This is a genomic window from Thermosporothrix sp. COM3 (genome assembly GCF_059696735.1).
This window is the reverse complement of sequence record NZ_AP019376.1, coordinates 6,335,279-6,565,964: the sequence shown is the minus strand read 5'-3', so window position 1 is coordinate 6,565,964 and position 230,686 is coordinate 6,335,279. Positions and strand designations below refer to the sequence as shown.

The 230,686-nt window shown below is 53.2% G+C and carries 166 protein-coding genes, 4 tRNA genes and 1 pseudogene (2 of these 171 cut by a window edge); 75 read left to right on the top strand and 96 right to left on the bottom strand.

The genetic code is table 11. From position 1 onward, the window contains the following. Positions 1 to 1,171: the 3' portion of an alkaline phosphatase family protein gene (locus KTH_RS28075; protein WP_111320283.1), read on the top strand. Its footprint begins 110 nt before the window's first position; 1,171 of the gene's 1,281 nt are visible here — the last part of the coding sequence; its start codon lies off the left edge, out of view; the stop codon is at positions 1,169 to 1,171. A gap of 231 nt (positions 1,172 to 1,402) precedes the next feature. Further along, on the top strand, positions 1,403 to 1,630 hold the full coding sequence (locus KTH_RS28070; protein ID WP_497622183.1) for a hypothetical protein: 228 nt from the start codon (positions 1,403 to 1,405) through the stop codon (positions 1,628 to 1,630). Between the two features lie 170 nt (positions 1,631 to 1,800). On the opposite strand, the gene KTH_RS28065 is transcribed toward KTH_RS28070, so the two are convergent. Next, positions 1,801 to 4,560, bottom strand: coding sequence for an ABC transporter permease (locus KTH_RS28065; RefSeq protein WP_497622182.1), 2,760 nt, complete (start codon positions 4,558 to 4,560; stop codon positions 1,801 to 1,803). After that, positions 4,557 to 5,303 (bottom strand): ABC transporter ATP-binding protein, encoded by a 747-nt coding sequence (locus tag KTH_RS28060; RefSeq protein ID WP_497622180.1) that lies wholly within the window; start codon positions 5,301 to 5,303, stop codon positions 4,557 to 4,559. The genes KTH_RS28065 and KTH_RS28060 overlap by 4 nt, the downstream gene beginning before the upstream one ends. Positions 5,304 to 5,938: 635 nt before the next feature. Here KTH_RS28060 and secD point away from each other — a divergent pair. Together secD and KTH_RS28050 are read left to right on the top strand one after the other, a co-directional pair. Then, positions 5,939 to 8,734, top strand: a complete 2,796-nt coding sequence (secD, locus tag KTH_RS28055) for a protein translocase subunit SecD (RefSeq protein WP_111320275.1) — start codon at positions 5,939 to 5,941, stop codon at positions 8,732 to 8,734. 110 nt (positions 8,735 to 8,844) lie between these two features. Further along, positions 8,845 to 9,765, top strand: coding sequence for a VOC family protein (locus KTH_RS28050; protein ID WP_170142423.1), 921 nt, complete (start codon positions 8,845 to 8,847; stop codon positions 9,763 to 9,765). Positions 9,766 to 9,806: 41 nt separating this feature from the next. On the opposite strand, the gene KTH_RS28045 is transcribed toward KTH_RS28050, so the two are convergent. Together KTH_RS28045 and KTH_RS28040 are read right to left on the bottom strand one after the other, a co-directional pair. Then, on the bottom strand, positions 9,807 to 10,451 hold the full coding sequence (locus KTH_RS28045) for a hypothetical protein (RefSeq protein WP_111320271.1): 645 nt from the start codon (positions 10,449 to 10,451) through the stop codon (positions 9,807 to 9,809). 124 nt (positions 10,452 to 10,575) lie between these two features. Next, positions 10,576 to 12,549: a Ppx/GppA phosphatase family protein gene (locus KTH_RS28040; protein ID WP_497622177.1), complete on the bottom strand. Its 1,974-nt coding sequence runs from the start codon at positions 12,547 to 12,549 to the stop codon at positions 10,576 to 10,578. A gap of 197 nt (positions 12,550 to 12,746) precedes the next feature. On the opposite strand from KTH_RS28040, the gene KTH_RS28035 reads away from it, so the two are divergent. Beyond that, positions 12,747 to 12,830 (top strand) — tRNA-Leu (locus KTH_RS28035). Positions 12,831 to 13,278: 448 nt separating this feature from the next. On the opposite strand, the gene KTH_RS28030 is transcribed toward KTH_RS28035, so the two are convergent. Continuing rightward, positions 13,279 to 13,351: transfer RNA gene (locus KTH_RS28030), tRNA-Arg, on the bottom strand. 457 nt (positions 13,352 to 13,808) lie between these two features. Between KTH_RS28030 and KTH_RS28025 the strand changes: the two genes are divergently transcribed. Together KTH_RS28025 and ftsZ are read left to right on the top strand one after the other, a co-directional pair. Next, positions 13,809 to 14,240, top strand: a complete 432-nt coding sequence (locus KTH_RS28025; protein WP_111320267.1) for a response regulator — start codon at positions 13,809 to 13,811, stop codon at positions 14,238 to 14,240. A gap of 392 nt (positions 14,241 to 14,632) precedes the next feature. Further along, complete coding sequence (gene ftsZ / locus KTH_RS28020) at positions 14,633 to 16,048, top strand: cell division protein FtsZ (RefSeq protein ID WP_497622175.1); 1,416 nt, start codon at positions 14,633 to 14,635, stop codon at positions 16,046 to 16,048. Positions 16,049 to 16,168: 120 nt separating this feature from the next. Here the strand turns inward: ftsZ and KTH_RS28015 are convergent, their stop codons facing one another. Then, complete coding sequence (locus KTH_RS28015; protein WP_111320263.1) at positions 16,169 to 16,462, bottom strand: KGG domain-containing protein; 294 nt, start codon at positions 16,460 to 16,462, stop codon at positions 16,169 to 16,171. 106 nt (positions 16,463 to 16,568) lie between these two features. After that, on the bottom strand, positions 16,569 to 17,252 hold the full coding sequence (larB, locus tag KTH_RS28010) for a nickel pincer cofactor biosynthesis protein LarB (protein ID WP_246046355.1): 684 nt from the start codon (positions 17,250 to 17,252) through the stop codon (positions 16,569 to 16,571). Positions 17,253 to 18,117: 865 nt separating this feature from the next. Here larB and KTH_RS28005 point away from each other — a divergent pair. After that, entirely contained in the window at positions 18,118 to 18,588 is a 471-nt protein-coding gene (locus KTH_RS28005; protein WP_111320259.1) for a hypothetical protein, read from the top strand. Here the strand turns inward: KTH_RS28005 and mutM are convergent. Both mutM and KTH_RS27995 read right to left on the bottom strand, forming a co-directional pair. After that, positions 18,575 to 19,501 carry a DNA-formamidopyrimidine glycosylase gene (mutM, locus tag KTH_RS28000; protein ID WP_497622172.1) on the bottom strand — a complete coding sequence of 309 codons (927 nt, stop codon included), beginning with the start codon at positions 19,499 to 19,501 and terminating at the stop codon, positions 18,575 to 18,577. The two genes, KTH_RS28005 and mutM, sit on opposite strands and share 14 nt — an antisense overlap. A gap of 105 nt (positions 19,502 to 19,606) precedes the next feature. Continuing rightward, on the bottom strand, positions 19,607 to 20,251 hold the full coding sequence (locus tag KTH_RS27995) for a DUF3267 domain-containing protein (protein ID WP_170142421.1): 645 nt from the start codon (positions 20,249 to 20,251) through the stop codon (positions 19,607 to 19,609). A gap of 135 nt (positions 20,252 to 20,386) precedes the next feature. On the opposite strand from KTH_RS27995, the gene KTH_RS27990 reads away from it, so the two are divergent. Next, positions 20,387 to 21,295: a ribonuclease Z gene (locus tag KTH_RS27990; protein WP_111320253.1), complete on the top strand. Its 909-nt coding sequence runs from the start codon at positions 20,387 to 20,389 to the stop codon at positions 21,293 to 21,295. Here KTH_RS27990 and KTH_RS27985 read toward each other — a convergent pair. Beyond that, positions 21,283 to 22,314 carry an alpha/beta hydrolase gene (locus tag KTH_RS27985; RefSeq protein WP_111320251.1) on the bottom strand — a complete coding sequence of 344 codons (1,032 nt, stop codon included), beginning with the start codon at positions 22,312 to 22,314 and terminating at the stop codon, positions 21,283 to 21,285. The two genes, KTH_RS27990 and KTH_RS27985, sit on opposite strands and share 13 nt — an antisense overlap. A 406-nt stretch (positions 22,315 to 22,720) precedes the next feature. Here KTH_RS27985 and KTH_RS27980 point away from each other — a divergent pair, with 406 nt between their 5' ends. The 4 genes from KTH_RS27980 to nusG all read left to right on the top strand — a co-directional run bounded on the left by KTH_RS27980 (position 22,721) and on the right by nusG (position 26,016). Further along, on the top strand, positions 22,721 to 24,019 hold the full coding sequence (locus KTH_RS27980) for a TSUP family transporter (RefSeq protein WP_111320249.1): 1,299 nt from the start codon (positions 22,721 to 22,723) through the stop codon (positions 24,017 to 24,019). A 540-nt stretch (positions 24,020 to 24,559) separates the two neighbouring features. Further along, complete coding sequence (locus tag KTH_RS27975) at positions 24,560 to 24,748, top strand: hypothetical protein (RefSeq protein WP_497622169.1); 189 nt, start codon at positions 24,560 to 24,562, stop codon at positions 24,746 to 24,748. A 96-nt stretch (positions 24,749 to 24,844) separates the two neighbouring features. Beyond that, on the top strand, positions 24,845 to 25,741 hold the full coding sequence (gene pheA / locus KTH_RS27970; RefSeq protein ID WP_497622167.1) for a prephenate dehydratase: 897 nt from the start codon (positions 24,845 to 24,847) through the stop codon (positions 25,739 to 25,741). An 89-nt stretch (positions 25,742 to 25,830) separates the two neighbouring features. Beyond that, positions 25,831 to 26,016 (top strand): transcription termination/antitermination protein NusG, encoded by a 186-nt coding sequence (gene nusG / locus KTH_RS27965; RefSeq protein ID WP_111320243.1) that lies wholly within the window; start codon positions 25,831 to 25,833, stop codon positions 26,014 to 26,016. Positions 26,017 to 26,058: 42 nt separating this feature from the next. Here the strand turns inward: nusG and KTH_RS27960 are convergent, their stop codons facing one another. After that, positions 26,059 to 27,102 carry a proline racemase family protein gene (locus tag KTH_RS27960; RefSeq protein ID WP_497622164.1) on the bottom strand — a complete coding sequence of 348 codons (1,044 nt, stop codon included), beginning with the start codon at positions 27,100 to 27,102 and terminating at the stop codon, positions 26,059 to 26,061. Between the two features lie 105 nt (positions 27,103 to 27,207). Here KTH_RS27960 and KTH_RS27955 point away from each other — a divergent pair, with 105 nt between their 5' ends. Continuing rightward, a complete protein-coding gene (locus KTH_RS27955) occupies positions 27,208 to 27,888 on the top strand; it encodes an HPP family protein (protein ID WP_497622162.1) in 681 nt (226 codons plus the stop codon). 9 nt (positions 27,889 to 27,897) lie between these two features. On the opposite strand, the gene KTH_RS27950 is transcribed toward KTH_RS27955, so the two are convergent. Further along, the gene (locus KTH_RS27950) at positions 27,898 to 28,794 is read right to left on the bottom strand and encodes a GNAT family N-acetyltransferase (RefSeq protein ID WP_497622160.1); all 897 of its coding nucleotides are present in this window, start codon (positions 28,792 to 28,794) and stop codon (positions 27,898 to 27,900) included. Positions 28,795 to 29,050: 256 nt separating this feature from the next. After that, the gene (locus KTH_RS27945; RefSeq protein WP_111320236.1) at positions 29,051 to 30,097 is read right to left on the bottom strand and encodes a P-loop NTPase; all 1,047 of its coding nucleotides are present in this window, start codon (positions 30,095 to 30,097) and stop codon (positions 29,051 to 29,053) included. A gap of 269 nt (positions 30,098 to 30,366) precedes the next feature. On the opposite strand from KTH_RS27945, the gene KTH_RS27940 reads away from it, so the two are divergent. The 4 genes from KTH_RS27940 to KTH_RS27925 all read left to right on the top strand — a co-directional run bounded on the left by KTH_RS27940 (position 30,367) and on the right by KTH_RS27925 (position 34,102). Beyond that, the gene (locus tag KTH_RS27940) at positions 30,367 to 31,056 is read left to right on the top strand and encodes a Crp/Fnr family transcriptional regulator (protein ID WP_170142420.1); all 690 of its coding nucleotides are present in this window, start codon (positions 30,367 to 30,369) and stop codon (positions 31,054 to 31,056) included. A gap of 111 nt (positions 31,057 to 31,167) precedes the next feature. Continuing rightward, the gene (locus KTH_RS27935) at positions 31,168 to 32,256 is read left to right on the top strand and encodes a decaprenyl-phosphate phosphoribosyltransferase (protein WP_281278961.1); all 1,089 of its coding nucleotides are present in this window, start codon (positions 31,168 to 31,170) and stop codon (positions 32,254 to 32,256) included. 14 nt (positions 32,257 to 32,270) lie between these two features. Beyond that, the gene (locus KTH_RS27930; RefSeq protein WP_497622158.1) at positions 32,271 to 33,263 is read left to right on the top strand and encodes a lysylphosphatidylglycerol synthase transmembrane domain-containing protein; all 993 of its coding nucleotides are present in this window, start codon (positions 32,271 to 32,273) and stop codon (positions 33,261 to 33,263) included. Between the two features lie 59 nt (positions 33,264 to 33,322). Continuing rightward, the gene (locus KTH_RS27925; protein WP_497623291.1) at positions 33,323 to 34,102 is read left to right on the top strand and encodes a polyprenol monophosphomannose synthase; all 780 of its coding nucleotides are present in this window, start codon (positions 33,323 to 33,325) and stop codon (positions 34,100 to 34,102) included. Between the two features lie 47 nt (positions 34,103 to 34,149). On the opposite strand, the gene KTH_RS27920 is transcribed toward KTH_RS27925, so the two are convergent. Together KTH_RS27920 and KTH_RS27915 are read right to left on the bottom strand one after the other, a co-directional pair. Beyond that, positions 34,150 to 34,680 carry an NYN domain-containing protein gene (locus tag KTH_RS27920; protein ID WP_497622156.1) on the bottom strand — a complete coding sequence of 177 codons (531 nt, stop codon included), beginning with the start codon at positions 34,678 to 34,680 and terminating at the stop codon, positions 34,150 to 34,152. Between the two features lie 20 nt (positions 34,681 to 34,700). Continuing rightward, the gene (locus KTH_RS27915) at positions 34,701 to 35,372 is read right to left on the bottom strand and encodes a hypothetical protein (protein ID WP_497622154.1); all 672 of its coding nucleotides are present in this window, start codon (positions 35,370 to 35,372) and stop codon (positions 34,701 to 34,703) included. Between the two features lie 238 nt (positions 35,373 to 35,610). Here KTH_RS27915 and KTH_RS27910 point away from each other — a divergent pair. The 4 genes from KTH_RS27910 (at position 35,611) to KTH_RS27895 (ending at position 39,104) form a co-directional block, all read left to right on the top strand. Then, positions 35,611 to 35,684 (top strand) — tRNA-Asp (locus KTH_RS27910). 42 nt (positions 35,685 to 35,726) lie between these two features. Next, positions 35,727 to 35,803, top strand: a tRNA-Asp gene (locus tag KTH_RS27905). Positions 35,804 to 36,143: 340 nt separating this feature from the next. After that, entirely contained in the window at positions 36,144 to 37,448 is a 1,305-nt protein-coding gene (locus KTH_RS27900) for an NCS2 family permease (RefSeq protein WP_497623289.1), read from the top strand. Between the two features lie 174 nt (positions 37,449 to 37,622). Then, positions 37,623 to 39,104, top strand: coding sequence for a DUF4832 domain-containing protein (locus KTH_RS27895; RefSeq protein ID WP_497622152.1), 1,482 nt, complete (start codon positions 37,623 to 37,625; stop codon positions 39,102 to 39,104). 28 nt (positions 39,105 to 39,132) lie between these two features. Here the strand turns inward: KTH_RS27895 and KTH_RS27890 are convergent, their stop codons facing one another. The 5 genes from KTH_RS27890 to KTH_RS27870 form a co-directional block, all read right to left on the bottom strand. Beyond that, positions 39,133 to 40,155, bottom strand: a complete 1,023-nt coding sequence (locus KTH_RS27890; RefSeq protein ID WP_497623288.1) for an ABC transporter ATP-binding protein — start codon at positions 40,153 to 40,155, stop codon at positions 39,133 to 39,135. A gap of 16 nt (positions 40,156 to 40,171) precedes the next feature. Next, positions 40,172 to 41,248 (bottom strand): ABC transporter ATP-binding protein, encoded by a 1,077-nt coding sequence (locus KTH_RS27885; protein ID WP_497622150.1) that lies wholly within the window; start codon positions 41,246 to 41,248, stop codon positions 40,172 to 40,174. Between the two features lie 17 nt (positions 41,249 to 41,265). Continuing rightward, positions 41,266 to 42,198, bottom strand: a complete 933-nt coding sequence (locus KTH_RS27880) for an ABC transporter permease (protein WP_497622148.1) — start codon at positions 42,196 to 42,198, stop codon at positions 41,266 to 41,268. Between the two features lie 35 nt (positions 42,199 to 42,233). Then, on the bottom strand, positions 42,234 to 43,196 hold the full coding sequence (locus KTH_RS27875; protein WP_497622147.1) for an ABC transporter permease: 963 nt from the start codon (positions 43,194 to 43,196) through the stop codon (positions 42,234 to 42,236). A gap of 272 nt (positions 43,197 to 43,468) precedes the next feature. Further along, a complete protein-coding gene (locus tag KTH_RS27870; RefSeq protein ID WP_497622145.1) occupies positions 43,469 to 45,163 on the bottom strand; it encodes an ABC transporter substrate-binding protein in 1,695 nt (564 codons plus the stop codon). 477 nt (positions 45,164 to 45,640) lie between these two features. On the opposite strand from KTH_RS27870, the gene KTH_RS27865 reads away from it, so the two are divergent. The 3 genes from KTH_RS27865 (at position 45,641) to KTH_RS27855 (ending at position 48,413) form a co-directional block, all read left to right on the top strand. Next, the gene (locus KTH_RS27865; RefSeq protein ID WP_497622144.1) at positions 45,641 to 46,150 is read left to right on the top strand and encodes a hypothetical protein; all 510 of its coding nucleotides are present in this window, start codon (positions 45,641 to 45,643) and stop codon (positions 46,148 to 46,150) included. A gap of 123 nt (positions 46,151 to 46,273) precedes the next feature. Then, entirely contained in the window at positions 46,274 to 46,708 is a 435-nt protein-coding gene (locus KTH_RS27860; protein WP_111320211.1) for an OsmC family protein, read from the top strand. Positions 46,709 to 46,976: 268 nt separating this feature from the next. Beyond that, positions 46,977 to 48,413, top strand: a complete 1,437-nt coding sequence (locus tag KTH_RS27855; RefSeq protein WP_497622142.1) for an aminotransferase class V-fold PLP-dependent enzyme — start codon at positions 46,977 to 46,979, stop codon at positions 48,411 to 48,413. 46 nt (positions 48,414 to 48,459) lie between these two features. Here the strand turns inward: KTH_RS27855 and KTH_RS27850 are convergent, their stop codons facing one another. Further along, the gene (locus tag KTH_RS27850; protein WP_497622140.1) at positions 48,460 to 50,508 is read right to left on the bottom strand and encodes a WD40 repeat domain-containing serine/threonine protein kinase; all 2,049 of its coding nucleotides are present in this window, start codon (positions 50,506 to 50,508) and stop codon (positions 48,460 to 48,462) included. Between the two features lie 193 nt (positions 50,509 to 50,701). Between KTH_RS27850 and KTH_RS27845 the strand changes: the two genes are divergently transcribed. Together KTH_RS27845 and KTH_RS27840 are read left to right on the top strand one after the other, a co-directional pair. Further along, a complete protein-coding gene (locus KTH_RS27845; protein WP_497622138.1) occupies positions 50,702 to 51,478 on the top strand; it encodes an arylamine N-acetyltransferase family protein in 777 nt (258 codons plus the stop codon). Positions 51,479 to 51,568: 90 nt separating this feature from the next. Next, positions 51,569 to 51,775 (top strand): DUF2795 domain-containing protein, encoded by a 207-nt coding sequence (locus tag KTH_RS27840; protein ID WP_497622137.1) that lies wholly within the window; start codon positions 51,569 to 51,571, stop codon positions 51,773 to 51,775. A 38-nt stretch (positions 51,776 to 51,813) separates the two neighbouring features. On the opposite strand, the gene KTH_RS27835 is transcribed toward KTH_RS27840, so the two are convergent. From KTH_RS27835 to KTH_RS27815, 5 genes are all read right to left on the bottom strand, one after another. After that, positions 51,814 to 52,761 carry a glycosyltransferase gene (locus KTH_RS27835; RefSeq protein WP_170142452.1) on the bottom strand — a complete coding sequence of 316 codons (948 nt, stop codon included), beginning with the start codon at positions 52,759 to 52,761 and terminating at the stop codon, positions 51,814 to 51,816. Between the two features lie 219 nt (positions 52,762 to 52,980). Further along, positions 52,981 to 54,174 carry a xylose isomerase gene (gene xylA / locus KTH_RS27830; protein ID WP_111320197.1) on the bottom strand — a complete coding sequence of 398 codons (1,194 nt, stop codon included), beginning with the start codon at positions 54,172 to 54,174 and terminating at the stop codon, positions 52,981 to 52,983. Between the two features lie 195 nt (positions 54,175 to 54,369). Further along, positions 54,370 to 55,989, bottom strand: coding sequence for a solute symporter family protein (locus KTH_RS27825; RefSeq protein ID WP_497622135.1), 1,620 nt, complete (start codon positions 55,987 to 55,989; stop codon positions 54,370 to 54,372). After that, positions 55,986 to 56,336, bottom strand: coding sequence for a DUF485 domain-containing protein (locus tag KTH_RS27820; protein WP_111320195.1), 351 nt, complete (start codon positions 56,334 to 56,336; stop codon positions 55,986 to 55,988). The genes KTH_RS27825 and KTH_RS27820 overlap by 4 nt, the downstream gene beginning before the upstream one ends. Before the next feature lie 321 nt (positions 56,337 to 56,657). Continuing rightward, positions 56,658 to 58,145, bottom strand: coding sequence for a response regulator (locus tag KTH_RS27815; protein WP_111320193.1), 1,488 nt, complete (start codon positions 58,143 to 58,145; stop codon positions 56,658 to 56,660). 477 nt (positions 58,146 to 58,622) lie between these two features. Between KTH_RS27815 and groES the strand changes: the two genes are divergently transcribed. The 4 genes from groES (at position 58,623) to KTH_RS27795 (ending at position 64,180) form a co-directional block, all read left to right on the top strand. Next, a complete protein-coding gene (gene groES / locus KTH_RS27810; RefSeq protein ID WP_111320191.1) occupies positions 58,623 to 58,913 on the top strand; it encodes a co-chaperone GroES in 291 nt (96 codons plus the stop codon). Between the two features lie 88 nt (positions 58,914 to 59,001). After that, entirely contained in the window at positions 59,002 to 60,630 is a 1,629-nt protein-coding gene (gene groL, locus KTH_RS27805) for a chaperonin GroEL (protein ID WP_111320189.1), read from the top strand. A 179-nt stretch (positions 60,631 to 60,809) separates the two neighbouring features. Next, on the top strand, positions 60,810 to 62,690 hold the full coding sequence (gene htpG / locus KTH_RS27800; RefSeq protein ID WP_111320187.1) for a molecular chaperone HtpG: 1,881 nt from the start codon (positions 60,810 to 60,812) through the stop codon (positions 62,688 to 62,690). 563 nt (positions 62,691 to 63,253) lie between these two features. Further along, positions 63,254 to 64,180, top strand: coding sequence for an LLM class F420-dependent oxidoreductase (locus KTH_RS27795; protein ID WP_111320185.1), 927 nt, complete (start codon positions 63,254 to 63,256; stop codon positions 64,178 to 64,180). Positions 64,181 to 64,415: 235 nt separating this feature from the next. Here KTH_RS27795 and KTH_RS27790 read toward each other — a convergent pair whose 3' ends face one another. Next, on the bottom strand, positions 64,416 to 64,613 hold the full coding sequence (locus KTH_RS27790) for a helix-turn-helix domain-containing protein (RefSeq protein WP_111320183.1): 198 nt from the start codon (positions 64,611 to 64,613) through the stop codon (positions 64,416 to 64,418). A gap of 1,076 nt (positions 64,614 to 65,689) precedes the next feature. Between KTH_RS27790 and KTH_RS27785 the strand changes: the two genes are divergently transcribed. After that, positions 65,690 to 66,667, top strand: a complete 978-nt coding sequence (locus tag KTH_RS27785; RefSeq protein WP_111320181.1) for an ABC transporter ATP-binding protein — start codon at positions 65,690 to 65,692, stop codon at positions 66,665 to 66,667. Between the two features lie 171 nt (positions 66,668 to 66,838). After that, positions 66,839 to 67,864 (top strand): endonuclease/exonuclease/phosphatase family protein, encoded by a 1,026-nt coding sequence (locus KTH_RS27780; protein ID WP_111320179.1) that lies wholly within the window; start codon positions 66,839 to 66,841, stop codon positions 67,862 to 67,864. A gap of 60 nt (positions 67,865 to 67,924) precedes the next feature. Here KTH_RS27780 and KTH_RS27775 read toward each other — a convergent pair whose 3' ends face one another. From KTH_RS27775 to KTH_RS27765, 3 genes are all read right to left on the bottom strand, one after another. After that, positions 67,925 to 68,935 carry an N-acetylglucosamine kinase gene (locus KTH_RS27775; protein WP_111320177.1) on the bottom strand — a complete coding sequence of 337 codons (1,011 nt, stop codon included), beginning with the start codon at positions 68,933 to 68,935 and terminating at the stop codon, positions 67,925 to 67,927. Positions 68,936 to 68,955: 20 nt separating this feature from the next. Beyond that, positions 68,956 to 70,263, bottom strand: a complete 1,308-nt coding sequence (locus KTH_RS27770) for a family 4 glycosyl hydrolase (RefSeq protein WP_111320175.1) — start codon at positions 70,261 to 70,263, stop codon at positions 68,956 to 68,958. A gap of 376 nt (positions 70,264 to 70,639) precedes the next feature. Continuing rightward, on the bottom strand, positions 70,640 to 70,954 hold the full coding sequence (locus KTH_RS27765) for a hypothetical protein (RefSeq protein WP_111320173.1): 315 nt from the start codon (positions 70,952 to 70,954) through the stop codon (positions 70,640 to 70,642). 318 nt (positions 70,955 to 71,272) lie between these two features. On the opposite strand from KTH_RS27765, the gene folE reads away from it, so the two are divergent. Genes folE through KTH_RS27750 form a run of 3 tightly spaced genes read left to right on the top strand, consistent with a single transcriptional unit; the run spans position 71,273 to position 73,515 of the window. Next, a complete protein-coding gene (gene folE, locus KTH_RS27760; protein WP_111320171.1) occupies positions 71,273 to 71,923 on the top strand; it encodes a GTP cyclohydrolase I in 651 nt (216 codons plus the stop codon). After that, positions 71,920 to 72,762: a RibD family protein gene (locus KTH_RS27755; protein WP_111320169.1), complete on the top strand. Its 843-nt coding sequence runs from the start codon at positions 71,920 to 71,922 to the stop codon at positions 72,760 to 72,762. The genes folE and KTH_RS27755 overlap by 4 nt, the downstream gene beginning before the upstream one ends. Before the next feature lie 18 nt (positions 72,763 to 72,780). Continuing rightward, positions 72,781 to 73,515 carry an SDR family NAD(P)-dependent oxidoreductase gene (locus KTH_RS27750; protein WP_111320167.1) on the top strand — a complete coding sequence of 245 codons (735 nt, stop codon included), beginning with the start codon at positions 72,781 to 72,783 and terminating at the stop codon, positions 73,513 to 73,515. Between the two features lie 66 nt (positions 73,516 to 73,581). Here KTH_RS27750 and KTH_RS27745 read toward each other — a convergent pair whose 3' ends face one another. The 4 genes from KTH_RS27745 to KTH_RS27730 all read right to left on the bottom strand — a co-directional run bounded on the left by KTH_RS27745 (position 73,582) and on the right by KTH_RS27730 (position 79,311). Then, positions 73,582 to 74,748: an aminotransferase class I/II-fold pyridoxal phosphate-dependent enzyme gene (locus tag KTH_RS27745; RefSeq protein ID WP_111320165.1), complete on the bottom strand. Its 1,167-nt coding sequence runs from the start codon at positions 74,746 to 74,748 to the stop codon at positions 73,582 to 73,584. Positions 74,749 to 74,949: 201 nt separating this feature from the next. Next, on the bottom strand, positions 74,950 to 75,552 hold the full coding sequence (locus KTH_RS27740) for a hypothetical protein (RefSeq protein ID WP_111320163.1): 603 nt from the start codon (positions 75,550 to 75,552) through the stop codon (positions 74,950 to 74,952). Beyond that, positions 75,553 to 76,128, bottom strand: coding sequence for a redoxin domain-containing protein (locus tag KTH_RS27735; RefSeq protein WP_111320161.1), 576 nt, complete (start codon positions 76,126 to 76,128; stop codon positions 75,553 to 75,555). It abuts the gene before it with no gap. 171 nt (positions 76,129 to 76,299) lie between these two features. Then, positions 76,300 to 79,311, bottom strand: coding sequence for a LuxR C-terminal-related transcriptional regulator (locus tag KTH_RS27730; RefSeq protein WP_111320159.1), 3,012 nt, complete (start codon positions 79,309 to 79,311; stop codon positions 76,300 to 76,302). Positions 79,312 to 79,645: 334 nt separating this feature from the next. On the opposite strand from KTH_RS27730, the gene KTH_RS27725 reads away from it, so the two are divergent. After that, positions 79,646 to 80,842 carry an RNA-guided endonuclease InsQ/TnpB family protein gene (locus tag KTH_RS27725; protein ID WP_137686196.1) on the top strand — a complete coding sequence of 399 codons (1,197 nt, stop codon included), beginning with the start codon at positions 79,646 to 79,648 and terminating at the stop codon, positions 80,840 to 80,842. Positions 80,843 to 80,876: 34 nt separating this feature from the next. Here KTH_RS27725 and KTH_RS27720 read toward each other — a convergent pair whose 3' ends face one another. Next, positions 80,877 to 82,334 (bottom strand): NADP-dependent isocitrate dehydrogenase, encoded by a 1,458-nt coding sequence (locus KTH_RS27720; RefSeq protein ID WP_111324642.1) that lies wholly within the window; start codon positions 82,332 to 82,334, stop codon positions 80,877 to 80,879. 452 nt (positions 82,335 to 82,786) lie between these two features. Between KTH_RS27720 and KTH_RS27715 the strand changes: the two genes are divergently transcribed. Continuing rightward, on the top strand, positions 82,787 to 83,947 hold the full coding sequence (locus KTH_RS27715) for a M50 family metallopeptidase (RefSeq protein WP_111324641.1): 1,161 nt from the start codon (positions 82,787 to 82,789) through the stop codon (positions 83,945 to 83,947). Between the two features lie 368 nt (positions 83,948 to 84,315). Continuing rightward, complete coding sequence (locus KTH_RS27710) at positions 84,316 to 85,041, top strand: cytidylate kinase-like family protein (RefSeq protein WP_111324640.1); 726 nt, start codon at positions 84,316 to 84,318, stop codon at positions 85,039 to 85,041. Between the two features lie 69 nt (positions 85,042 to 85,110). Here the strand turns inward: KTH_RS27710 and KTH_RS27705 are convergent, their stop codons facing one another. The 5 genes from KTH_RS27705 to KTH_RS27685 all read right to left on the bottom strand — a co-directional run bounded on the left by KTH_RS27705 (position 85,111) and on the right by KTH_RS27685 (position 105,281). Then, a complete protein-coding gene (locus tag KTH_RS27705) occupies positions 85,111 to 90,591 on the bottom strand; it encodes an amino acid adenylation domain-containing protein (protein ID WP_497622127.1) in 5,481 nt (1,826 codons plus the stop codon). Continuing rightward, positions 90,588 to 94,517 carry a type I polyketide synthase gene (locus KTH_RS27700; RefSeq protein WP_497622125.1) on the bottom strand — a complete coding sequence of 1,310 codons (3,930 nt, stop codon included), beginning with the start codon at positions 94,515 to 94,517 and terminating at the stop codon, positions 90,588 to 90,590. The genes KTH_RS27705 and KTH_RS27700 overlap by 4 nt, the downstream gene beginning before the upstream one ends. After that, positions 94,417 to 99,618, bottom strand: coding sequence for a hybrid fatty acyl-AMP ligase/type I polyketide synthase (locus tag KTH_RS27695; RefSeq protein ID WP_497622123.1), 5,202 nt, complete (start codon positions 99,616 to 99,618; stop codon positions 94,417 to 94,419). Before KTH_RS27695 ends, KTH_RS27700 begins: the two co-directional genes overlap by 101 nt. Positions 99,619 to 100,168: 550 nt before the next feature. Next, positions 100,169 to 103,408: a S41 family peptidase gene (locus KTH_RS27690; RefSeq protein ID WP_497622121.1), complete on the bottom strand. Its 3,240-nt coding sequence runs from the start codon at positions 103,406 to 103,408 to the stop codon at positions 100,169 to 100,171. An 856-nt stretch (positions 103,409 to 104,264) separates the two neighbouring features. Next, positions 104,265 to 105,281 carry an SIS domain-containing protein gene (locus KTH_RS27685; protein WP_497622120.1) on the bottom strand — a complete coding sequence of 339 codons (1,017 nt, stop codon included), beginning with the start codon at positions 105,279 to 105,281 and terminating at the stop codon, positions 104,265 to 104,267. A gap of 132 nt (positions 105,282 to 105,413) precedes the next feature. Between KTH_RS27685 and pdxR the strand changes: the two genes are divergently transcribed. Further along, entirely contained in the window at positions 105,414 to 106,928 is a 1,515-nt protein-coding gene (gene pdxR / locus KTH_RS27680; RefSeq protein WP_497622118.1) for a MocR-like pyridoxine biosynthesis transcription factor PdxR, read from the top strand. On the opposite strand, the gene KTH_RS27675 is transcribed toward pdxR, so the two are convergent. The 6 genes from KTH_RS27675 to KTH_RS27650 form a co-directional block, all read right to left on the bottom strand. Continuing rightward, on the bottom strand, positions 106,925 to 108,556 hold the full coding sequence (locus tag KTH_RS27675) for a M20/M25/M40 family metallo-hydrolase (RefSeq protein ID WP_111324633.1): 1,632 nt from the start codon (positions 108,554 to 108,556) through the stop codon (positions 106,925 to 106,927). The genes pdxR and KTH_RS27675 overlap by 4 nt on opposite strands. Before the next feature lie 49 nt (positions 108,557 to 108,605). Then, complete coding sequence (locus KTH_RS27670; RefSeq protein ID WP_111324632.1) at positions 108,606 to 109,970, bottom strand: MFS transporter; 1,365 nt, start codon at positions 109,968 to 109,970, stop codon at positions 108,606 to 108,608. 595 nt (positions 109,971 to 110,565) lie between these two features. Further along, a complete protein-coding gene (locus tag KTH_RS27665) occupies positions 110,566 to 111,312 on the bottom strand; it encodes a 4'-phosphopantetheinyl transferase family protein (protein WP_111324631.1) in 747 nt (248 codons plus the stop codon). Positions 111,313 to 111,376: 64 nt separating this feature from the next. Further along, positions 111,377 to 112,153 carry an enoyl-CoA hydratase gene (locus KTH_RS27660; RefSeq protein ID WP_111324630.1) on the bottom strand — a complete coding sequence of 259 codons (777 nt, stop codon included), beginning with the start codon at positions 112,151 to 112,153 and terminating at the stop codon, positions 111,377 to 111,379. Between the two features lie 142 nt (positions 112,154 to 112,295). Continuing rightward, positions 112,296 to 113,093, bottom strand: coding sequence for an APH(3') family aminoglycoside O-phosphotransferase (locus tag KTH_RS27655; RefSeq protein ID WP_111324629.1), 798 nt, complete (start codon positions 113,091 to 113,093; stop codon positions 112,296 to 112,298). 1 nt (position 113,094) lies between these two features. Further along, on the bottom strand, positions 113,095 to 114,726 hold the full coding sequence (locus KTH_RS27650; protein ID WP_170142794.1) for an ABC-F family ATP-binding cassette domain-containing protein: 1,632 nt from the start codon (positions 114,724 to 114,726) through the stop codon (positions 113,095 to 113,097). Between the two features lie 603 nt (positions 114,727 to 115,329). Here KTH_RS27650 and KTH_RS27645 point away from each other — a divergent pair. After that, positions 115,330 to 116,091 carry an HAD-IA family hydrolase gene (locus KTH_RS27645; RefSeq protein ID WP_170142793.1) on the top strand — a complete coding sequence of 254 codons (762 nt, stop codon included), beginning with the start codon at positions 115,330 to 115,332 and terminating at the stop codon, positions 116,089 to 116,091. Positions 116,092 to 116,166: 75 nt separating this feature from the next. Then, positions 116,167 to 116,991 (top strand): hypothetical protein, encoded by an 825-nt coding sequence (locus tag KTH_RS27640; protein WP_111324625.1) that lies wholly within the window; start codon positions 116,167 to 116,169, stop codon positions 116,989 to 116,991. 39 nt (positions 116,992 to 117,030) lie between these two features. Here KTH_RS27640 and KTH_RS27635 read toward each other — a convergent pair whose 3' ends face one another. Next, on the bottom strand, positions 117,031 to 117,759 hold the full coding sequence (locus KTH_RS27635; protein ID WP_111324624.1) for a cysteine hydrolase family protein: 729 nt from the start codon (positions 117,757 to 117,759) through the stop codon (positions 117,031 to 117,033). Positions 117,760 to 117,784: 25 nt separating this feature from the next. Then, complete coding sequence (locus KTH_RS27630; RefSeq protein ID WP_111324623.1) at positions 117,785 to 118,519, bottom strand: NUDIX hydrolase; 735 nt, start codon at positions 118,517 to 118,519, stop codon at positions 117,785 to 117,787. Positions 118,520 to 118,884: 365 nt separating this feature from the next. On the opposite strand from KTH_RS27630, the gene KTH_RS27625 reads away from it, so the two are divergent. From KTH_RS27625 to gltB, 7 genes are all read left to right on the top strand, one after another. Then, on the top strand, positions 118,885 to 121,923 hold the full coding sequence (locus KTH_RS27625) for a helicase C-terminal domain-containing protein (RefSeq protein WP_170142792.1): 3,039 nt from the start codon (positions 118,885 to 118,887) through the stop codon (positions 121,921 to 121,923). A gap of 269 nt (positions 121,924 to 122,192) precedes the next feature. After that, positions 122,193 to 123,473 carry a hypothetical protein gene (locus tag KTH_RS27620; RefSeq protein WP_137686194.1) on the top strand — a complete coding sequence of 427 codons (1,281 nt, stop codon included), beginning with the start codon at positions 122,193 to 122,195 and terminating at the stop codon, positions 123,471 to 123,473. Between the two features lie 109 nt (positions 123,474 to 123,582). Next, positions 123,583 to 123,924 carry a histidine triad nucleotide-binding protein gene (locus KTH_RS27615; protein WP_111324619.1) on the top strand — a complete coding sequence of 114 codons (342 nt, stop codon included), beginning with the start codon at positions 123,583 to 123,585 and terminating at the stop codon, positions 123,922 to 123,924. A gap of 96 nt (positions 123,925 to 124,020) precedes the next feature. Beyond that, positions 124,021 to 125,193: a glycosyltransferase family 4 protein gene (locus KTH_RS27610; protein WP_497622113.1), complete on the top strand. Its 1,173-nt coding sequence runs from the start codon at positions 124,021 to 124,023 to the stop codon at positions 125,191 to 125,193. After that, on the top strand, positions 125,190 to 126,344 hold the full coding sequence (locus tag KTH_RS27605) for a glycosyltransferase family 4 protein (protein WP_111324617.1): 1,155 nt from the start codon (positions 125,190 to 125,192) through the stop codon (positions 126,342 to 126,344). The genes KTH_RS27610 and KTH_RS27605 overlap by 4 nt, the downstream gene beginning before the upstream one ends. Positions 126,345 to 126,358: 14 nt before the next feature. Then, positions 126,359 to 127,483, top strand: a complete 1,125-nt coding sequence (locus KTH_RS27600; RefSeq protein WP_211326287.1) for a glycosyltransferase family 4 protein — start codon at positions 126,359 to 126,361, stop codon at positions 127,481 to 127,483. Between the two features lie 342 nt (positions 127,484 to 127,825). Beyond that, entirely contained in the window at positions 127,826 to 132,334 is a 4,509-nt protein-coding gene (gene gltB / locus KTH_RS27595) for a glutamate synthase large subunit (protein ID WP_497622111.1), read from the top strand. A 46-nt stretch (positions 132,335 to 132,380) separates the two neighbouring features. Here gltB and KTH_RS27590 read toward each other — a convergent pair whose 3' ends face one another. Next, the gene (locus tag KTH_RS27590; RefSeq protein ID WP_111324614.1) at positions 132,381 to 133,061 is read right to left on the bottom strand and encodes a DUF6062 family protein; all 681 of its coding nucleotides are present in this window, start codon (positions 133,059 to 133,061) and stop codon (positions 132,381 to 132,383) included. A 98-nt stretch (positions 133,062 to 133,159) separates the two neighbouring features. On the opposite strand from KTH_RS27590, the gene KTH_RS27585 reads away from it, so the two are divergent. After that, positions 133,160 to 133,999, top strand: a complete 840-nt coding sequence (locus KTH_RS27585; protein WP_137686193.1) for a DnaJ domain-containing protein — start codon at positions 133,160 to 133,162, stop codon at positions 133,997 to 133,999. 93 nt (positions 134,000 to 134,092) lie between these two features. After that, complete coding sequence (locus KTH_RS27580) at positions 134,093 to 135,028, top strand: dihydrodipicolinate synthase family protein (RefSeq protein ID WP_111324612.1); 936 nt, start codon at positions 134,093 to 134,095, stop codon at positions 135,026 to 135,028. A gap of 42 nt (positions 135,029 to 135,070) precedes the next feature. On the opposite strand, the gene KTH_RS27575 is transcribed toward KTH_RS27580, so the two are convergent. Continuing rightward, complete coding sequence (locus tag KTH_RS27575; protein ID WP_497622108.1) at positions 135,071 to 135,949, bottom strand: hypothetical protein; 879 nt, start codon at positions 135,947 to 135,949, stop codon at positions 135,071 to 135,073. 437 nt (positions 135,950 to 136,386) lie between these two features. On the opposite strand from KTH_RS27575, the gene KTH_RS27570 reads away from it, so the two are divergent. Together KTH_RS27570 and KTH_RS27565 are read left to right on the top strand one after the other, a co-directional pair. Next, positions 136,387 to 138,507: a sensor histidine kinase gene (locus KTH_RS27570; RefSeq protein ID WP_497622106.1), complete on the top strand. Its 2,121-nt coding sequence runs from the start codon at positions 136,387 to 136,389 to the stop codon at positions 138,505 to 138,507. 71 nt (positions 138,508 to 138,578) lie between these two features. Continuing rightward, complete coding sequence (locus KTH_RS27565) at positions 138,579 to 139,055, top strand: response regulator transcription factor (protein ID WP_497622104.1); 477 nt, start codon at positions 138,579 to 138,581, stop codon at positions 139,053 to 139,055. A gap of 40 nt (positions 139,056 to 139,095) precedes the next feature. On the opposite strand, the gene KTH_RS27560 is transcribed toward KTH_RS27565, so the two are convergent. The 5 genes from KTH_RS27560 to KTH_RS27540 all read right to left on the bottom strand — a co-directional run bounded on the left by KTH_RS27560 (position 139,096) and on the right by KTH_RS27540 (position 146,417). Continuing rightward, the gene (locus tag KTH_RS27560; protein ID WP_497622102.1) at positions 139,096 to 140,313 is read right to left on the bottom strand and encodes a protein kinase domain-containing protein; all 1,218 of its coding nucleotides are present in this window, start codon (positions 140,311 to 140,313) and stop codon (positions 139,096 to 139,098) included. 252 nt (positions 140,314 to 140,565) lie between these two features. Further along, positions 140,566 to 141,819: an FHA domain-containing protein gene (locus KTH_RS27555; RefSeq protein ID WP_497622100.1), complete on the bottom strand. Its 1,254-nt coding sequence runs from the start codon at positions 141,817 to 141,819 to the stop codon at positions 140,566 to 140,568. Between the two features lie 143 nt (positions 141,820 to 141,962). Beyond that, on the bottom strand, positions 141,963 to 143,192 hold the full coding sequence (locus tag KTH_RS27550; protein WP_170142790.1) for an FHA domain-containing serine/threonine-protein kinase: 1,230 nt from the start codon (positions 143,190 to 143,192) through the stop codon (positions 141,963 to 141,965). Between the two features lie 378 nt (positions 143,193 to 143,570). Continuing rightward, positions 143,571 to 144,518: a ribose-phosphate diphosphokinase gene (locus KTH_RS27545; protein WP_111324605.1), complete on the bottom strand. Its 948-nt coding sequence runs from the start codon at positions 144,516 to 144,518 to the stop codon at positions 143,571 to 143,573. A gap of 63 nt (positions 144,519 to 144,581) precedes the next feature. Then, positions 144,582 to 146,417: a S9 family peptidase gene (locus KTH_RS27540; RefSeq protein ID WP_111324604.1), complete on the bottom strand. Its 1,836-nt coding sequence runs from the start codon at positions 146,415 to 146,417 to the stop codon at positions 144,582 to 144,584. Between the two features lie 310 nt (positions 146,418 to 146,727). Between KTH_RS27540 and ppc the strand changes: the two genes are divergently transcribed. From ppc to KTH_RS27520, 4 genes are all read left to right on the top strand, one after another. Beyond that, the gene (gene ppc / locus KTH_RS27535; protein WP_497622097.1) at positions 146,728 to 149,583 is read left to right on the top strand and encodes a phosphoenolpyruvate carboxylase; all 2,856 of its coding nucleotides are present in this window, start codon (positions 146,728 to 146,730) and stop codon (positions 149,581 to 149,583) included. Positions 149,584 to 150,091: 508 nt separating this feature from the next. After that, positions 150,092 to 151,387 carry an argininosuccinate synthase gene (gene argG, locus KTH_RS27530; RefSeq protein WP_497622095.1) on the top strand — a complete coding sequence of 432 codons (1,296 nt, stop codon included), beginning with the start codon at positions 150,092 to 150,094 and terminating at the stop codon, positions 151,385 to 151,387. Between the two features lie 6 nt (positions 151,388 to 151,393). Next, complete coding sequence (argH, locus tag KTH_RS27525) at positions 151,394 to 152,791, top strand: argininosuccinate lyase (RefSeq protein ID WP_497622094.1); 1,398 nt, start codon at positions 151,394 to 151,396, stop codon at positions 152,789 to 152,791. Between the two features lie 3 nt (positions 152,792 to 152,794). Beyond that, entirely contained in the window at positions 152,795 to 154,048 is a 1,254-nt protein-coding gene (locus KTH_RS27520; protein ID WP_111324600.1) for an argininosuccinate synthase, read from the top strand. A gap of 160 nt (positions 154,049 to 154,208) precedes the next feature. Here the strand turns inward: KTH_RS27520 and tyrS are convergent, their stop codons facing one another. From tyrS to KTH_RS27500, 4 genes are all read right to left on the bottom strand, one after another. Next, positions 154,209 to 155,411: a tyrosine--tRNA ligase gene (tyrS, locus tag KTH_RS27515; RefSeq protein WP_497622091.1), complete on the bottom strand. Its 1,203-nt coding sequence runs from the start codon at positions 155,409 to 155,411 to the stop codon at positions 154,209 to 154,211. Positions 155,412 to 155,729: 318 nt separating this feature from the next. Next, positions 155,730 to 156,263 (bottom strand): adenine phosphoribosyltransferase, encoded by a 534-nt coding sequence (locus KTH_RS27510; RefSeq protein WP_281278958.1) that lies wholly within the window; start codon positions 156,261 to 156,263, stop codon positions 155,730 to 155,732. A gap of 222 nt (positions 156,264 to 156,485) precedes the next feature. Next, entirely contained in the window at positions 156,486 to 156,998 is a 513-nt protein-coding gene (mscL, locus tag KTH_RS27505) for a large conductance mechanosensitive channel protein MscL (protein WP_497622089.1), read from the bottom strand. 275 nt (positions 156,999 to 157,273) lie between these two features. Further along, positions 157,274 to 159,706 carry an endonuclease MutS2 gene (locus KTH_RS27500; RefSeq protein WP_497622087.1) on the bottom strand — a complete coding sequence of 811 codons (2,433 nt, stop codon included), beginning with the start codon at positions 159,704 to 159,706 and terminating at the stop codon, positions 157,274 to 157,276. A gap of 752 nt (positions 159,707 to 160,458) precedes the next feature. Between KTH_RS27500 and KTH_RS27495 the strand changes: the two genes are divergently transcribed. Together KTH_RS27495 and KTH_RS27490 are read left to right on the top strand one after the other, a co-directional pair. After that, the gene (locus KTH_RS27495; protein WP_111324595.1) at positions 160,459 to 160,893 is read left to right on the top strand and encodes a hypothetical protein; all 435 of its coding nucleotides are present in this window, start codon (positions 160,459 to 160,461) and stop codon (positions 160,891 to 160,893) included. Positions 160,894 to 161,054: 161 nt separating this feature from the next. Then, entirely contained in the window at positions 161,055 to 161,885 is an 831-nt protein-coding gene (locus KTH_RS27490; protein ID WP_497622085.1) for a zinc ribbon domain-containing protein, read from the top strand. A 27-nt stretch (positions 161,886 to 161,912) separates the two neighbouring features. On the opposite strand, the gene lepB (KTH_RS27485) is transcribed toward KTH_RS27490, so the two are convergent. Together lepB (KTH_RS27485) and lepB (KTH_RS27480) are read right to left on the bottom strand one after the other, a co-directional pair. Next, entirely contained in the window at positions 161,913 to 162,653 is a 741-nt protein-coding gene (lepB, locus tag KTH_RS27485) for a signal peptidase I (protein WP_246046352.1), read from the bottom strand. Positions 162,654 to 162,792: 139 nt separating this feature from the next. Next, positions 162,793 to 163,416, bottom strand: a complete 624-nt coding sequence (gene lepB / locus KTH_RS27480) for a signal peptidase I (RefSeq protein ID WP_111324593.1) — start codon at positions 163,414 to 163,416, stop codon at positions 162,793 to 162,795. Between the two features lie 450 nt (positions 163,417 to 163,866). Here lepB (KTH_RS27480) and uvrA point away from each other — a divergent pair, with 450 nt between their 5' ends. Both uvrA and KTH_RS27470 read left to right on the top strand, forming a co-directional pair. Then, positions 163,867 to 167,025, top strand: coding sequence for an excinuclease ABC subunit UvrA (gene uvrA / locus KTH_RS27475; RefSeq protein WP_497622083.1), 3,159 nt, complete (start codon positions 163,867 to 163,869; stop codon positions 167,023 to 167,025). 423 nt (positions 167,026 to 167,448) lie between these two features. Beyond that, positions 167,449 to 168,693 (top strand): MFS transporter, encoded by a 1,245-nt coding sequence (locus KTH_RS27470; RefSeq protein WP_497622081.1) that lies wholly within the window; start codon positions 167,449 to 167,451, stop codon positions 168,691 to 168,693. 34 nt (positions 168,694 to 168,727) lie between these two features. Here the strand turns inward: KTH_RS27470 and KTH_RS27465 are convergent, their stop codons facing one another. From KTH_RS27465 to KTH_RS27440, 6 genes are all read right to left on the bottom strand, one after another. Further along, positions 168,728 to 169,966, bottom strand: coding sequence for an MraY family glycosyltransferase (locus tag KTH_RS27465; protein WP_497622080.1), 1,239 nt, complete (start codon positions 169,964 to 169,966; stop codon positions 168,728 to 168,730). A 196-nt stretch (positions 169,967 to 170,162) separates the two neighbouring features. After that, positions 170,163 to 171,026, bottom strand: a complete 864-nt coding sequence (gene prmC / locus KTH_RS27460; protein ID WP_497622079.1) for a peptide chain release factor N(5)-glutamine methyltransferase — start codon at positions 171,024 to 171,026, stop codon at positions 170,163 to 170,165. A gap of 24 nt (positions 171,027 to 171,050) precedes the next feature. Then, positions 171,051 to 171,443 carry a DUF2203 domain-containing protein gene (locus KTH_RS27455; protein ID WP_111324588.1) on the bottom strand — a complete coding sequence of 131 codons (393 nt, stop codon included), beginning with the start codon at positions 171,441 to 171,443 and terminating at the stop codon, positions 171,051 to 171,053. Between the two features lie 94 nt (positions 171,444 to 171,537). Further along, a complete protein-coding gene (locus KTH_RS27450) occupies positions 171,538 to 173,574 on the bottom strand; it encodes a WD40 repeat domain-containing serine/threonine protein kinase (RefSeq protein WP_497622077.1) in 2,037 nt (678 codons plus the stop codon). A 246-nt stretch (positions 173,575 to 173,820) separates the two neighbouring features. Then, positions 173,821 to 174,783, bottom strand: coding sequence for a hypothetical protein (locus tag KTH_RS27445; RefSeq protein WP_111324586.1), 963 nt, complete (start codon positions 174,781 to 174,783; stop codon positions 173,821 to 173,823). Positions 174,784 to 175,143: 360 nt separating this feature from the next. Next, entirely contained in the window at positions 175,144 to 177,147 is a 2,004-nt protein-coding gene (locus tag KTH_RS27440) for an acetoacetate--CoA ligase (protein WP_111324585.1), read from the bottom strand. Positions 177,148 to 177,550: 403 nt separating this feature from the next. Here KTH_RS27440 and KTH_RS27435 point away from each other — a divergent pair, with 403 nt between their 5' ends. After that, positions 177,551 to 178,120, top strand: coding sequence for a hypothetical protein (locus KTH_RS27435; RefSeq protein ID WP_111324584.1), 570 nt, complete (start codon positions 177,551 to 177,553; stop codon positions 178,118 to 178,120). A gap of 90 nt (positions 178,121 to 178,210) precedes the next feature. Here KTH_RS27435 and KTH_RS27430 read toward each other — a convergent pair whose 3' ends face one another. From KTH_RS27430 to KTH_RS27420, 3 genes are all read right to left on the bottom strand, one after another. Continuing rightward, positions 178,211 to 179,377 (bottom strand): hypothetical protein, encoded by a 1,167-nt coding sequence (locus tag KTH_RS27430; protein WP_111324583.1) that lies wholly within the window; start codon positions 179,375 to 179,377, stop codon positions 178,211 to 178,213. 127 nt (positions 179,378 to 179,504) lie between these two features. Continuing rightward, positions 179,505 to 179,936 carry an SRPBCC family protein gene (locus KTH_RS27425; RefSeq protein WP_111324582.1) on the bottom strand — a complete coding sequence of 144 codons (432 nt, stop codon included), beginning with the start codon at positions 179,934 to 179,936 and terminating at the stop codon, positions 179,505 to 179,507. A gap of 34 nt (positions 179,937 to 179,970) precedes the next feature. Next, positions 179,971 to 182,913, bottom strand: coding sequence for a winged helix-turn-helix domain-containing protein (locus KTH_RS27420; protein WP_111324581.1), 2,943 nt, complete (start codon positions 182,911 to 182,913; stop codon positions 179,971 to 179,973). A 376-nt stretch (positions 182,914 to 183,289) separates the two neighbouring features. On the opposite strand from KTH_RS27420, the gene KTH_RS27415 reads away from it, so the two are divergent. Continuing rightward, positions 183,290 to 183,844: a DUF4352 domain-containing protein gene (locus KTH_RS27415; protein WP_111324580.1), complete on the top strand. Its 555-nt coding sequence runs from the start codon at positions 183,290 to 183,292 to the stop codon at positions 183,842 to 183,844. A gap of 245 nt (positions 183,845 to 184,089) precedes the next feature. On the opposite strand, the gene KTH_RS27410 is transcribed toward KTH_RS27415, so the two are convergent. Further along, a complete protein-coding gene (locus KTH_RS27410; RefSeq protein WP_111324579.1) occupies positions 184,090 to 184,431 on the bottom strand; it encodes a hypothetical protein in 342 nt (113 codons plus the stop codon). Between the two features lie 190 nt (positions 184,432 to 184,621). Here KTH_RS27410 and KTH_RS27405 point away from each other — a divergent pair, with 190 nt between their 5' ends. From KTH_RS27405 to KTH_RS27390, 4 genes are all read left to right on the top strand, one after another. Beyond that, complete coding sequence (locus KTH_RS27405; protein ID WP_111324578.1) at positions 184,622 to 185,392, top strand: IclR family transcriptional regulator; 771 nt, start codon at positions 184,622 to 184,624, stop codon at positions 185,390 to 185,392. A 44-nt stretch (positions 185,393 to 185,436) separates the two neighbouring features. Next, entirely contained in the window at positions 185,437 to 186,819 is a 1,383-nt protein-coding gene (locus KTH_RS27400) for an MmgE/PrpD family protein (RefSeq protein ID WP_111324577.1), read from the top strand. After that, complete coding sequence (locus tag KTH_RS27395) at positions 186,812 to 187,633, top strand: phosphosulfolactate synthase (RefSeq protein ID WP_111324576.1); 822 nt, start codon at positions 186,812 to 186,814, stop codon at positions 187,631 to 187,633. The genes KTH_RS27400 and KTH_RS27395 overlap by 8 nt, the downstream gene beginning before the upstream one ends. Positions 187,634 to 187,864: 231 nt before the next feature. Then, positions 187,865 to 188,758 (top strand): SirB1 family protein, encoded by an 894-nt coding sequence (locus KTH_RS27390; RefSeq protein WP_111324575.1) that lies wholly within the window; start codon positions 187,865 to 187,867, stop codon positions 188,756 to 188,758. Here KTH_RS27390 and KTH_RS27385 read toward each other — a convergent pair. Next, the gene (locus tag KTH_RS27385; protein WP_497622072.1) at positions 188,755 to 190,614 is read right to left on the bottom strand and encodes a MutS family DNA mismatch repair protein; all 1,860 of its coding nucleotides are present in this window, start codon (positions 190,612 to 190,614) and stop codon (positions 188,755 to 188,757) included. The genes KTH_RS27390 and KTH_RS27385 overlap by 4 nt on opposite strands. Positions 190,615 to 190,810: 196 nt before the next feature. On the opposite strand from KTH_RS27385, the gene KTH_RS27380 reads away from it, so the two are divergent. After that, positions 190,811 to 191,578: a 3-hydroxyacyl-CoA dehydrogenase gene (locus KTH_RS27380; protein ID WP_497622070.1), complete on the top strand. Its 768-nt coding sequence runs from the start codon at positions 190,811 to 190,813 to the stop codon at positions 191,576 to 191,578. A gap of 659 nt (positions 191,579 to 192,237) precedes the next feature. On the opposite strand, the gene KTH_RS27375 is transcribed toward KTH_RS27380, so the two are convergent. Next, entirely contained in the window at positions 192,238 to 193,191 is a 954-nt protein-coding gene (locus KTH_RS27375) for an N-acetylglucosamine kinase (RefSeq protein ID WP_111324572.1), read from the bottom strand. A 512-nt stretch (positions 193,192 to 193,703) separates the two neighbouring features. On the opposite strand from KTH_RS27375, the gene KTH_RS27370 reads away from it, so the two are divergent. Next, positions 193,704 to 195,122 (top strand): tetratricopeptide repeat protein, encoded by a 1,419-nt coding sequence (locus KTH_RS27370; RefSeq protein ID WP_137686189.1) that lies wholly within the window; start codon positions 193,704 to 193,706, stop codon positions 195,120 to 195,122. Positions 195,123 to 195,401: 279 nt separating this feature from the next. Continuing rightward, positions 195,402 to 197,096, top strand: coding sequence for a dihydroxy-acid dehydratase (gene ilvD, locus KTH_RS27365; protein WP_111324569.1), 1,695 nt, complete (start codon positions 195,402 to 195,404; stop codon positions 197,094 to 197,096). Between the two features lie 80 nt (positions 197,097 to 197,176). Here the strand turns inward: ilvD and KTH_RS27360 are convergent, their stop codons facing one another. The 3 genes from KTH_RS27360 to KTH_RS27350 form a co-directional block, all read right to left on the bottom strand. Then, on the bottom strand, positions 197,177 to 197,731 hold the full coding sequence (locus tag KTH_RS27360) for an SRPBCC family protein (protein WP_111324568.1): 555 nt from the start codon (positions 197,729 to 197,731) through the stop codon (positions 197,177 to 197,179). Positions 197,732 to 198,071: 340 nt separating this feature from the next. After that, entirely contained in the window at positions 198,072 to 198,290 is a 219-nt protein-coding gene (locus tag KTH_RS27355; protein ID WP_111324567.1) for a hypothetical protein, read from the bottom strand. A gap of 191 nt (positions 198,291 to 198,481) precedes the next feature. Continuing rightward, a complete protein-coding gene (locus KTH_RS27350; protein WP_111324566.1) occupies positions 198,482 to 198,973 on the bottom strand; it encodes a YfcE family phosphodiesterase in 492 nt (163 codons plus the stop codon). A 211-nt stretch (positions 198,974 to 199,184) separates the two neighbouring features. Between KTH_RS27350 and KTH_RS27345 the strand changes: the two are divergent. Further along, positions 199,185 to 200,660, top strand: a pseudogene (locus KTH_RS27345) (serine/threonine-protein kinase). Here the strand turns inward: KTH_RS27345 and KTH_RS27340 are convergent. From KTH_RS27340 to KTH_RS27285, 12 genes are all read right to left on the bottom strand, one after another. Beyond that, positions 200,657 to 201,580, bottom strand: coding sequence for an MBL fold metallo-hydrolase (locus KTH_RS27340; RefSeq protein WP_170142788.1), 924 nt, complete (start codon positions 201,578 to 201,580; stop codon positions 200,657 to 200,659). The pseudogene KTH_RS27345 and the gene KTH_RS27340 overlap by 4 nt on opposite strands. 713 nt (positions 201,581 to 202,293) lie before the next feature. Beyond that, positions 202,294 to 203,373, bottom strand: coding sequence for an isocitrate/isopropylmalate family dehydrogenase (locus KTH_RS27335; protein ID WP_497622067.1), 1,080 nt, complete (start codon positions 203,371 to 203,373; stop codon positions 202,294 to 202,296). After that, complete coding sequence (locus KTH_RS27330) at positions 203,370 to 203,858, bottom strand: 3-isopropylmalate dehydratase small subunit (RefSeq protein ID WP_111324560.1); 489 nt, start codon at positions 203,856 to 203,858, stop codon at positions 203,370 to 203,372. The genes KTH_RS27335 and KTH_RS27330 overlap by 4 nt, the downstream gene beginning before the upstream one ends. After that, positions 203,855 to 205,132: a 3-isopropylmalate dehydratase large subunit gene (locus KTH_RS27325; RefSeq protein ID WP_111324559.1), complete on the bottom strand. Its 1,278-nt coding sequence runs from the start codon at positions 205,130 to 205,132 to the stop codon at positions 203,855 to 203,857. The genes KTH_RS27330 and KTH_RS27325 overlap by 4 nt, the downstream gene beginning before the upstream one ends. After that, on the bottom strand, positions 205,120 to 206,268 hold the full coding sequence (locus KTH_RS27320; RefSeq protein WP_111324558.1) for a LeuA family protein: 1,149 nt from the start codon (positions 206,266 to 206,268) through the stop codon (positions 205,120 to 205,122). Before KTH_RS27320 ends, KTH_RS27325 begins: the two co-directional genes overlap by 13 nt. Beyond that, the gene (locus tag KTH_RS27315) at positions 206,265 to 208,568 is read right to left on the bottom strand and encodes a [LysW]-lysine hydrolase (RefSeq protein WP_111324557.1); all 2,304 of its coding nucleotides are present in this window, start codon (positions 208,566 to 208,568) and stop codon (positions 206,265 to 206,267) included. Before KTH_RS27315 ends, KTH_RS27320 begins: the two co-directional genes overlap by 4 nt. Further along, positions 208,565 to 209,395 carry a [LysW]-aminoadipate kinase gene (locus tag KTH_RS27310; protein WP_111324556.1) on the bottom strand — a complete coding sequence of 277 codons (831 nt, stop codon included), beginning with the start codon at positions 209,393 to 209,395 and terminating at the stop codon, positions 208,565 to 208,567. The genes KTH_RS27315 and KTH_RS27310 overlap by 4 nt, the downstream gene beginning before the upstream one ends. 15 nt (positions 209,396 to 209,410) lie before the next feature. Further along, positions 209,411 to 210,478 (bottom strand): N-acetyl-gamma-glutamyl-phosphate reductase, encoded by a 1,068-nt coding sequence (gene argC, locus KTH_RS27305; protein ID WP_111324555.1) that lies wholly within the window; start codon positions 210,476 to 210,478, stop codon positions 209,411 to 209,413. Continuing rightward, positions 210,475 to 211,338 (bottom strand): lysine biosynthesis protein LysX, encoded by an 864-nt coding sequence (lysX, locus tag KTH_RS27300; RefSeq protein WP_111324554.1) that lies wholly within the window; start codon positions 211,336 to 211,338, stop codon positions 210,475 to 210,477. Before lysX ends, argC begins: the two co-directional genes overlap by 4 nt. A 36-nt stretch (positions 211,339 to 211,374) precedes the next feature. Beyond that, on the bottom strand, positions 211,375 to 211,542 hold the full coding sequence (lysW, locus tag KTH_RS27295) for a lysine biosynthesis protein LysW (protein WP_111324553.1): 168 nt from the start codon (positions 211,540 to 211,542) through the stop codon (positions 211,375 to 211,377). An 848-nt stretch (positions 211,543 to 212,390) separates the two neighbouring features. Continuing rightward, positions 212,391 to 212,783, bottom strand: a complete 393-nt coding sequence (locus KTH_RS27290) for a PPOX class F420-dependent oxidoreductase (RefSeq protein WP_497622063.1) — start codon at positions 212,781 to 212,783, stop codon at positions 212,391 to 212,393. Between the two features lie 94 nt (positions 212,784 to 212,877). Then, positions 212,878 to 214,101, bottom strand: coding sequence for a glycoside hydrolase family 5 protein (locus tag KTH_RS27285; RefSeq protein ID WP_111324224.1), 1,224 nt, complete (start codon positions 214,099 to 214,101; stop codon positions 212,878 to 212,880). A 212-nt stretch (positions 214,102 to 214,313) separates the two neighbouring features. On the opposite strand from KTH_RS27285, the gene KTH_RS27280 reads away from it, so the two are divergent. Beyond that, positions 214,314 to 215,117 (top strand): alpha/beta fold hydrolase, encoded by an 804-nt coding sequence (locus tag KTH_RS27280; protein ID WP_111324225.1) that lies wholly within the window; start codon positions 214,314 to 214,316, stop codon positions 215,115 to 215,117. 68 nt (positions 215,118 to 215,185) lie between these two features. Then, positions 215,186 to 215,470 (top strand): hypothetical protein, encoded by a 285-nt coding sequence (locus KTH_RS27275; protein ID WP_111324226.1) that lies wholly within the window; start codon positions 215,186 to 215,188, stop codon positions 215,468 to 215,470. A gap of 68 nt (positions 215,471 to 215,538) precedes the next feature. Here KTH_RS27275 and KTH_RS27270 read toward each other — a convergent pair whose 3' ends face one another. The 4 genes from KTH_RS27270 to KTH_RS27255 form a co-directional block, all read right to left on the bottom strand. Beyond that, positions 215,539 to 216,645, bottom strand: a complete 1,107-nt coding sequence (locus tag KTH_RS27270; RefSeq protein ID WP_497622060.1) for a hypothetical protein — start codon at positions 216,643 to 216,645, stop codon at positions 215,539 to 215,541. A gap of 75 nt (positions 216,646 to 216,720) precedes the next feature. Continuing rightward, on the bottom strand, positions 216,721 to 217,548 hold the full coding sequence (locus tag KTH_RS27265; RefSeq protein ID WP_111324228.1) for a hypothetical protein: 828 nt from the start codon (positions 217,546 to 217,548) through the stop codon (positions 216,721 to 216,723). 265 nt (positions 217,549 to 217,813) lie between these two features. Continuing rightward, on the bottom strand, positions 217,814 to 218,527 hold the full coding sequence (locus KTH_RS27260) for a precorrin-2 dehydrogenase/sirohydrochlorin ferrochelatase family protein (protein ID WP_111324229.1): 714 nt from the start codon (positions 218,525 to 218,527) through the stop codon (positions 217,814 to 217,816). A gap of 109 nt (positions 218,528 to 218,636) precedes the next feature. Then, entirely contained in the window at positions 218,637 to 220,379 is a 1,743-nt protein-coding gene (locus KTH_RS27255; protein ID WP_497622058.1) for an NADPH-dependent assimilatory sulfite reductase hemoprotein subunit, read from the bottom strand. 199 nt (positions 220,380 to 220,578) lie between these two features. On the opposite strand from KTH_RS27255, the gene KTH_RS27250 reads away from it, so the two are divergent. Next, positions 220,579 to 221,520, top strand: a complete 942-nt coding sequence (locus tag KTH_RS27250; protein ID WP_111324231.1) for a hypothetical protein — start codon at positions 220,579 to 220,581, stop codon at positions 221,518 to 221,520. A gap of 53 nt (positions 221,521 to 221,573) precedes the next feature. On the opposite strand, the gene hflX is transcribed toward KTH_RS27250, so the two are convergent. From hflX to KTH_RS27235, 3 genes are all read right to left on the bottom strand, one after another. Continuing rightward, positions 221,574 to 222,929: a GTPase HflX gene (gene hflX / locus KTH_RS27245; RefSeq protein WP_497622056.1), complete on the bottom strand. Its 1,356-nt coding sequence runs from the start codon at positions 222,927 to 222,929 to the stop codon at positions 221,574 to 221,576. A 718-nt stretch (positions 222,930 to 223,647) separates the two neighbouring features. Then, entirely contained in the window at positions 223,648 to 224,877 is a 1,230-nt protein-coding gene (locus KTH_RS27240) for a cytochrome P450 (RefSeq protein WP_497622055.1), read from the bottom strand. Between the two features lie 113 nt (positions 224,878 to 224,990). Beyond that, positions 224,991 to 226,598, bottom strand: a complete 1,608-nt coding sequence (locus tag KTH_RS27235) for an ABC-F family ATP-binding cassette domain-containing protein (protein ID WP_111324232.1) — start codon at positions 226,596 to 226,598, stop codon at positions 224,991 to 224,993. A 690-nt stretch (positions 226,599 to 227,288) separates the two neighbouring features. Between KTH_RS27235 and KTH_RS27230 the strand changes: the two genes are divergently transcribed. After that, positions 227,289 to 230,609: an NACHT domain-containing protein gene (locus KTH_RS27230; protein ID WP_497622052.1), complete on the top strand. Its 3,321-nt coding sequence runs from the start codon at positions 227,289 to 227,291 to the stop codon at positions 230,607 to 230,609. Positions 230,610 to 230,646: 37 nt separating this feature from the next. On the opposite strand, the gene KTH_RS27225 is transcribed toward KTH_RS27230, so the two are convergent. Then, positions 230,647 to 230,686, bottom strand: the final stretch of a protein-coding gene (locus KTH_RS27225) for a GNAT family N-acetyltransferase (protein ID WP_111324234.1). 569 nt of this gene lie beyond the right edge of the window; the window shows 40 of its 609 coding nt (coding positions 570-609); its start codon lies beyond the right edge, outside the window; the stop codon is at positions 230,647 to 230,649.

Genomic DNA, 230,686 nt, shown 5'->3' with positions numbered 1-230,686 from the left:
ACACCTGCTTACAGGTACACCCGCACAGCCCGATATCCCAGCAGAAGCATTTGCAGATCTACCAACGCGTTACGATAGAGTGGTTTTCTTCTATATTGATGCGTTTGGCTGGAACCACTATACCCGGAATCAGGATAAATACCCATTCCTGCAACTGGCACAAAGAGAGGGGACTATCTCGAAGATCACGTCTCAGTTTCCGTCAACAACTTCCGCCCATGTCACCTGTATTCATACCGGCTTGAACGTCGGACAAAGTGGTATCTATGAATGGAACTATTACGAACCGCTAGTAGACGAGATTATCTCGCCGCTGCTTTTTTCCTATGCCCGAGATAAGATCGAGCGCGATACCCTGAAACGGTCCTCTATTCCTCCTGCCGACTTCTTCCCTCAGCAAACGTTCTACCAGAGATTGCAGACACACGGGGTAACATCGCATGTCTTTCAATATCAGGCATATACGCCATCAACCTATTCTGACATCGTTTTTCAGGGGGCCAATGTCCACCCCTACGATACCTTTACCAATGCGCTTGACCTGCTGAGTGAGCAATTACGACAACCGTTCACAGGACCGACCTATTATTTTCTCTACTTTGACCGGATCGATACCATCAGCCACAACCATGGTCCCTATTCCCGGATGACAGAAAACACCATCGACTATTTTTTGAACACGATGGACCAGTTCTACCGTTCCCTTCAGGGTAAGGGAGGCAATACGCTGCTGATCATCACTGCCGATCATGGCCATGTACCGGTCGATCCACAGAAAACCTTCTATTTGAATCTGCAACTACCCTCCCTGACACGCTATATCAAGACCAATCGTCAGGGAAACCTGATTGTCCCCGCGGGTTCTCCGCGGGATATGTTCCTCTATATTCAAGAAAAAGCAGTTGATGAGGTCATCGCCACTTTACAAGAGCACCTTTCGGACAAAGCGGAGGTCTATGCCACCAGTGAACTGCTGGAACAGGGCTTTTTCGGCACACAACCACCCTCACCCCAATTGCTCGAACGGTTAGGCAACGTTGTCATCCTGCCCTACAAATATGAGACTGTCTGGTGGTATGAAGAGGGAAAATTTGAGATGCATTTTCAAGGCCATCATGGAGGATTAACCCCTGACGAGATGGAAATACCGTTAATTCTGCTTCCATTATAGCCAGCCGGAACAGATGAGAAGCGAATGATTTGACGGCATCAATCATCTACAGTATGCTCTCCTAAAGCAGGAAAGCGAAGAAGATAGTATGCACGAATCGCATAAAAAGGCTTGAGCGGAGCGCATGGCGGCAATACAGCTACATACGACACCTTCTCAGCCGGGAACGCGACCTGATCTGACAGGTAACCTCTCACTATCACAGATCCGGGCACTCTTTCTCTCTGTTGAGTGAGACCCTGCACCGTTGGCCACGTTGCTCGACAGCTTGGTACAGGTATCTCCACTGCCGAGCATCTGGTTGAGCGACTGGCCCATCTTGATCTGCTTGTCCATGCTGAAAAAGAGCAGGATCAGCTCAACACCATTGTAGCCGCCACGGTCGGAGGTGAAAGCTTCTCTATGCGATGTCGAGAAGCACTGCACCTCTTTGGCGAATGCATGAACGAGATACCCTGAACGTTTTTCTGCATGGCATCCAGGCACCAGCTTCCAACACTCCACCTTCAGGGAAGCGCTCATTACCATCCCGGCTAACTCGCAAGACGTACCTGTTTTTTCCTCGTTTTCCCATATGCACTCTCTAAAAAGAACAAGAGGGGAAACCAATCGCTTCCCCCCTCCGTATCCTACTCGTATCGAAGCACTTCCAGCGGGCGCACCCGGACTGCCCCCCAGGCTACCAGCGCCGCCGTCAGCATTGCAAGCAGCGCGGAACCGAGGATCAGGCCCAGCGCGATAACGCTACTGACACCAAAGCTCGATTGAAACACCAGCGAGCCTAGCAACGATGTTGAGAGCGTCACCAACAACATCGCGACAAGCGCACCGGCCCCACCGATCACACCATTTTCTAGCATCACCTCACCGAGAATCGAGCTACTGGTATAGCCCACCGCTTTCAGAATACCAAGCTCGCGCCGCCGCTCAAGCATCGCCAGCGCAACAGCATTCGCGATGATAATCACCCCGGCAATTAGCGAGAGAGAGGCGATGGTGGTCAAAGTCAGCAGGATATTATTCAACATCTGGTTTATGAAGTCGCCAAGATTGGCAAGGTTCATCACCAGGGCATTGGGCACCACTTTCCCAACCTTATCAACCGCCACGTTCAGCTTCTCAGGGTTAATCTTCAGAAAGAAGATCGACTGCTCGACGCCACCCGGCGAGAGCGCCTTGACGGTGTCTCGGGTTCCTATGATGGGGTAGAAGTTGGTGCCAAAGCCTGTCTGCGAGTAGATCCCGACGACGGTCACCGTTTTCATGCTCTTACGGTCATTCCCGCCGAGCGTGATCGTATCCCCTACTTTGAGATGCAGCGGATCAAGGCTGGCAAGCTGCCAGGAAACCAGCACGTTATCAGTTCCGGCATCTTGCGGCCCCAGATTACGCCCCGCTGTAATGGTGGTCTCTTTTCCCATCACGGGGATCTGATTGTTGCCCACATCGTACCCCTCAATGCCACTCAGATAGTAGAGCGTGCCACTTCGGCCAAGCGACGAGGTAGAGGGTCGATCCTTCTCACCTGAGGGCAACAGCTCCCTGATCGGTTTCTTATTCACCGCCAAAGGCATCGTTGAAGCCAGGGTATGCTGCTGCGAGAGCGTGAGGCCGGGCAGCGAAGGCAGTGTATCCTGAAGCTTCTTTGTATCATCGCCACTGGTAATCGAGATCACATTGAAGCTCAGCGCCTTCGCAAGCACATCGTTGACCTGTTGCCGGAGGTTCTGCCCGAGCACCAGAATCAGGCCGATGGTGAAGATACCCACAAAGAGCGCCAGCATCGTTGTAGTCGTACGCACGCGCTGCCGTCCGAGATTCCGCAGCGCCATCATGATATTCGCCTTCCAGGTACGCGGCAAGAAAACGACCACAAGTCCCAATAGCGAGACAAACAGGAGTAACAGACCAAAGGGCGGCAACAGTAGCGCAATGCCAGCCGAGCAGGCAATTCCCAGAACCACCAGCAGGGTATAGGGCAAAGTCAGCCGCTCGGGGACGGGCAGCTTGCTGATCAGTAGCGCCAGCAGGCTGAAGAAGAGACTCAAGATCAGTAACAACACAAAGGTGCCATAGACAGACACCACACCAAGCAGGATATCATTCTGCAGAATGATAATTGCCAGCACACAGAAAAGCACCGACAGCAATAATACCAGCCCGACTGTCAGCAGGCGGCTACCAGCTCCCTGCCCCTCTGGGAGCTCACGAATAACATTCAGCGGTCTGATATTAGCAGCCTGAACGATGGGCAACAAACCAAAGATCAGAGCAGTGACCAGGCCGATTGCCACCCCGCCGGACACAATCACTGGATCGATCACAAACGGAATATTCAGTTGAAACGTGTGCTCGACAAGGCCACGCACCACATAACTTACCGCGATCGAGGCTCCCGCGCCGATGATACCGCCGATCAAGCCGAGCAAACCGGTTTCCAGTCCAAAGAGCAGGTAGAGGTCAAAGCGCCGATATCCGGTTGTCTTCAGCATGGCAATTTCCATCTTGCGCCGCGAGAGCAAGACCTGCATGGTATTCACAATACCGACGCCACCAATCAACAGAGCAAGCAGGCCAGAAATCTCTAGAAACTTGCGGATATTGTCAAGCGTCTCTTTCTGGCTTGCAACGGCATCATCCACCGTCTGCACTGTCGCCACAGGCAACGCGCTACGCAACTGCTTGGCAGCCTCGTTGGCCTTCTCTTTACTGGCTGTAGCAATATTGATGGTATCGTAGGTGATCTCTTTGTTTGACAGCGCTGCCTTGTAGTCGTTGGCCGAGAGCAGAACCACGCTTCCAGCCTGCGCCAGCACTCCACTATCCGTCACAATCCCAGCGACCTTGACTTTTATTACTCGCGCCTCACCGGCACGCTGTGAGCCAATTCGCAAATCAAACGTATCACCGATCTTCTTCTTATATTGCTCGACGAATGGCGTGGAGACAATGATCTGCTTCTCTTTCAGCAGGTCGGCAATCTTGCCATTCTGCGGCTCGGTAAAGGTCGGAGGTGTTACCAGAGGATACACCGCCGGATCAACAACGCGCACAGTAAATGTCTCACGCAATGAAGAACTGGCCGCCCCGGTCGATCCCTGCGCGTTCAGCACAGGTGTATATGAGACAATCACCCCATCCTTCTTCAGACGCTCAACCTCGTCGAGATCCTCTTTCTGGAATGGCTGATTTCGCGAAACAACTCGAACATCGCCCCCGTTGGCATCGCGCACATTGCTCGTAAACGCGTTATCAATCATAAAGCCGACAAGCTGCAACGCCACAATCGCCATGACGCCGACGGCGACACAGAAAATCGCCAGCAACGTGCGCTGGCCACCCCTGGCCAGAGAGCGCGTCGTATAGTTGAAGTACATCGAAGCCTTCACTGTGTAATTCTCCCGCCAGAGGCATCAAGCTCGGCAATCTGTCCATCAACAATGCGAATAGCTCTATCCGCATGCGCCGCTACATTTGGATCATGCGTCGCAATAACAAACGTTTTCCCGGTCTGCTCGCGCAAATTCGCAATCAAATTGAGAATATTTTCGCCGTTGCGTGCATCCAGGTTGCCAGTCGGCTCGTCGGCAATCACAATGGCGGGATCGGTTGCCAAAGCCCGTGCAATCGCCACGCGCTGCTGTTCTCCTCCTGAGAGCTGACTGGGACGATGCGAGAGTCTGTGAGAGAGCCCGACCAGTTCCAGCAATTCCCGGGCCCGAGCGGAGGGAGAGCCTTTATGTTTTCCGACGTAGAGCGGAACCTCGACGTTTTCCTGCGCTGTGAGAGTAGGGATCAAATTGTATGCCTGAAACACCATACCAATCTTCTGATTCCGGACCGTTGCCAGTTGTCCTTCATTCATCCGAGCGATATCCACCCCATCAATCAACACCTGACCGCCAGTCGGATTATCCAGGCCGGCAATAATGCCCAGAAGGGTACTTTTTCCTGAGCCAGAAGGGCCCACAATAGCGACAAATTCGCCTCGGGCAATCTGAAAACGAATACCTTTCAAAATCTCTATACGTTCTCTTCCAAAGGGGAGGCTTTTCGTAATATTGCGAACATCCATCACAACCTGCTGTGTTGTTATTTGGGACTGTTCTACACTTTGTACGGTTGAATCCATAAAGGTCCTTCGCTCCTTTAATAAACAGCAATCAGATTCCTCTTTCTGATTATAACACGATATATCGTTAACCAGAGAATAGCCGCAGCGATGTGCGGGAACAGCAAGGAGAGCGGACAGCCTGAGAGCAAGCATGCCATCTCTTCTCCGAACCATTGGTACTGAACAGGCAAACGAAACGGGAAAGAAAACCGTTGTATTAGATAGGCAAACTGCCGACCTGTTAAAGAGTACTGGTTCGCATAGTATACGATTCATGTGGTGTATTTGATCGCATTGAAGCCGAAGGTGCCTGCACTTCTCTCGGAGAAAATACCTGAGAATATATCGACCGCATCACCCCTTTTCAGGATAGGAATAGTGCAAAAAGAGATAACACATGCCGGATAGTGGTATAGGCAATGACAATCAACTATGCTATACTGCACTGTAATTCATATATACGCGCATCCGCGTCCTTAAAACTAACGCAAGCGGTATGTATCATAGCAGAATCAGTGTCATAGAAAGGCGACACAATTTGGCTCCAGAAGCCGCATCAAGGGACGTTTTTTGTTGCGCTCAGGGAAGACGGGCAGTCAGATTGTACACCCTTCAAATCAACCAGACTCTTTGAGTGAGAGGAAACAGTACATATGCGCCGAGGATCAACACTCACACTCCTCATTCTCATTATCTTATTAGCCATGGGCGCATCATTCGTCGTCTTCTGGCCCAACGCCAGCCAGCAAGGCGGGAAGCCCCTATATGGTATAAACAACCCGTTTCAGGTCACGCTTGGTCTGGACCTGCAAGGCGGCGTACGCGCTCTTCTGATACCCAACGAGACGAAACAACCTTCTGACGAGAACATGAACACCGCTCGTACCCTGATTGAGCAGCGCGTCAACAAAGGCCTCGGGGTCAACGAACCGGTTGTGCGTACGCAGAAGTCGCTCGATGGACAGCAGAGTATCGTGGTAGAGCTTCCGGGCTACAACACCGGTAACCAGCAAGAAGAGATCGAAACGCTGCTGAAAACCGGTAAGTTGGAGTTCTGGAACACCGGCCCGACGCCGCTACAGAACGATACCATGTTTGATCCGGAACAGTTCAAGCAGTATAACAATAATTCAACCGAACCACTTTTCAAAGGCGATGACCTTAACTCCCCGGACCTTACCGTCGGCCAGAACCCGCAAACCGGTCAGTACGTGATCCAGTTCGCGATGAAGGGCAGTGCGGTCGATCGGCTAAGCAAGTTCACCGCAAATAATCGTGGCAGCTATATGACAATCACCCTGGATAGAAAAGTCATTTCTTCTGCCGTGATTCAAGATCAGCTTCCGGGCAAAGGTGAGATCAGCGGTAATTTTACGCTACAAGAGGCACAGCAGCTTGTCCAGATGCTGAAGATTGGTGCACTGCCAATTTCCTTTAAGATTGCCAGTATGGATACCATCGGCCCGACGCTCGGTCACGACTCGATCATAAAAAGCATCTATGCCGGTGCGATTGGTCTGGCGATCATTATCCTCTTCATGCTCATTTACTACCGTCTCCCGGGTCTGCTGGCAGACATTGCCTTGATTCTCTACTCTCTTTTGACCTTCGCGATCTTTAAGATGATCGGCGTTACGATGTCACTGGCCGGGATTGCTGGCTTTGTCCTCTCAATCGGTATGGCCGTTGACGCAAACGTGCTGATATTTGAGCGCGTCAAAGAGGAGCTACGAGAAGGGAGGTTGCTGGCACAGGCGATCGACCATGGTTGGTCCCGCGCATGGCCTTCAATCCGTGACTCGAATATCTCGACCACCATCACCTGTGCAGTACTCTATATCTTTGGTACGACCTTTGGTGCGACCATCATTGTCGGCTTTGCAACTACCCTGTTCCTGGGTGTTGTGATCAGTATGTTCACCGCTATCGTGGTTACCCGCACCTTCCTGAATCTGCTGGTCCCGACTGGCGTGATCAACCATCCGGCGCTCTTCGGTCTGCCCTTTGGCACGACCGGTACCACCCGCACCAAAGAGACACACACAGATGAAAACGCGCACATCTTCCATCTGGCGAAGCATCGTTACTGGTTCCTGGGTGTCTCCCTGCTGGTGATTATCCCGGGCATCATCTCGCTGTTCGCCTGGGGTCTCAACGTCGGTATCGACTTCAAAGGCGGTTCCAGTGTTGAGCTTGTACCGCAGAAGACGATCGCTAACACCGAAGATGTTCGCGACATGCTGAAACCGCTGAATCTGCACGACTTACAGGTTGTCTTCTCAACGAACGAGGCGCTCCAGCCAAGTAAAAAGGTCTGGATTCAGCTCAATACGCAGGTCAGCAAGAACGTCACCGATTACATCACCAATACCCTGCAAAAGAAATATCCAAAGTCCCAGATTCAGCTTGGTATCGATACCTATACCGATACCAACGGCAAGAGCTTCAGTGTGGTTGCCGTCAACGGTTTGAACCCGATTCCGTCGACAGACGAACTAAAGCAGGTTCTGGGCACCCTGCCCAAGTCCTCTGAGGTAACCAATAACGAAGCCAGCGCCCAGCCGACCGCGACCGCTCAGGCGACAAGCACGCCAAGCGCAACGGCCACAGCTCAGCCGACCGCGACATCGAAGCCGGAAGAGGGCACCATTCCCGTCAATATCGTGAACATCACCACCGGTGACCCCGGTCAGAAGGGCCAGACCATCAGCCTGATGACCAGCACGAGCTTTGAAGGCAAAGGCCCGGTCGGAAGCATTCAGAACGAGTTCCTGAAACATGGCATCTATACTCAGCTTCAGAGCAGTAGCCACATTGGCGCTTCTGTGGCGGAACAGACCCGCTGGTATGCGGTCTACGCAGTCGCAGCCGCCTCGGCCATGATCCTGCTCTACATCTGGTTTGCCTTCCGGAAGATCCCGCGTCCGTGGCGCTATGGCGCATGTGCGATCATCGCCATGCTGCATGACGTCCTGATCGTGATTGGCATCTTCTCTATTCTGGGTCACTTCTTCGGTATCCAGATTGACTCGCTCTTTATCACAGCGCTGCTCACGGTTATCGGTTTCTCGGTCCATGATACGATTGTGGTGTTTGACCGTATCCGTGAAAACATGCGCATCAGCACAACAGAGACCTTCGAGCAGGTGGTTGACGCCAGCCTTGTACAGACAATGGCTCGCTCGCTGAACACCTCGCTGACAGTGCTCTTTACGATGCTGTCCCTCACGCTCTTCGGAGGAAGCGGCAGCGTGCATACCTTCACGCTGTGTCTGCTGATTGGTATCTTCTGCGGTACCTACTCCTCCATCTTTAACGCCAGTATGCTGCTGGTCGTCTGGGAAAAGGGCGAACTGGGTCTGAAATGGCTACGCAGAAAAGGAAATGAGGAGCCTTCGGGCAAACGCTCACATGTGAGCGATCGTGAGCTTGCTCGCTCACGTGGCTAAGGCTTGAGTCCAACGAAAAACGCGCCAATTGACAGAGTTTATTAAAATAAATGTCAGTTGGCGCTTTTTCTTTTTGTTCTCCCTATTCCTTTTCAAAGAGGAGCTTCTACATGTTAACAGGATTGGATCATATCATTATCGGCGTAGATGATCTGGAGCGAGCGACAAGCATCTTTAACGACTCACTTGGGCTGGCCGTAAGTGGAGGAGGCGAACATCCCACAGGAGGAACCGCGAACCGGATCATTGTCATTGGTGATACCTATCTGGAACTGATCACAGTGCGCAAGCCCGAAGAAGCTCAGCAAAGCATGCTTGAGCGGATGGCGAAAGGAAACGGCTACTTCAATTATGTCATTGCCTCAAATCGAATTCATAGCGACAGTGAGGCCATCCAACAGCGAGGAATCTCGGTCATCGGCCCATATGCAGGAGAGCTGAAAAGCTCGGATGGCAAGTATCGCGGCTGGATGCGTACTGATATTGAACGCTCAGATCTGGTACAGCGCTATCCATTCCTGATTCAGCATGATAGCACTGGAGAAGAGCGACGGTTCCGTCTGGCTGGCTGGCAAACGCCCCCGGCACATCCTCTCGGCGCAACCAGAGTATATAGCGTGGCAGTTGTGGTGCAAGACCTTGAAGAGGCAACCGCCCGATACCAACGCATTTTCGGCCTTAATCCATCGGAACCATTTTCCGGACAGGAATTCGGGGTAGATGCCAATTACGTCTCTTTCTCCTTCAGCGAGAGCAGGCAACGTATTTTCCTGATAGCGCCTCTATCAACAACCCTGGAACCAGAAGATGCCCCCGCACATCTTCCAATGCCAGGAGCGCTGGCCGGTTATCTTCAACGCCTCGGCGAAAGCATTTGCTATATGACCCTGGAAGTCGCTGACCTGACAGAGGCACGGCATTATCTTGACTCGCACCACGTCCCTTATACCTATCAGGCTAAACCGCGTCCACTGCTCTGGATTCACTCCGCCCATGCCTGCGGAGCCACGATTATCCTGTATCAGCAATAACAAGAGACGAGCGGGCAGCATATCTGCCCCTCGTAGAGAGTTTACGCTTCTTGAACGGTCAGACGAAGCTTGCGCCGAAATACTTTCTCAAACAAATCGGCCTTTTCGTATGCATGCTGCAACTCTTCATCCAGATCTGCCAATGGACGAGCCTTGAGCTGGATAGTCCAGACCTTCGAGTTGCACCCCTCAGGATCAGCCATCAGCGACAGGACCCGGCCATCATGATTGAAGTCCAGTGCATCAGCAACGCGAAGAATAGCAGAGAGAGCGGATACACGCTTTCGCGCCTGAGGACCTAACACAGCGTACTCCTCATGGTCCTCGCTTGGGAGGGCCCGCCGATGATAGCGTGCAATACAGGCAATCTCGTGACGTTCCTCATCGGTAAAATCAGGTAACCTGGTATTGCTGATCAGACGAAATGAGTGCTTATGATGTTGACGCTGCTCTACGATCATCCCCGTATTATGCAAGAAGGCCGCTCGATCTAATAAACGTCGTGCATGGTCATCAAGCTTATGAAGCGATTGTGTTGCATCAAAAAGTTCCAGGGAGAGGCGTTTCACATGCCGAGCATGCGGCCAATCTTCCACAAGCAATCCTCCACTCATCCATAGTTCCTCTGCTGTCGGTTGGGCCTCTTGCCACCATTGTAATTCCTCTACCGAACTCGGCTTCGTCATAAGAATCCTCCCTATCTTTCCGGCTTAAACACCGGCTGCTCTGTCTGGGGCTCATACATCACCAGTATTGGCCGCTTGTTTAGAACGGATAGATTGATAAAGAGTAACATGTATCTCTCCCTCATTATGCACACAAGACCGCCAGAATTTCACCTCTAAAATCTCGCTCTTGCAGCTTTTTCCAATGCTGTCGAAACACACGGTATTGTTCTTTACGCCGCCCTTCAACACGAGCAAGTAATTCACGCAACCCTTGCGCTTCAAGCGGAGAAAGATCGGTCCTTGCCTCCGTCAGATAGGCGAGTAGTTCCGGATCCAGACGCGCCAGTCCCTCTTCATGTGCCTGTACGGCCAGGCAGAGTTGTATCAAAGCAATCAATACATCACTATCATGAAGCTGGCCCAGTTCACTCTGTATCTGCTCCACTTCTTTCGCCAGCTTCCGACAGAGAGGCGGCAAAACATCCTGAAAAAGCTCAAGACTATAGCGTAGTCGTTTAGCGGCAATCCGCATTTTATGCAACTCATGGACCGGCCCATTCTCTGTTTCTACATACGCACTCCAGCGATACATTTTCTCAAGGTGTTCCTGAACCACTGAGCGGACGCACTGTTCTGTTGAGGCAGTCAGACGTTCGAGACTGGCCTGTGGGGCTTTCGCAGGCTCGGGAATGCTGGCCTGAAGGAGCGTATAGAGTTTGCGCGTATCAAAATCTTGCAAGTAATCAACCAGTAGCTGTTGATAGGTCTGGCGATAGTGCTCAAGCCGCCCCTTCAGCCAGTGAATTCCTGCCTCCTGCGCAGGCGATGCCTCCACCTGATATTGCGCGATATGCTTACTGATCACATCACTATCTCTGGCATTCCCGAGCATACGGGCAAGCTCTTTCACACGCCGCAAAGCCTTCTTCCACTTCCGGGGTCGGCTGACATCATGATAGGCACCCATCACTGCCCGCAAGCGCCGCGTCGCCACACGCATCTTATGGACCGCTTCGCTATCCTCGTTTGCCTCAACTTTTTCCCGCCACGCTTCCACCTTCAAGGCCCACTCTCGCAGAAGGCGGCGACCCGTTTCGCCAAAGGATTCAGAAAGCATCCGTTCAGCCTCGCCCTGCTGCTCAGCGTTCAGGAGTTCCTCTTCCTGCTCAAGCAGTTCAAGCCAGCGCGTTCCATAGCGCTCATAAACCAGCAGGGTTCCCTCACGAATACCATGTGAGCTCACCTGAATCGTTGAAAGGCCGAGCTGCTCCATCAGTGCATAAATGATCAGGGCTCCCGCAGGTAGGAGCCGTGCCCGCACCTCTGGAATACCATAGCGTTCTGTGATAGTTGCCGCCGGCCACTCCTGAAGCAAGTCCTCGCACTGACGTAGATCAGCCAGCGAAAGGGACGCGCCACGTTCAGGCACAGGGAAAGCCTCCTGTACGAGCCAGAGGAGCGTTCTGGCACTGCCGCCGGTGGCAATCAATGTTTCAGGACGATAAGGGATCTGCATTCCCTCAAAGTAGGTCTGCAAAAACGCCTGAGCGACCTCCATCTGCTCTTGCGACGGAGGATCAGCCAATAGATAGCGATCATGCAGCCAGCCCGACCCGAGGGGAACTGATACCCGCCAGTTTATCCGCATATGATGCGCAGTGACCAGTTCTGTACTTCCACCGCCAAGATCCATCACGCCGATCAGTTCGGGAACCGTGTTAGAGCGTACAGCCTCATAGGTGGCACCATAGAAGGTCAAAAGCGCCTCGGTCTCTCCTCCGATAAGCTGAACGGTCAGCCCGGTTTCACGGGAAACAGCCTCGCAAAAAGCCAGGCTGTTTCGAGCCTTACGAATGGCTTCCGTCGCAACCACCAGAATCTGCACTGCACCATGCTGCTCAGCCAACGCCTTATAGCGCTGCAACACCGCGATCGCCGCCTTTTGCTTCTGCACAGAAATGCTTCCTGAGGTATTGACGCTCTCGCCTATTCGCACTACCTCATCTTCATCAACCAGGATCTGTAGGTCATTCGGAGTACATGCAGCCACAACAATATGAATAGTATTGCTACCGACATCAATTGCCGCTCGTACAGGGGAGTTCTGCTCCAACATACATCAGATATCCCTTCTTTCGAGAATAGAGGCTTCATGCGAAGCAATAAAGATGGATTAATTATAGCATCGGGCTGAAAAGTCTTTCCAACCGAGCAATTATCTTGAGGGATCTGAAAATGTGCCAGGAAACCTATTGACAAAGCTGAGAAGATCCTGTATTATACACCGTGTTCAAAGGAACACAAAAGACAGACGCCGAAGTGGTGAAACTGGTAGACACGCAACGTTCAGGGCGTTGTACTCGCAAGGGTGTGTGGGTTCGAATCCCACCTTCGGCACTTCAAGACCTCGGGTAAATACCCGAGGTCTTTTCTTTTTGCCTGCAATTCCCTGTCGCCGACACACCAGCTTCGGTGGCAGGGACCTCTTTTTCAAGTACTGATATATCCCCATAATCGGAACTCTGTCTCTTTCTCCCCGTTTTCGCTGTGAAAATGGCGTAAAAAGTGGGTCCATTATTCCTTCTCAGGCGACACTGGAATTGGTGGCAGTGCCCTTTTTAATCAAGAGGTTATTCTACACTCTCTATGGTAATGAAGGATCAGTTCTTCTAAAAAGAAAGGACGGGAGTTCTGTGCAAGGCAAAACACTGGATTTCGGAGGTGGGAAACCACTTGATTTCAAGCCTATAGACCGTTTGATCGTGTTCGAATACTGTTTGACCTGCCAGATTTTTGCACAACTCCCAAAAAAAAGAGGTGGCTCTATGAGCCACCTTCTCAGTGACGCGCCTGGAGGGATTCGAACCCCCAACCGCTTGATCCGAAGTCAAGTGCTCTATCCGTTGAGCTACAGGCGCAAAAATCGGGAACAACAGAAGCGATCCTTGCCGTACACAGGCGGTCGGACACTTCGTCTCTTACGTTACCATATCCGAGCTATATTGTCAATTGTTTTCTTGCGTGAGAGCCTGTGTCTGATCAAAAATCCTATGCAGTTGACAGCCTTTCCGTTCAGCAGGAACAATTACAGCAACCATCCCTATCTGCTAGCCTTGCTATTGCCGGCATGAGCATAATAGAGCAGATAGGAATTCATGTGATACAGTATGGTCATTCACCAATGAAGGGGAGATCATTGGCAGCTATCGGGATACTATCCAGTTGCCGATAGAGGAAAAGAGAGCACGGTGCCGTCAGCAAGCTTTCTCCATTCAGTCAAAGAAGCCCGGAGAAAACGTCACCGATCTCCTCTCCTGTACGTTTTAAAGAACGTGAACCAACGGTACTATTGATGCACAATTAAAGGAGTGTAACATGCCAGGGGAAGTTATTCCGCCAGCAGCACAGGGGCCACGGAATACCACCATTTTAATCGTCGAGGACGACGCCGATATAGGGCAGTTCTTACAGCAGCTTATCGAAGACGAGACGATCTATAATACCAGGCTGATCGATAATGGCCTGACCGCACTAGAAGAGGCTCCTAAGATCCACCCATGTCTTTTACTCCTTGATTACCGACTGCCGGGTATTAATGGGCTGGAGCTTTACGATCGCTTGCAAGAGCGTGAAGAAATGCGGAGCATACCCACCATTATGATGAGCGCAACCCTGCCGGTGCGAGATCTTGAGCAGAGGGGCATTTATCAGCTCAAGAAGCCAATGGATATCGGGAATGTGCTTCGCATGATCACCCATGCGATGGCAAGCTACGAAGAAAGAATGTTGCACGAGCAGTATAAATAGAAGGAAGCAGAAAGAGAACTCTGGCAGAATGGAGGAGAGAGCACTTCCCGCCAGAGTTTCTTTTTTTTGAGCAATTCAGGGGCAAATTGCAGTAAAAAAGAAAGCATCTAAGGAATCTCTATATCACTTTCGACCATTTCATACGTTATTTTATATAGAGGCAAGCAACCCACATTGGCACGTAATCGCATGACTTGACACTCTTGTTACAATGCGAATGGAATGCTTTTTATCAGTCAGGGTATCCACCAAAGTGGTAGAAGCCTGAGGAGAGCAGGCTGAGAACCTGACCGGCCTCTGTGAAAACGCTCAGAAAATGTCGGCACTTGCTCACTATGCCTCAAGGCGAGGGTCCCGTGCCGTAGTTCCGATGAGAGGAAATGGGGGAGTGCATGCAGCCAATACACCACAACTCGCAGAGACGAAATATCGTCCCGAAGCAGTGGGCGGAGAATGCTTACGCTCAGCCAGACGTATATGAGGAGCCAGAGGACCAGTGGGCCGTACTCCGACACGAGGTGGAGGATGAAACTATGCAACGGCAGGGAGAGCGCGTTCGGGCAGACTGGGAGATACGAGATACAGAGGAAAGCCCGGGGTCCAACAATCAGGAAGTACAGTCGCCCCATAACGTAGATATTGTTGTGGTTGGAGTTGGAGGCGGCGGCATGAATGCCGTCAATCGCATGATTAATACAAATGTGCGTGGCGTTCGCTACGTCGCGATGAACACGGATGCCCAGGTGCTTGGTCTTTCTCAGGCTCCCACCCGTATCTGTCTGGGAGAGCATCACACCAAAGGGCTGGGAGCGGGAGGCATTGCGGCAGTGGGCATGCGTGCCGCGACCGAAAGCACGCCTGAGATTCGCGCTGCACTGGGCAAGGCCGACATGGTATTTATTGCGGCAGGTATGGGCGGCGGAACAGGCACAGGCGCGGCTCCGGTTATTGCATCTCTCGCCAAAAAGCTCGGAGCACTAACCATCGGTATTGTCACCCTGCCCTTCACCTTTGAGGGAACGCGACGCCGTCGCGCTGCTGAACAGGGGTTATCAGAACTCAGTTCCGAAGTCGACGCGCTGATTACGGTCCCCAATGATCGCCTGCTCACCACAGTCGCACGCGATTTTAGTTTGAACGACGCATTCAAAGTCGCCGACGATGTCTTACGTCAGGGCGTTCAGGGTATCGCAGAGGTGATTAACGTTCCGGGCATGGTCAATGTTGATTTCGCTGATGTGCGCAATGTCCTACATAACGCGGGTACCGCACTGATGAGCATTGGACAGGGGGTCGGACGCAACCGTGCTCAACTGGCAGCCGAAGAGGCAATAGCAGGCGGCTTCCTGAACGTGACGATCCGAGGGGCAAAGCGTGTCCTCTTTAATATCAGCGGCGGCGAAGACATGACGCTCTTTGAGATTAACGAGGTTGCCGAGCGCATCGGCGTTGCCATTGACGATGCTGCTGATATCACTTTTGGCGCTGTCGTCGATCCAACGCTGCATGATACTATTCGCGTGACACTGATTGCCGCCGGTATGGAAGAAGTACCGACAGCCAGAATTGAGGCGATCAAGCTAGACCAGACACGCCCGGCCCGACCCATGCAGACCAACCCGAGTCCGCCAGCGCCCCCACAACGATGGCCCAATCAGCGGCCGCCACAGACGCCACAGCGGACCCCATATGCACCACGACCACAGCGCAACTTTCAGGACCCACGTATCGGCCGTACTGTGAAGCAGCAGGGAGCCGGAGAGGACGACATTATTGATGTTCCTCCCTTCCTGAAGCGCTATGAATAAGCAAAAAGAGACCCGGTAGCCAACCTGCCTCTTATCGCATTGCTAGCGGGTCTCTTCGTTTGCATACCGTTTCACCCCGGTAAAGAGGATGAAAAGCATGTGAGCTCTTCGGGAAGCACGTTATGACTCTATCTCAACCTGTTTCACAGCTTCCTTGCTTGGAGAACGACCTTTCTCACCACCTTTTCGGCCAATTCGCGAGTAGAATTCTGATCCCTGCTGTCGTTTGGTTGACTCACCGCCTTTCTTTCCAATCTCAGCATAGAATTGTGGGCCGCGTTTCTCCTTAACCGTCTCGCCGCCTTTTTTTCCGATGCGCGAATAGAACTCAGCGCCATACTTTGCCCGCACTGCCTGTCCGCCATGTTTGGCCTTCTGCGATCCGGGTTCAGGTCCACGTTTGTTGTTCGCCATAGATAGTCCCGCCTCTCTTTACTTCTTTCCCAACAATTGCGATTCGCCAGCGACCCGCCACAACATGGTGAGACATCTAAAGGACCCAGACGACAACCCAGAACGATTAATGCTGTTTTCGCGCCTGCGCAACCCGATTAGCGATTAAACCAGCCGTGATCCCTGCTCCCACTCCATTGTCAATATTGACAACCGACAGACCAGGAGCACATGTCTGTAGCATTGACAGGAGAGCAGCTACCCCCCCACCTCCAATGCCATACCCAACGGAGGTAGGTAAGCCAATAACAGGAACCGGCACCAGACCAGCAACAACCGATGGCAACGCTCCATCCATACCCGCGGCAACAATAAGCACATCCACACCATCGGCCAGTAGCTTCTGGAGAGGCTCGATCAAGCGATGCAAACCCGCAACACCAACATCATAGATGCGAGTCACCTGACAGCCCATCTCTTCCGCCAGAAGCGCCGCTTCATCAGCCACAGGAACATCTGAGGTTCCCGCACTGATCACGCCCACATGCCCACCGCTGCGCTTCCTGACATAGCCGGGTTGATAAATGACCATTGCATGGGCCGCCTCTCGCACCTGCGTCTCATATTCCGCAAACGTTGCTTGAAGAGCCGTCATGGTTTCAGCAGGTACTCGACTGATAATCGCCCGCCCTGTCCCGGCAAGCAACGTTTGAGCCATACGAATCGTTTGCTCACCGGTCTTTGTCTCAGCAAAGATAACCTCTGGAGCTCCTTTGCGAAGCTCACGAGTGGTATCAGGGCGAATTTCCACAATAGATGTTCCTTCACCTTGTACAGGGTCCTGTGCATCCCGCTGTACTACGTTACCATGCCTCAATGTTGCCTCTTGCCCGGGAGCATTTGACCCGAGCATTTGGCCCAAAAGTTCCAGTTGATGTTCAGTATCCCGATTCACTCATTCCACCTCAAATGGCTAGATTCAGCAGGTGATACTTCGTCAGCGGGGCTTCACCATTTCAACAGGCACTGCCCTTTCTCCTGACTTCTCAAGGATCAACTACACATACGAACTATTGTAGCAGCCAGGCATATTCTATGCCTACCTCCACATTCCACACATTCGCCACAGCACCCCTGCGGAACCAATCACCATTTTCGGCTTGCCTGTAGAGCCCTTTTCGACTCCTGGCACACAACTGGCTTACGATTGTTTCTCCGCGAATTCGTTGAAGAGTCCTACAATCGTACATAGACCATTACACAAACATTGCTCAACAGAGCATCTTGCAACAGTCACAGTGTAACATAGTCTAACACAATCAGCAAGCCAACGGTAGCACATTCCTGTCCATAAAAGATAAAAACGGCAATTCTAGTACCGAAAAGCCAGAGTTCAAAAAGGGTAGTATATTTGCCTCAGAAGTTGACAGAGAGGAGCTTTGCTGTTAGTGTTAACTGGTGTTCCATTGTTTTGCCTGAGATACCAGGAGGAAAACAGCGACATACGCAAGGAACGGTATCTCTTTTTGAGGTCGGGCAGGGACGGAGGAGCTGATCTCGTGACTTCATTCCCCTTTTCTCTTCCTCCCGGGCGCGGTCATGGTATACTTATACACATCAACAGTTGTGTACAGTGATAAATATAAATCAGGTGAGTATTCTTTAAGCTAAGAAATATGAAACATCTCTACCAATTCAGCCTAAAACTCATTCTTCTGTGTACGGTCCTGCTCCTGATTGTGGGATGTTCAGGACCTTCTGCTGCCAGTCCAGCAAAACCGCGAGCGACTGCTACTATTGACCCTTCTTTTCAGTCGCAGCTTTCACCAGTCCCGACCGTACCTCCATATCGTTGTGGAGCATGGGCTTCCAACTATGGCCCGCCCGCCTATGGAAATGTCACTATTTATGCACGCATTACAAAAGACAACAAGGGAGTGAAAGGGCTAACAGCCACCGGGACGGTCAATTTTGATGGCTGGAGTGAGCCACTGGGAGACCCTCAGACAAGTGATGAGGGTGGTTATGTTTCGTTTGTCATTGCACTTGGTGGTCGTCAGCCCCGTTTAACCCCTGCGACGGTTGATATCACCTTTACCGCAGGCAATCAGAAAGTCACATGTTCGGCGTTCTTTACACCCCAGTAGGTTTCTGGCAGCTCGGACAGTAATGCGTGCTGCGCTGAGCAACGATAATGCGTTCAATAAGCGAACCGCAACGCGAGCAGGGCTTTCCGTCCTGCTTGTACACCTGTACGTGGTTGTAGTTGTCTCCTGCTTCGCCCCACAGGTCACGGTAATCGCTGAATGAAGTACCACCATGCTCGATGCTCTGTGTCAGTACCGTCACAATACCGGTATGCAATGCCTTCACTTCATCCGTATTCAGCGAGGCAGCACTGCGCAAAGGGTGGATTCCGGCATAAAACAGCGCTTCATCGGCATAAATGTTGCCGACCCCTGCCACCACAAGCTGATCAAGCAACACCTGCTTGATTGGCCCTTTGCGCTTTGCCAGCGCTGAGGCAAATCCCTCCACCGTGAACTCTCCATTCAGGGGCTCCGGACCAAGCTGAGCAAAGGCCTCGGCCTCGCGTTCACGCTCCCAGAGCTCAAAACGGCCAAATTTACGCAAATCAGTATAGAGTAAACAGCGTCCATCCTCAAACACCAGGCAGGCCCGGCAGTAGTTCAACTCATGACTATATGAGAGTCCGCTGGCTGAATCAAGCCTAAAAGTTGGCCCTTTGGTGTTCCATACAGCGGGGTCTCGCTCGCGCAAGCTGGTATCCAACGTCCAGCCAGCGGGCAAGAGTAGCAGATTTCCGGTCATACGTCTATGGATACTCAAAAACAGATTGCCGCTTAAATCGAGAATCAGATACTTTCCTCTGCGACGAATCCCCTCAATTGTTCTTCCCGCAATCTCTGCAAGAAAAGTCGGGACATCCGGGTAGCCAATCGTGCGCTCCCAGAAGAGATGCACTTCCCGGATCGTCGCCCCGACGAGCGCAGAGCGCAATTGACGCGCTGTATATTCAACCTCAGGTAGTTCAGGCATATACCACTTCTTTCCTGTTTTTCATCTATTCCATGATACAGGCTCGTGCCTGTACAATTCCGAAGTATGCTAGCACGAACATCTGACCAACGTCAATGCAGATAGCTATATCGTTTCAGGGTGTACCCGCAACGCTCGATAGCCGGTCTCAGTATCTTCAAAGAGCGTCTCCGCCGGAAAGCGCCTCACTCTCTGCGCAACCAGAATATCCCCTGCGGCTCCCGAGATATTCCCGGCCAGTGCGAACCAGAGATAGCCCGCAAGTCCTGGCTGCCAGAAGAGCACAAGCAGGCCAGCCACGGTCAACACCACCAGCGGAGCAAGGGCAATCATGCGATACTGGTCACGCCGAAACAGTTGTGCACGTGCCCCACAGAACAGCGCCAGCGGCAATTTCAGCCCGAAATGCGGGCGTCCTCCCCAGAACAGGATAGCCAGTGCATGAATGGCCTCATGAACAGGTAGAATGATAATATAGCTACTAATACTGACAACAACCCAGAGGAAAACAGAGCCCCATGAGAGCGAAGGAAACCACTGCCCGTAGTGCCAGAAATACGTCAGCATGTTCAAGACGGCCAGTGCCACCCCTCCCGCAATCAACAGGAAGAGACTCTGTCGCGCCAGAGGCAAAAGCTGTTCCTCTCCTAACAATTCCAGTTCGTCACATGTCTCAAATCTGCCGGCGTCAACGGCTTCCTGAAGCTGACGTCGTCTCTGTGGGTGATAACGGTCAATTACCTGTAACATTCTCTTATACTCCTTGCCCCTTATCATATCATAGCATTCATGAGCTCTGGCCTGGACAGAATCTGCTATACTATATAGTCAGTTTGAGGTCAGAGAATTGAATGTAGATCCAAGTGAAGAAAGACGCCACCTCGTATGCTTGATATCTGTTTACTCGGCACCTGCGGGATGATGCCATTACCCGGGCGCTGGCTCTCAAGTACGCTTGTCCGCTTCGGCTCCACACTGACTCTGTTTGATTGTGGTGAAGGGACACAGATTCCCTGGAAATCGCTTGGTTGGGGATTTCGCCAGTTAGGAGCTATCTGTTTTTCACATATGCACGCCGATCACGTGGCAGGCCTCCCCGGCATCCTCTTTATGCTTGCTCATGCAGGGAAAACAGATCCTCTCGATATTTATGGACCAACAGGAACAACCTATATCATTGATGGCTTACGGAGGCTTGCCCCCGAGCTTCCCTTTCCAATCCACATCCATGAATTAAGAGGTGAGCAGCATTTTGAGCTCCCTGGCGGTCTCAAAGCATCATGCATTGACGCGGTCCACGGCGTTCCCTGCCTGGCCTATCGTGTCGAGCTTGAACGGAAGCCGGTTTTTGAAGTCGAGAAAGCGAAAAGTCTGGGGCTCCCTGTTCAATACTGGAAGCCGCTTCAGCAGGGCGAGGTCATCGAATATGAAGGACAGACATTTCGACCAGAGCAGGTTTTAGGAGCACCACGTCGTGGTATCTCGTTCGCGATTATTACCGATTCACGCCCGGCAGAGTCGCTCAGCCAGTTTGCACACGATGTTGATCTGCTGATCTGCGAAAGTATGTACGATACGATCGAGGATCTTCCACTCGCAAAGGCGAATGCACACATGGTCGCGAACGAAGCCGCGGGCCTGGCGAAAGCCGCACACGCCCGTCAGCTTGTTCTGACCCACTTCAGTCCGAAAGTGCAGAATACGTCCCAGGCCGAAAAACTGGCACGCAGTGTATTTCCAAACACCCGCACCGGGAAAGACGGAATGATTATTACGCTCAACTATACTTCTTGACCTACACCGAACGGTCGCGTCCCGCCCTGTTCCGCTGAAGATGCCTCTTTTCGCCCCTGTAACTGAATGGGGGGGCGCGATTTTCGGAGATGCAGGTCAAAGAAGTTCAGCATCTTCTCCACATATGCCTCACGATCGACAAAATAGACGCCACAATGTTCGGCATCGGGCACCAGCCAGAGCTCTTTAGGATCGCCCGCGGCTTCATACAGCTTCGGCGCATCCTCAGGATCCACAATCGAATCTTTCAATCCATGAATGAGCAGCACCGGTCGCGGCGCGATCTTTCCAATCTCCCGAATTGGCTCAACCTGATTGAAATGATACCCGGCACGCCACCATAACAGGGTATCAGTGATGCGATCAAAGACCACAAACGGGATATGCAAGGTTCGCCGCACAGCATACTCGACCGCGCTCTTGTGCGTGGCAAAAGGACTGTCAGCGATTACCGCTTCGACTTCCGGTCGGCGTGCAGCCGCCATCAGCGCAATTGCAGCTCCCATCGAATAGCCAATCGCCCCCAGTCGCGTCTGTGGAGCACGCTGCTTCGCGTATTCTATCGCTCCAAGAAAATCGTTGAGCTCACGATACCCAAGCGTCACCGGACTGCCCACCACCGAACCATGACCATAATATTCAAAGGCAAGCACATTATGCCCGGCTTTCCAGAGATGGGCACTGGTTCCAAGCACATCAGCACGGCGTCCTCGATAGCCCGGACAGACAATAATGGTAGTCGTTGCCCCGGGATAGGGGATATACCAGCCAGTCACCTGATGATCTCCCTCAACAGGGGGAAATGTAATCTCCTCAGCGGGAAGATCAAGCTCAAACGGAGTAAATGTATAGAGTTCATAAAAGCTGGTCAGGCGCTTTGGACGGATGAGAGTATCAACTATATACATCGATACAGCGAATATGCTGCCTACAATCCCGACACTTCCTCCCACAAGTCCTCCCAGAGCAAGCTTTTTCAGTGAACGACGAACACTTCTTTTCTGTTGAAAAATAGCCATAGAAAGAGATCAACCTTTCTAAGAAGAAACAAGATTGCTTATAACTTCTGTTTCAAACCACTTAGTATAACGTCGAGTCTATGCTCATTTATGCCCCTCTCCTTGTATATTCCACTTCTTCTTCAAACCTTGCGAGCATATCTCTCTTCTCTTTCAGCTCAGTATACTCCTCCGACGAACAACGAACAAATTTGATTATTTATTCCTTCTGGTTATGAATTCTATGCTAAATAACTATTGGATTTTATTGAAAAAATGAAATACACTTATTGATAGAACAAAGAAAGAGCCAAAAACGTGTCTTCATTAAGAGAAAGCAGTAGCCAAAGTCCCATGTTCACCGAATTCTAATCATAAATAAATATTATGAAAGTATGCTACTGCAACAATGCCAGAGGATAGACAGATGAAAACAACACAAACACCACCGCAGGATGCAATCACAGGAAAGGATACCGCATCGCCCATCGAAAATAAGCGACTGCTGGCGAACGATATTATTGGATGGATATTGCAGGGTGGGGTCCTTCTCAGTGCAGCGATTATCATACTTGGCTTAGGGCTGTTTCTAGGGACAGGTGGTCTTGCCGGGGGCAATTTACTTGACTTTCCATCAAGCTTCGGGCAACTACTAACCGGGCTTCTCTCTCTTCAGTCGCAATCAATCATTGCCCTGGGACTCTTTATCCTGATCCTGACACCGGTTATTCGTGTGACAGCCTCTATCATCATCTTTGCGCTGGAACATGACCTTCAGTATGTCATCATCACATGTATTGTCCTGGCAATTCTGCTCTTCAGCATGTTGACAGGCAATGCAGAGGGAAGTTCGAGTTCCGCGCCAACAACAGCACTGACACATAATTTCTCGCTAAGCTTCTCGGCCTTTATTTTTCTCGGAGCGATTCTTGCCGGGGTGCTTGGCTCCCTGCTTGGTCTGGGAGGCGGCATTCTGATCGTGCCGATGCTCACCCTGATCTTTAAGCTTCCGATTCAATACGCCATCGGCGCCAGCATTATCTCGGTAATCGCCACTTCCAGTGGAGCCGCTGCTGCCTATGTCCGGGATCGTGTCACCAATATGCGTATCGGGATGTTCCTTGAGCTTGGCACAACCATTGGCGCAATCAGTGGCGCTTTCCTTGCGACGCTACTGGCACCTGGTATTCTCTCGATCCTCTTCGCGATCATTCTGATTATCACCGCTATTCCGATGATCTTCAAGATTGGCGAAGAAGTGCCACAGGGGGTCAAAAATGACCGCTGGGCCAACTGGTTGAAGCTCTCATCTTCCTATCCCGACCGCTATCTGAAACGGGAGATCTCCTATCAGGTGACACGTACACCGATTGGACTGCTGATTATGTACATTGCCGGAACGCTCTCCGGCCTGCTCGGTATCGGTAGCGGCGTATTCAAGGTCACCGCGATGGATCTGGTGATGCGTCTGCCGATGAAGGTTTCAACCACCACCAGTAACTTTATGATCGGCGTCACAGCAGCGGCCAGCGCAGCCATTTACTTCGCGCGTGGCGACATTCTGCCGCTGGTTGCTGCTCCGGTCGCACTGGGTATTCTCGCGGGCGCATTCATCGGTTCGCGCCTGTTGATGAAGCTCAGCAGCAAGACGCTGCGCTACATCTTCTTACCGGTAATCCTGATTACTGCCATTCAGATGTTTCTCAAAGGAATTGGCGTGATGTAAGGCTCTCACAGCATACCCCGGATGAGAGCCACATTCGGGTACTTTCAATCCCGCCTGATAGCCAGAAACCCCGGTAGCGTTTTCCGCCATCGGGGTTTCTCTGCATCTGACACGCGTTCTTCTCCCCTTCCAGCAGGGTCCTGTGAACCGCTTCATAGAGCATATCATCAAGTAGCACAAAGAGACACTTTTCAGAAAGTGTCGCATAACAAAACAGATCACGTAGTTCCTTGACACTCGCCGCACCTGAAGCCAAAGACCTTCTGGCCCGTTTTGGGAAAAAGAGGTTTCAGTATGGGAAACATGGTCAGAGATTGTCTGTACAGTGTCTCTATGATATACTGTTGAACGAATCTGACAGACACGTTCTCACGAAATAACAAATTTCTCCTGCCCTGCTCACAAAGGCCATCATGCAGGCCACGAGAGAAGAAATGGGAGCTTGCAGCGCTCCGGGAAGATTTGTTATAGTTTGGTTGTTCTCTTTAAGAGAGACAATGTTAGTAGAGACAATGCTAAGGCGAAAGGGGAATAGACACCATGCCAAAGAAGGGTGAACTTTCAAAAACAGCTCGTGCCTCACTGGCGAATAGAGAGCAGCTCAACCACCTGACCAACCGTGTTTGCGCCTCCTGTGGTGAGCGCATCATGCTTGCTGACCTTCAGCCGGTAAAGGTGCTGGGCGTTGGGATGAAGTATTACCACAAAGAGCATTACAAAGTCGGTTAATCCGCTCCGCTCTCAATTTCTTTCAATATAGAAAAAGAGCAGTAAGCACAAGCCCCTCTATGGGGCTTGCTTGCTTTTAGAAGGAGTTTTTCAGGCATGGCACAAGTAACAGAGAAAGCATCGGGGCAACAAGAAGAGAAGCAGGAACAGCACAACGTCAAACCGCTACGCGTTGCATTCCAGGGAGAGCGCGGCGCCTTTGGCTATGAAGCCACTCAGATTTATTTCGGCAAGCAGCAGAATCGCCCGGTAGAGCCCACCCCTTACCGCAGTTTTGCTGAGGTCTTTCGCGCAGTAGCAACCGGCGATGTCGATTATGGCCTTGTTCCGGTTGAGAATTCGCAGGCAGGAAGCATTAATGATACCTATGATCTGCTTCGACAGCATGATCTCTTTGTCATCGGTGAAATCAGTCACCCGGTGCATCATTGCCTGTTAGCCCTTCCAGGACAGAAAATCAGTGATATCAAACGAGTGATCTCTCATCCGCAAGCACTGGCACAATCCGATGCCTTTTTGCGATCTCTGGACGTTGAGATTGTCGCCACCTATGATACAGCTGGAAGCGCCAAGATGGTGAGCGAGGAGAAACTTGAAGGGGTTGCAGCCGTCGCCAGCGCCAGCGCCGCCGAACTCTATGGGCTGGAGATTCTGGCAAGTAACATTCAGACCATTAAAGATAACTACACCCGCTTTATCGCGCTTGGACGGGAACCGGCCCCACGCCCCACCACAGCAGCAAAAACCATGCTCTTGATGATTACCGCTCACCAGCCCGGTTCGCTCTATCAGTGCCTCGGCGGCCTCGCGGAAGAGAAAATTAACCTGCTCAAACTTGAGTCACGCCCCACACGTCAGCGTCCCTGGGAATATGTCTTCTTCCTGGATATTGCCGGACATCGTGAGGACCCCGCTGTACGCAGAGCGCTGACCTTCCTGGCGGAACACTCAATCTTCTGCAAAGTGCTTGGTTCTTTCGCACAGAATATCTGAGGGCACAACCCGAATCTGTTGTAGATCGTATTACCTCTCAAAGAGCCCTGTTTTGACGCTTTATACAATAGAGAGGGTGATGTACACAGATGCTTCGGAAAATGACCAATCTCAAGCCAGGTGACCGGGTTCGTGTAACCTATGGGCCGCTCTCCTTTCACCAGGGCACAGTTATCCGCGTAGATGAACGAAACCACCAGGTTACAGTGAGTCTACCCACCCTCATCGGGAAAAAAAACGTGAAGGTGGATTTTTTGCAGGTACAGAAGATCTAGTCCAAAGAGACCTCAACACTATGAGGTCTCTTCTTTTTGCCCTCAGAACAGAAAGCCACGTCCCAGGGTATCGCGTGGATCAAGCCGAAACTCATGTCGCCCTGTGACAAAAGCACTTCCAGAGACCTCAGGTACAACAGCCTGATATGTACCAAACGTCGTTCTCTCAGCGACACGCCCCTGAAAGGTGCTCTGAGCCCCAAGAATACTTTCAATGGTAATGCGCTCACCATCCGTGATTTCTCTCCGAGCATCCAGCGCTGCCAGACGAGCTGACACACCGGTCCCGGTTGGTGAACGATCAACCTCAGCGTTAGCAAATATGCAAACATTGCGACTATGGTGTGTGGGGTCCTCAGGGCTATCAGTAAAGATGGTACCATAGAGAAAGCTTAACGCCTCTTCGGTGGGATGCGTGATCTTCAAACGTGTATTCACCGCTTTCTTGATCGCCTCTCCGGCTGCCGCCAATTGCGTTACCATATCAGGCACAACACGCAAACCGACGCGTTCGGCAGGCAAAATAGCATAGAAAGCCCCACCAAAGGCTACATCAAGCGTTATCTCCCCGATTTCGGGAAGCTCAATTGTCAGATCACGCGCATAGAGGAATGAGGGGACATTTAAGAACGAGACCCGCTCAACAAGCCCATCTGCTGTAAGATGAGCTGTCGCATAGACCAGCCCCGCAGGAGTTTCCAACGTCACTGGTGTCTGAGGCCCCTTCGGTTCCAGTGCACCAGTTTCCAGCAGAGCCGTGACCAACCCGATCACGCCATGACCACACATGGTACTATAGCCCTCATTGTGCAGGAAAAAGACTCCCAGATCCGCTTCAGCGGTCGAAGGAGGAGTGAGCACGCACCCATACATCTCATGATGCCCACGGGGCTCCCACATCAACATACGGCGAAGATGATCGTAAGTCCTGGCAAAATAGGCGCGTTTCGCTAACAGCGTCTCGCCTGGTAACTCAGGCAGTCCATCAATCAGGATGCGCAATGGCTCTCCGGCAGTATGCGTATCCAGTGTGGTCAGGACAATCGCCCCTTGCGGAAGGGCACGAGTATTCCAATTCAGCCTCACATCTCGCTCCTTTCTTGCTTCTGTCTGAAGCATTCCAGTATTATCGGCCGTGACTATACTAAAAAGAGATAGCGATAACTCTTTGAAAATTCAGAATGGTGATCCATGAGTGAGAATGATCCTATACGAAAGCAGCCACAGCCGAACGCTTCGATAGATAAGGAACACCCTATCGGCGGGCAAATGTCCGATATCGTGCGCGGTCTGCTGAATCGCATGCGCGTCCCCTGGCTGCTTAAGCGCTACTCAAACATAGGCGTGCTGTCACTCTTCAGCTTTGTCAACGGCTGTATCAGCATTGCCATTATGAGTGCGGTAGCTGATATTACCAAGACACCCTTTATCTTTCCTTCGCTTGGCCCCACAGCCTTTCTCTTTTTTTATACCCCAATGGCTCCCCCGGCCTCTCCCCGTAACACCATCTGTGGGCATGCCATTGGACTGATCGCGGGCTATCTGAGCCTGGTCGTTACAGGGCTTACAGATGCTGGCCCTGCCTTATCAGTTGGAGTAACATGGCCTCGCATTATTGCAGCCGCGCTGTCACTTGGTCTGACCGCCGGAGCAATGGTTCTGTGTAAAGTGCCTCATCCTCCCGCGGGCGCGACAACCCTGATTGTCTCACTGGGCATCCTGAAAACGCCTTATCAGCTTGTTATCATCATGATAGCTGTTATTCTGATCACGATTCAAGCCTTTCTTATCAACCGACTGGCAGGGATTCCCTACCCGCTCTGGGGCCCGACAAAAGCGCCAGAGCAGGCAAAGAATCCGCCATCATCCTGAAAAGCAGGGTTACCCTCGCTTCCAGCCAACGCGTGTCTGAGCGAGCGGGTGCAGGCCAAATCGCCGATAGAACCGCCCGGAACCAGCCGCGTGCTCGTTCCAGGTGGTAGCAATAATCACGCGCTGACCGCCACCTAATCGATGCCAGACCAGAGCAGTTTGCAGTAATCGGGCCCCCAATCCCTGATTACGCCACTGCTCACTGATCTCGATTTCAGCCAGTTCCCCCCAACCGCGCAACGCAGGCAACAGGCCACCGCGCGACAGGTCAGAGACAAACTCGCAATGCCCTATCACCTGTTCCTCTTTCACCATTTGAAAACCGGTTCCCTCAATTCGTCCTACCTCTCGACGCACATCGGGATCAGCATCATATACCCCAACAGGACCGGCATAGAGAATCAGGTTCGTGTCGTGGTCCTCGCCTCCCTGATAACCAGCACCTCGGAAAAGGGCCTCAATATGCCCCCAGACCTCAGGGATGCCCGCGAATGGTCCTATGGGAAGCCCCTGGCCCCATGCATAGCAAAAGCGCACTCGCCACGCCTCCATCTGTTGATGAGCCGCATCAAGGAGCATCCGGGCCGCGTCCGCAGCACCCGGCCAGAAAAGAAGCCAGGCCACGTCACCGACATTGCGATAACTCTCGGGAACCGTCGCATCATCACGGTATCTGAGCAGATGGGCAGCCGCAACTACACGATCCTGTACCAGCACGCCAAGCGTTCTCCGTTCCTGGACCCAGGGATCAAGCACAATTTGCCACGGGTCGCGTTCCAGCCGGGAAGCAATAAAGGAAACAGGAAGCGCCCAACCAGGGACCAGCGTCTCCAGATGGGAGTTAATCAAGAGCTGAAGCTGCGGGATATGTTCAGTATGAATGTCGACAAGCTGTTTGAGTATCATGCATCTCTCCTTCTTCTCTCTTTTCTTCTTCCAAACACAACCAGATAGAGAGAAAGACAGGAGGAGCACGGGGGCGGAGAAAAAAGGCAGAGGAAAAGATACCGAAGCGCCAGAACCGGGCTTCAGACAGGCAAAGCAGATAGAGACAAAGGTATTGCTTGTGTTACAGCATAGTGCCTCCGGGGATTGTTGCTCTCCATGCGAAAGAGCGACTCTTCATTTTCGAGAATCGCTCTCACATGGAGAGTATGCTTCATTACCGCTTAATCTTCAGTGTATTGACGAAATTCGCTGCCAGTGCCTCATAGGCCTCCGAGTAGTATTCTTCAACTCGGCCAGAGTCACACAGAGAGGTCAGCGCAGGATCGATCGGCAACTGACCAAGAAGCGGCGCACCGGTCACAGACACGAGCTCGGTTGCATTGCTCGGTCCAAAGATCTCATAGCGCTCGTTGTTCGGAGTCTCGAAGTAGGACATGTTCTCAACGACGCCGACAATGGTTCCCTTGAGATGGCGCACCATGTGAACACACTTCATAACGACCATCGTCGCCAGCATCTGCGGCGAGGACACAATCACCACACCGTCAACCGGCAGTGCCTGCATGACGGTCATCGGCGCGTCGGAGGTTCCAGGCGGGAGGTCGACCAGCAAATAATCAAGCTGTCCCCAATCGACGTCGCTATAGAACTGTTTGATCGCGCTGGAGACCATAGGGCCACGCCAGACAACGGGGTCGCTCTCATTCTCAAGGAACATGTTCATTGACATTACCTTGACCCCGCCTTTACTCTTCAACGGCTCAATGCCGCCGTTCGCGGTCTTTGTGGGGTGACCGGTGGTGCCAAACATACGCGCGATGCTCGGGCCAGTAATATCACCGTCCAGAATACCGACGCGCTGTCCCTGACGACGCAGCGAGACAGCCAGCAGGCCGGTCACAAGCGACTTACCGACGCCGCCCTTACCGCTCATAATCGCGATCACCTGCTTGATCGGACGATTGGCATCGCCACCACCAAGCACGTTGATAGGAATACCGCGGCCAACAGGTGCCTTCTTTGGAGCGACAGAAACAGGCTCACCCTTAATCACGGCATTCAGATCTTTTACAAGGAGATCCAGCTTCTCAGGAGAGAAGCGATGGGTACGTGCGCCACCGGCAATACTTTCACGAGCGCCAACGGAACAGGCTGTACAGGGCAGCCCATGTCCATGAAAGATCTTTACAGTGGCAGGATATTTCGTTACCACATCATGGATCACCATGTCTGGAGTAATTGTTTGTAGAGTCTCGGGCATTGCTTATCCTCATAGCAGCACTTCTGGCTTTTGCATGCTCAGTGCTGCTCTCCTTCTCGTAAGATGAATGGATAACGAAGAAAAGATGTAATTCCTACCTATTAACTCTGATTATTATAGCACACATCCAGGGTCACTACCACAGAGACCCCTTCCTCCGGGGAACGGAGCAACAGGCGATATCTCCCTAATTGCATGTCGGCAATTGTTATGCTATCATGGCTGCACGGAGAGAAGAGATCAAGTTCTACGGAGAGAAGGGAAAAGCGATGGAGGCAGAAAGCGAAATCACCTACCTCAAGCAAGTAGACCTCTTTGCGGGACTTAGTGACGCAGATATACAGGAGTTATCAAACGTCGCTCGGAAACGGACATTCCGTTCAGGTGAGGTCATTTTTCACAGGGATGATCCAGGACAGGTCCTCTATATCATCAAGGAAGGAAAAGTCAAAATCTGCCTGATCAGTCCAGAGGGGCAGGAAATCTCGCTTGTTGTGTTTGGCAAAGGCGAGTATTTCGGCGAACTGGCTCTACTTGACGGGTTAGGTCGTTCCACTGATGCAATTGCTTTGGAGAAAGTAGAATGCTATACCCTCCAACGCTCCGACTTTCACAAAGCCATCATGAAGAACCCTCTGATAGCAATCAAGGTATTAGAAGTCCTCTCCAAACGTCTGCGCAACACAGACCAGCAGGTAGAAGACCTGATCTTCCTTGATGTCTATGGGCGTGTCGCGAAAAAACTGCTTGAACTCGCCAATACCCACGGTGTGAAAGTCGAAACAGGCATTCGTATCGATGTGCGCCTGACACAGCAGGAACTGGCCTCAATGGTCGGAGCCTCCCGCGAAAGCGTCAATAAAGTGCTTGGCTACTTTACCGACAAACAATTCATCAGCACAGACAAACATCGGATCACGCTTCATCGGCTCGCGGACCTGAAGCGCCGTATCTACTAGCACGCGATACGTCACGAGATGCCATACAACTGCCACACGTTCTGACAAGAGGCCATGTCCAGCCGGGCAAGTGGTCTCTTCCTTAATTCGATATACTGAACACAAATAAAGGTGTCTCGATGCAGCGTCACCCCCTTTTCCTGGTACCACCACCATTCATCGAAGCATATCTTGTCGGAGGCTCTGGAATTCTTGAACAAGACAACAAAGCAACGGACAAAAGACACTCAAGACACCCGGTGCCTTCTGCCACAATCAGAGCACATTGCATTGCGTCAACGACTGTGGGCCTTGCTTCTCCTGATACGTCCCAGACAATGGACAAAGAATATCACCGTTTTTATCGGTATTGTTTTTGCACAGCGCCTTTTCAACCTGGCCGAGTTTGAAAGAACCTGTCTGGCCTTTCTGACTTTCTGCTGTATTTCCAGTTGTATCTACATACTGAACGATATCTGTGATATCGAAAATGACCGTCATCACCCGACCAAACGAAAACGCCCGCTTGCCTCCGGGCAAGTCTCTATTCCCTGGGCGCTCGCCGCACTCAGTGGGCTCTTTCTGGGTGGAATGCTCTTTGCCGGGCTGCTCCTGTTTATTCCCTATCCACCACGTCACGACAGCTATCAAAGCATCGGCGGGGCCAATCTGCTCTTTGTGCTAACGCTTGCCGCCTATCTGGCCGTGATGGTGCTCTATAACTTCTGGCTCAAGCAGGTAGTCCTGATCGATATCTTTATCATTGCCAGCGGCTTCGTGCTGCGTATCCTTGGCGGTGCCTTCGCAACCCCGGTGCATATCTCTCCCTGGCTGGTCATGGTCACCTGTCTGCTATCGCTCTTCCTGGCGCTCAGCAAGCGCCGCAACGAGTTGGTACTGCTTGAGGGGAACGCGAGCAACCACCGCAAAATCTTGAAAGAATACAGCATTCCGATGCTGGACCAGATGATTACCATTGTCGTCACCTGCACGATCATGGCCTACAGCCTCTATACCGTCCAGGGCCCGACCGGGAACCAGCGACTCACAGTAACTATACCGCTGGTCCTATATGGTATCTTTCGGTACCTTTATCTCGTTTATATGAAGCAGGAGGGAGGAAGTCCAGAGGAAGTCCTTCTTCGTGACCGACATTTGTTATTAACCGTCTTGATCTGTACCATTCTCATAATCGGTATCCTGTATGTGATACCAGGCTAAAAACGGAGCCCATTTTGTTCAGAGATAAGAAGCTCAGATCTGGAATACTGGTTTCGCTGCTTCTGGCTTTTGCCGTTGTAGTCACCATTCTCCTTTATGCGGATGCCTCCCGCCTGCTACAGGCACTCCTTCATTTTCACTGGGAGATGCTACCGCTGATCCTGGGGTTGACGCTCTGCAACTATGCGCTTCGTTTCGTTAAATGGCATTTTTACCTCCATCTGCTTGCGATTCCGCTCAAGCTCTGGCCCAGCCTGCTGATTTTCCTTGCCGGACTCTCAATGGCAATTACACCCGGCAAAGTGGGAGAACTCCTGAAGTCCTATCTTTTAAAAGAGCGTACAGGGACGGCAATCCGCAAGACAGCGCCAATCATCGTTGCTGAGCGGCTCACCGATGGTATTGCAATGCTCCTTCTTGCTGGAGTAGGATTGATGCAGTACCGGTTCGGATGGCAAATATTACTGATTCTCTTTATTGGCGGGCTCGGAGGTATTATTATTATTCAAAACAGAAAACTTTCTCTTGCGCTTCTGCGTCACGGAGAGAGGATACCGCTTGTCTCGCCTATCGTTCACTGGTTACGAGATTTTTATGAAAGCGCATTTCTTCTGCTACGCTGGCAGCCACTCTGCCTCGCAGTTCTGCTCGGCGTCATCTCGTGGACCGGGGAATGTCTGGCACTTTATTTCGTTTATCTCGGATCAGGAGTCAGCGCAGGTGGAGACCTCCTGTTGAAATCTATCTTTATCCTTGCGGTCTCCTCGCTCGTTGGTTCCGCTTCTACGCTCCCAGGAGGGCTAGGGACTACCGATGGTAGTATAGTGGGGCTTACCCAGTTTCTGGTGACAGCATCAGCGACAATCGCAGGAGCAGCAACGATCCTGATCCGGTTCTGTACCCTCTGGTTCGGGCTCTTTCTGGGTGGAATAGCACTCATCCTGTATCGAACAACGCAGGCGGGAAATACAAAGAACGGGCTAGCAGAGGTAACTCATACTAAATAATGCAAATTACCGGCAGCCGAACAACAATCGGCACGGTCAGTAGCGGAGAGAAGATTTTTATGAAGACACTGATTATTATTCCAACCTATAACGAATACGACAACTTACGGTCTTTGCTGGATTCTATTTTCTCATATGCTCCCAAAACCGATATTCTTGTCGTGGACGACAATTCCCCTGATGGTACCGGTAAACTGGCTGATGAGATCAGCAAAGAAGATCCTCGCGTGCACGTGCTGCATCGGGCCGGAAAGCTTGGTCTGGGGACCGCTTATATCGCCGGGTTCAAGTATGCGATCGAGCATGAGTATGACGCAGCGTTTGAGATGGACGCCGACTTCTCGCATGACCCCAAATACCTGCCAAACTTCCTGCGCGAAATCGAAGACGCCGATCTTGTCATCGGCTCACGTTACATCCCGGGCGGCGACACCCCGAACTGGTCATTTGTGCGACGGATGATCAGCGGCTGTGGCAACATCTTTGCACGCTTCATGCTTGGTATCCCGGTAAAGGACTGCACCGCGGGCTACCGCTGCTATCGGCGGCGCGTACTGGAAACGATTGATCTCGACACTGTCGAGTCGCAGGGCTACGCTTTCCAGATTGAGCTGGCTTACCGTGTCATGAAGCATGGCTTTAAGATCGTTGAGACGCCAATTGTCTTTATGGATCGTCGCGTTGGTAAATCGAAGATGTCAAAGAAGATTGTGTTTGAGGCCTTCACCTGGGTAACTCGTACCCGCCTGGGGAAATCCAATTCCAGCGCCCCCAGAAATCAGCTTGCTACCGCCCCCGGAACCCAAACCAAAGAAATTACCTCGGCAGGCACCAAATAAAAGCAACAGGCCCAGGGACAATGGTTTCCTGGGCCACCCTTTTGCGCTCATCGCCGTTTCTTTTTCTTCTTTCGCTGAGGGGAACGATTTTCTTCCTCATCATCCTCAATATACTTCCAATGGGGATCAAGGCCATACATGCGGCGAACCTTCTGGCGGTGAGCAACACGCTGTGCCAGATCACGGGGGGGAGCGCTCAGGTGGTTTGTCAGGGTGCCCGTACTATGTGACTTGCCTCCCTGCTCGGTGACGGCTTCTTTCACCTCTGCATCATCACTGTACATCATCACTTTCCGTCCAGCGGCTCTGGCTTCCGCTGCCAGACGAACGATCACACTATCCGCAGTCTCACCATAGCGGGTATAAATAATACAAATATGCTCTTCGTGCGTTACCTGTTCCCTTTTATCACTTCCATCAAATACGACGGTGACCCGCCCATCATAGTGAAGGTACCGGTTCTTCAGGTTACGAATCAAGGTTTCTCGTGCCAGAGCGAGCCTCTTCAGCTCAAGCTGGCGATACATTTCATTATTTTTAATAACATTATATCCATCAACAAGAATATCATATCCCATAATGCATAAAGACTTCCTTTCTAACGAAAATACTGTATTACCCATAGCCAGAGCGCAGCTATGAGTTCTCGCACATTAATATGAAGCACATGATTCACAAACGAATTAACTTCCACTCGAAGAAGAGAAGCAACAATTAGTCCTATTATAACTGCAAATACACCTATAAAAAACAGCCAGAAGAAACGATATGAGTGGCGCCGACGCACAACAACCGTCGTTTGCTCTTCCAGCGCATCAGGCTCTTTTCTCTTTGCCCGCTGAATGGCCTGCCGCAACTCTACCGTTGTATAGGGCAAAGTGCTGATACGCTCTTCTTCCTCACTCTGTTCTATCGGCATAGCCTCATCAAAATGCAGCTCAACAAAACGCCCTGCCTCCACACAGAAGAGAGATAACGGCACAGAGGCAAAGGGCATTGAGACATCCGGAATTGGTGGCAGCATATAGCGTGGGTCCGTCTCACATACGCAGGCAGCACATAGCTGTAGTGGCTCAACCCAACAACAGGGACAGGCAGGACGACGACAGCGATAGCAAAAAGAGGAAATACTGAGCAACGAGGCCGCCATGTTCTCAGGAGTCGCCAGTAACTGATCAACAGGAGAAAGAGCGGCAGGAACATAGAATGCCGCACAGATAGGGCAAACAACACGCAGCGTGATATGCTGAGAAGCAGTGCGAGTATCCATATGTCCTCCGAGAGAAACACGGTCCTTTTTAAGATGCAGTGCAGAAATGAAATTGACAGGTATCTATATCAGTATACGGAGACGCAACAGGAATTAGCTGAAGAAGACCGGGGCAAATCGTGGAAAATTTTTCAAAGATGTTGTGAAAAACGCTTGACAAGGCCAGAGTAGTCTGTTATTATTATCCCCGTCAAGGCGACGCGAAGAAAAAACGCCGCTCAGACAAAAGAGTAAGCATGGAGCCGTGGTGTAGAGGCCTAACACGCCTGCCTGTCACGCAGGAGATCGCGGGTTCGAATCCCGTCGGTTCCGCTTCTTTTCTGGATGAGCAATCATCCAGATTTTTTTCACCCTGGAGCCGTGGTGTAGAGGCCTAACACGCCTGCCTGTCACGCAGGAGATCGCGGGTTCGAATCCCGTCGGTTCCGCCACAAGCCTGGATCCCATTCTATCCAGGCTTTTTTCTTTTCCCTCTCTCGCTCTATCCATGTTTCTCAACACGCCTCTGGAGCCAGACGACCGCCCACAGCTTCCTGATACCGCAAGCCATCCATTTGGGGGACTCCTTGCATACAATTTCACCCCCTTCCAGAGTTCGCATTCATGCGAAGAGCATGCAGCTCGCTCACCCGGGCTGGCCGCTCCCTTCCCTTGATTTTCTATAGCGCTATGCGATAGAATCTTGCTGTTGAGAAAAGGTGTACCCTCCTCTTATCAGCGTCGAGATAGGAGGAGAGTTTATTATTTTGGTAAGGATTCATAACTGTGTCGATGTTTCAATCCCTCAAGAACGGAGAAGTTTCACTCAAGCGCGAGATTCTCGCAGGTGTGACCACCTTTGTAACGATGGCCTACATCATCGTCGTGAATCCCACGCTGCTTAAACAGGCTGGCGTTCCCTTCGATATTGTCTTTATCGCGACAATTGCAGCCTCTATCGTCGGTTGTCTGTTGATGGCTTTCTATGCCAACTATCCGATTGCAGTGGCCCCCGGTATGGGTATGAACGCTTATTTTGCCTTTACCGTTGCGACGCATCAGGGAAAGCCATTAGACTATCATATTGCTTTTGCCACGGTCTTTATAGCCAGTATCCTGTTCGTGATCCTTTCACTTACACCATTACGTACTCATCTGATTAACGCCATACCCGATAACCTGAAGCATGCAATCACCGCAGGTATCGGGCTTTTTATTGCCTTTATCGGTCTGCGTCAGGCCGGGATTATCGCCGCTGATCCCACTAACCTGGTGCGCCTGGGCAACCTGCATAGCGAGGCTGTCCTGTTGGCGCTGCTCGGTCTGCTGGTTACCGTTGCGCTCATGGCATTCCGCGTGCATGGCGCTCTCTTTATTGGCATGGTTATTACCGGTATCATCTCATTCTTTCTGGGGAACCTCCACTTTGATGGAGTCGTCAAGCTGCCACCTACCCCTGAACTGGTCGTCTGGAACCCGGTCAGCGCGATCGGCGATATCATTCAGTACGGACTCTATGCCGCCGTCTTCACCTTCGTGCTGGTCACGATCTTTGACACGACAGGGACTGTACTTGGCCTGGCAAAACAGGCGGGCCTGATGAAAGATGGCAGCAACCTGCCGCGTGCGGGTCGCGCCTTTGTCGCCGACTCAATCGCAACGCTGGTTGGCTCCATCTTCGGTACCACGCCGACCTCTGCCTACGTTGAGTCCGCAGCCGGTATCGCAGCCGGTGGCCGCAGTGGCTGGACCGCATTGACGGTTGCCGTGCTCTTTATCATCTCAATGTTCTTCTTCCCGGTTGTGCAGGCGGTCTCTTCAGTTCCGGCCATCACCGCCCCGGCGCTGGTGATCGTTGGCTCGCTGATGGTTGGACATGTTCAGCATATCAACTGGAGTGATTTTGATGAAGCCTTCCCCGCGTTCCTGGTCATCCTGACCATGCCGCTGACCAATAGCATCGCAAATGGTATTGCGCTTGGCTTTGTCTTCTATCCAGTGCTGAAGCTGGCACAGGGCAAATGGCGTCAGATCCACCCGCTGGTATACATCTTCGCCGTTCTGTTCTTGCTCCTGCTGATTTTCCTGCCTCACTAAAACAGCAAACAAGCCTTCTGGAGACGCGCGGCCTCTCGCGCGTCTCTTCTTCTGGCATCCTCCCCATTGAAGTGCCTTTTAGTACTAATTCACCTGGAAAGGCATTTAAATACATCAATTGGCGGGTATCCTATGTAGGGATAAGGGATTTTTCACGCTGTAAGGGGGATCGCCATGAAGGGGCGTAAGCAACAGCAAACAGCAGCACGACGCAGCAAAACCAGACCGCTACTTCTCATCTGTACTGCACTTGTTCTCGTTGCGGTCTTATTAGTTGGAGGGGGAATCGCGCTACAACTTCTCGGACAACCAACCAAACCCTCTCACCCCGCCGCGAGTGTCACAGTAACAGCAACCTGTCAGCCTTCCTGTGCACCGAAGATCACGACCTTTGGCCTGACTGTCGAAGGGCACCAGCCAGAAGACGAGCCACAGTCGACGGTTGGCCCTACGGTCTCCTTTACACCGCCACTGCTAGGAGCCAGCACGGAATTGAGCAATCCCATGCGCGGCCCTCAGTACTTCGGCGGAGAGGCTCCCCCACCCGGCTGGCCGCTCACCGATCGCTATTCACGCTGGTGCTGGCGTGAAGTGGAGCCTCAAAAAGGCCAGATCAACTACGGTCTGATCGATCAGGCACTGGCAACAGCCGCCGCCGCAGGCTATACCTTCGGTTTCCGCATTATGCCCAATTTTCCCGGACATGACTGCCTCCCGGACTACATGAAAGGCGTGAGTTATAACGACCAGCAGTACCTTGAAAGTGCTCGCGCCCTTTTCACAGCGCTGGCACAACGCTACAATACCGATCCACGCCTGAGCTGGCTGGATATGAGCCTGTATGGCTGTTGGGGAGAATGGAATGAGGCCTGTGGCGGGGAGACAATGACTCCGGAAAACCGACAGGCACTGATCGATATTCAGGTGCAGGCCTTCTCGAACAAGCGTTTCTTTATGATGGTCAGCCATCAGGACTCGCTCAATTACGCGCTTAGCCTGCAAAGAGCATACCCGATCGGCATTCGTATTGACTGTCTGGGCACACCCGGTATTGGTGGAGGTAAAGAAGTGCTGGATGGGAACCCGCTGGCAGGCGCTCGCTGGCAGACAGCGCCCCTGTACTTCGAGTTCTGCCCGGATGCCGACTTCACGCAGGCACTTCAGGATGTCAAAACCTATCACGCCTCGATTATTGGCGATGGCGGCGGCAACATCTCAGGCTTTGACGGACTGAACGCGCAACAAAAGGCGCTGCTGACAGAGATCTACCGAGTCTCGGGCTACCGGCTGTCTCTCAAGAGCATCAGCTTGCCCGGAATGCTGCTTGTTGGGCAACCATTCACCGTCACAGCACAATGGATAAATACCAACATAGCTCCGACCTATCATCCCTGGCAGGTTTTGCTTCAGTTGCGCAACGCAAGTGGAGTTGTCGCCTGGCAACAAAGTTCACAGGTCGATCTTCGCTCGGTCTTTCCGGGTGAGCCGCTCAGCGTGAGCGATCAGTTCATGCTGCCCGCAAATCTGGCAAAAGGAGACTATACCGTTACTGTTCAAGTTGTTGACCCCAACCAGTACTATGCGCCGCTTGAGCTGGCAAATCAGGGCCGCCAGAACGACGGAAGTTATCCACTCGGAACGGTCAAAGTACAGTAGCGGGCTGGCAATGTGCCAGCCCTTTTTTTTATGCATCTTCAGTACCTGAAACCTTATCGGAGAAATGGCAGGCGGCGTAATGCGTCCCATTCCCCTTCGGCTCAAAACGCGGCTCCTCCTTACGGCAAATCTCCTGTGCCATCGGGCACCGTGTATGGAAGCGGCACCCCGATGGAATATTGATCGGACTCGGTAGATCGCCGGACAGGATAATCCGGCTTCTTCGCTTCTCTACCTTCGGATCGGGGATCGGCACCGCCGAAAGGAGCGCCTTCGTATACGGATGCCTGGGTACGGCATAAAGCTCGTCACGGTCAGCAAGCTCAACTATTTTACCGAGATACATCACAGCGATACGATCAGCGAAATGACGCACCACACTCAAGTCATGCGAGATAAACAGGTAGGTCAGGGAGAATTGCCGCTGTAACTGGCGCAGCAGATTCAAGACCTGAGCACGAACCGAGACATCCAGCGCCGACACCGGTTCGTCAGCGATCACAAATTCGGGTTGAATAGCCAGCGCCCGGGCAATCGCAATGCGTTGCCGCTGTCCGCCGCTAAACTCATGAGGATAGCGATCAGCGTACTCGGGACGCAGCCCCACAACCCGCAAGAGCTCTAGCACACGATCCTGTATTTCTTGCTTCGAGCCGTACCTGTAGATAACCATTGGCTCCGCGATCAATGAGGCAATCGTGAAGCGCGGGTTCAACGACGCGTAGGGATCCTGAAAGATCATCTGGATGCGTTGCCGCATGTTGCGTAAAGCCTCGCCCTCAAGTGTAGCCAGATCCTTGCCATCAAAATAGATCCGGCCCTCAGTCGGCTTATAGAGGCGCACAAGCGCTCGCGCCACGCTCGTCTTGCCCGAACCACTCTCGCCGACCAGCCCGAGCGTCTGGCCGCGCTCAATACTGAAGCTGACGCCATCAATGGCCCGCACATGCCCGGTGACGCGCTGCAAAATCAGTCCACGATAGAGCGGAAAGTATAATTTCAGGTTCTCCACCTGCAATAGCGTTTGCTTCTCAACCAGCGTATCAGCCATCATACACGCTCCTTCTTTAGCTCGTCACCGTTTTGTTCCCGGTCGTTTCCAGCGCTTTCGCCTTGAGCGCCTCCATAGCTGCCCGTCGCCGCTCAGCATACTCCTGCACTTTTGGATCCGTGATATCAAACCAGCAGGCCTTACGATGCTGCTCGTTTTTGGGGAGAGGATCCAGTGGAGGCATGGTCAGACACTGCTTTCGGGCAAAAGCACAGCGCGGCATAAACGGGCAACCGGGCGGAGGCGCAAGCAGGTCGGGAGGCGCACCCTCAATCGTGCGAAGCTCTTCGTCCCTCACCTGATCCAGACGTGGCACTGATTCCAGCAACCCGAGCGTATAGGGGTGCCGTGGATTGGCAAACAGTTCCTCTGTGGGAGCCTCTTCAACGACCTTCCCGGCATACATCACAACCACGCGATCCGTCATACCCGCGACCACGCCCAGGTCATGCGTAATCAACATCAAAGCGGTGCCGAACTCGCGGCAGATTCCGTTCATCAATTCCAGAATCTGGGCCTGGACGGTAACATCCAGCGCTGTGGTCGGCTCATCGGCAATCAGGAGTTTCGGGTTACACGCCAGCGCGATCGCGATCATCACACGCTGCCGCATGCCACCACTGAACTGATGCGGGTAGGAGTGATAACGCTCTGCTGCCGCCGGGATCCCTACCTGTTCCAGCAGGGTAATTGCTCGTTTCCGCGCCTCATCAGGACGGATTTTCAGATGCAGACGCAGCCCCTCCGCGATCTGCTTGCCTACCGTCATTGTTGGATTCAAGCAGGTCATCGGATCCTGAAAGATCATACCGATCTTCGCCCCGCGAATCTTACAGATCACGCTCTCGGGCTGGTCCAGCAGATCCATATCCTCAAACAGGATGCTCCCCCCCTTATACTCTCCAGGAGGTTGCGCCACCAGCCGCATAATCGAGAGCGCCGTGACACTTTTCCCACAACCGCTCTCGCCAACAATCGCCACGCGTTCCCCCGGTGCGATCGCGAAACTGACCCCATCAACAGCCCGCACATATCCCTGCTTCACCTTGAAGTATGTTTTGAGGTCCTGTACCTCAAGCAGATATTTGCCCATGTTCTCACCTCTCGCTCCTAACGCTCTGTCATATGCGGGTCAAAGGCATCGCGCAAGCCATCGCCAACCAGATTACAGCTCAACACAGTCAGGAAAATGAGGATACCGGGAATGAAGACGAGCTTGGGATCTGTGTTAATCTGCCCCTGTCCATCACTGATAAGGCTACCCCAGCTCGGGAAAGGAGCCTGTACCCCGAAGCCAAAGTAGCTCAGGACCGACTCAAGAATAATATTCTGACCGACCAGAAGCGTTGCATTGACAATGATTGGGCCAATGGCATTGGGCAGAATATGACGGAACATCAGCCGAAAGTCTTTCGCGCCTACTGTTCGTGCCGCCATCACATATTCACGCTCCTTCAGGGCCAGAAACTCGCCGCGCACCAGACGTGCCGCCGTTGTCCAACCGAAAATGGAGATTAGCACGATGATGCTATAGACCGACCCGTTCGTAAACGAGGCAGAGAGCACAAACAGCAACAGGTACGTCGGCACCGCCAGGAACACATCAGTGATGCGCATCAGAATATTATCCAGCAGTTTGCCATAATAGCCCGCAATCGCGCCGATTGCCGTTCCTAGCAGGATCGCAACCAGCATTGAAGCAAGTCCGACCAGCAAGGACACCTGCCCACCTACTGCGGCCCGTGCCAGCAGATCACGCCCGACGTCGTCTGCCCCAAAGGGATAGGCCAGGCTTGGCGCCGCATCAGGAGCCAGCAGGTTGGGCTGATTCGGATTTGTGTGACCGGTCAGAAAAGGGCCGATAAAACAAAACAGAAAGAGCAGGATCAGAAAAGACGCCCCGATCGTTGCTGTACGATTGCGTAGGAAGCGATCGAGAATAATTCTGGCCTGGCTTCTGCGCTTCTGTGCCAGAGCAGGAGTAACCTCTAACAGGGCTTCCAGTTCGTCTTCTCTTTCTTTCTCTATTGGAGTATCCATCATACCTTCTCCTCTCATCGTACCTGGGCGAACCTTCCTCACGAGTAGCGAATGCGGGGATCCATAATTGCATAAAGGATATCAGCGAGCAGATTGGAAAGGATGACGAAGAAAGCGCTCAGCATGAGAATCGCCAGCAACACCGGGAAGTCACGCTGATCCAATGAGCGGAGAAAGAGCTGACCCATCCCGGGCCAGGCAAACACGCCCTCCGTAATCGTCGCCCCCCCGGCCACACTGCCAAAATCAATGGCAACCACCGTGATAAGCGGGATGACCGCGTTGCGTAACGCGTGTCGAACCAGCAGCGGCGTTGTTGCCAGACCTTTTGCACGAGCTGTACGCATGTAGTCTTGCTTGGTCACATCCAGCATACTTGAGCGCATATAGCGACTCCACCGGGCCGTAAAGGTGATCGCCAGAACCAGCATCGGCATCGCGACATGAAGCATATGGTCCAGAAAGCCGTTAAATGCATCATAGGACATTCCAGCCGTCGTAATGCCCGAAGGGGGAAGCCACTGCAAGCGGCGAGAGAAGATTTCCTGCATCAGCAGACCAAGCAAGAAAATTGGCATGGAGATGCCAAAATAGGCCACTGTCGTAATCGCATAATCGATAAAGCGACCCTGCCGATACGCGGAAATGGTACCAAGCACAATCGCCAGGATTAGCGAGAGCAACAGCGCCAGCAGAAACAGCTCTATTGTCGGGGGGAAGCGCTCCGCGATAACCGTCGAAACGGGCTGATTGGTGAAGAAAGAGAAGCCAAAATCACCCCGCACCGCGTTCGCAAGCCATTTCAAATACTGGATAGGAAGTGGGTCGTCAAGCCCAAGACTGGCACGCAGCGCCTTGCGTCCCTCTGCATCCATATTCGGGTTCACCAGAATAGCCTCGGGTCCGCCGGGCAACAGGTGAATCAGCGCAAACATAAAGATGGAAAGCAGTAACAACAGAGGAATTGCCTGTAACAAACGCCTGATGATATATCGGCCCATACTTTTTTTACTCCCAGTTTCAACCCTCAGCAGTCTTTGAGGACTGTCGCAAGCCTCCTCCTCGATGAGAGAGGAGCGGAAGGAATGCGAAGCGTTGTCACACGCTCCTACCGCCCATTAAGGGCAAAGAGGCCATGAATACGGGTGAAAATCGCTTCTGACCATTCCCATGAACAGGTTTACGATTCGATACTAGAGTGTGCCCCCGGGCGGATGGCACCGACCGGAGACACAACGGGTTGAGGAAACAGCAGGAAATTCAAATCGTACACTCAGGAATGTGGACACTTACCGCCATCACACCACCATTCCCAGACGTTAATGGTTTCAGAAGGCCCAAATGGACTGGGTTTATAGTTATTTGTCCCTTTCTTATGGACGGCCAGATCAACCAGGGCAAACATTGACGCGATAACGGCGTCATCAATCATCTTCTGATGAAGCTGGTTAAAGATCTGCTGCCGCTTCGCCTTGTCAGCCGTCGCTACCTGCTGAGCAAGTAATTTATCAAACTCAGGATCACAATAGAAGTTGTAGTTCTGGCCTTTCGGCGGAATCTGGCTACAAGCGTACATTGACGAGTTATTAGGGTCATTGCTATAGCTAGAACCCCACTCGGCGAGATCGTATTTGCCAGGCTTGCCTTCAGGCAGGAGCGAGCCAAAGAAGGTATTCGCCGGATAGTTCGAGATGTTCACCTTGATACCAATCTTCTTGAAGTTGTCCTGGTTAATTAACTGGTCACGCTCACGCCAGCGATTCTTAGCCGTGGTGGAATACTGGAATTCCAGCCGGAGCCCGTTCTTCTGCCGGACCCCATCGCTTCCCTTGACCCATCCTGCCTGATCGAGCAGCTTGTTTGCCCCATCAATATCAAACTTCGGGCACTGAATGTCAGGCTGATAGCCAGGATCATAGGCCGGACCATGATCAACACAGAGCGGCTTTCCCTGCCCGAGGCGCGCCGTTTTAACCAGCTCATCACGATCAATCGCCATATTGATCGCTTTACGCACGTTGACATCCTTCAGTGCGGGATTATTAAAGTTGAAGTGAATCGCCTCATAGTACGAGGACTGGTACTGCACAACCTCATAGTCCTGTAATGCCTTATATGCATCCAGCTTGGTCACATCCAGGAACCAGGCTGAATCAGCGGTGCCCGCTTGCAGGTCTTTCAAAATCGTATCCTGGTTCGGGACAGCTCGAAAGACCACACTATCCAGATAGGGATATCCTTCGCTTGCCCGATAATAGTTCTCGTTGCGCACCACTGCATACTGAACGCCGGGCTTGCTCTCCTTCATCTTGAAGGGCCCACTGACTACCTTCGGATTGAGGCCTTCCGCTTTCTTGATCTCTGAGGGATCCATACTCTCAAAATGATGTTTCGGCATGGGAGCATGATAGCCATCAGTCCAGGACGCAATAAACGGCGCGTATGGCTCTTTGAGCTTAAAGGTAATCGAGAGCTTGTCAGATGAAATCTGTGTGGACTCGATCAGACGGAACGCAACTGTATCAGCGGCGGCGAATTTCGGATTCATCCACAATCGCCAGGTGAAATCAACATCCTCAGCGGTCAGAGGCTGCCCATCCGACCATTTCAGACCAGGGCGTAGTTTGAAGGTCCAGGTTTTGAGATCGGAACTGATCCCACCATTCTCGGTTGTCGGCAGCTCGGTTGCAATTCCCGGCTGGATATGGCCTTCGGTATCACCGACAAACAAGGGGGCATAGAGGGATTGATCCACCAGATAGGCAAAGGTCTGTGAAGAGGCATTCGGAATTAAGGAATCGGGCTCGTTAAACAGGTCTACGACCCAGGTTCCTCCCTTTTGTACCGGGCCGCCGGGCTTGTTTGTGGTGGGTGTTCCTTGTGGAGCGCAGCCTGTAAACAGAAGTACAACAGCAATAAAAGAGAAAAAGGAGACAATGGGAACACGTCGTCCGGGCGTTTGAAGCATTCTATCCTCCTTCGGAAACACTGCGGCTTTCAGCCCGCCAGATTGCATTATCCCTGCAGTATGTTAATGAAATCCTTTCATCTTCTCTGATTCTTCTCTTACCTCCTGTTCCAAATAAGCAAGTCAATTCTTACAACAAGCAAGTCTAACTTTACCTAATACGATACTACAGAGAAAAATTTCACAAAGCTCATCAATACAAATATATTCATTTCGCAAAGAAAGAGAGATACATGTAGCTCATACACCCAATATGGTTTAAATACACCAGAGAGGCCTTTTTGTCAATGTTTCTGTCTATCTCTTTTCGTCTTTTCCGATTAACGCACATACGTTTCAACAAATGCAGCACATATTTCTCAATTGGAGAGCGAGTTTCTATTTTTAAAATCACAGAAACAGCAACACCTTGAGCGACGTGTTAGCCCCTGACAGGAGAAAATCAGCAGCTGATCTCAAGAACAGGAAGGGGAGAGTATGAAGAAACAGGCCTCATATGCACATTTCACGCCGCAAAAGACACTGCTACGGTCTGCGTTGCTTGGCTTCGCTATCGGACTTCGTTCAATGGCCGGTCCCGTCCTCCTGGAATGGACAAAAGCTCGGAAGATTCAATCGGACAATCAGCTCATCACCTTACTTACTTCTCGTTTTACCCGCAACCTGACAACCTTACTTGCCTCGGGCGAGCTCATCGGTGATAAGTTGCCTATCCTGCCACCACGTACAAAAGGGCTGCCCTTGCTCACGCGGCTGGGATTTGGTGCTCTCGGAGGATACAGTCTCGGTCGAGGCACCGGGCAGTTGCGGCTGCCCTCGGCGCTATTAGGAGCGCTGGGTGCAGGTCTGGGTGCGTATGCGGGAACCCATGCTCGCTCATTTCTGGCGAAAAAGACACACATTCCCGATCCCATTGCGGGATTGCTTGAAGACGGCCTGACCTATACACTAGGCCTGCTGGCGCTCCGGGAGGACACACAGCACTAGCGCCTCTCCCATTCGGTGGATGCCATAGCTGTTCCAACTCATGACGTGATATAGTAGATACAGTAGTTATGCCTGAACTCTCCTATTGATATATCAGCTTAATAGTGAAGGAGATTTTGCACTATGGCAATTCGTAAAGCAACCGCTGAATGGAAAGGTTCCCTGCAAGACGGAAAGGGACATATGAAGCTTGGAAGCGGTGTCTTCGAGGGCGACTATTCCTTCCGTTCACGCATGGGTGATGATACCAGCATCACAAATCCCGAAGAGCTTATCGCGGCAGCGCACGCAGGCTGCTACTCAATGGCCTTGAACGCGGCTCTGGGCAAGGCTGGCTACAATCCAACCAGCGTCCAGACGACTGCCAACGTCCATTTCACGCCAAAAGATGGGGGCTTCGCAATCAACCCCATTGAGCTGGAAACCGTTGCTGTTGTCCCGGGCATCGACGAGGCAAAATTCCAGGAAATCGCCGAAGATGCAAAGAAGAACTGCCCGGTTTCAAAAGCGCTGGCCGCCGTCGATATCCGCTTAAAGGCGACGCTCAAGCAGGCATAGCCCACAACTTGCAAAGATGAGCAAAAGACACAGGAACAAGCGATCTTCCTGTGTCTTTTTTTCTGCCTCTACCTTTTCTCGAATCAGAGGCAAGAACGGGCAGGCAAAAGCTGACTTACATTATCAACTCTATCAACTCTACTTCCTATGCAATTCACATAGAAGTGATACTTGATATTTCAATACTGGATAGAGTATACTTCGATACAAGGAAGCATTCCCTCCCCCCAAAAGAAGGAACAAGTATATTTTGGAAGGAAACGCACCAATGACAATGACAGCGGATACCCGGCAAACCAAACGACCCAATGCACAGCGACCACGCGTGGTAGGCGTGAAGACAGAAGTTCCTCTTTACAACGGCGAACGAGTACGTTATGTCAATCTCGATAGCGCTGCCAGCACCTCACCACTGGTCAAAGTTCGGCAGGCGGTAGATGATTTTCTTCCCTGGTATTCCAGCGTCCATCGCGGCTCTGGCTATAAATCCCGCCTCTCCACTCACCTTTACGAAAAGGCTCGCGATGCAGTGATGCGCTTTGTTGGAGCCACCCCTGCGACACATGTCGTAATATTTGTGCGCAATACAACCGAAGCGATCAATCTGCTTTCCCATCGCATCCAGCTTGAACCGGATGAGCTGGTCCTGAGCACTCGTATGGAACATCACTCGAACCTGCTTCCCTGGTTCCGTCGCGCCCACGAGATCATTGATGTCACAGCGGAAGGGCGTATTGATATGGAGGCTCTGGAACAGCGGCTTCAGCATCATAATGGCAAGGTACGTCTTGTCACTATTACCGCAGCATCCAATGTCAGCGGCCTGATCACCGATATTCGGCGCGCCGCGCGGCTTGCTCACGCACATGGCGCATTGATCGCCGTCGATGCCGCACAGCTTGCACCCCACCGCACCCTGGATATGGGCACTCCGGGCACTGCCGATGCCATCGATATTGTGGCCTTCTCAGGACATAAGCTCTATGCTCCCTATGGCACTGGTGCGCTGGTTGTTCCAGCAACACTCTTTGTTGATGGGGAACCGATGCTTGTTGGAGGCGGCACCGCCTGTCTTGTCACCAACTCGGGCATCAAATGGGCAACCGGCCCCGATCTGGAAGAGGCGGGGTCTCCGAACGTCATTGGTGTGGTCGCAATGGCGGCTGCACTCGAAGAGCTCATGCGTTATGGCATGGATCGCGTCGCGGAACACGAGCGTGAGCTAACAGAATACGCTATCCGGCGACTGCAAGCGATTCCCGGGCTCAAGCTCTATGGCCCTTCCTGGGAGCATTTTTTGAGCGGGGCAGAAGACAGACTTGGTGTGATCTGCTTCAACATGGAAGGGCGCCATTATGGAGAGGTCGCGGCTATTCTGGCAAACGAATGGGGTGTTGGCGTACGCAGCGGCTGCTTCTGTGCTCATCTCTATGTGGCTCACCTGCTTGGTATCTCCGAGGAGGACGCAGCAGAAGCACGAGACCGCCTTATTGCCGGGCTTCCGGTCGATCTTCCCGGCATGGTACGTGCCAGCTTCAGCCTGAGCAACACCAAAGATGATGTTGACCGCCTGGCCTCAGGCCTGCTGGCGATCTCTCGCGGCGAGATCCGCACCGAGTACACGCGCACCGAGGAAGGCGATTTTGAGCCGGTCAATGCGCAGCACCTCTATGAAGAGCATGGCGATAGTTTCCTTCAGGCATAACCCGCAAAGCGGCAGGGAAAGGAGGTCCCTTTTCCCTGCCTGACCTTCAAACATATTTCCAGCGTTCAAGCTGCAATGTCTTATACATCAGCAGAAGTTCATCCGTCCCCTTACCCCGGGCAATGGCTTGCAGTCCCGGCACCCGTCGCGTCTGGAAGGTCAACCCCGAAGCGGTATCCCAGAGCAGCAGACAGTCGGGTAGAAAGACCGCCGCAAGGTAGCGCCCATTTGCAGACCACAACAGCAGAGAACCATCTATCACACCGGGCATAATCCCCAGACTCCGCACCCCTGTATGAACATTCCAGAGCGCTAATGCCTGCTCCGGTCCCATCACAGCCAGATATCTGCCCTCTGGAGACCAGCGAATGGCTCGTAACACACTTTGAGAGGCTGGATCATTAATGGTATGCCAGGAGGCAACGATTGTCTTGCTGGCAACGTCAAGCAGCCGCACCAGACCATTGCGATAGCCAAGCGCCAATTGTGAGCTATCAGGGGACCAATCAAGCGCCACTAACTCACTTGCTTCTGTCCCCTCAAGCAGCACCGTCACCTCCTGCCGCTTGATATTCCACACACAGAGCTTGAGGCTTTTATCCAGCAGATGGGCAGCCGCAAGCATGGTATTCTCGGGAGCCCAGGCTAGCAGTGTCCGCATCTCCTCAGATCTTCCATCTACACGCGCCTGATAGTAAGCAAGCTGTCTACCGGTGGCCGCCTCCCAGATCGAGACATAGCCACCTGTGTTTGCTGAAGCAAGGGACCTCCCATCTGCGGACCAGTTCAACGCCGAAAGAAGAAAATAACGCTCGGCAAACAGCACATGCTCCCACTCGCTCCTGAAATCCTTCAGTATCACTTCGCCCATGTCCGTACTATATGCAAGATAGCTTCCGCCGGGCGCGAGCGCCATGTTGAGGTAGAGCGTTTTTCCTGCGTCGTTCTGCTGAGGAATTATCGGTAGCTGAAACCAGGATGAGCCCAGAGAGCTTGCCAGCAAGGCGACTGCTGTTCCAGCAAGCAAACCCCGAATGATAAGCCGACGGCGCAGCACTTTTATTTTCGCCTGTGTGCTCGCTGCCAGTGCCGATGGATAGACAAGTTGCTGCACCTGCTTCCCCGATCCAGTCGGCGATGAGAATGACCCTGACAGGAGGGCCCGCCGCTGTGAAGGCAATGCGAAAAGTGCATGGTCACTGCAATAGAGCAATTGTGCCCGAACATCGGCAATCTGTCGAGGGCGACGCTGCACTTCAAGCTCAACCATCTGCATCACCAGAGACGCCAGCCTCTGCATCTGTTCCAGCCGCAACGGGGTAAACTGAAAGGGATGTTCCGCCGGGTCATCGCCAGAAAGCAGAAAATGGAGCAGAGCCCCCAGACTGTAGATGTCCGAAGCCGGTGTCGTCTGGACTTTGCCATATTGTTCGGGCGCGGCATAGCCTGGAGAGCCAAACGGGATGGTATCTTTTTCCTGCCCGGGCCTATACCGACGGGCAATCCCGAAATCGATCAGATAGAGGTGACCATCTCGGGTCAGCATGATATTCGAGGGTTTGAGATCACGATACACAATGGTCGGTTGCCGCGCATGCAGGTATTCCAGCACTTCGCAAACCTGAAGCGCTATATCCAGAATCTCGGGAAGCGGAAGTAATGGGGCAAAGGCCTGAAGGGGGCGCTTGCGTTCGAGATAGTGTTCGAGCGTCTCCCCTTGAATATACTCAAGCACAAGATACCAGTGTTCGGCATCATAAAAGTGGTCATAGAGACGGGGTACATGCGGATGCCGCAACAGAGAAAGAATTTGCACTTCTCGATGAAATGCATCTGTGGCCTCAATTGCCTGCTCCGGGGTCAGGCCTCGTAAATTGACCTGCTTGAGCGCACGGATAGTCCCATGCATACGAGTATCCGCAACCTTATACACAGCCCCAAACCCACCACTCCCGATCTGTTCGAGCAAGCGATAGCGCTGCTGTAGCAGTCTCTCTTCCTCTCCTCGCAGCAATTCAGCGCAGGCAAAACATCTTTCAACATTTGCAGCATTGGCAGCTCCACAGACCTGACAATAGCATTCTGGCTCGTTCATGGCATCTTCCCTTCTTACATCCCTTTACCTCGCTTCATATATACTCTTATTTTACTATCATTTTTGATAATTCTGCACTCACATTGATGGCGTAAACAAAGATGCATCTCTGTCCTTTTGTCCGTGGGAACAGGATTTTTTCTCTGATATAGTTTGAGCAGAATTCTTTGTATTCAGGAAGGAAAGTCAACATATGTCTCTTGATATCACTGCATACTGTCAACGTATCGGCTATACGGGCTCGCTTGAGCCCACAACTGCCGTGCTCCGCGAACTACATCGGAAGCATCTGGAAACAGTTCCATTTGAAAATCTGGATATCCACATCAAGAGGCCCATCGTGCTGGATGAAACGGCGCTGTATCAGAAAATCGTCCAGCAGCAACGGGGCGGCTTCTGCTATGAGCTAAATGGTCTGTTCGCACAGTTATTAAGTACGCTTGGATTTGAAGTAGATCGACTTTCCGCCGGGGTGAGCAATGGAGAGGGCTCCTTTGGCCCCGATTTTGACCATATGCTGCTGCGGGTTCGCTGTGTTGATAGCCCTGAAGACTGGCTGGCTGATGTTGGCTTTGGAGACTGCTTCCTTGAGCCGCTTCGCTTTGTCCTCCACGAGGAACAGGAACAGGCAAACGGCAGCTATCGTATCGAGCAGGGAGAAACGCCATACTATGTGCTGTATCGGCGTCCGCTCGGCAAGGACTGGAACATTGAACATCGCTTCACGTTAGAACCACAGCCGCTGGAAGCGTTTAACGAGATGTGTCAGTATCAACAGACCTCCCCACAATCTCACTTCACTCAGCGAGCTGTCTGTTCTCGTGTCACGCCTGATGGGCGCATTACGCTGCGTGACGACCGCCTCATTGTCACCAGAGGAACAGAGCGGATCGAATACTCGATCGCAGATCGAAATGCCTATCATCAGGCGCTACTTCAGCACTTTGGCATCTCTCTACCAACTGCATGAGTTCTCCCTGTTACGCTCTTCTACACAGGATCGTGACAGGAAAAAGGAGAACCGTGTCAGTTGTTGAAGAGCAGAAAAGGAGATACCGATATGGCAAAGATAAACCCGATTCAGGCCGAGAAATTTCTGAAAGGGGTCAATTATCCGGCCAGTAAAAAGGATCTCGTTGATTGCGCCAAAAAGAACAAGGCAGATGAGAATGTTTGCGATGTGCTGGAACAGCTTCCTGAGCAAAACTACAATAAGCCTTCCGATGTCAGTAAGGCCATTGGAGCAATCAACCGTGAGGAAAGGTAAACAATTGGGAGAGCTGTTCTACTGGCTCTCCCACATCCTTATTTCTTCCCTTCTTCTGAATCAAGTACCTCGCTCACAATATAGAGCGGACGCCTGCGAACCTCATCATAAATACGCCCGAGATACTCACCAATAATGCCCAGGAAGATGAGCTGAATGCCCCCCATAAAGAGGACCAGGATCAGAGTTGACGCCTGACCCACAATCTGCCCGGTAAACAGGCGAATAGCAGCCGCCACCAGAATACCAAGCAGACTGATAATTGCCAGAATAAAGCCAAAAGTGGTCGCCAGCTTCAAAGGCAAATGACTGAAACTGGTAATCGCGTCAAGCGAGAACTTAACCATCTTGCGCAGAGGATACTTGGTAGTTCCAGCAAAGCGCTCATGCCGCTCATAGGGCACCATGACCTGACGAAATCCAACCCAGACAGAAAGCCCACGCATAAAGCGATGCTGTTCCCGCATCTGGACCAGGACATCAACGACGTGCCGATCAAGCAAGCGAAAATCACCGGTATCACGAGGAATCCGAACAGAGGTAATGCGTTCAATCAAACGGTAAAAGAGCGCCGCCGTCCAGAGCTTAAAAAACGTCTCACCGCGCCTATGGCTTCGCTGCGCATAGACGACCTGAGCTCCTTCCTTCCAGCGCTCGATCAGTTCAGGGATAACTTCAGGCGGATCCTGCAAATCCGAGTCGATAATTACCACAGCTTTGCCTCGGGCATAATCCAGCCCGGCAGAGATCGCGATCTGGTGTCCGAAGTTGCGGGAGAAGTTAATCACCCGAACCCGCCCATCACGCGCATGGAGCTGACGCATAATCTCATACGACCCGTCACGGCTTCCATCATTTATCAGCACCAGCTCAAACGGCTCTCCAACCTCCTCCATCACGTTCACCACTGTCTGATAAAAATGGGGTAACGTCTCCTCCTCATCAAAAACAGGGGCAACAATTGAATATGTAGGGGTTGAAGGCATATCGGCGGCCTGTTCCTCCCGTCTTATCTGCTCATCTGATGGCACTACCATAACAAAAGATACCTCCCTGACAAAGACGCCTGCTTCTATGCTGTATCATCTCATTTTGCTGTTTATTATGCAATATCTCGACCGATGATGAGAGAAAGAAGACGTCCAGCCTCGCTCTTGGACGCCTTCTCGCAGGAAAATACAATACTGTCAGGAAGCGCCTACCTGCTAGCGAGTACCCAGAAGAATTTCAATCGTGAGTTGATCGAGCTTCTCATACTGATACCCGCGATTTGCCAGCACATCAACATCGAACTGAGTCCCCTTCAGTTTCTGCGCTTTCTCTTTGCTGTATTCCCCTAACAGGCCACCATATGTCTGATCGCCACCATGCAACTGCTGTAGCAGGGCCTTGATCTCAGGATCAGCGTTAAAACGGCGCACCTTCTCTTTTAACATATTGTACGTTCGCATACAACCGAGCGCGAAATCCCAGACTCCCTGCTCGTCCTCGGTGCGATAGGCGTGCGCATCAAAGTGGCGTGCGCCCGTGTAGCCCTTCTCCTCAAGCAGCTTGACCAGGAAGAACATACTCTTGATATTTTCACTACCAAAGCGGAAATCCTGATCGTAGCGCGGGCCCTTCTGATCGTTCAGGTCAATATGGAACAATTTGCCCGCGTCCAGTGCCTGAGCGACGCCATGCACAAAGTTCAAGCCTGCCATATGTTCATGGGCCACTTCCGGATTCACGCCAACCATAGAGGGATCATCCAGCGTGTTGATAAAGGCCAGCATATGTCCGATGGTTGGCAAATAAGTATCCGAACGCGGCTCATTGGGCTTGGGTTCAAGGGCAAAGCGCATCTCATAGCCCTGATCCTTCACATACTGGATCAGGAAATTAAGCGCCTCACGCATCCGCTTAACCGACTCCACCGGATCTTTTGAGGCCTCCGCATCGACGCCCTCGCGCCCGCCCCAGAAGACATAGGTTTTCGCGCCAACTTCAGCACCGAGATCGATCGCCGCCATTGTCTTCTGCAAAGCAAAGGCCCGCACGGCAGGATCAACCGCAGTAAAGGCGCCGTCCTTAAATATCGGATGGAAAAAGAGGTTTGTGGTCGCCATCGGCACCACCATATCATTGTCTGCGAGTGCTTTCTTGAACTCACGGACAATGCGGTCACGCTCCTGTGCAGATGCTCCAAAAGGAACAAGGTCGTTGTCATGGAAGCTGACCCCCCAGGCTCCCAGTTCGGCAAGCTTCTGTACTGTTTTCACCGGGGCAAGCTCGGGACGCACAAAATCACCAAAGGGATCACGCCCGCGATTCCCTACTGTCCAGAGGCCAAAACTAAACCGATCTTCTTTGCGAGGCTTATACTGATCGCTCGTTACTTCTGTGTGGGAAGAAACCATAGAATGTGGTAACTCCTTTCTACCGCTCTCACAAGATAAAAGGTTATCTATCAAGGATTAAAATCGCAAAAACAGGAGCGCTACTGATAATAGTATCACATTCTACCGAGCAAACGAGCATATTTCTATGGGGAAAAAGAGCAAAACCGACCTGCCGGGTAGGACAGGCCGGTACATATAAGAGCCTCTGGCGCTCTACTCCTCAGCATTAATGCCAAGATTTGCTCGCACATTCGTCTCGCTAAAGGCCTCCCGAGCCGCTGCATCACGTGTCAGTAGAGAAACAACAATAGCGACAAGGAAACCAAGCGGGATCGAGATCAGGCCGGGATTTTCCAGCGGGAACAGGGCCGGAGCCTGAATCAGGTGCGCAGCACTGGCAGGCGTACCAGGAGGATCAATCCCCATAATTGCCGGACTGACCACGATCAGCAGGATAGAGGAAATCAGTCCAGCCAGCATCCCGGCTATCATCCCGGCAGTATTAAAGCGCCGCCAGAACAGGGTGAGCACAATTGCCGGCACATTCGCACTTGCGGCAACCGCAAACGCCAGCCCTACCAGGAAAGCGACATTGCTATTGCGCAAGAGCAGCGCCAGCCCGATGGAGACCAAACCGATCACCACCGCCGTGACCTTCGCGACAAGCACCTGTTCGCGCTCGTTCTCTTTGCCACCCTTAATCACGTTGACCCAGATATCATGTGCAAAAGCCGAAGAGCCCGCAATGGTCAGACCGGCCACCACGGCCAGAATCGTCGCGAACGCAACTGCCGCAATAAAGGCCAGGAAAATCGGTCCACCAACGCTTTCAGCCAGCAACGGTGCCGCCAGGTTCTGATTTTTGATGTGCTCCTTTCCCACCAGCAGGGCCGCACCAAATCCCAGAAATGTCGTTAAGATGTAGAAAATGCCGATTAAGACAGTTGCCCAGACCACAGACGAGCGAGCCGTGCGTGCATTGGGCACAGTATAGAAGCGCATCAGTATGTGAGGCAGGCCCGCAGTGCCAAGCACCAGCGCCAGACCCAGAGAGATCAGGTCAAGTTGGCCAAAGGTGCCGTGATATTTCAGTCCCGGCTGCAAGAACGTTTTGGTCACGGGCACGCCCACCGTGCATTGACCATTCTTCAACACACCACCAGCGGTACAATACTGACCCGTCACATGGTTGATCGCATCAAAAAAGGCCGAAATAGAGAAGTTATAATGCGACAACACCAGTAATGAGAGCAGGAACGTTCCTCCCATCAGCAACACGGCCTTGATAATCTGCACCCATGTCGTCGCAAGCATACCGCCGAAGACCACATAACAGATCATCAGGACGCCAACGATGATAATGGCAAGGTTATAGTCAAGCGTCGGCACCAGAATATTAACCAGTGAACCTGCTCCTACCATCTGCGCGATCATATAGATCAACGTAACCGCAAGCGTTGAGATCGCCGCCACAGTGCGCACTGAGCGCTGACGTAGACGGAAGGAAAGCACATCGGCCATCGTAAACTTTCCAGTGTTGCGCAGCGGCTCCGCGACCAGAAACAGCACGGTCAGGTAGGCAACCAGGAAGCCTACCGAGTACATAAAGCCGTCATATCCGAAGAAAGCAATCAACCCGGCGATTCCTAGAAACGACGCGGCGGACATATAGTCACCAGCAACGGCCAAACCATTTTGCAGCCCACCAATGCGCCGCCCGGCTGCATAGAAGTCGGTGGTCGTACGCATACGGCGAGAGGCCCAGTACGTGACAACCAGTGTGATCACAACAATGACCCCAAACATCAGCAGGGTCTGCATCTCTTTTGTCATGCCTGCCCTCCACGTACTTTCTCAAGAATACGCTGCGCCATCGCATCGAATTTCCCGGCACGCCAGACGTAGAGTCCCATTAAGAGCCAGGTCACAATAAACTGCGAGAGGGCAAACAGATAGGCAACATTAATATTGCCCAGTACTGACGCATTCGCGAATTCAGGAACGTAGCCAACAATAATCAAAAAAGCGAAGTAATAGACCAGGAAGAAAACGGTTGCGGGGAGAATAAAATTGCGTTTTGTCCGGACCAGTGCACGAAAATCATTGTCCTGCTCGATCGCTTGCCAGTCCTGTGTAGCGGCTGTGACAGGACGTTCGCTTCGAGAGACGGCATCGTCCATAGGAGAACCTCCACAATTTCAACGGAAACAAACCGTCCAGGGCGTAAAGCAGATGCCTTACCGCCATGCATATAATAATACCCTACTTTGTAGCATAAATTGATAGAAAATGCAATGAACTGATCTACTTTCTTTGCAAAGAAAGAACATCACAAAGCAATAGCAGGGCATTGCAATTTTAATAGACATAAATACACCGATGCAATTCAGAAGAGGGGCAGGAAGTGAGGAAAGAAAGGAAAAAAAAGACAGATATATTCAACCTCCTCACAGCCGGAGGCTTTCTACAGACAAAGATGAATTGTTTCCAGGAGGGACGTGTTATACAGGCGGTTGAGAAGGTTTTGTTCCAGATGCCTCCTCATGAAGCTGTTCGGATAGTGTCCAGACCGCAAGCGTGCGCGGCAACATCGGGGAAGCTTGCTGTTGCGCCATCGGTACGTCAGCAGGTAAAGGCAGGATCAGGAAGAAGGCACAGCGATCATGGGGAAAGCTCTGAATCTCCAGATGCCCTTCATGGCGCTCGATGATCTTCCGGGCAACATAGAGCCCTGAGCCAGGCCCCTCCACGTTCCTCACATTCCGGATGCTGATAATCGCCTCGTCTCCCGACTGCTGAAGTGTGATCGTAATGGGAGCTTCCTTCGAGGCATGCTTACATGCATTCGAGAGCAGCGTGCGTAACACCTGCGCGATGCGATCGGCATCTACATCCGCTTCCAGTTCCATACCCAGAAACTGACAGGTCACACATGCATTTTGCTCAGTGCAGAACTCCTCAAGGAAGGTACGACAAAGCTCAACCAGATTCTGACGTACTCGGTGAACGATAAACTTTCCTGCATCAATGCGAGATGTGTTCAGAAGCTCCTGGACCAGCTCCTCGGTCCGCTCAAGATGACTCTCAATATCTGCAAACCCCCGGCTGACCAGTTCGGCGACGTCCGCATTGCTGAGCTTGCGTCGAATCAATTGGGTCATCTCTTTTAAGCGTGCAAGCGGCACCTTCAAATCACTGCTGACCAGACTGATAACCTTATCTTTGGTAGCATTGGCTTCAAACAGCTCATGGGTTCGCTGTTGTACCTGCAACTCAAGCGAGCGAGCATGGATTTCCAGCGCTAACTGTTGCTCTTCCACCCGCCGCCGTAACTGACATGCCTGAATTGCTCGCAACAATGCCGCGATCAGCGTATCACGATCAACGGGCTTGGGGATATAATCATATGCACCACCGCGTAGCGCTCGAATCGCCAGATCATGCTCACCATGACCGGTAATCAGCAGCACAGGGACCTCAGGTCGTACCTTACGTGCCTGCTCCAGCAGCTCGAAGCCATCCATCCCCGGCATCTTGATATCACTGATGATCGCATCGTAACGATTATCATGTATCAGGCGTAAAGCCTCGGTCGAGGATGAGGCAATATCGATACGAATGCCCGGAATACGCAGAGAGACGGTGCGCGGCAAAGCATCCAGCAGGCCCGGGTCATCATCGACTATCAGCACATAGGGAGGCGGAGTAAAGGAGGGTTGGAGGCTATCATTCTTTGTTACCAGCGAGCGCCGCGAGTCACAAAAGCGTGCAGGCAAGCCACTATGCAACCGAATCCCCACATGGTCAAGCGTAAATAGATACCAGCCGCCCGAATCCAGAGCGATTTGTCCCGGGATCCAGGATCCCAAAACATGAATCTCGATAGATTCGCCCCGCTGCAACTCATATCCATCCAGCTCCAGCCGATTTGTCTCGCTATTATACGCCAGTACACCCTTAGCGGCTATATTCTCACGTACACCAGACATACAAAAAGACTCCCCTGTTTGATCTGTACACGTGTTATCAGTTCAATATGTTTCTTTACGTTCTACATACCAGCAAAATACGTCATGGTGGAGGCGGAAACATCACAGTATTTATCTGCGTCAACGAGCCCCCGGTAAGCATAACAAATCTTTGGGGCCCGGTCATGCTTCCTGGCTAGAAATTCTCAGTGAGCACAGGACTATAGTCAGGGAGCTTGAAGCGGAGTATTTCCCGGGAGAAGAAATTCCAACATTATTCTAATATTTCTCTTACGGCTTTCTAATATTCCATATGCTATATAGTATTGCGGAACAGCAGGCATCCTCGAAGTGATGCCGTCTGTCGATCAGGAACGCTGAAAGTATTCACCAGATCCATAACTAAACCGGTTGCCTCCTCACCTTCTCCTTTACAATGAAGATAGAGAAGAAAATTGAGGCACGCTTCAACATCGATTGAAGCAAAAGGAGGAATTCATGCCTACTATTCGTCCTGTAGGTGATCGCGTCTTAGTGAAACCTGCGGCCAAAGAAGAAGTCACCCGCAGTGGTATCGTTCTTCCTGATACCGCGAAAGAGAAACCCCAGCAGGGTACAGTCGTTGCAGTGGGCAGCGGGAAACTGCTGGAGAATGGGACTCGCGTTACGATGGAAGTCAAGGAAGGGGATCAGGTACTGTTCGCGAAATATAGTGGAACAGAAGTCAAGATCGAGAACGAAGAGTACCTTGTAATGAGGGAGAGCGATATCCTGGCAGTTCTGGGATAAGGTAGAAGTTGTTTGTGTTTAGCACGTCGTCATACTGACAAGCGCAATGCTCTGTTTAGAACGTCGTGTTCAGGAGGAATAACTATTTATGGCGAAGCAACTCGTCTTCAACGATGAAGCCCGTCGATCACTGAAAAAGGGCATCGACATCCTGGCCGAAGCAGTTAAGGTGACGCTTGGCCCGAAAGGCCGTAATGTTGCTCTGGATAAGAAATTCGGCGCTCCCTCCGTTACGCATGATGGTGTCACTGTCGCAAAAGAGATTCAGCTTGAAGAGCCGTTTGAGAACATGGGTGCCCAGTTGCTCAAAGAAGCTGCCACCCGTACCAACGATGTCGCCGGAGACGGCACCACCACCGCAACCGTACTGGCGCAGGCTATCGTCACCGAGGGTCTGAAGAATCTGGCAGCCGGTGCCAACCCCATGCAGCTCAAATATGGTATCGACAGGGGCACCGAAGCCGTTGTAGAGTACATTCATAAGATGGCGATCCCTGTCGAGAGCAAGAAAGAGATCGCGCAGATCGCCTCTATCTCCGCCGCTGATGAGCAAATCGGTGAGCTGATCGCCGAGGTCATGGATAAAGTCGGCAAAGATGGCGTGATTACTGTCGAAGAGTCTCGCAGTACCCACTTCGAGACCGAGTACGTAGAAGGCATGCAGATTGATCGTGGCTACATCTCTCCCTACTTCGTCACCAACACGGAGAAGATGGAGGCCGTGATTGAGAATCCCGCCATCCTGATTACCGACAAGAAAATCAGCGCCATTCAGGATATCCTGCCCCTGCTGGAACAACTGACGCAGAGTGGCAGACGCGATATCGTCATCATTGCGGAAGATGTCGACGGTGAAGCTCTGGCAACCCTGGTTGTCAACAAACTGCGCGGTATTCTCAACGTGCTGGCCGTCAAGGCGCCCGGCTTCGGTGATCGCCGCAAGGACATGCTTCAGGATATCGCAGTGTTGACTGGCGGAACCGTCATCAGCGAGGACATGGGCCGCCGCCTCGACAGCGCCACCATCAACGATCTCGGGCAGGCTCGCCGCGTCGTTGCCCACAAAGAGGAGACGACCATTGTCGAGGGCCACGGCAAGACAGAAGACATTCAGGCCCGCGTGCGCCAGATCAAGGCCCAGATCGAGGCGACCACCAGCGACTATGACCGCGAGAAGCTACAGGAGCGTCTGGCAAAGCTGGCCGGTGGTGTTGCCATTATCAAGGTTGGCGCAGGCTCCGAGGTTGAGCTGAAATACCGCAAGACGCGCGTTGAGGATGCCCTGTCCGCGACCCGCGCTGCTGTTGAAGAAGGTCTGGTCCCCGGAGGCGGAGTCGCCCTGTTGAACGCAATTCGGGCGCTGGATACGTTACAGCTTGAGGGTGATGCTGCAACCGGCGTGAACATTCTGCGTCGCGCCCTTGAAGAGCCTCTGCGTCAGCTTGCTGTGAATGGCGGTAAAGACGGCTCGGTCATTGTTGAAGGTGTCCATCGTTACCAGCGCGAGCACTCCAATGAGCGCTTCGGCTATAATGTCCTCCATGATACCTATGTGGATATGGTCGAAGCTGGTATCATCGACCCGGCCAAGGTGACTCGCTCTGCTCTACAGAACGCAACCAGCATCGCCGCGATGATCCTGACCACCGAGGCGCTGGTTACTGATATTCCAGAAAAAGAGAAGCCCGCGGCTGCCGCAGGCATGCCCGAATACTAAACCCAGAACCTTTGACATACTAGCTACCGGTTCAGAAACCGTCGGATCAGACGCACGTGGCCCCGCGCAGATGCCCTGTGCATCTGTAGGGGTCACATTGTTCATTCCACAGTTCACCCTGACCCTACATAAAGACATCGAAAAATACAGCTCTCAAAGCTACGGTGGAGGTATTGTACATGACGGTAGAGGCTCAAAAGGAAACGCTTGGCTTTCAGGCTGAGGTCAAGCAACTGCTGGATCTGATGATCCACTCTCTCTACAGCCATAAAGAGATCTTTTTGCGCGAGCTCATTTCAAATGCCTCGGATGCAATCGACCGGTTGCGTTTTGATGCGCTTTCTGATCCCTCGCTCTATGAGCGGGATGCCGATTTCAAGATCCGCGTCTCGTATGATAAAGAGGCCCGCACGATCACTATCTGTGATAACGGTATCGGCATGAGCCGCAATGAGGTAATCGAACACATTGGCACCATCGCCCGCTCTGGCACAAAAGAGTTCTTCAAGTCGCTCACCGGCGATAAACAGAAGGATGCAAATCTGATCGGCCAGTTCGGCGTAGGCTTCTATTCCTCCTTTGTTGTGGCAGACAAAGTCACCCTGACCACCCGGCGAGCCGGTACACCTGCCAGCGAAGGCGTGCGCTGGGAGTCAGATGGAAAAGGCGAATATAGCCTCGAAACCGTCGAGAAACCGACCCGTGGTACTGAGGTCACGTTACATCTGCGCGAGGACGAGAGCGAGTTCCTCGATGGTTACAGGCTTCGCTCCATTATTCGCAAGTATTCCGATCATATTCAGCTCCCGATCTATATGCCCGTTGAGGACAAAGAGAAACAGGGCGAAGAAGAGGTCGTCAACAAGGCGTCTGCGCTCTGGACCCGCTCAAAAAGCGAGATCAGTGATCAGGAATACAAAGAGTTCTACAAACATATCTCACACGATTTCAGTGACCCTCTCACCTATCTGCATAGCAAGATGGAGGGCACACAGGAATACACAATGCTGCTCTATGTTCCCGGGCAGGCTCCGTTCGATCTTTGGACCCGCGAACATCATCATGGCGTCAAGCTCTATGTACGCCGCGTCTTCATTATGGACGACGCTGAAAAGCTGATGCCCCGCTACCTGCGCTTTATACGTGGTGTCATCGACTCAAACGATCTACCTTTGAACGTTTCGCGTGAGATCTTGCAGCAGAACCGCCTGATCGATTTGATGCGCTCTAATGCCACCAAGAAGATCCTGGGCCTGCTGAACGATATGGCAACCAAAGAGCCGGAGAAGTACGAGACCTTCTGGCGAGAGTTCGGACGCGTGCTCAAAGAGGGTATCATTGAGGATCATAGCAATCGCGATACGCTGGCCAAACTCCTGCGCTTCTCCAGCACCTTCTCTGAGAGCGACAAGCAGGATGTCTCACTCGAAACCTACGTGAAACGCATGAAAGAGGGGCAGGACAAGATCTACTATCTGATCGCCGAGAGCTACACCGCGGCCAAGAGCAGCCCGCTGCTGGAAATCTTCAAACAGAAGGGTATCGAGGTCCTGCTATTCACCGATCCGATCGATCACTTTATTGAGACCGAGTTGCGCGAATTTGACGGTAAACAGCTCCAATCAGTCTCAAAAGGCGAGATTGATCTGAGCAAGTTTACTGACGAAAAAGAGAAGGAAGAGCAGCAGAAGACCGCCTCCGAAGCGAAAGACCTGATTGAGCGGCTCAAGACAGTTCTGGGCGATAAAGTCAAAGATGTACGCACCACGAACCGCCTGACGAGTTCCCCGGCCTGTCTTGTCGTTGATCAGTATGGCATTGATCCAAGCCTGAAACGCCTGCTTGAGGCCAACGGGCAACGGCTTCCTCAGGACAAGCAGATTCTGGAAATTAACCCGCAACATGCCATTATTCAGAAGATCAAGCAAGAAACAGATGAACAGCGTTTTCAAGATTGGGCGCATGTGCTCTTTGAGCAATCACAGCTCAGCAGTGGCGAGCCACTGGAAGACCCGGTCGGCTTTGTCAATCGGCTGAACAACCTGCTCGCTCAATCCTGACCCTCACAACCTCAAGCCGCGTTATCCATTTTCTCGATAACGCGGCTTTTTCTTTTTCTATCACCCCATCTGAAGAGAACAGCATTTCTATGCTATGCTAGAAACAGAAGTGCAACAATGCCACTCCCGAAGGAGAGGCGCCGCGAATGAGAGATAGAGGACGTTCAGAACGATCGGATCTCCGTTTCCCTATCCGGTCAATATTCACCGTTTCAGGGGTTCCCTCTCAGAATGGCCCGTAGAGCCTCAAATTGCCAGAAAAAGAGGAAAGGGGTGTAGCAGTACCGAAGCCGAACAAACACAACCATTTTTGGCCTTTTAGGGGCGATAGAAAACGTTTTTCCGAGTCTCTTTGCATAACCCTGTTTTTATGCCTGCCAACTCCCGTTAGAATGCTATATTTCAAGACAGAAAGAAAAGAGAATGGCGCTTTCTCAACAGAAAGACTTTACTACAGGCAAGCGGCAAAAAGGCAAGAAACCAGACAGAAAAGAGTTCTCTCAGTAGTAAAACATAGATAGAAAGCCCCTTGCAGACCTGTCACAAGAAAGGAGTCTGGAGACATGGAACTTGGCGTTTTTCTTCCAATTTCGGGACGCGCAACCGGACCAGAAACACTGATTGAAGCAGCACAGAGCGCCGAAGCCCTGGGGTTTGCCGCGATCTGGTCGGCAGATAGGGTTGTCACGCCCTGGGAGATCACCACCGCCTATCCATACAGCGAGAATCGGCATTTTATCGTTCCACCAGATAAACCATTTCTGGACTCGCTGACCTGCCTGGCATTTCTGGCCGGACATACGCACCATATTCGCCTGGGGATCAGTGTCCTGGTGCTTCCCTATCGTCACCCGCTCTACTGGGCGCGTGTGGCCGCCTCTATCGATTGTCTCTCACATGGCAGGCTGATTATGGGGGTAGGAGTTGGCTGGATGCGCGAGGAGTTCGCGGCACTCGGTGTTCCTTTCAACGAGCGAGGCAGGATGACCGATGAACAGCTAGAGCTTGTGCGGCAACTCTGGACGAAGGAGCATATCAACTTTGAGGGGAGCTACTATCAGGTGCGGGATATTGCATTTTTCCCCAAACCGATGCAAGGGGTGCCGTTGTGGGTTGGCGGGGAAGGGATCCACGCACAGCGCAGAGCCGCCCGCTTTGGGGATGCCTGGTTTCCCTATTTTGTCAGAATTACGCCAGAAAAGCTACAGGCAGGATTCGCAACTGTACAGCACTTGAGCGCCGAGGCTGGTCGCGATCCTGCCCATATTTGTTTTGCTTGCTGTCGCCCGATAGAAGTAACGTCTCAGGCGGTCCCCCAGGATCCGGAGGTCTTACGCGGAAGTCCAGAACAACTGGTCGAAATGCTCCGTATGTACCGGGATATCGGGGTAGCACATCTGGCCCTGCAATTTATGGCCCCTCGCTGGCCGGAGCGTAAAGTCCAAATCGAACGCTTTGCTCGCGAAGTGTTACCATATTTGCACATTTAGACCTATCACTCCCATACCCGGATAGAAAACAGGCGAGAGGGGATGCCTCTAGAGAGAGCCCCTCTTCGACCACCCAGACCTCGTTGCAAGAAACAGCGAAAAAGTTGTATAGGCGATGAGCGTACAAGACGCTCACAAATTACGAGCTTAAAGAGTCAGACATCCGGCTACTCTCCCCGTAGCCAATGCCCACATGCGCCCGGGAGAGTTCCCGTTAGCGCCCTCTTCCTGCAACTCAGGCGGTTGCCGTGGTGGAGGTGCTGGAACCGAGCACCTTGTTCAGGGTCTCACGCTTAATGCGATATGCCTGACGTGCATTCACATGAGGCAGAACGACGGCCTCAAGGGCTCCCTGCTTCACCCAACGGCGAACGGTAGTATCGTCAACACGAAGAATGCGGGCCACTTCTGAAACAGTTAAAAGCTCACTCATTGTTATCTACTCACTTCCTTTAAGGTTTGTATCCCGCACATGCACCACTGCTATCGCTGTTGCGACAAGCATGCGCGGTAAAAATTGCCAGAAAACATACACAAGAAAACATTGTGTATGCATTGTATAACATTGTAAGAAACTTGTAAAGGAGCATAGTCAGAATGAGTACCAGATAGAGGAAAAATGGCTACTATCCACACTCATCCACATTTCCTCATGCTTAGAATGTTCTGCACCTGAAACCTTTCCAAGATAGAAGGAAGGGCAGGTACTTATACTAAGCGTAAAGGAAAAAGAGCCACCGTCGAAGAATCGTACAGACATTATTCAGTACGCCAGACGGCACGTTACATAACTGCATCTTCTCCTCTAAGGATACTTTACCAGTGATTTAAGCTTTTGTCAAGTCGTCCATTAGTATAGGCATGAACATCAGCATTACTTACTAGAGAAATTACGTTATTAACGCTATCCATTATACGGAAACAAAGCATTTAGATACACAACATTACAACACATAGCACAGTAGCGACTATTCCAGTATATCGAAATATTCCTATCCACCAATTTATATACTTTCAGACAAAAAGAAAACTGCTCGGAATGAACAGCAAATAGGATAAAAGTCTTGCTAGCAGGCTCCAGCCTCGTTTCAAGAGCAACAAAAGAAGAGGGCTGTAACCCCCTGAAAGATACAGAGCAACAAAGAGTGTATGAAGCAATGATACCAACAACGAAAACGATAGAACAGGCTGCTTGGTCACAAATACAGTGTTACTATCTATCATTTTATAGTCACATATAGAATAATCGACTCCTAATTGTTTTATCAAATTCTCATATGAGCTGACAAGATGTCAGAATAATCCTGCTCCCACTCAACTCCCGTTGAGACAATTTTGAGACAAATATGTGATACCTCTGCGACACCGCTCCCCTATCCTATTTGCAGGGGCACATTAGCGCCAAAGAAACGCAAAAAGCGAGATCAAAGGGACAGAAGTTATTCTACCCCACGACCCTGAGATCACTCTGAAATAATCCTTAGAGAAAAGAAAGGATTCTGTTACAACATGATGCAACAATATCACCAATCAACGGTCATTGCGACCTCTGCATCCCCGTCTATGCGCTCTTCTGACGTTGTTCTGCGCACCAAAGACCTTTATAAACAGTACAAGCAACGCGTCGTCGTTGACAAGCTCAATCTTGATATTAGAAGAGGCGAGATTTACGGCTTTTTGGGCCCAAACGGTGCGGGCAAAACGACCACCATTCGTATGATTTTAGGCCTTATTACACCTACTTCGGGCGGAGTTGAAATTCTTGGACAGGATGCTCGAGAAAATAGGTCGAAAGTACTACCCCGCGTAGGAGCTTTGATTGAGACGCCCGCATTATACCGCTATATGTCTGCTCGCGACAACCTTCAGGTCTTTGCAAAGGCATTGGGAGGCGTCCCTGCTCGACGCATTGATGAGATCCTTGAACTTGTCGGCCTTGCCGACCGGCAGAAAGACAAAGTCAAAACCTATTCGCTTGGTATGCGGCAACGCCTGGGCATTGCTATCGCCCTGCTGAATGATCCTGCCCTGTTGATTCTGGACGAGCCAACCAACGGCCTTGACCCTGCTGGTATCGTCGAAATGCGCGATTTCCTGCATCGGCTCGCCTCAGAGGGCAAAACGATTCTGATGTCCAGTCACCTGCTCTCAGAAGTACAGCAAATCTGTAGCCATGTCGCGATCATCAGCTTTGGCAAACTGATTACTGAGACCGCAGTTGAGAAACTGACCCGCGGACATGGGGAGTTCATCGTCAAGATCGACCCAATGCCGCAGGCGCTCGCCTCAATCCGCGCGCAGTCATGGGGTCAGGGAGCCTACAACAACGAAAAGGGGGAGATCGTCACCCAGGCCCCTAACGGGCGTGGCCGTGATCTTTACCTGTTCTTGAGTCAGCAAGGACTTATCCCTGATGAAGTATATCAGGCAGAGCAGGATCTTGAGAAAATCTTCCTGAAATTGACTGACGGGCACTCAGGCAATTAAGGCCTGAGCAGTCCTGTTGGATGGCGAGCAGACAAGGGTAAACAGACAGAGCAGGAGAGATGGATATTATGCGGAACCATCTTGACAAACCGTGAGGAATAACATACGTTACCAGATGGAGAATCACTGCGAGACAGAAAAAAGCTCTATCCCTAAAAGGATGTCTCTTCTATGACTCTATTCACAACCCTTCTTCAAAAACATCGCTTTAAAGCATTTACAATCGCAACGTATGTGTACTTTGGTCTCCTGATCCTTCTCTTGCTTTTACAATCTATCTTACAGCAACGAGATGGAGTACTTGCCCTTTTCTCTATCTTTGCGCCTTACCTGTTTATTCCCTTTCTACTTCTTTTCCCTTTTCTCTTTTTCAGACAAACCGCCTTTTTGCGCATCGTGTTTCTGCTCGCCATACTGGTCTTTGGACTGCTCTATAGCCCTCACCTCGCTTTCGGGGCCGGAGCAGCAGGTGAGAAGCCTATTACCGTTCTGACCTGGAATTTTCTTGGTAATAACGCGCGTAGTGGGTCACTTCGCCACGTGCTCAATACAGAACAGCCGCAAATTGTTGCGCTTCAAGAAGCAGATTGGCGGGGCATCGATATGGCAGACGATGTGCTCACACGCTATCCCTACCACCTCTATCGGCCTGATCAGGGAGTGCCTCCGGGTGAAGTTCTGCTGAGCACATATCCGATCCTCGACTACGGAGAAGTTGAGGCCCCCGACGGCTCGCGAGCTATCTGGGACATTCCCCGCATTCTCTGGGCACGACTCGATCTCGGCCAGGGGCGCACGCTCTTCGTGGTGAATGCCCACCCGATTTCTGCCGTCAATACTGTCTACGGTTGTACCTTCTGCCCAAAGCGCCGGGATAGCCAGATTCAGGAGCTACAAAAATTTATCCAGTCACACCTGAAACAGGGAGAGCATGTGCTGCTGCTCGGTGATATGAATACGACAGACCGTGAGGTGGCATACAAAGATCTCTCGAACGGGCTGCAAGATATGCATCGACTGGTAGGCAACGGAAGCGGGCATTCCTGGGGGCTTCGACAACTCAACCGCTTCTGGGCCTTGCTCCGCATCGATTATATGTTTGCCAGCCCGAATATCCAGCCTCTCAGCCTGAAAACAGACTGTTCCTCGCGGGGGAGTGACCACTGTGTCCTGATCGGACAAATCACTCTGAAATGAGGCAAAGAAAAACAGAGAGCGCAAGATTAGTGTTGCACTCTCTGTTGCTTTTCTATGGCTCTATAAGCGCCCGTTCACGGTATCGAACAGGGAATGATCTGGAATTGTCGGTTCCAGCCGCGCAATAAGCTCCTGATCAAGGGCAATCCCGGCCAGCTCCAGAGCCGAGAAGAGCACCCCTATAACCGGCTCATAGCGTGCTCGCACCGGGCATGCCTCTGGAGAAACAGTGCGTACTCGCTCTACGATGGCACGTTCTAACAGAGACGAAGGATGGCGAAACACGCCACCGCCCAGCACCAGCGGGAATGCAGTTCCCTCAATGCCCACCTTTCGAGCAGCGACATTCGCGATATCACCAAGCGCATAGCCGTGATCCCGCACCAGCCGATAGGCCAGCTCATCCCCGGCTTCAGCCTCATCCAGCAGCACCGGTGTCAGGCTCTCACTACGTGGCCGCTTGCCTCGAAAATCCCGACTGGTCATCTGACGCAGCAGTTCTTCGATGGAGGAAACGGCAAATGTGTCCAGCACTCGAGCAGTCAGGCTGGTAGGGATTTCCAGCCCGAGTTCGGCCAGGAAGACCCGTTCCAGCGCCTTACGACTCAACTGAACGCTTCCCTCAGCCTGAATCTGCCAGAAACTGCTATGCCAGACACGCCCATCAGGACCGCGAGCCCCCGTCGCCGCACCAGTTCCACAAACCACAGATACCCCGACATTACCGGTGGTTCCTGCGTGTAGAATACCCAGGGCGTCGTTCTGGATCAGGATCTCGCGTCCGTACAGGCGCTCACTCATCGCGGCCTGCAAGACAGCGAAATCTTCGGGCCAGTCAGCGCCTGCCATATTAAAGACACCACTTACCAGATCTGCTGGCTCTGCTTGAGCCATCCGCAGCGCTGTTGTCACCGCATAGTCAATGTTCGCCAACGACTCCTTGATGTCGCCACCGCTGTTATAGATGTCGCCACAACCTCCACGGCCATAGCCAAGAATTGTACCGTCAAGGGCAGCAACCAGTGCAATGGTCTTGGTATTGCCGCCATCAACTGCCAGTACGCACTTCATGCCTCAACCCCTCCAAAGGTTTAGTGCAATAAACGCTCGGGCAAGTAAGCTTTGTGCGCAGCAGCCATTTCGTCATACAGAGCCTCAGCCTTCGCGAAGGAGCGAACCAGCGGGTTACTGGCAAGCGCCTTGATCGCATCCTTACGGGTACCGGCCCATGCAGCCTCAGCCGTGAGATACTGGTATTCACCAAGCTCTTTCACCAGACCACTCAAATGACGCGGCAGAGCTCCCTGTTGCAATGGCTGTACGCCGTTCTTATCAACAAAGCCTACAAGCTCAACAACCAGATCATCGGGGAGTTCTTTGATTGCGCCATTGTTCGGCACATTGACATACCAGACTTCCTTACGATCGTTGTAGATTGCATCCATCACGTCAAGTGCCAGCTCCAGTTCATGGATACCGCCACGAGAACGAGCCGGGTCAAGGTGCGGAACCTCTTTCTCCGCCTCCTCACGATAGTGAGCCCAGTAATCAGGCACGGAGGCCATAATATCCTGTGCGCGTGTCGTTGGCTTGTTCAGCAATTCCTGATAGATCTCGTTGGTAAAGTAGTAATACTGGAAATAATGGCTCGGCAGCGACTCGGCCTGAATTGCCAGTTCTACCAGACGCCGCATCCAGGGTGATGTTTGTTCCAGCTCCCCGTTCTGGCGCTTGCGCTCATATGCTTCGGCCAGCATGGGGATAAAGTCCTGTCCCTCATACAGGTGACGAACCGTCCAGGAGCCATGATTCAGGCCGATGGAGACTGCATCGAGTTTCTCGGGGTCCAATCCAGCCCAACTGGCATAGCCCGCGTTAGTCACAATCGGGCCCTCACAGAAAGAGATAGTTGGAATACTGCTATGCTTTGTCACCGCCTGTGAGATCAGGTTAATGGGGTTTGTATAGTTGAAGAGGCGGGCGTTCGGACAGACCTCCTCCATATCCTGAATAATCCCCTTCATGATATGCAGAGAGCGCAGCGCCATAAAGAAACCGCCCGGGCCCTGGGTCTCCTGCCCAATAATACCGTGTTTCAGCGGGATACTCTCATCCAGATAACGCGCCTCGAAGCCACCAGGGCGATAGCTGGTCAGCACCGCATCACAATCCTTCAAGCCCTCACGGCGATCCGTTGTAATTGAGACCTTTATATCCAGACCCTTCGCGCGAGCAAGTTTCTCGCTGATCTTCTGCACAACCTTAAGCGTGTCTTCATTGAGATCGATCAGCACAACTTCAGAACCATTGAAGTTCTCCCCCTGCTCCATGAAGGACGCCATTGTTCCAGCAGCGCGTGTACTTCCACCACCAATGTACGCGAATTTAATACGAGCCATACTAGTTCCTCTCAATTGCAGAAAGTGTATCGGCATACACCAATACTTCATTCATCGTAGAAACCCAACCGCGTGAAGATACGCACATGCGGTTGGCTATACCACATTCCCAAAAGAACAATCCCTGCTATTCCTGACTTCAAAACAAACAACAGAGTAGAGGCTTCTGGGTACGGGGAACATTCAGGGAGGCCGCCTTGTCTCCCGGGGATATGCTCCTTACAAGCATTCTACCATTTCAAGGCAGGGCTTGTACAGAGAACACTATCAGGAAATTTCTCGCTTCCTTCTTTATCACAAAGAAGCGCCTATTTCCTGATAGTGCAACGAAGGAAGATCAAGAGAGGAACCATCTCTACAAGCAGTTGATTTGCTTTCATTCATATCTGCAATAACGAGAATATTGCGAAGGAATTGGAACCGGAACGGTATCATCGCTATAAAACGAATCGTCATCGAGCCGACGATACCTGTACTGAAACGGATCGCTCACTGTATAGGGATCAACGAACTGTGGCTCAATCATATTCATCGGGCGGGCACTCCGCTTTGCGTGCCTCGTTGTACGCCGTACATCACGTACACGCTGCCAGCGGAACCACTGCCACTGACCAACTGTAAACAGCACCGCAACCAGAACCACCATCCCGACAAAGATAAGGAAAGACTCAATAGACGCTACATCGCCCATACCTTTCTACTCCTTTCCAAGTCGAGCAAGCAATCCTTTTATCGCATTATTCATCGTTGACACGAGTTTTCATTCCAAAACGTGCCACTATTCGGGTGCTTGCTTCATCTCGTTCTAACCGAGTACAGGTGAGCAAGGGTATCGTCCTTCTTATTGTACAGGTCTCAAGAAAGTCAAAGAACTACTTGACTTTCTTGACAATGCCCCTCATTTTTCATACACTGAATTAAACTCAGATATTGTCAATCAGGCCGATACCAGAAAGTGGAGATTGTCGCGACCAGAGAGGGGGGAATCTTCGGCCAGGAGAGGAAAACAATGACACTGAATATAGATCTTGACGATCTGGACTTTCAAGAAGCCATCCATCTCAAGCATCGTCATATCTCTGTTGAAGACATGCAGAAATTCGAGGGGTATATTGCAGAGATTTTTGCCGCTATGGGGATGGACGTCAATACCCCAAGCACTCGCGAGACACCACAGCGCTTCCTCAAGGCGATGTTTGACGCAACTGAGGGTTATGATGGTGATCCCAAGCTGATTAAAGTCTTTGATGCGGAGTATCCTGATGGTGTTGATGGCCGCCGCAGCCAGGTGATAGAGGGACCAATTCCCTTCTTCTCGCTCTGTGAACACCACGCGTTTCCCTTCTTCGGTCATGCGTACGTTGGCTATATCGCCAATCAACATATTATCGGACTTTCCAAGCTGACTCGCCTGGTACGCGTCTTCGCCAAGCGCTTCTCAGTTCAGGAACGTCTGACACAGCAAATTGCCAGCACGCTTGAAACGATCCTACAGCCACATGGTGTCGCTGTCTATCTGGAAGCAAATCACCTCTGCATGGCAATGCGTGGCGTACGAGAAACATCGGCACTGACTCGTACCACAAGCTGGCGCGGCGAATATGAAGCCAATCCAGAACTCCGCTCCGAGTTCTTCTCTGCCTGTCAGATTCGATCATGAAGCACTTCACACCATTTGAAACGCTGTTTGATGTCACGCAAGGAGCAGCCGTATCATTTCCCCCTCCTCTTGATTCGCTGGTCGGGAGCTTCACGCTGCCTGCCTCGAATCACTCTCCTGCCCTGATTGCCAATTTTGTGACAACCCTGGATGGCGTCGTCTCGCTCAACGCACCCGGGCACATGGGAGGGGGCGACATCAGCGGCTTTAACGCGCAAGATCGTCTGCTAATGGGCGTCCTGCGCTCGCTGGCTGACGCGGTTATTCTTGGAGCGGGCACACTCCGTGCGGAGAACCTGACAGGGTTGGCAGCTGAGGAATCCTGTCCTGAGTATGCGGACAGCTTCGCTCAGCTCCGCGAGCGCTTGCAGAAGCCCCGCTATCCGCTGAATGTGTTCATTACGGCTCACGGCGATATTGATCCAACTGCCCCGGTTCTGCACGAGGGGAAAATACCGGTGCTGTTCCTGACCACTCAGGAAGGGGAACAGCGCCTGCGCAAACACTCTTTTCCCCACACGGTCAGCATCGCCGCTCTCAAGGAACGCGGCCCTCTCGATCCACATGAGATGATCTCTGCTGTTCGGCTTCATCAGCCCGGTACACTGTTCTTGATAGAAGGCGGTGCACATCTTCTGAATGATTTTCTTGTTGCTCGCTGTCTGGACGAACTCTTCCTCACACTGGCACCTCAGATTGCCGGACGTGAAGACGGAGACGGTCGCCCCGGACTGGTCAGCGGACACCACTTCGCGCCAGATGCACCTCTCTGGGGCACACTTGTTTCGCTCAAACGCAGCGAGAGCCACCTTTTCTTGCGCTACGCCTTCTCACGCTAAGCAGAAAGGAAGCAGCCTATGCAACTGGCAGGAAAAGTAGCTATTATTACCGGGGTCAGCCAATCGGGGCAGGTCGGCTTTGCCCTCGCCTCCACTTTTGCCCGAGAAGGTGCACGTCTGACGATCAGTTCGCGCAGCGCTGAACGCGTTGCCGCACGCGCCCACGAATTGCAGGTATCCGGCGCAACTGTTCTCGGAGTAGCAGCCGACCTGACAACAGAAGCAGGCGCACAGACATTGATCCAGCGCACGCTTGAGGCCTATGGTCGAGTCGATATTCTGGTGAATCTCGCGGGCGGCCTGACCACCTATGGACCCTTTGAAGAGCTCACGCTTGGAGACTGGGAGCAAGAACTGAACAACAACCTGCGCACCACGTTCCTGTGCAGCCGCGCCGTCTGGCCGCTGATGAAACAGCAGGGCGGAGGCAAAATACTCAATTTTAGCCGGGCGGGCGACGCACTGGCCTCAGGCCCCAACATCCTTGCCTACAACTGTGCAAAAGCGGGCGTTGATGCGCTCACTGCCACCCTTGCCAGAGAGGGCAAGCCGCACAACATTCTGGTAAATGCACTCGGTCCGGGACTTGTTGCTACTCAATCCAATCTGGACGAGTTAGCCCCCTCAGAAGAAGAGTTCCGCAACCGTTGGGTCTCAAGGGAGCAGATTGTTGAAGCCGCGCTTTTTCTGGTCTCATCGGCCGGAGATGGCGTCAACGGCATCGTGTTACCGGTGCGCGGTCGCGGTATTTAGGGCGGGCAATCGATGCAACCCACTGCCGGGGATGAGCTATCCTCATCCCCCTGATCCGCGCTGCCATCACCCGTTTAGCTTACTCAGTCGCTCCTTTACCGCCTCAAGCACTGGATCAGTTTTACAGAAGGCAAAGCGTACCAATCCCTGCGCGATGGAGGCATGTTCAGCGCTATAGAAGCTCTCGGGAGGTATACAGGCCACGCCGACCTGTTCGATCAGATAGCGCGTAAACTCGACTGGCGTTCCCTCAAATACATCGCGATAGTCCGCCATGACAAAATAGGTTCCCTCGGGAACAGCACACTTTAAGCCACAGGCAGTCAATGAGGACAACAGCAGATCGCGCTTGGCTGTATACATTGTCTGGAGTCCCTGATAGTATGTATCGGGCAGATTCAACGCGTAGGCGATAGCTTCCTGTGTCGGATGATGGACTGAGAAGGTGATAAACTGGTGTGCCCGCCAGACGCCGGTTATCAGATCCGGGTGCCCATAAACCCACCCGATTTTCCAGCCAGTAGCGCTAAAAAGCTTTCCGGCGCTGCTCACGGTAACGGTCCGCTCAAACATACCGGGCAGGCTGGCAATAGGAATATGCTTCTTGTTGTCGAAAGTCAGGTGCTCATAGACCTCATCGGCAATGACCAGCACATCATGCTCGATACAGAGCTGTGCGATCAACGAGAGTTCCTCATATGTCAATACACGTCCGCTCGGGTTATGCGGCGTATTGAGCAGCAGGGCTCTAGTCTTCTTGTTAAAGGCCGCCCGGAGTTCGTCGGGATCAATGGTCCAGGTTGGTGGATGCAACGGGACGTAGACCGGCACGGCATTCGCCATGATAATATCTGGCACATACGAATCATAAAAAGGCTCGATCACAATCACTTCATCGCCGGGATCGACCAGACCAAGAATCGAGGCCAACAAGCCTTCAGTCGCTCCCGACGTGACCACCACACCTCGGCGGGGGTCAATATCCATTTGATAGAAGCGGGCCGCATGGTCAGCAACTGCCTGACAGAGAGCGGGCGTACCGAAACCAGGCGCATATTGATTCAAGTGTCCACTTTCGAGCGCCTGCACCACATGCTGAACAATATCCGGGGGCGTATCAAAGTCAGGCTTCCCCTGACCCAGGTTTAACGCCTGATGCTGTTCAGCCAGATTGTTTATCTCCGTGAAAATCGTCGTCGCAAACGAACGAACCCTGTTAGCAGAGGTAGGCATTGTCGCAAAACTCCATCACCGCAATATCACACTATATTTCAACAATCTGCACCCGAACGGGACCAGAAGCCGCCCGTCCGTTTTCCACACACAGCAGGAATCCCTGCGTACGTTTGCGCACATTATAACCTGTTCTGAGGAGCACTGTCGAACCGAGGCATTGAAAGAGGACCACGGCGCTGTGATCCTCGTTGCTTATTTCTAGGATGTATGGGTGATGGTATGAAATTGTCGCATGACCGCAGCGCCAAGCCTGTAGATCTCATTCACATCGGGGAACTCTGATGAACACGCCTGCATAATGTCTGCTGGCTTCAAGCCACAGTGAAAGAGCAGATAGGCGATCCGCCGTTCTCGTTCCGCCAGGCGTTGATAGAGCTGTTCGGGCAGATACACTTCAGCCACGGGCCGCGATCGTGCCAACGCCCCGATCACAGCATTCAAACAGGCCCCCAGACAGCGCGAAATAGCTTCCAGAGACGAAAACACCAGACGCCGTTCAAGCGTCACGCGCCGAAACTCGGCAAAAGCAGTGATGATAGTCTCCTCCTCATCGCGCACATTCAAGGCTCCTTGCACATGGGGATGCCGCCTCAGCCATGCACGCATTAGCGGCTTGAAGCACTGCTCAAGTGCCCCCCACGCCTGCTCATCCTGCTCATGGGTCGCCAGTCGCAACAGGGCTACGGTCGCCAGCTGGTTGCCTCTGGCGCATCGATAGTCTGCATCTTCAAGCTCCTTCTTGCAGTTTGCTGCAAGCTTAGAGACGCGGGAAACAGATTGCGGAGATGTTGTCTCTTGCATCTATATATCCTTTACACTACCAAACGATTCGCTCTTCGCAAAAACAACACCGAGAACTGCATCCAGTGCCGCTTGATAATCAGGTTCCTTCATCTGATCGCGAATATATTCGGTGTAGACAACACGATTTTCCTGGTCGATCACCAGAACAGCCCGCTGTAGGAGTCGCCATTCTTTCAGCCACACACCGAACGCATGGCCGAATTGTTCATTTCTCCAGGCAGAGAGCGTCTGATGAATCACGCCATGCATAGCCTGCCAGCGGGCCTGTGAGTAAGGCAAATCCATGCTGACAGTAAAAATACATGCTCCTGCCGGCAGCTTGTCTCGCAATTTTTCCCAATGCAACGTCTCATCATGACAGGGCTGACGTTCAAGCGAATTGACAATCGAGAGCAGTCGAATCATCCCTTGTGAGTCGGTCAGGCGCGTCTGGCGTACCACCATATCAATGAGATCCAGATATTCCAGGGTACAATCTGGCACGAAGTCGCCCACCTGCAACATCCGCCCGACGACAGTCAGACACTCGGTATTTCGATATGCACCGTGTCTTCTTTCTATGCAATCAGCCATTTACATTCCTGTTTGCTTTTCCACTGCTGCGTTTCTAGCACATGCAAGAAATATACCTGATAGCAGAAACTTTTACGTCCCCAGAATAAGGTAATTTCGCTCACGAGCAAAAAGACAATCGAGAGAGAGGCTCCGTAGAAGTGAGGAGAAGAGCTTTTCTTTGTCGAGATATCAGGATAGCTTAAACAGCTTGTGCTCTATTGCATAGCGCGTTGCTGCACTCCGTGAAGACACTCCGAGCTTACTGTAAATAGAGCGTACATGGGTATTTACAGTCAGTACCGAGATCACCAGTTTCTCGGCAATCTGGGGACTGGTGAGCCCGAGCGCAAGCAGGCGCAGAACTTCGATCTCGCGCGTGGTCAGGGCAGTGTGCGCAACCGCTTCCTTTGGGGTGCTAACCGCAGGTTGGCGCAACTGAGCATCATTGGCGATCAATGCCTGTGCCGGTTGCATGGCACAGCCCTCAGCATAAGCCTGCAAAAAGGTCTCTTCGCCAACCTGCAACCGCGCCTGGAGTAGAAAACGCTCAATGACTGCCTCAACCATTGGAGGTGTCACCGGCGCACCGATCGTCTGCTGAATGGACGCAGCCGCACCTGCCAGCCGCGCCGCCCAGAGCGCGTGGCCCTGGCTCGCGATCACCATTGCAAGCCCACGCAAGCCCAGCGCTGTAAAGATTTTATACTCGAAGCTGAGCTGCGCAAGGACCGAAAGGCTTTCCTCAAACAGCTCTCGGGCTCGCTGATAGTCACCCTGAAGCACAGCCCCCAACCCGAGAATAGTCACAGTCCAGACAATCCCCCGCTTATTTCCGACCTCTCGCGCCGTCTGCTTCCCCATCCGCACACGCTCCTCACCGGCCTGTACCTCACCCTGAAACATCTGTATACAGCCAGAAAGTGCCTGGGCAAAGATCAGAGTATTGCGATCACCAACAAGTTGAGCCTGCTTCAAACAGTGCTCAAGCTGTACTGAGGCGAAGGCAAAATCACCAAGCGAGAACAAAATCAATCCCAGAATCCAGAACGCCCGCGCCAGCCCCCAGGGAGCCGAGAGTTGCTGAAAGAGCGCCACACTCTGCTCAGCCAGCTCACGCGCTCGCCCATAATCGCCCCGGTCACGCTCCAGCGAGGCCAACCGCTCAAGCGTTGAGGCCACCCCCCAGATGTGATGCAGCTCTTCAAAAAGCCCGTGTGCTTCGTGGAGATAGGCTTGCGCTCTCGGGTAATCACTCTTCATAATGGACATATGCCCGAGCATCCAGAGTGCATTGGCATGGTCGCGCCGATCTCCATGTGATACAAAAAAAGACAGTGCCTCAAGACAGAGCGTTTCCGCATGCCTGTATTCGCCCTGCAACCCACTGAGTGTGCCAGCAGCCAGCAGCGCCTTTGCTCTGGTGTGAGGCGTCACCTGTTCGCAGCTTGAAAGCAGCCATTCCAGCACCCGACGTCCCTCACCCAGATACCCCTTCGCCCACCAGAACCAGGTGAGCGCCGTAGCCATCTGAAGCGCATGCTCCCAATCTTTTTGCGAGGCAAACCACAGCAGAGCAGCACGAATATTCTTATGTTCCATCTTTAACCTGTTCAGCCAGTGCAATTGCTCATCCGTCATATGTGCTTCGGCACTCAACGTAAAATCCAGCCAATAATAAGCGAACATCCGTTGGGTAACGGCTATTTCTCCTGTCTCATGTAACCGTTCCAATCCGTACTCACGCACAATTTCGAGCATCGAGAAGCGGGGCTCAAAGTCATCCTGCTCGATCAGATAGAGCAAACTCTTGTCGACAAGTGAGGTGATATCGTCAAGAATGGACGTCGTCGCATCGATAGCGCGATACACTTGCTCAATCATTTCCAGGGAGCCACCACCCGCGAACAGTGAAAGCAAACGGAATAGCCGCTGTTCTCGCTCTGTCAGCAGGTTATAACTCCAATCCAGAGTATTGCGAAGGGTTTGCTGACGTTCGGGCAAGTCCTGCGCAGGGCGAGAAAGCAGGTGCAGGGTTTGTTGATAGGGAAGGATAGCGTCTGTCGTGCCGTGCGGAATACGATGATGTCCACTTAAACGAGCCAGTAGCGCCTGAGGAGATAAGAGCTTACAGCGCGCCGCTGCCAGTTCCAGCGCCAGCGGCACCCCCTCAAGCCGCCGACAGATCGCAACAACAGCCGGCAGATTTTCAGGAGTCAGGGCAAAGTCCACTTTTACAGCCCGAGCCCGCTGCACAAACAGCGCCACCGCTCCGTATGTCAGCACATGCTCGATATCATGTAGTTGCTCATCAGTAGGCACAGCCAGCGCCTGCACCAGAAACTCATATTCGCCCCTCACTCGCAAAACCATCCGGCTTGTCACTACCACCTTGAGATAAGGGCAACGTGCCAGCAGTTCGACCAGAAGCGGGGCAGCAGTAATCACCTGCTCAAAATTGTCGAGGAGCAAGAGCAGGCGCTTTTTTTCCAGCGAACGAGCGAGGTACTCTAAAAAAGGCTCGGCACCAACATCCCGCAATCCGAGCACATCGGCGATTGCCAGGATCACTTGTACGCCGTCGGTAATGGTTGAGAGTGGGATAAAATATGCGCCATCCGGGTATTCTTCCCGCAAGCGTGACACAAGCTGTATCGCCAGACGCGTCTTGCCAATTCCTCCCATTCCGGCAAGTGTGAGCAAGCGCACGGAAGGCCGCCGTAACAGCGCACAAAGGGTCTGGAGTTCTTTTTCTCGTCCCAGAAGAGGCGTCAAATGAGCCATCAGGAACTCGGTATCATGTTCGATAGTACGGCCTACCGGTTCATGATGCTCGTCCGGGACAGGGGATACTTGCTCTTCTTTTGATTCAACCAGGCGAGTAGCTACCTGAAGCAGTCGTTCAGCAGAAAGTTCGGGACTCTTTCCGAGGTAGACCTTGCGCAGCTTGCCTGACTGTTTGCGGTATGCATACCAGTACCAGCCGTTGCGCTGGCGCTCTCTTCTCGCAGTATAGGAGACTGTTCCATCTTTGAAGGAGAACGAACGATTGCACTCATCTTCCAACCACTCAAACCAGGCAGGCGATCCTAGCTCGATGCATTGCAAGGAGTTTTGAGCAGATACCTGTAGCTGTAAAAAGCCCCCGATCACTGACGGTACTCGCGCCACAACCAGAACCTCACCAAATATCCGTTCTCTCACAAGTTACACAACAGCCATTTTACCATGTATTAGGTAACTCGTCTATGGCATAGAGTAGCACGTTTTCTAGAGGCCCGCTCTTTCTACTGCTTTCTTCATTGCGCCTGTCCTCCTGGATACTTGCATGTATATCCCGCAGGCAAAAAAACGAGCATGGCGGTCAACCACCATGCTCACAAGGGTTTACCAAAAAGCGGCAGAAGGCCCCTGGCTGAAGCCAGGGGGATGGATGGCGCAGGAAGCCATCAGAGTCAGAACGTTCCCCTTCGCTTGACAGAATACAATCGTTGTGCGAGAATACACGAAGATAGTGAGGACGAACAAGGAGCAAGGGATGCTGATCTCCGAATACAAGCTCGATGGGTCGAAGGCGCAATTCGCCGCCATCGAGGAAGCCATCCGCACCACCCAGTTCATTCGCAACACGTGCCTGCGCCTCTGGATGGATGCACGTGGCATCTCCAGGAATGATCTGCAGCGGTATTGCGCTGTGCTGGCCAAACAATTTCCCTTTGCGCTCTCCCTCAACTCACAGGCCCGGCAAGCTGCCGCTGATCGGGCGTGGGCTGCCATCTCCCGTTTCTACGAGCACTGTCGTCTCAAGATACCCGGCAAGAAGGGGTACCCTCAGTTCCAGCATGATTGTCGCAGTGTCGAGTACAAGCAGACGGGCTGGAAGCTGGATCCTGATGGGGTACACATTCGGTTCACAGATGGCTGTGGCATTGGCCGGCTGCGCCTCATCGGCTCTCGTGATATCATGACCTTTCCCCTCTCACAGATTAAGCGGGTACGACTGCTCCGGCGGGCCGATGGCTATTATTGTCAATTTGCGGTGGCAGCTACCCGCCGGGTCGAGCATCAGTTCAGTGGAAGACAGGTGGGCATTGATCTGGGGCTGCGTGCCTTCTTCACTGACTCCGAAGGCAACACCGTGGCTCCTCCTCAGTATCTCCGCAAAGCGGAACGACGGCTCAAGCGGCTGCATCGTCGGCTCTCGAAGACGCAGAAGCGCTCCGCCAATCGGCGCAAAGCCCGTCAAGCCCTCAGCAAAGCGTATCTCAAGGTACAACGGCAGCGCGAGGATTTCGCCAGAAAGCAGGCGAACGCGCTTGTCTCGTCTCACGACGTGATTGCCTACGAAGCCTTGCAGATCCGCCATCTCGTCAAGAACCGTCATCTGGCCAAGAGTATCGCTGACGCGGCGTGGGGGCGCTTCCTCTGGTGGGTGAGATACTATGGCACGCTGCATCGTGTTCCGGTGATCGGGGTGGAACCGGCCTTTACGACTCAGAACTGTTCTCGTTGTGGGCAGCGGGTCAAGAAGAGCTTGAGTATGCGTACGCATCTGTGTCCTGGCTGTGGGCTGCTCCTCGACCGAGATCACAATGCCGCCTTAAATATCTTGCACAAAGCGCTACAGGGTACCGTCGGGCAGACGGGAACCGACGAGGGTGTCTCGTCGAACGCTTCTGGACAGCCTGCCGCTACGCGGCGTCGCAGTGCGGCGCCGCGCAAGCAGGCTGGATGAAGGAAGAATCCCCGCCCTTCAGGTCTGGGGAGTGTCAATCACCGGGGACTTTTGAATATCCTGCTTTCCCATCAAAATTGTAGAGATTTTCTGTCTTGATCGCGTCAAATCCCGCATCATAGACTCGCTTCAGGAGCGATACAATCTGTGCAGGAGTAACCGCTTCATCGGCATTGACGGCCTGGAAACGGCAGCGCCAGTGATCGGTGCAGAAGGTGTAGGGCAGACCATGCGGCCATACTTTCGCGCCACGGTTCATGATGGCCTTGAGCTCAAGTCCATCGCCATTGACTTTCTGGACCGCTGCGCCAAGCTCATCAGCGCTTCCCTTGTTCCAATCAAGATAGACATCAACGCCGACCAGCTCTTTCTTTGTCGGGAGTTCGGCACTCTTCGCACGAGCGGTCGTGGTAGTGCGGGCAGGAGATTCCTTGTAGCTGACGGCCTTCAACTTCTCGGGCTGCTGACCGATGCGGGCAATCACAGCTTCAGCGAACTCTTTTGTCCCGACCTTCTGCTTGCTGATACCCTCTTTGTAGATATCATAGGTATGAATGCCGTCTTCCAGCGTGCGCAGCCAGGCATTGTGCACCTTTGTCGCCACATCGGGCTGGCCGATATGCACCAGCATCATCACAGCACCCATCAGCAGACCGGAAGGGTTGGCAAGGTTCTGACCTGCACGCCGTGGAGCAGATCCGTGAATGGCCTCAAACATGGCAAAGCCATCACCGATATTTGCGCCACCGGCCATACCAACAGAACCGGCAATCTGAGCCGCAACGTCCGAAAGAATGTCTCCATACAGGTTGGGCATGACAACCACGTCGAAGTTTTCGGGGGTATCGGCCAGCTTTGCCGCACCGATATCGACAATCCAGGTTTCATTCTCAATATCTGGATACTCAGCTGCGATCTCGTCAAACACCTTATGGAACAGACCATCAGACTGCTTCATAATGTTGTCTTTCACGAAGCAGGTCACTTTTTTGCGGTTGTTGCTGCGAGCATACTCGAAGGCGTAACGAATAATCTTTTCACTGCCCGGACGGCTGATCAGCTTGATGCTCTCCATCACGGTTGGTGTCTGCTGATACTCGATCCCGCTATAGAGGTCCTCTTCGTTCTCACGCACAATAACCACATCCATATTCGGATGCTTGGTCTCAACGAAAGGATAGTAGGCAACACAGGGACGCACATTCGCGTACAGAGAAAATGCCGTACGCACGGTAACATTCAGACTTTTGTAGCCACCACCCTGCGGAGTCGTAATCGGGGCCTTCAGAAATACCTTCGTTCGGGCCAACGAGTCCCACGCGCTCGGCTCAATACCGGCGCTGATCCCGCGAAGATACACCTTCTCGCCCACTTCAATCTCTTCGATATCTATGCGTGCACCTGCTGCTTTGATAATATCGAGCGTGGCATTCATGATCTCAGGACCGATACCATCGCCATAGGCAACAGTTATAGGAACATTTTGAGCCATAACTAAACTCCGTCATCAGTTTTTATGGTTTTGTGATATGACCAACGTCCAGTATAGCACAAAGTCCTAGCAAGCGAGAGCGCTCTTTTTCTTTCTCGTGCTGACTGTGCTATACTAAGAGATACAGGGAGAGCTGCGCAACCTGCACACCAAATCACCCTGATACCCTTTCCTGCATTACTCAGTTAAAAAGGTTATTTGCAGTGAAGAGAAGTGGCACTTCAGTGTTTTCGCAAACCACGAAGAAGCATTTCTCAGATCTCCCTGTCTCTTTCTCTCTTACCCTCACACGCCATCCATCCCCTGAAAGTAGCAGCACAATAACCAAAACATATCAAACAACCGATAAAGAAAAGTAAATAAAAAAAGAAGAGCCGTAATAGTATGCAATTTTGTGTGATAAACAGTATAATTATCTTTAATCATTGGACGTTGACCGAAGGAGTGCATAGATGAATCCTTTGTACATACTGGCCGTTATTCCGGTACTGGGGCTCCTGGTGTTTATTCACGAGCTCGGCCACTTTCTTGCCGCGAAGTGGTCTGGTATTCGGGTTGAAGAATTTGGCCTGGGACTACCCCCCCGTATTGTTGGTATCCGCAGAAATACGCGTGGCCGCTGGGAATTCCTCTGGTTCGGGCAAAGAGAAGAGCATACCACTGTGCCAGGGGAGGCCGATGATGATCGCACCATTTATTCGATTAACCTGCTTCCTATTGGCGGCTTCGTGCGCATGACAGGCGAGAACGGTGAAGAAACCGAAGATGGCATTGTCGACCCCAAAAGCTTTATGGCAAAATCAGCCGGGAAACGCTTTATTACGCTGATTGCAGGCGTTGTGATGAATTTTATCCTCGCAATCCTGCTGTTTACCATTGCTTTTGGTCCCGGCATGGGCATTCCAAAAGATATCTCTACAAAGATTAGCGAGGTACAGCCCAACACGCCAGCCGAAAAAGCAGGGTTACACCCCGGTGACACCATTCTTGCGGTCAACGGCCATGCAGTCGAGAATATGACGCAAACCACAGCCGAGATGCAGAACCTGCTGAAAGCCAGCAATAACCCCGAAACGGTCCCTATTCAACTGACCATTCGACGCGCGAACTCCTCACAAACACAGACCATCACAGTTGAGGCGCGCAAGCATCCTCCAAAGGGACAGGGATCTATCGGTATCGTCAACCGAGAACCCTTGATGGAGACGGTTCCACTGTGGCAGGCACCGCTTAAAGGCATTCAATATACCTTTAGCCTGATCGGACAAATCTTCCAGAATCTGGGACAGCTCTTCCTCGGTCGTGGCTTCGATCAACTTGCCGGACCGGTCGGGATCGCCCAATCAACCGGCGAGATTGCACAGAACGTACCACGTCTGGGATGGGGCCTGATCTTCGCCTGGACGGCCAGCTTGAGCCTGAGTCTGGCTGTGATGAACAGTCTGCCTTTCCCGGCACTGGACGGCGGGCGCATTCTGCTGATCCTGATCGAAGTGCTACGCGGCGGCAAGCGCATCAAACCGGAACGTGAGGCGCTGATCAACCTTGTTGGTTTTGCAGCCCTCATTCTGCTGATGATCGTCATTACCATCAATGATATTCGCCGCTGGTAAAATCAAAATGACAGAAAGCCGATCCCTCTTGCGGGGGTCGGCCTTTTTTCTACCCTTCTTCTCCTTCGCGAAAAATGTATTTCTATATATTTATTAACAAAACTATGCTTTTCTCGCTCTACCAGCTTTCTTTGTCGCCCGTTAGCCACTTTCAATCGTACAAAGAAGAAAGTACGGGTAAAACACAAGCTAGAGGACCGAAGCCCTCTCTGAGCCAAAGGACCAGAGAACAGTCAGACGGCTGAGTATTTCACTCACGCCTTCCGGCACTCGAAACGGTGGAGGCGCGTTCTTACGTATCACTTATGTGCTTCGGTTCCCTATAGTGCAAACCACATCCGGGAAAAACCGGAGAAGGAGCAGCCCCTATGGAAGAGAAAAAGCAGATGCGGGCAATTACCATCTCACGTGAATATGGAAGCGGCGGCGGCGAAATCGCGCGCAGGCTGGCTCAGCGTCTTGGCTGGCGGCTCATTGATCACGAACTGGTCATCCGAGCAGCACAGGAACTTGGTATCAGTGAAGAAGAAGCGGAGATACAGGACGAGCATGCCGACTCGTTTATCAGTAGCCTGATCAACAGTATGCGTATTTTGCAACCTGCCATGTTCACGATTGAACCAATGCCCCTGCTCTCCAACCCTCATCTGTATCGGGAAACGATGAGTAAGCTCGTCGAGACAGCGATTGAAGCAGGACCAGCCGTCATTGTGGGGCGCGGCTCACAGATGATTCTGGCCGAACACCGAGATGTCTTCCACACACGTATTGTAGCGACGCTCGAAAAGCGCATTCGCTACGTCATGCAACGAGAACAGGTTTCCGAGAGTGAAGCAAAATCACGCATTCAGATGAAGGAACAGGACAGAATCCGCTACCTGCAAACACAGTATCACTGTCACCCGGATGATTCTTCGCTCTATGATTTGATCGTGAATACCACTGTATTGAGTCTGGACCAATGTGTTGACCTGATTCTTCAGGCGCTGAACTACAAAGCAGAACGGCTGCATCTACCAGAAGAAGAACTCGGCCCGGGTGCAGGACTTCAACCGTACCCGTCCCTGCCTGGCGATCTCCGTCCTCCTGTGTAAAGCAAACAAAAAGGCCTCTATTCTTTGTCGGAATAGAGGCCTGTGTTTTTCTGACTGAAGGGATCTGGTCTAGAAGTAGTAGGTCGCACATCCAACCTGAATACCAGAACCCACGGCGATGATCAGACCGATATCACCGGGTTGCGCAAGCTGCTGCTCGCGAACCTGCTGCAAGGCAAAGGGCAACGACGAGGTGTACAGGTCATGCTCAGCTCTGACATCCACCATCTTCTCAGGAGCAACGCCAAGCGTCTTCCCGAGTTCCTCAACAAATGATGAGGAGATCTGTGGAGGCAAGATACACTTGATCCGCGAAAGATCAAGCTGTTCCCGCTCCAACAGCTCCTTGACCGCCTCCTGAATGCACGCGATATAGTAGCTCTCCAGGCGCGGATCTTTGTTGAAGACCATAACCATCTTGCCGTCATGATACTCACAGTGCGCATCGAATGAGTCAACGTAGTCGGTGAAGTACTTGAAGACGAAGTTGCCGAAGCCCGTCTTCCCATCTGGACTCTCATCCAGTACCACCACCGAGGCCGTCTCTTCGATACCAAGCAGCTTATCAGGAGCGACCTCACGATTGTTCTCGATCTCTGCCGCCATTACCAGCGCCGTTTTCGCTTTCTGGCCCTGAATCATACCAGTCGCTGCGTGACAGGCATTCAAGAAGCCGATAGAGCCATTAAACACATCCAGAGCGAAGGTCTTCTTCTCTTCGGGCGTCTCGATCAAGTCGTTAATGCCCAACTCACCCTGCAACAGGGCAGCAATCGCGGGCTCACAAACCAATTCATCACGATACACGCCGGAGTAGATCATCAGGTCGATATCGTTGCGCTTTACCGAGGACCCGGTAAAGGCTCGCTCCGCTGCGACCTTGACCATCTCAAGCACCTGCTTTTTGACTTTGATGTCTCCCAGTTTCTCCAGCGTCTTTTCAACAGACTCAACCTTCATGCCCAACGGCACCGTTCCAACACTCTCAACCCGCACACGCTTCGCGGGTACAGAGAGCGCAACAGGAGCAGGAGTGACCTTCTCTGGCAGCTCCCCCGCATCAACCTTACGCATACGATCCGGCAGGTCATCAAAGGTATAGATTGCGGCACCAATCGTTGCCCCAGAACCAGTGATACCAAAAACGACATTATCCCCGGACTGAATGCGTCCCGAGCGAATGTGGTCCATGAGCGCCACAATATGGGTTGTGGTAGCCGTATTTCCTCGTTCGGCAATGTTGTTAATGACGTTTTCCTGAGTACACACCTCTTTACCATAGTAGCGGTTGATCTCGCGAGCGGCGTCACGAATGGTTGTACCGGACGTCTGGTGAATGATGACGTGCTGGAACGAGTCATGCGGGAAACCGGTCTGCGCGATAATATTGGCTGCATGCGCCACGGCATACTTCATGTTGACCGCCGAGACATTCACCGCGTCGGTGTACATGATCGCGCCACCATGCGGCTGATCGGTTGCCTTCGCGATACAGTCCCAACTGAAGCGGCCAAGCGAGAACATGTCGAAGGCATGGAAGCCAACTGACTGATCGTGTGCTCGTTCCAGGATCATCGCCGCCCCCGCATCACCAACCGTCATACACGGCAGCCGTGAGTCCATGAAGCCGGAAAGCTCTTTCTGCGCCGTCAGGGATAGATGCGTGATATACTCCCCGCTGACCACCATACCGCGCCGAATCAATCCCGCCTGCAAGAAGGCATCGACGATATTCGCGGCAGTAAAGAGACCAGTACAGGCATTGTCCACGTCGAAGGCAATAGCGTTTGTCATGCCAAAGTAGTGCTTCAAGCGAACTGCGGTACCCGGCTCAAAGGTGAATTGCATCCCCGGTCGATCACAGCGCGAGATATTGCCACAGATGATCATGTCGATGTCTTCCGGGCGATACTTCGAGCGATCGAAACAATCAGAGACCGCTTTGCGTGCGATGTCAATCGAGAACTCGGTCTCGCCAGCCATACGACGCGACTTGATGCCGGTCAGACGAGCAAGCGGGAAACGAATCGGGCGCTTACAGTTCTGAAGCAGTTCATCGGTCGTCACAGCTTTGGGCGGCAGATACACACCGATACTCTCGATGATAGTATTCACCTGCTCGCGTTGCGCTTCTGAAGTGGTCGGCGCTGCTGGCTGTGGCTCCACAATATGCACTTCGTCTGCCTGCTGCTCGACCGGCTCATCATTCGAGACGGTCTCTGGCGCTTGCTGCTCTTTATCCAGAGCGGCGGCCAGTTCCGCAATCGTTTGATACTCAAAGAGGCGCTCAAGTGGGAACTCAAGCCCCTGCTCTTTCGCACGGGCAATCATTTCCAGACTTTGAATCGATGCGCCACCGAGATCGAAGTAGTTGTCATGCACGCCTACTTTTTCCAGACCAAGCACCTCAGTCCAGATTTGGGCTAGCTTCTCCTCGGTTGCTGTACGAGGCGGCACAAACTCCGCTTCCAGCTCTGGTCTGGCCTGATCGGGAGCCGGGAGCGCCCGTCGATCTACCTTCCCGTTGGGCGTCAGCGGGATACGATCCAGGAACAAGAAGCTTGCTGGCACCATATAGTACGGAAGCCGCTCAAGCAGATAGCTCCGCAACTCTTCAAGGGAGATTCCCGCATCTTGCGGAGAGAGTCGCTGCGGTTCGGCCTCTGAAGAAGCTGTCGCTTGCTTCGGCACCAGATACGCCACCAGCCGCTTATGACCGGGCATATCTTCACGCGCCACAACGACGGCTTCCTTCACTGCTGGATGCTGTCCCAGTTCTGCCTCGATCTCACCAAGCTCGATACGGAAGCCACGCAGCTTGATTTGATAGTCGATACGCCCGAGAAACTCGATTGTTCCATCGACACGATAGCGAGCCAGATCCCCGGTTTTGAAGAGCCGCGCATGCTCTTTTCCGCTGAATGGATCGTGCACAAACTTCTCTGCGGTCAACTCAGGGCGGTTGTGATAGCCACGCGCGACCCCAACACCGCCGATATAGAGTTCGCCCGTCACACCAATCGGAACCGGCTGCATGCCTTCATCCAGAATATAGATCTGCGTGTTCGCGATCGGTCGTCCGATGGGCACCACTTTATCCCGACCCTCTCGCTGACAGGTCCAGGCCGTCACGTCAATCGCGGCCTCAGTCGGGCCATAGAGATTATAAAGATTGGCATTCAGGCGAGCAAAGAAGCGCTCTTGCAGGTCATAGGTCAGCGCCTCACCGCTACAGATTACCCGTCTCAGGCTCTGACAACGCTCCTCAAGGCCTGCTTCCAGCAGGAAGGCATGCAGCATGGAGGGCACAAAGTGCATGGTTGTGATGCGCTGCTCCTCGATCAGGCGCGCCAGATAGGCGGGATCCTGCTGTCCACCCGGACGCGCCATCACCAGACAGGCGCCGGTCTGCAAGGGCCAGAAGAATTCCCAGACAGAGACATCGAAGCTAAACGGCGTCTTCTGCATCACGCGATCATCAGCAGTAAGCTGATAGGCCTGCTGCATCCAGTAGAGCCGGTTGCAGACGCCACGATGCGTATTCATGACGCCCTTTGGTCTGCCAGTCGATCCAGACGTATAGATCATATACGCCAGATGCTCCGGACCAACTGCCGTCACCGGATCGACCACCTCTTCCTCAGAGTCGGCACCCCAACCGGCATGCAGGCAGATAACCCGGGCGCTGGTTTCTGGCAGGCGCTGCCGTAGCTGTTCCTGAGTGAGCAGGACAGGCACCTGTGCATCCTCTACCATATAGGCCAGCCGCTCCTGCGGGTAGTCCGGGTCCAGCGGGACATAGGCGCCACCCGCCTTGAGCACACCCAGAAGCGCGACCACCATTTCAATGGAGCGCTCCATACAGACACCAACCAACACATCAGGGCCAACGCCATGCGACTGTAACTCACGAGCCAGCAGGTTGGCCCGACGATTGAGCTCGCGATAGCTCAACGATACGCCCTCAAAGGTCAATGCCTCCGCATCTGGAGTACGCTTTACCTGCTCTTCTACCAGTTGATGCACTGTGGCCGTCTCAGGGAAGGGCGCCTCGGTGGCATTCCACTGATACAGAATCTGCTGACGCTCTTCCTCGGTCAACAGTGGCAGCTCCTGCACCCGCTGATCCGGCTGCGCGGTAACGCTTTCAAGCAATGTCAGGAAGTGGCGTTCCAGTCGCTGCAATGTCGAGCGATCGAACAGATCAACGTTATACCGGAAATCTGCGGAGAGCGAGCCATCAACCTCAAAGATGGTTAGCGTCAGATCAAAGGGGGCGCCCTGTTGCCCCATAATATAGGGCTCTAGCTCCAGCTCCTGAGCCATACGCAAAACAGGACCGGTCAGGCCAGCACGCTCAAGCTCTTTGCCGTCGCGTTTGCGAGGGCGATCCCAGATAAACAGCGACTGAAAGATAGGCGAGTAGCTCGGGTCACGCTTCGGTTGCAACTTCTCCACAAGCAGCGGGAACGGGTAATCCTGATGGTCAAGCGCCTCCATCACCGTGGTGCGTACTCGCGCCAGCAGTTCACGGAATGTCGGGTTGCCCGCGAAATCGGTGCGCATCGTCACCGGATTCACAAGGTAGCCCACGATCCGTTCGAGCTCGGCCTTATTTCGTCCGAGCATGGGCGTGCCCACCAGGATATCTTCTTGATGGCTATAGCGATAGAGCAAGGTCTTGAAGGCCGCCAGCACCAGAGTATAGAGCGTCACCTTCTCTGAGGCCGCCAGTTCGCGCAACTTGCCCGTCAACTCATCGCTAATCGGAAAGCTATGCGATGCACCGCCATAAGTCTGTACAGCGGGACGCGGTCGGTCAGTGGGCAGGCCAAGCACCGGCAGCTCTCCACTGAGCTTCTGTTTCCAGTATGACCAGAGCCGTTCACCCTCAGCCGACTCCAGCATCTCGCGCTGCCAGCGCACATACTCGGTAAAGTTCGGACCTGGCGGCGGCAGAATATCTTCTGTACCGGCTCGCTGTGCGGCATAGAGCAGATACAGCTCATCGACCAGGATATCCAGCGACCAGAAGTCAAGCGCGATATGATGCACCGTGAGTGCGAGCACGTATTCCCGCTCCCCGAGCTTGAAGATCTGCGGGCGGACAATCGGTCCCTTTTCCAGATCAAACGGCCGATTCCCCTCAACAAGGAGATGTTCTTCCAGTGCCTCCGCACTCCACGAGGTCGCGTCAACGACCTCGGCATGCACTTCCTGCTGCGGGTGGAAACATTGAACCGGCTCGCCATCCCGCATGGTATAAGTCGCTGTCAGAATCGGATAGCGACGAACAAGCGCCAGAAGGGCCTGCTGAAGCGCAGAAATATCTAACGCCGAGCGAATGCGGGCGGTGTATAAAAGATTGTAGGCGCTGCTTTCAGGCGCAAGCTGATAGAGAAACCAGAGCGCCCGCTGCTGCTGAGAAAGAGGGGCAAATTCAGCTTGCCCCTTCCCCCCTTGCTGTGCTCTTTCCTTTAGCAGCCGAGCAAGCAGCGCTCTTTTCTGTTCAGGCGAAAGATCCGCCAAACGCTTTGACGCATCATTCATCGGTCTGATTCCCCTTCCTGTACGATTTGCTGAAGCAGCGAGTCGATTTCTTCATCAGGAAGTTGTTCCAATTGAGCCAATAACTGTTCAGCCTCTCGGGCGCTGACATGGTTCTTTCCATTGGTATGAGCAGGCTCCTGACCATCCTCTTGTAGCATCTGCCCAAGTAAAACATCAACTTCCGCATCGGAGAGCTGTTCCAGTTGCTGTAACAACTGCTCAGCCTCATTCTGGCTCAGCGGCTTCTGCCCATTTCCATGCTGGACCGCCTCTGGCTCTGCGACAGGAGCCGGTTCGGCCAGCGGTATCATTTCAAGGACCTGCTCGGTAAACTGACGAATACTCGGTCCCTGCAAGAACATTACGATTGGTATTCGCACCTGCAATGCCTGCTCAACTCTGTTTTTCAGCTCAATCGCCATCAGGGAGTCAAGACCAAGCATGGTTAACGGTTGCTCAACATCCAGCTTTTCAGGTGACACGCGTAGTACTGAGGCCACCTGCTCACAGAGAAAGTGTTCAAGTTCCTGTTGCCGATTCGCAGTATCGCGCAGTGTTGTCAGAATGGCATCTTCCTGTGCCTCCTGAGACTGCTCCTCGTCTGTCGCCTCAAGCAAGTGAGCAACCAGTGGCAGTGATGCAACCTGTGGATAGAAGCGGCGCAAAAGCTCCCAATCCAGCTTTAGCACACCAATCTGTGCGATTGGCAGCGGGATCAGCAGATCCAGCGCGGCCAGCACATCACGCGGCGTGATACGCTGAATACCACGATCTTCCCAGTACTCGTGAACGCGCAGTCCTTCCTCGGTCGCACCGAAACCAATCTCCGAGACCGCACCCCAGTCGATACTGATGCCCGGCACGCCCTGCGCCCGCTGATAGTGGGCCAGCGCGTCGAGAAAGGCACTGGCAGCGGCATAGTTACCCTGTGCCGCCGAGCCAAACAATGACGCTCCAGACGAGAACGAAACAAAGAAATCAAGGTCCGCCTTCTGGAAGATGCTATGCAGCAACCAGCCACCAATCACTTTCGGGCGGAACACCTCACGCAATGCGAACGCATCCAGATTGACCAGCGGCTTGACCAGTGGGCGTCCCTCGCTGTCCTGCCAGACCGAGGCCGCATGGAATACCCCTTTGATTGGCGGCGTCCCCTGCTGTTGAGAGGTCGCCAGGAAGGCGTTCACTTGCGCCTCATCGGTCACATCAAGCGTAACACACTGCACCTGCACGCCGGTTGCTTCCAGCTCACGCACCTGCTGCACCAACTTACCCGTGCGACTTGCAGGGTCAAGCGAGCCCCATTGCGCTCGCGGCGGCACCTGTGTTCGTCCTGTCAGCACCAGGTATTTCGCACCTTTCCGGGCCAACCAACGCGCAACCTCAAAACCCAGACCCCAGAAGCCACCGGTAATCAGATAGGAAGCATCCGGACGAATCTGCCAGTCCTGTGCCTGGATATCGTGGCTCCTCTGCATACGCGCGACAAAGCGCTTGCCCGCGCGGAACGCGACCTGATCTTCGTGGTCTGTTGCCATCAGTTCCTGCGCGACCTGACGCGCATTCGTGGCAGGCGAGCTATCTGGCGCCAGATCGATCAGACCACCCCAGATCTCCGGGTGCTCCATAGAACAGGTGCGCCCCAATCCCCATAGCGGGGCCTGTCCGATTGCGAGCTGCTGCCCTGGTTCCTCAAGCGCCTGAGCATTGCGTGTGATCAGCCAGAGACGCGGCGGCTCCCCTCCAGCCAGCTCGATTAGAGCCTGCATAGTATAGAGCGCGGAACCGGTGCACCGCTCAAGATCCTGCTCAAGGGTTGAGACCGCAAGCTGTTGCTCTGAAGCCGCGTCCAGACTCCAGAGATGCACGACACCACGCAACGGCTCCGCTTGAACGGCCTGCTGCACCACACGGCGAATATCGTCAGCATTGGCAGGGCTCGCCTGATAGCGATCCGTTCCCAGAACCTGATACGTTTCTCCCTGTGTCACCACAGAACAGCGCTGCCCCTGTGAGACCAGCGCATCAAGCAGGCATTGACCGATCCCCTGGCGATCCATCAGGATCAACCAGTGTCCGGGACGCTCCGTTGCGGGCGCTTCTGTCTGTGACTCCTCTTTCCACTGCAACGTATAGAGCCAGTCAGACAGGTGATCCGGCGTGTGGGCCGGAGTCGCGGCCTCAGAGCGCTGTAGCTGAATACCCGAAGCCTCGATCAACACCTGTCCCGCGTCATCCAGAATACGCACATTGCCTTCCAGTACGGCGGCGCCTGGCACCGGCTCGGATGTCAGTACGGCATGGCTCCATACCTTTGCTCCCGGCTGCTTATGCAGCTTGAAGCTCTTTATCCCGGAAGGCAAATAGAGCGCGGACTGTCGCTTTACCAGACTATCGGGCAGGGTTGCTGTAACCACTTGCAAACAGGAGTCAAGCAATGCATGCGGGAACTGATATGGACCCGTAGCATCACCATCGTACTGAATGCGACCAAGCGCCTCACCATCTCGGCGCCAGAGCTGGCGAATAGCGCGATAGTCAGCGCCAAGCTCGATGCCATGCGTTTGCAAATCGGCATAGAACGTGGATACACTGACCTCATCGCGACACCGCTGCTGAATATCCTCAAGACGGTCTGAGGCAGCTTCGACCTGTGCTTCGGGTGCCCGCTCCTCACTCGCCTCCTGAGAGGTGGCATGCAGCACCAGGGGCTCTGGCTCGGGATCGGTCGGGAAGGTGCGCTCGGCCAGTTCCTTCAATTGATTGATATACGGGATACATCCCAGGGCGACATCAACTTCCAGGCCGAAATCAAGCTGGCAGGCGACCTCGTTGACTCCAGCCTCACGAAGCTGTGACACCAGATTCAGGCAGCTTTCAGGCGTTCCAAAGAGCACACGCTGCGTCGAAATCATGCGATCAAGCACAAACTGAAGGTATTCATCCAGATCCTGCTCGGATAGCGATGAGAGATCGACCTTCTGTCCCCGACTATAGGCGATGGCGTTCAACAGATACGATGCAGATTTCAGATAATTGCAGAATGGATCTTTCACCTGTTCACGCACCGTCTGCTCGTCGGGGCCCAGGAAGGTGTGCAACATCACGGACACCTGACCCGCCTGGGGATCAAACCCGTGCTCTTCCAGAGAGTCACGGTAAATACGAATTTTCTCAGCGAGTTCCTCAACACTCTGGTTATACATATGCGTCAGCAGGTTTGCCCCCATTTTCCCCGCACCCGCAAATGTCTTCGGATTACCTGCGGCTGTAACCCAGATAGGAAGCTCTTTCTGTACCGGTGTCGGGTAGGTTTTGATCTCGACCATCTCACCGGCACCATTCTTTGTCACAATCGATTCACCGCGCCACAGCTTCCGTACCGTCTCGATTCCCTGGAACATGATGTCATTGCGGCGTTCATAATGATCCGGGAAAAAGACAAAGTCGTTCGGGTGCCAGCCAGAAGCGAAGGAGAGACCAACGCGGCCATTGGACAGGTTATCCACCATTGCCCATTCTTCAGCGACCCGAATCGGGTTATGCAACGGCAGCACTACGCTACCGGAGCGCAGTTGAATCTTTTTGGTCTCACGCGCAATAGCGGCTTGAAGGACGGCCGGATTTGGGTATAACCAGCCGTCCTTAGTGAAGTGTCGCTCCGGTATCCAGATAGAAGAGAAACCGTAGCGGTCAGCCAGGCGAGCGCTCTCCAGTACCATATGGTACTTCTCCCCCCCTCGATACGGCGCTTCACTACTGGCAAAGTAAATGAGACCAAATGTTATCCCTTTAGCACACTTCTTTTGTTGTGTAGCTGCCACATTATCCTCCAGTTGGCAGGGCAACTTCCCTGTAATGACAGATCGTTCCACTGGCGTGCAGCGTCCATGCCTGGCGCTCTTGTTCTGATGCACCCACAGCATGGCTATAGACCTGGAAATGGAGCCGGTCGTTTGTATCAGGTGAGAGAAGAACCTGTATTTTTTGGAATCCCTGCTCCGGTATCAGCAAAAGCTTCTTTAGCTCCAACTCTGTGAGCTCATATTGTCCCGGCCCAAAAGCTTCTTGCATCGCAGACAGCGCCATCTCTACATAGGCCGAAACAGGCAGAGCGATCGCCCCTTGAATGCGGTGCTGTGCCAGGAAAGGGAGCCGCTCCAGATCAAGCGTACTTTCCCAGACATGCATCTTTGCAGGCACCACCAGTTCCGTATGGGAGGCCAGCAGCGGGTGACGCCCGTTCTGCTCAGCTGGCTTATGCCCGTTCTGTTTCAGGCTGGACGGCTGTCCGGCATCATGGGGTATGTTTCTCACCTCATGCCAGCAATGTTCACGCTCAAAGGGATATGTGGGCAGATCCAGTCGTTGCCGCGTCATCTCATCGCGATACCATTGTACATCCCATCCATATACATAGAGCGTTGCCACAGTGCGCAGAAGAACACCCCAGTTCTCCTGATCACGCCGTAAGGATGGGAGCCATGTTGCCCCTTCAATACATTGTTTGCCCATATTTGTCAGAACAGGATGCGGCCCCAGTTCGACAAACAGTGTATACCCCTGTTGCGCCAGCGTTTGCATGCCAGCCGCGAACTGCACTGCATTGCGCGTTTGTTGACGCCAGTATTCGGCGGATAGCGTTGTTCCCTGAGGCAAAATCTGCCCGGTCAGGTTACAGACAAGCGGTATCCGAGCCGGTGCATAGTGCACCCCTTTCGCGACCTGCTCAAATGCATCAAGCATTGGCTCCATCAACGGCGAGTGGAAGGCATGCGACACGGTCAAAGGATGAACGGTTATCCCTTCTGCCTCCAATGCTTTGACCACTGCCTGCACCTCTGTTGATGCGCCCGAAATCACAGTATTCCGCGGCCCATTGATCGCGGAAAGAGAAACCTTCTGATATGGCTTGAGCACCGCTGTCACTCGTTCTGAAGCGGCGAAAACGGCGGCCATCTCGCCTCGCTCTGGCAGTTCCTGCATCAGGCGACCGCGCTCGGCTATCAGCTTTAAGCCATCTTCCAGGCTCATGATGCCCGCGACACAGGCCGCGACATATTCACCCACGCTATGACCAAACACGGCGTCAGGCTCAACACCCCACGAACGCCAGAGCTCATAGAGCGCATATTCCAGAGCAAACAACGCAGGTTGCGTGTAAGCTGTTTCATGTAAGAGTGCCTCGTTCTCAGCATACAGGACCGAGAGTAACGGACGCTCCAGATAAGCGCGTAAGATCTCGGCACAGCGGTCCAGCGCCTTGCGGAAAGTCGGCTCCGTCTCATACAGTTGCCGTCCCATATGCACATACTGCGACCCCTGGCCGGTAAAGAGGAAGACCACACGCGGCTTCGTCTGCTGCTCACGCACCGAAAGCGCTCTATAAACAAGATCAGACGCCTCTTTCTCGGTGGCAAAGGCCTCTAGCTGCGCCCGCATCTGCTCAACCGATGAGCCAACGACCGCCAGCCGATGGGCGAAATGCACCCGCCCAGCCGCAGCCGTAAAGCAAAGATCAGCTAATGAGAGCGCTGGATGCGCTGCCAGATACTCGCTGTACTGGCGGGCCTGTTGCTTGAGCGCAGTCGCACTTCGCGCCGAAAGCTCCAGCACATGCGTTGGGCGCTCATGCTCACGAGTAGTGCGTTTCGGTTCCGGTGCCGCCTCCAACACCACATGCACATTCGTGCCGCCAAAGCCAAAGGCGCTCACGCCCGCGATCTTCCGTCGATCCGCCGGCCACGGCGTCGGCTGTGTAGGGATCGCGAACGTCGTGCCTTCAAACGAGATATGCGGATTCAGTTTCTGGAAATGCAGATGCGGCGGGATCTCACCTCGATGCAGACTGAGAATCGTCTTGATCAGTCCGGCAATACCAGCCGCCGCCTCCAGGTGCCCGATATTCGTCTTGACCGAGCCAAGCAGGCATTGCTGCTCAGGTGCCCGCTGTTCCATCAGCACGGCCTTCAGCGAGTCCACTTCAATCGGGTCGCCAAGTGGCGTACTGGAACCATGCGTCTCGACATAGCAGACCTGAGCGGGCGTGACATTGGCATTGCGAAGCGCTTGACGAATCACAGCCTCCTGAGAAGGACCGTTCGGCGCGGTCAGGCCATTGCTGCGCCCATCCTGATTGACCGCCGAACCACGAATCACAGCCAGAATCGTATCACCATCGCGTTGTGCTGCGGAAAGCGATTTCAATACCACCAGACCACAACCCTCAGCACGGACATAGCCATCTGCCCGTTCATCAAAGGTATAGCAGTGGCCCTGTTCCGACATCATATGTGCCTGCGAGAAGGCCACAGTCAGCTCAGGCGTCAGAATCAGGTTGACGCCACCTGCCAGCGCGGTCTCACACTCACCATTACGAATGCTCTGACAGGCCATATGGACCGCGACCAGCGACGAAGAGCAGGCCGTATCAATTGCCATACTCGGGCCGCGCAAATCAAGGAAGTAGGACAGGCGGTTCGCTGCAATGCTGTGCGCGTTTCCAGTTCCGGTATAGGCATCGACTGCTGTGATGTCGCGGAATTGCAAATGCGCGTAATCGTTACTGCTGATTCCAACAAAAACGCCTGTTTGCGAGCCAGCCAACGATGTCGCAGGAATGCCAGCATGTTCCAGCGCTTCCCAGGCAACCTCAAGGAGTAACCGCTGCTGAGGATCCATACGCTCCGCTTCTCTTGGCGAGATACCAAAGAAGTAGGGGTCAAACTGATCGACCTGCTTGAGGAAGCCCCCCCACCGCGTGACCATCTTGCCTGGTTGTGAGCGATCGGCGTCATAGTAATCCTGAAGGTTCCAGCGCGACGCTGGCACTTCCGAAATACCATCCACACCATTGCGCAACATCTGCCAGAATGCCTCGGGTGAATCTGCTCCCGGGAAACGGCAGCCCAGACCGACAACAGCAATCGCCTCGTTTGCCACAGGCTTCGACTCAGTCTCCTGTGGCTCTTCAAGCGGCTGAACCGGTGGTCGTTCTCCCGCAAGATAACTTGCCAGCACCTCAATATTAGGATAGTCATAGACCAGGGTTGGTGGCAACTCGCGCCCAAGCCAGTCCTGAAGATCAGCCGAAATGCTAATCGCCTGATAGGAGTCCATGCCATACTGGGCGAAGGGGGCACGGATATCGATCTCCTGAGGCCGGAGTTGTAGCGCTTCAGCCAGCTGCTTCACCAGCCATGTCTGAATCTCCTGTTTGCTCTTTTGGGGCACCGCTTCTTCAGGTTGCGCGTGCTCCTCTTCCTGAATGGACTGTGCCTGTTCGGGAACCAGCATCACTACCGTTTCCAGTTCGCCATCAAGGAACGCCTGGCGGGTCGCTCGCCGCTGCACCTTTCCACTGGACGTCTTAGGCAGTGTGCCGGTCTTAATCAGACAAATCGCATACACCTGAAGCTCATGCTCAGCCGCGATAGCCTGGCGGGCCGCGGTCAACACTTCGGTAAGATCTCGCTTCAGATACGAGCGCTCTATCTCGGCTACAACAACGAGCCGCTCTTCGCCTTGCACTTCAATCGCGAAGGCGGCACTATTGCTCTGCCGGATTGCAGCATGACTCTTCTCGACTGTCAGTTCAATATCCTGCGGATAATGATTACTGCCTCGAATAATAATCAAATCTTTCAGGCGTCCGGTGATATAGAGCTCATTTTGACTGATAAAGCCCAGATCTCCGGTGCGCAGATAAGGCCCCTCGCCGTTCGCCAGATGAGCGTGGAAGATCTCCTCCGTTTCCTCCGGGCGCTGCCAGTAGCCCTGAGCGACACTTGGACCAGAAACCCAGATCTCGCCCACACGATCGGGCGGGCACTCCACACGCTGCTCAGGATCGACAATAATCACCTTCTGCACAGGCAGGCTGTTCCCGATGCTGACAAGCGTGCGTGTATCGCGTTCATCGGCGGCGTCGCGTACCTCATTCTGTTCCAGCGCACGCGCAGACAGCGAACGGACGGTCGGGAAGACCCCTTTTTCACCCGCCGAGATCACCAGGGTTGCTTCTGCCATGCCATAGCAGGGATAGAAGAACCGCCGCTGAAAGCCACATTCAGCGAACGCCTCTGAGAAACGTTCAAGCGTCTCTGCGCGGACCGGCTCAGCTCCATTGGCGACAGTCTGCCAGTGGCTCAGATCGAGCTCGGCCTTCTGCTCGGGCGTGATCTTGCGAACACAGAGATCAAATGCAAAATTAGGGCCACCGCTGATGGTAGCCTTCTTGTCAGAGACAGCTTTGAGCCAGCGGAACGGCTTCTGTAAGAACGCCGCCGGAGGCAGAATAGTAGAAGGGAATCCGGCATACAACGGCTGTAGGATGCCCCCGATCAGACCCAGGTCATGATACAGAGGGAGCCAGGTGACAGCGTGAGCCTCCTCCGGGTGACGGCAATACTGCTCAACAATTGTTGAGTTAAAGAGCAGATTCTGATGGGTCACCATTACACCTTTGGGGAGACCGGTTGAGCCAGAGGTATATTGTAAAAATGCTAATGCATCGTTACTGATGCCAGGGTCACGCCAGACCGATGCCAGTGAGTCTGGCACATCTTCAATAGCTACGACCGGCACGTTTTGAATTTCAGGAGAGTTATGAACCAACCCGCGCACTCTAGACGAGAGCGCCGTTGTGGTGAGAACAATTGCCGGTTGAGCATTATTTGCGATCGCACGGAACTTGCTCACAGCACGTTCAGAACGCGCCGCAGAAGGAGGATACATCGGGACAGCAATAATACCACTATAAAGACAGCCAAAAAATGCAGCTATAAATTCCAGACCTGAAGGATAGATCAAGAGCGCCCGATCACCCTTGCGCGCATGCTCCTGAAGAAATGCGCCTATACGGCGGGCCTGCCTATCCAGTTCAGCATATGTGAAATGGTCCCTTTCAAACTCTCCATCTGCCAAAAATGAGTATATCCGCTGCTCAGGGTGCCGCTCGACTCTCCAACGAAGCAGGTCAACCCATGTAGAAATTTCAGTCGTTGGAATGGAAATACGCTTACTCAAGGTAATGCTTCCTAATTAGAGGGCAAGTGAAGCCTTCTTGCTAGACATTTCAGGACTTCGGTGGGAGAACATCGCTACTGTTCCGCTTGATTATACATTCACCCGTGAAACGGTGTCAACGACATTTCAGTAGCCCTCCTCTCTCTCTTGAAGTTCATTCCACTGGTGAAGAAACAGCGACAATGGTCCCTCACATCTGAATCCGACAAATAATTACAAGAACGGTATATCGAACCTTCTACAGAAGAGAAGGAAAATGGTGTTCGCTGAATATCGACTCTGGCTATATGTTCACTACTGCTATTCCAGATGGAATAAGCCGTACCGAAATTCTATCACGTCCACATTTTGAGTGCCAACAGCGAGCGCACAGGCGAACTTTCACCCACCTGTTCTCGCACGCAAACGAGTAAAGGCATTTTCACTAGTTTATCATACCGCTCCAGGCAAAACATGCCGATAGCACAATAGAGGCTTCCCCTCGAACAGGTGATGACGGAAAAAAAGATGCCGCCAGAGCCGACGACATCCTTTTTCATCACCGAACAACTTACGACAAACTGGTAGGACGTGTCAGGCGCGGTCGCTCGCCAGGGTTCGGCTCAAGCACCGGCACTTGCTCTATCTGTTTCAGTGCCTCTTCAATAGCCCGCTCTAACTGTGGATCACGGTCATTTACATAATCCTGTGGAGCGTTATCTATCTCAATATCTGGATCGGTTCCATAGTTCTCAACATTCCAGCCCACATCTTTGAACCAGAAGGAATACTCGGGCTGCGTTGTCACCGTTCCATCAACCAGCCGATGTGATGGGCTGATCCCGATCACACCACCCCAGGTCCGTTTTCCAAGCAAGGGACCTAGCCCCATCAGCTTAAAGCTGTGGCTGAAGATGTCGCCATCCGAGCCCGCCTGCTCGTTTGTCAGAGCCACAATCGGTCCTCGGGGGGACTGAGAAGGATAGGGTTCCGGCAAGCCCCAGCGCGGGAAATCATAGCCGATACGACGACGCGCCAGTTTTTCCAGTAACAGAGACGAGACATGGCCGCCACCGTTAAAGCGCACATCGACGATTAATGTCGGGTAATCATACTCCATCAGGTAGCTACGATGGAACTCCGCGAAGCCTTCACCCCCCATATCAGGAACATGGATATAGCCAACCCGTCCATCCGAGAGCTCATGCACCTTGCGCCGATTCGTCTCCACCCACTCACGATAGCGAGCCGGCATTTCATCATCGAGCGCCTTGACCACAACCGTGCGGGTCTCTTTACTCTCAGCATCTTCAATCAGGAGTTGCACTTCCTGTCCCGCCTGGTTCACCAGCAACTCATCAGGACCGATAGCAGGTTCAATCCGTTGCCCGTTAATCGCCAGGATCGCATCACCCACGGCAACATCAATGCCCGGTGTGGTTAGTGGCGAGGTCTCACGTACATTTGTGGGGTCTCCCTTGATGATTCGAGCTACACGATAACGCTCGCTCTGGGCATCATATTTCCAGTCGATCCCCAGGAAGCCCTGACGATAAAACGGCGGCTTGCGATATTCGCCCCCCATCTCATAGGCATGCGAGGTTCCCAGTTCTCCCTGAAGTTCCCAGAAGAGGTCTGAGAGCTCCGAACGTGAGCCAACCCGTTCCACCAGAGGCGCATACTGCTTATAGATCGCCTCCCAGTCGATGCCGGACATGTCTTCAGTCCAAAAATGCTCGCGCTGGAGGCGCCATGCCTCAGCAAACATTTGCTTCCACTCAGCCACAGGATTGACCGATACCTTCACCCGATGCAAATCCAGCCAGCCACTTTCACGCCCCGGCTGATCATTATTCTCTTTGGGCTTCTCTCCTGCTTTCAGCACACGGAGACGATGTCCCGAGCGATAGAGAAGCGTTTTAGCAGTTCGCGACAGCGTAAAGGAACTGATGCCTTCCGCGAGCTTCTCCGTCTTATACTGCTCGAAGTCATAGTACTCAAGGGTACCTTTGGCCTGTTGCTCATCATGACCGGAGAGCACACCAACCACCGGAACCGAGAGAAAGAGAGCCTTATTCTTGATGCCACGAATCGCCACGTAGCGTCCCTCGCTGACCGGAAAGGGCAAAACACGTTCGGTAATACCCTCAAGATCGATTTTGATCGGTGCGGGCTTCTTCTCGTCGGTCTCGCTGCTCTTCTGCTCGGCATCCGTGCCTTTCTCATCCTTATTCTCGGGCGCTTCCTCGTCCGGCGCTTTCGCCTCAGGAATAAAGGGCGAACGCAGGTCACGCCTCAGCAGGATCACATAGGGCTTGCTGCCTTTCGGGAAGCTTAATTCAAATTGCAGGTTATCATAGACTGGATTAAAGATCCGCTCGCCGATAAAGTACAGATACTTGCCATCGGGATCAAAGGCAGGTTTCGTATCATGCAGAATCGGATTCGTCACCTGATGCGTCGCACCAGTCTCTACCTCACAGAGCTTGATTGCGGTCTGCTGATTTGAAAGCGCAAAATCATAGGCCAGCCAGCGGCCATCAGGAGACCACGAGATCCCCCGCATGCGTCCGGCCTTGCTCTGATCCAGCACTTTCGCCTCTTGTTTCTCCAGATCAACCAGCACCAGTTCATTGCGATGATTGGCAATCGCCAGCCGATCATCAACCGGAGAGATTGCCAGAGTGACAACCCGACCGAACTCGATATCAGCAAACACCTCAGCCTCTCCCGAGCTCTCAGGGTTAAAGAGGACGACCGCCTCCCGTCCGGGCTCATCACAGATTGCGACCAGGCGCTTTCCATCGTTCAGCCACTCAAGGAAACGATACCGGACGCCGTCTTTCTTGCCATGCTGTAAAACGGCCCCTTCCCAGTTCCCCATTGAGAATGCCTTACCGCGCGTGGTCAACGCGACCGCATGTCCCTGTGGATGCAAGGCAGCAGTATCAAGGAATGCCGCTGCGGGAACGAACTTCCGATTCAGTTGCGTACGAATGCTTGGCAATTCGACCGGGATCTGTCGTCCTTCGCCACTGGCCGGGTCAAAGAGGTACAGTTCAGCGCCAGCGTGGTAGACCAGACGGTACCCATCGGAAGAGAGATTGCGAGCATAAAAATCAATATGGTCTGTGTGCCGGCGCAGATCCTCACCCATAGGCGTACAGGAATAGATATTCCCGATTCCCTCGTGATCGGACAGGAAATAGATGCGGTCCCCTATCCAGCAGGGATCGACAATATTCGCATGGAGATCAAGCAGGCGCTTGAAGGTTCCATTTCCCTCAACGTCGCACCAGAGATGCCCCGCGGTACCGCCACGATAGCGTTTCCAGTGCGCAGGCTCTCGATGGTTCAAACGTCCGAGTACAACACCTCCATCAGGGCCATAGGAAATAGCGTTCGCCAGACCAACCTGCACCGTGCGCGGCGCTCCCCCTTCAGGTCGTACGGCCTGAATCACTGTTGCACTGCGGTGGAACTGCCCCGCGATTGTCGCGTAGAGAATCTCCGATCCATCTGGCGTCCAACCAACCACTTTACAACGTGCCGCCCCCTGGTACGTCACACGTCGTGCCGGACCACCAGACGCGGGCATGACATAGACTTCGCTCGGTCCCTCCTCGCGTCCAACAAAGGCTAGCAGTTGCCCATCAGGAGAGAACCGGGGATAGCTCACCTCACCGACGCCAGCGGTTAAGCGCTCAGCACGCCCTCCTTCACTGCTCACCATCCATAAATCATCTTCTGCCACAAAAACAATCGTATCCTGGAAAATATGCGGATAACGTATATAACCTTTCGCTGGCATATCTACTCCTTACTTTAAGAGCTCGTACCACTTGTCTGCGGATATCACGCCTTATTGTACCACAGCAATAAATTATAGAACAAAATTCTCCTCCCCTATACGCTGCGAAAACGAATCAATCCGCCGCTCATGCGACACTCTCTGGCGCTTCAACAGCAGGCCCACTATACCCATCTTTTTATATACGTGGTCGTCGATATCTTGTTGTATGTGGATTATGACAAGGAGTGAGCTCGTTCATAGCAACCGGAGGCTCTTTCACTGTACCATGAGGATCACTGACAGAAAAGGAGAAAGGAAGTATTGTCAGAAGAGGATACATCCCACGTTTCCTCTTCACTACACCGGGGCTTTGTACCTGGCATCTTGCTTGCAGGTATAGCACCCGCCAGTTCAACAAGCAGGTACGACGTTACCGGCCATACATCCAGGCGATATCCGCCGCAAGATCACCAGTATCAAAAGAGAACACCATTCTAACACAATACCACACTACGATCATCTACAGCGATGAGGCAAAATCAGAGACGCCCTTGACTGCGGGTGGACTGGCGGCCCTGAGCTATGAGCATTTTGCTGATACAACTGGTAAGAACAGGTTCCGCAAGTAAAAGCAGCTATCTGCCGCCCCCTTCAGTTCAGCCGTACTCGTCAGAAAGCCGCCCACCCTCTCAACAGATGTGCCTGTTAAGAGGCTTTTGATTTTCTCTGCCTCTGTATGGCCTTGCGCCATTCATCCCCACGCGTCAAGCCCGGGGACTTTCTGGCGCAGCCCGAAATACCCCTATAGTAACGTATATTCTGCATATAAACAGAGCAGAGAAAGCAACGAGGACATGTGTCAGGTCTCTACCAATTAGAGCGTAACGCGCCCCATCGCTGTTTTCCAGGGCTCCATATCAATATGAATCGTATCAGGGTTGCTCTGGCGAATACGCGCTATCTCCGCAACCAGGCGCTGTAAGGGAACAACAGCGACAAATGGTCGCAGCAACTGCTCAACCGGAGCGAATAGCAAATCAGCCTCTTGCGTGCCACAGGTAAACGCGGTTCCACCCAGTTCTTTTACCTCGTGATACAGCTCCTGCATCCGTCCGCCATCATCAAGAGCCGAAGTGATACAGAGAGCGCCAAGCTTCTCATGAAAAGCGGCAGGAGGTCCATGCAGCACATTCTCAAGTTCAAAGCCCTCGGCCCAGATGTATGTACCTTCTTTGAGCTTCAGTGCAGCCTCTTCTGCGGTAATGGCATCAATCCCATAGCCCGCGACCAGTATGGGATAACAGTGAGCCAGTTGTTCCGCAACAGTCACAGGAGCCGGAAACTGCAAGGTCTGCTCGATCGCCTCAGGGATACGCTGTAACGCGGAGTACCACGACGTCTTTGTTGCATTGGTATAGTGGGTCACCAGAGTTGCCAGCACGGCCAGCGCGCTGAGATATGAGACAGTATGTGTGCTGGAACGTTCTCCAGGACAGGTTGGCAGGATCAGATCAACTGATGGTGGCGGCGGTGTCTCCTCGCTGGTCACGATAATCGTATAGGCCCCCGCCTGACGAGCCCGCTCCAGCGCTTTGAGCGGGTAGGTTTTGGTGCCCCGATGCGAGACCACTACAACCTGATCTTCAGCAGAGACAGGAATCGAAAGTGCGAACTCATGAGCCGAGTATACACGCGCATACTGCTTGCCCTGAGAGAGCGCGTCTACCCAGTAGGCTGCTACACGGCAGGCATGATAGGAAGTTCCGATGCCCACCAGAATCAAAGGGCGATCCGGATCAAGGAGCTTGCTCTGTGAGGCGAGGCGCTGTAATACAGCCTGAACTGCTGCGGGTTGTGATGCGATCTGTTCATCTAGAGCAAAATAGTGCATATTCTTCTTCCTTCCTTCTCTTGCAGAAGTTTCTCGTTATTTCTGGTACTATTGTAGAGCACGATTGGTATTGTTACAAGCGCCATTTTCCGTTACAATAGGCATACCAATTTCAACGAGGTCGCCAACGATATGGAACAGAAAAACGCAACCAGCACCCTCCTGATGATTTCGCTGGATGAGCGCGACCCACGCCCGCTCTATCGCCAGCTCTATGATGCTATTCGCCATGCAATTCTCACCGGTGAACTGACGACGGGAGCCCGGCTTCCTGCTACCCGTGAATTAGCACAGGGACTGGGGATCTCTCGTTCCACGGTAATGAACGCCTTTGAACAGCTCCTGCATGAGGGCTACATTTACGGACGCATCGGAAGCGGAACCTACGTGGCTTCAACCCTGCCAGATGATCTGCTACAAACTGATCAGCCAAAGTCGGCATCGCCCTGCACCCCAGAGGGACAGGGCAGTCTTTCGCGGCGCGGTCAGCAACTGGCAACAGCCTATGTTGCTCCACAGGCGCAGACCAATTGGGATCAGATCACGATACAGCCCTTTCGTTATGGTATTCCAGACTTTCATCTCTTTCCCTTCACTCTCTGGGGAAAGCTGATCAACCGCCACCTGCGCCGCCCACCAATACATCTACTTGGCTATACTGATCCCGCTGGCTACAAGCCGCTTCGAGAGCAGATCGCCCACTACTTACGAACCGCACGAGGTGTTCATTGTGAAACTGAACAGGTATTGATTGTCTCGGGTTCACAGCAGGCCATCTATCTCACAGCCCATCTGCTCCTTGATCCCGGTGATACCGTGTGGATCGAAGAACCCTGTTATCTCGGAACGCGGGGAGCTCTTCAGGGTGCAGGTGTGCGGCTTGCCCCGATTCCGGTTGATGAGGAAGGTATGAATGTCTCTCTTGGTATTGAACGCAGCCCACAAGCTCGGCTTGCCTATGTTACCCCTTCCCATCAATTCCCCCTGGGCACAACACTGAGCCTGACCCGCCGCCTGGCACTGCTGCAATGGGCGCAACAGACCGGAGCCTGGATCATTGAGGATGACTATGACAGCGAGTTTCGTTATACCGGGCGTCCACTCTCCTCGCTTCAGGGGCTCGATGCCGCGGGCCGGGTGATCTACGTGGGAACGATGAGCAAGGTGTTGTTCCCCGGGCTGCGACTTGGCTATATTGTCGTGCCGCCTCATCTGGTCGATTCCTTCACCACGGCCCGTGCATTAATTGATAGACATCCCCCACTGCTTGAACAACTGGTACTGACTGACTTTATCGAGCAGGAACATTTTGCTCGTCACATTCGTCGGATGCGGCAGGTCTATGCCGAACGCCAGCACTGCTTGCTTGAGGCAAGTAAACGTGAGCTCGCAGGACTCCTTACCCTGCAATACGCTGAGACCGGCATGCATCTTGTTGGCAAACTGGAAGGAGGTTTGCAAGCACAGCAGGCGATGCAAGCCGCAGCCAGGCATGGCGTCCTGACCCAGAACATGGCGAGCTATTTTCTGACTCCGACCGATCTTCAGGCCCTGCTGATCGGCTATACCGCATTCAACGAACAGGAGATTCTCGACGGAGTCAGACAACTGGCACGTGCACTCACCTCGCTCACAAAGCGGGGCTAGTCGACCTCGTCCTTGAGAGCCTTCGCCAGACAGTTCATCACTTCCAGCAGCAGAGCGGGTAAATCCTCAAAGGAATAGGACATCAGCACCCGCTCATCCCGCTGATGCACGCCATGTCCATAGACACCCCAATTAAACACGGGCAGGTTCAACTGTTGGATCTCGCGGAGCGGGAGCTGATACATACGCGGTGCCGATCGATCAGGAAGCGTCTTCTGCCAGGCAGGCATGTTTTCAATCAAGGCCTCAGGATCGCACTCCGGAGGCAAGCAGAGAAAACTGACATCAGAGAGATAGGGGAAATACGGGCGCAACTCCAGGTGCATTTCAGGATGAGCCGCAATCACCTGTTGAATCGCCCGGGAAAGCAGTCCCTCTGCCGCAGGAACATGGGGATAATAGGGAGGCGCGAAAAAGAGCACTATGGCCGGTCCCGTACGCCCGCTCAGCCGCCAGAGCCGTTGCACCAACCGTACACTGCGCTCCCGGCTATCCATCGCTGCCGGGCAGGACTCCCATTCCGCGACCAGTTCAGCGTTTAGATGGTCAGCACCTAGCCGCTGTTGCACCTCGGCAACAAGCTGGCTGTATGTGAGCACGCAACCGACCCGTTCGGGAGCCTTTGCCGTCACACCACTGCGCATAAGCCATGTATTCTCGGCATGCTCTATACGCTTCAAAAGCTCTTGCATCACAGCTTCGGCTCGCTGTCGAAGGGTGTTCATGACGGTGGCAGGGGTCGAGGTCAGCGTCAGGTAATTCAAATAGAAATAGGCGGTAAAGGGCAACTGAACATTGTAACCCGCCTTGAGATCAGTCGCGTGAAGCGTCACCGGGGGTGCCATAATCTCGCCCTGATCCTCCTCACAGAGCTGCACATTCATACTCAGATCGCGGATCAACTCGGCGGCCAGCACATTCGCATCCAGGCCCGCAAAGGGCGCTCCCACATGACCTTCTTCACCAATGCAAAAGAAACCTGGCAGCAGCTTCCCGACCGTCCCGGCATAGACACAGCGATGAGGGTCACCGGGATAACGTGCCGTGGTGTAATCGGTATTGATCACGCCAAGATACGTCAGCCCATAGCGCTGGCGTAACCGCTGCAAGAAGTGAACCGCCTGCAACACTCCGGCTGACTCGTTCTCTTCATCCGCGGTCGCCAGCATCAGGACCGAGAGCGGAGGCGGTGTCTCCTGTTGTGCCAGATACCGTATCAGAGCAAGAATGACCGCGACTCCGCTTTTCATATCAGCAGCTCCACGTCCGAACATCCAGCCCTCGGGGCTCTCCGTGTAGCCCAGTTCCCGGGCATGTTCAGCCAGTGCTGCCGGATTCCGTGCCAGAGGCTCAAGCGCGGCATAATCAGTGGTATCAACCGTGTCGAAGTGACCGAGAAGAACCAGCGTTGCGGGCGCAACCCCGCGCACAAAAGCATAGACATTGCAGCGCCCGAACGGATCTCCTTCAAGCGGATCGAGGCCGCTTTCAGTATAGGCAGAGGCCAGATCTTCCGCATGCAGCAGGCGTAGAATCTCATGGGCAACATCCACTTCACCGGCCCCCGGGCTCACGCTCCGAATCGCCACCAGACGCTCAGTATAGCTTTTCACCTTCTCAAACCACATAAAATATCCTCTCTTTTATTAGAAGAGAGGGAAAGCTTTCCCTCCCGACTTAATGGGCAATTGATTCCAGCGCACGTCCAGTACTGCGTGGTCCAAGCACGCCCACATCCAGGCAAACCAGCCCCATGATGAGCGCAGACCCGATAAAGACGGTACCCGGACCATACAATTTTAATGCAGGAAGTGCGATAAACGGTAAGACAGCCGTAGTAATGCGGCTCAGACTATAGGCAATGCCAACCGCGGTCCCCCGCATGCGCGTCGGAAAGATTTCCGCCTGATAGATATGAAACGCATTGGAGAAAAGATTACTGACCGCCGTCACCAGAAAACCTGAGACGACGATGATCGGGGCTGCGGTCGCAAAACCAAAGACCAGCCCAAAAATCGCGATCAGAGCCGCCGAAATAATGATGACAAACTTCCGCTCAAAGCGCTCGATTACTGGCACTGAAGCAAGCGAGCCAAGCGGATACCCCAGGAAAATCAGGCCGGTATACTGAAGCGTCTGCACTACATCAATTCCCTTTTCCTTCAACGCTAACGTTGCCAGCGAACCAAATCCATAATACCCGACCGTCTGCAAGATTTGAAAGATCCAGAGCATAACCGTACGCTGTGTATACTGACCACTAAAGATCTCAACAAAGGTAGCCTTCTTCTGCTCTTCAACAACGACCGGCACAGGCTCAGGCAAGCGATCCAACCCATGCTCACGCCTTATCTCCTCCTCAAGAACGGAGAGTGTCTTTTCCGCCTCGTTGAACCGATGACGGATCTCATACCAGCGGGGTGATTCTGGCAGCGAACGCCGTAGAAACCAGACAATTACTGCGCCCAGAGCACCAATAATGAGCAACCAGCGCCACCCGGGCAATGAGAGGAACTGCACTTTGACCAGCAGATTTCCAGCAAAACCGGCCAGCGGCACCCCCAGAAAACCAACGGTATAGCACCAGGCGGTATATTTGCCACGAGCATACCGGGGAATCATCTCTCCCATATAGATATCTGTCAGGGGCGGCTCGGCTCCCAGGCCAATGCCCGCAAGAAAGCGAAAGAGCACCAACCAGAGAAAGTCAGGTGCAAAGGCAGCCGCCAGCGAAAATACCGAATAGACCAGCAGATCCACCATATACATGGTACGGCGTCCGATATAGTCGGAGACAATTCCCATGGCACTCGCACCAATGAACATGCCGATAAAACCCGAACTAAGCAGTAAAGCCTGCTGTACCGTATCCAGGCGAAAAGCAGAGGTCAAAATAGCAGTCAGGACGCTCGCAAGGAAAATATCGTAGAGGTCAAAGAAGGTGCCAATTCCCAGCACAACTGTCAGGCGCCGATGCATTCGCGAGAGCGGCAGGCGATCCATACGAGCTGCAATCGTTACGCGTTTCTCTGCAACATCCATAGAAGCCACTTCCTTTCCGGCTTTCAGTGACGAAGAGATCAACTACACCGGGCGGATTCCGCAATATAAGTAATAGAAAAAGGTAAGAAAAAGGCGGGTGAAGAGAGAAGGTATCATCTCTGAAGACTCTACCGGATAAGGGGAAGTGTAGCATGAAGAAAGGGAGATTTTCAAGGTTTGCTTGCCACACTATTATACAAACGATTTATGCTGTAGAGCAGGCATTTCTACAGTCCATCCATAAAACTTGCGACCCCATTACTGTTTCTGCAACCTACTTGATCGTAAGAGCGGGCGGATTACAGCTTCTTTCTCCTCGGGACACAATGTGATTTCCTCGTGAAAAAGCCCCTGATTCTCAGTGAAGTTCAGGTATAACAATAGTAGGAGAATCGTTTTACCTGTGCCATGCATTCTCGCACTTATAGTTGCCCCTACACATAGCGCGCGAATGCTCAACAGCACCCTCGTAGGCCGTCTCTGTAGCAGTCCACCCGAAAAACGCTTGCAGCATTACAGAAAGGACCGGCCCGATGTCTCACTACGATGATTGAAAGCGCAGCGGTACCCGCGGCTCTAGCGGGTACCGTTTCTTTTACTGCTCATAACACCAGCATCTCAGTTGCCAGTCCTGACCCTCAACAGCCAGCGCAGCCGCATATTCCGGCGCTACATCCAGCGCGACCATTTGCCAGCGCGTGATATCCTGTGGTGGCTCCTCTCGCGAGGCCAGCAGTTGGGCTGGCTCTCCGGGACGCAGGGAGACATCAAAAGAACCAAGCGGCAGCGAGAGCCCCAGACCACGCGCCTTGATATAGGCTTCCTTGCGCGACCAGCAGTTATAGAACCCCTGTCGAACCAGTTCAGGAGGCAAGGAGCGCAAGGTTTCTTGCTCATGTGCCGAGAAGGAGTGAGCGGCTAGTGCAGCGAACTCGACATCGCGCATATATTCGATATCAACGCCCACAGCCCGTTCATGGGTGAATGAGAAAAGCGCCAGGTCTCGCGAATGGGAGATATTAAACTGAAGCGTAGAGCGAGGCTCGGCCAGAAACGGCTTGCCATATGATGTGTAGGAAAAGCGGATCGCCTCAGGTCTGCACAGAAGATAGTTCGCCAGCAACATGCGCAACAGCCCACGCGCCACCGTAAAGCAGACCCGGTCTTTCTCAAAGAAGAAGCGATCTGCTCGCTCGCGCTCATCAGGCGCAAGCACAGCGCGGAACGGCTGCACAAGCGGATCTTTTGCCGTTGCGGCAAGCGTGATACGGGCCTGCCAGACATGGACCTCGTCATGCGGCAGTCTCTCCAGCCCTCGTGACAGTTGCCAATTTTCAGCCATTGTCAGGTTTTCCAACCCCTTTTTTATCTAAAAGACCATGCGCGTAGCACGGCCTTGCTTCCATTTATGAGCGCTCCTGAAAGCGCGGCTTCCGCTTTTCCAGAAACGCCTGCATCCCTTCCTGTGCATCAGGCGTCTGTGAGGCCGCCGCCATCACCTCAATTGCATAGGAGTAAGCAAGCGGCTGTGGCATCTCAATCTGCGCATAGTATGCCTGCTTGCCCATCTCCTTCGAGAAAAAACTTCCCCGCGTCGCTGCCCCCAACAAACGAAGAGACTCTTCTTCCAGCTTCTCGGGCGGCACTACCCGATTGACCAGCCCCCATTCATAGGCCGTCTGAGCATCGATCGGGTCACCCGTCAGCAGCATTTCCAGCGCCCGCTTGCGTCCGATATTGCGGCTTAACGCCACCATTGGCGTGGTACAGAACCAGCCACCTTTTCCGCCCGGTGTCGCAAAAGAGGCTTCTGTAGAGGCAACTGCCAGATCACAGGTCGCCACAAGCTGACAGCCTGCGGCCGTCGCAATCGCATGCACTCGCGCCAGCACTGGCTGTGGGATCTCCTGAATGGTGTCCATCATGATGGTACAGGTCTTCAGCAGCTTGCGCATAAAGTCCAGATCAGCGCCAGCCATATCGGCGAAGTCATGCCCGGCACTGAACGCGGGTCCATTCGCGGCCAGTATCACGCCACGCGCCGAGCTATCACCAATCTCACGCAACGCCGCAGTTACTTCCTGCATACACTTGAGCGAGAGCGCATTGCGCCGCTTCGGGTTATTCAACGTCAGGGTTGCAAACGTATCGGAATACGTGACCTCAATACATTCATATACCATCGTCTCTTCTCCTTTGTAGCGCTTCGGTCAGGCCACACAGCAAAGACCCCCTTGAAAGAAGGAATTCTTCCCTTTTGCACTATATCCTACAAAAGGAGAGCAGCGCAATAGCGAAATGGCGGGGAAAGCCTCCCCGACCATCTCACAACTCGGTCAACTCATCGAGCAACCGATAATAGTCCAGCTTCTCCCGGTCAACCGACGAGATACCATACGTCTGGAAGAACTCAGGAAGCAGCGGCTCCGCCTCGGGAAAGTTGTAGAGCAAGCTGCGACAGGCCAGGGCCAGATCAAAGTAGCGATCAGCCACGCCTGCCTGAGCCAGATCAATAAAGCCACTGATGCGCCATGACTGGATCAGAATGTTTGGTAGACAATAATCACCATGCGTCAACACCGGATCCTCGGGCGGTTGCGTCTGAGCCAACCGCTCATAGAGCGCTCGTGCCTCCTCCGCACTCCGAAACGCCCACGAAGGCGCATCCGCGATTCGATTGCTATAGACATAGGAACGAGCCCGGCTCAACCGCTGTTCCAGCCGCATATCAAACGGACAATCCGCGATAGGAATGGCATGGATCTGGCGCAAACCCTCTGCCAGCAGGCGAACCAGTGCGGGTAAATCCGACAGAAACAAGCGATCACAACTGAGTTTGCCGGGAACCGTCGAGAGCAGCAGATATTCAAAGCGCTCATCCTGACCATAAAAGTGCACCTGCGGTACAGGCAGCCTTCCCTGTAGCCACTCAAGTCGTTCTTTTTCGGCTAGCAACTTGATTGCAGCGCTTTCTGGCGTCATCTTCAGGTAATAAGGGCCAATTTGAAAGACACGTGAAAGCGAGCAGCCGATCTCGTCTGCAATCATTCCAGCCGTCTTATATGGCTCTAGCAGCTCCTGTAATGTCTGCGGGAGTGCAGAAAATCCTTGCTGTTGTTCCATCTCAGCCACACATCTCCAGGTATTCAGAATAGTTGCCCGGGTAGACACGCACCTTGCGATCCGGACCGATCTCGACAATTCTGGTTGCTATCGTATCCAGAAAGTAGCGATCATGCGAGATCATCAGCACCGTACCCTCAAAATCAAGCAGCGCCTCTTCCAGGACCTCGGTAGAAGCAATATCAAGGTTGTTGGTTGGCTCATCCAGCAGCAGACAGTTCGCTTCTGTCAGCATCAAACGCGCAATCTGTAGCCGACTCTTCTCCCCACCACTCAGGCGCCCAATGGGTGTATGCACATCGTTGACCGAAAACAGGAAGCGATTCAAGAATGCAATTGCCTGCCCTTCAGTGAACTTCTTCAAACGGCGCACAAACTCCAGAGGTGTGCTCTCAAAGGGGAGCGTCTCCTGTTCCTGCGAATAGTAACCGGGAACGACACTGGCCCCAATTTTCACTGTCCCGCTGGCAGGTGGCAACATACCCATCATCGTTTTCATCAGCGTCGTTTTACCGCTGCCATTCGCCCCGATAATGCCAACCCGTTCCCCATAGAGAACGGTCAGATCAAAGGGCTGAAATAGCAGGGTGCCAGAGACCTCCTGACTGAGCCCCTGCACCTCCAGCACCTTCTTGCCGCTTCGCTCGCTCTCAAGCTGAATCTTGATCCGATCACGCTCCATAATTGGACGATCAACAGCGTCCTGTTTGAGCTGCTCAACCCGGCGCTCCATATAGCGTGCACGCGAAGCAAAGTCGCTATTGATCTTCGCCCATTGCTTCAGCCGATACATACTCTGCTTCAGACGCTTGATCTCGCGCTGCTGCAAGTTATGCATCTCCATTTGCTTTTGGAGCCGATTATCGCGCTCCAAAACATAGGCGCTATAGTTTCCGGCAAAAACCGTCACAGTGCCATCCTCAAGCTGGAAAATCTTGCGCACCGTCTTATCCAGCAGATGACGGTCATGTGAGATAAGCAGTACAGCACCGGGATAATCCCTGATATATTGTTCAAGCCATTCCTTCGCATGTAGATCAAGGTGATTATCGGGCTCATCAAGCAACAGCAGATCGGGCGCCTGGACCAGAATCCGCGCCAGATTGACTAATTTCTTCTCACCGCCGCTTAACGCGCTCATCGGCAGACTATGTTCATGTGGAGCAAAGCCAAGCCCGGTCAGAACAGCAGCCACTCGATGTTCAAGCGTATAACCTCCTAGTGCCTCATAGCGCTCCTGCAAGGTGCTGTACTCCTCAAGCACGCGTTCCATACGGTCAGCATCAGCGGCGACATCGGGATCAGACATCAATGCCTCTAACATCTGCATTCGCCCCGGAAGCTCCAGGAGCTCCGGAGAAAGTGCCGAGGCCGCCTCAAACACCGTCAGGTTCAACAGTGCCGGGTCTACCTCCTGCGAGAGATAGCCAATGGTCAGGTTCCGCTTGCGTGCAACCGTGCCAGAGGTTGGCTGCTCTTGCCCGGTGATCAGCTTGAACAGCGTGGATTTCCCGCTGCCGTTTTCACCCACCAGCCCGATGCGCTCTCCATCTATAATTTCAAGATCGATATCCCGAAAAACGGGATTTCCGCCAAAATCTTTTGTTACTTTTGCCAGGTTCACCAAAAGCATATATTCCTCCAAAGCAAAACATGGAAACATGAAAAACAGGGAAGAACCTGGAAACCGATATTCTGCCCATGCAGGCAGAGAGAGCGCCCAAAAGAGGGGAAACATGTATATTGGGATTCAGGAACAGAGGAGGAAAAGCAGTGCACGAAAAACCAACCCTGCCCAAAGAGGAGTTGTAGCAGGTACGATGGCTCGCATGACGCCACTTATCCGCCGCATAAGCAGAGCGTCTCCAGGCTTATGCGGCCAGACCATGCGACATATGTTTTGTGGGATGGTCGGCGAATAGAATGTAGTCTATCGCGGCTTCATAATCGCGGTTCATACAGATGAGCATACCATGAAATAGCCCTTCGAGTCAAGCAGACACAGCACCTTTCCCTCCTCTTAAATATGCCAGCACTCTTTCTGAAAGCTGTGCTCACAGAACGCACGAGTGCTTATTGACACGTATCCCGGGCACATGCTAGACTTTCAGCAACCGCTGCTTCGCAAAAACAGGAAAAAATCCTGTTGTGAACGCTCACTATGAGGGATGCCTTGCGCAGCAGCACTCGACGCAACAACGAAAGAATACGCAAACCACCTGGAAAGTTTAGAGCTATGCCGATTGAGCATCCACAATCTATCCGCACCATCTTTTTCGATGCAGGCTTTACGCTGTTACGCCCCACCCGCACGACTCCTGAAATCTGCCAGGAAGTAGCACAGCAACTGGGCTTGCATATTCACCTTGAACAGATTCAGGGACGAATGCGCGAGGCAGAGGGCTACTTTCTACAGCAACAGCGAGCGAATCGTCATACCTGGGCCAGTGAGCAAGCGATTCAGGCGTTCTGGGTCGATTACTATCAGAATTTGCTCCGTCCCTTTGTCGAGGAAGACGACGAAGAGCGGCTCCATCAACTTGCCTTTGAGATCACTCAGGAATTTGATAAGCACACCCACTGGGAACCATATTCCGATGTGCTTCCAACCCTGAACGCGCTTAAAGAGCGAGACTACACGATGGGAGTTATCTCAGATTGGGGGATCAGCCTGGGGCCAATCCTGCGCGAGCTGCGACTTATTCCCTACTTTGATTGTGTGCTCATCTCCGCAACGGCTCAGTACGCCAAACCATCACCGATGCTCTATCAAATGGCACTGGAACGAGCAGACGCTATTCCAGATTATACCGTCCATATCGGCGATACTTATGTACAGGACGTCCTGGGAGCCCGTTCGGCAGGTATAACACCCATTCTTCTCGATCGCCGGAAGCAGCTCAACGAGCAGTCTGTTGATTGTCTGCTGATCCATTCGCTCTTCGGCCTGCTTGATCTGCTAGAAATACCATATCAATCGGATGCGCTTACCCTCTAGGGTGCCACCTTCTGGAAACATCCCGCCCCACTCAGAGCGTGAAAGAGGGCAGAGAACACCTTACTGGCAGATCCTTTGGCTGACACGATCGAGGCTCGCCACCTGTATCATGCGCTGATAGCTATATGTTCAAGAAAGGAGGGCGGCACACCTGTCCCGGAGTTGTCCTGGCAAGAGCAACCGGGGCTGAGATGTCGCACAATCAATATGAACAATAATGGTCGCCTATCCAACCGTCTCCTCCTGGCAGGAGTTGCATTAGGTGTAACAACAGCGCTGACAGCAGTTACTGGATATGTCCGAAAAGAGATTCGTCGGCGGGGGTATCCTTCCTGGAATGAGTGTCGCTGTGACTTTAAAGAGAAACACAGCTTTTATCAGGTGTGGAACAGTAAGCATCAGCGGCAGGGAGAAACCATTGTCACCCACGAGTGGGGAACCTATCTGGTCGATCCGTCTCCCTGGATGCGCAGGTTTCTGCATTATGGCGCCCAGGTGCTGGCAACGCTGAATCCCCGGCATCGCTATGTAGAGCGGCTCACCCTTTCCCCCCAGGAAGCGCAACGTTTCGCCATGCTACTTCATACCGCCGCTGTGCCCACAAATGAGGAGACGCCTTCAACCAACGAGAGCGGAAAGCTGGTCTGGCGACGCGAGATCCTGCATGTGCCACGTCACTTCTTCGACACCTTCACCCGGCGACTCTACCCGGTTCCGGTACCACAGGAGAGAGAGCACGAGGCAACCGAGCTTCCGGTGCTCTGGGATGCACATGAAGATCTTCCCCTGACAACAGAAGGAACGTTGCTTGAAACGCCCATAGGCACCAGGATTGACTATATTGGCTGGACGCCTTCGCAGATTTCCTATTGCACAGCACGGCTGGGCCGAAAAGAATAACGGGACGCACTCTTATTGCGTCCCGCTTCTCTCGATTGACTAGCGAATCTCGCGAACGACCTCAACCCCATTGAGCCGCATATGATACAGGAAAATCAGATGCAGGAGATCGCCGTTATGGGGCAGGATACCAAGCTCCTTTGCGGTCTCAACTGGCGTATCGTATGTCTGAACCGCATTGGCGGGAACAATCACGCGGAGCTTGCGATTCGTGGCATTAGCATGCAGCTTTAAATGCATTGCCATCTGATAGATACAGAGATCGGTGCAGTCACCAACAATGACGGCAACTTCAAGCTCCCGATGCTCTTCCAGCCATTTGCCGAGCCCGGTTCCATGGAAAGCGTTCAAGGAGTTCTTGGGTATAATTGTGTAGAGCTCGGCGGCGGGGAGTTCCAACAGTTCTGGAATAGTCTGCGCCTCTACGGAACCAATCTGGCAGTGAGGAGGGAAATCCGCAAACTCAACCGCATCAGCGGGGTGATGATCCTCCGCCAGCACGAAATGACGCACTCCCAGCGCAAAGGCCCCCTTCACTGCCTCAACAACCTGCGGTACAATTGATTTGACACGCGGACTGGAAAGCGGTCCCTCATAGCAGAAGCCATTCAGCATATCCACGCTGAACAGGGCGACCTTTCCCTGTTGTGCCTCAAGCACGAAGTCATTCCATGCCAGCGAGGGCAGCTGCTTTTCCCAGGAAACCAATTCCTGCAAGAAAGGGATGGATTGCTCGATCACATTTTCTGGAAGCGTTGATTGTGTCATCTTTTCTGATCTCCTCAGTACCGGCTTATAGCTTATGCTCAGCTGCCGGGTTAAAACGGTACAGGCGTGCTGGTCGATGCGTTCCCTCCATCTTCCGCTCTCCAGTATCTTCCAGAATACCTGTTGCAAGAATTTTCTTGCGGAAATTTCGTTTGTCCATCTCTTTGTTCAGAATAATTTCGTAAACATGCTGCAATTCCCGCAGCGTGAACTGTTCAGGCAAAAGGCTAAAGGCAATCGTCGTATACTCCAGCTTGCCCCGCAGGCGTGATAGCGCATAATCAAGGATTTTGGCATGATCGAACGCCAGCGGTGGCAGATTATAGACCGAGAACCACCGCACGTCTGCTGCATCACTGGCCGCCTTCACGTGCAGACGTTCGGAGTCAAGTAGAGCAAAATAGACGACTGTAATCACGCGAGTACGAGGGTCTCGTCCGGGATCACCAAAGGTGTAGAGCTGTTCCAGATAAACGTTCTCAACGTTTGTCTCTTCCTGCAACTCTCGCTTTGCCGCATCCTCTAGAGACTCGTCCATATTGACGAAGCCTCCCGGAATTGCCCACATGCCCTCATACGGCCAGGAACGCCGTTTAACCAGCAAAACCTGTAGATCTTTCTGTCGCACGCTCATCATTACGACGTCTACAGTGACAGAGGGCCGCTCATATTTGTTCGGGTCATACCCATGCGCCTGCGCCTCTGTTTGCGGCTTCTTCGACGCTTCCCTGTTTTGCTGTTTGCTTGTTACTTCTTCCATCTACTCTCACAAGCTCTTTTCAATCTGAACTATGGTTTCTACCAACCAGAAGCGGTCGCTCTCTACCGCCTCGACACTTTTTGCCATTTCAAGTATAATAATAGCATTGCTGCCTCAGCAACTAATACCATCATTTTCCTGCCAGAGCGCCACTTAGTGTAATCATTACACTAATGATACTCTACCCAAACGGTACTGTCAAGTAGGCAAGAAAAAACAGCCTTCTCTCACCTCAATCACGAAATACGACCCCGATCACCCGGCCCAAAAGCTGGGAATGATTGTCCCCTCACAAGCACCTATGCTATACTGGCACACAGAGGCCAAAACAGATGTTCAGTTTTTCAGGGGGAAGCGAGGAAAACATGACGGAGGTAGAGCTGCGACAGATCGGGTCATACACGATCTCCGCTCTGCTGCGCACCGATACAGCATATACGTATTATCGTGGACAGCATCGTAAAAAAGAGATTCTTCTCAAATGCTATCACCAACCACTCACTACCGATGAAGCAAAAACCGCATTTCTTACCTATGCCAAAAAGCTACATAAGTTGAAGGATCGCGGAATTGCCAGTCTCCAGGCCGAAGCATTTGAGGGTGACCGCCCTTATCTTGTTTTTGAGTACTATGATCCCGACAGCGCCTGGATCTTTCAACCCGGACAACTGCATACAGCCGCTGAGGTCAAACAGATCCTGACCCCGATCGCCCAATCGCTTAATTATGCCCATACCCGCAATATCATTCATGGGAATCTACATCCCCGGGTTTTTATCAAAACGCCAGCAGGCCCACTCCTCACCGGCTTTACCATTCCTATTCCTGGCGTTTCGCTGGATGATCTGACAGCTGCCATACCTTATATGGCACCCGAACAACTTCGTGGCGAGCCAGAAGCAGCCAGCGATCAATACGCCCTCGCGGCCATCGTTTATGAATGGCTCTGCGGTCGTCGTCCCTATGAGGCCAGCGAGCGAGAAGAGCTGCAACGCCAACAAGTGGAAAATGAGATTCCGCATCCAACCAGCCTGAATCCTGCACTCTCCCAGGATGTCGCAACGGTATTGCTCAAGGCCCTGGCTCGCGACCCACAGGATCGCTTTCCAGATACCTATGCGTTCTCGAATAACTATTTGCATGCCCTGATGCATCTGCCGTTGGACCTCAACAAGCCCGTCCGTAGGATTCGTGCGATCGTCTCTCAAGAACCTGCCTCACCCCCACCAGCAACGCCGCGCCTTCCTGAACCAATTCTGCCAGTTGAGCCAAAAAGCGAGCCTGAGACAATCAAACCGCCCGATTCGCAGCCCACATACCAATCTGAGAAGCCCGAAGAGGTGCAGCGTTCACTTGAACCGGAGGCCCCAAAGGAGGCTGAACCAGAGCCAATACCTGAAACAACATTGCAGCGCATCGTCAGCGCCGATCTCCGTCAGGGCGGCTCACTCTCACGCAGTCTCCCAGGCTACGAAGAGCGTCCGGCACAGCTTGAAATGGCAAGCCTGGTCGCGCGATCTCTTTCGCACCATGTGCCTGCGATCATTGAGGCTGGAACCGGCACGGGTAAATCACTGGCGTATTTGATTCCGGTTGTACGTTCCGGCAAAGTCGCTATCGTCAGCACAGCCAATAAAGCCCTGCAAGAACAACTCTATTATAAAGATATTCCCTTCGTTCAAAAGCATATCAAGCCTTTTGAAGCGGCACTGGTCAAAGGCGTTAACAACTATATCTGCCTCGACCGCCTCGATCAGGAGCGTTTCGGCATGCAGGTCTATACAAAGCATCAAGAGTTCCAGCGGCTGCTTGATGTCATCAACGATCCAGAAAGCTCCTTTACCGGCGACTTTGAAACACTTGGCTTCCAACTTCCTGCCGACGTTCGCGGGCGAATCGCGACTGATAGAGATCAGTGCGCATGGACAAAATGTAATTATTTTGGTGATTGCTATATCCGGCAGATGCGTGAGCGCGCCGAGCGCTCACAGGTAATTATCGTTAACCACACGCTTCTGTTGCTTGACACACTGATGGACGGCTTCTTGCTCCCCGAACGCGATGTCATCATAGTGGACGAGGCACACCATCTGGAAGAGGAGGCAACGCGCTCCTTTACCGTCACCATCGGGCCGAACCAGATTCAGACCCTGCTGGCTCAGCGTATGCTTAAAGACCACAGCCAGCAAAGCCTGCAAGCCGAGGTCTTCAATGCAGCTCAAAAGATGTGGATACGGCTTGAGCAGATCATGGAAACCGGATATAAAGGCCGTGTGAACCTTGAGGAGCAGCTTGAAGAGGGGCTCTATCTCGCAAGCGCCCTGGAAGACCTGGGAAGCTCACTCCGGCGGCAGCGCCCGAAGGATCTGCCCGAAAAAGATGCACAACTGTACGATAAACTGTTGAAGCGCACGCAGAACCTTGCCGAAAATGTCAGGCTGGTCTTCTCGGTCGCTGACACCTCGCGGTACGTCTATTATATCGAGCGAGTTGAGGGCTCAGGTCCACGTCAGAATCGCGCCAACACACAGCTTCAGGTCTCGGCCTCACCTCTGGACATTACCCGCTGGCTGAAGGAAAAGCTCTTCAACAAGTGCAATGTCATCTGTACCTCCGCCACGCTGGCAACTGTCAGTTCCGGAGGCAACCGCCCCGAGGACAGGCGTCCGAATTTCCAGTATTTTCGGCGTCGGATCGGGCTGGAACCGGAAGAACGTCCTGACGTGCTCGAAAGCATTCTGCCATTAACGTTCGATTACGAACAGAACGCACTGCTGTATGTACCGCGCGATCTCCCGGCCCCGGCCTATGGCGCAGGGTCCGATGAATATATGAAAGCCATTGCCCGCGAAATGTACCGGCTGGTGAAGCTCTCGCGTGGGCGGGCCTTTCTGCTCTTCTCAAGCAAGCGCATGCTTGACAGGGCCTATGAGTTGATGGCACCGCATCTCTCATACCCGCTGCTCAAACAGGGTGACATGACACGGCTTGAGCTCACACGGCGGTTTCGGCAGGAAGAGGGCGCGGTCCTTTTCGGCTTGAAAAGCTTCTGGGAAGGAGTTGACATAGCCGGTGATGCTCTTTCGCTGGTCGTCATTGACAAGCTTCCCTTTGATCCGCCTGATGATCCCGTCCACGAAGCCCGCGTTGCTCATATGAAAGCCAATGGCGAGAACTGGTTCGGCGATTATGTCCTGCCGCAGGCTGTCTTACGACTGAAACAGGGCATAGGTCGCCTGCTCCGTACACGCACAGACCGAGGCGTGATGGCAATTCTTGATACACGCCTCCATACCAAAGGCTATGGGCGGCTGGTCCTGAACGCCCTCCCCCCGGCCCGCAAGACCATAAATGTGCGCGATGTCGAGCGCTTTTTCCGTGAGATGGACAAGGCGCACAGTTAAACCGAGAGGGGGCTCCAATGAGTCCCTCTCCCGCAGGACGTCGCAATCTTTTAGTACCCCGCAGTCCCTATTTTCCCAGGAATCTCAGGCCCCTCAAAGCGCATGAACAGGCGGGATGCGTATCATCATGCACCGCAAAAGACTCCATCTTGAGATTTACTGACCCATACCATGACGGGGTGACACCATCGGTACAACCTGTTATACTAAAAAGTGCATTCCGACGCAGAACGTGTTGTAATCTTCTGATGGTACAGGGGAGTTCGCGCATGAGCAAAATTAAAATGCGCTGCATTACCTGCGGCAAGTGGTTTCAGTCGGCCAATGCGAGAGAAGTAACTTGCCCTGATTGCACGCAAAAAGCCAGAAAAGAGAAATTGGCGGCAAAGAATCCTCCAACAATGCATAGTCGCCCCAGTAGCCCAATGGGGCCGGTTTCTAACCGCCAGGCACCACCTCCTCCCAAGCCGAAACCGGCCCAGAGGGGAACGAACCAGTGGCTAGACTCATTGGATGATATCAAGGTAAGCCAGCCCGAACAGCCGCCACAGCAACGACCAAAGGCACCACCATCCCCTGGCATACGGGATACCCGAAATAAACCTGTCTGGCCTTCCCCCTACGGGCAACAGGGAGGGCATAGCGGATACCGCCAGGAGCGCGGTCCCGCTCACTATCGTGAACAGGGCAATTACCGGGAACACCCGTATTATCGCGAGCCGTCTCACTATCGTGAAATGGGGAACAGAGGCCCTTCCGGCTATCGCGACAATTTCCAGCGTGGGCCCGGCGGTTATCGTCACCCTATGGGCGGATATCCTGCCTCCGGTGGCTACCGTCAGGACCGTGGCCCTGCCATGCCCGGACCGCGACAGCGTCCGCCAATGGAGGGCGGTTTCGGACGCGGACCACGGCCCAATAATCGGTTCTCTCGTCCCGTACCCCCTCGACAGGGAGCCCCACGCCAGGGAATGAAAGCAAAAGGCCCCAGGCCGAATTCGCAACCTAAAGTTCAGAAAGAGAAGACACCGCCACCACAGCCATTTATTCCAACCCCGGAGCAAATTGCACGGGTTGAAGCTCGATACCTTGAGCTGGCAAATCCAGCCGAGTTTGATGGCATCCGAACCCAAATTTCGCGAGAAACTGGGGTTCCCAAAAAAGCGGTCAAGAAGATTATCAAGGATCTGCGCGAACGTCAGCAGATACCGAGCTGGTGGGAAGTGCAGACCTATAAGGGTAGCGCGGAGGAACTGGAAAGGATCAAAGATAAGTACTTGCCTTTGCTCCCTGTACCTCCTGTTGGTGTCCACAAACTGATTGCTCAGCAGCTCTCGCTGAAGCCGGGCGTTGTCTATCAGGCAATTAAGGCCATTCGGCTTGAAATGAACCTGCCTCAATACAATGATCCGTCGCTGCATACAGAGTTTGACCCGAAACAATACGCGCTTGAACAGCAACAAGCTCTTCGTCAGCAAGCTTCCCAACAAGAGGAGAGCGAAGAGAAGCAGGGCGTCAACTCTGCAACAGCACAGTCAACCGAAGCATAAGGCTTACGGTACTGTCCGCTTTCAGCGTTTCCCAATTCATGGTACAATCGCATGTAGAGGTAGAGTAGCTCCTGGCCACCTGCCTCTACTTTTCTGAAAGAGGGATAGTATGGCGGATTGTCTTTTCTGCAAAATCGCAGCGGGCGAGATCCCCGGCGATATCGTCTATCAGGATCAAGATGTTGTGGCCTTCAATGACATTCACCCGCAGGCCCCGCACCATATCCTGATTATTCCCCGTGCTCACATCGCCTCTATGGCCGAGCTCAAACCCGAACACGGGGACATTCTGATGAAGGTCTTCACTGTTGCGAATCAACTGGCCCGTGATCTCAAGCTGGATTCCGGCTATCGCTTTGTCACCAATATCGGTCCGGACGCGGGGCAGTCGGTCAATCATCTACACTTCCATCTCCTGGGTGGCCGACAATTCGGCTGGCCTCCGGGCTAGTCCAGAAAGAGCAGAGGGTACCAGAACATTGCCGCTTCATAGTACCCTCTGTTACAATCCAGGAAACGAGCCAGAGATTGGATGGAAGTATCAGCTATGCGTATAGCAATTGATTATACAGCGGCAATTCGACAGGGTGCAGGCATCGGGGCCTATGTCCGTTCTCTGGTCTCGGCGCTTCTGCACCAGGATCAGAACAACCAGTATACCCTGCTCACCAGTGGGCGTCCGACAGCGCAACGTCCCTTCCCACAGGGCGAACACGTCAGAGGGAAAGCCACCCTGATTCCCGATCGTTATTTGAATATTCTCTGGTATCGCTGGCGAATCCCCCTTTTACCCGCAACACTGTTTACTGGACCAACCGATATCTATCATGGTCCAGATTTTGCCTTGCCACCGCTCAGCAGGCGAACGCGAACCGTTGTCACCATCCACGATCTCGCCTTCCTTGAACATCCCGAATATGCGGTCCCTTCGCTCGCTGCCTACCTGCAAAAAGTGGTGGCCGATTCAGTGCAGCGAGCCGACGTCATCACAACCGTTTCCCACGAGGTGAGCCGCACTCTGATCAAACACTTTCAGGCTCCCGCCGAAAAGCTGGCAACCATCCCAGCAGGCGTGGCTCCCTATTTTCGCCGCGAGACCAATCCCATGCTGCTGGCTGCCACCCGGCATAAGTTTAGCCTGAAACACCCGCTTCTTCTGGCTGTTGGCACCCTGGAACCCCGGAAAAACCATCTCGGTCTGATCAAGGCGTACCACCACTTATTGCAGCAGAAGAAAGCGCCGGCCATGTTAGCTATCGCTGGCGGCAAGGGCTGGCTCTATGAAGAGACCCAAAAACTGGTCAGTGAACTCAAGCTAGAAAAGCATGTCCGCTTTCTGGGTCGTGTCAGTGATCTCGAATTGATCCACCTGTATAGTATGGCCGATATCTTCGCATTCCCCTCATACTTTGAGGGCTTCGGCATCCCGCCGCTTGAAGCAATGGCCTGCGGTGCTCCGGTCATTACCTCCAATACCTCATCTTTGCCCGAGGTCGTCGGTGACGCGGCGCTCCTGGTCGACCCACACAGCGTTGAAGAGATCGCACATGCAATCGACCGGTTGCTTCAGGACGAACAGTTGCGGCAAGAGCTACGTACCAAAGGCTATCAACACGTCAAACACTATACCTGGGAGCACTCGGCGCGGAAGCTCCTTTCGCTCTATGAACGACTCGCTCAAGGAGAAACCAATTTCGCGGATAAGGATTTCGGCATATGAAAATAGGTATCAATGCCCTTTTCTACCAGCAACCTTTTAATGGCAGCGCTCAATATCTTTCACAGCTTGTCCGAGCACTCCAAGAGATAGATCAGCACAATGTCTATCTCCTGTTCGGGCCTCAGCCGATCACGCTGCAACCCACCTTTCCCTATCGAGTCAGGCAGGTTCCGACGCTTGCTCGCAAGAATGAGAATATTGAAAAAGTCTTCTGGGAACAGATTACCGGGCCAGCCGCAGCACGGGCCGCGGGCGTTGATCTCTTTCATGTGCCCTACTTTGCGTCTCCCCTCTTTCCGCAAACGCCAACAGTGGTCTCGGTTCAGGATATTATTCCGCTCCGCCTTCCAGCCTATCAGGGAGACATACGCGTTAAGCTCTATATGCAACTGGTCGCACGCGCAACGCACAACGCCAGCAAGATCATCACTATCTCTCAACATGCCAAACGGGATATTATCGACCGGCTGCACATTCCCGAAGAGCGCATTCGCGTGATCTATCAGGCAGCCGGTGACGAGTACCGCCCGATTACTGATCCCGACACCCTGGCTCGTGTGCGGGCGCGTTATGGTATCGGTGAACGCTACATTTTCTATCTTGGGGGCCTCGATCACCGAAAAAACGTGCCACAACTGGTACGTGCTTTTGTCCGCCTGTATCAGGAGCTTGGAGACCCACAGCTTCAACTACTTGTCTCGGGCAATCCGGAGAAGCAGAAGGGGCCGCTTTTCCCGGACCCACGCCCTTTTGGGGCCGAGCTGGAAGCAAAGGGAAAGATTCTCTATCGCTTTGTTGAGGATGAAGATAAGCCAGCGATTATGAGCGGAGCCAGTCTGTTTGTCTATCCTTCCGCATATGAGGGCTTTGGTCTGCCGCCACTTGAGGCCCTTTGTTGTGGCGCTCCTGTTGCCTGCTCGAACCGAACCTCGCTGCCAGAGGTTGTCGGCGATGCTGCTCTGACCTTTGATCCCGATAATCTGGATGCATTTGTTGAGACAATGAAGCGCGGCCTGACCGATGAAACCGTGCGCTCAACACTGCGCGAACGGGCTCGCTATCAAACACAGCAATTTAGCTGGAAGAAGACGGCCGAGGCAACGCTAGCAGTGTACGAAGAGGTCTATGCAACCACAAAGCGACGAAAGTAGCTCCAGGGAGAGAGATGATGCGAGTACTGATGATTTCTAAAGCGCTTATCGCCGGCACCTCTCAGCGTAAGCTGGAAGAGCTGGCGAAGTGCCCGGATGTTGAACTGACTCTTGCCACTCCACCATACTGGAAAGCCGATGACGGAAGCAAGCAGGTGCTGGAAAAACTCTATCTGAGTGGCTATCGCATGATCGTGACGCCTATGGCGCTGAACGGTCATTTTCATATTCATTTTTATCCTAAATTAGGTGAGATCTTTCGCGAGGTACAACCGGATATTGTGCACATCGATGAAGAGCCGTATAACCTTGCAACTTATCAGGCCATGCGTTTGAGCCGCAAATATCGGGCGCGAGCGCTCTTTTTTGCCTACCAGAATCTGTATCGTGCTTATCCGCAACCGTTCCGCTATTTCGAGCAGTACAACTACACGCACACAACGACCGCAATCGCTGGCAACCAGGACGCTGCGGATGTGTTGCGCCGCAAGGGCTACCGCAAAAGCGTGCATGTTATCCCTCAGTTTGGCTTTGATACCGATATCTTCAAGCGAACCGTACCACTTCAGCCACCAGCACCAGAGCGCCCCTTTGTCATCGGTTACGTTGGTCGTCTCGTGGAGCAGAAAGGGATCAGCACGCTCGTCGACGCGCTGGCCCTCTTACCGGAACGGTGCCGTGTCGTCCTTATAGGCTTTGGCCCGATGAAAGAGGTGCTTACAGAACAGGCACGCCGGCTCGGAGTCAGTGACCGGCTGACTTTTAAAGCAAGTGTGCCCACCCGCGAGATTCCCGCCGAACTCCAGAAGCTGGATGTGCTGGTTCTGCCCTCGTTGACACGCCCCAACTGGGCAGAGCAGTTCGGTCGCGTGCTGGCTGAAGCGATGTCGTGCGAGGTGCCGGTTGTCGGTTCCGACTCTGCCGAGATTCCTTATGTGATCGGTGACGCCGGGCTGATTTTCCCGGAAGGCAATGCGCAGGAGTTAGCCAACCGTTTGCGGCAGTTGCTTGACAATCCGGACCTGTACCTCGAACTGGCACGCAAGGGCCGTCAGCGCGTGCTAACCCACTACACGCAGGAACAGATCGCACGCCAGACCTATCAGGTCTATTGTGAGATGCTCGAAAAGCCAGTATGAAGCTGTTGTACCTGGAGGGGAAATCCCTCCAGGCGTATTTCGTGACTCCTCTCTCACTGCTACATAGAGCAATATGAATACTGTCAATTTTCTCCCTGCTGATCTTCAACCGAACTGCCTTGCCTGTTTTTAAACGGATATGTTATACTTGTAAAAAGCAGGTGATGTCGCCTCTCCACATGAGCTATGCTGCTCACCTTCCCAGTGCTACCACTTTGGCCTGTAAGCTGGCTTGAACCACAGTAACGAATACCGACGAACGTTGTTTGATCGTCGACCTTTTTGGCTCCAGCGCCGGTGCCCGATCCCTTCAGTAGCATTTAGTTCTTGGGAGGACACTGCATGCATAACGAACACAATATTTTGCCTTCCCCGTACCCGCTGTATGATGCCCGCCAGGAGCACGACGCCTGTGGCACAGGTTTTATTGCCCATGTTTCCGGACATGCCAGCCACGATCTGGTTCAGCAGGCCTTATCGGCTCTTGCAAACCTGACCCATCGTGGAGCCCAGGACGCCGATGCCCAGACGTATGATGGTGCAGGCATCATGACTCAAATTCCTCAAGCGCTTCTTTCCGCCGAGTTGAACCGCCCCGACCTTGATCCCGCTGATCTCGCTGTAGGCGTGCTTTTCTTACCACATCCCGAGAGAGCCCCTGCTGACAACGAGAAGAGTCGTCAACTGGTTGAGCAGACTCTGAGTGAGCTTGGCCTTCTCTGGCTTGGGTGGCGCACTCCCCCGCTTGATGAAACTGTTCTGGGCACCCGTGCACGCGAGACAATGCCTCAGATCATGCACGCGCTCGTGAGCCGTCCGGCATCCCTTGATGTCTCTGCATATGAACAAACCCTCTACTACGCTCGCCGTTTGCTGGAACAACGCTTGCATGAAGCCAGGATCTCTGATTGTTATATCGCCTCGCTCTCGCATCGCACCATTGTATATAAAGGATTGCTGGCCCCTGATCAACTCGCACGCTTCTATCTTGATCTTGTAGACCCACGCTACGCCAGCGCACTCGCCGTCTTTCACCAACGCTACAGCACCAACACGTTCCCGTCCTGGCCGCTGGCTCAGCCGTTCCGCCTGCTGGCGCATAACGGCGAAATCAATACGTTGCAAGGAAACCGCAACTGGATGCGAGCCCGCGAAAAGTCGCTGTCTTCGCCTCTGTGGGGAGAGCGCGTTAACGCCTTTGTTCCGGTACTTCAGGAATGGAGCAGCGATTCAGCACAGTTAGATAATGCGCTTGAGCTGATTTCCGTCTCGGGTCGTGGCCTGCTTCATAGCGTACAGATGCTCGTACCTCCTGCATGGGAGAACGACGAGACATTCTCAGAAGAGCTTCGCGCCTGGTGTGAGTATCATGCGGGCCTGACCGAGCCCTGGGATGGTCCTGCGGCGCTCGTGTTTACCGATGGACAGATTGTCGGTGCAGCACTCGATCGCAATGGCCTGCGCCCGGCTCGCTACACGCTGACAACAAGCGGGCTGCTAATTGTTGCCTCCGAGGCCGGGGTAATTCCTCTCTATCCTGCTGAAGTCGCCGAGAAGGGACGCCTGGGACCAGGTGAAATGATCGCGGTTGATCTCATCCAGAAGCAGGTACTCCGCGATCAGGCAATCAAAACAATGCTGGCACAAAAGCAGCCATACAAGCAGTGGCTCGCAGACAATCGCGTGCATTTGTATGACCTTGAGCAGCAAATCCAGCCTCAGCCCATCGAGAAGCCAGATTCTGATGCGCTCTTTGCTCGTCAACAGCTCTTCGGTTTTACCCATGAAGATATTGAGATGGTCCTGCGTCCGATACTGACAGAGCAGAAAGAGCCTACATGGAGTATGGGCGATGATGCCCCGCTTGCACCGCTCTCCCGGATGCCTCGTGCCATCTCCGACTACTTCCGGCAGCGTTTCGCTCAGGTCACGAACCCGCCTATTGACCCGTTACGCGAGCGCGTTGTGATGTCGCTTGATAGCTATCTTGGGACGCAATCCAGTCTGCTAACCGAGTCACCCGAACACGCTCGTCTGGTTCACCTTCCCTCACCGCTGTTGACAGAAGCGCAACTTGAGGCACTATCCCGGCGGCAACAGACCCATGTTTTGAATACTATCTTCCCGGTTGCCGCGGGACCGGAGGCTCTTGCCGGGGCACTTGATCGTCTGGAACAGGAGGCTCTCACCGCGATCAATGAAGGGGCAACCCTGCTTGTGCTCAGCGATCGCGAGGCAACCCTTGAACAGCCCCCCATCCCGATGGTCATTGCGGTTGGCTCCGTGCACCGCTTCTTGATTGAGCATGGCTTGCGCACCCGCACCTCTCTGGTCTGCGAAACAGGCACTGTCTGTGATATTCACCAGATTGCTGTACTGCTTGGCTACGGCTCCGAAGCGATTGTACCAACACTCGCGCTCGATAGTGTCCGTGCCCTTGCTGGTGAACGCAAACTGGAAGATGTCACCCCTGAAATCGCAGTCGAGCGCTACTTCCACGCGATTGAGGACGGCCTGTGCAAGGTCATGGCACGCATGGGAATCTCAACCCTGCATAACATCATCGGTGGCGGTCAATTCGAGATTATTGGTCTGGCTCCCGAATTTGTGGAACGCTGTTTCGCCGGCTCGCCCTATCACCCGGGAAGTCTGACGCTAGAACAGGTTGCCAGCAAGATTATCCAGCACTGTACCTCGCTGCAACAGGCCCCGGCCACGCCCGAGCCTGCTGTCCGACGGCGGAAACTGGCCGATCTGGGCCGGTATCGCTTCCGGCGTGATGCGGAGTACCACGCCTATAATCCATTGATTGTCCGGGCGCTTCAGAAGGCCGCCCAGAGTGGCGAACACACCGACTATCAGCAATTTACCAATCTGGTCTATAATCGTCCGCCAACCACCCTTCGTGACCTGCTGGACTTCACGCAGCGCACACCGATCCCGGTTGAGGAGGTAGAATCGGTTGAGTCGATACGCGCGCGCTTTGTGATCTCGGCAATGTCGGTCGGCGCACTTAGTGCAGAGACACATCGAACGATCGCAGCCGCGATGAACAGCATCAATGCACGCAACAATACCGGTGAGGGTGGCGAAGATCCCGCCTGGTATCAGGAGACGCTTGAAGGCTACCCGGTCAGCAGCAAGATCAAGCAGGTTGCATCTGCTCGCTTCGGGGTCACTACTGAGTACCTTGTGCGCGCCGAAGAGATCGAGATTAAGATGGCTCAAGGCTCCAAGCCGGGCGAAGGTGGTCAGTTGCCTCCACACAAGGTAACGCCTTTTGTGGCTCGCCTGCGCCATACAGCGCCGGGAGTAGCCCTGATCTCACCACCGCCACATCACGACATCTACAGTATCGAAGATATCGCACAGCTCATTTATGATCTGCATCAGGTCAACCCGACCGCGAAGGTTGGCGTCAAGCTGGTCTCCTGTAAAGGGGTAGGTACCATTGCCGCTGGTGTCGCGAAAGCCCATGCGAACTACGTTCTGATCAGCGGCCATGATGGCGGTACTGGTGCTTCTCCGCTTCAGTCCATCAAGCATGCTGGTCTTCCCTGGGAACTGGGGCTTGCCGAGGCGCAGCAGGTACTCGTGAAAAACGGCCTGCGTCAGCGCGTTAAGGTGCGCGTTGATGGCGGCTTTAAAACTGGTCGTGATGTCGTCATCGCTGCCATGCTTGGCGCGGAAGAGTATGGCTTTGGAACAGCAGCGTTGGTCTCGCTTGGCTGTGATATGGCGCGTCAGTGTCACCTGAACACCTGTCCGGCGGGCATAGCTACCCAGCGCGAAGACTTAAAGGCGAAGTTTACCGGTCGCCCGCAATTCTTGATTAATTACCTGACCCTGGTCGCGACGGAGGTACGCGAACTTCTGGCGCAGCTTGGCTTCAGAAGCCTTGAAGAGCTGATCGGACGCGCCGATCTCCTTCAGACAAAGGGAGAGACCGAGTTCGATCTTTCCGGTCTGCTCGTTGCCCATCCTGTGCGCTCTGATGCCAGCAAACATGTCTCGCCGGAACGCTCCGCCCTGGAAGATCAGTTGTTGTCGGAGGCAGCCCCTGCCCTCAATCTTGAGCGCAGTGTGATTACACAGCATACCATTCACAACTATGATCGCTCCATTGGCGTCACGCTAGCCGGTGAAATTGCCCGCCGTTATGGCAACAGCGGCCTCTCGGGTGTCAGTATTACCTGCACATTTGAAGGCTCCGCAGGTCAGAGCTTCGGCGCCTTCTGTGTACCTGGTATGCGCCTGCACCTTCAGGGTGAAGCAAACGACTATGTTGGCAAAAGCATGGTAGGCGGTCAGATCGTGATTATGCCGCCGACAAACGCCACCTATCACTCGGCGAGCAATACCATTCTTGGTAATACGGTCCTCTATGGGGCCACCGGTGGTCAACTCTTCGCGGCTGGTCGGGCCGGTGAGCGCTTTGCAGTACGCAATAGCGGCGCTCTGGCCGTTGTTGAGGGTATTGGCGACCACGGGTGTGAATATATGACAGGTGGTATGGTTGTAGTCCTGGGCGAGACCGGGCGCAACTTCGCAGCCGGTATGTCCTCGGGCGTGGCCTATGTGCTTGATACAACCAACACCTTTAGCGCAAACTGCAATACCTCGTTCGTCTCGCTTGGGCGCATTACAGACAACGCCGAGAGTGAGGCGCTTCGTCAGGTAATCACATGGCATGCACGCAAGACGCATAGCGCGCATGCAGCCGAGATCCTGGAACACTGGGACTTTATGAGCCGGGCCTTCTGGCGCGTCCAGCCCCATAATACCAGTACCAGTGCTCTCGATTTTGTCGCGGGCGACTACGACACAAATCGTATGTACGCCTCCCATTAACGTGCTGTCGAGGAAGTCTTTCCAAAGAGGGAAAGGCTTCCTTTTTTTATAGCTTCTGCTGAAGCTGCTCCCAGCCGGCAACAAGGCCAGCCGCCTTCTTCCATGATCCAGCCTCAGACCCGCTGGCTTCTCCCTGGTAACGATAATCATGCTTGCGGATAAACTCGGAAAGCTCCGCTTCCAGCCGACGAAGACAGGCAAGCTGAGCCTGACGCAGGCGAGACAGCCAGTGGCCCGAGATCTCCGCAACACGCAATGTACACGCCTCCTGAAAATGGTCAAGACAGAGGCCGTCAGAGGCTTCAAAGCAGGCGTAGAACTCGTCATTGCCAAGCGCCTGCCGCAGGGTATCAATCGTGCGCGCTGTTATTTTCTCTTCCTGATGGCAGGCAGGACAGAGATGCCGCCCCGTCCTCTTCTCGAAAATGCGTGAAAGCAGTCCCCGGGCGCCGGGCGATCCGTTGGTCTGTTCCAGTTGCTCCAACGTGTCGGTGACAATATCGTGATAGGACTGAGCCAGCGGTAAAGCAGCCCCCATCTGCACCAGCTGCCGAGTATGCTGGCCGCAAAAGCCTCGTGAGCGCCGCAACTCTTCGCGAACCTCAACATCAGTAAAATGCTCATATTTCCACGATTCCAGATAGCGTGTCACGCCCTCAGCAATCAGCCGACACAGAGGGCATCCTTCCTGCGTACAGGCACGTTCCAGTTCCCGGTAATCATACATTGCTTGTAGACCCTTTATCCTTTTACAACCTTTCTCGCGGTCGAACGTCTATACAATAAAGAGTTGGTCAGACACTCACTGTTTCGCGAGTACCATTGATGCACACTTCTCCTGACTATTACACACTGCTTGGTGTCCCTCAAGATGCATCACCTGAGGCCATCAAGGCAGCATTCAAAAAGCTGGCGCTCAAATACCATCCCGACGTCTACAAAGGTGAAGACGCCCATACCCGCATGCGCTTGCTCTTAGAAGCATACCAGACCTTGAACGATCCGGCTATGCGCAAAAAATACGACGAGCAACGGGCACAACACACCACGGGCTCCTTTGTGCCCCACACACCATATGAACAGACCCAACCTCCCAGACAGAAAACGCGTGAAGTAACGCCTGAGGCCCGTCGTGATCGACAACGGTATTATGACTTTCCTGAGTTTCATGTTGGCCAAAAAGGATACATTGACCTGATCGAATGCAGCTATATTCTGACACCCGCACAGACGCGGATGCTGGTGCTCGATGGGTTGGTGCGTGGAACCATGCCTCGTACAACCGATGGACGCTACTACTGTCACCGCTGTCATCACCATTGGTCAACCGAGACACCGCCTCTATTCTGCCCGCAATGCCATGCCAGCGACTGGCAGGAATATCTGCTGCTCCGCTGTGTCCATTGCTCCGCAGTCTTTGAGAGCGAGCAGCTTCGCAATGAGATCGGCTCTATCAGTTATGGCAAGCAAAAGAACACCCTCTGTCATCCCTATGAGCTATTTCCGCTCTGTCCTTATTGTGGCGCAGCCCGCTGGTGCCCCTCCGAAAATCGGCGCGTCAACGCGCTTCAACGCCGAGCGACTCGTTTTCGCTTTTTCTGGTTCAGCATTCTCTTGCTTGCTCTTCTCATTTCTGTACTTTTTGTTGCTGGCGTAGTGAGATAAGACTTACACTTCACAGATCAAGAAATACTCTCCCGTTGTTATGCTATAATAGCGAGAGAGCGTTATTTATTCTGTAATTTCGGAGAGTAAGCCATGCAAAATCTCTTACCTGGTGGCGTTTATCCCCCTCTCCCGACATTCTTTGATGCCGACGAAGAACTTGACCTGGGAACGCTGCAACGCCATATGCAACGCTTGAAAGACAGTGGGATCGCGGGCTTTGTGGTCCTGGGTAGTAATGGCGAGGCAGTCCATTTGACCAACGAAGAACGAGCCCGCGTGATCAGCGCAGCCAGAGAAGTAGCAGGCGATGAAGAGACAGGAATACCGCTCATTGCCGGTTGTGGTGAGCAATCAACCCGCGGAACCATTGCTCAATGTCAGCGAGCCGCGAATCATGGTGCAAATCTGGCCCTGGTGCTCCCTCCCTCCTACTATAAAGGGAATATGGATAAACCGGCTCTGCTTGCACACTATCAGGCAGTTGCGGAACGAAGTCCGATTCCTGTGCTGATCTACAATATGCCAGCCAGCACCGGCGGAATTGATCTTGATGCCGAACTTATTTGCACCCTGGCCGAGCATCCCAATATTCTGGGGCTGAAGGACAGCAGCGGCGATATCACCAAACTTTCATTCATCACCGCCAACACACCGGTGACCTTCCGCGTCTTTGCAGGCAGTGCCGGCTTTTTCTTCCCTGCTCTTGCGATTGGCGCAGCCGGAACAATCGCCGCACTGGCAAACCTCTATCCGCGTGAAATCTGCCTGCTTCAGACCCTCTTTAACACCGGTCACTACGTTGAGGCTCGCTCACTGCAAACGGAGCTCATCGCCATCAACACGGCAGTGACCACGCGCTACGGCGTCGCTGGCCTGAAAGCAGCCCTTGAGATGATCGCTGGCTATGGCGGCAAACCACGCAGACCCCTGCAACCACTCCCTTCATCAGAGCGCGACAAACTTGCTCAATTACTGCGAGCCACAGAGCTTGAGGAAAACTTAGAAGTCGTTCTGGAAGAGGAATAGCAGAGAAAAAAGAACGCCTGCCGTTTCTGGCAGGCATCTTTTCTAGCCAATATTGAAGCTTCCCCTGTAGGCAAGCTGCTTATCGATACAGGCGGGCGTGCTTGCCCAGTAGACCTCAACAGAGCCATTCCCCGCCACCGCAGGCTTGACCGCAAACCAGTACGATATAGACGCATTACTTGCCTCATACGGGAGATAATGCAACAACGAATTATTGATATACCAGTACAGGCACAGAGCGCCAGGGCGTTCAGGGTGGACAGCCATTGTAATATAGACCGTTTGCCCTAATCGAAAAGACGTTGCGGGAACCGTAATGCGTGCAGAAGTACGATCTACTGAGCTCCCGAGCTGAACGTTATCTATATATTTTTCGCCAGGAAACGCGCTGACCTCCGTTGGAATGGTGGTCGCAGTGGGATGATCAGCCACCTTCGTTGGCTTCTCTTCAATCGTTAAAGGGCTGTTATTAGGCCCATTTCCAGTCTTCCCTGACAGTCCAGGAGCCATTACGGCCACAAAGACAAGAATCATTGCCCCGGCCAGCAGACAGAGAGCGGAAAGTGTAAAGCCAAAACGTGTCGAATGGGGCCCACCCAAAAAGCCAGTCTTTGGCTCAAGCAACGGCCTTGCGCTGGTTGGCTGGCGTGATGAGGGGTCCTGGAATTCAAATTCCGGAAACGGCTGCACTAGCTGCCCATCAGTATGCACAGCCGCCTCAGGTGATAAAGCATACTCTTCCAGCCCTAACATCGTCTCGCTCATCGGCAAAGGATAGGAACCCTCGGTCATATCCGGTGCTGTCAGAACGAGCGGCTGCTGGCCCTCAAAATGCGCCTGTCCGGTCTCAACCGGCAACCCGCAACGAGGACAGTGTGAACGTGCGGGGGAGACAGAAAAACCACAATGAGTACATGTCATATAGAAATAAGCCCCCCTCAATTCAAAGAATACAATGATAACTCTACTTCTTTTCCTTAAAGAGTCACAATTTATGACGAAATAGGGAAGATATAGTAAACCTTTGTCCGCATGGATAGGATTTTTTTCCTTGTTTTCAGGAGCATGGGGAGGTACCTTCGCTACTTGACACTACTATACAGCCCTTTTACAATTACACACGGATGAAAAAAGATGATTGTTTTTCGATCCACTCCCTGTTTCGTTCCAGAGAGCAGGGTGTGTTTTTCATTCATTGAGTGTTGCACCCATAACGGCCTGACCCCTGGATCAAATTGCCCGACCGCTGTTATAATAGAGGTGCGTGAAGAGGGTCAATTACGTGGGAAAACCGTAGAGACTCATGACCACTCATCACCTTACCCCTCAGGAATAGTAGCTAGCAGGAAGAAGAGGAAGTGACTCAAAGCGCCAATCTCAAGCAACTTTTAACGCCGCACGCTGCCCGCCTACAGTCCTCACTTCAGCGCATTCAAGGCGTTGAGCTGACACCTGGCAGCGACGCAGACATACTGCTACAGGCACTCACCGCGCCTGATGAGCAGTCCGTCCCTATCGCTCATTTCGAGCAGGAAGGCAACACGCTTGCCAGAGGGGGGGGGAAACTGGATACACAGCTCAGCGAACTACAGGCCTACTTTCAGGCCCTTCAGACTGAGCTTCAAGCCATTTTTGCTGCCGAGCCTTCGCAGTTCATCAGTATTATCGGGGATCTCAATCACCTTCAGGCAGAGCTTGCTCTGGCCGTGACACGTGGCTATCAGCAAGGAATAGAGGAACAGCGAAACCAGAACTCCCATGTCAATCAGCGGCTGGAACACCGCCTCGACGCACTGCAACGAATCAACGGTGTCAGCAACTCGGCAACCGATCTTGATCAGACCCTGGAATTCATTGCGCAGGTAGTTGCGGAGGAGCTTCAGGCCGATCTCTGTTCCATCTTCCTGTATGACGAGTTACAGCGCGTGCTGACGCTCCGCGCGACCAATGGCCCGCGTCCATTAGGCAGTATGCATTTTCTCCTGCGTCTGGGAGAAGGCTACAGCGGATGGGTTGCCGATAAAGGGCGTACGCTTCTGCACAATGATGCGCTAACCGACCCGAACTATGCCTCCGAGGCTCGCGCCTATGGCGAACCCTATCGCGGCATTATGGCGCTTCCTATCATCTTCTTTGGCAGTGCGGAACGTCTGATCGGCGTTATCAGCGTCCAGAGCAAACAGCCTCGCGATTTTACCCCTGAAGAGGTCAACTTCGTCGAGGTCACGGCAGGCACCATCGCGCTCAACATCGAGAATGGTCGGCTGTATGAACAGACCGATGAACAGCTACGGCGCAAAGTGCACGAGCTGGCAACTATTCACCGGGTCTCTTCCATTATCGCCTCTACCCTGAATCTGGACGAGGTGCTGCAAATCATCACGACACAGGCAGTACATCTGTCGGGGGCTGAACGCTCCTGTATCTTTGAACTGGATCCGGATCGACAGCGCCTGCACGTTCTTGCACATTATGGCTTGAACGCCAAGCAGGTTGGCAAACTACAAATCAAGGTAGGCCAATGCTGCGCCGGACGCACCGTGCAGACAGGGCGCCCGAATATGGCCGTCGACTGCTTCCACGCCGATGAACACTGCTTTATCCATGACGACCCGATGCTTTCGTCAGAGATTCACTCGGTGCTTTGCGTCCCGCTCAAAGTCAAGCAGAAGATTCTTGGTTGTATCTGTATTTATAGCAGTCATCGGCACCTGCTCAGCCCCGAACAGATGCAGTTGGTCATCACCTTCGCAAATGAGGCCGCAATTGCGATTGAGAACGCCCGACTCTATGAAGAGACCCGACGTGGCCTTGAACTCAAATCGGTCTTGCTCCGCGAGCTGCATCACCGGGTCAAAAACAATCTTGCGACCGTGGCAGGTATCCTCTCGCTTCAGCGCAGGCGCACGAAATCGCCAGAAGTCCGGCACATTCTGGCCGAGAGCGTGAACCGCGTCCAGGGACTCGCGGCCACCCATGACCTGCTGGCCCATGAGGATGTCAGCGAAGGGCGCGTTGATGATATCGCCAGAAAGATTGTTGGCGTGGCAAATGCCAACCTCAGCCCTCCTGATAAGCGCATCTCGTTCCAGGTGGAGCCCTGCCCGATCGTCATTCCTTCCCGGGCTGTTACCATTCTGGCGCTGGTCATCAATGAGATGGTCTCAAACGCCATTAAACATGGTATGGCTGATCAACAGCGTGGAATCGTGATTATTCGAGGCAGCGAAGAGGATGGCAACGCCATTATCCAGGTAATCGATAGCGGCAAAGGTCCATCCACCGAACACATAGAAGAGAGCACTGAAGGCAGTTCAGAAGGTCTGGGTCTCTCGCTGATCAAGCACCTGATCATCGACCTGGGTGGGCGCTTCTCACTTCGACGTGGTCCCTTGCCAATCCAGCCGCCAGCAGGACAGGAACCAGATCAAGAATATACTATTGCTGAGGTTCGTTTCCCACTAAGACGAGGTCGTTAAGCTGTTCAATGTTTTGTAGCGGAGTTTTTCTAGCAGCTCTTTTGCGGTGGAAAGAGTCGAGGTAGCACAATATGAACAATACTCCCGAAAAACAGCGCATTCTTATTGTTGAGGACGAAGACGCCATTCAGCAAGTATTCAGCTTTTTCCTGGAACATAACGGTTTTGAGACACACTCTGTTTTCAATGGTCAGGATGCAATCGCTGCGATCCCGGTCTACAAGCCGCACTTGATTATCCTGGATCTGGTGATGCGTCCTGTTTCTGGTTGGGATGTGTTGCACTGGCTTCGTGAGCATCAGCAGACGATTCCGGTACTGGTGAGCAGCGCTCTGGTACATCTGACTGAACAGGTACAGGGATTTGAGGAAGGAGCAATTGAATATATCACGAAGCCAGCCCAGCCGAGCGTGATTGTTGAGAGGGTACGCACCCTGCTCTCCCTGAACCACGAACAGCGCCTGATGCTCCAGCATCAACGTATTGACGAACGCAAACGCACGCTTGAGCGTATCCAGACAGCGCAACAGAATGAACTGCCCCATTAAGCCGACCTTCAATGGTCGGCTCTCTCTTTTGTCATTCCTGTTAACTGCCTAACGCCTGCCCACATGAGACACAGAAGCGATTATTGACCGAATTCGCGGTGCCACAATATGGACATTTATTCAACACCACACCACAATAGGTACAGAAGCGCATGTTCGGCCGATTCAACCGCTGACAGTTGCGACAGCGATACATGATGACGGCCTGCCCCTGACCGGTCTGATGCGCCGGATAAGGCTGCCCGGATGGTGTCCTGTGCTGTGGATTGGGCGAAGGATATGGCTGTTGTGGAACAGGTTGTTGCTGCACCGGAGGTTGTGGAAGCGGTGATTGCATTGGCTGCATCGGCATGACTGGCGGCTGCTGCACATAATAGTTATTTGGCATTTGCTTCTGAGGATGAGCGCTTCCCATCATCGCCTGATTCAGCGCTTCCGCCATATCGCTTGCACGCTGGTACCGATGCTGCGGATTTTTCATCAGCGCGGTTAAGATAATCTTCTCGACAGCCGGAGGAATAGACGGGTTCATTGAGCTCGGGCGTGGTGGCATATCGTAGATATGGCTATGCGCCAGCGCTGGATAGTTATCCGCCCGGAACGGCGTGACACCGGTCAGGACCTCAAAGAGCATAACCCCCAGAGCATAAATATCTGCACGACCATCAACCGGCCCGCCCTGGCACTGTTCAGGTGACATATATTCAGGAGTACCAACACCCGCACCCGGGCGCGTCAGATGATTCTGCGAGAGCGCCAAAGCCTTCGCGATCCCAAAGTCAGAAAGCACGGGACGGCCCGAACGATCCAGAAGGACGTTTACCGGCTTCACATCCCTGTGAATAATTCCCTGCTCATGTGCATAAGTCAACGCACTGGCAAGCTGAATAAAGATAGGCACAGCCTCGCTAAGATCCATCACCCGACCGGCACTTAAAAGCTGGTCGAGGCGCTGTTTCAGCGTGCCGCCATCGATTAGCTGCATCACAATATAGAGATGACCGTTTTGCTCGTTTGCGTCATGCACCGTCACAATATTGGGATGGCTCAGACGGGCTACCATTTTTGCCTCAAGGTTGAACCGCTCCACAAAATTGCGGTCAGCGGCATACCACGGAGGCAGCACCTTAATAGCGACCTCGCGTTCCAGATTTTCTTGATAGGCCTTATACACGCTAGCCATGCCGCCCTGTCCAAGCCTGGACAAGATCCGGTAATTTCCGAGCGTTGTTCCTATGAGTTCGTCCTGCTGCATCATATACGCAGAACCACGCAATTCAGGCAAGCGCTCTCAGCCTGCCGCCTTCGCGTGGATACTCAACTTTCCTTCCTCTAGCTACTGTCTCTCTACCAGAACTATATTATGTATTATACGTGAGTTTATGCGATGTCGACGCAATTCATCCGCACGTTCCCCTTATTGTAGCAGATATCGTAGTGCCACAAAAGGACAACATCCCTTTTCTCCCTTTTTATGACACTACGACTGCGTCAGTTCCTCTATCAGCGATTAGCGACGGCTAAAGACCAGGACGGTCTGTCCAAGCTGGATCTCATCACCTTCCTTCAACTGATAGGTCTGATATTTGTTGACGAGCTGGTCATTCACCTTCGTGCCGTTGGCACTTCCCTCATCCTTCAAGGCATAGTTCCCATTGCCGAGGTTGACGAGTGAGGCATGCAAGCGAGAAACGGCCAGATCTTCCAGGAAGATATCACTCTCACGGCTTCGACCAATGCTCAGTGACTCCTTGCGGATTTCATAGACGCGTCCCTCATCTTTGCCCTTCTTCACCCGCACATAGCCGATACCGGCCACCGGGTTCTGCGAGCGGAGAACGGTCTTATCTGCGTCGTTCTCGCTGGCAAAAACGGTCGGATCTCCACCCATTGGGGTATTGAAACCGCCCTGCTGTGGCTGCCAGGGAGCATTCTGCTGCTGATACTGCTGTGGAGCCCCCCACTGCTGTTCGCTAGCCGGAGCAGGCGTCGCACCAAACTGCTGCGGCTGCTGATTCCAGCCACCGGCCGCGTTATTCCCGCCACCTGCAAAGACCGTAGGAGCAGACTGTTGCACGGGCTGCTGTGGCTGCGCACCCCAACCGGCCTGTTGCTGTGGTTGTGGCTGCTGTGACCATGCGTCCTGACTGCCCGGAGCTCCCCACGAAGGCTGCGAACCTGCTCCCCCCCACTGGTTTACGGGCTGCTGTTGCGGTGCGACAGGATTGGGAGTATTCCAGCCCCCGGCCTGCTGTGCATTCCAGGTAGGGTCAGAGCCCTGCTGCTGTGGTTGTGCACCCCAACCGGCCTGCTGTGTCGGAGCCTGAGCCCCCCAACTAGCGCCGGAGCCTTGCTGCTGTGGTTGTGCACCCCAACCGGCCTGCTGAGGCTGCATATCGGGCTGCTGTCCCCAACCACCAGCCTGCTGCTGCATATCGGGCTGTCCCCAACCGGCCTGCTGTGGAGGCTGCTGCATTTGCGGCTGTGCATTCCAGCCACCCTGCTGCTGCATTTGCGGCTGCGCATTCCAGCCACCCTGTTGCTGTCCCTGCGGCTGCCATTCATTGCCTGTGCCCATCCCCGGAGCCGCAGCGTCCGTTTTCTTCTTGCCCATCCGTATGACAACGAAAACGATGGCAATAATAACAAGAACAATAACCACGATGGCAACTATGAGCAACAGAGGATTAGGCTGGAATCCGGCAAGTGCAAATACAGGCGCAGGAATACTTTTCGCTGTAGAAACGAGCGTTACACTATTCATCTTTTTTTTCACCCCTCTGGTCGTAGGGGCGGCCTCTCCACCTCTCCCGCAAAGCATCCAGGGAGAGTACGTGCCACCCGACCTGAATCGGGCACCCGTGCGGGTATCCCTACATACGCGACTCCATGCAAAAGAACGCCACGTTATCGCAATTCAAAACGCGCCTCAACGCTTCCAAAACGGAGGACATCACCGTCTTTGAGAAGACGCTGCTGATGTGGCATCAAGATCTCTCCATTCAAGCGAGTCTTATTGCGGGACTCAAGATCTTCAACTGTATAGGTGTCTCCCTGCCTGTGAAGATAGGCATGCCGTCGCCCAACGGTTTTGTCAGCCAGATCGATATCTGGATAGATCCCGAGCGTTGGATCACGTCTCCCCACAATTAATTTATCCCCTTGCAAGTGAAAACGGTTCCCCGAAGCCGAAACAGTCATCCAGGCCTCTTTTTTCTGAGCCCTGTCTGGCGCTAGATCACCCGATACCAGTTTCTCATGTCCCATCCCACCGCGACCATAGAGCGGTGAGAGCGTCTGGGGAATATGTTCTTGCAAACGATCAAGCGCTGTGATGAATTCAAGTGGAGTCTGAAAACGATCACCGGGCTCTTTGGCAAGCGCTTTCATCATAAAGCGATCGGCTTCTAAAGGCAAGTCGGAGCGGAGGCGACAAATTGACGGTACGGGCTCATTGATCTGCTTGATCACAATCTCAACGGCTGTCTCTCCCTGAAACGGAGGGCAACCAGCCAGCATCTCAAATAAAACCGCAGCAACTGAGTACAGGTCCGAGCGCGTATCAGCCGAGCGCCCACTTGCTGCCTGCTCAGGAGAGATATAGAAGGCAGTCCCCATAAAGACATTGGATTGAGTGAGCGTGACAGTCTCCCGGCTCCGCGCCAGACCAAAATCAGTGATCTTTACCACGTTGTTCGAGTCAATCAAAATATTCTGGGGCTTGATATCACGATGCACCACCCCTTTATTGTATGCCGCGTTCAATCCCTCCGCTATCTGACGAGCATACCCTATTGCTTTCAGCGGGTCCATTTGTCCCTGATTAATCATATAGTACTTGAGGCTCTGCCCATCAATGTAGTCCATCACAATATAGTGCATATTGTGATCGTCACCATACTCTATAATACGGACAATATGGGGGTCCTGCAACTGTTGCAATATATATGCTTCTCTCTGAAAACGCGCAAGAAGGTCATCGTCATTTGAGAAGTCCATATGCATGACTTTGACGGCATAGATACGGTTGTTTTTGAGGTCACGCGCAACATATACCGTAGCGAAGCTTCCCCGTCCCCGTTCGTCAATGAGTTTATACCGATCTTTCATAACGCGACCAATCATGTCGCCGTTCATTGGTTTGCGCTCCTCGTTCGTTAAGCTACTATTAGCGGCTCCATTATACACCATCCATTCTGTTGTGTCATGGAGTCTCTTTCACTATCAAGCCTTACTATGGTTTTCAGTAGAAAAAGTCAAATAAAGGCCCGATAGTCCTCACTCCCGTTCTTCCTTTCCTGCCCCTTTGCCAGAAAAGAGAACAGCAGCGGATTCCTTCCGGCTGCCTGGATGTATCCCTCTCATAATGTATAAACGGGAACAGTCCCCATTTGTTTACACTTTTAGTCTGGCTGAAGCCAATATTGATCGGAGCTGGCACATCTCACCACTTTCCTAAGAAGGCCATTCTACAGCAAGAGCGCTCCTGCCGGCAACGGACCCGTTACCGTTCTCTCAGTAGCGAAACATTTCGCTGATGCTCTCACGATAATGGATACGCCTCATTGCCTCCGCAAACAGCGATGCGACAGAGACCACCTCGATCTTCTGTGAAAAGGTTACCGGCTGGTTCTCTACCGTATCGGTAATAAAGAGCCGCTGAATCGGGCTTGCATCAATCCGCTCAATGGACCCCGGAGTCAGCACCCCGTGCGTGACCGCAGCATAGACCGCCACAGCCCCATGTGCGACCAGCTCCTGCGCCACTGCCGCCAGCGTCCCACCAGAGATCGTGAAATCATCAACAATGACAGCGGTCTTCCCTCGCACATCTCCGATCAGTTGCAGAATACTTGCCTTCTCATCATGCCCGCTCCGCTCTTTATCGGCTATCGCCATTGGAGCCTGCAAACAGGAGGCATACCGGCGGGCCTGCTTGGCAAAGCCCGCATCAGGTGAAACGACAACAATGTTCTCCAGATTCAGCTTCTTAATGCGGTTGCACAGCAACGGCAGCGCGTACAGGTTATCAACGGGCCGATGAAAAAAGCCCTGAATCTGCGGCGCGTGCAGGTCCATCATCACTATCCGATCCGCACCTGCAACCTCTATCGCATCAGCACAGACCCGGGCCCGAATCGAGACGCGCGGCTCATCCTTTTTGTCGCCTTTGGCATAGCTAAAATAAGGAATAACCACCGTCACCGAATCGACACCGGAACGCCTAAAGGCATCTATCCAGAACAGCAACTCCATGAAGTTATCATTGGCTGGAAAGATCGTTGACTGCACCAGATAGACACGTCGCCCGCGCACGTTCTCCAGAATGCGCACAAAGGTATTGCCATCGGAGAAGTGTAAGGTCTCGTTCTTCCCCATGGGGAGGCCCAGATAAGCACAGATACGCGCGGTCAACTGGCGACTTCCACTCCCCGCAAACACTTTCATCGGATCATCAATCATGGAAGATCCCTCAACAGGTGCTTCTGTGGAGGTTCTATTCCTCCACAGAAACCGACGCACCGGTTACGCTTTCTCATAACGACCACCCAGATGTTTCGCCAGGAACTCTTCAGCCCTTGCATAGAATTTCAGGCGATTTTCCGGTTTCGCAAAGCCATGCCCTTCATCGGGGAATAACAGATATTCATACTCGATCCCCTTCTGCTTCATTGCCTCAACAATCTGCTCGGACTCTGCCTGCTTCACTCGCGGATCATTTGCTCCCTGTGCGATCAACATCGGAATCTTGATGCGGTCCACTTTGAAGAGCGGCGAGCGCGATTTCAAAAACTCCTCTTCGGTATCGGGGTTGCCAACTCGCTGATGTAGCATGCTGAGCATCGGCACCCAGTAAGGAGGAACAGTTTTGATAAATGAGATCAGGTTACTGACGCCGACAATATCAACGGCACAGCAGAACAGATCCGGGGTAAAGGTTGCCCCGACCAGCGCGGCATAGCCTCCATATGAGCCACCATAGATCGCAACACGCTTCGGATCAGCTACCCCCTGCTCAACAGCCCAGTTCACGGCATCGACAAGATCATCATGCATCTTACCCCCCCACTCTTTATCTCCCGCGTTCAGAAAGTCCTTGCCATAGCCGGATGAGCCTCGATAGTTGACCTGAAGACAGGCATAGCCGCGATTCGCCAGCCATTGCGCCTCGGGATGAAAACCCCAGGAATCGCGCGCCCAGGGACCACCATGCACGTTCAAGACCAGTGGCAACTGATGCGGATCCTTGTCAACCGGGAGCGTGAGATAGCCATGAATGATCAGGCCATCGCGAGCGGTAAATGAGATCGGCTGCATGCGGGCCAGTGTGTAGTTATTCAGGTCCGGACGATTGTCAAACAGGAATTGTGCCTTCCCAGTCGGGCGGTGATAGGCATAGTAGGGAGTTGGCCCATTATCCAGCGTAAAGCCCACAATCCAGGTTTCATCGGCATCGTCACGACTCAGCAACGCGACATCGCCATCTCTCAACTCCTGGATACGGGCAAAGTCGGCGCGAATGGACTCATCCAGAATGTGCCAGGTATCGCGCTCTTTCTTGAAACAGACGGCCTGTATCTCATGGGTGTCTGGATGCGTAATCACATCGCTAACATCATAGTGTGGGTCCTCGGCCAGCACCTCAAGCTGTCCGTCAGCCAGATTCATTTTCACCAGGCGGCCGGCATTGGCATCGCGTGCGTCGAGCAAATAAAGCCCCTGTCCATCATGGGTAAAGCCAAGCGGAGAGCTATTCTGAGTCTCCTCGCTGCTCCAGCTCAACAACAGACGCCACTCGCCCTCCTCAGTGTCACGCACCAGCATATCAGCGCCACCATCGGGCCGCATGCCCATTGCACCACGAACCTGCAATCGCATATCAGCCACCCAACCGATCACGTTCCCGGGATTCTTCGCGGCCAGTGTCAATTCTCCTGAAGCCAGGTTCAGCCGATAGGCATCTGAGATCTGCGGGTTCTCCTTGTTCAGACCGACTACCATCTGCTCGGGGAAATGCTTGTCATAATAAATCACCTGTGCCTGTACGCCCTCAAAAGGAGTTAGATCACGAGTTTCGCCGCTCGCGATATCGGTGATATACAGGTGCCAGTTCTCATCGCCGCCTTTATCCTGTATATAGAGAATAGAGGAACCATCCATACTCCATATATAGAAGCGAATGTTGCGCTCTGTGTCACGGGTCACCGGTCGAGCATCATCCTGCCCGATAGTGCCTACCCAAACGTTCAGCACATCATTTACCGGGGCCAGATACGCCATTCTGGTACCATCAGGCGATATCTGCGGGCTCGATTGAACTGGATTGCCAAAAAGAACGGTACGGGGAATCAATGACGTCATCGTATTTCTTTATTCCTCTCTGAGATTGTATGGGTCAAGCAGCCGGTATCTCACGGTAGAGGATCGTAATATCTATTATACCACGTTCTTCATCTCACGAGGCTCTTGCCACAGAGCGGCCACTGTCTCCATCCCTATTGTACAAAATCTTGCCGGTTCAAGAGAAAAGCGCCGCTCCTGGGGCTCACCTCCTTCTGGTATGATAGAATGAGAAAAACAGGTCACAATGAAGGGCTAACATGTATGGCAATGACCGCCTTACCGACAATCACTTGAACAGAAAAACAAAATGTTCTGGTAGAGGAAAAAGATGTCAGACCATGAAAGTCGTCGCGAAATTGACGCCCCTCTGCGCGCGGATATTCGCACACTGGGAAATGCTCTCGGCGAGGCGATCCAGCGGTACGGGGGTCCCGAAGTATTTAACACTGTTGAGGGTCTACGCCAACGGTGCAAACGGCTCCGCGAATGCACAGAACGCCAGGTCGATGCCACACCAGAAGAGCAAGCCCGGATTGAGGCTGAAATTCGCCGTCTGGATGAGGAAATCACAGATCTCGTCAATGGCTGTTCACTTGAACGCGCCATCGATGTGATTCGCGCCTTCACTATTTACTTCCATCTGGTGAATACCGCCGAGCAATATCACCGCATTCGACGTCGGCGCGCACATGAATTAAGCGAGCAGAGCACCCCACAACGCGGTTCTCTCTCGGCTTTGATCGATTTTTTCAAACAGAACAATTTATCCGCGGAGGCCGTTCAACAACTCCTGAACGAAATGTCCATCGATCTTGTCTTTACGGCCCATCCAACAGAAGCAACGCGTCGTAGCCTCATCACCAAGTCAAGCCAGATTGCTCACCTGCTTGAAATCCAGGATCAGCAGAAGACTATGACCCCACGGGAGCATAGCCGCTGGCAACAACAGCTTGAAGGGACCATTGACCTGCTCTGGCGTACGGACGCCGTTCGACGCGTGCGCCCACAGCCCATTGATGAGGTCAAAATGGGCATCTATTATCTGGATGAGATCCTGTTCGATGCTCTGCCCGATCTCTACAGCGAGTTTGAAGAGCTGCTCCAACAGAGCTATCCCGGTGTAACCGTGCCCTCATTCTTGCGGCTTGGTTCCTGGATTGGTGGCGATCAGGACGGTAACCCCTATGTGAGCGCGACAACCATGCATACAGCCCTGCGACTGCAACGCGAACATATTATCGAGCAGTATCGCACCAGTATCGAAAAACTGGCCGCCGAATTCTCGCAGTCACTCTCCTATGTCCGCATCACACCAGAGCTTCAGCAGTCGCTGGACTATGACGCGCAGTGCATGCCGGACTATGATCATGAACTCGGCCCCCAGACAGCGCTTGAGCCATACCGCCGTAAGCTCTCGTTTATCTGGAAGCGCCTCGGCGCAACCCTTGACCGGCACAATGGCAACGTCGCTTACCAAACAGCAGAGGAACTACACCGCGACCTGCTCCTTGTTCGTGATAGCCTACGTGAGAATGGCGAAGAGGCACTCACCAGAGGCCGCCTCGGTCGCCTGCTCAGACAGGTAGAGCTCTTCGGCTTCTACTTTGTCGCCCTCGATGTGCGCCAGCATAGCGAACGCCATGCCCGCGCTCTGGCCGAACTACTTCAGGTCACAGGACTCTGCGAACAGGATTACAGCCAGCTTGAGGAAGCGGAACGCCTGCGCATTCTGGAAATGCTCTTGCGTGATCCGCGCATCCTGACTCGTCCCGGTCTGCAACTCAGCGAGGATACATGGCATATCCTGCGCACCTTCCAGGGAGTCAAGCAGGCACGGGACGAGTATGGGAAACGCGTCATCACCTGCTATATCATCAGCATGTCGCACTCACTCAGTGATTTGCTGGAGGTACAGTTTTTCTGTAAGGAAGCAGGCATTGATGATCTCCCCATTGTGCCCCTTTTTGAGACGATTGATGATCTACATGCCTGTACACAAATACTGGAACAGGCCTTTACCCATCCGAACTATCGCGCCTATCTGCGCAACTGTCAGGATCAGCAGCAGGTCATGCTTGGCTACTCGGACAGCAGCAAAGACGGCGGTATTCTGACCTCTGGTTGGGAGCTCTACGAAGCACAGCTCCGGCTGACAGAGCTTGGCAAACGCCACCAGATCGGGATCACCATGTTTCATGGGCGCGGCGGCGCGATCGGTCGGGGTGGTGGTCCGATCTATGAAGCGATCCTCGGCCAGCCTCCCGGGACGATTCATGGCCGTCTGCGCATTACTGAGCAGGGCGAAATGCTCTCCTTTAAGTATGGGCTCTACGAGATTGCGATTCGTAATATGGAACTGGTCATCGCTGGCGTGGCACGCTCCAGTATCCCGGATGAGCACATCATTGAGACGCAGGTGCATCCACGGGCCACCGAGGAATGGCGTAATACTATGCAACTGCTCTCGGCGAATGCGCATAAACGGTACCGCGATCTGATCTACAATGATCCATCCTTCCTGAGCTTCTTTGAGCAGGCAACGCCGATTCTAGAAATTGGCTGGTTGAATATTGGCTCACGCCCGGCACGCCGCACCCGGGGCAACACCATTGAAGACCTGCGCGCTATTCCCTGGGTCTTCTCCTGGATGCAGAGCCGCTACGTGTTGCCAAGCTGGTATGGCGTTGGTGGCGCCCTGGAAGAGTTCATCAGTCAGCAGCCCCAGCGACTCGGGCTGCTGCAACAGATGTATCGCCAGTGGCCGTTCTTCCGTGCCTTCCTGGACAACCTGCAAATGACGCTCTCCAAAGCGGATATGCATATTGCGCAACATTACGCCTCGCTGGTCAAAGATCCAGCGCTCCGAGACCGGATCTCGCACACTATCCAGGAAGAATATGAGCGTACCAGAAGCCTGGTTTGCCAGATTGTCGGCGGAAAGGAACTGCTCGACACCGCACCGGTGTTGCAGCAATCGATCAAGCGACGTAATCCCTACGTCGACCCCATGAGCTACTTTCAGGTCGCGCTGCTGCGCCGCTTACGCGAACTGGGCGGCCCGCTGATGCTTGATCGTGAGGCGGAAGCCACAGCCAGCACAGAAGAGAAAGAGCGCATGCGCCTGACCTACGCCGTTCTACTGACAATCAATGGTGTAGCCGCTGGTTTGCGTAACACAGGCTAGACTTCTACTGGATCCAGATTGAGAAATAGTGAATGTGGGAACGCGCGGCACCGCAAAACCGCCGTCCCCACATTTTCCTGGTCCCCCCCATTGACATTTGAAAAACAGACATGTATTATTAAAAGCAAGTTCCAACTACACAAAATAGTAGACTGACCCGCGTTGAGCGAAAGTAGTATGAGTGTAGCGGCCAACAGCGATCCGAAGCAGAGTGAGAGTTCGGAAAGGTAATGCGCCCTCAGAACGCGTTCGCGAGCGGCTACCGAAGAAAACCATACACTGGTAAGTAGGTAAGACGGGTGGTTCCCGTGCAGCAATCAACCATAAAAAGCGGTCTTTCGACGTCTACTCTCCCGAGCAGAACCAGAAAGACAAGTAGGGTGGCACCACGGGTGTGTGCAGGACAGGCCTGACACTCTCGTCCCTTCAATGTCAGTGACCGGAAGGGGCGGGACAGGCAGAAAAGTCCACTCCTTCCACGAGCATCACGTTTGAAGGAGGTACACACATGGCGGTTCACGATCAGGACAACACAGCCACGACCACCACGCATGCCCTCAAACTGGCATTGAACAAACTCAACACCGTTGATGTTCCCCAGAATCATACGATCGCGCTTGCTTACTCTGGCGGCCTGGATTCAACCCTCTGCGTCAAACTCGCTGAGACCAAATATCATGCGGCACAGCTTTATGCGATCAGCGTTGATGTTGGCCAGGGAGCCGATGAGCTCAACACCAGCATAAAGCGAGCACAACAGCTTGGTATCACCCCCATTGTGATCGATGCGAAGCAGGAGTTTACCGAGTACTGGCTGACCAAAGCCATTCAGGCCAATTCCGACTACAACGGGTACCCGGTTTCCACCTCGATGACCCGCCAACTTATCGCGGCAAAAGTGGCCCAGAAGGCGCTGGAACTGGGATGTGATGCTTTGATGGAAGGCTCCAGCGGCAAGGGAAACGATCAATACCGCATGCATAACGTCTTTGCCCTTTTCGCTCCTGGCCTGCCAACCTTTGTGCCAGTGCGCGACTTTGACCTGACTCGCGGTGAAGAACAGCTTTTGATCGAACACTACGGTATCCAGGTTGAAGAGTTGATCGCAGGTGGTGATGACAAGACAATGTGGTGTCGCTCCATTGCCAGCGGCGGCATTGACCTTGATACCCGGCTTCCTGACGAGATCTGGATGTGGCTTGTGCCACCCGCCAAAGCGCCAGAGACCCCGACGACCATTACCCTTACCTGGCAAAATGGGCTTCCCATTGCCCTCAATGGGGATATCTTGCCCCTTGATCAGATCATCGAGCAACTGAACGTCATCGGTGGCGCCAACGGTATCGGCAAAATTGACCTGTTTGAAGACGGCATCATGGGGCTAAAGTCCCGCGAGATCTATGAGGCTCCTGCCGCACAGATCCTGCTCAAAGTCCACCGTGACCTTGAGCTTTATTGCCTGACCAAAGAAGAAATTCAACTCAAGCGCCAGCTCGACGCCCAATGGTCAAAGATGGTCTATCATGGGGAGTGGTTCCACCCGCTCAAAGACGCGATTGATGCCTTCATCGCCTCGACACAGAAGGTAGTTAATGGCGAGTATGTGATTGATCTCTACAAAGGCAACATTGATATCGTCTCCCGCTCATCAAAGAGTGGTCTCTTCTTTCCCGATGTGCGCTCGATTCACAGCGCCAGCTTTAACCAGAAAGAATGCGCCCCCGCCGCTCATCTGCGCGGTCTGCCCTTTGAGCTGATCGCACGCCGAAACACGCTGGCGGGCCTGGTGCCAGAAGGAGCATAAAAGTTCATGAGCAAGTTATGGCAGAAGGGCTACAGCGTGAACGAGCAGGTTGAGCGCTATGAGGCCGCCCAGAACAGCGTGCTTGACGCTCGCCTTGTGCGCCACGACGTCTGGGGAAACCTTGCCCATATCGCGATGCTTCGGAAGATCGGTATTCTTACTCCCGAAGAGCATCAGCAGTTGCACGAGGCTCTGTGCACAATCCTTGAGCTGGATGAGCAACAGCAATTCACCATCCAGCCCTCTGATGAAGATGTCCATACCAGTATTGAAAATTTCCTGGCAGCGAAAACCGGAGCAGCCGGAAAGAAGATCCATATGGCCCGATCGCGCAATGATCAGGTACTGGTTGACATGCGCCTCTACAGCAAAGAGCAGCTTCACCTTGTCGGGCAAAAACTGCTTGCGCTGGCGCATTCGCTGCTGATCTTTGCCCGCAAGTATGAAGAAATCCCGATGCCCGGCTATACCCATATGCAGCGGGCGATGCTCTCTTCGGTTGGCCTGTGGGCTGGCTCCTTTGCGGAATCGCTGCTCGACGATGAAAAGCTACTCTCCGCAAGCTACGAGCTTGCCGATCAATCGCCGCTTGGTTCAGCCGCTGGCTATGGGGTTCCCATCGGGATTGATCGACAGTATGTGTCTGATCTGCTCGGCTTCGACCATGTTCAGAATAACGTGATCTATGTTCAGAACAGTCGTGGCAAGGTCGAAGCGGCCATTGTACAGGCACTCACTCAGATTATGCTCGACCTGAGCAAGCTCGCACAGGATACACTGCTGTACACAACGGTCGAGTATGGCTTCTTCCGGGTGCCGAAAGAGCTCTGCACGGGAAGCAGCATTATGCCACAAAAGCGCAATCTTGGTGTGATGGAGCTGGTACGCGCCCGCGCCCAGACCATGCTTGCCTATCAACAGCAAATCCTGGGCATTATTACCGGACTTCCTTCCGGCTATAACATGGATTATCAGGAGACCAAGCTTCCCTTCATGGAAGCGCTGGACCTTGTACAGGATGCTCTGGATATCTGTAAACTGGTGGTCGATAACATCACCGTGAACACCGAGCGAGCAGTTGCAGCCTGCACCTTTGAACTGTTCGCCGCTGATCGCGCCTATGATATGGCGAAGGAGGCAAATATGCCATTCCGCGACGCCTATCGTATTGTCGGCGCTGAGGTTATTGCGCAGCTTGAACGCAACATTCCGTTTCCGGTCGAGAGCCAGGTGCAACTGTTAAAGCGCCTGCAAGCCCGCAGTCATCTGGGAGCCTCTGGAAACCTCGGTCTGGAAAAGACACAACAACACCTGCAACAGGCCAAAGAGGCCTGGGCCGAACGAGAAAACGCGTTCACTCAGGCAATTCAGCAGCTTGTTGGCGGCACCTTTGTGGAGGAGTAATTCATGTCAACCGTTGTTCTGGCCTATTCCGGGGGACTCGATACCTCGGTTGCCATCCGCTGGATTAAAGAAAAGTATGATCTGGACGTTATCGCGGTCACGATAGATGTCGGCAATGAACGCGATCTGGAGTCGATCGCAGCCCGTGCGAAGAAAATCGGCGCCGTCAAAGCACTGGTCATCGATGGCCGCGATGACTTCGTGCGCTACTTTGTCTGGCCCGCTCTTCAGGCCGGTGCGCTCTATGAAGGGCAGTATCCACTTGCAACCGCGCTGGCTCGCCCGTTGATTGCCCGCCTGCTGGTCGAGGTCGCACGTCAGGAGGGAGCCGTTGCGGTCGCCCACGGCTGTACCGGGAAAGGCAATGATCAGGTGCGCTTCGATGTCTCGATCAATACGCTGGCCCCTGATCTGAAGATTATCGCTCCGGTTCGTGAGTGGAGTATGACCCGCGATAACGAGATTGCATACGCGAAAGAGCATAATATTCCCATCACCGTCACCAACGCCAGCCCCTATTCAATTGATCAGAATCTCTGGGGCCGCAGTATTGAATGCGGTGTGCTGGAAGATCCCTGGGCCGAGCCACCCGCCGATGTATTTGCCTGGACGCTCGATCCTGACACAATGGAAGCGAAAGCGCCAACCTACGTTGAGATCACCTTTGAGCATGGCATTCCCGTCGCGCTGAATGGCGAAGAACTGGACGGCGTGACGATTATCGAGCGCCTCAATAAAGAGGCCGGAAACTATGGAATTGGCCGTATCGACCACATCGAAAACCGTCTCGTCGGGATCAAGTCCCGTGAGATTTACGAAGCGCCCGCAGCAGTTGTGCTCCACGCTGCCCACAAGGCCCTGGAAACCCTGACACTGAGCCGCGAGCAGACACGCTTTAAAGAGCTGGTCGCGAACGAGTACGCCCGCCTGATCTATAACGGTCAATGGTATAGCGCCCTCCATCAGGATCTTGCGGCCTACGTCCAGAGCTCACAGCGCTTTGTCAGCGGCACCGTACGTGTCAAGCTCTCTCGTGGCAATTGCGCCATTGTTGGACGAAAATCAGACCATTCGCTCTACGATCATGCCCTTGCGACCTATGATAGCGGCGACCAGTTCGATCACAACGCCGCACTTGGCTTTATTAAACTGTGGGGACTGCCACTGAGTACACAGGCCCAGTCCCAGTTCTTGCCCTCCGTTGGTCTGGAAGGCAACTTACTTGAAAGCGGCAGTAGTAAAGTGCAGGAGAGCTAAACGCCTGAAGCCCCGGGCAACGCATATCACTACTTGATCTCCTTGCTCTGATGCCGGTACTTTTAGCGCCCACACATGCGCAGCACCTCCTTTTCGATCTACGCTGCGCAGGTCACGAGGCCCGGACAACCCCGTCCGGGCTTCGCGGCTTTTTTGGCTCTTAGCACTCCTCGACCCGAAACCAGGTGCGTTTTCCCACGCGAAACACCGCCCCATTCAATGCGCTTACAGGCTGCTCAGGCACCCACAACGTCTCACCATTGAGCGAAACCGCGCCTTGCGTAAACAGCCGCCGCAGCTCTCGGTTACTCTTGCTGCCAGCAAAAAAGCGCTGCAATACGGCCAGTGCGTTATATTCGCCCGCTTCAATCGTCAGCACCGGCATCTCATCCGGTGTTCGACGTGTGGAAAACGTCTCAAGGAACCACTGCTGTTCCTGCTCGGCGACGGCTCCACCATGATAGCGGCATACCAGCTCATACGCCAGCCGGAGCTTGCACCGCATTGGCTCTATGGCTACCTGCGCAGCGAGCTCCCGAAGCTCCTCCGTCGAAACATCGGTATAAACTTCCAGGTAGGGCAGGATCAACTCATCGGGAATGCTCATGGCACGTCCGAACTTGTCGCGCGGGCTATGGCCCAGACCGATGTAGTTGCCCAGGCTCTTGCTTTGCTTGGCCTTCCCATCGATTCCTGGCGTGATTCGGGTTGTGATAATCACCTGCGGGCGCTGTCCTTGCCGCTCCTGATAAAAGCGTCCAAGCATTTCATTAAAGAGCTGGTCCGAACCAATAATTGTCAGGTCAGAGTGCAGCATAACAGAATCGTAGCCCTGCAAGACCGGGTAAATCAGCTCATGCATATGGATGTCCAGTCCCTGCCGTATACGCTCCTGAAACATATCGCGGCCAATCAGACGGGCATGGGTTACCTGAGCCAGCAGTTGTAGCAGCTCCTGAGCCGAGAGAGCATCATACCACTCCGAGTTGTAGCGAATCTCAAGCAAGCGTGGATCATCGAAGCGCAGCACCATCCGTGCCTGCTCAAGAAAACGCTGCATGTTGTCTGCAATCTCTTCCCGTGAGAGCACCGGGCGCAGCTTATTTCGTCCGGTCGGATCGCCAATGCGCGTGGTAAAGTCACCGATCAGGAAGACAGCCTTATGTCCCAGATCCTGAAGCTGGCGTGTCATCCACAGGTTGACTGCATGCCCGATATGCAGAAATGGTGCTGTGACATCAACGCCGTACTTGATCCGAAGCTGCCGTCCAGAACGCAACAGATCCTGAAACTCTTCCGATGAAACCATCGACTCTGTTGTCCTGGCAAAGCGCGCCAGAAGCGCCTGTTCATCCTGAGCCATCAAAAAACCTCCGACAAAAAAGAGCAATAAAAAAGCAGAGGTTATTGCTACCTCTGCCCTCTGTATGGTCTCAGCAGACCCATTTATGTGCGCATGCAACATGCCGGTCCACCCACACAGAGGGCAGATCGGTAATAATAGCAGTAATTCTGTTGATGCATGTCAGCGCACACCTTCATTTGCATACGTTTCAGTATAAAGGGAATAGGAACAGAACGTCAAGCGGGATGCTCGAACGCCCCATGAAAAGCCAGTGCCCGCGCACACCTGCTACGGGCAACAGACAAAAAGTATATGCAACTACCAATACCAGGCGGCCTAGTATTTAATCAGGGCAAAGACATCGTGCCCCTTCAGGTGCTCGCGACCCTTCAAGAAAGACAGCTCAACGAGGAACGCAATACCGGCAATATGGCCGCCGAGCTTCTCCACCAGCTCCATTGCCGCCGAAACAGTTCCACCAGTCGCAAGAAGATCATCAACAATCAGGACACGCTGGCCGGGTTTGATCGCGTCTTTATGCACTTCAACGATGTTGGTACCATATTCCAGCGCATACTCAACGCTGACCGTCTCGGATGGGAGCTTCCCGAATTTGCGTACAGGAACAAAACCGCAATTGAGCAGGTATGCCAGTGGCGCACCAAAAATAAAGCCGCGTGACTCTACGCCCACGACTACCTCAATACCGGCACCGGCATAATGAGCCGCCATACGATCCATAGCAGCCCGAAAAGCAGCAGCATCCTGTAACAAAGGAGTGATATCCTTGAAGAGAACGCCTTTCTGTGGGAAATCCTGAATATCTCTGATGCGGTCTTCCAGGCGGATCGGCTCAGATGGTGACGACATGAGTGAATTTCTCCTTTGCCTTCTATGAAAATCTCATGGATACAGGGGTCGTCAAGCCCAATATGGATACGAATGCAGATAATAACCTCTTGCTCTTCTTGACGTACCCCTGTCCAGTACAAGCTAACCTATAGGGAAGTTGGTAGAGCATAATTCCCTCAGGCAGTATACCTTTATTCACCCTGCCATGCAAGCAGTACAAAGAAGCTTCCCTGCCATGCCCTACCTGACTTCGGCTGGTGTCCCTTCTTCTGCGGGAGGAAGCTGAGCAGTACAATAGGCACAACGAGTTGCCTTCAACGGCACCTCGCTGAGACAGAAAGGACACTCCCGCTTCTCCGGTGCCTTCGGTTCCTCACGCGGCAAGAAACGATCCTGAAGCAAGGCAACCGGTCGCACCACAAAAAAGTATAACACAAAGGCAACAATCAAGAAGGAGATGAGCGCGTTCACAAAGTCACCAAAGGCGAAACGTTGCCCCTGATACTCCCAGAAAGCATTCTTAAAGTCCTGATTGAGGTGTAATGTCAATAAGGCCACGCCAATTAATGGCGAAATAAAATCTTTGACCAGACTGTCCACCACCCCGCTAAAGGCAGCTCCAATCACCACACCAACAGCCAGATCGACGACGTTTCCGCGTAGTATAAACTTCTTAAAGCCGCCCATTTCTCTGGTGCTGGCATTCCATCCTCGTTCCCCCCAGTTTCGCAATGTGCTAAAAGGCCGTTCCATGCTTGCTGCTTGCCTCCTTCTGGCTATGCTGCTGTTTGATTATGATACGAAGCAGAGAAAATTCGCGTTCCAAACTCTGCCTCCCTATACATTCGCATATAGCATAGCATAATCCAGAGCGGAATTCTATATATTATTGTTCAGCATTATAGCTTATTTGCAACATATGCAAGTAGATATTTTGAGCTTAACAAATAGGTTTTGAAGCAAACATGGAAGCATACAAAAAAAGAGCATCCTCGTGTGCAGGATGCTCTTTGTCTATTTGTCTCTCGTTACGCGCCCATCTTTACCACAGTCACACCGTCTCCACCTTCCGCCGGAGAGCCGGGAGTATACGACTTAACCAGCGGATGATGCGAGAGATGCTGCCGCACGGCTGTCCGCAGCGCTCCGGTTCCTTTCCCATGAATAATACGCACAAAAGGCATACCGGCCATTACCGCATTATTCAGATAAGCATCGAGCTCTTCAAGGGCGTCCTCGACGCGCCAGCCGCGCATATCCAGTTCCATCGGCACCTGCGGCCGTTCCTCTACGCTCGGCAGCACGATACTCGGTGCAACGCGTTCTTCCTTTGCCTGCCGCTTGCTCAGCCGCTCGATGTTATTCACATCTACCCGGAAGCGCATCGCTCCCATCTGAACTTCTGCTGTACTGCGATCAGCCGAGAGACTCACCAGTTCAGCCAGTTGCCCGAAGCTGAGCACACGCACGGTATCGCCAACCTGCAACGGTCCATCGATTTTCCGCACGCCGTCGTCCTTCTTTTGCTTGATTGGCTCAGGAACAGGTGCCACCTTCTCTTCAAGTCGCTGAGCTGTATTGCGCGCCTGATTCAAGCGCTCACGACTCAGAGTACCGCGATCAAGGCTAACCTTGACTTTCGCCAGCTTCGCCTGTACCTCTTGCAGTTCGCGTCGGGCCTGCGCCCGAGCCTCGTTCAGAATGCGAACTCGCTCCTCTTCAAGGCGATGGCGTTCCTCTTCCAGTTGCTTGCGCTGATATTCCGCTTCAGCACGCTCCATACTAAGATGATAACGCTCATCGGAGACAGCCTTGCGCTCCTCCTGCAAGCCTTCAAGCAGGTTCTCCATATGGACCCCGGCGCTACCGAGGAACTCGCGTCCACGCTCAATAATGCTCTCATCCAGCCCGAGACGCCGGGCAATCGCCAGCGCGTTACTGCGTCCGGGGACCCCGATACTCAGCTTATAGGTTGGAGACAGCGTCTCAAGATTAAACTCAACGGAGGCATTGGTCACGCCCGGCTCCTCATGGGCAAAGGCCTTGAGCTCAGTATAGTGCGTGGTTGCCACCGTCGTGACATGGCGTTCCAGCAGATAAGACAGAATCGCCCGAGCCAACGCCGAACCTTCGCTCGGGTCAGTGCCAGCACCAAGTTCGTCGAAGAGCACCAGCACCTGAGCAGGACGGCTGTTCTGCTTCAGCGTTTCGGCCAACCGCCCTTGAATATGAATCGTGTGCTCCTTCTGGATCTCATCAACGCGCCTCAGAATCTCAATGATACGACTCATATGAGAGGAGAAGGTGCTGAGACTCTGTTCAATACTCTGCTCATCTCCGATATCGGCTAACACATCTTCAAAGACGGCAATCTCAGAGTGCTCGTCAACCGGGATATGAAGCCCTGCCTGAGCCATAAGTGTGAGCAAGCCAACGGTTTTCAGGGCAACCGTTTTACCACCCGTGTTCGGGCCAGTAATCACGACCATAAAGAAGTCTTGCCCGATATGGAAATTCGTTGGAACCACTTTTCCGGTCAGTAATGGATGGCGGGCATTATGCAGATCAATGCGCCCTTCTTCGTTCAGCTTCGGCTCGCTGGAACGAGTCATCCGGCTATAGCGGGCCTTCGCCATATGCAGATCAAACTCGGCCAGGAGATCGACAACAACGCGCAACGCATCAACTTCTTTGCCAATCTCAGCAGAAAGCGCCCGGAGAATACGATCAACTTCCTGCCGCTCCTCAATCATCAGCTCTCTGACCTTGTTGTTCAGCTCAACAACCACCATTGGCTCAATAAAGACCGTGGCGCCGCTGGATGATTGATCGTGCACAATACCTCGCACATGGCCCTTGTTTTCTGCCTTAACCGGGATCACATAGCGATCATTCCGGATGGTGATAATCGGTTCCTGCAATACATTGCTATATTCGGAAACCAGATTCCGCAGTCGATCCTGCAAACGCTGATTGGCCCCACGAATATCAAAACGAATGCGACGCAGGGCCGGGCTGGCAGTATCCAGCACCTCGCCTTCCTCGCTGACAGTCATCTCGATACGCCGCGCGATCTGTGGTCGCTGAGGGATCGCACTTCCCAGATCATGCAGCAGCGGGAACTGCTCTGGATCGAGCTTTTCAAGTGCGCGAGCCACATTGAGTGAGCTGCGCACGGTATTCAGTATGTCAACAAGCTCTTTTGGAAGCAGGACACCATCCCGAGCAGCACGCGCCAGATGCGGGCGAATATCACGGGCCCCTCCCACGCCCACCTCAGGACGCAGGTCGATCAAGCGAACCGCCTCTGTCGTCGCAGCCAGACGGCGGCGAGCCTCCTCCAGATCAGTTGTTGGCTTTAGCTCCATCACCAGCTCTTTGCTGGCGGAAAAAGAAGCCTCTTTTGCTACCTTCTCTAAAATCTTGGGATATTCCAGTGTTACTAAACTCTTCTCGTGCATAAATGTGTGGATGTGTCCTTTACATGAATAAGCGCCCGGAGGAGGGCGCACTTGCACCAGTCATTCAAATACGAAAGCAACTTCATTCCACCCGGCAACAACACCGGAGGATTCTTCTTTCAACCACATGGCTTGCTCGCCTGCCAATCCCCTGACAGCGAGGAGAGGCCATGTGTTCAGAAGCATTTCACAGGCATAGCTCGCAGATTTTCTACCTGCTCAACGGTACCAATCCTGCTCTTTCTCCTTTTGCCGGGATATCCGAGTTCTGGTCACAATCTCATACCACGGCATGCCTACAAGGATTCATTGAGGTGATCTACACGCAGAACATCTCTGGCTCGTCTCTGCTGTGTTAGGATACAGAAGGCCTTCCTTCCTGTCAAGAGGAGAATACAATCAAACGACTTTCTGTTTTTCTTATCGGCAAACACTGAAAGCAACTGTACCAGAAAGCGATAAAAAAAGAACGTTGCTCTTTCTCAACCCATTTGAAAAGCAATTGATGTCTCACGGGGTAGACTCAGCCACCCTCGTGCCCGCGTCCTTCTGCGGACAATCCTTTTCCTCCGCCATGAAGGGCAGCAGCATTCTTTGTAAAGATACCATATCCAGCCAGACAGAGCAATATTACTCTGCTTCTCAGAAGAAAACGGGGAGATGGAACTTCCAGCCAGGCTCAATCGTATTAGAAGAAGCCGGGCTCTCTCGTATTGTCTGAGTCAGCGACAGAAGATTGGAGTTGCAGCATTATGATTCTCCATGTCGGAGAGCGTGTCTTCTGGGGGGCACCTGAAGTCATCTACCTGGAAGGCACCATTAAGGCAGTCAATGAAGATGAACAAACGGTGATCGTACATATTGAGCGAGCAACACCGCATTCAGCTCATCTCATTGATAGTGAGCTCCCGTTCGCCGCTAATGGCGTCAAGCCTCTCAAAGGGGACAGTCCCCCGGGCACGACAGCCCAGCGTAGTCTTGAAACGCCTCCTCCTTTGATAATGAGTGACGATGAAAAAGTGTTACGAGGGGCAGCCGTTGCCGTGCATGAACGGTATGGCTACAATCTCCCTGAAGTTCAGGAACGCGGCCTGATCCGACAGGTCGCTCAGATCATCAACGATGATCCGGCCATGCGTCAACAAATAATCACATCAATGGACGAGATACTGAAACGTCAACAGTAAGGGGCCAGCATCCTTTTGCTGGCACTTTTTATAACACATCCAACCGGAATATCTATTCCCTATTTTGCGCTCGAATAAGCTGGACGAAAAGCGCACTTCATCATATACTTAAAAAAAGCCACTCTTTACGCCCTATAAAATCAGAAAATGGTGACAAAAGCATGAAATGTACACAATGTGGAGAATCGCTACAACCTGATGCCCGCTTCTGTCCGAAGTGTGGGGCCACCGTTAATATTCCGTCGTCCTATCCGTTTGTTGAGCATGACGCACCGACTCAGATGTACGAGCGGACAACGCAAGGACCGTGGAATACACCGCAACACAATCCAGCCTGGGCCAGTGAGCAAACCACACCGCATCCCGCCCCGGCCCCAACCCCACAGACACCTGACGCGCAGTCACAACGCCCGGAGCAGCCTCATATACAACCCCGCCAGAAGAAGAAACCCAATCGGCTCGGGTGCACGCTCGGCTGCCTTACTATCCTGGTACTGATTATCGCCAGCCTGATCGCCGCATGGGTCTTCGCCATTCGTCCCTACGCGCACAACATGGCTTATGATCTGATGGATCAGGCACTCACCAGGGCAGAACAGAACATTCCATCGGGAGCAAACCTTCCACCAACCGGACTCGTGGAGATACCTCCTTTCCATGTTACCGAGAATACATTGAACAATATGATCGTTCTGAATATGCCTGCAAACAGTCCTATAGCAGCCCCAACCGCGAGCATTACCCCTTCAGGTGTTCGCCTGTCCTTTACGGCATTTGGCACTTCTAACGCGGTTAGCTGCGTTCCGATTGTACAAAACGGCCATCTCAAGGCCAGTAACGTTACCGTGGAGGGACCATTCGGGCTCATCATGTCAGCAGATGAGATAACCTCGTTGATTAATAAGCACTTCCAGACAATCGAGAACCGTATCCAACGCCCCATTCAAAGCATTCAGCTCAAGCAAGGGGAAGTAGAACTGAAGATCCGCTAACCCCCAGAAAAGGGACGACGCCGGAGATTACCGGCGTCGTTTACGTATAACAGTGACACATCCAGATAAAGCCAGAGCATACAGGACATCATGATTCATAGGCATATCGCCTGTATTCATTCCACCTGTATCCGATTGCGCCGTATTCCGCACGGGGCAAGTCATCCCTTTGCTCCCCGAAGGGGGCGCAGGAACATTATCAAAGACAGAGGAATAGTTCTTTATCAGCCCGTTGTTATCCTGCCCGAGCGGCCAGTACACCAGTGTCGCCAGACCAATCACGTTCCCTCTGGGTACACACCCCCAATCTCGCGAGTCAGAGCTTCCAGCCCGGTTATCTCCAAGTACAAAGTAGGTATCTGGAGGGATCAGCATATTCGTAATCGGCCTGGGATACGGATTTCCCTGTCGCTTTGGATCAACGTATGTCTCCTGCAAGGGCTTGCCGTTGACGATCACGGTTGTATCCTGAATGGTAATCACATCGCCCGGGACACCGATCACGCGCTTGATATAATCCTGTGTGGGATCGGGAGGAGCTTTGAAGACAATCACATCTCCACGGGCGGGCTGACGAAAGAGATAAGACCACTTGTTGACAAGGACTAGCTCCTTATTATGAAGGCCCGGTTCCATGCTCATCCCGTCAATGTTAAAGTTCTGGACTGCCAGACGAATAATCAGAAACATCAAAATGGTCAGGACAATCGTTTCGATGATCTCTCTGGCAAGTCTGAAGCGTTTTTCAAAATCGAGTTCTATTTCCACACTGTATCCTCAACTCATTGGGCTTTATTATGCATACTATATCAAATGGCATCACGCAGTATCAACGCATGAGACAATATTTTCCCCTATCTGGCTATACCAATCTAATTGTATACTGAATTATGCCATCATGAAAATACTAAGGGCTTCTATTTCCGGTATTAACAGGAAGAATATGGTTTTGAACGCCTGCAAAGACTGAAGAGACATCCTGTAAGAAGCCGCTGTTATCCTGGTTGATAGGCCAGTAGACCATCACTGCGCGTCCGATAAGATTCTTGCGCGGCACAAAGCCCCATGAGCGGGAATCATAGCTGTCGATTCGGTTGTCACCCATTACAAAATAGCTATCCTTCGGTACTATCAGGCTATGGATCTGCTTATCACCCGGAGCCGCTCCCATGCGCCTCGGCTCCACATAAAACTCATGCAAACGGACGCCATTCACCGTCGCCCTGCCGTTCTCAATCGAGATTACATCGCCAGGAAGCCCGATAATGCGCTTCACATAGTTCATATTCGGCTGTGGAGGGGCAACAAACACGACCACATCTCCGCGCTGTGGTTCCCGGAAGAGGTAACTGATCTTATCAACTAACATGCTTTCATTATTATGGAGCTGCGGTTCCATGCTTGGTCCGATCACATCAAAGCGCTGCAACGCACAATTGAAAGCCAGCAGCAACAACAGGAGAACGAAGAGAAACTCAACACACCAACTGATGAGGCGAATACTTGTCTTCTTTCGTACTGTTGCTATCATGCTCTCACCCTTATTGAATAGCTAGACAACCTGATCTATTGCAAGCCTGCTTACAGAACTGATTTCATTGTAATTTGCTACAACAAATGCCCTACCAGATTGATAAATCCATTTCTGCCTATCTATTACACTGGGAATATTCGCTGCTAGCTTCACTGTTTTCATAAGAGGTTATAAAAGGGTTTGGGAGAGCCAATCCTTTCACTTCTTTCGCTCTCAATGTATACAGGCGAGAAGATACTTCGGTTGCACCTCAACAGAAGCAGCAAAACAGGAACGCAGCTTCACGCAATAGTCATGAGCTACAAGTCCTCTCCTCTTGACTCGTAGCCGCCTGTAGTGTAGTGTTAAGTGGAACGTTTGTATCAAAACGAGGGCTTTCTTTTTTCGTTCACCAACTTGCTCACTCTAAAATGCCAATGATGTACAGGGATGGATGGTTAGAATGCTATGCCACAAGATAAAATTGTTATACGAGGCGCACGTGAACACAACCTCAAAAATATAGATGTGGTCATTCCTCGTGATAAGCTGGTCGTGATTACCGGTCTTTCCGGCTCTGGAAAGAGTAGTCTGGCCTTTGACACCATTTTTGCCGAGGGACAGCGCCGCTACGTCGAGTCGCTCTCTGCCTATGCCCGCCAGTTCCTGGACAAAATGGAAAAGCCCGACGTTGATCATATTGACGGTCTCTCTCCGGCCATCTCGATCGATCAGAAGGGGGCAACGCATAACCCGCGCTCAACGGTCGGCACGGTCACCGAGATTTATGACTATCTTCGTCTGCTCTATGCCCGTGTGGGTCATCAGCACTGCCCCAAATGCGGGCGGGAAGTCAGCCAGCAAACGCTACAGCAGATTGTTGACGCGGTACTCAGCCTGCCAGAAGGCTCACGAATCATGCTGCTTGCACCACTGGTACAGGGACGCAAGGGCGAATACAAGAATGTCTTTGAGGAGATGCGTCGCTCTGGCTATGTCCGTGTCCGCGTCGATGGCGAGATTCGTGACCTCAGTGAAGAGATTGAGCTTGATAAGCAGAAGAAACACACCATTGAGGTTGTCGTTGACCGCCTGATCATCCGCAAACAACCCAGACAGAACGAGTCAAACGGACAGAAAATGGTAGCCGAGCGTCCTGCCCTCTATGAGGTCAAAACGCAGCAGCCAGAGGTAACAGCGGAGCATGTGGACCCGGCCTTCCGGCAGCGCCTTTCGGACTCACTGGAAACGACGCTGAAGCTCGGCAATGGCGTTGTGCTGGTCTCGGTTATCGGTGGTGAAGAGATCCTCTTCTCCGAGAAGGCAGCCTGCGTCTATTGTGGTATCAGTCTGCCGGAAATCGCGCCCCGTACGTTCAGCTTTAATAGCCCGCATGGCGCCTGTCCAACCTGTACCGGTCTGGGCACACAACTTGAGATTCACCCGGAATTGATCGTGACCCATCCAGAACTCAGCATTCTGGACGGCGCTATTGCTCCCTGGAGCAAAGTCATGAACGGCAGCCAGTGGTACAGTGCGATCATGGAAGCAATGGCCCAGCGCTATCACTTTGATCTGCATACACCCTGGCAGGAAATCGACTCCGCTATCCAGCAGAAGATACTCTATGGTGACAATGAGCCGCTGACCATCCGCTATACGCCTCAGCATGGCAACACCCGCAATTATACGGTCAATTTTGAAGGGGTCATTCCGCAACTCGATCGCCGCTACAAACAGACAGAGAGCGAGAGCGTCCGCGAAGAAATTGAGGGCTATATGGCAGCTCGCATCTGTCCCGATTGTCATGGTGCCCGCTTGAAACCGGAGGCCCTGGCTGTCACCGTTGGCGGCTACAATATTGTTCAGGTGACCAGCCTCTCGATCGTCCATGCTCAGCGCTACTTTCAGGAGCTAGAAGCCGAGACAGAGGCGGGCAACAACGGGTACAATAGCCCACAACAGCTTCTGCAAAACTCGGTGGTCACCTCGGGCAAGAAGAAAAAGAATGGGAAGGCCAATGAAAGTCTGCTCGGCGATCCGCTGGCAAAAATCGATACTCGTGGGCCGCTGGTCAAGACCACATTGACGCCGCGCGAGCGCATGATTGCCCGCCAGGTGTTGAAAGAGATTCGCGCCCGGCTCCAATTCCTGATTGACGTCGGTCTCGACTATCTGACGCTCAACCGTGCAGCCGCCAGTCTCTCGGGAGGCGAGGCACAGCGCATTCGTCTTGCAACACAGATCGGCTCTGGGCTGATGGGCGTGCTCTATATCCTTGACGAGCCAAGTATTGGCCTGCATCAGCGCGACAACGAGCGCCTGATCAAAACGCTGGTTCGGCTACGCAATCTGGGCAATACCTTGCTGGTTGTTGAGCATGATGAGGATACCATGCGCACCGCCGACTATATCATTGATATTGGTCCTGGAGCGGGTGAGCATGGTGGACATGTGGTCGCACAGGGAACCTATGATGAAATCGTCGCGAACCAGAACTCGTTAACCGGTGATTATCTCTCACGGCGCAAACGTATCGCGCTCCCAGAACAGCGGCGCCCGGGCAATGGGCACGAACTGGTGATCAAGGGCGCCCGCGAGAACAACCTGAAAAACATTGATGTTGAGATCCCGCTTGGCAAGTTCGTTGTGATTACCGGCGTCTCTGGCTCGGGCAAGAGTACGCTGATTACCGATATTCTGTATCGGAAACTGGCACATACCTTTCACAGAGCGCATGAGCGCCCGGGACAGCATGACGCCATTGAGGGGCTTGAGCACCTGGATAAGGTCATTGATATTGATCAGTCGCCGATTGGTCGGACGCCGCGTTCCAATCCTGCCACCTATACGAACGCCTTTACCGGCATCCGCGAACTGTTCGCTCAGGTGCCCGAGGCGCGTATGCGAGGCTATACACCCGGTCGTTTCTCCTTTAACGTCAAGGGAGGACGCTGTGAAGCCTGTAAGGGTGAAGGTATTGTACGCATTGAAATGAACTTCCTGCCAGATGTCTATGTTCCCTGTGAGGTCTGTCATGGCAAGCGCTATAACCGTGAGGCGCTGGAGATCCACTACAAAGGGAAAAGCATCGCCGATGTGCTGGACATGACGATTGAAGAGGCAATGGAGTTCTTCTCGAACGTCCCATCCGTGCACAACAAGATGAAAACGCTCTACGATGTCGGTCTTGGCTATATGCGTCTGGGACAGCCGGCAACCACGCTTTCCGGCGGAGAAGCGCAGCGCGTCAAGCTGGCAACCGAGCTCTCAAGGCGGGCCACGGGCCGCACGCTATATATTCTGGATGAACCCACAACCGGGCTTCACTTCGCCGATGTGGACCGCTTACTTCAGGTGCTACAGCGTCTGGTCGATAACGGCAATACGATTGTTGTGATCGAACATAATCTAGACGTGATCAAAAGCGCCGACTGGATCATTGATCTGGGGCCAGAGGGCGGCGACAATGGCGGCGAAATCGTTGCAACGGGCACACCGGAGGATGTGATGCAGAATGAGCGTTCCTACACCGGCTACTTCCTGAAGCGTCATCTTGAGCAAGAAGGACAGTTTCACCAATCGGAAGAAGCGTTACCTGGAAGCGCTGGAAGGCCCCTGGCTTGAGCCTTGAGGATGCAAGGCGCATTTGTATTCTCGGAACGAGAGAACGCGAATCTCGCTTGACTGGATATCTCATCTGTGTTATGCCCTTTTTCCTGAACTGGTACCGTCGGGCAGACGGGAACCGACGAGTTTCCCTCATCAAACGCTTCTGGACAGCATGCCTCTACGGGTCATCACGCTACGGTGACTTGCAAGCATGCTGGCTGAATGAAGAATCCCACGGCTGAAGCCGTGAGGAGTGTCAACGCATCAGGCTGAAACCTCTAAGAAAAGGCTACCTGGTTCTTCCTGGTGGCCTTTTTCTTTTCCCTCACGACGCTCAATCGAAAGAACTACAACATTCTATCCCCATCCAGCGTACAAGCAGTAAAGTCAGCAAGAGGCCCCACCATCATTCATCAGCCAAAGGAGAAGAAACGCTCTATGTATACACATGAACCAGAGCAGCAAGCCGGTATCACCCCAGAAGCGCCCCCCGGGCAAACCAATTCACAACGCACACTACACATTCTGATCCTGCTCACCGCCAGTATGACACTGCTTATGACCGGGCATGGAATCGTACTTCCTATTTTCGGGAAACGCCTCGGCGAAATGGGAGCAGGTGTCACCGAGCTTGGCTTTATGACGATGGGCTTTTCGCTGGCTCAATTTCTCATCTCACCTCTTATGGGTAAGTGGGCCGATAGTCTGGGACGCCGTCCCTTGATCCTGCTCGGCCTGGCAGGCTTCGCCTTCTCGAATATCGCGTTCCTGCTGGCGCAATCGCCCCTTGCATTCATTATCATCCGCACCATTGAGGGGTTTATTTCCGCGGCACTGCTTCCCGCCTCTATGGGAGTGATTGCCGATATTGTTCCCGAACACCAGCGAGCCCGCTGGACAGGGCTCGTCATGGGGGGGTATACTGCTGGCTTCATACTCGGGCCTCTACTCGGGGGTGTTATCTTCGACCACTGGGGCTATGCAGCGCCCTTCGCCATTTCGGCTGGTCTGGCATTTCTGGCTACACTCACCGCCCTGGTTCTGGTACCGGAGACTCGCCAGAACGAGAAACAAGTACCTATGCAGCGCAAGCAGGGATTTTTCGCTTCCCTGCCAAACCCGCTCTTTCTGTTCATTTGCATGCTGCTGATGGACTTTACGATTGTCTTCGGGTTCGCCTTTATTGAGCCACAGATGACCTTCTATCTATACGATCAGATGCATTTCTCATCAACCGAGTTCGGCGCGATCGTCGGCACCTATGGGCTGGCAATGCTGATCGGACAGATGGCACTCGGCTCAGTAAGCGATAAAATCGGGCGCAAATGGCCGGTCGTATTCGGACTACTGTTTGACTGCGTGCTTTATCTGGGGCTAATCCTGCTGCATAATGTCTACTTGATGTTTGCCGCGTCACTGATTGCGGGTTTGGGTGCCTCACTGGTCTCTCCCGCACTCAGCGCTGCCTACCTTGATATGGCCGACGAGGATCACCGCGCTCAGACAATGGGTGTACGCAGTTCAATCACCGCGCTTGGCGGAGTCCTCGGGCCCCTGCTCTCAACGATTCTGAGCAAAGTAGTTGGAGCACACGCCATCTTTGCCATTGCATGCGGGCTCACACTGTTTAACTCGCTGCTGGCGCTCCTGACCCTGCGGAATACACGTCCCTCACGCACCTGAAAAAAGGCTCCCTGCTAGCAGGGAGCTTTTGATTTTAGGCTGAATGAGATTGCTCACGCTTTCGCTCAACCGCAGACGTACCGGCGGTCTTCTCTTTCGGGCCTTGCTGCAAACGCTTTCGTTTCAAGCTCTCCAGCCAGAACACCAGCACCGTCATGGTAATACCGACCAGAATCAGGCCGCCGATTTTGAGCGGGCGTGGCAAGCTCAGGGCAAGCACTCCAAACATGATCGTCAGCCCGTAGAAGATGAAACAGATCTGCTTGGGATTGAGTCCGGTTGCCAGCAAGCGATAGTGAAGATGTGACGAGGTATCATGCTGTGCAGCCGAAACACCCTTGCGCAAGCGCCCCACAATCACAATTGCGACATCCAGAATAGGGATACCAAGTACCATCAACGCCAGCGCGACCTTTGCTCCCCCCATAACCGAAAGCACTGCCAGCATAATGCCCAGAAACTGCGAGCCACTATCACCCATAAAAACCTTTGCCGGGTTCCAGTTGTGCGGCAAGAATCCCAGAACAGCCCCGGTAAAGATGGCAGATAGCGTACAGATCGTGTACTGCTTCAGTTGCCAGCAGATAATACAGATAAAGATGCCAGTGATCGCTACAACTCCTCCGGCCAATCCATCCAGACCATCGATGAAGTTGACGGTATTCATCATACCTGCGATCCAGAACCATGTAACCAGTACCGCCGGGATCGCCAACCACGTAATGTCGGGGGAGTGGATAAAAATAGAGATGATCGAATCACGATACCAGGGAAGATCCTGTCCGGGAGGCGGATTCACTACCCCGAAGGGGTTACTGAAACCAAAGAGAATAACCCCGTAAAAATGCCAGTTCCAGGGTCCCAGGATAATGATAACGGCCAGAGTTTGGAAAATCAGCTTTGTAAGCGGCTTCAAGCCACGCACATCATCATAGGCATGAACGGCGACTATCAATGTCGATGCAGCCAGTAAGAGCCAGAACCGTATTTTTTCTTCGGGCTGGACGCCAGGATAGGTCACGTAAAACAGCAGAGCAGCGATCACAAACGCAAGAAACATCGCCACACCACCCAGGCGAGGCGTCGGCGTTGTGTGTATTCTCGTTCTTTCAACTGTCGAGCGATCAAGCAGCCCAAACTTGCGGCAAAAAAAGATCACTCCGTATGTCAGAAGGTAGGATAAGACGCAGGCGGCGGCTGCTCCTCCCAGTACCAGAAACAAATTTGCCGGAAAACCTAACTCGGTTTGAGCTTGCACAATACTCAGGGTCATTAGAGACTCCTTTAAAAAACTCCACTCTCCCGACTGCGTGGCACATCATCTCCCCGGGCTCCTGAAGGCCCACAAAGACATGCAGCACGGGAATCACCAGACACTGACCACCCTCAGCTTCACCTTGCCCACGATTATACGGCCTCACATAAGGGAACGCAAATATACCGGCAAAACATGGTACTACCTGGCACATTTAAGGATGAGCGATTACAACGACTCGATCCCACCCGGCATAGTCCTGGCGCGTTGTCACTATCACCTCCGGGCAAAGCGACTGCACTATCTCGGTGACAGCGCTGGCCTGTTGATAGCCGATTTCCAGCACGACTACCCCTCGAGGCCTGAGTTTCCCGCTCGTAAAGACTTCATGCAAAAAGCGCCGCAGCAAATCCAGCCCCCGAGGTCCACTGAACAAAGCCAGATGCGGTTCATAGTCATACACGTCGCGATCTAACTGCTCCTCGGTGCCTACATAGGGCAAATTTGCCGTAAGCACATCGACCGGTTGCGGCAGCGGCTCGGTCAGATCTCCCTGTAACCAGTGTACCCGTTGCTCAATATGATGTAGCTGCGCATTCTCTTGCGCCACCTGCAACGCTTCCGCCGATATATCAACAGCATACATGGAGCCAATGGCCGGTTCTTCCAGCAGCAGCGTAATGGGGATAATGCCGCTGCCAGTGCCAATATCAGCCACAATGGGAGCGATGCCCGTCTGTAGCTTCTGCCTGATTTGCTGCAATCCCTCATCAATCAGGATCTCAGTCTCTGGCCGCGGGATCAGCACCCGAGGATCGACCAGAAATGTACGCCCATAGAACTCCCGCCGCCCGATCAGATATGCGACAGGCTCCCCTTTCGCTCGCCGCTCAATCAGCAAAGAGAAGCGCTGCTCCTGTTCTGAGGTCACTTCCCGCTCTGGATATGCATACAGCACGGCAAGCTCAACCCCCAGAACGTGACAGAGCAACACCTGCGCATCACGCCTTGCGCCTGTCTGTCCGGCCCGGCTTAGCGCCTGCGTTGCTCGTCGTAAGGTCTCCTGAATTGTTGCCATTTCTCGACTCACGCCATATGATAGTTATAGTGGTTGCCGCCCGGCGAATCCTGTATCGAGGTGGTGCCAGAATGCAATATGTTCTTCGCCCAGATGCCAGCAAAGGTAGACAGCCTGCCCATTGCGTAAGCTCAAAAAATCAACAAGGCCGAGCTCTGGATCTTTTAGCTCGCACCCAAAGGACTGAACTTTCTCGATCAGATCCCGTAAGGTATCAATGCTTTCACCCACCTCATCATGCAGCTCAGCGATTCGCGTGAGCAGTCCATGTCCGTTGCCCATCGCCTTGATTTGCAGTTGAGCAAGCTCTTCCTCAAAGGCTCGCACCTTCTTATACTGATCTCGAAGCTGGCTTAAAACGATTGTCAGTGCCGGGAGCAGGGCTTCAGCCTCTTCCCGTGTAAAGTAGCGGGGCATTTCTCACCTCTTATAGATACTCTATGCGCTGTTGTTCAGCTCACCAGACACTCACCTCTCCGACATTATAACAGTTTTCGACTCACCATAAAAACTAGCGCACACGCCAGATCCTCACGGTTTTATCCCAAGAGGCCGAGATCACGCGGGAGCTATCGGGCAACCAGACGACCGAACGCACAGCGTCACGATGGCCTTCCAGTGTTAACGTATCGCTACCCGGCTGTGCGCTCCATACCTGGATAGTCCTGTCATCACCTGCGGAGGCCAGCAAACGCCCGTCAGGAGACCAGGCAACCGTGTATACAAAATCGCTGTGCCCATAGTAGGTATAGGGATGATCGCCATTGCTGGCATCAAAGATCCACACAGTCTTATTGTCACAGGCAACCGCAAGCCGCTCCCCATCTGGAGACCAGGACAGCGAGCGCCCGAGCGTGTTAAACGGGCGAAACGTAGAGAGTAGCGCGCCAGTTATCGGGTTCCAGATCTGCACGGTTCCATCCGCGCTCACCGAAGCGATACGCTTCCCATCGGGTGACCAGCGAAGATGAAAGATCAGGCCAGTATGGCGCTTGAAATGGGTTCGTACCTCGCGGGTTTTCGTGTCCCAGATCTGCACCGTGGTATCCGCACCACCCGAAGCAATATACTGACCATCAGGCGACCAGGCAAGCGACCAGACAAAGCCCTGATGCCCATGATAGTGCAGCGGATAATACCCCGTCAGTGCATCCCAAACCTGCACGGTTCCATCATAGCCACAGGAGGCAATTCGCTTCCCATCCGGGCTCCAGGATACAGCATACACACTATCACTGTGCCCATCATAGGCAATGAGCGGAGCCCCATCCCTGGTCTGCCAGACACGCACCAGGGCATCAGCACCACCTGAAGCACAATATTGTCCATCCGGCGAGCAATCGACAGTCCAGAGCCGGTCTGTATGCTGAGCAAAGGTCAACACGGTTGTAGAGCGCACATTCATGGTCGGGCTTGACGGCGGAACCGCGCGTCGATTCCGGGCATACAGAGTAAAAAGTCCTGCACCTCCAAGCACTACCAGACCAAGCGTCCCCACTCCAGCCAGAGCAGCCCGGCGTGAGATCCGTTTGGGAGACTCTCCTTGCACAGTCATCAGCTCGTCGGGCAGAGGAACCGTTTCGTCAGGAGTCGTCTCGGGCAGAACGCGGGGAAAGTGCGAAGCAGCCTCAAGCGATGGAGCAAGCACATGCACATCTCCCAATCCCCTTTTGCCTCTCAGGTGGGGTCTGGCTTTATGTCCCCCGAGCGACAAATAACCCGGGACCGCATCACAGGATGCCTGTTCCAGCGCCTCTGCAAATGCCAGCACAGAAGGGTAACGCTGGTGTGGATCCTTTGCCAGCGCTTTCATAATAACCGCCTCAACCACCTCTGGAATGGCGTGAACCTTCTCTCGTAAGGATGGAGGAGGCGTCAGGGTATGTTTGACCGCTACCTCGGTAAATGTTCCCTCAAATGGACGCGCTCCCCCAAGCCACTCATAGGCAACTACCGCCAGTGCATATTGATCGCTGGCCGGTATCGCCCGTGATTGCATCTGCTCCGGAGCCATATAAGCAATCGTTCCGGCCAGATCCTGAATCCCCTCTGTGCTCATATAGCGCGTCCCCTGTGAGACAAGCGCTATTCCAAAATCACTTAACAGAATCTCATTGTTGCGCCCTATGAGCATATTTTCCGGCTTGACATCACGATGGATAATATTACGCTCATGCGCATGCTGCAAAGCCTCCGCAACCTGCCTTACATAGGATGCAACAGTGTCCAGAGGCAGGACAGAGCCTTTCGGGTGCCGTTTGCGCAAGGTGCCACTCGGCGCGTAATCGATCACCAGAAACGGCGTTGCACCCTCAATGCCAAACTCCAGCACCCGAATAATATGCGGATGCGCCAGACGAGCAACGGTCCGTGCCTCAATACGAAACTTTTCGCGCTCTTCATCAGACAGTTGCGTATGCATCACTTTAATTGCAGCCAATGTATCCAGATAAATATGTTCTCCCAGATACACTTCTGCGAACCCTCCCTGCCCGATTAGACGGAGCAGGCGATAATTCCCGAGCTGTGATCCGATGCGATCAGCCATACCTCCCCTCCTTGCATCTTCCCATCTTTGGCATGACGGGCGGGTAGCCAAACAAAAACAGGGATAGGAATAGTTTCATCAAATAATCCACAACCACACAAGAAAACAAAACACAGAAAATGCTCTTCATCCCGTGAAACGATCCCAGAGCGCTTCAGAAAATACATACGAGCAAGAAAAAAGAGCATCCTTCTAGATGAACGCCAGCATCGGTCTATTTTTCTTCTTCCATCTCAAACAGTCCGCCTAGAGCAACCAGACACGGGCATGCTTGAAGCTGGCGAGTGCCTCCTCATCCTTCCCATAGACAATCAGGCCAATCTGCCCGCTCTGCAACGTCTGATCTGTGACTACCGTTACCGGTTGCTCATTGACCAGCAGCTTGATCTCGTTTCGCAGCATCGCGACCGCAAGGCGATTCTCGCTCCCCATACGAAACGGGCTGGCTTTTCCAATGGCCAATATTTGCGCGGATTGACCCACACCGTTATAGAGCAATAGCGCAAAATTCCCTTCCCGATTGAGCAAAAAAGTATAATACCGTTCTCCGGTCTCGTCACCGCGAAAAGTCAGGCCCGCCGCCTCTCCCTTCACCAGAGAGAATGTGACTTCATAGGTACAATTGCTGAAGTTGGTCGCTGTAGCGGGGCAGGTTGTATAAAAACCTCCAGCAGCAGCGCTCACCAGATATGCCCCCTGCTCAAAGCGGCAATGCTCGTTACTGACCCATCCATTCCCCTGACTCGCATCCTGCAATGGATCATTCAGCTTTAAACTGGTGCTAAAAGGATAGGTTTCTAACGACACGACGGTTGCAGATACGTCCATCTGTTTTCTGCCACCAAGCCCCGGCAACATACCCCCAATGGGATCACTGAACAACAGAAAGCTTCCTCCAATAATCGCACTGAGCAATACCAGAACCAGCACGATCAGCAAAAGGAGAGCCCTCCGCCCCTCTTGCTGCTCTCTCGGTTTCACGATCACACCTGATCTTGCCTGCGTACCCGGTATGCTGACAGGAATATACTGTGATGACGGTATAGCGCTCATGGGAATCGACCGAGGTATGATGCCGGGACGACTGACAAACGACGGAACCTGGCTTTGCGGCATCGCACCGGGTAACTGACGCGGTCCTACACCAGATGGAGGCACAGGCCACGAGGACGGAGGCACCTGACACGGAGCTTCATAGATTGGCTGCATCGATATGCTCCCCCTGCTTCTTTGCGACAGAGGAGAAAAGGCCCGATGCCCTTGCATCCGTGGCCCTCGCGGAAACTGACTATCAGGGACATTGTTCATTGCTGAAAACACCTCCCACTTCTACCTATCCCAAACAACCCTCTTATGAACTGATCGCCCTGTCAAGAGGAGAAAGAAAGCATCCTCGTCGGAGGAGCACCTTCTAGCTCAACTATAGCATAGAATACCGGCAATGTCATTGAAAAAGGACACTTTTCTCAATTGCCGGTATCATCACTGCATGCAGATATAGTGCATTGCTATGTACACATACAAAAAGAAGAGCGGAGTAATCACTGCCACTCCGCTCCATCTTTCTCTTTAGCTGGCTTTTCCATCCCGCAAGCGCTGCACTTTCGGTGCAAACTCACTGAAAAACTGCATTGCTTGAGGATTGCTAAGTGCGTCCGCACTGACACACTTCTCCTGCGGTACTCCCATAAATAGCTTTTTGATCGGAACCTCGACCTTCTTCCCGCTCAAAGTGCGCGGCACCGCATCAACCTGGATGATTTCATCGGGGATATGATGCGGCGAAACATCACGGCGAAGCTGTGTCTTAATGCGCGCCTTCAGTTCCTCTGTCAGCGTTTCGCCTTCACGCAAGACCACAAAGAGCGGCAGATAGTATTTCCCTCCCGGAAGCTCAACCCCGACAATCAGGCTATCCAGCACCTCGGGCTGCCCTTCCACAACGCGGTATATTTCGCTGCTGCCGATGCGGATTCCCTGCCGATTTATCGTAGAATCTGAGCGGCCATAGATAATCGCGCTGCCACGGGGTGTGATTTTGATCCAATCGCCGTGTCGCCAGACGCCGGGGTACATCGCAAAATAGCTCTCATGATAGCGCTTCCTTGCGGGATCATTCCAGAAATAGAGCGGCATGGACGGCATAGGAACTGTAAGAACGAGCTCCCCCACCTCGTCAATCAGCGGCTTGCCTTCCTCATCATAGGCCTCGACTTTCGCGCCAAGCATCCGACACTGCAACTCTCCGGCATACACGGGCAGGAGAATAGAACCACCAACAAACGCCGAACACACATCGGTACCACCGCTGACCGAGGCAAGCCAAATATCCGGCTTGACCTGCTCATAGATCCAGCGGAAGCCCTCGGGCGGCAGGGGCGAACCGGTTGAGCCAAACCCCTTCAGATGGTGCAAATCATATTGTTTCCCGGGCTCGATACCGCTCTTCATACAGGCCGCGACATAGGCAGCGCTGGCTCCGAAGAGCGTCATGCTGGTGTCCTGAGCAAACTTCCAGAGCGCTCCCATGTCTGGATAGCCGGGACTGCCATCATACAGCAGCGTCACACACCCAACCAGCAGGCCACTGACCAGAAAGTTCCACATCATCCAGCCTGTGGTAGTAAACCAGAAAAAGCGATCTCCAGCTTTCAGATCCATATCCAGCGCCAGACTTTTGAGATGCTCAAGCAAAATACCGCCATGTCCCTGCACAATCGCTTTCGGTAGACCTGTTGTCCCGGAAGAGTAGAGTATCCAGAGCGGATGATCAAACGGGACCGGGGTAAAATGCAGCTCTCCTGGCTCCCGGACCATCTCATTCCAGGGAACCACATGCTCAAGCGCTGCCGGAAGAGGCTCATCTTCACCGAAAAGATAGGGCACCAGTACGGTGTGCTGAAGCGTCGGGAGCGCCTGCTGCAATTCGGCCAGAATGGCACGTCGATCGAAAGACTTGCCATTGTACTGATAGCCGTCGACCGCGATCAGCACTTTCGGCTCTATCTGTTTGAATCTGTCTATCACACTACTGGTGCCAAAATCAGGCGAGCAGCTTGACCAGATTGCGCCAATCGAGGCACAGGCCAGAAAGGCCATCACCGTTTGGGGGATGTTCGGCATATAGGCAACAACCCGGTCCCCCCGTTGAACTCCCATTGCCTGAAGCGCTCGGGCCAGCGCCCCAACAGTGCGAGTCAGTTCGTCCCAGGAGATTTCCTGCAATGCATGGCGTTCAGAGCGGAAAAGCAGGGCGGGACGGTCAGTAGTCGCATTGCGGAAGACATGTTCGGCATAGTTGAGCTCAGCGCCAGGAAACCAGACAGCGCCGGGCATCGTCCGTTCCTGCAAAACGGTTGTATAAGGATGAGCGGCCTGTATCTGAAAGAAATCCCAGACAGAGGCCCAGAAATCCTCAAGGTGATCGACGGACCAGCGCCAGAGCGCCTCTCGATCCTCAAACTGAAGTCCTCGAGTTTCGTTGAGCCAACGCATATAGCGTGTAACAGTGGCCTGTTGTTTGAGAGTCTCCGATGGCTCCCAGAGGGGCAGGTCAGTAAAAGAAGTTCCCATACGTTCTCACTGCCTTTCATCAAACAGTTGAAATACAGCTTGCGTCATTGCTTTGCGCTCAACAGTTGAGCAGAAGGGTGCAGGAGATGATAATACACACTGTTCGCTTCTGATTTTTCATTATACCATGTTCCATCTTCTGTGACAGCGCACTCTCTATCGCTTACCCCATTCCCCTTTTCAAGAGTCATAGAGGAGATACAACCATTCCATGTCTTCTCGCCTGCTTCAAAAATGTACATAAAATATTGTTGTGAAAGATCTTTTCACAATTGAGGCCAATATAATGACAAACACGCTATTTTAGTATATAATAATATTATCATCTTTCTCTATTATTCTTCTTATTCCGGAGTTCCTGACACCGTTGCCAGGACGAGTAATCAGAAGGAGGTCATACGTCATGACCAACAATCTGTTGTCTCGTATTACTGGAATCATTCTTGCTCTTGGAGCACTTTTAGCGCTTATCGCGTATGTTCTCCATCTCTTCTCGGTATCCGCCGGAACAACCACCGCGTACCTGCTCTTCATCGGGCTGGCTCTGATTCTGCTTGGTTTGCCCGGATTGTATGGCTATCACAATGAGCATGGCGGCTGGCTCGGCTACATTGGATACCTCGTTACCTTTGTCGGGCTGCTCTTCTCGACGAGCACAGCCAGCGTCGCGGTCTTTAACAATCAGGGAAGTGCATCGGAGCTTTTCCTGACAATTACCGGGATTCTGTGGTTTGTGGGGCTCGTTCTCTTCGGATGGGGCATCTGGCAGGCGGGAGCGCTCCGCTATGCTCGGTGGATCGGGCTGGCCTTCATTCTCGCCGCCATTCTTGTCGTCCTCAGCCTGTTCCCTCTGGGGACAGCCGCGCCTGTTCTGGGTGACATCGGGCGTGTTGTCTTCGCACTGGCAGTTGGGGCAAGTAGCTACACCCTGCTTCAGCGCGGTCCGGCAGCAGTGACAGCAGTAACCGCATAACGCACTCAGTCCCATCGATAGCGACACGCTCTCTCGTCGCATGTCGGGAAGCCGGTTACATCTTCCCCCGTAATCGGCTTCCCTTTCAAATTAGTGTTTCTCCGAAACTGCTTTCAACTGAATGTAAAATCCCGGCTGCCGGCGCAGCTCCTCCTGAAGCGAATGTGTCTGCACAGCGAACGGGAACTTAGCGTGCGGCAGCGCAGTGGAGGCGCGTTCCACAGGATGAGAGAGCGTCACGGAAACAGGCACCGCCTCATTCTTCGCCTCATCCATCAAGCTCTGAAGGGCTTCGGTCACCTCTTGTCCAAAGGCCAACGCTTCTCCACAGAGTGGACAATGGAGTCCCTGAAGTTGTGGTGCAAGCTGATTGGCAGCTATGTCTCCCTCACCAGACCGAAGAAACAGGAGATGGTCATGAGAAGGAAGCACCAGCGGACGATCTAGCTCATCGTGCGCAATGACTGGTGGCGTCTCCTCGGCCTCAATAGTCCATTCTTTCTCAGCCAGAAACGGGCACTCAGGTGGCGGAGTATGGGTTTCAGGATGCGAGGCCGGATGCACAACACGCACCAGCAATTTCACATCCTCGTCCTCCCATTCTTCACAGAGCTGCAGGACTAGCTTCGTAAAGGGGACAATATTGCTGAGCGAGATATCACAGTAGGGGCAGGCGATCTCATTCGCGATAATTTCCGGCTGTGTCAGCCACTCGCTGGCAGGCTTCCCGGCTGAATGAACTTCAAACCAGACATGATGCCCATGCCCATTGGTCCCGGTACCTCTGGTACGGCCCACCGTTTCATACTCGTTCATAACTTCCTCTTCAGATGGAGCCGGTTCCCGTACCGTTCTTCGCTCCGCCCGCTCTATTCGCTCTCGCAGCGCTTCGGAGATGTGTCCCCGGACCGCAGGATCAACTTTTTGGAGAGGATATAGAAGCGAAACACTCGGCACAATGGAAAGATAAGTCTTCTCAGGGTCAGCATGCAGCCAGGGTTGCAGGGAAAACCGAAACACTGCGCCATGCCACTCCCGACGAATGACCTCGTTTTCAGAGTGCTGTATCAGATCGGCCAGCTTCTCCCCTTGATAGATGATCCGCTCCTCTCCGGTCTGTTTATTTCTGATACGCCGCTGATAATACGGGTTCCCTTCAGAAAAAGGCGTGATCTTGAGCGTATATCGAGAAGGGAGAAGGCGGAAGAGCAAGGAATCTTCCTGCATGCGCTTACGGGAGTCATTTTCAAGTGGCATCAATACACTCCGTTTCGTGTTCGAAAAGTGCTTTCTTCTCTATTTACAAAACACAAAGTAGCTGTAAAACATGCGCACATTGTACCCGAAACGAAGCCTGTCCGCAAGTCTTACGCTGGTGAGCGGCTTATTCCTTTTCTTCCAGCAAGCGTTTTAAAACGTCCAGTTGCGTATCAATCTGCTTGCGAAGCACCAAGGTCAACAATGGTCCTGCAAGCTTGAAGAGCGGACCGGGCTCTCCCTCACCAATCATTGTCACCTGCGTTCCTTGTGGGATCGAGGTAAAAAGCATCTTCGTGGAAAGCGGGACCGGTCCGGCAATGGCTTTAAAGGCGAAGACCGAAGGCGGCTGATACTCAGTGACTTCGGTGGTCAGCTCCATCCGCCGATTAAAGAACTCACCCGCCTGCACATAGCGTTTGCCCACACACAACGGCCCTTTGTCCACCTGTCTGATCTCGGTTGCCGGAGTCCAGCGCGTAACGTTGCGCATATCGGTTACAAACGCATAAACCTCTTCCACTGGCCTTTGAATCACAATACACTTCTCTACGCGCATATCATGCCTCTCCTTCTGCGTTCCGCTTCAGACCTTATAACAGCCGTAATTCCTGCGCCCGTGCTATCGCCTGCGTACGACTATGGACGCCCAGTTTTGTGTAAATATTGTTAAGATGTGACTTCACCGTGCTCACCGTCAGAACAAAAGCCTGTGCGATCTCCTGGTTTGATTTTCCCGCAGCAATCAGCCGCAACACGTCTAGCTCGCGCTCACTCAACAGGCTTCCTTCATTCCGCTGCACCTCGCTAAACAGGGACAAGAGCTGCTGTACATAAGTGGGAGTCACACCTTGCAGAGCCACGCGCTGCAAGAGGGGAATGAGCTTTGCTCCTCTTTCTACAAATACGCGTTTATAGCCCTCGGGTTCCGCCGCCTGCAAGGCACGAGCAAGGGTTACTATTGCCTCTTCCCTCTGGCCTCGCGTCTGATACAACAAAGCGAGCAGCGTTCGCGCTTGAATAGCACTCCGCATATGCCCGGCAGGCTCTACTATCGCTAATAACCGCCGAAGCAGTTCCTCTGCCTGCTGATACGCGCTAATTGCCAGCAAGGCTTCAGCCTGAATTAGATAAGTGAGTTCATGTGTATAAACCAGCGCGTCATCAGGAGAGAAAGGCAGCGTACGAGCCCATTCGGCCACAGCGTCCAGCTTCTCCATGCGCAGATAGACTCGTACCTGATAGGCTTCCGTTAAGGTGACGAACGAGTGCAGATTACCAGCCCGAACCTCACTCAACACGCGTTGCAGCAGGGCAAGCGCTTCCTCAAAACGGCCCTCCGTCACTCGCAAAAAGGCCAGCGTCGAATATCCATAGCCTAACGCCCCCACATAGCCCCACTCGCTCCCCAGTTGGAGCCCTGCGCGCAGTACCTGCTCGGCTTCTTCGAGTCGATTCCACTCATAGAGGACATCGGCCAGCGTGAAATACTGCATGCTGAGTGAAGGGATACGATACTCAGAGATCAGCTTGCTTTCTTCAATCGCCGCACGACTCATCTCAGCCACTCTGCGCAATTGTCCCTGTGTCAGCAACAGAAAGCTCTGCGCTCCCCTGCTGGCAATCGAAGCATGCAGATTCTGCCCGGCAACGCCCCATCGAATCGCCTCCTCAAGAGCACTATAGGCACTTTCGGCATCTCCACTAAAGAGATACACGACTCCCAGACAGGCAGCTATCACGCTCCGAAGGTAGTCATTCAGCAAGGGATTCGCACGCGCTTGACTGACAAAATGATAAGCGCGTTCCACATCCCCCCGATAGGCGGCGAGAGCAGCCGCGCTGGTTGCATAGAGACCATCAAGCCAGAGTGCATCAGCCTCGGAGAGCGTCGCATCCTGTTTTCGGCGCTCAACCGCTTTTTCGGCAAGCTGAAAATAGCGCTCAGCCTGATCCATTTGCCCTACCGAAGAGAGCAGCCCGGAGTAAAAAAGCAGCAGGACAGGGAATTGCACAAAGACAGGAACCGAGAGCCTGCTGCACCAGTGTAAGAGCGTAACGACCTCCCCGCGCGCGATCACCTTGAGTACCTCGCGCTCAATCAGGGTGGCAGCGAGCTCCATATCCTGTGCAGCGAATGCGTGCTCGACAGCCTCGGATAGATAGCCATGCAGCTCGTACCAGTGGGCCGCCCGCCTGTGCAGATCAGGAACCTGCTCCGGGAAAGAATGGCATAATCTCTCATAGAGAAACTCAGCAAAGAGATGATGGTAGCGATACCACTCGCCGCGCTCATCAAGCGGCACCAGAAATAGGTTTTCCTGCTTCAGGTAGGCCAGCAACTCTGTCCCGCCCTGTTGCCCGGTAACTGCGTCACACAGCGCAGCAGTGAAGCGCTTCAGGATAGAGGTATACAGCAGAGCGGTACGAATCGGCTCAGGCTGCTGCTCCAATACCTCACCGGTGAAATACGCAAAAAGCGAACTTTTACTCCCGGCATCAGGGATCTGGCCTGTCTTCCCCTGCTGTCGCGCCGCCAGTTGGAGCGCGACGGCCCACCCTTCTGTCTGCTGATCCAGTGCCGCAACCTCTTCCGTTGAGAGCTCTATATGCAACAGACGCGTCCAAAATGCGGCAATCTCATCCCGGCTAAAACGCAGATCTGAAGCCGTGATTTCATTGAGCTGACCGCGGGCGCGGAACCGGAAGAGCGGCAAGGGGACCTCGCTTCGGCTGGCAATTATCAGATGCACCTGTGGCGGGAGATGCTCCAGCAGAAACCCGAAAGTCTCATGAATACCCTGTGACTTCACCAGATGATAATCATCAAGGATGAGAAAGACATCCTGCGACACTGTTGCCAGGCTATTCACAATGGTGGTTAACACTGACCGTGAGGGCCAGGGCGTCTGTTCCTGTAAAGCAGGACAGAGCCGTCGTAACGCGGCCTGCACATAAGTCCAGAAGAGAACCGGATCATTGTCCTCTGCATCCAGCGAGACCCAGGCAGAAAGGCCATCCCGATGCTCGCACCAGGAACTGAGCAATGTTGTTTTGCCGGATCCCGCAGGAGCCGTGATTAGCGTCAACGGATAGTGTTTCCCTCTATCCAGTTGCTCTAACAGTCGGGGACGCAGCACCAGTTCAGGACGCATCGGGGGGCGATAAAGCTTGGTTGCAAGCAATGGAGGCAGTTCTTCTCGCTCACGGACAGACGACCGATTCTGCGGAGATTGCAGTATTTGTGCAGCAAGCGACTGCGCAATCACTTCCAGATGCACTGCTCGCAACTCCTCTGTTTTGCCCAGATATGCCTTATACAACCGACCATGCGCCCGCCGATAGGCATACCAGTACCAGAGGCCATGTTTGCGTTCGCGTCGGGCTGTAAATGAACCCCTGGCACTACGAAAGCGGAAGGTCGAATGTGTCTCGTCTTCCAGCCAGCGCCACCACTCTACGCTCTCAAGCAGAATGGGAGTATCCGAATGGGTGATTAAGACGTGATTCAGCACCAGTGGAGTTGCATGCGCCATATGTTCCCCTCACAGTTCTGTCACAACTTCTGTGCAACACAGTAGCACGCAAAAGGGACTGAAAGCAAGCGCTCTTCGCTTCAACATTCAGAGTATCGGAAGCTTGCATTTATAATGGTACACAATTACATAATTTGAAACAACTCTTGTTGCTGCTCTGCAAGTAGCATACTCGCTATCGATTGAAAATCTAGCTTCTAATCTTTCTATTTTAAAGTATAAACTAAAATGCTCCATACTTATTTTCACTTTTTACCAAAGAAATTCCATAAAAACACTTGCAAAACAGGAAAAGAGCAGGTATAATAACTCCTGGCTCAGCTAATGAGCCAGCAACACTAAAGATCAGAATACACACTGGTTAGGGGGTTTTTCTATGAAACGTACTTTCGTTGCTCTATTTTCACTTCTCATCCTTGTGGGTGCTTTACTTGCCTGTGGCGCTTCTAACGAAAACACCGGTACCGCTGCTCCTCCCTCAAATGATAATAAAGAGACAGCAACCAAAGAGACAACCAAAAAAGACACTGAAACCACCGATACACATTTCAAAAAAGGTGAGCTCGTCAAGGTTGGCAACACCTGGGAAATCACGGTGAACAGCGTCGCGACCAACGAGGGCAGCGAGTACCTCAAGCCGAAAGACGGCAAAATATTTCTTGTTGTCAATGTTTCTATGCACAACATCTCTGATAAAGAACAGAACGTCTCCAGCATACTGAACTTCAACTTGAAAGACAGCAACGGCCAGAAGGCCAATCCTGGTCTGCTTGACTCAGCGAATCCTGCTCCTGATGGCAAAGTAGAGGCCAGCGGGAAACTCGCGGGCGATCTGGTCTACGAAGTCCCGGCGAGCGAGAAGAACTTCACGCTCTCCTTCCAAAGCGACCTTCTGAGCACAGGTCAGACTCTCTGGGATCTCAGCCTCTAAGACAGATGAGCGAGAGCAAAGGGACTGCAAAGTGCAGTGGCGGAATCTCCTGTCACTGCACTTTTTTTATAGTAGAATGATCCGGATAAAGAACCAAATAATAGAATTACTGGCGCAAGCCTGACCAGAGCAAACAGACAAACAGCAAAAAGAAAAACGTCGACACATGCCATTTTTTGCATAAAGAAACGTCAAGCGTCACAGATATGGAAGAAACAGCGAAACAGGGCTTAGAGGAAAAAATATTATGCCGCTAACGGAAGCATGAAGCGTGAGGAGAGTTCTTTTGCAGCCTCACGCCTTAAGATTTTGATCTCATGTTTATTGGAACGCATCAACATCAGCACAGAGAGAAAAGCAAAAGGGCTCAGTTTATAATCAACGACCGGGCGCAGACTTCCCATGCCGATCTTGCGCATCGCACGGGTTTCGATGACGCCCGATTCATCCTGGAATTGCTCACAGTTCTTGATATGTTCCTGGACCAATTCGTTAAATTGCTGCCACGTATACCCGATGCATTCCTGCACTTCCCGCCCCACAAAGTAAACGCCAGTTGCATCAACATGCTTCAAACTATCTAGCATAAACAAAACCTCCCCGATTCAGCAATGAACTATTTCACAGCAATACAATGGGAATAGACGTAGACAACTCTGCATTATCAAACGCAGGATCAGCACAATCCTCTTGACAGGCACTCACATTCTGCGTTATACTGAAGTTAGTTCCACTATTTGAAATACACTCCATTATTTGGAATTCCGAGTAACAGACATGGATGGGCAGCACGTCAAAGAAACAAAGGTCGGCGTCCTTGACAAAGCAATGGCTATTTTATTGAGCTTCACCAGTGGCAATGAAGCACTCTTACCGCAGGAACTTGCAGCCCGAACCGGGATGCCCTTGCCAACAATCTACCGGCTGGCACAGGCCCTTAGCGAGCATGGCATGCTGATGAAAGATGGTATCCGGTTTCGTCTGGGCATTACGCTGGCTCGTCTGGGCATGATGGCTATAGAGGGCGTCGACGTGCGGCAAAAGGCCCGGCCACATCTCGAATGGCTGACCGCACAGACAGAAGAGAACGCCGAGCTTCATATTCGCCATGAGTCGAGTCGTCTGGTCCTCGAAGTCGTCAGCAGTCCACATAACCTACGTCCCTTTACCGATGTTGGGACGCCGCTGCCGCTCCATCAAGGCGCGGCAGGTAAGGTGCTTCTGGCCTGGCTTCCCGAGAACGAGCGCACATCGTTAATTGCAGGAAGTAGGGCGCGTTTTCCAGAAGGAGCACCTTTCGACGAACAGCGTTATGAGGAAGAGCTGAGCCGGGTTCGGGATTACGGCTGGTCCTTCAGCGATGGCGAACGCTTTAGCGGAGTTTCCGCGCTTGCTGCCCCCATCTGGAACGCCGGGGGACACATAGCCGGAGCAATGACACTGGTTGCGCCGTCAGCACGCCTGACAGCAGAGAAGCGCAAGCGCTTTGTTCCGCTGGTTCAGGAAGCGGCACGCCGTACTTCTCATGATCTCGGCTCTGCACAGTAACCGCTTCTTTCCACTCTAACGTGACTTGTGAAGGAGGAACTTTTATGACACAGGTTGAGCAGCTCGCTCACTTTGTCGCCCGCGCCTCGTACGATGATCTATCGCTACAGGCGCGGCAAGAACTGAAAATTCGTGTGCTTGATAGCTTTGGTTGCGCACTAGGGGCCCTCGATGGGGAGCCTATCCAGAAGATACGCGAGCACCTTGCCGATTTTGGCGGACGACCGTTCGTCACGTTGATAGGAGGAGAGAAATCATCTCCAGATCGAGCAGCCTTCTATAACGCAGCCCTGGTACGCTATCTGGACTACAACGACAGCTTTCTTGCCCCGGGCGAAACCTGCCACCCAAGCGATAACCTGGGAGCCGTGCTGGCTGCCAGCGAGTACGCCAACGCCTCCGGGAAAGACCTGCTTACCGCGCTCGCTGTAGCCTATCAAGTACAGGGCCGCCTCTCTGAAGAAGCGCCTGTTCGCGCAAAAGGGTTCGATCATACCACACAGGGGGCCTACGCCGCTACAGCAGGCGCGGCGCGAGCACTTGGCCTCTCCCCTGAGCAAACGGCCCACGCCCTCGCAATCAGCGGGACCGCGAATAACGCACTTCGTGTTACCAGAACAGGCAAGCTCTCGAACTGGAAAGGCCTCGCCTCTCCCCATACCAGCTTTACCGCCACCCATGCGGCATTTCTGGCAATGCGAGGGATCACTGGTCCACTTGAGGTGTTTGAGGGGAACAAAGGCTTTATTGATACGATCAGCGGCCCCTTTACCATCAACTGGCACCAGGAAGACCTTGAGCTTGTCCGTCGCACCATTCTCAAGCGCTTCAACGCCGAAATCCATTCTCAATCAGCCCTTGAAGGACTCCTGGAACTCAAAGCTTCTGCAAACCTTCAGGCAGACCAGATAGAGCGCATCGAAGTCGCTATTTTCGATGTCTCGTACAACATCATCGGCGGTGGAGAGGAGGGAGACAAGCGCCTCGTTCAGACCAAAGAGGAGGCAGATCATAGCCTGCCTTATATGCTCGCGGTAGCGTTGCTGGACGGTAAAGTCACCCCGGAACAGTACACGCCAGAGCGCATTAACCGCCCTGATGTCCAGGCCCTGTTACGCCGCGTCTTCATCCGCCCGGATGCGACGCTGAGCGCTCGTTTCCCGCATGAAATGCCCTGTCGCATTCATGTCTATCGCAACGACGGCGAGATCTTCAGCATCGAGAAAACAGATTATCAGGGCTTCTATACCCGCCCGATGACCTGGCAACAGGCAAAAGAGAAATTTTTCTGGCTGGCCGCGGATCACGCTTCAGAACAGCTTCGAGAGGAGATCGCTGATGCTGTTCAAAACCTTGATATAATCAGCGTTCGCCAGCTTACTGATATCCTCGCACAGGTTAGAAAGGAAGGATCTCTTTATGAGTAACCGTGGTTTTGAATTTTTGCGTATCAATGAACGAGAAAGCAAGCCGCGCACCCGGGGCATCACCGAAATTCGTGGCCCGTATTATACACCAATGGGCCCACGCTACCTGGAAGACGTTCTTGAAACAATGGGCGATTACGTTGACTCACTGAAGTTCGCCGGTGGCTCCTTTACGCTGATGCCTCCCGAGGCGCTTCGTAGCATTATTGACGTTGCCCATAAGCACAACGTCATGGTATCAACAGGCGGCTTTATCGAGCATGTGCTGACCCAGGGACCAGAAGCCGTCAAGCGCTACATCGAGGAATGCCGTAATAGCGGCTTTGATATCCTTGAAATTTCCGGAGGTTTCATAAGTTTCCCTGGTGAGGATTGGTTGCGTTTAGTCGAGACTGTGCAGAAAGCGGGACTGAAAGCCAAACCAGAGGTCGGGATTCAGTTTGGCGCGGGCGGCGCGACCTCCGCGGAAGAACTGGCTTCTGAGGGTACACGGGATGTCGAATGGGCCATTGGACTGGCGAAACGCTTTCTTGATGCCGGGGCCTATATGATTATGATTGAGTCAGAAGGCATTACCGAAAACGTCAAAACGTGGCGCACAGATGCCGTCGCTAAAATCATCGATGCACTCGGCCTGGAGAAGGTCATGTTTGAGGCTGCGGACCCCGAGGTTTTCGCCTGGTATATCAAGAACTACGGGCCTGAAGTGAATCTATTCGTAGATCATTCACAAATTGTTCAGCTTGAATGCCTGCGTTCCGGTATCTGGGGCACAAAGAGCCTCTGGGGCCGCGTCCTTACCTACAAGGGGTAAAAAAGATGCTGTCGTCCGGGCTGACGACATTTCCGCGGACGGGAATGGCCGTTCTCGTCCGCGTTCTTTATTGTATCCCGTTGGAGCGCATGAAACAAGCAGACAGGTACTTTCTCGTCCCGCTCTATCCTCCCGAAGAAAAAAGCTTTCCCTTAGATCGTCATACAGGTTAGTACGGCCGTACCTCTTAGCTTGCTAAGGAATGGTGTGGTATGGTTAAATGCTCTGAGTATGACAAAAGGATTTGCAGAAGAGAGCCCAAAAGAACGCATCTATCGAGAATTCGAGGCAATGGTACGCAAAGCAGATGCCAGCATTGATCTGGCACTCGCCGCCCTTGTCGTCGCAACACTTGAGTTTCCAGAGCTCGATAGAACACAGTATCTCCAACAGCTCGATAGGCTGGCCCATCGAGTCAGGGAGCTTGTTGCGCTTCCCCCCATAGAAGAGCAGCCGACGCTCCCGCTGGATATGGACCCCGGCGAACTGATCATAGCGTTGAACAAAGTCTTCTTTGAAGAGGAGGGCTTTCACGGCAATACAGAGGATTACTTTAACCCGGAGAACAGCTATCTCAATAAAGTGCTGGAAGAACGAACCGGCATTCCCATCACGCTTTCACTACTCTATATCGAGATAGCCAGACGCGCGGGCTTATCCCTTGATGGTATTGGCCTGCCCTATCACTTTGTCGTACGCTGTCGTCTTCCTGAGGGGTTCATCTACATTGATCCCTTCCATAGTGGAAACCTGCTGACCGAGCAAGATTGTATTGCCCTGATACAGCGTTTTGCACGCACACGTGTGCGTCCCCAATCAAGCTGGTTCAAACCAGTCTCCCGCAAAATGCTACTCTTCCGCATGCTCAATAATCTCAAGCGCATTTATCTGGATAGCGACGACTTTGAGCGCACTTTGATGATGAGCAACCTGCTGATTATTCTACGCCCCGATGATGCCTCGGAGCGGCGCGACCGGGGAATGCTTCATCTCCAACTGAAACGCTATGGTCGCGCCTTACATGACCTTCAGGACTATCTGAAACTGGACCCGGAGGCAACAGATCGCGAAGAGATACAGAAGTACCTCCAGCTCATTCGCCAGACCATCGCCATGCTGAACTAGTCGGCTCCTTCGGCAGCCTGAAGTTCATCATCAACCGGGAGGCCTTCCATCTGCATAATCTTTAGCGCATTCGTGGTCGGACAGGGGCCCTGCCGCAGTTTATAATCAAAGACCATTTGCCCATTCACCACCTCTTCGCGGAAATGGTAATTCCTGACATCTGGAAGCTGTTCCGCCAGTTTGACCAGTTCCAGATCATGCGTTGAGATCATTCCGGCACACAAGCGCCCAGCAACGGCCCGTACAAAGGCCCGGCTCCCTCTCAGGCGTTCACGGTTATTGGTTCCTTTAAAGATCTCATCTATGAAGAAAATCAGCGGATACCCCTTCTGATCCAGCGCATCAAGCAACTGGCGCAGGCGACGCACCTCTGCATAAAAGTACGAGTAGCCGTCCGTCACCGAATCACTGACACGAATACAGGTAAAGAGTCGATACAGGCCGGTTCGCATGCGTGTCGCATTGACTGGAGCTCCCGCATAGGCCAGACAGAGATTGACACCAAGCGTGCGCAAAAACGTGCTCTTTCCCGCCATATTAGAGCCGGTCAGGATATCCACCTCCCCCATATGCGAGAACGTGAAGCTGTTCGTCACCTTCTTCTCATCCAGTAAGAGCGGGTGTCCGATGTGCTCTGCCTCAAGCAGTGGGCTCGTGGTCTCCACGACTTCGGGCAGTGTATATTCTGGATTGAGGTATGCAAAGGTTGCCAGCGAGTTAACCGCTTCCAACTCAAACCAGCTATCCAGCCATTGAGGCAAGTGCTGTGCAAGCTGCTCTTTATAGCCACCAAGGCGATACGCGATGAACATATCCCAGGGCACAAAAGCATTAACGAGGAGCCAGAGCAACCCATTACTCTTCAAGGTCGCCATGTCAGCCAGCAGCCCGATCCCTTTCAGCAAAACAGATGGGCGTGCATTTTGCTGCTTGAAAAAGGGCTCACAGAGTTGCTTTAATTGGGGAGTGTTATCATAGCGATACTTCTCCAGGTATTCAAAGACAGCACGCAGAACCCCGAACGAGGTACTCATGTAACTGGCATCGTCAAAAATGTCACCGCGGAGATTGGCTGTCAGGAAAAACAGGATCAACGCAGCCAGCAGAGAAAGAGGCCACAGTTGCATCATCTCAGTAAACAGACCGACCACAAACAGCACAGGCGTCAGAATCTGGATTGCGAGCAAGATCCAGAAGACCGGGCGCAAGGCCGCGGGAGCGCGATTCTTCTTCAGCCATGCAAGCAGACGTTTCCCTTCAACCTGCTCTTTTGCTTTCCGGGTCGAGATCAGCGAGTTCAGCAGTAACCGATCACGGAAACGGGATAATGGACGCAATTCTCGCACCAGTGCCTGCCGCCTTTGTACCTCATCCAGCCGAGGCGAGGTCGTCAGCAGCCAGCTTAACAGCCGCTCGCTTCCATCACGAGAGAAGGCCTGATTGAGCAGCCGATAGAGCGAATGCTTCCCGACAATATCCAGATCCAGAGCAAATGGGTGTTCAGCCTGTGACGGCGGACTATAGGTAGGCTCAGGAATCTGTTCCCAATCCAGACGCATTCTCGCAACATGGACCGTTTTAATACGCAACAGCCCTTCATGACGCGAGAGGCTGCTATCCACCTTCGCATGCAGATGCGCAGCCGCAAAAAACGCCACCAGGGTGACGACGCCAAGTGCAATGCCCCAGTACCAGGTAAGCAGCCCTATCGCGACACTAAGCAGACCTCCACCAAAAAAAATGAGCACACGCATCCAGGACAAGCGGTTACTCTTTTGCTCTAATCGCTCTATTCTTCTTTTCAGTCTATCTATCTGACGTTCAAGTAAACGGATTCGTTCTTGCTTTGTGTTCACACCTGAAATTTCCTCTAATACTGGTATTCTTTATCCACTAAAAAAATCCATACTATCATCAGCAGTATACACAAGTTTCTATCCCCATGCCACCTCTTGTGAAGAGCACAAAAGAAAAGATATGATAAAAGAAAAGCGGCTCAGATATCGGGCTCAAATATTAATAGGACATTCAACGAAGAAAGGTAGCAGGACCATGCAACTCAAAGATAAGAGTATCCTGGTTACTGGTGGCGCTTCTGGACTGGGTGCCGCCTGCGTGCGTTTGCTCACAGAGGCTGGAGCAAAAGCCGCGATTCTTGACCTCAACGAAGAGGCCGGAACAGCCCTTGCCCGAGAGCTAGGAGCATCTGCCCTCTTTATCAAAACAGATGTCACCTCAGAAAACGATATTCAGTCCGCAATCACCACCTCAATACATACATTCGGCGCGATTCACGTTTTGATTAACTGTGCAGGTATTGGAACCGCCGAGAAAGTGCTTGGCAAGCGCGGCATCCATAGTCTGGACAGTTTCATCAAAACCATCAACATCAATCTGATAGGCACTTTCAATGCCATTCGTCTTGCCGCCGCCGCAATGGCCGAAAACCAGCCAAACGAAGAGGGAGAGCGCGGAGTCATCATCAATACCGCTTCCGTCGCGGCCTTTGATGGACAGATCGGGCAGGCAGCGTACTCGGCCTCGAAAGGCGGCATTGTTGGCATGACGCTGCCTATCGCTCGCGAGCTGGCAAGCCTGGGAATTCGGGTAATGACAATCGCACCTGGCATCTTTGATACCCCATTGATGGCCGGTCTTCCCGAAGCTGCACGTATTTCGCTCGGGCAACAGGTCCCCTTCCCATCTCGACTCGGCCGCCCTTCAGAGTATGCTGCCCTCGCTCGCCACATCATCGAAAATGTTATGTTGAATGGCGAGGTTATCCGCCTTGATGGTGCGATTCGGATGGCCCCGAAATAAGCTTCAACATATCTGTGGAAGGCTACTTCTTGCGGTAGCCTTCCAATCCTCATACCCCCATCTCCCCACATTCACTGCATGACCTCTTTTTTCTCAAAGCAAAAGGGAATAGGTCTTAGATGCTTATTCTCTCCAGGGAAGAGTATCGCTTTTACACATATACACATATAAAAGAGGCGTAGCATGGGTTATCTCCACTATTATTTCTGACAAGCCCCTTTGTATGATGCAGAAAGCCAATTTCCTCTGTGGAGCAGAGACATAGCCCTTATCGTAGAGGAAACCCAACACCAGGGGACTGACATCCCTGAACAAAGACACACACATCGTTGAGCCCGACTATGTTCAATTGAATGGTGCAGGCAACGAGGAATACAAAACCTTCTATCTTGATCTCCGAGACTGTCTCGCTCCTCTGGCCCTCAATCCGAAGCTTGGCCCTTTTGTACAACAGGCCAGCAGTCATACATTGTGGTCGTTACAGCCCTGATCCAGTTCGGCAAATGTTTTCCCGAAGCCGAGATATTCAGTGATGGCAACGTTGCTTTCCCGGGAGGCGGGACCTCCACCCCTGTCAGCAGCCTTTCGGCGAAAATGCCGGGCGCATTTTGAGGCGGGAAGGGAAGCAGGGACGGTTACACAGCCTCTCTTCTGGCATACTATCTGCTTCCCTTCTCCTGAAGCAACGCTTTCCCTTTCGCTATAATGCCCTCAACAGGCTGAAGCTTTGCTGCATCAATAAATGCCGAAGGCGCATAGGCCATAATCTGAGCAGTCAGGGTGGAGCGCACCAGCGCCTCATTCTGTAAAATTCCACCTTGAAGCACAACAGGAAATCTTTCTCGGCGCATCTGAAGCGTATCGACCACCGCACGAACCGCCATAAAGAGCTCGTCGGCGGCCCGCCTGAGAATAGTCTTCGCGACCTCGTCGCCGGTTCGGGCCGCCTCTCCTACCACCCGGGACAAACCGGCTATTTTCGCAATCGTATAGGAATCGCTATAGACCCAATCGATCAGATCCGTCGGGTGGCGGAAATGCAGAGTCTCCAGCACAAGGGCGCTCAAGTGGGTCGTGGGCCCGCGACCATCAAACGCACGCAGCACCGACCGGATCGCTTCTTTTCCGATCCAGTACCCGCCTCCCTCGTCTCCAACGCGATGCCCCCAACCACCAGCCCGGGCGCTTTTTCCCTCGGTGTTCAAGCCAAAGACAATCGAGCCCGTTCCAGCAATTGCCAGTACACCAGCATGCCCCGCAGTCGCGCCCAGGAGAGCAGCAAAGCCGTCATTTTCAAGGAAGATTTCCTGAGCCTGTACCCCATTCCTACGCAACGCATTTTTGATCAGATCCTCTATAATGAGGCGATCATGTGTGGTATCAAGCCCGGCCATCCCAAACAGAGCAATATCAACCTCGGGCTCCTGAATACCAGCACCCTTGAGCGCCTCATGAATGGCAAGCGTCACATTCTGTTCAGCCTCCTCTGCGCCCACACTCTGATAATTGCCCGGCCCTGCATGTCCCTCACCTCTCCATGAACCATCTTGTTCCGCACATACAACCAGGCACTTTGTCGCGCCACCATCAACAGCCAGAATAGGAATTCTCACCGTACCTTCTTTCCCCTTCCTCCAATGTTGCCTTCTTCAAGCAAAGGCACTATGTGTCTATGAGCGATAGTTGCTAAGCGTCTTTGCTCACAAGGTGGAGCCAAATGACAGCAACATATCATCCTCAGTATCAACAATAGCACCAAACGGCATATTCTGCATCACTATCAGGACCTGCGATCGCATACATAGGCGTATTCTCACATATCGGATGTGGATGTATTCTCTACTTTCTCCGTTATCCTTATTTCTGCCATGTCTGCTCATACAGCCTGACACGCCTTCTCAAGGAAGAGGAGAAGATAGAATATGAAGAGAAAAAGCATTATCAAGTTGATAGAAATGATAAATCTATGTTAAAAGATTGATATTCCCTTCCAACCGGACCTCGCGTATGATGCATCTGGAGGAACCATCTGAGGAATATAGTTCGTCTTCCACTCGATCTTTTCTCCGGCTAACCAGTGAGGGATTTGCGGTAGTAGTCGTGCGATTTCAATTCGAGGTTTAGAATGCAAACCGATTCAAACTTTCTCCTACGCTTTGATTTGTTTCAGCAGCTTGTGATGTGGATGAGTAGTGGGCTGCACGGAGAGCGTTGCAGCCGCCAGTACCTTGAAAAGAACCGCAATCTGATAGAGGATGATACTGAAAAGGAGTTGGAACGCCTGATTTCCGCGCATGCAGAAGAAACGCCTGAGATGAAAGAGAAGATGGACAAACACCGGATGCTCCTTCAAGAAACCCGCAAACGAGGGGGGACTATTCAGGCAATCCGCGAAGCTTATGTGAATCTCTATGGGGGCTTCGCGCTTGATCTTCCTCCCTGGCTCGAATCGTTTCAGATCCAATGGGAAGGTCTACAACAGCTCCATCGCCCGGAACGAACGCGCAGACGTATCATCTCGATCTTGCGCGAAGCCCTCGCGCAGGCACAGCGCGAATGTCATACAGATCCGGCTATCATTGCAGAACTCCATAATCAACTGGGACAACTGCTTGTACAGGGCCCACAAATGGTGACGCAACTGGCGCAGATCAAGGCGCTGGAAGAGGCAATCCTGCATCATCAGCAGGCAAGCAACATCTATACAATGGCCCGTTACCCATTACAATATGCAAAGACGCAAATTTATCTGGGACAGGCATATCTACAATATGCCAACGGTGGCCCCTGCACTATCGGCCAACGTGCGATAGAGAGCTTTCAGGAGGCATTGAAAATCTATACATTTGATCTCTTCCCTGAACAGTGGCTACAAACCTATACCTATCTGGGCTCCGCCTATATTCTGACACAGGTTGGAGATCGGAACGATAATATTGAGACAGGCATCATGTACCAGAAGAAAGCGCTTGAGCATATCACTGAACAGACGCCACGCACATTGCAAGCGATGATCTTTCTGCATCTGGGTGACGCCTATCGCGTTCGGACAATTGGTAAACGCAAGGAAAACCATTCTGCCGCGCGAAACTACTATTATGCCGCGTTACGGATCTTCACCAAAACGGAGCATCCCTATGAGTGGGGCCTGCTCCACTCGCGCCTTGCCGCCCTGAAAGAGGAATACCCGGAGCGAAACCATGAGAAGCGTGACAAGAATTTGCAATATGCGCTCGTCTGCTATGAAGAGGCGCTCAGTGTGTATACACCAGATACTTATCTGGTCGAGCATGCAGCAGTGCTTCGCCATATAGCGGATATTCATTTTCTCCGCCCACGAGGAGACCGCATTTCCAATCTGGAACAGGCGGCGCTGCACTATCGCAGGGCACTCTCTGTCTTTACAAGCAATACTTTTCCGGCTGATTATCGACAAACACTACTCAAGCTTGCTGAGACCTCACGCATGAAGCAGAATCTAATCAAGCAGCAGGGTGAGGCGCAGGCTCTTTCCTCTTCGGAAATCAGCAAAGATTGTGGCTGATGATGCAGGCAGTCTTCGTTTGCAAAATAAGAAGATTGCTGTATAATGATGAGAAATCCCAGAAGGCGTGATATTGAGCCAGACAGCAAGAGAAAAATCCTGCTCATATCACGCCATAGCACTTTTTCATTCCGATTTTTTCAGGCTTAACCCAGTTAGTCACGTGTGCCTGTTTGCTTTCACGACCACACCGCATTCGGTGGCCGTCTTCTGCCAGTGTCGGCGGGCGAAAAACCCGGCACACACCCAACAACGCTTAGTGAAAGGAAGCGTGCCATCATGTCAGAACACGAGCACTCTACCCCGCTCAACAGCCGCAGCAGGGAAATCACAGAAGGCGCTGCCCGTGCCGCTAACCGAGCCATGCTTCGCGCCGTCGGCATGACCGATGAAGATTTCCAGAAACCACTCATCGGCATCGCCAGCACGTGGGCCGAGATCACACCCTGTAACTCCCATATCAATCGCCTTGCAGAAAAAGTCAAAGAAGGCGTCCGCGTTGGCGGAGGTGCTCCCCAGATCTTTGGCACCGTCACTGTCAGCGATGGTATTTCAATGGGAACCGAGGGTATGCACTTCTCACTCCCAAGCCGCGAGGTAATTGCCGACTCAATCGAGCTAGCCAGCAATGCGCAACGCTTTGATGGCGTTGTGGCGATTGGCGGCTGTGATAAAAACATGCCCGGTTGTCTTATGGCCCTTGCGCGCCTCGATATTCCCAGTATTTTCGTATATGGCGGAACCATTCTTCCGGGTACCTGCCGTGGACACGATGTCGATATTGTCAGCGTATTTGAGGCTGTTGGTCAGTACAGCGCAGGCAAGATCTCACGCGAGCAGTTGCATGAAATCGAGTGCAGCGCTATCCCTGGAGCAGGCTCCTGCGGCGGCATGTATACTGCAAACACGATGGCCTCGGCTATTGAAGCGCTCGGTATGAGCCTCCCCGGCAGTTCCTCAATGCCCGCTGTAACGGCACGCAAATCCAATGACTGCTATGAGGCCGGACAGGCTGTTATTCGGCTGATAGAGAAGCAGCTTACCCCGCGCAAGATCATGACAAAGGAGTCCTTTGAGAACGCCATTACCCTCGTTATGGCACTTGGTGGCTCCACAAACGCGGTTCTGCACCTGATCGCGATTGCCCGTCAGATGGATATTCCCCTGACCATTGATGATTTCACCCGTATCGGTCAGAAGGTGCCGCATCTGGCAGACCTCAAACCCGGTGGCCGCTATGTAATGGCTGATCTCGACCGCATCGGTGGCACACAGGCCGTTATGAAATTCCTGCTCAAAGCAGGCTTCCTGCACGGTGACACAATGACCGTGACCGGCAAGACGCTGGCTGAGAATCTGGAAAACGCCCCCGATATGGCCGAGGATCAGAATATTATTATGCCGCTTGACAAGCCGCTACATCCCAGCGGTCCCCTGGTCATCCTCAAAGGAAATCTGGCTCCTGAGGGTGCAGTCTGTAAGATTGCAGGCCTGAAGGTCACCAGCCATCGCGGCCCGGCAAAGGTCTTTAACTCAGAACAGGAGACCTTCGACGCAATTATGAACCATAAGATCACACATGGCGATGTTGTGGTCATTCGCTATGAGGGCCCGAAGGGTGGACCGGGTATGCGTGAAATGCTGGCAGTGACCGCAGCGCTGGTCGGTCAGGGCTACGGTGAGACAGTCGGCCTGATCACAGATGGCCGCTTCTCTGGCGGCACACATGGTATGGTGGTCGGTCACGTGGCCCCCGAAGCGCAGGTCGGCGGCCCGATTGCTATCGTTCAGGATGGCGACATGATCACGATCGATGCGGATAAAAATCTCCTCTCTATCGATTTGACCGATGAAGAGATTGCGGAGCGCCTGAGCCGGTGGAAGGCTCCTGAGCCGAAATACAAAGCAGGGACTGTTATTGCCAAATATGCCAAGCTGGTGACATCCGCTTCCGATGGCGCGATCACACAATAACGCGCCTTTTTCCACTCAGACCTCAAAAAAAGAAGGAGCTATACCGTTTTCGGTATAGCTCCTTCTCGCTTTTGTCAGGATTACTTGCTTCGCTTCCGCAGCAGCGCAATGACAGCGATAGCAGCCACAGCCGCGATCGCCACACCGGTGTACATATTCTTGCGTGGCGGCACTGCACAGGTTGTTCCATCCTTCTGCACGACATACCCGAGCATATCGAGCATCTGGCCATAGACACGACGCAGCCCAAGCGGTGCGAATGTGCGTTCAAAGAAACCACCAACGCCTTCGCCTCCCTGCCACTCACTGGCAACACTCACCCGGGTCTGAGCACCCTCACCTTCCGGTGTCAGCGTCCATGTGGTGACAAACGAAGAGTTCGCGTCCTTTTCCTGCAACACTTTCCCTTTGACCACCTCATTGACGCTGATGTGATAGGATCGCTCCCGCTGAGCCGCATGGAACCGATAATCGACCACTGTTCCTTCACCCTTGCCGCCTTCTACTACCTTATAATCTTCATAGTTGGGAGGCAAAATCAGCGGTCGTTTTGTTTTGTAATCAGTCAATACTTCGTAGATGTCCTCGGGACGGGCATTATAGACACGTTCGCTGGAAACAATGATCTGGCTCATCACACATCATCCTTTACATTCTATCTACAATTGAGAATATGCAACATTTTCAATATCGTTCCGGGCAGTCTCAGCCATCTTCCACGACTGCCCGGTGCTCTCCTCATGCTGTATATCATAGCACTTTCATGAAGAGCGCTGGCAGGAAAATGGCGTACATCTACCGTCTTTCCTATTACGAACCTACGAGCGAGGAAGGTCACAGGTGGCACAAAGGGGAAGAAATTCAGAGCGCGGCCATAAAAAAAGGGCCTATCCGAAGTCTTGAAACTGCTTTGTTTCCCGACAACGAATAAGCTCATCATCTGCTTAACTGTGTTGGCATATACGAATATCCCGTTTAAGCTTCTTCTTTCTCCCACATATGCGCATAGACAATCAGGGATTTATCCAGTGGAATCTCTATCCAATTCACGCAATCAGATGCGGGCAATACATTTTCGTCATCTTTGCCCTGGACACTCCCCTCCACGCCTGGCATGAGAGCAGGTCGTGCTACCGTCTTATGGTCGGGGACAAAAATAAAGAAGTCTTCCTGCGGTAATACCTGGATACTCATACCGTTTCCTTCCTCCTTTGGGTGTAACAAATATGTTCACGTACTTTCCACTACTCATTATAGCCAGCCAATGTAAAGGGAATATGAAAAAGGGTTTAGAAATTCCTTAAAGAATTTTAGGCTATCCGCTTCTCCAAACCCGCACTGGCCGCTATCTTATTGGACAGGTCAATACAATCGGGCCCAACCCCTTACAACTCAAGGATCTCTGCTTGATTGGTCTCCGTATCGTAAATGGCACAGGTCGACCTGCCCTGAAGCCCGAGCACATCCCCCGGATTCAACCAGAGACACTCACCAATACGCTCCTCATGGAGCTGATGCGTATGTCCACAAAAGACGGCCTGATAATCGCCGGTACGGGCCAGCGCCTTTCCATAGAACGGATAATGCGTGACCGCGATTTTCGCTCCCGCAAATTCCAGTTCGGCATACTCACCGTGTAACTGAAGATTGGAAAAGCCTTCGTGCGCAAGTTGCAGCATGGTAAAGCGATCTCCATCGCCATTCCCGAACACACAATGAATCTCCAAACCCGAAGCGCCCATGATACGCGCCGGCACAGGAGAACAGAAATCACCACAGAAAATCAGCGTTGAAATACCGCGCTGCTGATACAGATCCAGCAGCTTCCGCAACTTATCGAGATTGTCATGCACGTCTGAAAAAACACCCAGTAGCATCTTTTCCCCCCTTTACCGCCCTCTATGCGGTGAATGATGCACTCGTCCTACTCGAAATAAGAGGTATCACTTCAGTTTTTAGAGAATATCGCTTTTCATACGTCTATATTGATAGAAACAGTGATAGAACACTGATCGAAACAGGAAAGCTTTATTCTCGCACGTTTCACATTTAAAGGAAGAATCGCTCCTCAACAGAGAGGATATCACTATGCTGGATAGCCACGAACTACTTAATACAACGCTAGGAAACTGTCGTTTGACTCGTATTCTTGGTCAGGGTGGCACGAGTACCGTGTATCTCGGCAGACAACAACATCCAAATCGCTTTGTTGCAGTGAAGGTTCTGTATCCCCGCTCCACCTGGGAAAGCTATGAGATCTTCCACGCCCGTTTCTGGCGAGAGGTGCACATCATTTCACGCCTCTCACACCGTCATATTATTCCGATCTACAGTTATGGGACGCAACCCTATCCATATCTGGTTATGCCCTATGCGCGAGAAGGTAGCTTGGAAGATATGCTTGCGCGTTCCGGTCCCCCTCCATTCTATCGCGCCATCCGCTATATCCTTGCAGCCTGCTCGGCGCTCGACTACGCGCACCAGAGGGATGTTATCCATCGCGATCTGAAGCCCGGGAACTTGCTTCTCCTCACTCCTGATACGCTGGTTCTGGCTGACTTTGGCATTGCTCGCCTGCAAAGCTCCTCACTCTGGGGAGAGTAGCCAACTCTGACCAGCAGCAATATCGTTCTGGGAACACCCGCCTACATGGCCCCTGAAATGTTCATGACACGTGACATCGATCATACCGTCGACATCTATGCTCTAGGCATCCTGCTCTATGAGCTGCTAGGTGGACAGATTCCCCGCAAGCAGCATCCTCCATTTCAGGCGGTAAACCCACAACCACTGCCTTCGCTCTCACAACAGCGACCAGAGCTCCCCGCCGCCATTGACATGATTATCTGGAAGGCAACCGCATATCAGCCACACAGGCGCTATCAATCAGCACGACATCTGGCACAGGACTTGCGAGCTCTTTTTGTGGCCCCTGACGATCAATACACAGTGTATCGTTCGCTGTATCATTATAAGCCTGCACACCGGAAGCCCGTTTCCTCCGCGCTACAGAACACATCGCGAAAACCTCCAGATCAGAAGAGGCGATCTGCTCCGCGCTCCACAGAGCCGGCCCCCCCTATGCCGCCCCGTCGTCGCAAAAGACGACATACAGGCTTTCTCCTTCTCTGGCTACTCCTGCTCCTCGGTCTGTGTAGTGGTATAGCCTTCCTCTCGCTTATCGCTGCCGTCTCAGCAAAGACAACATCTCACCCCGCGCACGCCGTCATCGCTACATACTTTGACAGTCTTCAGCAACACAACTATCAGGCTGCCTATCACTGTCTCAGCCCTGTCTATCAGAAAGATCACCCGCTGGACGATTTCATACGCGGCTTTACCTCCACCCGCGACCAACATTATGAGATCAACAACACAAGCTACCAGTCACCGAGGCAAGTTACTATTGAAATTACACTGACGGCCACTGAAGTGCTCACCAATGGACGGACATATCGCGCGGTCTACATCTGGACTGGAACGCTTCAGTGCAATGCCCGCGACCAATGGGAGATTCTCGCTATACAGCAGCATCTCATTGCTCGCGCCGAGATCGCAGCTTAATCCGTTTGCTTCTTCTGCCCCATCAAATACTGTACCATCAAGCGAATGTTTCGCGTATGAGCCTCGTTGTAATAGCCATGCGATATCTGTTCACTCCCGCCAGCAATCGCCTCTTCATAAGGAAAGTGAACGGAGCGGACCGCATCTTCCAGAGTCTGTTCATCAACTTGCTGTTGTGCCAAAACCTGTTGACAGCGTCGCTCCAACTCCTGAAAATAGGCGAGATTGCGCGTAATCAGTGCCGGATCATTCTTCTCGCCATGACAGCAGAGCATATGAGCGGGCTGCAAAGCCTGTAAACGTTCTAGCGTGGCAAACATCACAGGTACACTCTCGGCATCCGCCAGCGAAGGGAACGGATCTTCCACGGCATCAAAGGCCAGCAGCAGGCGTATCTCTGGAATCCAGACCGCGATATGATCGGGCTGATGTCCCGGCGCGTGGAACAGTTCCAGCGTCATATCGTCACAGTTGATCGTCATACGATCGGAAAATGTCAGCGTCGGCGGGACAAGCTCTACGTTATGGAAACAAGCAAACTGCTGCTGATATTCCCGCAAAGCCTCCTGAGCTTCGGCAGAAAGCATACGCTCCCGACAGCGCTCGTGAGCGATAACCGGGGCAAGGAAAGTACCACGAAAATAACCATTGCCCCAGGTGTGATCCCAGTCCGCATGGCTGTTGATAATCAACAGGCGTCGTCCGCGCAAATACTCGCGCACCTGCTCAAGCTCCGTTTCCATGTCCTCAGGACCAAGCAAGGTATCACATATCACCACATAGCGCTCGGTCAACAATACAAAACCATAGACAAAGAGATTCTCCGTCTCTCCATCCTTGCTGAAAGATGAGCGAAAAACACGCACTCGATCATCATCTATCAGCCCGACAACAGGCACAAAGCCACGTTTCGCCAACATTGTATCATCCTCTTTAGATATAAACCCTCCACCCCCCATCTCTCTCTTTTGCAGCGTTTCTCATAGCGTGCTCACTCACTGAAGGCTGCGCTTCCACGCATCAGCCGCCGAAATCAGCTTTCAGCAAACGTCAATCACCTCCCGCGAAAGCAGGAGGCTTGTGTCTGAACTCCACTGCCACTCAGAGCACCGTTGCAGGCGCTCTGCATTGGCTTCCTTGTTCGACACATCAGGGACAAGTGACACGTACCCCGTTCTCGTCCGGTCCTGCCGGGCAGAAGCGTTCTCCGTTCGATGCGTGTATCAGTTCAATGCGCGACTGGATCTTGCTGCACGTAATTGATGGTACTATCCGAGAAAAAGCGTGTCAAGAATTTTGAAGAAAGTGTCATTTTTGAGAGGAAGCCTCTGCAGCTCTCTCTTTGACACGCTTCTACCTCCGTTGCAACAGACCCATTCCTCCCCGGCTTGAAAGCCGTGGACTTCCTGTGAATTCCCCGCTTTTAGATCCGCTCTCTATAACTCTCTATAAAAGAGAACGCAAAATTATCAATTTCGTGACAGAGGTATTTCTGCTCCCACATGTAAAGGACAGCATACCCGTCAAGTCGCTTTCTCATTATCGTGTTTTTCGCGTCTCCGGTCAATATCTTATAAAAAAAGACGGTGCCACGTCTGAAACGCGACACCGTCCCTCCCGATACAAGGAAAAGCTAAACAGTGAGTTGTGCAAGTGCCAGTTGAACGGCTTCCACAAAATCTGTGGTACTGGCAGATCCTCCTTGATCGACGGTCAACACTCGGCCCTCCTGATAGATCTGCGCCAGCGCCGCTCGGAGCACTTCTGCCTGCCGGGCATAGCCATACCGCTCAAGCAACATTGCGCCTGAAAGCAGCATTGCCGTGGGATTGATCACATTCTTTCCAGCCAGATCAGGCGCAGACCCGTGGACCGGTTCAAAGTAGGCATAGGAATCACCATAACAGGCACTGGGAGCCAGCCCCAGTCCGCCGATTGTACCGCTTGCCGCATCTGCCAGAATGTCGCCATGTTCGTTGTTCAGCACGACAACGTCCAGCGTCTCCGGCACCGCAATCAGACGGCGTGCCAGATCATCAACCAGAAACTCCTGATACTGTAACTCGGGATACCGCGCCACTGTCTCCCGCACAATCTCACGGAAACGGCCATCCGTTTTCGGCAGGATCGAGTACTTTGCGCCGAGCGTAACCCGTCCGGGATAACCAGCCTCTTTCCGCTTGAGGGCGAGCTGGCAGGCAGCATCAGCGACCCGCTGTGACTGCTCATCAGTGCAAACACGCACGGCATAGGTTCCCTGCTGTCCCTCTATCGGTGGCTGCCACCAGCTTGAACTACTGGCAAGGGCAGACAATTCGGAAAGCGCCCCTTCACGTGGTGGATACATCCCTTCCAGATTTTCGCGCACAATCACATAATCAATGCGTTCTGGATGCGCCATCGGGCTCTGATAGCCGGGATACCAGCGCACTGGACGAATATTGACGGCGGTCTGCTTGCCCCAACGCAAATACCAGAGGACAGGGCGACTTGGGCCACCACTCGCGCCAAAGAGCGTGCAGTCAGCCGCATCAATGGCCTCACGGGTCTGGGCCGGGAACGGATCACCATGCAGCACCTGGGCCTCACGCCCGCTGATCGCTTCCACAAAGCGAATATCAGGGGCCAGTGCCCGCAACACCTCAACCGTCGGACGCACCACTTCAGGCGCGGCATCATCACCCGGAATCACACAAACAGTCAGAGGCTTCATCGCAGGGTGCCTTCCCTTTTAATGTAATTGATGATTCCACCGGCCTCAACAATTCGTGCGACAAAGGGGTCAAGCGGCTGCGCCTGGAATACCTGTCCCGTTGTCAGATTACGGATCTGACCAGTCTCCAGATCGACATCTATTTCCTGTCCGTCGTCGCTGGCAAGCACGGCCTCCTCACATACCAGTACCGGCAGACCAATATTTACAGCATTGCGATAGAAGATACGGGCAAAGCTTCGTGCGATTACCACCTTTACCCCGTTCGCCTGAATAGCAGCCGGAGCATGTTCGCGAGATGAGCCGCAGCCGAAGTTGTGTCCTGCCATCACGACATCACCCGGCTGTACCTCCTGCGCGAATTGAGGCAAGATCTCACAGAGGCAGTGTTTCGCCAATTGTGTTCGATCAGTCGTGACGTTGTAGCGTCCGGGAATAATCACATCAGTATTGATATTGTCTCCAAGCTTCCAGATACGGCTCATTCCTGTTCGTTCCTTTCTCGTACTGCACCAGCCAGAAATTCGCGGGGATCGGTGATATGTCCGGTCAGAGCGGTCGCGGCAACGGTTGCCGGGCTCCCCAGATAAATTTCAGCGGTCGGGTCACCCATGCGTCCGGTAAAGTTTCGATTCATTGTGGTCAGGGCACGCTCTCCGGGGCCAAGCACACCATAGTGACGCCCGATACAGGGACCGCAGCCCGGCGTGCCAACCGAAGCACCTGCCTGAACAAATGTCTCAAGATAGCCGAGGCGCATCGCCTCAAGATAGATCTCACGAGAGGCCGGGATGACCACCATACGAATATCAGGATGGATCCGCTTGCCACGCAGGATGCTGGCGGCGATCGCGAGATCGTCGAGGCGGCCATTGGTGCAGGTCCCCAGGAAGACCTGATCAATTTTGATATGCTCGACTTCCTGAACCGGAACCACGTTATTCACATCAGGCGGGCAGGCAATCAACGGAGACAGCGTCGAAGCATCGATCTCAACAACACGCTCATACTGCGGATTGTGGGGTGCAAGCATCGGGTACTCTTTATCAGTACGTCCGCGCAGCCATTCCACAGTCTTCTCATCCGGGGCAACCAGGCCGGCCTTTCCACCCATCTCGATTGCCATATTACAGAAGGTAAAGCGCTCACTGATTGAGAAGCGACGCACCAGATCACCGGTATACTCAACAGCGCGATAGTTCGCGCCATCGACGCCAACGCGGCGCACCATCTCTAATGTGACATCTTTCGCGTATACACCGAACGGGAGTTCACCGGTCAGATGAATGTTGATGGTAGAAGGAACCCGGAACCACGTTCGTCCCGTCGCGTAGGCCACACCGATGTCAGTAGACCCCATCCCTGTCGCAAACGCTCCAAGCGCTCCGTAGGTGCAGGTATGACTATCAGCGCCCACAATTACCGAACCGGGGGTTACAAAGCCCTTTTCCGGCATCACCTGATGACAGATGCCCTCTTGCAGGACCTCGATTTGCTGTTCACGAGCAAACGAGCGTACATCCCGTTGTAAGGTAGCTGCTGCGACCGTTGCAGCCGGAATGATATGGTCAAACACAATATGCGCGCGCTGAGCGTTAAACACCCGGCCATTCTCAGTCAGCTTGCGGAAAGCCTGAATGGCAAGCGGCGATGTAGTGTCATGGCTCATTACATGATCGACTTCAACAACCACAGTCTCACCCTGCGTTACAGGGCGCCCGAGCTTATAGCTAAAAATCTCTTCGGCTAGCGTTCCCATACGAGATTTCCTTTCTCTTGATACCAGTTGAGAATAAATGTATCGACTTCATCTTGACTCATTGCACCTGTATCCGCCCGCTCTTTCAGCGCCTGCGTCAGGTGCACAATTTCATCGGCGTTCAATTCAATGCCCAGAGCCGCAGCGCGATGCCCGACTGCATAGCGCCCGGTGTAACGAGACCCGACTTCCACGTTGCGGGCAAGGCCAAAGTCCTGCGGGTCCAAAATCTCATAGGCACGCGGATTACGTAAGACGGCCTTTGTATGAATTCCAGCCCGATGAGTAAAGGCCCCGGGCGCTGTAATCGGATTGTTGAACGGGATCGAGAGATGCAGGCACTCCGCAACATAGCGATCCACTTCCGGCAGACGGGTCAGATCATAGGTTGCCAGCCGCTCAGGATAATGGATATACAACTGAGCAATCAGCCCGCTGAGCGAGGCAATCCCGTTGCGCTCTCCGATTCCCAGCACTGTCACATCGAGGCAGTCAGCGCCCCCTTCAAAGGCGGCAACCGTGTTTGCCACCGCACAGCCCGTATCGTTATGGCCATGAAACTCGATCCCGACGCCCGGATAGCGTTCCGCACAGAGACGCACCAGACTTTCCACCTGGCGCGGCGTGGCCACACCGACGGTATCAGGGAGACCAATCCGCTGTGCGCCCGCCTCCACAACCGCGTCAAAGGTAGTGAGCAGATCTACCAGATCGCTGCGAAACGCATCCTCGGCAGAGAAGCGCACGTAACGCCCCGCTGCTCTGATCTGACGGATCAACGGCACCGCATCCGAGATAATCTGCTCGATACGCTTCCCGTGACTGAACGAGCGCAGTTCCGGTGAGGTGCCATAGAAGAGATTTAGCCCATCAACACCGGTCTCTAAGGCGGCCTGTACATCGGCCTCAGCGCAACGCACATGCGCAACAACCCGCGCCCGAAGTTGGAGTCCACAAATCTCCTGCACAGCTCGGCGTGTCTCCGCCGACGCAATTGGTGAAGGCACTTCGATAAATGAAACTCCGACCGCATCCAGCAGGCGAGCAATCTGCACCCGTTGCTCCAGCGTAAAATAGGCGCCGGTTAATTGCTCACCCTCTCTCAATGTCGTATCCAGTACATGTAGCGTTCTCATCTCTCTGCTTCCCTTCCCCCTGCGATCTCTTGTAAGACCAGCTCAAGTACCCTGATAGCATGCTGATACTCTGCAATGCGAATATGCTCCTGTGGTGTATGATCGAGCCGAGAGTCCCCGGGCCCATATGCGACAATGTTCTGTCCCCAGACCGGGCCCACAACATTCATATCTGACGTGCCGGTTTTGTATTTAAACGACGGTGCTTGTCCGGTAGCTCGTAGCGCAGCAATAAAGGCTCGTGCAAGGGGTGTAGTGCGCGTGCTGCGGAAGGCAGCTTCCTCTCCCGAGAAGCTCAGGTGAATATCGGCCTCGCAGGCCCATTGCACCAGTTGGCGTCTCAAGCCTGTGATGTCAAATTCGGGCGGTAAACGGTACCCAATCATAAAGCGGGTGCGATCGATCAGGCCATCACTCTCGCTGCTGATACTGCGCAATGAGGGCATCAGCGCGGCAAAGGCAGAAGCTCCAGCGTGCTCGGCGTTCCAGGCTTCGGCATGCTGTCGAACTCGCTCCCAGAAAGCGGCCGCCCGCTCACTGCTGCTGCTCTGTGGTCCAGCACTATGGCTCAGATCACACTCTACACAGCAATCCAGCAGGAGACGCCCCTTATACCCGATCGTTACTGCTGCGCTACCGCTTGGCTCACCAATAATGCAGGCGGCAGGCTGATAGCGCTGTACCACTGCTCGCGCGCCTCGAGACGTCGCGGCCTCTTCCTCAACCGCTCCAATGACCACGACCGGGCGGGAGAGCTCACCACGCTGATGCGCTCTCGCAGTCGCAACTACAAACGCCGCCAGTGGTCCCTTCGCATCAACAGCACCTCGGCCATAGAGAACCCCATCTTCAAGCCGTACTGGGATATTGCCCGGTACTGTGTCCATATGCCCGAGCAGCACTACAGGCTGGATCTCACCAGGTTCAGCATGGGTACAGGCGACGAAGTTTCCAGCTTCATCAACCGAGGCATGTAATCCCATCACTCGTGCCTGCTCTGCCAGGAAATGCGCCAGACGTCCTTCTTGCCGGGAAAGACTGGGGATCATCAACATCTGTTGTAGCAATGCCACTTCCGGCGCTTCGGAGACAGGCTGTTCTGCCGGCTGTACCGGCTCTGTCGTAGCACCAAGCACCTCGGCCAGCACATCGATCACATGGTTCAATTGCGCTTCCTCGATAACCAGAGGAGGCAAGAGGCGGATGACGTTCGGGCCCGCAGGCAGCGCAAGGATGCCTCGCTCACAGAGCATCTCCAGATAGGGCTGAGCTTTGCGCGTCAACTCGATTCCGATCAGCAGACCACGCCCTCGCACCTGACGAATAAGCGGAGAGCGCAGAGAGCTCAGGCGGTCAACAGCATGAGCACCAAGCTGCTCGGCATGTTGCGGCAAGTGTTCACGTTCGAGAATGTCCAGTGTTGTGAGAGCAGCGGCACAGGCAAGAGGATTCCCCCCGAAGGTGCTTCCATGAACGCCCTTGCCAATACGTCCACTCTCGATCACGCGCGTTCCAAGTGCAATAACGCCCATTGGCACACCACCGCCAAGCGCTTTCGCCAGACACAGGATATCCGGCTGAAGGTCGTAGTGCTCACAGGCAAAGAGCCGTCCCGTTCGCCCGAACCCGGTCTGAATTTCATCGACGATCAGCAGTGCACCACGCTCGCGGCACAAACGCGCAACACCGGCGACATATTCAGGTGTCGCGATATGTACGCCTCCCTCACCCTGCACCAGCTCAAGAATAACGGCTGCCGTCTCCTCGGTAATCGCACGATCCATCGCCCCAAGATCGTTATACCGCACATGTGTAACTCCCGGCATCAATGGCGCAAATGGCTCACGGTAGTGGCGCTCCCAGGTTGCAGCCAGCGCTCCCATTGTGCGTCCGTGAAAGCCGCGCAGGGCCGCCACAAAACCAGTACGTCCGGTTGCCAGACGCGCGAATTTGAAGGCTCCTTCGACGGCCTCGGTTCCACTATTGCAGAGGAAAAAGCGCTCCAATCCAGCCGGAGTAATCCGGGCCAGCCGTTCAAGCAATTGTGCACGGACATCATTATAAAAGATCTCCGGGCAGGTGATCACCCGTTGCGCCTGTGCAGCCAGCGCAGCAGCGATCTCACTACGACCATGTCCGATGCTGGCAACGCCCATACCCGAAGCACAGTCGATATACTCGCGTCCGTCTGCGTCCCAGAGCAATGCACCACTGCCGCGCACAATCGCAACCTGACGTTTCCCATACACGCCGCTGGTAAACCGACTCTCACGCTCAATTATCTCGATATTTGGTGTCATAGCTGTGTTCCTCCTACTGCGACATGTATGTTTTCAATCATGGTTCCCGCTCCAAGCAACAGCGCACGTAACGAATCGTTGCCAATACAAACCCGGTTGACCCCGCGCTGCAAGGCCTCCTGAGCGCCCAACAATTTCTTACGCATCCGCCCACGAGCGTATTGCATATATGCATCCAACCGATCAGCCGGAATAGAACGGATCAACGACGCGTGATCCTCAGGATTCTCCAACAGCCCGGGAACATTGGTCATAATCGCCAGTGCATCCGCTTCCAGAGCCCCCGCGACCGCCGCCGCCGCTCTGTCGCCATCAACATTCAGACGTTCCCCCTCATAGCTCAAAGCCAGCGGCGCAATCACCGGAACGTAGCCCGCATCCAGCAGGGTACGCAGCAATGTGGCATTCACCTGTTCAATCTGTCCCGTATAGTCATCGCGAATGATCTGCACACGTCCATCAGGGCGGAGCGAGCGAACCGCGCTCTTGCGCCGCGCCACTAACAGCCTCCCATCGACGCCGGCCAGTCCAAGCGCGTTGACTCCCTGCCGCTGTAGGGCCGCCACCAGATCCGTATTGATCTGACCGGCAACAGCCATCGAAAAGATGCGCAGGGTCTCGCTATCGGTATAGCGGCTGGTCATGCCTCCCGGTGTGGTAATCGTACGCACCTCATGACCAAGTTGCTGTGACAGCATATTGGTCAGGTCAGAGCCTCCATGCAGAAGGACCACGCGCTCACCCTCCGCGACCAGTTGCGCGATCTCACGAATGTAGTTTTCGGTTGCGACACCTGCCGCGCCGCCAATCTTCACAACGAGCGTCACTGTGCTCCTCCTTTCCTACACGGGATGCAGGCCGGGAAACAAAAGCCCCGCCGTCTCATCCAGACCAAACATACAATTCATTGCCTGTACAGCATTGCCTGCTGCGCCCTTCATCAGGTTATCCAGCGCGGCCATCACCACAACCCGACGCTGTGCCGCATCCAGTTCAAAACCAATATCACAGAAATTACTTCCGGCCAGAATCTTCGGCTCTGGATAGCGGTAGACGCCGCTCCGCTCCTTTACAATGCGGATGAACGGTTCGCGGCCATAGGCTTCACGGTAGACACGCCACAGCACCTTCTCATCAATCTGCTCATTCAGAAATACATGGGCCGTGACCAGAATACCGCGCACCAGTTCAACGGCCGTCGCTGAGAAGGCCACCGACTGGGTCAGACCGTCTGGCTGTCCGCGCAGCACACCTAGCTCCTGGATCAGCTCGGCGCTATGGCGATGGCCTGTCGGCTGAAATGAACGAACCGCTCCGCTTCGATCCGGGTGGTGGCTGCTGGCTCCGGGGGCCGCTCCCGCTGCCGAGGAGCCGATCTTTGCTTCTACAACCAGTGGCATCTGCTCATTGACCAGCCCCGCCCGATACAAGGGAGCCAGCCCCAGAATAGAAGCTGTTGCCATACAGCCGGTTCCGCTCACCAGCGTTGCCTCAGACAGCTCAGCGCGATGCAATTCGGGTAAGCCATAGACGGCCTCTCCAAGCAAATGCGTCGCCGGATGCTCCCCGCCATACCAGCGCTGGTAGAGGGTTGACGAGCGAAGCCGGAAATCCGCAGAGAGATCGATCACCCGAGGAGCCAGCGTTCTGTAATGCTCCATCATGCCAGCAGAAGCGCCATGTGGCAGACAAAGAAACAGAACATCACACGGCATCAGGTCTTCGGGGCGGCAGAAGCGAATCCCGGTCAGCTTACGCAGGTTGGGATGAACGCTGTGCAGAAACTGACCTGCTCGGCTTCCCGAAGCTACCTGTGTGATCTCTACCTCTGGATGGAAGAGCAGGAGGCGGGCCAGTTCGCCGCCAGTATAACCCGATCCACCAACAATTGCGGCTCGAATGCGACTCATCGAAGTACCTCCCCACGGACACGAGCGAAGATATAATCAATAATTTCGTCAGGAATGTTGACACCGGTCGGAACGATGCTATTCCGAAACTCCATCGTGGCATTAATCTCGTTGACCAGCAAACCACGCTCCTGGTCTTCAAAGAGGTCAACGGCCAGAATCCCACCACCAACGGCCTGCGCTGCCTGCATACAGAGCGCGTCGAGTTCTGGTGTTACCGGACAATTGGTGGTGACAGCGCCACGGGCCGTGTTCGTTACCCAGTGCTCACTGTTACGGTAAATCGCGCAGATCGTGCGCTCACCTACCACGAAGGCCCGAATGTCACGTTGTGGCTTGGCGACATGTTCTTGCATGTAGCGAATGTGGTGCTGATACCCGCCGAGGGTCTCCTGATGTTCAAGCACCGCTTCCGCCGCATCTCGATCATTTACCCGAGCGAGCAAACGCCCCCATGAACCTGTCACGGGCTTTAACACAACAGGATAACCGATCGTCTCGATTCCCTGTAGTGCGGTCTCTGCCTCGAAGGCGAGCATTGTTCGAGGCGTCGGCACTCCGGCACGTAGAAGAGCTAAGGTCGTTAGCAATTTATCATTGCAAGTCGTTGTGACAGCAGCGCTATTAAAGACGGGGATACCCCAACTTTCCAGTACATGGGCCACAGCCAGCCCGCGTGATTGGCTGACACTCCGACAAAAGACGGCATCAAAAGCGCGAAGCCGCTCATCAGGTCGGGCCAGGTCCAGCAACAGCGCTCCATCATCGATAATCTCAAAGTCAATCGAGCGCTTGCGCAGCGCTTCAATCAGCAACTTTTCTTCTACACGGATACGAGATGTCACAATCGCCAGCCGCATCGTTACCACTCCTTCCGAAAGGCGTCTCTGCGCCTCTTACTCCCCCCAGTCTTCCTCAACCTGGGGTGCAAGACCTACTTCGGGTTGCTCAACATTCAAAATCTCAAGTTCTGCATTGCAATCGGGGCAATAGATAATCTCGCCAACCATTGCATTGCTTTCCAGTGTGATATCTGCTGCGCATTCCGGGCATTGTGCCATGATAGTGAGTCCTCCTTCAAATCAAAACCTTGTGCAAGAGCAAATAAAAACGCCCTTCATCCTTCTTCAAGGAAGGACGAAGAGCGATTACTTTCTTTCAGTAAACGGCTCCCCGTGGTACCACCTTCTTTCGCTGTTGCCTCTCGGCAACAACCTCTGTGGGCTACCTTACAGGTCGCTCATGCCCGATAACGGAGGCGTCCGGCGAGGTCTACTCTCACTGGAACGTATACCATCTTCATCAAGCCAGTGATTTCTTCTCGCGGCTTCCGGGTCTTTTTCACGGTCTCTGGCATACGGGCTTCTCAGCCATTGTGCCCGCTCTCTGTCTGCAACAGGTGGTCCGTTACTCGTCCCGTCATTGCCTGTCCTTATTGCAGGACGAACAAACGTTTTTTGCCAAACAAAAACGCCCTTCATCCTTCTTCAAGGAAGGACGAAGAGCGATTACTTTCTTTCAGTAAACGGCTCCCCGTGGTACCACCTTCTTTCGCTGTTGCCTCTCGGCAACAACCTCTGTGGGCTACCTTACAGGTCGCTCATATGCCCAATCACGGGGGCATCCGGCGAGGTCTACTCTCACGGCGGCTCACTCCATTATTTTCACCAAGCCGGCCAGTGATTTCTTCTCGCGGCTTCCGGGTCTTTTTCACAGGATCTTCACATGTGGGCTTTCCACCAGCCGCCCGCTCTCTGGAATGGAACGTTTCCTGTTACTCGTCCCTTCATCGCTTTTCACTATTCGCTTTTGTTAGTGTTACTTATACCATGAGTGATAGGAGGCTGTCAAGCCCCTTTCTTTTTTTCCCCTCAATATACTCATTCGCAGGCTCACAACCCTCTATGCACGCCTATTTCAGATTCTGTCCGGTGATATGCTGCACCCTGACATAGAGCACCACGCGGGGGTCTCCAGGATTGCGCCAGGGCATCCCATACCTCTCGGCAAGCTCATTAAAGAGAGAAGCGTCAGGATCTTCTTCAATCCGCTCTACCACACCGCGAAACTCTGCATGGATATATGGGTTATCGAGATCATTGATTGAAATAGCGACACGCGGATCACGCCTGATATTCGCGTATTTCTTGCGATCTTTTGTATGCGTAAATTTAATATACTCTCCATCCCAAAGGAACCACATCGGCGAAGACTGCGGCGCCCCATCGGGGCCAAGTGTTGCAAGGTGAGCCAGGGCCTTCGAGTTCAGAATCTTTTGTACCTTCGGGTTGTTTATATCGATCATTAGCCATTTTCCTTTCTCCGTTTCCGGCGCCTTTTAAGCCGGCCCACAGGAGAAAACAGCGACCCGCTCACGGTTTATTCCCGCTCGACGTATTCTAGCGCGTGCTTTTCTTGAAAGATCGCATCTCACTTACAGCCAATTTCCAGCGAACGAGCGCATCCGCATGATAATCGCGTAGACGCTCATAGACACTCTCACCCATAGCATGTGATGGCGTGCCATTGTAATCAGTTACCAGTTGTGGATAGGCACAGATAGTGCTCCGAGACGTAGAGGAGACAAACCAGGCCCGAGCAATCCAGCCAATCTGACGCGCATCCAGATAGTCAAAAAGCATGTTCACAAAGTCGGCTTTGCAATTGTACTGGCCAAATGCTGTAATCAACAACGGATAACGATCCGCGAACTGGCCGAAATGGTCGGTCCAGAAGGAAGGCATTTTATCGCTCGCGTTGTTAGAGGGATGGCTGCTGTAAAGGACATTGGTTCCTTCCAGCGCGTACATGGAAAGCTGCTTCAGGCTATACCCACCATTGGTGCCATTTGCAATCACCAGATTCCGGGCTCCCGTTTTGCGAATCGTTTCCAGCAAGGTCTGCATCCCCACTGCCTGGTAGGAAAAGAGCTTGAAGCAGCCGCAATAATGCACCCTGACCTCATCCCCCACGATCATACAGCCGAATTTCCAGCAGGACCCCTGCTGATACGAGATACCGGGCTCATCATAGAGCTCGAAAAGCACGTTGGAATAGTCCTTGTAGGTCTGCGCCACCTGTTCCCAGAACGGCACCGCATCGGTATCGGGCATTTGCTGTTCTGCACCTGCGCCGCCAACCTGTCCACCCGCACCGGACCAGTGCAGGTTCAGAATGACATTCAATCCGAGTGCTGTCAGATCGTCAACCAGACGGTGCACAAATGCTCGATACCCCGCCGCTGTACAGGTCGAAATTTTCATATCGCCCTTCAGCCAGAAATTCTGAGAAAGCGGCACCCGAACCGTATTTCCTCCCCAATATCTCCCGTCTTTGATATCGGCCACATTGGGCACAGGGACACCCATCAAGGCAAGATGCGAACGATCATAAGGGCTCTGCTTGCCTGTACAATCAAGTTCTGGCCCTGAACGCGTGATACCATGAAAGAGATAGGGCTTCCCACTGGCATCCAGCACCTGATTTCCCAGAATGGTATAAGGGCCTCTTGCCAGGGCCTCATAGGGGGTCATAGTCTCCGCGTGAGCCTCGCCGGCAGCAAATACGGGCAACACACAGCCAAGCACCAGCACAACACGCAGTAGAGCATGAGCAACAGACATGTTTTCCTCCTCCCCACCTGCTTACCACACCATTGAGTTTCTTTCCGGAAACAACTCTGCCAAAGGAGAAACGGATGTTACATTCACTATAACGCTTTCTCCGCTTTTTGAAAATGGGAAGAGTACTTTCCGGGGAAGAGAGCCCCCTTGCACGTTCACAGATCTGGAAGATACTATGTAGAAGAGATCTTTCAATACGATAACCAGCGTCTATGAGACAGATATATTTCACTCGCTCTATCACAATACAGGGAAAACGCGTTCGCTATCAGGTCATAGGCAGTGGAGAGCCAGTTATTCTCGTGCATGGTCTGGCGGCCTCTTCTCTCTGGTGGCGGCGCAACATTCCAGCGCTTGCGCGTCATTACCGGGTCTATATTCTCGACCTCCCGGGATTTGGTAGTATGCGCGCAAAGGCTAACGCAATCACCCTCGCAGAAGCCACTGAATGGCTACAGACGTGGATGCAGCATGTCCACATTCAGCGCGCTCACTTTATCGGTCATTCTATGGGTGGGCTGATCTGCATTCGCTTTGCTGCTCGCTATCCAGAGCAGGTTGCAAGCCTCGTGCTGGTCGCGCCCTCGGTGCTGTTTCATCAGACCAGCATTCGCGCGAATATCCTTCCGATGCTCGCCTTTCTGACCCATCTTTCACCGGCCTTCTTCCCGATTGTGTGCTATGATTTCCTTCGGGCAGGGCCACGCACAACACTCCGCTTCGCCCGCGAACTCTTGTCTATGAATGTGCGCCAGGATATGCAACGCCTACGCGTGCCAACGCTTCTTATCTGGGGAGAAAAAGATACCCTTGTGCCCTCGATTTTTGCCCCGCTGGCACAACACCTTATTCATGAATCGCGTCTCGTCCTCTTGCGCAATGCCGGTCATGCCTGTATGTTTGAACAATCCAGATCCTTCAATGCCGCCGTCCTCTCCTTCCTCCATGCGCAAACACAGACACAGGAAAGAAACCACACAGAGAAGAACGTAACGTTTCCGCTATTGGATTCGTGACACCCATGTTGATACAACACAGAAGTTCGGAAATCAGACAAGAAGTAGCAGAGAGGAGGTTTTCAGTTATGAATAGACCTCAAGAAGAGAGAGTTACCAATACCAGCAATACGTACTTTGACCTGGTAAGCGTGCTGTATCACGCACTTGAAGGGGCAAAGACATACGCCATCTACGCGCAAGATGCACAGCGCGATGGAGATCAGGAACTGGCCCAATTCTTCTATCAGGCCCAACAGGATCAGGTCCGATGTGCAGAAAACGCCAAGCAGATACTTGCTCGCCGCACATCACCGGCTGCTACGGCCTCAGCAGGTATCCCCCGCTCACAGGGGACGGCCCCTCAAAGCTAAGCTCATACAATACAAAAGGAGAGCAGGCCCGCTTCATATCAGGCTTGCTCTCCTTTTTTGTTCTCGACTTAGCTTTCCTGTGGTGGTTGCTGTGGCTGAGATGGTCTGACTGTCTGCTCTCCTGATGGAGGCGTCTGCGGCACCTGCCGAAGCGTCTGTTCTTCGGCAGAAGGCTGAGGTGCCTGCCTGACCGTCTGTTCTCCTGTATAGTGAGGCGTCTGTGGCGGTACCTGCCTGACCGTTTGCTCTTCAACAGGAGGCTGAGGTGCGGGGGGCGCTTGTCTGACTGTCTGTTCCCCTGTATAGTGGGGGGTCTGTGGCGGTACCTGCCGAATCGTCTGCTCTCCCGATGGTGTTTGCATCTCTCCTGTCGCGGGCTGTTTCGGAAACTCGTTCGTCGGATACTGTGGTGCCGGGTAGCCATACGGCTGCTGCTGAGCGCCTCCTGGATACTGAACCTGCGCCTGTTGCGGATATGCTCCCGAAGGCGTCCCCTGCTGATACTCACCAGTCGGATATTGTGGTGCAGGATAGCCGCCATACAACTGCTGTGACGGTTGCTGTCCCGTTTGATAAGGAGGATAGCCATACGGCTGCTGCGGATACCCACCGGTCTGATGCTGCGGATACATACCCGGCGCACCTGCGGGCTGTTTCGGCAAGATATGCCAGACCCCGGCTGCTGCAATCGCCAGCATGCCAATCAGCGAGATGTAGCCACCTGCCTGCCAGACAAGAGACAGAGAGACAGCCCCAAACAAGCCATAGGAGGCGGTTGAAAGGATCTCGGTAATTGCCTGAGATACCAATGGCGAGATCAAGGCCTGAAAGATCGCCCCGATGAGGCCCAGAATAATCAGAGCGATTACCCCTCGCTTCACCTGGACCTCCAGCGGCCACCTGGAACCAAAGGGATTCTCACTCAATACCAGACGCGTGGCAATAAAGATAGCCGCCAGGGCGAAAATCACGTTCAACCAGAGCAGCCCATTGATAGCCGACAGTTGAAGCGCGGTCAAGGCCTGCGATTGGAACGGAGAGCCCTCCTGAGCCTGCCCCGTGCCTGCCTGAATGGCAGCAAAAGGAATGAAAAAGAAAGTGATCAGCGCCAGGACAGCGCCTCCTATCGCAACCAGGAATGGAATATTTTTCGGTAACAGGAACTTATTAAACATGGCAGCGCTCCTCTCTACACGGCGTTAGCAGTTTCTCTTGTGCCTGTTTCATCCTCTTCGTATCCTTCAACATAGCTACTGTTGTCCACCTTGAGGAGGCTGATTCGGCTGTGGCGGATAGGGATACTGGGGCGGCTGATTACCAGTATTATACTGCTGCATCGGTGGTTGATTCCCGGTATTATATTGTTGTGCCGGTGGTTGATTCCCGGTATTGTACTGCGGGGGATAGTTTCCAGTGTTGTACTGCTGCACCGGCGGCTGATTCCCGGTGTTGTACTGTGGGGGATAGTTTCCAGTGTTGTACTGTGGCGGGATCGGACCAGTCGGCGGCGGATATGCTCCCGGATACGACTGTCCAGGCGCTACCTGCTGCGGCATTTTTGGCAGGCGCTTATAGGCCTCCCAACCTGCACAGCCAATGACAACCAGCATTGCCAGCAGGAAAATCCAGGCACCCACACCGAAGCTGAAGGAGCCAGGAATTTGAGCAGGGCTTCCCAGAGCGCCACCCAGTGAAATGGATTTCGCAGCGGAAATCACGATAATCTCAACGATAATGCTCAGGAGAGCCGCGCCAATGATGGCATACAGGGTCCAACTCACCTGCTTCTCAACGGGTGCGGCAACCTGCTTGCCCAGGGGTTGCGCGCTGTAGATCAAGCGCCCCAGAGCAAGCAGCACCAGCAGCACCAGCAGAAAGGCAAGCCAGATCGCTGCGTTCGTTGAAGCAAGCAAGGTTGTATTAATGCCAACCGCAGGAAGGGATATTGAAAAGGCACCTCCTGTTGCCTTGACCTGCATTTGAGCAAATGGCATGAATAAGAATGCTATCAGTCCGATAATGGCACCAGCGCCTGCAAAAAGGTAGGTACGGTTCGAGGGAACAGTTAATGCATCCATTAAACCTATAACCTTTCTAAGAGGATAATCACCTCTTGGAGATGAAAGTTGAATGGTGTCCCGAATTGTCAATTAAAGTCTATCAGGAGAGATAGGAAAAAACAAAGAAATTCCAGTAGGATGATTATATAATAAAGCATGCAATTCAATCAATATAAAAACTCACAAGAAAACAATGAAAAACTCCGCATGTTTTGCATTGAAAAACACACGGAGTCTTTAAATACAGTCTGTTTTACGAGGCTTAGAAGAAAGGTCCATCCTCTCAAGCAGAAGTGGATGTTACAGCACTATGAGCAAGAAAGCCCATATCCTCGAAAAGCGTGCTCTCTGGCACCGTGATCCCATAAGCACGCAAGAGAGCAGCCGCCTGGCTTATAGCCTGTCCAAATGCTCCCTGAGCAAGCAATTGCAGAATCTCCGACGCAAAGTAGTCCCCGAAAAAGCGATCACGCTCATCATATGATACCTGATGCTGGCGCAAATACACGCGCACCACAGCCGCAAGTTGAAGGTAGTGCTCATACGCAGGGGGAAACTGCTGTTCCAGTTGCTGCCGTATGCGTTTCGCTAAACTCGGGCTGGCTCCCTCGGTTGAAACAGCGATCGTCAACTGTCCACGCCGCAGAATGGAGGGAACAATAAACGTGCAGCGAGCCGGTACATCCACGATATTGACCTGTTGCCCTCGTTCCTGCGTCTCCTGCCAGATATCCTCAATCTGTTGCGAGTCATTTGTAGCCGCCACCACAACAAAGGCAGTCGCAAGATCACCCCGCTCATACACCTTTTGCCGCCAGACAATCTCTGACCGCTCTGCCATTTCCTGCAAGGGCGTACAGAGTTCAGGGGCAATCACTGTGACATGAGCACCACAGGAGACAAGCGCCTGCGTTTTCTCAGCGGCAACTGTATTACCGCCGACAACAATAACCGAGCGTTGCCGCACATCAAGCATTACCGGATAATACTTCGGCATAACCTACCTCTTCCTTCTCTAAAGGATTGTTCAAAAAAATAACCCGTACAGAGGCACCCCTTTGTACCTCCAATACGAGCCCGGGTAGGAGAGGCTACGTTGCCTGACCTCAAGCTGTGGCAACTGTTGTACGTTCGCGTAACCGCTCAATACCGACCCTGTGGCAAAAGTCGCCAAAGCTTTCTTCTCGTTGGCGCTCTTGCTTCCACAACGCCAGCACTGGCTGAAGCGTGGCCGGAATATTCTTCAGTGGAACAGAGGCAGCATAGAGGACATTCAAGCGAGTACCCGCCTGATCACCACCAATATATACGTTGTAGAGATCCTTTGAACGCCCGACCAGGCCAATATCACCCATATACGGGCGGGCACATCCATTCGGGCAGCCGGTCATGCGAATACTGATCGGCTCACCAGCAAGACCAAGTTCCTCTAAGGAAGTCTCAATCTCCTTGACAAGCTCCGGTAAGACACGCTCCGACTCGGCAACAGCAAGGCCGCAGGTTGGCAACGCCGGGCAGGCCATCGCAAAGCGATACGCACCGATAGCGGCGGGGTCAGTTACAATGCCATAGCGCTTGAGCATCGCTTCGACCTCGTCTCGCTGCGCTTCCTCAATATCAGTCAGTAGTATGTTTTGTTGAGGAGTCAGACGAACGCCCGGGCGAAAATGCGCGACAACCTCACGCAAGCCGGTCTTCACCTGCGCCGTCTCAGTATCTCTGACACGCCCGTTCTCTATATGCAGTCCCAGGAACCAGCGACCATCTGCCTGCTGCTGCCAGCCTAGATGATCCTCGATCGCATGTAATTCGACAGGACTCGGCGGAGCAAGTGTAAAGCCAAGCCGCCGCTCAACCTCGTCCCGAAACCAATCAATACCACGCTCATCAACCACATATTTCATACGAGCGTGTTTACGGTTCTTGCGATCTCCATAATCGCGCTGCACGGTGAGAATTGCTTCAGCAATAGCAACAACGGTATCAGTGCTGGCATCACAGAGCGGCGTTCCCAGACGCGGGAATGTCTCGCTCTTCCCGTGCGTCATGCCCATACCGCCACCGATCACCACAGTAAAACCAATCAACTTATCCCCATCAAGTCGTGCGATCAGGCCGATATCCTGCGTGTACACATCAATACAGTTATCTCCTGGGAAGGCGATTCCTACTTTGAACTTTCGAGGGAGATAGGTCGGGCCGTACATAGGCTCTACTTCGTCGGGGCTCTCAATGATGTGCGTTTTCTTTCCATCAACCCAGATTTCAGAATATGCCCTGCTGCGTGGAGCCAGATGCATAGCAAGACGATGTGCGAACTCCTGTACCCGTGCTTGCGCCCTCGACGAGGTAGGAGCAGGACAAGCCATCACGTTTCGGTTCACATCCCCACAGGCCGCCAGCGTTGAAAGCAGCGCCTTATTAATATCGTGAATGGTCTGATGCAGGTTCTCTTTCAGGATGCCGTGAAGCTGAATACTCTGTCTGGTTGTAAAGCGCAAGGTGCCATTGCCATAGCGGTCTGCAAGTTCATCCTGAACCAGATACTGTTCAGGAGTTAAGATACCGCCTGGAATGCGCGAACGCACCATAAACTGATAGGCCTTCTCGGCCCGAGCCGCCTTGCGGACCTGACGCAGGTCACGATCATCCTGCTGGTAAATACCATGAAACTTGATAAGCTGAATCTGGTCTTCCGTAAAGTGTGAGGTCGGTTCGGCCAATTCTTCAGCGATTTTGCCCCGCAACAGATGGCTATTCACCTTGATCTGCTCTACCTTACTCCCCTCTCCCGGCCCAAGCGCTTTCAAATAGCTGTTCTCTGATCCCGAGTGTTCAGACGCAGTCATGGCACCTCCTCATATCGCCTCTGCTGGCATTGCGCAATTCTATCGAACAGTAACAGCACGCTGTCCAGTTCTTGCAAGAACTTGTGTTTTTGTGATATTGTTGATATAGTAGATCAACAAAGTAATTATTCCTTTGCAATAACTATACGGTCAAAATGGATAGCATGTCAACCCTTTACACTCACAAGGAGCACACAAAATGACATTGCTACTCAGTTGTATTTCAACCAGACACTCGTTGCTCAAGAATCACTGGGCGCAATCACGAGAGCAAACGGCCTGTCCGGTGACAACGCTTGGTAGCCTGCAAAAGCCAAAAGAAGATCAGGGCGGTCTGCTTGTCTCGCTGGATGAGGCCGGACAAATTCAGGCAACGCTCCCGCTAACAATGCCTGCCGGTATGGCACAGACCGAACAGGGTCTGCTGGTTGCGGCGCTGGATACCATCTATGAGGTATCGCCCGATCTTACCGCGATCAAGAAAAGCGTCAGCTTGCCCTCATTCAGTCTGCTCCACTCGCTCAATCGCACCGCGCGCGGCTATCTGGTTGCCAGCACGGGTGTTGATGCGATAGTGGAATTCAGCCGTGATGGAGATCCTTTGTGGAGTTGGTGGGCCACAGAACATGGCTTTGAGGAGACGCCCACCGGAGAGCGCCGTATCCTTGATACAACGGCGGATCATAGAGGCGTGAAATATGGAACTCTGACCCAGACAACGCATGTTAACTCGGCGACCGAGTGGAAACATGATACCATCCTTGCTACCCTCTTCCACCAGGGTTCGATTGTCGCAATTGAGCGAGAAACCGGACGCTGGCAGACCGTGCTCTCGGGGCTTAACCATCCCCATTCCGTGCGCGTGCTCGATGACCACTATGTGACAGTAGCCGATACCGGACATGGGCGCGCCCTCCTCGTCCATCTCAAGGACGGACAGGGCATCATCGAGCATGAGGTTACAATAGAGACAGATTGGCTTCAGGATAGCTACTATGATATTCATGCTGAACGCTGGTATCTGGTCGATGGAAAAAACTCGCGCGTTGTGATTCAGAAAGGGCTGGCGGGAAGCGAGACCCTGGCAGAGCTTCAGCTTGACCCGGAATGGCGGTTATACGAAGCGCATCCACTCCATTAAAAAAAGCGGGAGAGCTTTTCCAGCCCTCCCGCCATTCTGCTCTTCACATGTGTCTAGGAAACAGCGCGGATTGCTTCCTTCCGTGCCTGTCGCTTTGAGGTGCGAATGCGATAAGCATAGAAGGCACCGCTCCGGTTCTCTGGCAGATAGCCGCGCAGATGAGTGCCTTTCTCCATGTACTCCTCATGCTCGATCGTGCCATACTGATGGAACTGAGCCACCAGATCACCCCGATCATATGGGATCAACACATCCATCGCGACAAACTGCTGTATCAGTTGCTCACTGATGCAATGCAACAACTGAACGATGCCCTCGCCAGTCAAGGCCGAGACCTTCACCTGTGGCAGATGAGATGCAATCTCGCTCAACTCTACCACCTGATCCGGCGCGAGCTGATCGGCCTTGTTGAGTGCGATGATCATCTGCATACCACCTGCATCGATCTCCTCAAGCACCTGCTCGACTGCCTCGATCTGATGGCGTACATGCGGATGCGAGGCATCAACCACGTGAACCAGCAAATCGGCCTCAGCAACCTCTTCCAGGGTCGCCCGGAAGGCAGCCACCAGCGTGTGCGGCAAGCGCTGCACAAAGCCGACGGTATCACTCAGCAGAATTTCTTGCCCCCCCTCAAGCCGCGCTTTACGGGTGGTTGGATCAAGCGTCGCGAACAGCTTGTTCTCGGCCAATGTCTGCGCTCCGGCCAGCCGATTCAGCAAGGTTGACTTTCCGGCATTGGTATAGCCTACCAGCGCCACAACAGGAGGTCCATCATGCTTCCGCTTGTCACGATGCAACTGCCGCTGATTGCGTACCTGCTCAATCTCTTCAATCAACTGATCGCGCTGGCGGCGCAGCAAACGGCGGTCAACCTCAATCTGTTTCTCTCCTTCACCACGCTGGTTCACGCTACCACGCTGACGAGACAGATGCGACCACTGCCGGGCCAGACGCGGCAAATCATACTCAATCTGAGCCAGCTCAACCTGGAGACGCCCCTCACGCGTCCGCGCACGCTGACCAAAGATGATCAGGATGAGCGCGGTGCGATCGAGCACCTGGACCCCAAGTTCACGCTCAAGATTACGATGCTGTACCGGCTTTAACTCAAGGTCAAAGATCGCCGCATCACAATCGTGAAATTGGAGCAATCCTGCAAGTTCCTCTACTTTTCCGGAACCAAGCACCGTCGCCGGGTGAGGACGCATGAGGCGCTGCACCACACGATCCACACACTCCACGCCTGCCGTCGTTGCCAACTGTGCAAGCTCGTCCAGCGACTCTTCAAGCGGCCATTCCGCATCAGGCAGGTCTACTCCTACCAGAATTGCCTTACGCGGAGCGGTTGAGAGCAAGCCGTCCATGCGCTTCTCTTCGTACGCATTATTGATGATAGATTCTGTCAATCTCTGCTCCTTTTTTCTCTCTGCCGCCCCAAAACAAAACGCAACTGATCTCAAAAATGGGATACTCCGTCAAAAAAATCTAAACTACTGTTCATTGAGGCGAAAATACACGTGTCGGGCGGCTACCGCTTCTGCACTGGCCGATCTCCGCTGGAGCGCACCGATAGAATGGATGAGAAAGAAGGTGGATATTGTTGGTGAAAATGAGGAACAAGATTGGTGACCGATGCCAGCAAAACCCTTCTCTCTTCACGCTCCATAGCAGATAACACCATACAGGATACCTCTATTCCCGATATCCCGCTTGCTCAAAAAACAGGTGTACTTCGCCGCTAAGTGTCGTTTAGAGAAAGGCTTTGATTATCACTATTCGCACCACTCCTGGTTTTTTTGTTTGCTCTTTCAAGCATACAGAATTTCAGGCTGAAAGTCAAGAGGGAAGTTACCCGCCTTGCTATGACTTTTGGTAATTCCCTTCTTTCTTGCTCGGCAAAGTCGGTATAATAAGGACATTACCATTCATCTATTTAAAAAGAAAATGAGGATACGCCGATGTTGTCCAGTTCCGTCACCGTCAGCCGACACTTTATCCCCAACCTATTTGCTTTTTTGTTCCGCAGGAAAAGGAAGGCCTTCCGTCTCTTCTAAAGACTGGCGCGCATATGTCAGCGTTGAGAGCGACAGCGGAGAAGATCGTTTCTTCTCCGCCAGGACTGGCTTATACATCATGCTCAATCAATAAACTCCCCATGCCACGAAAGATCAAGCCACTCCACCACTCAGGTTCCTGAACAAGTCGTGGATTGCGCAAGCGCCGCATCAGGGTGCTGAAAGCAATCTCACTTTCCAGTCGGGCCAGCGGCGCCCCCAGACAGAAATGAATTCCCTGCCCGAATGCCAGATGTCGATTCTCTTTTCGATCAAGGACCAGTTGATCAGGGTTGGTAAAATGGGCGGGATCATGGCTGGCTGCTCCCAGACAGAGCACGACAGTGGAACCTGCCTGTATGCGCTTGCCGCCAATCTCAATATCCTCTTTCACCTCGCGACTGGTTGATTGTACCGGTCCATCATATCGAAGCAGTTCCATGACAGCGGTAGAGGCAATCTCGGGGTTCTGCTGGAAAAGCATATATTGATCGGGGTGAGTCAGCAAGGCATACAGACCGTTTCCGAGTAGTTCCGTGGTCGTCCCATGCCCGGCAGCCAGCAGCAAGATGCAGTTCCCGAGTAGCTCGTATTCATCCAGTTTATCACCGCCCTCATGCGCATGGATCAGGGCCTGCAACAGATCATCCCGCGGCTGAAGCTGGCGTTGCGCAATCATTTTTCTAAAATAATCGATGAACTCCTGCACACCATACAGCGCCCGCATACCCTGCTCAAGATCCAGGTCTGCCCCTTCCAACAGCGTGCCAAAGTCACCGGACCAGCGGATAAACTGTTCTCGATCCTCGGACGGAACTCCGAGCATCTCGGCAATCACAATCGCAGGGAGCGGATAGGTAAACTCTTCCACAAAGTTGAAGCGCTCTTTTGCCAGCACATCATCAAGCAGCGTATCGACAATCTGCTGAATATGCTCACGCATACGCTCGATCATGCGCGGTGTAAAGGCTTTTGCCACCAGGCCTCGAATCCGTGTATGATCGGGCGGGTCCAGAAAAAGCATCTGACGCGCGATCGCACGCAAGGAGGGCTCCATCTGCCTGTAAAACGCCTCAGGAAGCCATTCTTTTTCGATCTCGAATCGTTGCGCCGATACTTTCGGACTGCGCAAGGTCGTTACCACATCGTTATAGCCTGTCAGCACCCATGCCTGTAGTTCAGGATCCCAATACACCGGATCTAATTCACGCAAGCGATGATAGAGCGGATAGGGAAACGCCCTGTATTCATCATTGTATACCTGTTTTAAGCTCAAAGAGATATTGCTGTTCTTCTGCACCAGAGCCTCCAATCCTGACTAAAGAACCCATTCTGCTTTTAACAGGATATACGCAGCGGCCTGGAATCAGGTTGCCTGCCTTCCCGCAAGAAAGCAAACAACCTGTCATAAACTTACGCCCGTTGCAGGAGCTGATCGTATTTCTCGTCGTACAGAACAATGCGGCCCTCAGGCATCAGCAACAGCGTATCAGGCTTGAGATAGCGCACAAACTCCAGATCGTGGGTCACAGCGATGATCGTGCCATTATATTCGGCCAGCGCCTCACCAACAATGCCCCGCGACATCGCATCCAGGTGGGTAGTCGGCTCGTCCAGCACCAGCAGATTGGGGCCATCGAGCACCATTTTTGCCAGCGCCAGGCGCGTCTTCTCGCCACCGCTCAAAGTGCCCACGGGCTGAAACACGCGATCACCCGTGAAGAGGAAGCACCCCAGAATTGAGCGCACACGCTTCATATTATCGGGAAGAATACTTCCAGCCTCATTAATCACGGTGTTTTCGTAGTTCAGGCCCTCGTTCTCCTGTGCATAGTAACCAATACGCACTCGATCGCCGAAGATCACTTCGCCCTGATTGAGTGTCGTCAGGCCAAGTAGTGAGCGCAGCAATGTTGTCTTGCCCGCACCATTGCGCCCGACAATCACCAGCCGTTGCCCCCGCTCGACCTCAAGCCTGAGGTTGCGGAAAATCTCTTTCTCACCATAGCTCTTACAGAGATCCTCAGCAACCAGCACCACACGCTCGCTGCTCACGCGCACCCGGAAATCGACTTTGATTCGCCGGCTGTTCTGAGGCAGGACCGGCATACTCTGTTCCAATGCCTCAATGCGCTTGTCGATCGCCCGGCGCTGGCTGACACGTGTCGCACCAAACCTCCGCAATTGCTGAGAAGTCTTACGCAAGCGGGCAAGCTCGCGCTCCTGCCAGCGACGAGTGCGCTCCATCAGGGCCAGCGCATCCCCGGTCTGCGTCAGGTAGTTTGAGTAAGTGCCGCGATACTCCTCTATTTTGTGCGTGAACTCGTTCAAGCGCAGAATCTTATGGATGTTGCGGTCAAGCAAGTCCAGATCATGCGAGATAATCAGGATAGAGCCTTTGTAGCTGCCCAGAAAATCCATCAGCCAGGCCGATGCCTCAACATCCAGAAAGTTCGTTGGCTCATCCAACAACAGCAGTTCGGGAGACTGGAACAGCAAACGCACAAGAGCCAGTTTGGTCTTCTGGCCACCGCTCAAGGAGCTCACCTGACGATCAAGCGTCACACCGCCGATATTGAGCCCGGCTATCAGTTCTTCACAGCGTGCATCGGCTTCATAGTAGCCAAGCCGCTCAAGGGCATCCTGAGCAGTGGCAAGCCGCTGCAACAGCGTTTCCAGCTCGCCAGCATCTGCTGAAGCGAGTGCAGCTGAGATCTCTTCATATTGTGCCAGCGCCCGATCAAGTCCGGTACTGCTAAAGATGAAGTCTCGTACGGTCTTGCCCTCTGCAACGGGATCTTCATGTGCAATATCCTGACTCAGATAGCCAAAGCTACGCGGACGACTGACCGTGCCGCTATCACTGTCCTGTAAACCGGCAATGATTTTCAAGAGAGAGCTTTTCCCGGCACCATTCACACCAATCAAACCAACTTTTTCACCCGGTCCGATCGTAAACGAGACATCCTCAAGGATCTGCCGGGGACCATAGGCAAGCTGAATTCCTTTTACCTGTAACATAGATGTTGTCCTTTTCGCGCATACAATTCAAAAATGTGGTTGCTCTCTGCTCTGGCACGTCGAACAGAAGGAAGCTAGAGGGGGCAAAGCAGTGAACTCTCTCGCGCAGGACACATCAGGAGGCGTTAGCCGCATGTGGTGCAAGCAGCGATTGGAGTTCTCCGCTGCCCGGCGACACACGCCATAGGAGAGAGGTGAAAAAGAAAGGGAGGAAAGGAACCTGATTTCGGGATACAACAAACCGTCACTTACTCAGGTGAGTAAGCATCGATTGTTGAGCGTGCCACTTTCCTGCCGCATGAGCCCAGGCGTGTTCGCTCATGCGGCCACGTTGGCCTGAATAATTATCCCTACTTTCATACTCACAGTGAAAACCTCGGTTCCTCTCTTTGGAGGATTATTTTCCTTCTCAGAAAGATGTCCTTTTCCAAGCTTACCATACCTCTACAGCAAGAGTCAAGGAGTTCCGCATTGGAGCCTGCGCGTGCATAAACAAGCATCAGATGAATCATCGTCGATAGTAGCAAATTTGTGAGCAATACGCTACAATGACAGAGTACACAAATGAGATTCCTGCACTTGTTTCTTTCATCATTACTATACTTTTTTATAAAGCATATTTAATACGTCTTAATTACTAAAGAAACAAAACAGGGATGCAGGCAGTACAGATAGAGGGAGTCTCAATATATGCTTAAAAAACGTCATATACTCTTTCTGATAACAGTGTGGATGTGGTTATGCTGCGCCTCCATCCTGCCCGACCCGCTTCACCTTTTCCATTCCGAACAAAGCGACGCTCAGGCCCCCGTCCTTGCTCGTGAGGCCCTCATCACCCCCTGGACCGACCCCAACATTCTGCTCCAAATCATCAGCGTCGTCGTCACCAGTGTGTTGACGGTCGTCTCCATCCTTGTCACGCTGCGTGGCTATCAGGAGAACCGCAGGGTCATGCATGAGCAACAGGAGCTTGCACGAAAAGAGGCACAGCACGAAAAGGAAGCTAAAGAAAAGGAGCATCGGGAATTTATCAGCACAGCAACCGCCCGCTATCATGCCAGACTGCTTCAGGACGAAGCCATGTCCAGCATCAAGATTCTGGATATGCCCGAGCCAATCACATTGGAGCATATCCATGTCGGGCAACGGCTCCGCCCGCTCAAGAAGACAGATCCTGGCCTTGAAATGAACAGAGGAGATACCCCGGAGCGTGTTTTTCACTTCATTCAACAGAGCATCGAGGAAGAGTACCTTGAAGGGAGCTTTGCCCCTGAAGAGGTCCTGCGCGACAAAAAGCATATCATTGTCCTCGGCGATCCCGGAAGCGGCAAAACCACGCTACTCAAGTATATGCTGTCCCGGGCGCTCAAAGACCAGCTCAATGGGTTACACCACTTACTCCCAATCGCCGTTGAGCTCAGTCGCTTTGCTCGCTCACAGCAGGACAATCTTCTTGACTTTCTGGCCGATGACTGGCACGACAATCATGGCTTCCCGACCTTTCAGGAGGCGCGGGCTTTCCTGGAAGATCAATTCAGCAAAGGCAAGGTACTCCTCCTGCTCGACGCCCTGGACGAGGCCATTCTTGGCAACAAAAAGAGTGAGCGGCAGGAAGCCTATCGCCGCGTCTTTGAAGCGATCAAGCGATGTTGTAGTAGCTATCCAGCCATCTACTTGATCGTAACCTCGCGGCTGGCTGAGTACAAGTATGAGCAACGCGCCCCGCTGCCCTTCGCTGAATACGAGATCCTGCCGTTCCGCAAACAGGAAGCACATGAATTCATTGGGAAGTGGTTTCAGCTTGAAGGGCCCGAAGACCGCCAGCGGATCGCGCTTGGCGAGGAGCTGAAAGAGGTGCTCGACAACACTCCGCAGCTTGAAATGCTGGCCAGTAATCCACTGCTGTTGTCGCTGCTTGTGATGCTCTACGAGCGTAATAAGAAACTACCGACACGCCTGGCCGATCTCTATGCCCGCTGTATCGAGCTCTTACTGTATGAATGGGATCAGGAACGCCTGCATCCACGCTATACCTATGCCTTGCTCACGGTTGAGCAGAAAAAACGGCTCCTCAGCAAGGTCGCCTGGCATTTTCATCAACAGCGGCAACGTTACTTTACTGAGGAACGGCTGAGTGCAGTGGTCTCACAATTTCTCGAGCAGGAGACTCCTTCGGCGCATAGTACGGCCCACCAGATTATTGATGAGCTGTGTTCGGATAATGGCTTGATTAAGAAACAGAACGATGGTGCTTACGGCTTTCTCCATCTGACCTTTCAGAGCTACTTTGCCGCACTCTCTATCGTCGAAGCGCGTACCTTCAAAGAATATGCACTACAGGCCGACACCATTGAACAGCTCCTCCTCAAAGAGCTGTTACAGCACCCAAATGATCTCTGGAATGAAGAAGTGTTGCTCATGTATGCAGGCATCATTCAGGATCTATCCCCTCTACTTGAGCAATTATTGAACCGCAAAGGAATGGAGGATGTCTTCTCCATCACCCTGATTCTGGCAGGCCACTGCCTCGTTGCGCATCACCGCGAGGGAGAAGAACCACCAGCACAGCAACAGGAAATCATCGACCGGCTACTTCAAGTCTTGCACGAGACGCCCTATACACAGGTCCGGCAAGAAGTTGCCAAGACGCTGGTCAAACTTGCCGGAATCGATACCGCGCTACACACGCATCTGTTCGAGCTCATCTACCACCCAACCAGCAAGAGAGCCCTTACAGAGAGCCTGCTTCACGCGATTGGCATCAGCGGGAGCAGCGACGATGTCGAGAAGCTGCTTCCTCTGTTCCTGCATCCTGAGACGGCAGCAGACCTGCGCCGCATTCTGACCGACATCTTCAACAGGCGCTACTACGATACCGTTATCAAACAAAACGGCATCCTGACTACCGCTCTGCTCAAAATCCTTGATGACACTCGGGCAAGCTTTGAGTTCCGCCATGACATTATCAGGCTCTTTGAGCAGCAGGAAGCGCCTGACATCGCCCCGCAACTGATGGCACTGGTGCTCGATCCTTCGGAAGATACGGTTTTACGCATCCAGGCGGCAATCTTGCTTGCCAACTCATCCGACTCCACAACACGAGCCCGGCTGGTCGCGCATATGAACAGTGAGCCACAGGACGAGAGCACGCCTCGCTGTATCGCAGTCGCGCTGACCTTTACCACACCACAGAAGATATTGCCTCAGGATCGTCAGCGGGCCGCGCATATCCTGCTCGATTACCTCTTTGCGCCACCCGCAACCGATGCTGAAAGCCAGTTATTGAAAGAGGTAATGGTCAATTTCTTCGGCCTGCCTGGCATCTCTGTCCTGCTCGAAGACACGGCCATCAGACAGAAGCTCTATCACTACCTGAAGGACCGAAACAGGGACGCGGAGGAACGGCGCTATATTGCCAGCCTGCTGACCGCAAGCATTCCCATTGCCCCCCAACGAACGCGCAGGCTTGCTGCCATGCTCATTCAGGAGTTACAGGCATTGACCACCGAGCTGGACCATGACGGCCTGCGCAAAGATATTGAGGATCTGCGCTACCTGCTTGGAGATAAGCACGTGCCATTTGATCCCTCCGCTTACCTCAAGGCAGCACAAAGCTTCCTGCCTGTTCAGAAACAGATGATTCGTCAGCTTGAGCGTCAGGAGCGCTGGCAGTTGCTCCGCGACCGATCGCTACAACCCGACATTCGAGCTGGTATAGTTCAGGTGCTGGTCGAGGAAAACGACACGGTCAGCATCGCCAGCTTACGCCGCCTCGTCGAAGAGGTAGCACTTCCCCTGCCATTGCGTCGGGAAGTGGTCAATGCATTGGGCCTGATCACCAATGAGAACAAGGAAGAGGAATACGAAACTGCCCGCGTGCTGATCCAGCTTGCCAACAGGGATAAAGAGGTCAGAGATGTGGCAATGGAAGCACTCTGGTATGTCAGCCGCCGCATTGGCGTTCAGGTGGTACGCGATCGCTTTTCACGGCGGCTCCTCTTGCAGCCCTGAGCATGGTTGCCGCTTATGAGCTGCTATGGCCCGGGCATTACCAGCGCTTTTCAGCTCGTAACCGCTGATAGTCTTCG

Coding starts and splice junctions, on each gene's coding strand:
- KTH_RS27915 (WP_497622154.1), bottom strand. CDS start 35,372: ATGGATACTCGCACTGCTTCTCAGCATATCACGCTGCGTGTTGTTTGC.
- KTH_RS27785 (WP_111320181.1), top strand. CDS start 65,690: ATGATGCAACAATATCACCAATCAACGGTCATTGCGACCTCTGCATCC.
- argH (WP_497622094.1), top strand. CDS start 151,394: ATGAGCAAGTTATGGCAGAAGGGCTACAGCGTGAACGAGCAGGTTGAG.
- argC (WP_111324555.1), bottom strand. CDS start 210,478: ATGAGTCGCATTCGAGCCGCAATTGTTGGTGGATCGGGTTATACTGGC.
- KTH_RS27775 (WP_111320177.1), bottom strand. CDS start 68,935: ATGAAGTGCGTACTGGCAGTTGATGGCGGCAATACCAAGACCATTGCA.
- KTH_RS27920 (WP_497622156.1), bottom strand. CDS start 34,680: ATGGGATATGATATTCTTGTTGATGGATATAATGTTATTAAAAATAAT.
- KTH_RS27945 (WP_111320236.1), bottom strand. CDS start 30,097: ATGCCCGAGACTCTACAAACAATTACTCCAGACATGGTGATCCATGAT.
- KTH_RS27420 (WP_111324581.1), bottom strand. CDS start 182,913: ATGGCGCATGCAACTCCACTGGTGCTGAATCACGTCTTAATCACCCAT.
- ppc (WP_497622097.1), top strand. CDS start 146,728: ATGTCAGACCATGAAAGTCGTCGCGAAATTGACGCCCCTCTGCGCGCG.
- KTH_RS27710 (WP_111324640.1), top strand. CDS start 84,316: ATGGAAGAGAAAAAGCAGATGCGGGCAATTACCATCTCACGTGAATAT.
- KTH_RS28015 (WP_111320263.1), bottom strand. CDS start 16,462: ATGGCGAACAACAAACGTGGACCTGAACCCGGATCGCAGAAGGCCAAA.
- KTH_RS27580 (WP_111324612.1), top strand. CDS start 134,093: ATGCAAAATCTCTTACCTGGTGGCGTTTATCCCCCTCTCCCGACATTC.
- KTH_RS27660 (WP_111324630.1), bottom strand. CDS start 112,153: ATGGTATATGAATGTATTGAGGTCACGTATTCCGATACGTTTGCAACC.
- KTH_RS27430 (WP_111324583.1), bottom strand. CDS start 179,377: ATGCCACTTGAAAATGACTCCCGTAAGCGCATGCAGGAAGATTCCTTG.
- KTH_RS27780 (WP_111320179.1), top strand. CDS start 66,839: ATGACTCTATTCACAACCCTTCTTCAAAAACATCGCTTTAAAGCATTT.
- KTH_RS27380 (WP_497622070.1), top strand. CDS start 190,811: ATGCAACTCAAAGATAAGAGTATCCTGGTTACTGGTGGCGCTTCTGGA.
- KTH_RS27235 (WP_111324232.1), bottom strand. CDS start 226,598: ATGTTACAGGTAAAAGGAATTCAGCTTGCCTATGGTCCCCGGCAGATC.
- KTH_RS27685 (WP_497622120.1), bottom strand. CDS start 105,281: ATGCACTATTTTGCTCTAGATGAACAGATCGCATCACAACCCGCAGCA.
- htpG (WP_111320187.1), top strand. CDS start 60,810: ATGACGGTAGAGGCTCAAAAGGAAACGCTTGGCTTTCAGGCTGAGGTC.
- KTH_RS27820 (WP_111320195.1), bottom strand. CDS start 56,336: ATGGACGATGCCGTCTCTCGAAGCGAACGTCCTGTCACAGCCGCTACA.
- KTH_RS27470 (WP_497622081.1), top strand. CDS start 167,449: ATGTATACACATGAACCAGAGCAGCAAGCCGGTATCACCCCAGAAGCG.
- gltB (WP_497622111.1), top strand. CDS start 127,826: ATGCATAACGAACACAATATTTTGCCTTCCCCGTACCCGCTGTATGAT.
- KTH_RS27750 (WP_111320167.1), top strand. CDS start 72,781: ATGCAACTGGCAGGAAAAGTAGCTATTATTACCGGGGTCAGCCAATCG.
- KTH_RS27700 (WP_497622125.1), bottom strand. CDS start 94,517: ATGCTGTGGGTGCATCAGAACAAGAGCGCCAGGCATGGACGCTGCACG.
- KTH_RS27520 (WP_111324600.1), top strand. CDS start 152,795: ATGTCAACCGTTGTTCTGGCCTATTCCGGGGGACTCGATACCTCGGTT.
- KTH_RS27980 (WP_111320249.1), top strand. CDS start 22,721: ATGAAAACAACACAAACACCACCGCAGGATGCAATCACAGGAAAGGAT.
- KTH_RS28050 (WP_170142423.1), top strand. CDS start 8,845: ATGTTAACAGGATTGGATCATATCATTATCGGCGTAGATGATCTGGAG.
- KTH_RS27425 (WP_111324582.1), bottom strand. CDS start 179,936: ATGCGCGTAGAGAAGTGTATTGTGATTCAAAGGCCAGTGGAAGAGGTT.
- mutM (WP_497622172.1), bottom strand. CDS start 19,501: ATGCCTGAACTACCTGAGGTTGAATATACAGCGCGTCAATTGCGCTCT.
- KTH_RS27350 (WP_111324566.1), bottom strand. CDS start 198,973: ATGCTACTGGGTGTTTTTTCAGACGTGCATGACAATCTCGATAAGTTG.
- KTH_RS27690 (WP_497622121.1), bottom strand. CDS start 103,408: ATGCCAGCGAAAGGTTATATACGTTATCCGCATATTTTCCAGGATACG.
- KTH_RS27435 (WP_111324584.1), top strand. CDS start 177,551: ATGACCAACAATCTGTTGTCTCGTATTACTGGAATCATTCTTGCTCTT.
- KTH_RS28025 (WP_111320267.1), top strand. CDS start 13,809: ATGCCAGGGGAAGTTATTCCGCCAGCAGCACAGGGGCCACGGAATACC.
- KTH_RS27410 (WP_111324579.1), bottom strand. CDS start 184,431: ATGCTAGATAGTTTGAAGCATGTTGATGCAACTGGCGTTTACTTTGTG.
- KTH_RS27320 (WP_111324558.1), bottom strand. CDS start 206,268: ATGAGAACGCTACATGTACTGGATACGACATTGAGAGAGGGTGAGCAA.
- KTH_RS27370 (WP_137686189.1), top strand. CDS start 193,704: ATGCAAACCGATTCAAACTTTCTCCTACGCTTTGATTTGTTTCAGCAG.
- KTH_RS27875 (WP_497622147.1), bottom strand. CDS start 43,196: ATGGGCCGATATATCATCAGGCGTTTGTTACAGGCAATTCCTCTGTTG.
- KTH_RS27265 (WP_111324228.1), bottom strand. CDS start 217,548: ATGGATGCATTAACTGTTCCCTCGAACCGTACCTACCTTTTTGCAGGC.
- lepB (WP_111324593.1), bottom strand. CDS start 163,416: ATGATAGCAACAGTACGAAAGAAGACAAGTATTCGCCTCATCAGTTGG.
- prmC (WP_497622079.1), bottom strand. CDS start 171,026: ATGGCAACAATTCAGGAGACCTTACGACGAGCAACGCAGGCGCTAAGC.
- pheA (WP_497622167.1), top strand. CDS start 24,845: ATGGCACAAGTAACAGAGAAAGCATCGGGGCAACAAGAAGAGAAGCAG.
- KTH_RS27850 (WP_497622140.1), bottom strand. CDS start 50,508: ATGAACGAGCCAGAATGCTATTGTCAGGTCTGTGGAGCTGCCAATGCT.
- KTH_RS27725 (WP_137686196.1), top strand. CDS start 79,646: ATGCTGATCTCCGAATACAAGCTCGATGGGTCGAAGGCGCAATTCGCC.
- KTH_RS27390 (WP_111324575.1), top strand. CDS start 187,865: ATGACAAAAGGATTTGCAGAAGAGAGCCCAAAAGAACGCATCTATCGA.
- KTH_RS27925 (WP_497623291.1), top strand. CDS start 33,323: ATGAAGACACTGATTATTATTCCAACCTATAACGAATACGACAACTTA.
- KTH_RS27575 (WP_497622108.1), bottom strand. CDS start 135,949: ATGACATGTACTCATTGTGGTTTTTCTGTCTCCCCCGCACGTTCACAC.
- KTH_RS27790 (WP_111320183.1), bottom strand. CDS start 64,613: ATGAGTGAGCTTTTAACTGTTTCAGAAGTGGCCCGCATTCTTCGTGTT.
- ilvD (WP_111324569.1), top strand. CDS start 195,402: ATGTCAGAACACGAGCACTCTACCCCGCTCAACAGCCGCAGCAGGGAA.
- KTH_RS27895 (WP_497622152.1), top strand. CDS start 37,623: ATGAAGGGGCGTAAGCAACAGCAAACAGCAGCACGACGCAGCAAAACC.
- KTH_RS27665 (WP_111324631.1), bottom strand. CDS start 111,312: ATGGCTGAAAATTGGCAACTGTCACGAGGGCTGGAGAGACTGCCGCAT.
- KTH_RS27840 (WP_497622137.1), top strand. CDS start 51,569: ATGGCAAAGATAAACCCGATTCAGGCCGAGAAATTTCTGAAAGGGGTC.
- KTH_RS27355 (WP_111324567.1), bottom strand. CDS start 198,290: ATGAGTATCCAGGTATTACCGCAGGAAGACTTCTTTATTTTTGTCCCC.
- KTH_RS27990 (WP_111320253.1), top strand. CDS start 20,387: ATGCTTGATATCTGTTTACTCGGCACCTGCGGGATGATGCCATTACCC.
- groL (WP_111320189.1), top strand. CDS start 59,002: ATGGCGAAGCAACTCGTCTTCAACGATGAAGCCCGTCGATCACTGAAA.
- uvrA (WP_497622083.1), top strand. CDS start 163,867: ATGCCACAAGATAAAATTGTTATACGAGGCGCACGTGAACACAACCTC.
- KTH_RS27650 (WP_170142794.1), bottom strand. CDS start 114,726: ATGCTTTTGGTGAACCTGGCAAAAGTAACAAAAGATTTTGGCGGAAAT.
- KTH_RS27615 (WP_111324619.1), top strand. CDS start 123,583: ATGGCGGATTGTCTTTTCTGCAAAATCGCAGCGGGCGAGATCCCCGGC.
- KTH_RS27540 (WP_111324604.1), bottom strand. CDS start 146,417: ATGACGTCATTGATTCCCCGTACCGTTCTTTTTGGCAATCCAGTTCAA.
- tyrS (WP_497622091.1), bottom strand. CDS start 155,411: ATGGCTCAGGATGAACAGGCGCTTCTGGCGCGCTTTGCCAGGACAACA.
- KTH_RS27445 (WP_111324586.1), bottom strand. CDS start 174,783: ATGCAGCCAATCTATGAAGCTCCGTGTCAGGTGCCTCCGTCCTCGTGG.
- KTH_RS27275 (WP_111324226.1), top strand. CDS start 215,186: ATGAATAGACCTCAAGAAGAGAGAGTTACCAATACCAGCAATACGTAC.
- KTH_RS27740 (WP_111320163.1), bottom strand. CDS start 75,552: ATGCAAGAGACAACATCTCCGCAATCTGTTTCCCGCGTCTCTAAGCTT.
- KTH_RS27450 (WP_497622077.1), bottom strand. CDS start 173,574: ATGGCTGATCGCATCGGATCACAGCTCGGGAATTATCGCCTGCTCCGT.
- KTH_RS27325 (WP_111324559.1), bottom strand. CDS start 205,132: ATGGGAACGCTAGCCGAAGAGATTTTTAGCTATAAGCTCGGGCGCCCT.
- KTH_RS27900 (WP_497623289.1), top strand. CDS start 36,144: ATGTTTCAATCCCTCAAGAACGGAGAAGTTTCACTCAAGCGCGAGATT.
- KTH_RS27985 (WP_111320251.1), bottom strand. CDS start 22,314: ATGGCTATTTTTCAACAGAAAAGAAGTGTTCGTCGTTCACTGAAAAAG.
- KTH_RS27555 (WP_497622100.1), bottom strand. CDS start 141,819: ATGAATAGTGTAACGCTCGTTTCTACAGCGAAAAGTATTCCTGCGCCT.
- KTH_RS27745 (WP_111320165.1), bottom strand. CDS start 74,748: ATGCCTACCTCTGCTAACAGGGTTCGTTCGTTTGCGACGACGATTTTC.
- KTH_RS27315 (WP_111324557.1), bottom strand. CDS start 208,568: ATGACACCAAATATCGAGATAATTGAGCGTGAGAGTCGGTTTACCAGC.
- KTH_RS27280 (WP_111324225.1), top strand. CDS start 214,314: ATGAGACAGATATATTTCACTCGCTCTATCACAATACAGGGAAAACGC.
- KTH_RS27415 (WP_111324580.1), top strand. CDS start 183,290: ATGAAACGTACTTTCGTTGCTCTATTTTCACTTCTCATCCTTGTGGGT.
- KTH_RS28060 (WP_497622180.1), bottom strand. CDS start 5,303: ATGGATTCAACCGTACAAAGTGTAGAACAGTCCCAAATAACAACACAG.
- KTH_RS27360 (WP_111324568.1), bottom strand. CDS start 197,731: ATGAGCCAGATCATTGTTTCCAGCGAACGTGTCTATAATGCCCGTCCC.
- KTH_RS27845 (WP_497622138.1), top strand. CDS start 50,702: ATGTCTCTTGATATCACTGCATACTGTCAACGTATCGGCTATACGGGC.
- KTH_RS27995 (WP_170142421.1), bottom strand. CDS start 20,251: ATGTTACAGGTAATTGACCGTTATCACCCACAGAGACGACGTCAGCTT.
- KTH_RS27440 (WP_111324585.1), bottom strand. CDS start 177,147: ATGGGAACTTCTTTTACTGACCTGCCCCTCTGGGAGCCATCGGAGACT.
- KTH_RS27865 (WP_497622144.1), top strand. CDS start 45,641: ATGAAGAAACAGGCCTCATATGCACATTTCACGCCGCAAAAGACACTG.
- KTH_RS27330 (WP_111324560.1), bottom strand. CDS start 203,858: ATGAGCCGTATCTGGAAGCTTGGAGACAATATCAATACTGATGTGATT.
- KTH_RS27940 (WP_170142420.1), top strand. CDS start 30,367: ATGGAGGCAGAAAGCGAAATCACCTACCTCAAGCAAGTAGACCTCTTT.
- KTH_RS27455 (WP_111324588.1), bottom strand. CDS start 171,443: ATGCCCCGCTACTTTACACGGGAAGAGGCTGAAGCCCTGCTCCCGGCA.
- KTH_RS27270 (WP_497622060.1), bottom strand. CDS start 216,645: ATGTTTAATAAGTTCCTGTTACCGAAAAATATTCCATTCCTGGTTGCG.
- KTH_RS27870 (WP_497622145.1), bottom strand. CDS start 45,163: ATGCTTCAAACGCCCGGACGACGTGTTCCCATTGTCTCCTTTTTCTCT.
- KTH_RS27335 (WP_497622067.1), bottom strand. CDS start 203,373: ATGAAGCCTCTGACTGTTTGTGTGATTCCGGGTGATGATGCCGCGCCT.
- KTH_RS27550 (WP_170142790.1), bottom strand. CDS start 143,192: ATGAACGGCGACATGATTGGTCGCGTTATGAAAGATCGGTATAAACTC.
- KTH_RS27490 (WP_497622085.1), top strand. CDS start 161,055: ATGAAATGTACACAATGTGGAGAATCGCTACAACCTGATGCCCGCTTC.
- lysX (WP_111324554.1), bottom strand. CDS start 211,338: ATGCGGCTGGCGATTGTGACATCTCGTATCCGTGTAGAAGAAAAGTTG.
- KTH_RS27835 (WP_170142452.1), bottom strand. CDS start 52,761: ATGCCTTCAACCCCTACATATTCAATTGTTGCCCCTGTTTTTGATGAG.
- KTH_RS27565 (WP_497622104.1), top strand. CDS start 138,579: ATGAACAATACTCCCGAAAAACAGCGCATTCTTATTGTTGAGGACGAA.
- KTH_RS27655 (WP_111324629.1), bottom strand. CDS start 113,093: ATGGAACAACAGCAAGGATTTTCTGCACTCCCGCAGACATTACAGGAG.
- KTH_RS27625 (WP_170142792.1), top strand. CDS start 118,885: ATGACGGAGGTAGAGCTGCGACAGATCGGGTCATACACGATCTCCGCT.
- secD (WP_111320275.1), top strand. CDS start 5,939: ATGCGCCGAGGATCAACACTCACACTCCTCATTCTCATTATCTTATTA.
- KTH_RS27545 (WP_111324605.1), bottom strand. CDS start 144,518: ATGATTGATGATCCGATGAAAGTGTTTGCGGGGAGTGGAAGTCGCCAG.
- KTH_RS27675 (WP_111324633.1), bottom strand. CDS start 108,556: ATGTGGTTTGAGAAGGTGAAAAGCTATACTGAGCGTCTGGTGGCGATT.
- KTH_RS27755 (WP_111320169.1), top strand. CDS start 71,920: ATGAAGCACTTCACACCATTTGAAACGCTGTTTGATGTCACGCAAGGA.
- KTH_RS27605 (WP_111324617.1), top strand. CDS start 125,190: ATGAAAATAGGTATCAATGCCCTTTTCTACCAGCAACCTTTTAATGGC.
- KTH_RS27255 (WP_497622058.1), bottom strand. CDS start 220,379: ATGACTGCGTCTGAACACTCGGGATCAGAGAACAGCTATTTGAAAGCG.
- KTH_RS27585 (WP_137686193.1), top strand. CDS start 133,160: ATGCACACTTCTCCTGACTATTACACACTGCTTGGTGTCCCTCAAGAT.
- KTH_RS28045 (WP_111320271.1), bottom strand. CDS start 10,451: ATGACGAAGCCGAGTTCGGTAGAGGAATTACAATGGTGGCAAGAGGCC.
- KTH_RS27950 (WP_497622160.1), bottom strand. CDS start 28,794: ATGATACTCAAACAGCTTGTCGACATTCATACTGAACATATCCCGCAG.
- KTH_RS27770 (WP_111320175.1), bottom strand. CDS start 70,263: ATGGCTCGTATTAAATTCGCGTACATTGGTGGTGGAAGTACACGCGCT.
- KTH_RS27465 (WP_497622080.1), bottom strand. CDS start 169,966: ATGACCCTGAGTATTGTGCAAGCTCAAACCGAGTTAGGTTTTCCGGCA.
- KTH_RS27735 (WP_111320161.1), bottom strand. CDS start 76,128: ATGGCTGATTGCATAGAAAGAAGACACGGTGCATATCGAAATACCGAG.
- KTH_RS27610 (WP_497622113.1), top strand. CDS start 124,021: ATGCGTATAGCAATTGATTATACAGCGGCAATTCGACAGGGTGCAGGC.
- KTH_RS27705 (WP_497622127.1), bottom strand. CDS start 90,591: ATGAATGATGCGTCAAAGCGTTTGGCGGATCTTTCGCCTGAACAGAAA.
- KTH_RS27510 (WP_281278958.1), bottom strand. CDS start 156,263: ATGTCGTCACCATCTGAGCCGATCCGCCTGGAAGACCGCATCAGAGAT.
- KTH_RS27635 (WP_111324624.1), bottom strand. CDS start 117,759: ATGACACAATCAACGCTTCCAGAAAATGTGATCGAGCAATCCATCCCT.
- KTH_RS27600 (WP_211326287.1), top strand. CDS start 126,359: ATGATGCGAGTACTGATGATTTCTAAAGCGCTTATCGCCGGCACCTCT.
- KTH_RS27975 (WP_497622169.1), top strand. CDS start 24,560: ATGCCAAAGAAGGGTGAACTTTCAAAAACAGCTCGTGCCTCACTGGCG.
- KTH_RS27795 (WP_111320185.1), top strand. CDS start 63,254: ATGGAACTTGGCGTTTTTCTTCCAATTTCGGGACGCGCAACCGGACCA.
- KTH_RS27860 (WP_111320211.1), top strand. CDS start 46,274: ATGGCAATTCGTAAAGCAACCGCTGAATGGAAAGGTTCCCTGCAAGAC.
- xylA (WP_111320197.1), bottom strand. CDS start 54,174: ATGGTTTCTTCCCACACAGAAGTAACGAGCGATCAGTATAAGCCTCGC.
- KTH_RS27250 (WP_111324231.1), top strand. CDS start 220,579: ATGACATTGCTACTCAGTTGTATTTCAACCAGACACTCGTTGCTCAAG.
- KTH_RS27285 (WP_111324224.1), bottom strand. CDS start 214,101: ATGTCTGTTGCTCATGCTCTACTGCGTGTTGTGCTGGTGCTTGGCTGT.
- KTH_RS27765 (WP_111320173.1), bottom strand. CDS start 70,954: ATGGGCGATGTAGCGTCTATTGAGTCTTTCCTTATCTTTGTCGGGATG.
- ftsZ (WP_497622175.1), top strand. CDS start 14,633: ATGCAGCCAATACACCACAACTCGCAGAGACGAAATATCGTCCCGAAG.
- KTH_RS27290 (WP_497622063.1), bottom strand. CDS start 212,783: ATGATCGATATAAACAACCCGAAGGTACAAAAGATTCTGAACTCGAAG.
- KTH_RS27500 (WP_497622087.1), bottom strand. CDS start 159,706: ATGCACGAGAAGAGTTTAGTAACACTGGAATATCCCAAGATTTTAGAG.
- KTH_RS27880 (WP_497622148.1), bottom strand. CDS start 42,198: ATGATGGATACTCCAATAGAGAAAGAAAGAGAAGACGAACTGGAAGCC.
- KTH_RS27395 (WP_111324576.1), top strand. CDS start 186,812: ATGAGTAACCGTGGTTTTGAATTTTTGCGTATCAATGAACGAGAAAGC.
- nusG (WP_111320243.1), top strand. CDS start 25,831: ATGCTTCGGAAAATGACCAATCTCAAGCCAGGTGACCGGGTTCGTGTA.
- KTH_RS27340 (WP_170142788.1), bottom strand. CDS start 201,580: ATGTTGGCGAAACGTGGCTTTGTGCCTGTTGTCGGGCTGATAGATGAT.
- KTH_RS27645 (WP_170142793.1), top strand. CDS start 115,330: ATGCCGATTGAGCATCCACAATCTATCCGCACCATCTTTTTCGATGCA.
- KTH_RS27720 (WP_111324642.1), bottom strand. CDS start 82,334: ATGGCTCAAAATGTTCCTATAACTGTTGCCTATGGCGATGGTATCGGT.
- KTH_RS28005 (WP_111320259.1), top strand. CDS start 18,118: ATGAAACATCTCTACCAATTCAGCCTAAAACTCATTCTTCTGTGTACG.
- KTH_RS27400 (WP_111324577.1), top strand. CDS start 185,437: ATGACACAGGTTGAGCAGCTCGCTCACTTTGTCGCCCGCGCCTCGTAC.
- argG (WP_497622095.1), top strand. CDS start 150,092: ATGGCGGTTCACGATCAGGACAACACAGCCACGACCACCACGCATGCC.
- KTH_RS27670 (WP_111324632.1), bottom strand. CDS start 109,970: ATGGATGTTGCAGAGAAACGCGTAACGATTGCAGCTCGTATGGATCGC.
- KTH_RS27590 (WP_111324614.1), bottom strand. CDS start 133,061: ATGTATGATTACCGGGAACTGGAACGTGCCTGTACGCAGGAAGGATGC.
- KTH_RS27495 (WP_111324595.1), top strand. CDS start 160,459: ATGATTCTCCATGTCGGAGAGCGTGTCTTCTGGGGGGCACCTGAAGTC.
- KTH_RS27620 (WP_137686194.1), top strand. CDS start 122,193: ATGAGCAAAATTAAAATGCGCTGCATTACCTGCGGCAAGTGGTTTCAG.
- KTH_RS27825 (WP_497622135.1), bottom strand. CDS start 55,989: ATGACAAAAGAGATGCAGACCCTGCTGATGTTTGGGGTCATTGTTGTG.
- pdxR (WP_497622118.1), top strand. CDS start 105,414: ATGGAACAGAAAAACGCAACCAGCACCCTCCTGATGATTTCGCTGGAT.
- KTH_RS27230 (WP_497622052.1), top strand. CDS start 227,289: ATGCTTAAAAAACGTCATATACTCTTTCTGATAACAGTGTGGATGTGG.
- KTH_RS27885 (WP_497622150.1), bottom strand. CDS start 41,248: ATGGGCAAATATCTGCTTGAGGTACAGGACCTCAAAACATACTTCAAG.
- KTH_RS27560 (WP_497622102.1), bottom strand. CDS start 140,313: ATGATGCAGCAGGACGAACTCATAGGAACAACGCTCGGAAATTACCGG.
- mscL (WP_497622089.1), bottom strand. CDS start 156,998: ATGGAACGGCCTTTTAGCACATTGCGAAACTGGGGGGAACGAGGATGG.
- KTH_RS27630 (WP_111324623.1), bottom strand. CDS start 118,519: ATGGAAGAAGTAACAAGCAAACAGCAAAACAGGGAAGCGTCGAAGAAG.
- KTH_RS27405 (WP_111324578.1), top strand. CDS start 184,622: ATGGATGGGCAGCACGTCAAAGAAACAAAGGTCGGCGTCCTTGACAAA.
- KTH_RS27890 (WP_497623288.1), bottom strand. CDS start 40,155: ATGGCTGATACGCTGGTTGAGAAGCAAACGCTATTGCAGGTGGAGAAC.
- KTH_RS27715 (WP_111324641.1), top strand. CDS start 82,787: ATGAATCCTTTGTACATACTGGCCGTTATTCCGGTACTGGGGCTCCTG.
- groES (WP_111320191.1), top strand. CDS start 58,623: ATGCCTACTATTCGTCCTGTAGGTGATCGCGTCTTAGTGAAACCTGCG.
- KTH_RS27855 (WP_497622142.1), top strand. CDS start 46,977: ATGACAATGACAGCGGATACCCGGCAAACCAAACGACCCAATGCACAG.
- folE (WP_111320171.1), top strand. CDS start 71,273: ATGACACTGAATATAGATCTTGACGATCTGGACTTTCAAGAAGCCATC.
- KTH_RS28040 (WP_497622177.1), bottom strand. CDS start 12,549: ATGTTGGAGCAGAACTCCCCTGTACGAGCGGCAATTGATGTCGGTAGC.
- KTH_RS27815 (WP_111320193.1), bottom strand. CDS start 58,145: ATGTCTGGTGTACGTGAGAATATAGCCGCTAAGGGTGTACTGGCGTAT.
- KTH_RS27260 (WP_111324229.1), bottom strand. CDS start 218,527: ATGCCGAAGTATTATCCGGTAATGCTTGATGTGCGGCAACGCTCGGTT.
- KTH_RS27955 (WP_497622162.1), top strand. CDS start 27,208: ATGAGTGAGAATGATCCTATACGAAAGCAGCCACAGCCGAACGCTTCG.